Source organism: Amycolatopsis sp. NPDC114503 (assembly GCF_055633655.1).
On the sequence record NZ_JBVKDT010000004.1, the window covers coordinates 661,454 to 889,464 of the forward strand.

General features: G+C 69.5%; 213 protein-coding genes, 1 tRNA gene, 2 pseudogenes and 1 riboswitch (2 of these 217 running past the window's edge). Of the genes and pseudogenes, 88 read left to right on the plus strand and 128 right to left on the minus strand.

Annotation, left to right across the window (positions count from 1 at the left end):
- Positions 1–439, plus strand: the 3' portion of a protein-coding gene (helR, locus tag ACZ7OI_RS20105) for an RNA polymerase recycling motor ATPase HelR (protein ID WP_470265703.1). It extends 1,742 nt beyond the left edge of the window; only the last 439 of its 2,181 coding nucleotides appear in the window; its start codon lies beyond the left edge, outside the window; it ends in the stop codon at positions 437–439.
- A gap of 3 nt (positions 440–442) precedes the next feature.
- Here the strand turns inward: helR and ACZ7OI_RS20110 are convergent, their stop codons facing one another.
- Positions 443–1,408 (minus strand): Lrp/AsnC family transcriptional regulator, encoded by a 966-nt coding sequence (locus ACZ7OI_RS20110; protein WP_470265704.1) that lies wholly within the window; start codon positions 1,406–1,408, stop codon positions 443–445.
- Positions 1,409–1,518: 110 nt separating this feature from the next.
- Here ACZ7OI_RS20110 and ACZ7OI_RS20115 point away from each other — a divergent pair, with 110 nt between their 5' ends.
- Positions 1,519–2,931, plus strand: coding sequence for an amidase (locus ACZ7OI_RS20115; RefSeq protein WP_470265705.1), 1,413 nt, complete (start codon positions 1,519–1,521; stop codon positions 2,929–2,931).
- Here the strand turns inward: ACZ7OI_RS20115 and ACZ7OI_RS20120 are convergent.
- A complete protein-coding gene (locus ACZ7OI_RS20120; protein ID WP_470265706.1) occupies positions 2,860–6,027 on the minus strand; it encodes an AfsR/SARP family transcriptional regulator in 3,168 nt (1,055 codons plus the stop codon). The two genes, ACZ7OI_RS20115 and ACZ7OI_RS20120, sit on opposite strands and share 72 nt — an antisense overlap.
- A 95-nt stretch (positions 6,028–6,122) precedes the next feature.
- Here ACZ7OI_RS20120 and ACZ7OI_RS20125 point away from each other — a divergent pair, with 95 nt between their 5' ends.
- From ACZ7OI_RS20125 to ACZ7OI_RS20135, 3 genes are all read left to right on the plus strand, one after another.
- A complete protein-coding gene (locus ACZ7OI_RS20125) occupies positions 6,123–6,989 on the plus strand; it encodes an NAD(P)-dependent oxidoreductase (RefSeq protein WP_470265707.1) in 867 nt (288 codons plus the stop codon).
- A 10-nt stretch (positions 6,990–6,999) separates the two neighbouring features.
- Positions 7,000–7,860, plus strand: coding sequence for an NAD(P)-dependent oxidoreductase (locus ACZ7OI_RS20130; protein WP_470265708.1), 861 nt, complete (start codon positions 7,000–7,002; stop codon positions 7,858–7,860).
- 170 nt (positions 7,861–8,030) lie between these two features.
- Positions 8,031–8,606: a hypothetical protein gene (locus ACZ7OI_RS20135; protein WP_470265709.1), complete on the plus strand. Its 576-nt coding sequence runs from the start codon at positions 8,031–8,033 to the stop codon at positions 8,604–8,606.
- Positions 8,607–8,609: 3 nt separating this feature from the next.
- On the opposite strand, the gene ACZ7OI_RS20140 is transcribed toward ACZ7OI_RS20135, so the two are convergent.
- From ACZ7OI_RS20140 to ACZ7OI_RS20195, 12 genes are all read right to left on the minus strand, one after another.
- A complete protein-coding gene (locus ACZ7OI_RS20140; RefSeq protein WP_470265710.1) occupies positions 8,610–9,206 on the minus strand; it encodes a gamma carbonic anhydrase family protein in 597 nt (198 codons plus the stop codon).
- A 118-nt stretch (positions 9,207–9,324) separates the two neighbouring features.
- Positions 9,325–9,633, minus strand: a complete 309-nt coding sequence (locus ACZ7OI_RS20145; protein ID WP_470265711.1) for a gas vesicle protein K — start codon at positions 9,631–9,633, stop codon at positions 9,325–9,327.
- A gap of 11 nt (positions 9,634–9,644) precedes the next feature.
- Positions 9,645–9,857 carry a gas vesicle protein gene (locus ACZ7OI_RS20150; protein WP_470265712.1) on the minus strand — a complete coding sequence of 71 codons (213 nt, stop codon included), beginning with the start codon at positions 9,855–9,857 and terminating at the stop codon, positions 9,645–9,647.
- Positions 9,824–10,564 carry a GvpL/GvpF family gas vesicle protein gene (locus ACZ7OI_RS20155; RefSeq protein WP_470265713.1) on the minus strand — a complete coding sequence of 247 codons (741 nt, stop codon included), beginning with the start codon at positions 10,562–10,564 and terminating at the stop codon, positions 9,824–9,826. Before ACZ7OI_RS20155 ends, ACZ7OI_RS20150 begins: the two co-directional genes overlap by 34 nt.
- Positions 10,561–10,896: a gas vesicle protein gene (locus tag ACZ7OI_RS20160; protein ID WP_470265714.1), complete on the minus strand. Its 336-nt coding sequence runs from the start codon at positions 10,894–10,896 to the stop codon at positions 10,561–10,563. Before ACZ7OI_RS20160 ends, ACZ7OI_RS20155 begins: the two co-directional genes overlap by 4 nt.
- 15 nt (positions 10,897–10,911) lie before the next feature.
- Positions 10,912–11,937: an SRPBCC family protein gene (locus ACZ7OI_RS20165; protein ID WP_470265715.1), complete on the minus strand. Its 1,026-nt coding sequence runs from the start codon at positions 11,935–11,937 to the stop codon at positions 10,912–10,914.
- Positions 11,930–12,502, minus strand: coding sequence for a hypothetical protein (locus ACZ7OI_RS20170; protein ID WP_470265716.1), 573 nt, complete (start codon positions 12,500–12,502; stop codon positions 11,930–11,932). Before ACZ7OI_RS20170 ends, ACZ7OI_RS20165 begins: the two co-directional genes overlap by 8 nt.
- Before the next feature lie 13 nt (positions 12,503–12,515).
- Positions 12,516–12,752, minus strand: a complete 237-nt coding sequence (locus ACZ7OI_RS20175) for a gas vesicle protein GvpG (RefSeq protein ID WP_470265717.1) — start codon at positions 12,750–12,752, stop codon at positions 12,516–12,518.
- Positions 12,752–13,480, minus strand: a complete 729-nt coding sequence (locus ACZ7OI_RS20180; RefSeq protein ID WP_470265718.1) for a GvpL/GvpF family gas vesicle protein — start codon at positions 13,478–13,480, stop codon at positions 12,752–12,754. Before ACZ7OI_RS20180 ends, ACZ7OI_RS20175 begins: the two co-directional genes overlap by 1 nt.
- Complete coding sequence (locus ACZ7OI_RS20185) at positions 13,477–13,914, minus strand: gas vesicle structural protein GvpA (RefSeq protein WP_470265719.1); 438 nt, start codon at positions 13,912–13,914, stop codon at positions 13,477–13,479. The genes ACZ7OI_RS20180 and ACZ7OI_RS20185 overlap by 4 nt, the downstream gene beginning before the upstream one ends.
- A gap of 19 nt (positions 13,915–13,933) precedes the next feature.
- Complete coding sequence (locus tag ACZ7OI_RS20190) at positions 13,934–14,200, minus strand: gas vesicle protein GvpO (RefSeq protein WP_470265720.1); 267 nt, start codon at positions 14,198–14,200, stop codon at positions 13,934–13,936.
- Positions 14,201–14,447: 247 nt separating this feature from the next.
- Entirely contained in the window at positions 14,448–15,362 is a 915-nt protein-coding gene (locus tag ACZ7OI_RS20195) for a hypothetical protein (protein WP_470265721.1), read from the minus strand.
- 182 nt (positions 15,363–15,544) lie between these two features.
- Here ACZ7OI_RS20195 and ACZ7OI_RS20200 point away from each other — a divergent pair, with 182 nt between their 5' ends.
- Positions 15,545–16,288 (plus strand): S1 family peptidase, encoded by a 744-nt coding sequence (locus tag ACZ7OI_RS20200; RefSeq protein ID WP_470265722.1) that lies wholly within the window; start codon positions 15,545–15,547, stop codon positions 16,286–16,288.
- Positions 16,289–16,346: 58 nt separating this feature from the next.
- Here ACZ7OI_RS20200 and ACZ7OI_RS20205 read toward each other — a convergent pair whose 3' ends face one another.
- Entirely contained in the window at positions 16,347–16,946 is a 600-nt protein-coding gene (locus ACZ7OI_RS20205) for a bifunctional DNA primase/polymerase (RefSeq protein ID WP_470265723.1), read from the minus strand.
- A 571-nt stretch (positions 16,947–17,517) separates the two neighbouring features.
- Here ACZ7OI_RS20205 and ACZ7OI_RS20210 point away from each other — a divergent pair.
- Both ACZ7OI_RS20210 and ACZ7OI_RS20215 read left to right on the plus strand, forming a co-directional pair.
- Positions 17,518–18,633 (plus strand): serine hydrolase domain-containing protein, encoded by a 1,116-nt coding sequence (locus ACZ7OI_RS20210; protein WP_470265724.1) that lies wholly within the window; start codon positions 17,518–17,520, stop codon positions 18,631–18,633.
- A 44-nt stretch (positions 18,634–18,677) separates the two neighbouring features.
- Positions 18,678–19,463 carry a MerR family transcriptional regulator gene (locus ACZ7OI_RS20215; RefSeq protein WP_470265725.1) on the plus strand — a complete coding sequence of 262 codons (786 nt, stop codon included), beginning with the start codon at positions 18,678–18,680 and terminating at the stop codon, positions 19,461–19,463.
- 253 nt (positions 19,464–19,716) lie between these two features.
- Here the strand turns inward: ACZ7OI_RS20215 and ACZ7OI_RS20220 are convergent, their stop codons facing one another.
- Complete coding sequence (locus ACZ7OI_RS20220; protein WP_470265726.1) at positions 19,717–20,145, minus strand: BP74-related protein; 429 nt, start codon at positions 20,143–20,145, stop codon at positions 19,717–19,719.
- A gap of 332 nt (positions 20,146–20,477) precedes the next feature.
- On the opposite strand from ACZ7OI_RS20220, the gene ACZ7OI_RS20225 reads away from it, so the two are divergent.
- From ACZ7OI_RS20225 to ACZ7OI_RS20235, 3 genes are all read left to right on the plus strand, one after another.
- Positions 20,478–21,464: an aldo/keto reductase gene (locus ACZ7OI_RS20225; RefSeq protein ID WP_470265727.1), complete on the plus strand. Its 987-nt coding sequence runs from the start codon at positions 20,478–20,480 to the stop codon at positions 21,462–21,464.
- A gap of 286 nt (positions 21,465–21,750) precedes the next feature.
- On the plus strand, positions 21,751–22,179 hold the full coding sequence (locus ACZ7OI_RS20230; RefSeq protein WP_470265728.1) for a hypothetical protein: 429 nt from the start codon (positions 21,751–21,753) through the stop codon (positions 22,177–22,179).
- A gap of 303 nt (positions 22,180–22,482) precedes the next feature.
- Positions 22,483–25,023 (plus strand): Pls/PosA family non-ribosomal peptide synthetase, encoded by a 2,541-nt coding sequence (locus tag ACZ7OI_RS20235; protein ID WP_470265729.1) that lies wholly within the window; start codon positions 22,483–22,485, stop codon positions 25,021–25,023.
- 160 nt (positions 25,024–25,183) lie between these two features.
- Here ACZ7OI_RS20235 and ACZ7OI_RS20240 read toward each other — a convergent pair whose 3' ends face one another.
- The 4 genes from ACZ7OI_RS20240 to shbA form a co-directional block, all read right to left on the minus strand.
- Positions 25,184–25,810, minus strand: coding sequence for a hypothetical protein (locus tag ACZ7OI_RS20240; protein WP_470265730.1), 627 nt, complete (start codon positions 25,808–25,810; stop codon positions 25,184–25,186).
- 141 nt (positions 25,811–25,951) lie between these two features.
- A complete protein-coding gene (locus ACZ7OI_RS20245; protein ID WP_470265731.1) occupies positions 25,952–26,551 on the minus strand; it encodes a DUF3558 domain-containing protein in 600 nt (199 codons plus the stop codon).
- Between the two features lie 98 nt (positions 26,552–26,649).
- Positions 26,650–26,817 (minus strand): hypothetical protein, encoded by a 168-nt coding sequence (locus ACZ7OI_RS20250; protein WP_470265732.1) that lies wholly within the window; start codon positions 26,815–26,817, stop codon positions 26,650–26,652.
- Positions 26,818–27,458: 641 nt separating this feature from the next.
- On the minus strand, positions 27,459–28,073 hold the full coding sequence (gene shbA, locus ACZ7OI_RS20255) for an RNA polymerase sigma factor ShbA (RefSeq protein WP_470265993.1): 615 nt from the start codon (positions 28,071–28,073) through the stop codon (positions 27,459–27,461).
- A 400-nt stretch (positions 28,074–28,473) separates the two neighbouring features.
- Here shbA and ACZ7OI_RS20260 point away from each other — a divergent pair, with 400 nt between their 5' ends.
- Entirely contained in the window at positions 28,474–30,087 is a 1,614-nt protein-coding gene (locus tag ACZ7OI_RS20260; RefSeq protein ID WP_470265733.1) for a sensor histidine kinase, read from the plus strand.
- Positions 30,088–30,514: 427 nt separating this feature from the next.
- On the opposite strand, the gene ribA is transcribed toward ACZ7OI_RS20260, so the two are convergent.
- The gene (gene ribA / locus ACZ7OI_RS20265; protein ID WP_470265734.1) at positions 30,515–31,738 is read right to left on the minus strand and encodes a GTP cyclohydrolase II; all 1,224 of its coding nucleotides are present in this window, start codon (positions 31,736–31,738) and stop codon (positions 30,515–30,517) included.
- 41 nt (positions 31,739–31,779) lie between these two features.
- The gene (locus ACZ7OI_RS20270; RefSeq protein WP_470265735.1) at positions 31,780–32,298 is read right to left on the minus strand and encodes a MarR family winged helix-turn-helix transcriptional regulator; all 519 of its coding nucleotides are present in this window, start codon (positions 32,296–32,298) and stop codon (positions 31,780–31,782) included.
- A gap of 78 nt (positions 32,299–32,376) precedes the next feature.
- Between ACZ7OI_RS20270 and ACZ7OI_RS20275 the strand changes: the two genes are divergently transcribed.
- The 8 genes from ACZ7OI_RS20275 to tcuA are packed head-to-tail and all read left to right on the plus strand — an operon-like array spanning position 32,377 to position 40,720.
- The gene (locus tag ACZ7OI_RS20275; RefSeq protein ID WP_470265736.1) at positions 32,377–32,853 is read left to right on the plus strand and encodes a flavin reductase family protein; all 477 of its coding nucleotides are present in this window, start codon (positions 32,377–32,379) and stop codon (positions 32,851–32,853) included.
- 46 nt (positions 32,854–32,899) lie between these two features.
- Positions 32,900–34,201: an MFS transporter gene (locus ACZ7OI_RS20280; protein ID WP_470265737.1), complete on the plus strand. Its 1,302-nt coding sequence runs from the start codon at positions 32,900–32,902 to the stop codon at positions 34,199–34,201.
- A complete protein-coding gene (locus tag ACZ7OI_RS20285; RefSeq protein WP_470265738.1) occupies positions 34,198–35,187 on the plus strand; it encodes an Ldh family oxidoreductase in 990 nt (329 codons plus the stop codon). The genes ACZ7OI_RS20280 and ACZ7OI_RS20285 overlap by 4 nt, the downstream gene beginning before the upstream one ends.
- A complete protein-coding gene (locus ACZ7OI_RS20290; protein WP_470265739.1) occupies positions 35,180–35,653 on the plus strand; it encodes a PaaI family thioesterase in 474 nt (157 codons plus the stop codon). Before ACZ7OI_RS20285 ends, ACZ7OI_RS20290 begins: the two co-directional genes overlap by 8 nt.
- A gap of 10 nt (positions 35,654–35,663) precedes the next feature.
- Positions 35,664–36,686, plus strand: a complete 1,023-nt coding sequence (locus ACZ7OI_RS20295) for an LLM class flavin-dependent oxidoreductase (RefSeq protein ID WP_470265740.1) — start codon at positions 35,664–35,666, stop codon at positions 36,684–36,686.
- Complete coding sequence (locus tag ACZ7OI_RS20300) at positions 36,683–38,299, plus strand: AMP-binding protein (protein WP_470265741.1); 1,617 nt, start codon at positions 36,683–36,685, stop codon at positions 38,297–38,299. The genes ACZ7OI_RS20295 and ACZ7OI_RS20300 overlap by 4 nt, the downstream gene beginning before the upstream one ends.
- Entirely contained in the window at positions 38,292–39,221 is a 930-nt protein-coding gene (locus ACZ7OI_RS20305; protein ID WP_470265742.1) for a beta/alpha barrel domain-containing protein, read from the plus strand. Before ACZ7OI_RS20300 ends, ACZ7OI_RS20305 begins: the two co-directional genes overlap by 8 nt.
- Positions 39,222–39,271: 50 nt before the next feature.
- Positions 39,272–40,720, plus strand: coding sequence for an FAD-dependent tricarballylate dehydrogenase TcuA (gene tcuA / locus ACZ7OI_RS20310; protein WP_470265743.1), 1,449 nt, complete (start codon positions 39,272–39,274; stop codon positions 40,718–40,720).
- Here the strand turns inward: tcuA and ACZ7OI_RS20315 are convergent.
- Complete coding sequence (locus ACZ7OI_RS20315; RefSeq protein WP_470265744.1) at positions 40,708–42,021, minus strand: MmgE/PrpD family protein; 1,314 nt, start codon at positions 42,019–42,021, stop codon at positions 40,708–40,710. The two genes, tcuA and ACZ7OI_RS20315, sit on opposite strands and share 13 nt — an antisense overlap.
- A 16-nt stretch (positions 42,022–42,037) precedes the next feature.
- Here ACZ7OI_RS20315 and ACZ7OI_RS20320 point away from each other — a divergent pair, with 16 nt between their 5' ends.
- Positions 42,038–42,691 (plus strand): NIPSNAP family protein, encoded by a 654-nt coding sequence (locus tag ACZ7OI_RS20320; RefSeq protein ID WP_470265745.1) that lies wholly within the window; start codon positions 42,038–42,040, stop codon positions 42,689–42,691.
- Positions 42,692–43,835: 1,144 nt separating this feature from the next.
- Here ACZ7OI_RS20320 and ACZ7OI_RS20325 read toward each other — a convergent pair.
- The 5 genes from ACZ7OI_RS20325 to ACZ7OI_RS20345 all read right to left on the minus strand — a co-directional run bounded on the left by ACZ7OI_RS20325 (position 43,836) and on the right by ACZ7OI_RS20345 (position 57,995).
- Positions 43,836–44,693, minus strand: a complete 858-nt coding sequence (locus ACZ7OI_RS20325) for a tetratricopeptide repeat protein (protein ID WP_470265746.1) — start codon at positions 44,691–44,693, stop codon at positions 43,836–43,838.
- Between the two features lie 74 nt (positions 44,694–44,767).
- On the minus strand, positions 44,768–51,004 hold the full coding sequence (locus tag ACZ7OI_RS20330) for a PA14 domain-containing protein (protein ID WP_470265747.1): 6,237 nt from the start codon (positions 51,002–51,004) through the stop codon (positions 44,768–44,770).
- A gap of 500 nt (positions 51,005–51,504) precedes the next feature.
- Positions 51,505–52,005, minus strand: coding sequence for a hypothetical protein (locus tag ACZ7OI_RS20335; protein ID WP_470265748.1), 501 nt, complete (start codon positions 52,003–52,005; stop codon positions 51,505–51,507).
- Positions 52,006–53,033: 1,028 nt separating this feature from the next.
- The gene (locus ACZ7OI_RS20340; RefSeq protein ID WP_470265749.1) at positions 53,034–53,633 is read right to left on the minus strand and encodes an SMI1/KNR4 family protein; all 600 of its coding nucleotides are present in this window, start codon (positions 53,631–53,633) and stop codon (positions 53,034–53,036) included.
- Positions 53,634–53,681: 48 nt separating this feature from the next.
- Positions 53,682–57,995 (minus strand): DNA/RNA non-specific endonuclease, encoded by a 4,314-nt coding sequence (locus ACZ7OI_RS20345; protein ID WP_470265750.1) that lies wholly within the window; start codon positions 57,993–57,995, stop codon positions 53,682–53,684.
- Between the two features lie 139 nt (positions 57,996–58,134).
- On the opposite strand from ACZ7OI_RS20345, the gene ACZ7OI_RS20350 reads away from it, so the two are divergent.
- The gene (locus ACZ7OI_RS20350; protein WP_470265751.1) at positions 58,135–59,022 is read left to right on the plus strand and encodes an RICIN domain-containing protein; all 888 of its coding nucleotides are present in this window, start codon (positions 58,135–58,137) and stop codon (positions 59,020–59,022) included.
- Between the two features lie 500 nt (positions 59,023–59,522).
- Positions 59,523–59,876, plus strand: a complete 354-nt coding sequence (locus ACZ7OI_RS20355) for a hypothetical protein (protein WP_470265752.1) — start codon at positions 59,523–59,525, stop codon at positions 59,874–59,876.
- 1,363 nt (positions 59,877–61,239) lie between these two features.
- Here the strand turns inward: ACZ7OI_RS20355 and ACZ7OI_RS20360 are convergent.
- Positions 61,240–61,315, minus strand: a tRNA-Asn gene (locus tag ACZ7OI_RS20360).
- Positions 61,316–61,490: 175 nt separating this feature from the next.
- Here ACZ7OI_RS20360 and ACZ7OI_RS20365 point away from each other — a divergent pair.
- A complete protein-coding gene (locus ACZ7OI_RS20365; protein WP_067586600.1) occupies positions 61,491–61,670 on the plus strand; it encodes a hypothetical protein in 180 nt (59 codons plus the stop codon).
- Positions 61,671–61,937: 267 nt separating this feature from the next.
- On the opposite strand, the gene ACZ7OI_RS20370 is transcribed toward ACZ7OI_RS20365, so the two are convergent.
- From ACZ7OI_RS20370 to dnaG, 4 genes are read right to left on the minus strand one after another with little or no spacing between them, the layout of a single operon-like run.
- A complete protein-coding gene (locus ACZ7OI_RS20370; protein WP_470265994.1) occupies positions 61,938–62,099 on the minus strand; it encodes a class I SAM-dependent methyltransferase in 162 nt (53 codons plus the stop codon).
- A 33-nt stretch (positions 62,100–62,132) separates the two neighbouring features.
- On the minus strand, positions 62,133–62,900 hold the full coding sequence (locus tag ACZ7OI_RS20375) for a trans-aconitate 2-methyltransferase (protein WP_470265753.1): 768 nt from the start codon (positions 62,898–62,900) through the stop codon (positions 62,133–62,135).
- A gap of 52 nt (positions 62,901–62,952) precedes the next feature.
- Positions 62,953–63,477, minus strand: a complete 525-nt coding sequence (locus ACZ7OI_RS20380; RefSeq protein WP_470265754.1) for a hypothetical protein — start codon at positions 63,475–63,477, stop codon at positions 62,953–62,955.
- 1 nt (position 63,478) lies between these two features.
- The gene (gene dnaG / locus ACZ7OI_RS20385) at positions 63,479–65,392 is read right to left on the minus strand and encodes a DNA primase (protein ID WP_470265755.1); all 1,914 of its coding nucleotides are present in this window, start codon (positions 65,390–65,392) and stop codon (positions 63,479–63,481) included.
- A 51-nt stretch (positions 65,393–65,443) separates the two neighbouring features.
- Between dnaG and ACZ7OI_RS20390 the strand changes: the two genes are divergently transcribed.
- Positions 65,444–66,385, plus strand: coding sequence for a sigma-70 family RNA polymerase sigma factor (locus ACZ7OI_RS20390; protein ID WP_470265756.1), 942 nt, complete (start codon positions 65,444–65,446; stop codon positions 66,383–66,385).
- A 151-nt stretch (positions 66,386–66,536) separates the two neighbouring features.
- Here the strand turns inward: ACZ7OI_RS20390 and ACZ7OI_RS20395 are convergent, their stop codons facing one another.
- From ACZ7OI_RS20395 to ACZ7OI_RS20455, 13 genes are all read right to left on the minus strand, one after another.
- The gene (locus ACZ7OI_RS20395) at positions 66,537–67,103 is read right to left on the minus strand and encodes a carboxymuconolactone decarboxylase family protein (protein ID WP_470265757.1); all 567 of its coding nucleotides are present in this window, start codon (positions 67,101–67,103) and stop codon (positions 66,537–66,539) included.
- A gap of 63 nt (positions 67,104–67,166) precedes the next feature.
- Positions 67,167–68,900, minus strand: coding sequence for a glycosyl transferase (locus tag ACZ7OI_RS20400; RefSeq protein WP_470265995.1), 1,734 nt, complete (start codon positions 68,898–68,900; stop codon positions 67,167–67,169).
- A gap of 89 nt (positions 68,901–68,989) precedes the next feature.
- Positions 68,990–70,063, minus strand: a complete 1,074-nt coding sequence (locus ACZ7OI_RS20405; RefSeq protein WP_470265758.1) for a serpin family protein — start codon at positions 70,061–70,063, stop codon at positions 68,990–68,992.
- A 34-nt stretch (positions 70,064–70,097) separates the two neighbouring features.
- The gene (locus ACZ7OI_RS20410; RefSeq protein ID WP_470265759.1) at positions 70,098–71,396 is read right to left on the minus strand and encodes a deoxyguanosinetriphosphate triphosphohydrolase; all 1,299 of its coding nucleotides are present in this window, start codon (positions 71,394–71,396) and stop codon (positions 70,098–70,100) included.
- Positions 71,397–71,426: 30 nt separating this feature from the next.
- Complete coding sequence (locus ACZ7OI_RS20415) at positions 71,427–72,074, minus strand: YdcF family protein (RefSeq protein ID WP_470265760.1); 648 nt, start codon at positions 72,072–72,074, stop codon at positions 71,427–71,429.
- Between the two features lie 208 nt (positions 72,075–72,282).
- Complete coding sequence (locus ACZ7OI_RS20420) at positions 72,283–72,888, minus strand: response regulator transcription factor (protein ID WP_009080931.1); 606 nt, start codon at positions 72,886–72,888, stop codon at positions 72,283–72,285.
- Positions 72,885–74,114: a sensor histidine kinase gene (locus ACZ7OI_RS20425; protein WP_470265761.1), complete on the minus strand. Its 1,230-nt coding sequence runs from the start codon at positions 74,112–74,114 to the stop codon at positions 72,885–72,887. Before ACZ7OI_RS20425 ends, ACZ7OI_RS20420 begins: the two co-directional genes overlap by 4 nt.
- A 23-nt stretch (positions 74,115–74,137) precedes the next feature.
- On the minus strand, positions 74,138–74,878 hold the full coding sequence (locus tag ACZ7OI_RS20430) for an ABC transporter permease (protein ID WP_470265762.1): 741 nt from the start codon (positions 74,876–74,878) through the stop codon (positions 74,138–74,140).
- Positions 74,875–75,804, minus strand: a complete 930-nt coding sequence (locus ACZ7OI_RS20435; RefSeq protein WP_470265763.1) for an ABC transporter ATP-binding protein — start codon at positions 75,802–75,804, stop codon at positions 74,875–74,877. Before ACZ7OI_RS20435 ends, ACZ7OI_RS20430 begins: the two co-directional genes overlap by 4 nt.
- Before the next feature lie 151 nt (positions 75,805–75,955).
- Complete coding sequence (locus tag ACZ7OI_RS20440) at positions 75,956–77,344, minus strand: glycine--tRNA ligase (protein ID WP_470265764.1); 1,389 nt, start codon at positions 77,342–77,344, stop codon at positions 75,956–75,958.
- A gap of 85 nt (positions 77,345–77,429) precedes the next feature.
- A complete protein-coding gene (locus ACZ7OI_RS20445) occupies positions 77,430–78,089 on the minus strand; it encodes a class F sortase (RefSeq protein ID WP_470265765.1) in 660 nt (219 codons plus the stop codon).
- A gap of 107 nt (positions 78,090–78,196) precedes the next feature.
- Positions 78,197–78,835: a class F sortase gene (locus ACZ7OI_RS20450; protein ID WP_470265766.1), complete on the minus strand. Its 639-nt coding sequence runs from the start codon at positions 78,833–78,835 to the stop codon at positions 78,197–78,199.
- Positions 78,836–78,838: 3 nt separating this feature from the next.
- Positions 78,839–79,948, minus strand: coding sequence for a hypothetical protein (locus ACZ7OI_RS20455; RefSeq protein ID WP_470265767.1), 1,110 nt, complete (start codon positions 79,946–79,948; stop codon positions 78,839–78,841).
- Positions 79,949–80,713: 765 nt separating this feature from the next.
- On the opposite strand from ACZ7OI_RS20455, the pseudogene ACZ7OI_RS20460 reads away from it, so the two are divergent.
- Both ACZ7OI_RS20460 and ACZ7OI_RS20465 read left to right on the plus strand, forming a co-directional pair.
- Positions 80,714–81,010, plus strand: a pseudogene (locus ACZ7OI_RS20460) (ArsR/SmtB family transcription factor); the annotation flags it as partial.
- 2 nt (positions 81,011–81,012) lie between these two features.
- A complete protein-coding gene (locus ACZ7OI_RS20465) occupies positions 81,013–81,426 on the plus strand; it encodes a Fur family transcriptional regulator (protein ID WP_470265768.1) in 414 nt (137 codons plus the stop codon).
- A gap of 615 nt (positions 81,427–82,041) precedes the next feature.
- Here the strand turns inward: ACZ7OI_RS20465 and ACZ7OI_RS20470 are convergent.
- From ACZ7OI_RS20470 to hrcA, 18 genes are all read right to left on the minus strand, one after another.
- Positions 82,042–82,794 carry a TIGR03943 family putative permease subunit gene (locus ACZ7OI_RS20470; RefSeq protein ID WP_470265769.1) on the minus strand — a complete coding sequence of 251 codons (753 nt, stop codon included), beginning with the start codon at positions 82,792–82,794 and terminating at the stop codon, positions 82,042–82,044.
- Positions 82,791–83,810: a permease gene (locus ACZ7OI_RS20475; RefSeq protein WP_470265770.1), complete on the minus strand. Its 1,020-nt coding sequence runs from the start codon at positions 83,808–83,810 to the stop codon at positions 82,791–82,793. Before ACZ7OI_RS20475 ends, ACZ7OI_RS20470 begins: the two co-directional genes overlap by 4 nt.
- Before the next feature lie 727 nt (positions 83,811–84,537).
- Positions 84,538–84,957 carry a YbjN domain-containing protein gene (locus tag ACZ7OI_RS20480; RefSeq protein ID WP_037813576.1) on the minus strand — a complete coding sequence of 140 codons (420 nt, stop codon included), beginning with the start codon at positions 84,955–84,957 and terminating at the stop codon, positions 84,538–84,540.
- Entirely contained in the window at positions 84,954–85,772 is an 819-nt protein-coding gene (locus ACZ7OI_RS20485; RefSeq protein WP_470234603.1) for an isoprenyl transferase, read from the minus strand. The genes ACZ7OI_RS20480 and ACZ7OI_RS20485 overlap by 4 nt, the downstream gene beginning before the upstream one ends.
- A 26-nt stretch (positions 85,773–85,798) precedes the next feature.
- A complete protein-coding gene (gene recO, locus ACZ7OI_RS20490; RefSeq protein WP_470265771.1) occupies positions 85,799–86,575 on the minus strand; it encodes a DNA repair protein RecO in 777 nt (258 codons plus the stop codon).
- Between the two features lie 49 nt (positions 86,576–86,624).
- Positions 86,625–87,092 (minus strand): CD225/dispanin family protein, encoded by a 468-nt coding sequence (locus tag ACZ7OI_RS20495; protein ID WP_470265772.1) that lies wholly within the window; start codon positions 87,090–87,092, stop codon positions 86,625–86,627.
- A 54-nt stretch (positions 87,093–87,146) separates the two neighbouring features.
- A complete protein-coding gene (locus ACZ7OI_RS20500; RefSeq protein ID WP_470265773.1) occupies positions 87,147–88,286 on the minus strand; it encodes an RDD family protein in 1,140 nt (379 codons plus the stop codon).
- 182 nt (positions 88,287–88,468) lie between these two features.
- Complete coding sequence (locus ACZ7OI_RS20505; protein ID WP_470265774.1) at positions 88,469–88,918, minus strand: DUF2752 domain-containing protein; 450 nt, start codon at positions 88,916–88,918, stop codon at positions 88,469–88,471.
- On the minus strand, positions 88,915–89,244 hold the full coding sequence (locus ACZ7OI_RS20510) for a CD225/dispanin family protein (protein WP_470265775.1): 330 nt from the start codon (positions 89,242–89,244) through the stop codon (positions 88,915–88,917). Before ACZ7OI_RS20510 ends, ACZ7OI_RS20505 begins: the two co-directional genes overlap by 4 nt.
- Positions 89,245–89,320: 76 nt before the next feature.
- Complete coding sequence (gene era / locus ACZ7OI_RS20515; RefSeq protein ID WP_470265776.1) at positions 89,321–90,220, minus strand: GTPase Era; 900 nt, start codon at positions 90,218–90,220, stop codon at positions 89,321–89,323.
- Complete coding sequence (locus ACZ7OI_RS20520; RefSeq protein ID WP_470234596.1) at positions 90,217–90,555, minus strand: cytidine deaminase; 339 nt, start codon at positions 90,553–90,555, stop codon at positions 90,217–90,219. The genes era and ACZ7OI_RS20520 overlap by 4 nt, the downstream gene beginning before the upstream one ends.
- Positions 90,548–91,873 (minus strand): hemolysin family protein, encoded by a 1,326-nt coding sequence (locus ACZ7OI_RS20525; protein WP_470265777.1) that lies wholly within the window; start codon positions 91,871–91,873, stop codon positions 90,548–90,550. Before ACZ7OI_RS20525 ends, ACZ7OI_RS20520 begins: the two co-directional genes overlap by 8 nt.
- A 9-nt stretch (positions 91,874–91,882) precedes the next feature.
- Positions 91,883–92,434 carry an rRNA maturation RNase YbeY gene (gene ybeY, locus ACZ7OI_RS20530; RefSeq protein WP_470265778.1) on the minus strand — a complete coding sequence of 184 codons (552 nt, stop codon included), beginning with the start codon at positions 92,432–92,434 and terminating at the stop codon, positions 91,883–91,885.
- Entirely contained in the window at positions 92,431–93,477 is a 1,047-nt protein-coding gene (locus tag ACZ7OI_RS20535) for a PhoH family protein (RefSeq protein WP_470265996.1), read from the minus strand. The genes ybeY and ACZ7OI_RS20535 overlap by 4 nt, the downstream gene beginning before the upstream one ends.
- A 94-nt stretch (positions 93,478–93,571) precedes the next feature.
- Complete coding sequence (locus tag ACZ7OI_RS20540) at positions 93,572–93,949, minus strand: histidine triad nucleotide-binding protein (protein ID WP_470265779.1); 378 nt, start codon at positions 93,947–93,949, stop codon at positions 93,572–93,574.
- 456 nt (positions 93,950–94,405) lie between these two features.
- The gene (locus tag ACZ7OI_RS20545; RefSeq protein WP_470265780.1) at positions 94,406–95,158 is read right to left on the minus strand and encodes a 16S rRNA (uracil(1498)-N(3))-methyltransferase; all 753 of its coding nucleotides are present in this window, start codon (positions 95,156–95,158) and stop codon (positions 94,406–94,408) included.
- A gap of 2 nt (positions 95,159–95,160) precedes the next feature.
- The gene (gene dnaJ / locus ACZ7OI_RS20550) at positions 95,161–96,324 is read right to left on the minus strand and encodes a molecular chaperone DnaJ (protein WP_037813614.1); all 1,164 of its coding nucleotides are present in this window, start codon (positions 96,322–96,324) and stop codon (positions 95,161–95,163) included.
- Positions 96,325–96,365: 41 nt separating this feature from the next.
- Positions 96,366–97,391 (minus strand): heat-inducible transcriptional repressor HrcA, encoded by a 1,026-nt coding sequence (gene hrcA, locus ACZ7OI_RS20555; RefSeq protein WP_370935682.1) that lies wholly within the window; start codon positions 97,389–97,391, stop codon positions 96,366–96,368.
- A 221-nt stretch (positions 97,392–97,612) separates the two neighbouring features.
- Here hrcA and ACZ7OI_RS20560 point away from each other — a divergent pair, with 221 nt between their 5' ends.
- Genes ACZ7OI_RS20560 through ACZ7OI_RS20585 form a run of 6 tightly spaced genes read left to right on the plus strand, consistent with a single transcriptional unit; the run spans position 97,613 to position 101,234 of the window.
- Positions 97,613–98,113 carry a YbaB/EbfC family nucleoid-associated protein gene (locus ACZ7OI_RS20560; RefSeq protein WP_470265781.1) on the plus strand — a complete coding sequence of 167 codons (501 nt, stop codon included), beginning with the start codon at positions 97,613–97,615 and terminating at the stop codon, positions 98,111–98,113.
- The gene (locus ACZ7OI_RS20565) at positions 98,113–98,433 is read left to right on the plus strand and encodes a type VII secretion target (protein WP_470265782.1); all 321 of its coding nucleotides are present in this window, start codon (positions 98,113–98,115) and stop codon (positions 98,431–98,433) included. The genes ACZ7OI_RS20560 and ACZ7OI_RS20565 overlap by 1 nt, the downstream gene beginning before the upstream one ends.
- On the plus strand, positions 98,430–99,647 hold the full coding sequence (locus ACZ7OI_RS20570) for a PPE domain-containing protein (RefSeq protein ID WP_470265783.1): 1,218 nt from the start codon (positions 98,430–98,432) through the stop codon (positions 99,645–99,647). The genes ACZ7OI_RS20565 and ACZ7OI_RS20570 overlap by 4 nt, the downstream gene beginning before the upstream one ends.
- Positions 99,644–100,222, plus strand: a complete 579-nt coding sequence (locus tag ACZ7OI_RS20575) for a hypothetical protein (protein ID WP_470265784.1) — start codon at positions 99,644–99,646, stop codon at positions 100,220–100,222. Before ACZ7OI_RS20570 ends, ACZ7OI_RS20575 begins: the two co-directional genes overlap by 4 nt.
- Complete coding sequence (locus ACZ7OI_RS20580; protein WP_470265785.1) at positions 100,219–100,731, plus strand: hypothetical protein; 513 nt, start codon at positions 100,219–100,221, stop codon at positions 100,729–100,731. Before ACZ7OI_RS20575 ends, ACZ7OI_RS20580 begins: the two co-directional genes overlap by 4 nt.
- Positions 100,728–101,234 (plus strand): hypothetical protein, encoded by a 507-nt coding sequence (locus tag ACZ7OI_RS20585; protein ID WP_470265786.1) that lies wholly within the window; start codon positions 100,728–100,730, stop codon positions 101,232–101,234. Before ACZ7OI_RS20580 ends, ACZ7OI_RS20585 begins: the two co-directional genes overlap by 4 nt.
- Before the next feature lie 6 nt (positions 101,235–101,240).
- Here ACZ7OI_RS20585 and ACZ7OI_RS20590 read toward each other — a convergent pair whose 3' ends face one another.
- On the minus strand, positions 101,241–102,734 hold the full coding sequence (locus ACZ7OI_RS20590) for a CoA-acylating methylmalonate-semialdehyde dehydrogenase (RefSeq protein ID WP_470265787.1): 1,494 nt from the start codon (positions 102,732–102,734) through the stop codon (positions 101,241–101,243).
- Positions 102,735–102,864: 130 nt separating this feature from the next.
- Between ACZ7OI_RS20590 and ACZ7OI_RS20595 the strand changes: the two genes are divergently transcribed.
- From ACZ7OI_RS20595 to ACZ7OI_RS20605, 3 genes are all read left to right on the plus strand, one after another.
- The gene (locus tag ACZ7OI_RS20595; protein ID WP_470265788.1) at positions 102,865–104,511 is read left to right on the plus strand and encodes a PucR family transcriptional regulator; all 1,647 of its coding nucleotides are present in this window, start codon (positions 102,865–102,867) and stop codon (positions 104,509–104,511) included.
- A 28-nt stretch (positions 104,512–104,539) separates the two neighbouring features.
- Positions 104,540–104,911, plus strand: coding sequence for an SSI family serine proteinase inhibitor (locus ACZ7OI_RS20600; protein ID WP_470265789.1), 372 nt, complete (start codon positions 104,540–104,542; stop codon positions 104,909–104,911).
- 142 nt (positions 104,912–105,053) lie between these two features.
- The gene (locus ACZ7OI_RS20605) at positions 105,054–105,908 is read left to right on the plus strand and encodes a hypothetical protein (RefSeq protein ID WP_470265790.1); all 855 of its coding nucleotides are present in this window, start codon (positions 105,054–105,056) and stop codon (positions 105,906–105,908) included.
- An 18-nt stretch (positions 105,909–105,926) separates the two neighbouring features.
- Here ACZ7OI_RS20605 and ACZ7OI_RS20610 read toward each other — a convergent pair.
- The 3 genes and pseudogenes from ACZ7OI_RS20610 to ACZ7OI_RS20620 form a co-directional block, all read right to left on the minus strand.
- Positions 105,927–107,425, minus strand: a pseudogene (locus ACZ7OI_RS20610) (DUF4153 domain-containing protein).
- Positions 107,426–107,750: 325 nt separating this feature from the next.
- A complete protein-coding gene (locus ACZ7OI_RS20615; protein WP_470265791.1) occupies positions 107,751–108,803 on the minus strand; it encodes a HAMP domain-containing sensor histidine kinase in 1,053 nt (350 codons plus the stop codon).
- On the minus strand, positions 108,800–109,471 hold the full coding sequence (locus tag ACZ7OI_RS20620; RefSeq protein WP_470265997.1) for a response regulator: 672 nt from the start codon (positions 109,469–109,471) through the stop codon (positions 108,800–108,802). Before ACZ7OI_RS20620 ends, ACZ7OI_RS20615 begins: the two co-directional genes overlap by 4 nt.
- Before the next feature lie 241 nt (positions 109,472–109,712).
- Between ACZ7OI_RS20620 and ACZ7OI_RS20625 the strand changes: the two genes are divergently transcribed.
- Genes ACZ7OI_RS20625 through ACZ7OI_RS20640 form a run of 4 tightly spaced genes read left to right on the plus strand, consistent with a single transcriptional unit; the run spans position 109,713 to position 114,444 of the window.
- A complete protein-coding gene (locus ACZ7OI_RS20625; protein WP_470265792.1) occupies positions 109,713–111,218 on the plus strand; it encodes an NCS1 family nucleobase:cation symporter-1 in 1,506 nt (501 codons plus the stop codon).
- Entirely contained in the window at positions 111,211–112,053 is an 843-nt protein-coding gene (locus tag ACZ7OI_RS20630; protein ID WP_037813646.1) for a nitrilase-related carbon-nitrogen hydrolase, read from the plus strand. Before ACZ7OI_RS20625 ends, ACZ7OI_RS20630 begins: the two co-directional genes overlap by 8 nt.
- On the plus strand, positions 112,053–113,435 hold the full coding sequence (gene hydA / locus ACZ7OI_RS20635; RefSeq protein ID WP_470265793.1) for a dihydropyrimidinase: 1,383 nt from the start codon (positions 112,053–112,055) through the stop codon (positions 113,433–113,435). The genes ACZ7OI_RS20630 and hydA overlap by 1 nt, the downstream gene beginning before the upstream one ends.
- Positions 113,436–113,445: 10 nt before the next feature.
- Positions 113,446–114,444: a TIGR03842 family LLM class F420-dependent oxidoreductase gene (locus ACZ7OI_RS20640; RefSeq protein ID WP_470265794.1), complete on the plus strand. Its 999-nt coding sequence runs from the start codon at positions 113,446–113,448 to the stop codon at positions 114,442–114,444.
- A 155-nt stretch (positions 114,445–114,599) separates the two neighbouring features.
- Here ACZ7OI_RS20640 and ACZ7OI_RS20645 read toward each other — a convergent pair whose 3' ends face one another.
- The 4 genes from ACZ7OI_RS20645 to ACZ7OI_RS20660 are packed head-to-tail and all read right to left on the minus strand — an operon-like array spanning position 114,600 to position 117,473.
- Positions 114,600–115,832 (minus strand): serine hydrolase domain-containing protein, encoded by a 1,233-nt coding sequence (locus tag ACZ7OI_RS20645; RefSeq protein WP_470265795.1) that lies wholly within the window; start codon positions 115,830–115,832, stop codon positions 114,600–114,602.
- 10 nt (positions 115,833–115,842) lie between these two features.
- Positions 115,843–116,661: a siderophore-interacting protein gene (locus tag ACZ7OI_RS20650; RefSeq protein WP_470265796.1), complete on the minus strand. Its 819-nt coding sequence runs from the start codon at positions 116,659–116,661 to the stop codon at positions 115,843–115,845.
- Positions 116,662–116,718: 57 nt separating this feature from the next.
- On the minus strand, positions 116,719–117,069 hold the full coding sequence (locus tag ACZ7OI_RS20655; protein ID WP_470265797.1) for a hypothetical protein: 351 nt from the start codon (positions 117,067–117,069) through the stop codon (positions 116,719–116,721).
- A complete protein-coding gene (locus ACZ7OI_RS20660) occupies positions 117,066–117,473 on the minus strand; it encodes an SgcJ/EcaC family oxidoreductase (protein WP_470265798.1) in 408 nt (135 codons plus the stop codon). The genes ACZ7OI_RS20655 and ACZ7OI_RS20660 overlap by 4 nt, the downstream gene beginning before the upstream one ends.
- A 94-nt stretch (positions 117,474–117,567) precedes the next feature.
- Here ACZ7OI_RS20660 and ACZ7OI_RS20665 point away from each other — a divergent pair, with 94 nt between their 5' ends.
- Positions 117,568–118,275: a TetR/AcrR family transcriptional regulator gene (locus tag ACZ7OI_RS20665; protein ID WP_470265799.1), complete on the plus strand. Its 708-nt coding sequence runs from the start codon at positions 117,568–117,570 to the stop codon at positions 118,273–118,275.
- Here ACZ7OI_RS20665 and ACZ7OI_RS20670 read toward each other — a convergent pair.
- Complete coding sequence (locus ACZ7OI_RS20670) at positions 118,265–119,185, minus strand: NADP-dependent oxidoreductase (protein ID WP_470265800.1); 921 nt, start codon at positions 119,183–119,185, stop codon at positions 118,265–118,267. The two genes, ACZ7OI_RS20665 and ACZ7OI_RS20670, sit on opposite strands and share 11 nt — an antisense overlap.
- Positions 119,186–119,255: 70 nt before the next feature.
- Entirely contained in the window at positions 119,256–120,470 is a 1,215-nt protein-coding gene (gene hemW / locus ACZ7OI_RS20675) for a radical SAM family heme chaperone HemW (RefSeq protein WP_470265801.1), read from the minus strand.
- A 259-nt stretch (positions 120,471–120,729) separates the two neighbouring features.
- Here hemW and ACZ7OI_RS20680 point away from each other — a divergent pair, with 259 nt between their 5' ends.
- From ACZ7OI_RS20680 to ACZ7OI_RS20705, 6 genes are all read left to right on the plus strand, one after another.
- Positions 120,730–120,816 carry a putative leader peptide gene (locus tag ACZ7OI_RS20680; protein WP_369805942.1) on the plus strand — a complete coding sequence of 29 codons (87 nt, stop codon included), beginning with the start codon at positions 120,730–120,732 and terminating at the stop codon, positions 120,814–120,816.
- Between the two features lie 106 nt (positions 120,817–120,922).
- Positions 120,923–122,623, plus strand: a complete 1,701-nt coding sequence (locus tag ACZ7OI_RS20685; RefSeq protein WP_470265802.1) for a nitrite/sulfite reductase — start codon at positions 120,923–120,925, stop codon at positions 122,621–122,623.
- Positions 122,620–123,315 carry a phosphoadenylyl-sulfate reductase gene (locus ACZ7OI_RS20690; RefSeq protein WP_470265803.1) on the plus strand — a complete coding sequence of 232 codons (696 nt, stop codon included), beginning with the start codon at positions 122,620–122,622 and terminating at the stop codon, positions 123,313–123,315. Before ACZ7OI_RS20685 ends, ACZ7OI_RS20690 begins: the two co-directional genes overlap by 4 nt.
- A 10-nt stretch (positions 123,316–123,325) precedes the next feature.
- Positions 123,326–124,246 (plus strand): sulfate adenylyltransferase subunit CysD, encoded by a 921-nt coding sequence (gene cysD, locus ACZ7OI_RS20695; protein ID WP_470265804.1) that lies wholly within the window; start codon positions 123,326–123,328, stop codon positions 124,244–124,246.
- Entirely contained in the window at positions 124,246–125,508 is a 1,263-nt protein-coding gene (locus tag ACZ7OI_RS20700; RefSeq protein ID WP_470265805.1) for a sulfate adenylyltransferase subunit 1, read from the plus strand. Before cysD ends, ACZ7OI_RS20700 begins: the two co-directional genes overlap by 1 nt.
- Complete coding sequence (locus ACZ7OI_RS20705) at positions 125,505–126,242, plus strand: sirohydrochlorin chelatase (protein ID WP_470265806.1); 738 nt, start codon at positions 125,505–125,507, stop codon at positions 126,240–126,242. Before ACZ7OI_RS20700 ends, ACZ7OI_RS20705 begins: the two co-directional genes overlap by 4 nt.
- Positions 126,243–126,245: 3 nt before the next feature.
- Here ACZ7OI_RS20705 and ACZ7OI_RS20710 read toward each other — a convergent pair whose 3' ends face one another.
- Positions 126,246–127,112, minus strand: coding sequence for an oxidoreductase (locus tag ACZ7OI_RS20710; protein ID WP_470265807.1), 867 nt, complete (start codon positions 127,110–127,112; stop codon positions 126,246–126,248).
- 46 nt (positions 127,113–127,158) lie between these two features.
- Between ACZ7OI_RS20710 and ACZ7OI_RS20715 the strand changes: the two genes are divergently transcribed.
- Entirely contained in the window at positions 127,159–127,707 is a 549-nt protein-coding gene (locus ACZ7OI_RS20715) for a TetR/AcrR family transcriptional regulator (protein WP_470265808.1), read from the plus strand.
- A 179-nt stretch (positions 127,708–127,886) separates the two neighbouring features.
- Entirely contained in the window at positions 127,887–128,516 is a 630-nt protein-coding gene (locus ACZ7OI_RS20720) for a cyclase (RefSeq protein WP_470265809.1), read from the plus strand.
- A 44-nt stretch (positions 128,517–128,560) separates the two neighbouring features.
- Here ACZ7OI_RS20720 and ACZ7OI_RS20725 read toward each other — a convergent pair whose 3' ends face one another.
- Together ACZ7OI_RS20725 and ACZ7OI_RS20730 are read right to left on the minus strand one after the other, a co-directional pair.
- A complete protein-coding gene (locus tag ACZ7OI_RS20725) occupies positions 128,561–129,883 on the minus strand; it encodes an alpha/beta hydrolase family protein (RefSeq protein ID WP_470265810.1) in 1,323 nt (440 codons plus the stop codon).
- Positions 129,884–129,974: 91 nt separating this feature from the next.
- The gene (locus tag ACZ7OI_RS20730) at positions 129,975–130,550 is read right to left on the minus strand and encodes an ArsR/SmtB family transcription factor (protein ID WP_470265811.1); all 576 of its coding nucleotides are present in this window, start codon (positions 130,548–130,550) and stop codon (positions 129,975–129,977) included.
- A gap of 96 nt (positions 130,551–130,646) precedes the next feature.
- On the opposite strand from ACZ7OI_RS20730, the gene ACZ7OI_RS20735 reads away from it, so the two are divergent.
- Positions 130,647–131,420: an enoyl-CoA hydratase-related protein gene (locus tag ACZ7OI_RS20735; RefSeq protein ID WP_470265812.1), complete on the plus strand. Its 774-nt coding sequence runs from the start codon at positions 130,647–130,649 to the stop codon at positions 131,418–131,420.
- Between the two features lie 68 nt (positions 131,421–131,488).
- Here ACZ7OI_RS20735 and ACZ7OI_RS20740 read toward each other — a convergent pair whose 3' ends face one another.
- From ACZ7OI_RS20740 to ACZ7OI_RS20750, 3 genes are read right to left on the minus strand one after another with little or no spacing between them, the layout of a single operon-like run.
- Positions 131,489–131,839 carry a barstar family protein gene (locus ACZ7OI_RS20740; RefSeq protein WP_470265813.1) on the minus strand — a complete coding sequence of 117 codons (351 nt, stop codon included), beginning with the start codon at positions 131,837–131,839 and terminating at the stop codon, positions 131,489–131,491.
- The gene (locus tag ACZ7OI_RS20745; RefSeq protein WP_470265814.1) at positions 131,836–132,288 is read right to left on the minus strand and encodes a guanyl-specific ribonuclease; all 453 of its coding nucleotides are present in this window, start codon (positions 132,286–132,288) and stop codon (positions 131,836–131,838) included. Before ACZ7OI_RS20745 ends, ACZ7OI_RS20740 begins: the two co-directional genes overlap by 4 nt.
- Positions 132,289–132,299: 11 nt before the next feature.
- On the minus strand, positions 132,300–132,500 hold the full coding sequence (locus tag ACZ7OI_RS20750) for a hypothetical protein (RefSeq protein ID WP_037813693.1): 201 nt from the start codon (positions 132,498–132,500) through the stop codon (positions 132,300–132,302).
- A 60-nt stretch (positions 132,501–132,560) separates the two neighbouring features.
- On the opposite strand from ACZ7OI_RS20750, the gene ACZ7OI_RS20755 reads away from it, so the two are divergent.
- From ACZ7OI_RS20755 to ACZ7OI_RS20765, 3 genes are all read left to right on the plus strand, one after another.
- A complete protein-coding gene (locus ACZ7OI_RS20755) occupies positions 132,561–133,526 on the plus strand; it encodes a zinc-binding dehydrogenase (protein WP_470265815.1) in 966 nt (321 codons plus the stop codon).
- 162 nt (positions 133,527–133,688) lie between these two features.
- Entirely contained in the window at positions 133,689–134,711 is a 1,023-nt protein-coding gene (locus tag ACZ7OI_RS20760; protein ID WP_470265816.1) for an alpha/beta fold hydrolase, read from the plus strand.
- Between the two features lie 121 nt (positions 134,712–134,832).
- Positions 134,833–136,323: an amino acid permease gene (locus ACZ7OI_RS20765; protein ID WP_470265817.1), complete on the plus strand. Its 1,491-nt coding sequence runs from the start codon at positions 134,833–134,835 to the stop codon at positions 136,321–136,323.
- 381 nt (positions 136,324–136,704) lie between these two features.
- Here the strand turns inward: ACZ7OI_RS20765 and ACZ7OI_RS20770 are convergent, their stop codons facing one another.
- Positions 136,705–137,754, minus strand: coding sequence for an NAD(P)H-dependent flavin oxidoreductase (locus ACZ7OI_RS20770; RefSeq protein ID WP_470265818.1), 1,050 nt, complete (start codon positions 137,752–137,754; stop codon positions 136,705–136,707).
- A gap of 60 nt (positions 137,755–137,814) precedes the next feature.
- Between ACZ7OI_RS20770 and ACZ7OI_RS20775 the strand changes: the two genes are divergently transcribed.
- Entirely contained in the window at positions 137,815–138,261 is a 447-nt protein-coding gene (locus ACZ7OI_RS20775; protein ID WP_470265819.1) for a pyridoxamine 5'-phosphate oxidase family protein, read from the plus strand.
- Between the two features lie 46 nt (positions 138,262–138,307).
- On the opposite strand, the gene ACZ7OI_RS20780 is transcribed toward ACZ7OI_RS20775, so the two are convergent.
- Positions 138,308–138,874: a Uma2 family endonuclease gene (locus tag ACZ7OI_RS20780; RefSeq protein WP_470265820.1), complete on the minus strand. Its 567-nt coding sequence runs from the start codon at positions 138,872–138,874 to the stop codon at positions 138,308–138,310.
- Positions 138,875–138,994: 120 nt separating this feature from the next.
- Complete coding sequence (lepA, locus tag ACZ7OI_RS20785; RefSeq protein WP_470265821.1) at positions 138,995–140,845, minus strand: translation elongation factor 4; 1,851 nt, start codon at positions 140,843–140,845, stop codon at positions 138,995–138,997.
- 116 nt (positions 140,846–140,961) lie between these two features.
- Between lepA and ACZ7OI_RS20790 the strand changes: the two genes are divergently transcribed.
- Positions 140,962–141,582: a class I SAM-dependent methyltransferase gene (locus ACZ7OI_RS20790; protein ID WP_470265822.1), complete on the plus strand. Its 621-nt coding sequence runs from the start codon at positions 140,962–140,964 to the stop codon at positions 141,580–141,582.
- Here the strand turns inward: ACZ7OI_RS20790 and ACZ7OI_RS20795 are convergent.
- Positions 141,579–141,953, minus strand: coding sequence for a VOC family protein (locus ACZ7OI_RS20795; protein ID WP_470265823.1), 375 nt, complete (start codon positions 141,951–141,953; stop codon positions 141,579–141,581). The genes ACZ7OI_RS20790 and ACZ7OI_RS20795 overlap by 4 nt on opposite strands.
- A 22-nt stretch (positions 141,954–141,975) precedes the next feature.
- A complete protein-coding gene (locus ACZ7OI_RS20800; protein WP_470265824.1) occupies positions 141,976–142,839 on the minus strand; it encodes a DMT family transporter in 864 nt (287 codons plus the stop codon).
- A gap of 394 nt (positions 142,840–143,233) precedes the next feature.
- On the opposite strand from ACZ7OI_RS20800, the gene rpsT reads away from it, so the two are divergent.
- The gene (gene rpsT / locus ACZ7OI_RS20805) at positions 143,234–143,494 is read left to right on the plus strand and encodes a 30S ribosomal protein S20 (RefSeq protein WP_116200451.1); all 261 of its coding nucleotides are present in this window, start codon (positions 143,234–143,236) and stop codon (positions 143,492–143,494) included.
- A 389-nt stretch (positions 143,495–143,883) separates the two neighbouring features.
- Here rpsT and holA read toward each other — a convergent pair whose 3' ends face one another.
- A complete protein-coding gene (holA, locus tag ACZ7OI_RS20810; RefSeq protein WP_470265825.1) occupies positions 143,884–144,855 on the minus strand; it encodes a DNA polymerase III subunit delta in 972 nt (323 codons plus the stop codon).
- A 131-nt stretch (positions 144,856–144,986) separates the two neighbouring features.
- A riboswitch (SAM riboswitch) is annotated at positions 144,987–145,120 on the plus strand.
- A gap of 13 nt (positions 145,121–145,133) precedes the next feature.
- Here holA and thrC point away from each other — a divergent pair.
- Positions 145,134–146,399 (plus strand): threonine synthase, encoded by a 1,266-nt coding sequence (gene thrC, locus ACZ7OI_RS20815; protein WP_470265826.1) that lies wholly within the window; start codon positions 145,134–145,136, stop codon positions 146,397–146,399.
- Positions 146,400–146,423: 24 nt separating this feature from the next.
- On the opposite strand, the gene ACZ7OI_RS20820 is transcribed toward thrC, so the two are convergent.
- A complete protein-coding gene (locus tag ACZ7OI_RS20820) occupies positions 146,424–148,802 on the minus strand; it encodes a ComEC/Rec2 family competence protein (RefSeq protein ID WP_470265827.1) in 2,379 nt (792 codons plus the stop codon).
- Positions 148,799–150,121, minus strand: coding sequence for a ComEA family DNA-binding protein (locus tag ACZ7OI_RS20825; protein WP_470265828.1), 1,323 nt, complete (start codon positions 150,119–150,121; stop codon positions 148,799–148,801). The genes ACZ7OI_RS20820 and ACZ7OI_RS20825 overlap by 4 nt, the downstream gene beginning before the upstream one ends.
- Positions 150,122–150,358: 237 nt before the next feature.
- Here ACZ7OI_RS20825 and ACZ7OI_RS20830 point away from each other — a divergent pair, with 237 nt between their 5' ends.
- Together ACZ7OI_RS20830 and ACZ7OI_RS20835 are read left to right on the plus strand one after the other, a co-directional pair.
- The gene (locus ACZ7OI_RS20830) at positions 150,359–151,282 is read left to right on the plus strand and encodes a GNAT family N-acetyltransferase (RefSeq protein ID WP_470265829.1); all 924 of its coding nucleotides are present in this window, start codon (positions 150,359–150,361) and stop codon (positions 151,280–151,282) included.
- 26 nt (positions 151,283–151,308) lie between these two features.
- A complete protein-coding gene (locus tag ACZ7OI_RS20835) occupies positions 151,309–152,106 on the plus strand; it encodes a DUF3626 domain-containing protein (RefSeq protein ID WP_470265830.1) in 798 nt (265 codons plus the stop codon).
- Here the strand turns inward: ACZ7OI_RS20835 and ACZ7OI_RS20840 are convergent.
- Genes ACZ7OI_RS20840 through nadD form a run of 5 tightly spaced genes read right to left on the minus strand, consistent with a single transcriptional unit; the run spans position 152,103 to position 155,357 of the window.
- Entirely contained in the window at positions 152,103–152,948 is an 846-nt protein-coding gene (locus ACZ7OI_RS20840) for a DegV family protein (RefSeq protein WP_470265831.1), read from the minus strand. The genes ACZ7OI_RS20835 and ACZ7OI_RS20840 overlap by 4 nt on opposite strands.
- Before the next feature lie 4 nt (positions 152,949–152,952).
- Positions 152,953–153,681, minus strand: coding sequence for a diglucosylglycerate octanoyltransferase (gene octT / locus ACZ7OI_RS20845; RefSeq protein WP_116200457.1), 729 nt, complete (start codon positions 153,679–153,681; stop codon positions 152,953–152,955).
- A gap of 4 nt (positions 153,682–153,685) precedes the next feature.
- Positions 153,686–154,300, minus strand: a complete 615-nt coding sequence (locus ACZ7OI_RS20850; RefSeq protein WP_470265832.1) for a histidine phosphatase family protein — start codon at positions 154,298–154,300, stop codon at positions 153,686–153,688.
- Positions 154,297–154,713, minus strand: coding sequence for a ribosome silencing factor (rsfS, locus tag ACZ7OI_RS20855; RefSeq protein ID WP_470265833.1), 417 nt, complete (start codon positions 154,711–154,713; stop codon positions 154,297–154,299). The genes ACZ7OI_RS20850 and rsfS overlap by 4 nt, the downstream gene beginning before the upstream one ends.
- Positions 154,714–154,757: 44 nt before the next feature.
- Positions 154,758–155,357 (minus strand): nicotinate-nucleotide adenylyltransferase, encoded by a 600-nt coding sequence (gene nadD, locus ACZ7OI_RS20860; protein WP_470265834.1) that lies wholly within the window; start codon positions 155,355–155,357, stop codon positions 154,758–154,760.
- A 166-nt stretch (positions 155,358–155,523) separates the two neighbouring features.
- Here nadD and ACZ7OI_RS20865 point away from each other — a divergent pair, with 166 nt between their 5' ends.
- The 3 genes from ACZ7OI_RS20865 (at position 155,524) to argS (ending at position 161,470) form a co-directional block, all read left to right on the plus strand.
- Positions 155,524–157,632, plus strand: coding sequence for a RecQ family ATP-dependent DNA helicase (locus ACZ7OI_RS20865; protein ID WP_470265835.1), 2,109 nt, complete (start codon positions 155,524–155,526; stop codon positions 157,630–157,632).
- Between the two features lie 772 nt (positions 157,633–158,404).
- A complete protein-coding gene (locus tag ACZ7OI_RS20870) occupies positions 158,405–159,694 on the plus strand; it encodes an MFS transporter (RefSeq protein ID WP_470265836.1) in 1,290 nt (429 codons plus the stop codon).
- 57 nt (positions 159,695–159,751) lie between these two features.
- On the plus strand, positions 159,752–161,470 hold the full coding sequence (gene argS / locus ACZ7OI_RS20875; protein WP_470265837.1) for an arginine--tRNA ligase: 1,719 nt from the start codon (positions 159,752–159,754) through the stop codon (positions 161,468–161,470).
- 1 nt (position 161,471) lies between these two features.
- On the opposite strand, the gene ACZ7OI_RS20880 is transcribed toward argS, so the two are convergent.
- Complete coding sequence (locus tag ACZ7OI_RS20880) at positions 161,472–162,098, minus strand: TetR/AcrR family transcriptional regulator (protein WP_470265838.1); 627 nt, start codon at positions 162,096–162,098, stop codon at positions 161,472–161,474.
- Between the two features lie 115 nt (positions 162,099–162,213).
- Here ACZ7OI_RS20880 and ACZ7OI_RS20885 point away from each other — a divergent pair, with 115 nt between their 5' ends.
- From ACZ7OI_RS20885 to ACZ7OI_RS20905, 5 genes are read left to right on the plus strand one after another with little or no spacing between them, the layout of a single operon-like run.
- Positions 162,214–163,008 carry an enoyl-CoA hydratase-related protein gene (locus ACZ7OI_RS20885; RefSeq protein ID WP_470265839.1) on the plus strand — a complete coding sequence of 265 codons (795 nt, stop codon included), beginning with the start codon at positions 162,214–162,216 and terminating at the stop codon, positions 163,006–163,008.
- Between the two features lie 2 nt (positions 163,009–163,010).
- Positions 163,011–164,156, plus strand: a complete 1,146-nt coding sequence (locus tag ACZ7OI_RS20890; protein WP_470265840.1) for an acyl-CoA dehydrogenase family protein — start codon at positions 163,011–163,013, stop codon at positions 164,154–164,156.
- Positions 164,157–164,165: 9 nt separating this feature from the next.
- Entirely contained in the window at positions 164,166–164,900 is a 735-nt protein-coding gene (locus tag ACZ7OI_RS20895; protein WP_470265841.1) for an SDR family NAD(P)-dependent oxidoreductase, read from the plus strand.
- Positions 164,901–164,913: 13 nt separating this feature from the next.
- A complete protein-coding gene (locus tag ACZ7OI_RS20900; RefSeq protein ID WP_470265842.1) occupies positions 164,914–166,539 on the plus strand; it encodes an AMP-binding protein in 1,626 nt (541 codons plus the stop codon).
- 28 nt (positions 166,540–166,567) lie between these two features.
- Positions 166,568–167,044 carry a hypothetical protein gene (locus ACZ7OI_RS20905; protein ID WP_470265843.1) on the plus strand — a complete coding sequence of 159 codons (477 nt, stop codon included), beginning with the start codon at positions 166,568–166,570 and terminating at the stop codon, positions 167,042–167,044.
- A 2-nt stretch (positions 167,045–167,046) separates the two neighbouring features.
- Here the strand turns inward: ACZ7OI_RS20905 and ACZ7OI_RS20910 are convergent, their stop codons facing one another.
- Entirely contained in the window at positions 167,047–168,300 is a 1,254-nt protein-coding gene (locus tag ACZ7OI_RS20910; protein ID WP_470265844.1) for an FAD-dependent oxidoreductase, read from the minus strand.
- A gap of 85 nt (positions 168,301–168,385) precedes the next feature.
- Here ACZ7OI_RS20910 and ACZ7OI_RS20915 point away from each other — a divergent pair, with 85 nt between their 5' ends.
- Positions 168,386–169,009, plus strand: coding sequence for a TetR/AcrR family transcriptional regulator (locus ACZ7OI_RS20915; RefSeq protein WP_470265845.1), 624 nt, complete (start codon positions 168,386–168,388; stop codon positions 169,007–169,009).
- 128 nt (positions 169,010–169,137) lie between these two features.
- On the opposite strand, the gene proB is transcribed toward ACZ7OI_RS20915, so the two are convergent.
- The 5 genes from proB to ACZ7OI_RS20940 form a co-directional block, all read right to left on the minus strand.
- On the minus strand, positions 169,138–170,244 hold the full coding sequence (proB, locus tag ACZ7OI_RS20920; protein ID WP_470265846.1) for a glutamate 5-kinase: 1,107 nt from the start codon (positions 170,242–170,244) through the stop codon (positions 169,138–169,140).
- Positions 170,241–171,764 (minus strand): GTPase ObgE, encoded by a 1,524-nt coding sequence (gene obgE, locus ACZ7OI_RS20925; protein WP_470265847.1) that lies wholly within the window; start codon positions 171,762–171,764, stop codon positions 170,241–170,243. Before obgE ends, proB begins: the two co-directional genes overlap by 4 nt.
- Positions 171,765–171,929: 165 nt before the next feature.
- Positions 171,930–172,187 carry a 50S ribosomal protein L27 gene (rpmA, locus tag ACZ7OI_RS20930; protein ID WP_116200471.1) on the minus strand — a complete coding sequence of 86 codons (258 nt, stop codon included), beginning with the start codon at positions 172,185–172,187 and terminating at the stop codon, positions 171,930–171,932.
- A gap of 47 nt (positions 172,188–172,234) precedes the next feature.
- A complete protein-coding gene (gene rplU, locus ACZ7OI_RS20935; protein ID WP_009081084.1) occupies positions 172,235–172,549 on the minus strand; it encodes a 50S ribosomal protein L21 in 315 nt (104 codons plus the stop codon).
- A 161-nt stretch (positions 172,550–172,710) separates the two neighbouring features.
- The gene (locus ACZ7OI_RS20940; RefSeq protein WP_470265848.1) at positions 172,711–176,040 is read right to left on the minus strand and encodes a translation initiation factor IF-2 N-terminal domain-containing protein; all 3,330 of its coding nucleotides are present in this window, start codon (positions 176,038–176,040) and stop codon (positions 172,711–172,713) included.
- 510 nt (positions 176,041–176,550) lie between these two features.
- Here ACZ7OI_RS20940 and ACZ7OI_RS20945 point away from each other — a divergent pair.
- Complete coding sequence (locus ACZ7OI_RS20945) at positions 176,551–177,981, plus strand: S8 family peptidase (protein ID WP_470265849.1); 1,431 nt, start codon at positions 176,551–176,553, stop codon at positions 177,979–177,981.
- A 19-nt stretch (positions 177,982–178,000) separates the two neighbouring features.
- Here the strand turns inward: ACZ7OI_RS20945 and ACZ7OI_RS20950 are convergent, their stop codons facing one another.
- The 6 genes from ACZ7OI_RS20950 to ACZ7OI_RS20975 all read right to left on the minus strand — a co-directional run bounded on the left by ACZ7OI_RS20950 (position 178,001) and on the right by ACZ7OI_RS20975 (position 185,847).
- On the minus strand, positions 178,001–178,840 hold the full coding sequence (locus ACZ7OI_RS20950) for an ABC transporter permease (protein WP_470265850.1): 840 nt from the start codon (positions 178,838–178,840) through the stop codon (positions 178,001–178,003).
- On the minus strand, positions 178,840–179,643 hold the full coding sequence (locus ACZ7OI_RS20955; RefSeq protein ID WP_470265851.1) for an ABC transporter permease: 804 nt from the start codon (positions 179,641–179,643) through the stop codon (positions 178,840–178,842). Before ACZ7OI_RS20955 ends, ACZ7OI_RS20950 begins: the two co-directional genes overlap by 1 nt.
- Entirely contained in the window at positions 179,643–180,584 is a 942-nt protein-coding gene (locus ACZ7OI_RS20960) for an ABC transporter ATP-binding protein (protein WP_470265852.1), read from the minus strand. Before ACZ7OI_RS20960 ends, ACZ7OI_RS20955 begins: the two co-directional genes overlap by 1 nt.
- Positions 180,585–180,818: 234 nt before the next feature.
- Complete coding sequence (locus ACZ7OI_RS20965) at positions 180,819–184,154, minus strand: phosphodiester glycosidase family protein (protein ID WP_470265853.1); 3,336 nt, start codon at positions 184,152–184,154, stop codon at positions 180,819–180,821.
- 124 nt (positions 184,155–184,278) lie between these two features.
- Complete coding sequence (locus ACZ7OI_RS20970) at positions 184,279–185,004, minus strand: maleylpyruvate isomerase family mycothiol-dependent enzyme (protein ID WP_470265854.1); 726 nt, start codon at positions 185,002–185,004, stop codon at positions 184,279–184,281.
- 9 nt (positions 185,005–185,013) lie between these two features.
- Positions 185,014–185,847 (minus strand): helix-turn-helix transcriptional regulator, encoded by an 834-nt coding sequence (locus tag ACZ7OI_RS20975; protein ID WP_470265855.1) that lies wholly within the window; start codon positions 185,845–185,847, stop codon positions 185,014–185,016.
- Positions 185,848–185,933: 86 nt separating this feature from the next.
- Between ACZ7OI_RS20975 and ACZ7OI_RS20980 the strand changes: the two genes are divergently transcribed.
- Positions 185,934–186,701 (plus strand): SDR family NAD(P)-dependent oxidoreductase, encoded by a 768-nt coding sequence (locus ACZ7OI_RS20980; protein WP_470265856.1) that lies wholly within the window; start codon positions 185,934–185,936, stop codon positions 186,699–186,701.
- A gap of 63 nt (positions 186,702–186,764) precedes the next feature.
- Here ACZ7OI_RS20980 and ndk read toward each other — a convergent pair whose 3' ends face one another.
- The 3 genes from ndk to ACZ7OI_RS20995 form a co-directional block, all read right to left on the minus strand.
- Positions 186,765–187,175 carry a nucleoside-diphosphate kinase gene (gene ndk / locus ACZ7OI_RS20985; RefSeq protein WP_020660996.1) on the minus strand — a complete coding sequence of 137 codons (411 nt, stop codon included), beginning with the start codon at positions 187,173–187,175 and terminating at the stop codon, positions 186,765–186,767.
- A 71-nt stretch (positions 187,176–187,246) separates the two neighbouring features.
- On the minus strand, positions 187,247–188,806 hold the full coding sequence (locus ACZ7OI_RS20990; protein ID WP_470265857.1) for an alkaline phosphatase D family protein: 1,560 nt from the start codon (positions 188,804–188,806) through the stop codon (positions 187,247–187,249).
- 97 nt (positions 188,807–188,903) lie between these two features.
- Positions 188,904–189,380, minus strand: coding sequence for a GNAT family N-acetyltransferase (locus tag ACZ7OI_RS20995; RefSeq protein ID WP_470265858.1), 477 nt, complete (start codon positions 189,378–189,380; stop codon positions 188,904–188,906).
- A 53-nt stretch (positions 189,381–189,433) separates the two neighbouring features.
- Here ACZ7OI_RS20995 and ACZ7OI_RS21000 point away from each other — a divergent pair, with 53 nt between their 5' ends.
- Positions 189,434–189,814, plus strand: coding sequence for a VOC family protein (locus ACZ7OI_RS21000; protein WP_470265859.1), 381 nt, complete (start codon positions 189,434–189,436; stop codon positions 189,812–189,814).
- Here ACZ7OI_RS21000 and ACZ7OI_RS21005 read toward each other — a convergent pair.
- Together ACZ7OI_RS21005 and folC are read right to left on the minus strand one after the other, a co-directional pair.
- Entirely contained in the window at positions 189,805–190,167 is a 363-nt protein-coding gene (locus tag ACZ7OI_RS21005) for a DUF4233 domain-containing protein (RefSeq protein WP_470265998.1), read from the minus strand. The two genes, ACZ7OI_RS21000 and ACZ7OI_RS21005, sit on opposite strands and share 10 nt — an antisense overlap.
- A 62-nt stretch (positions 190,168–190,229) precedes the next feature.
- Positions 190,230–191,918: a bifunctional tetrahydrofolate synthase/dihydrofolate synthase gene (gene folC, locus ACZ7OI_RS21010; RefSeq protein ID WP_470265860.1), complete on the minus strand. Its 1,689-nt coding sequence runs from the start codon at positions 191,916–191,918 to the stop codon at positions 190,230–190,232.
- Positions 191,919–192,086: 168 nt separating this feature from the next.
- Between folC and ACZ7OI_RS21015 the strand changes: the two genes are divergently transcribed.
- Together ACZ7OI_RS21015 and ACZ7OI_RS21020 are read left to right on the plus strand one after the other, a co-directional pair.
- The gene (locus ACZ7OI_RS21015) at positions 192,087–192,719 is read left to right on the plus strand and encodes a class I SAM-dependent methyltransferase (protein WP_470265861.1); all 633 of its coding nucleotides are present in this window, start codon (positions 192,087–192,089) and stop codon (positions 192,717–192,719) included.
- A 94-nt stretch (positions 192,720–192,813) separates the two neighbouring features.
- Positions 192,814–193,689, plus strand: coding sequence for an SGNH/GDSL hydrolase family protein (locus ACZ7OI_RS21020; RefSeq protein WP_470265862.1), 876 nt, complete (start codon positions 192,814–192,816; stop codon positions 193,687–193,689).
- Positions 193,690–194,133: 444 nt separating this feature from the next.
- Here ACZ7OI_RS21020 and ACZ7OI_RS21025 read toward each other — a convergent pair whose 3' ends face one another.
- The gene (locus ACZ7OI_RS21025) at positions 194,134–196,761 is read right to left on the minus strand and encodes a valine--tRNA ligase (protein ID WP_470265863.1); all 2,628 of its coding nucleotides are present in this window, start codon (positions 196,759–196,761) and stop codon (positions 194,134–194,136) included.
- A gap of 60 nt (positions 196,762–196,821) precedes the next feature.
- On the opposite strand from ACZ7OI_RS21025, the gene ACZ7OI_RS21030 reads away from it, so the two are divergent.
- From ACZ7OI_RS21030 to ACZ7OI_RS21045, 4 genes are all read left to right on the plus strand, one after another.
- The gene (locus ACZ7OI_RS21030) at positions 196,822–197,163 is read left to right on the plus strand and encodes a hypothetical protein (RefSeq protein ID WP_470265864.1); all 342 of its coding nucleotides are present in this window, start codon (positions 196,822–196,824) and stop codon (positions 197,161–197,163) included.
- A 109-nt stretch (positions 197,164–197,272) separates the two neighbouring features.
- Positions 197,273–197,719, plus strand: a complete 447-nt coding sequence (locus ACZ7OI_RS21035) for a MarR family winged helix-turn-helix transcriptional regulator (RefSeq protein WP_470265865.1) — start codon at positions 197,273–197,275, stop codon at positions 197,717–197,719.
- Positions 197,720–197,789: 70 nt separating this feature from the next.
- Entirely contained in the window at positions 197,790–199,133 is a 1,344-nt protein-coding gene (locus ACZ7OI_RS21040) for an MFS transporter (protein ID WP_470265866.1), read from the plus strand.
- A 46-nt stretch (positions 199,134–199,179) separates the two neighbouring features.
- Entirely contained in the window at positions 199,180–201,492 is a 2,313-nt protein-coding gene (locus ACZ7OI_RS21045) for an FdhF/YdeP family oxidoreductase (protein ID WP_470265867.1), read from the plus strand.
- A gap of 173 nt (positions 201,493–201,665) precedes the next feature.
- Here ACZ7OI_RS21045 and ACZ7OI_RS21050 read toward each other — a convergent pair whose 3' ends face one another.
- Genes ACZ7OI_RS21050 through ACZ7OI_RS21060 form a run of 3 tightly spaced genes read right to left on the minus strand, consistent with a single transcriptional unit; the run spans position 201,666 to position 204,309 of the window.
- Positions 201,666–203,090 carry an LCP family protein gene (locus ACZ7OI_RS21050; protein WP_470265868.1) on the minus strand — a complete coding sequence of 475 codons (1,425 nt, stop codon included), beginning with the start codon at positions 203,088–203,090 and terminating at the stop codon, positions 201,666–201,668.
- Between the two features lie 56 nt (positions 203,091–203,146).
- Positions 203,147–203,890, minus strand: coding sequence for an SDR family NAD(P)-dependent oxidoreductase (locus ACZ7OI_RS21055; protein ID WP_470265869.1), 744 nt, complete (start codon positions 203,888–203,890; stop codon positions 203,147–203,149).
- Positions 203,887–204,309, minus strand: a complete 423-nt coding sequence (locus ACZ7OI_RS21060; RefSeq protein ID WP_470265870.1) for a VOC family protein — start codon at positions 204,307–204,309, stop codon at positions 203,887–203,889. The genes ACZ7OI_RS21055 and ACZ7OI_RS21060 overlap by 4 nt, the downstream gene beginning before the upstream one ends.
- 72 nt (positions 204,310–204,381) lie before the next feature.
- Between ACZ7OI_RS21060 and ACZ7OI_RS21065 the strand changes: the two genes are divergently transcribed.
- Positions 204,382–205,059 (plus strand): GntR family transcriptional regulator, encoded by a 678-nt coding sequence (locus ACZ7OI_RS21065; RefSeq protein ID WP_470265871.1) that lies wholly within the window; start codon positions 204,382–204,384, stop codon positions 205,057–205,059.
- Between the two features lie 43 nt (positions 205,060–205,102).
- Entirely contained in the window at positions 205,103–205,450 is a 348-nt protein-coding gene (locus ACZ7OI_RS21070) for a hypothetical protein (protein ID WP_470265872.1), read from the plus strand.
- On the opposite strand, the gene ACZ7OI_RS21075 is transcribed toward ACZ7OI_RS21070, so the two are convergent.
- The 4 genes from ACZ7OI_RS21075 to ACZ7OI_RS21090 all read right to left on the minus strand — a co-directional run bounded on the left by ACZ7OI_RS21075 (position 205,434) and on the right by ACZ7OI_RS21090 (position 208,770).
- Complete coding sequence (locus ACZ7OI_RS21075; protein WP_470265873.1) at positions 205,434–206,678, minus strand: MFS transporter; 1,245 nt, start codon at positions 206,676–206,678, stop codon at positions 205,434–205,436. The genes ACZ7OI_RS21070 and ACZ7OI_RS21075 overlap by 17 nt on opposite strands.
- A complete protein-coding gene (locus ACZ7OI_RS21080; protein ID WP_470265874.1) occupies positions 206,675–207,217 on the minus strand; it encodes an ArsR/SmtB family transcription factor in 543 nt (180 codons plus the stop codon). Before ACZ7OI_RS21080 ends, ACZ7OI_RS21075 begins: the two co-directional genes overlap by 4 nt.
- 69 nt (positions 207,218–207,286) lie before the next feature.
- The gene (locus tag ACZ7OI_RS21085; protein WP_470265875.1) at positions 207,287–207,418 is read right to left on the minus strand and encodes an MFS transporter small subunit; all 132 of its coding nucleotides are present in this window, start codon (positions 207,416–207,418) and stop codon (positions 207,287–207,289) included.
- Positions 207,418–208,770, minus strand: a complete 1,353-nt coding sequence (locus tag ACZ7OI_RS21090; RefSeq protein ID WP_470265876.1) for an L-lactate MFS transporter — start codon at positions 208,768–208,770, stop codon at positions 207,418–207,420. The genes ACZ7OI_RS21085 and ACZ7OI_RS21090 overlap by 1 nt, the downstream gene beginning before the upstream one ends.
- A 153-nt stretch (positions 208,771–208,923) precedes the next feature.
- On the opposite strand from ACZ7OI_RS21090, the gene fdhD reads away from it, so the two are divergent.
- Entirely contained in the window at positions 208,924–209,748 is an 825-nt protein-coding gene (gene fdhD / locus ACZ7OI_RS21095; RefSeq protein ID WP_470265877.1) for a formate dehydrogenase accessory sulfurtransferase FdhD, read from the plus strand.
- Positions 209,749–209,754: 6 nt separating this feature from the next.
- Here the strand turns inward: fdhD and ACZ7OI_RS21100 are convergent, their stop codons facing one another.
- Positions 209,755–211,062, minus strand: a complete 1,308-nt coding sequence (locus ACZ7OI_RS21100; RefSeq protein WP_470265878.1) for a carotenoid oxygenase family protein — start codon at positions 211,060–211,062, stop codon at positions 209,755–209,757.
- A 65-nt stretch (positions 211,063–211,127) separates the two neighbouring features.
- Here ACZ7OI_RS21100 and ACZ7OI_RS21105 point away from each other — a divergent pair, with 65 nt between their 5' ends.
- Both ACZ7OI_RS21105 and ACZ7OI_RS21110 read left to right on the plus strand, forming a co-directional pair.
- Positions 211,128–211,778, plus strand: a complete 651-nt coding sequence (locus ACZ7OI_RS21105; protein WP_470265879.1) for a TetR/AcrR family transcriptional regulator — start codon at positions 211,128–211,130, stop codon at positions 211,776–211,778.
- A 48-nt stretch (positions 211,779–211,826) separates the two neighbouring features.
- Positions 211,827–212,756: an alpha/beta hydrolase gene (locus tag ACZ7OI_RS21110; RefSeq protein WP_470265880.1), complete on the plus strand. Its 930-nt coding sequence runs from the start codon at positions 211,827–211,829 to the stop codon at positions 212,754–212,756.
- Between the two features lie 6 nt (positions 212,757–212,762).
- Here ACZ7OI_RS21110 and ACZ7OI_RS21115 read toward each other — a convergent pair whose 3' ends face one another.
- From ACZ7OI_RS21115 to tig, 6 genes are all read right to left on the minus strand, one after another.
- A complete protein-coding gene (locus ACZ7OI_RS21115) occupies positions 212,763–213,254 on the minus strand; it encodes a hypothetical protein (protein ID WP_470265881.1) in 492 nt (163 codons plus the stop codon).
- Between the two features lie 41 nt (positions 213,255–213,295).
- On the minus strand, positions 213,296–213,694 hold the full coding sequence (locus ACZ7OI_RS21120; RefSeq protein WP_470265882.1) for a hypothetical protein: 399 nt from the start codon (positions 213,692–213,694) through the stop codon (positions 213,296–213,298).
- 70 nt (positions 213,695–213,764) lie between these two features.
- Positions 213,765–215,060 (minus strand): ATP-dependent Clp protease ATP-binding subunit ClpX, encoded by a 1,296-nt coding sequence (gene clpX, locus ACZ7OI_RS21125; protein ID WP_009081145.1) that lies wholly within the window; start codon positions 215,058–215,060, stop codon positions 213,765–213,767.
- A gap of 222 nt (positions 215,061–215,282) precedes the next feature.
- Entirely contained in the window at positions 215,283–215,936 is a 654-nt protein-coding gene (locus tag ACZ7OI_RS21130) for an ATP-dependent Clp protease proteolytic subunit (protein WP_009081146.1), read from the minus strand.
- 28 nt (positions 215,937–215,964) lie between these two features.
- The gene (locus ACZ7OI_RS21135; RefSeq protein ID WP_470265883.1) at positions 215,965–216,570 is read right to left on the minus strand and encodes a ClpP family protease; all 606 of its coding nucleotides are present in this window, start codon (positions 216,568–216,570) and stop codon (positions 215,965–215,967) included.
- 144 nt (positions 216,571–216,714) lie between these two features.
- Positions 216,715–218,097 carry a trigger factor gene (gene tig / locus ACZ7OI_RS21140; RefSeq protein ID WP_470265884.1) on the minus strand — a complete coding sequence of 461 codons (1,383 nt, stop codon included), beginning with the start codon at positions 218,095–218,097 and terminating at the stop codon, positions 216,715–216,717.
- 175 nt (positions 218,098–218,272) lie between these two features.
- On the opposite strand from tig, the gene ACZ7OI_RS21145 reads away from it, so the two are divergent.
- The 6 genes from ACZ7OI_RS21145 to ACZ7OI_RS21170 all read left to right on the plus strand — a co-directional run bounded on the left by ACZ7OI_RS21145 (position 218,273) and on the right by ACZ7OI_RS21170 (position 226,829).
- A complete protein-coding gene (locus ACZ7OI_RS21145; protein ID WP_470265885.1) occupies positions 218,273–219,121 on the plus strand; it encodes a fructosamine kinase family protein in 849 nt (282 codons plus the stop codon).
- Between the two features lie 345 nt (positions 219,122–219,466).
- The gene (locus ACZ7OI_RS21150; protein ID WP_470265886.1) at positions 219,467–220,990 is read left to right on the plus strand and encodes a sensor histidine kinase; all 1,524 of its coding nucleotides are present in this window, start codon (positions 219,467–219,469) and stop codon (positions 220,988–220,990) included.
- Positions 220,991–221,029: 39 nt separating this feature from the next.
- Entirely contained in the window at positions 221,030–222,841 is a 1,812-nt protein-coding gene (locus ACZ7OI_RS21155) for a glycosyltransferase family 39 protein (RefSeq protein ID WP_470265887.1), read from the plus strand.
- 103 nt (positions 222,842–222,944) lie between these two features.
- Positions 222,945–224,210, plus strand: coding sequence for a bifunctional glycosyltransferase family 2/GtrA family protein (locus ACZ7OI_RS21160; RefSeq protein WP_470265888.1), 1,266 nt, complete (start codon positions 222,945–222,947; stop codon positions 224,208–224,210).
- Positions 224,207–226,039 (plus strand): ArnT family glycosyltransferase, encoded by a 1,833-nt coding sequence (locus ACZ7OI_RS21165; RefSeq protein WP_470265889.1) that lies wholly within the window; start codon positions 224,207–224,209, stop codon positions 226,037–226,039. The genes ACZ7OI_RS21160 and ACZ7OI_RS21165 overlap by 4 nt, the downstream gene beginning before the upstream one ends.
- An 88-nt stretch (positions 226,040–226,127) precedes the next feature.
- A complete protein-coding gene (locus ACZ7OI_RS21170; RefSeq protein ID WP_470265890.1) occupies positions 226,128–226,829 on the plus strand; it encodes a PP2C family protein-serine/threonine phosphatase in 702 nt (233 codons plus the stop codon).
- Between the two features lie 6 nt (positions 226,830–226,835).
- Here ACZ7OI_RS21170 and ACZ7OI_RS21175 read toward each other — a convergent pair whose 3' ends face one another.
- Positions 226,836–227,321, minus strand: coding sequence for a DUF2127 domain-containing protein (locus tag ACZ7OI_RS21175; protein WP_470234485.1), 486 nt, complete (start codon positions 227,319–227,321; stop codon positions 226,836–226,838).
- Between the two features lie 331 nt (positions 227,322–227,652).
- Positions 227,653–228,011 carry the 3' portion of a hypothetical protein gene (locus ACZ7OI_RS21180; RefSeq protein ID WP_470265891.1) on the minus strand. The gene runs 115 nt beyond the window's last position, so only the last 359 of its 474 coding nucleotides appear in the window; its start codon lies beyond the right edge, outside the window; its stop codon occupies positions 227,653–227,655.

The following is a 228,011-nucleotide window of genomic DNA, read 5'->3' on the forward strand; positions in this document are numbered from 1 at the left end:
GGTCTACCGGTCGCTCACCGTCAACTACCGCACCCCGGCGGAAATCATGGCCGTCGCGGGCGCGGTGCTGGCCGAGTTCGCGCCGGGGGTCGAGCCGCCGGAATCGGTTCGCGCGTGCGGGGTCCGGCCGTGGTCGCGGAAGGTCACCGACGACGAATTGCCTGCCGCGGTGGAGGAATTCGTCCGCGATGAAGCGGGCAGGGAAGGGACCAGCGTCGTGATCGGGCCGTCGGACGTGCCGGGTGCGGTGCAGGCGTCGGAGACGAAGGGGCTGGAGTACGACGCCGTGCTTCTCGTGGACCCGGACCGGATTCTCGCGGAAGGCCCGCGCGGCGCGGCAGAGCTGTATGTCGCGCTCACCCGGGCGACGCAACGGCTCGGCGTGCTGCACCGCGGCGCGTTGCCGTCGGTGCTGAACGGGCTGGAAGAGCGGATCTGACCGTCAGGAGCGCAGCTCGGGAGCGAGGACGCTGCTGCGCTTCAACGCTTTCAGCACCACCCCGGTATGCACCGAATCCGCCTGCCGGGACCATCCGGAGCTGCCGACGAACTCGTGCAACGCGGCGATGTCGGGCAAGGTCACGTCAGCCAGGAGCTGATACTCGCCCGTCATCGCCGCCGCGTACCGCACGTACGGCGAGGCCAGCAACGCCCGGCCGATGTCGTCGACGTCGTGCGGCCGGCACCGGATCCACAGCAGCGCCTCGACCGGCAGCCCGAGCACGGCCGGCTCCACCACCGCCCGGATGAACACCTTTTCCTCCCGCCGCAACGCTTCCAGCCGGCGGCGGACGGTCGATTCCGAGATCCCGGCGGCGCGGGCGAGCTCCTCGTGGGTCCGCCGGCCGTCCTCGCGCAGCGCGCGCACGATGGCGCGTTCGTCGCCGCTGAAGGCGACGCCGTCGGGCTGCCGGGGCTGCGGGGTCGGCTGCGGCAGCGAGGAGATCGCCGCTGTCTCGGACGGGCTGAGCAGGCCGGGCTGCCATTCGTGGATGGTGCGGTAGTAGCGGGTGACGGTATCGGCCGTCAGATCGTGCAGGCCGGGGATTGCCGCCATCTCGTCGAACATGAAGGTCGGCAGCCGGTTGCGGTCGCAGAAGACCTCGGCGACCAGTTCGCCCTGACCGGTGATGAGGTAGCAGAAGCTCGTCTCCGGCCGTCCCGCGAGCGCCGTGCCCGCGGGACGGCCGAGCCCGGGCCGGCAGCGACCGCGGACCAGCAGCGGCACGCCGTGCGGTGAAACGGCGACAACCGTCACGACGCCGGTGCGCAACAGGTGTGTCCCACGACGGGCCACTGTGCGCTCGGGCGCGTCCAGCACCTCGGCGATCCGCCGCCAGGACGCGCGGCCGTCGACTTGCAACGCGCCGGCGATCCGGCGGTCGAGAGGGTCCAAGCGTGCGGTCATCAGCCAATACTCTGGCTGATTCCGTCATTTGTCGAGCAGCTCTTGTCCGACCCCAGCACCGCGCGCGAAGCTGACGTCTCGAACGGACACCGGGTCAGGAAGGGAAGCCAGTGAGCGCCGAGGAGATCTGTTACCTGCCCGCCCGCGAGCTGGCCCGTCGGCTGCGCACCCGCGAACTGTCCGCCCGCGAGGCGACCCAAGCCCATCTCGACCGGATCGAGCAGGTCAACCCTCAGATCAACGCGATCGTCACGCTCACCGCCGAGCGCGCGCTGAGCGAGGCCGCGGCCGCCGACGAACGTCTCGCGCACGGCGAGGAGGTCGGCCCGCTGCACGGGATTCCGGTGGCGCACAAGGACACGCACGACGTCGCCGGTGTCCGCACGACCTACGGTTCCCCCATTTTCGCCGACCACGTGCCGGACAGCGACACGCTCGTCGTCGAGCGGATCCGAAACGCGGGCGCGATCACGCTCGGCAAGACGAACGCGCCGGAGTTCGGGGCCGGTTCGCACACGATGAACCCGGTCTTCGGGGCCACGCGCAACCCGTATCGGCGGGATCTGTCGGCTGGCGGCAGCAGCGGCGGCGCGGCGGCGGCGCTGGCGGCGGGCCTGCAACCGCTCGCCGAGGGCAGCGACATGGGCGGTTCGTTGCGGAACCCGGCCTCGTTCTGCAACGTCGTCGGCCTGCGTCCGTCGCCGGGCCGCGTGCCGACCTGGCCGGCGACGCTGCCGTGGGAGGCACTGGGCGTGCAGGGGCCGATGGGCCGGACGGTCGCGGACGTGGCGCTCCTGCTGTCCGTGATCGCCGGGCACGACGAGCGCAACCCGATCTCGCTCGACCAGCCCGCCGCGCCCTTCGCCGGACCGCTCGACGCCGACCTCGCCGGACTGCGCGTGGCGTGGTCGCCGGATCTGGGCGGGCTGCCGGTCGACCCGGCCGTCAGCGCCGTGCTCGAACCGGCGGTGAAGGTGTTCGCCGATCTCGGCTGTCGCGTCGAACCGGCCTGCCCGGACCTCGCCGCGGCCGACGAGGTGTTCCGCACCCTGCGTGGTTGGCTTTTCCACGCCGGGTTCAGCGGCCTGCTCGAAGAACATCCGGACAAGATGAAACAGACCCTCGTGGACAACATCGCTTTCGGCGCCACGCTTTCCGGTGCCGACATCGCGAGCGCGCAGACGCGGCAGCTGCAGCTCATCACCGGGATGCGGGAGTTCTTCGCCCAGTACGACCTGCTGCTCGCGCCGGTGAGCCAGGTTCCGCCGTTCCCGGTGGAGTGGGAGTACCCAGAAACCGTTGCCGGGCAACCGATGCACGACTACCTGGAGTGGATGCGCTCGGCCTATTCGATCTCGGCGACCGGCTGTCCGGCGCTTTCGGTGCCCGCGGGGTTCACTGAAGACGGACGTCCGGTGGGGCTGCAGATCATCGCGCCGATGCGGGGCGAGCTAGGGCTGTTGCGCGCCGCGCACGCTTTCGAGCAGGCCACCGGATACGGGAATCAGCGGCCCGTCTTCTGAGGCTCCTGATTCACCGCCCGCGCGAAACTCGGCCGCGAACTCCTCCGCGCCGAGAACGCCGCTCGCGCGGGCGGTGATCCGGTCCACGTCACCCCGCTCCGCTGCGGGCAGCGGAGTGCCGACCCCGGCGCGGGAAGCCGCGGCCGCGCCCAGCAGCCGAGCGGCGTCGCGAGCCGCACCGGCCAGTGCGTGCGCACCCGCCAACCCTTCCAACGCCAACGCGATCGCCCGCGGATCCCCTGTCCGGCGCGCGATCTCATAACCTTCTCGATGCCGCAGCAACGCAGTCTCCGGATCGTCGCGCAATTCGGCGACGAAACCGAGTTCCGCGAGGATCAACGTGTTCCCCGGCTCGAAATCGACCTGCTTGTTCCACTCGAGCAGCGTCCGCAAATGCTCCTCGGCGAGATCGAGGTCGCCCTCGCGCCGGGCGCCGAGGGCCAGCCCGGTCAGCGCATACATCTCCCCCGGCGTGAAGCCGTGCTCCGCGGCGAGGTCGCGAGCCCGTTCATGCAGTTCGCGGGCGGCGGCGTAATCCTTGCGCAGCAACGCCACCCGGCCTAGCCACGACAGCTGGTACGACGCTTCCGGCCACAGGCCCAGTTCCTCGGCGATCTGCAATCCCTCGACGTGGACCGCCTCGGAACGCGCGTAATTCCCGGCTAGGGAACTGAGCGCGCCCCGCGCGAAAATCGCCTGCAGCTGGCCCCATTTGTCACCGATTTCCGCGAACAGGTCCGCGCAACGATCGGCGTAACGCCACGCTGCCGCGATATCGCCTCTCGACAACACCTGGCTCGCACGGTCGCCACTTGCGGCAGCGACCCCCCACCGGTCGCCGACCGCTTCAAAGGCGGCCAGGGCGTCCGAGGTCAACGGCTCGGCACCGGACAGATCGGCCACTGTGGACAGTGCGTAGCCGATGAACCACTTGGCCCGGGCGCTCATCGGCTGTTCGGCTACGGGACGCCAGTCGGGCCGATCGCCGGCCAGGATGCCGAGTGCGGCGAGCGTCGCCTGTGCTTCCGAACGCAGTTCGGGATCGCCGCCGGGCAAGCCGAGCGCGGCGCGCAGGGAGCGCATCGCCTCGGCCATCCGGCCGCGCAGAAACCGGTACCAGGACAGCCGGTTCGCCAGCCGCAACGCGTCGTCGGCGCTCCCCCAGCCGGCCAGATTCTCCGCCGCGGCACGGAGATTCGGCAAGTCCGCGTCAAGGCGTTGCAGCCAGCCCCGTTGATCCCGGCCGCGGAGACCGGCATCCGCGACACCGGCGAGCCGGACGTAGTACTCCGCGTGCCGACGCCGGGTCTTTTCGGCCTCACCGGCCTCGCGCAGCCGCTCCAGGCCGTAAACCGCCACCGATTCGAGCAGCCGGTACCGCGGCAGGCCGGTGTTCGCGGGCACGACCAGCGAGCGGTCGACGAGCTTCGCCAGCAGACCCAGCACTCCGCCTTCCTCGACGCCGTCGCCCGCGCAGACCGCCTCGGCCGCGTCGAGCGCGCAATCCTCGGTGTGCACCGACAAGCGTTGCAGCACAAGACGTTCCTGCTCGCTCAGGAGTTCCCAGCTCCAGTCGATCATCGCGCGCAGAGTCTGCTGCCGGGCGGGCACTCCGCGGCGAGTGGTGTCGAGCAGGCGGAACCGGTCGTCCAGCCGCCGCAGCAATTCCGGCACGCCCAAGGCGCGGACCCGAGTCGCCGCGAGTTCGAGCGCCAGCGGCAATCCGTCCAGCTTCCGGCAAATCTCCGCGACCGCAGCCGCGTCGGCACTGTCCACAGTGAACCCGGTGTCGGCGACCCGCGCGGTGAAAAGCCGCGCGGCGCTGTCGTGGTCCAGCGGCGGCACGGGGAATTGCGTTTCCCCGGCGATCCCGAGCGGCTCCCGGCTGGTGGCGAGGATCCGCAGCCCGGGCGCGGCGGCCAGCAGTCGCGCGGTGATCGCGGCGACCGGCTCGATCAGCTGCTCGCAGTTGTCCAGGACGACCAGGGTTTCCTTGCCCCGCAACGACTCGGCCAGCCGTTCCGCCGGATCCGCCGGGGCGGGCGCCGCGGCGTCCCGGATCCCCAGCGTCGCCGCGATCGCCTCCACCACCCATTCGATCGGCGGACACTGGCTCAGCGCGCATTCGTGCCGGTCCATGCCGGTCAGCTCGACGAGCCACGCTCCCGCGGCGAAGTCGCCGCCGAGCCGGTGCGCGGTCTCCAGCGCGAGCCGGGTTTTGCCGACGCCGCCGGGCCCGGTCAGCGTCACCAGGCGAGATTCGCCGACGAGCGTGCTGACCGCCCGCACCGCGGCGGTCCGGCCGACCAGTTCGGTGAGCGGCACCGGAAGCTGCGGGACGACGGCGGTCAGCGCCGGGTCCTGCGCCAGAATCGACCGATGCAGCGCGGCGATTCCGGGACCGGGATCGAGGCCTAGCTCGTCGGCGAGACGGCGACGCAGCTCGTCGTAAGAAGCCAGCGCCTCGCTTTGCCTCCCCGCCGCGTACAGCGCGCGCAGCTGGAGGGCGCGCAGCCGTTCCCGCAACGGATGCTGCCGGACGAGGTCCGCGAGTTCCGCTGTGAGCGCGGCATGTTCGCCCAGAGCGAGCCGCGCGTCGGCGAGGTTTTCTTGCGCGACAAGGCGGTCCTCTTCCAGCCGTTGGATCACCGGCTGCGCGAAGGGTTCGTCGGCGAACTCGGCGAGCGCCGAGCCCCGCCACAACGCCAGCGCTTCGGTGAGCAACTCGACCTTCGAACGCGGATCCTCCGCCGTGCCCGCCGCAGCGGTCAACGCACGGAACCGTCCGACGTCGACCGCCTCCGGTTCGATCCGCAGGACGTACCCGGGTGCCTGATGCACCAGCGCGCGGCCCTGCCCCGGCTCGGCGCCTTCGAGCGCGCGGCGCAGCTGCGAGACCTTCGTCTGCAGGGTGTTGACCGGATTGCCGGGCAGCTGGTCGCCCCACAGGTCGTCGGCCAGCCGGTCCGCCGACACCGGACGGCCCTCGTGCACGAGAAGGACCGCGAGCAGGGTCCGGACCTTGGCCTCGGGGACCCGGACCAGGCGGCCGTCGTCACTGCTCACGGCCAAGGGCCCCAGGATGCCGAATCGCACGAATCCACCGTAACCGCACTCGTGCGCGGACCCCCAGCGAACCGTGCGCACGCCTCGGCACCGTGGTCGGCAGATCGACGAACTGGAGGGACGACATGTCCGGGAATGCGACCTCGGCGACCGTGCTGGGGCTCGGTGCGATGGGCAGCGCGCTGGCCGGTGCGCTGCTGGAGACGGGACGGCCGGTGACGGTCTGGAACCGTTCGGCGGACAAGACGAAGCCGCTGGTGGAGCGAGGTGCGGCGGCCGCGGGGTCGGCTGCCGAAGCGGTCGCGGCGAGCGAGCTGGTGATCGTCTGCCTGCTGGACGACGCGTCGGTGCGCGAGGTGCTCGGCACGGCCTCGCTGGCGGGCAAGACGGTGGCGAACCTGACCAACGGCACCCCTCGACAGGCCCGCGAGCTGGCCGAATGGGTCTCGGAGCAGGGCGGGGAGTTCCTCGACGGCGGCATCATGGCGGTTCCGCCGATGATCGGGCAGCCGGGCGCGTTCGTGTTCTACAGCGGACCCAAGGATCTGTTCGACACGCACCGCGCGGCGTTCGACGCGTTCGGCGGCAGCAACTACGTCGGCGAGGACCCGGGGCTTGCCGCGCTGCACGACCTCGCGCTGCTGTCGGGGATGTACGGCCAGTTCATCGGCATCCTGCAGGCCTACGCGCTGATCCGCAGCGAAGGACTCTCAGCGGTCGAGTTCGCGCCGCTGCTGAGCGGATGGCTGACCGCGATGGGCACCTTCGCCGAACGCGCCGCCGAGGAGATCGACAGCGGCGACTACACCCAGGGCGTCGTGTCGAACCTCGGGATGCAGGCCGCCGCGTTCGACAACCTGCCTGCCGCGGCGGCTGACCAGGGCGTCAGCTCCGAGTTGCTCGCGCCGCTGCACCAGCTGCTCCTGCGCCGCGCCGCCGACGGCCACGGCGCGGAAAACCTCACGAGCGTCATCGAACTGCTGAAGAAATAAGGAGAAACCCGTGAATGTGACGTTGCTCGGCCTCGGCCCGATGGGCCAGGCGATGGTGCGGTCCTACCTGGCCGCCGGCCACGAGGTGACGGTGTGGAACCGCACCGCGAGCCGGGCCGACGAACTGGTGGCCGAGGGCGCGAAGCGGGCGGCGACTGTCGCCGAAGCGCTGGCCGCGAACGAACTGGTGCTTCTGAGCCTGACCGATTATCAGGCGATGTACGACATTCTCGCGCCGACCGAGGACGCGCTGCGCGGCAAGATCGTGGTGAACCTCAGCTCGGACACGCCGGAGCGGACGCGGGTGGCCGCGGAATGGCTGGCCGCGCGCGGTGCGGAGATGATCGCCGGCGGGATCATGGTGCCCGCGCAGGTCGTCGGCACCGAGGGTTCTTTCGTGTTCTACAGCGGCGCGCAGCCGACGTTCGACCGGATCGAGCCCGCCCTGCGCGTCATCGGACGGCCGGACTACCGGGGCGCGGACCCGGGCCTGGCGCAGCTGTACTACCAGTCGCTGCTGGACCTGTTCCTCACCACGCTCTCGGCGTTCCTGCACTCCGCCGCGCTCGTCGGCACGGCCGGGGTGTCCGCCGCGACGCTGGTGCCGTACGCGACGGAACTGCTGACGCTCGTGCAGACGTTCCTGGACGAGGCCGCGAAGAACGTCGACAGCGGCACCCACCCCGGCGACGAGGCGAACGCCAAGATGATGGGCGCGACGGCCGACCACATCCTCGCCGCCAGCCGGGACGCGGGCATCGACGTGTCTCTGCCCGCGGCGGTGAAGGAGCACTACGACCGCGCCATCGCCGCCGGGCACGGGCGGGACAGCTGGACCAGTCTGATCGACGTGATCCGCAGCAAGGCGTGATCCGCCCGCGGTCTGGGAAGCCGTCGCGGCCCCGCCCGCCGACGGATCCGCGACGGTCTCCGCTTCCCAGACCGCGGTCCCGGGCCGCATGCTGGACGCAGAGCCGCGCTGGGGAGGCGCGGACCAGGGGTGGTTTCGATGCTGCGGATGATCTTCACCGCCGGAGACCTGTGCCGGGTGCGAGTGGCGCGCACCCGACGTGGGAGCTGGTCCCGGCCGGGAACTTCCCGGACTTCCTGACGCCCGCGCTGCACGAAACGGACGTCGGAGCGCACTTCGAAGCCATCCTCTCCCAGCCGAAAGCCGTCCTGCGCGAGGACATCGCCCGCACCTTCGCCCGGTGCCGCCGCGTACCGCGCTGGGCCCGCACGGTCTACGCGCCGACGGCAGCACGCGTGGTGTCGTGCACGCCCTGCGCGAGTACAGCGACCTGGTCCTCGGGCCTGCGCGGCCAGTCTTGGAGCGGCGGGCGCCCGGCGGTCGGGGTGGTGCCGCGTGAACCGGTGGGCACCCGGGAGGACCAGCTGACCGGGCTGGTGGGCCGTACCCGGGCCCGGTTGCTGTGCCAGTTGGCAGCGGAAGCATCGACGACGGTGTTGGCCGCGCGGTTGGGGGTTTTCACCGGCGGCGGTCAGTCAGCATACGAAAACCTTGCGGACGGCCGGGTTGATCACGACGACGCGGGAGGGGTCGGGGTGCATCACTCGCTTACGCCGTTGGGGAGGGCGTTTCTCGAGGCGCGGTAGCGGTCATTCCTCAAGAACGCGATCGTCCTTATGGGAGCCGTAGAACTCGGCTTGCCGGGCCATGATCTCGCGCATCGAGGTGCCTCTCGCCGCGCCGTACACGGTGCCCGGAAAGTCCAGGGTGCGCTGGAGTTCCCACAGTTCGTCGTGCCGATCCGGGGAGAAAAGCTCGGCCGGGTCCCCCGCGGCGATCCAGCCGATGGGGAGCACCGCACCGGGTTCGAGGCGGGAATTGACGTGCAGCACGCTGTTGATCCGCAGCTCGGCCCCGGCTCCGGCGACCGAGCCGGGGAACAGGGAGGCCCCGGTCGCCACGAACGCCTCGTCCTCGACGACGGCTCCGTTGACGTGGGTGTGCGGCCCGATCAGGACCGCGTCCCCGAGCGTCACGGGATGTCCGGCCCGGCCGCGGACCAGCGCGTGTTCCATGATCACGACGTCCGAGCCGGTGCGGATCTCCCCGTCTTCCGCGGTGAGCACCGCGCCGTGCAGGACCCGGGCCCGCTCGCCGAGGACGACGGCCCCGCACAGCACCGCGGACGGGGCGACGTACGCCGATTCGGGCACCACGGGCTTTTGTCCTCGATGTTCGATCAGCATCGTCCCACGCTAGCGCCGCCGCACAGCGAAGGGCCCGTCTGGTCGCCGCCCTGCCGGGAGATCCGGGTTCGGATGGAGGGAAACCGTCGGCTCCTCCGCTGCCCGGAGCGCCGCGGCGTCACAACAAGGTCCCCAAGGGACCCAGGTCGAGGTTCAGATCCGCCGCCGAAAGACCGTACTGGTCGCGGAGCTCGGTCAGCCGTTGTTCGAGCAGCATCAGGGTCAGGCCGAGCCGCTCCTCCTGGTCCTCGCTCAGCCCGCCTTCCTCGACGCGGCGCAGGGCCTGGCGTTCCATCAGCTGCCGGAGCAGTTCGATGATGGTCAGGACCAGTTTCATCAGGTCGCGTTCCACCGAATCGGCATCTGTCTCCAGGCGAGCGGGCGCGTCGCGAAGCGCTGCTCCGAGGAGTTCCTCGGCCTCGTTCATCGTCGTTCCTTTCACCAAGGCGCCTGGCGGTCTTCGCGGACCGAGGTGATCAGTGCGCGCAGGGAAATGTGCACCAGGTCGACCTCGGCGACCGACAGCACCAGATCGCCGGTGAGCACCACGCCGCCGGCGAGCAGGCGGTCCAGCAGATCGACCAGTGCAAGCCGGTCGGTTTGCTCCACCGCGGCGCTCACAAGATCCCCGCGAAGGAGTACGGGGCCCACGGACCGGTCACCTCGACGACGATTCCGGCTTCCTCCGGTTGCCGCAGTTGCGCGATCCGGGCGAGGAAGCGTTCCCGGGAGGTGTCGGGTACCAGACAAGCCAGGTTCAGGATGTTGCTGTCCGCACGGCCGGTCAGGGCTGGATCTTGGTTGCGGTGCCGATGGATTTCCGCGGACAGCTGCGCAAGTTCTCGCTCGATGCGCTCGGCGACCCCGACTGCTTCGTCAGTACGCGCGTCCCGTGCTTTGCGTTGACGGAGTCGTTGCCGCAAGTAGGAACGGCCGTCGGCGGGTTCCTCCTCTTCAGGAACGCTGCGGATCGAGGCGAAGACTTTGACACCCCATTCGGCATGATCCCGGACCCGCCGCAACGCTGCCGAGAATTGCGCGGAATGCTCGGCGAGCATTTCCCGCACCCGGTTCTCGTCTCGATAGATCGTCGCCATCCGCAGCGGCAGCACTCCGGTACGACGGCTCGCCTCGTCCACTACTGCGTTGTGCGCGCGGGCGATTTCTTCCAGCCACGGAAGGTGTTCCAGGTTGGCCTGCAGGACGGTGTCGTCGAACTCCTCGTCCGGGACCGGGCTGACCAGTGCGGTCAGCCCGGCTTCGGAAATGGCGGAAACCGGGCGGTCGCGGAGCCCGGTCAGGCCCTCGGCGGGGTTTTCCGGCGCGAATTCGGCGACCGCGTAGCAATACCAGCTCACTGTTCGGCTCGCTCTCCCCGCGCGAGTTCGAGTTGCGCGCGCAGTCGTTCGTTCTCCTCGAGCAGATCGGTCCGCCGCGAGCCCGACGACAGGGACGGGTCGTGCTCCCACCAGTCGATGCCCATTTCCTTGGCCCGGTCGACCGACGCGACCAGCAGCCGGATCTTGATCGTCAGCAGCTCGATGTCGAGCAGGTTGACCTGGATGTCCCCGGCGATCACGATTCCCTTGTCCAGCACCCGTTCCAGGATGTCGGCGAGGTTCGCGCCGCCGCCGGAACCCGCGCGGGACACTCCGGCCGGCCTCCCGGCGGGCAGGCTGGACTCGCTCATCTGGCTGCCTCCTCGTCACCTTGCCGAGACTGTCCGGCGGCTGCGGGGCCGGTCTTCCTCGGGTTCGGCGTCGTCTTCGTCCACGTCCTCGACATCCTCGTCTTCCTCGTCGACGTCCTCGGGTTCTTCGGGCTCCTCCTCGGCGAACTCCTCGTCCTCGGGCTCGCCGCCGGTGCCCTCCTCGTGCGGTTCTTCCTCGTCCTCGCGCACCTGCTCCGGAGTACGCACGACCTCGCCGTCGCGGATCTCGCCGCGCCAGCCGTCGCCCGAGGCCTGCCCGGCCATCGTGATGAACCGGCGGAAATGCTTGAGGTCCAGCCGCGCGCGGCGACCCTGCGCGCGCCAGATGTTGCCGGTCTTTTCGAACAGCCCGGAGGGGCAGTACTCGATGACCAGCAGGACCTTCGTCAGGCTTGGGGCGAGTTCGTGAAAGGTCACCACGCCCTTGATCGAGCCCTTCGCCCCCTCGGCGCTCCACACGATCCGTTCGTCGGGAACCTGTTCGGTGACGGTGGCCTTCATCGACCGATTCGACCAGAAAATCTTGAAGCGCCACTGCGAAGTGGTGTCGCCGGTCTGCTCGGCGCTGGTGACGCCCTTGGTGAAGCTGCTGAACTTCTGGTACTCCGTCCACTGATCGTACGCCTCGCGGACCGGCACGCCGACGTCGATGTCCTCGATGATGTTGATGACCTTCTTGCCGCCGGAGCCTCCCCCGCGTTTGCCGAAGAGACCCGACACGGAGTTCTTCAGTGCCTTGCCGCCGACCTCGACCATCGACTTGACCGGCGATTTCCCTTCGGCGATTTTCTCGCCGGCACTGAACAATCCCTTCAGCGAGCCGCTTCCGCCGGCATCGGCCAGCCGACGGGACACCTCGCCCAGTTTGCTGCCCGCCGACGACATCACCTGTTCAGCCTTCGCCTGCGCGTACTCCTCGCCCGCGTGCAGCAGTTGCTCTGTCGCGGGATTGCGCGAGGCCAATTCCCGAAGCTTCGCCAAGGGTCCGATTTCGTCGCTGCCAGAACGGGATTCAGCCACGGTTCACCCCCGCAGTGCCCGAACGCTTCGGCGTCCGGCTGCTCGAGGACGCCCGCTTCCGCGACGCCGAACTGCTGGACGTCTTGCGCGCGGGTTTGCGTTCCCCTTGAGCCGAGCCGCGCGGTTTCGCCGGACGTTTGCGGGTCCGCGTACCGCTTTCTTCAGCGTCGCTGTCCTCGCCGTCGTCGCCGTCGTCCGGCTCGCGATCATGCGAGTCCTCGTCGTCCCGGCTGCCTCCGACCGGAAGACCAGCGGCCTTGTCCCGGAGGTTCTCGGTGTGCCCCTGCAACGAACCGGCCAGCCGCCCGGCCTGATGCGCCAGGATGTCCGCGGCCAGGGTTTTGCCCGCTCCCACTACCTCGTCCCGCACCTGATCCCGCACGCCGGCCAGTTCGGGCGACGAAGCCAGCTCGTGCGTGAGGTCCGAGAGCAGCTTCCTCGGGTCGAGATTCAGTTTCCTCCCGACGAGCCACGCACCCATGGTGATGGCCAATTTGGCCTTCTTCCGTCTCCCCAGCACGTAACCGCCGACCACGGCGGCCGCGACCTTCATTCCCGGTGTCATCTGTTCGCTCCGTTCATCCGGCAACCCCCCGGTCGAATTCTTCGAGCAGATCGAGTATTTCGTCTTCCCTGCGGTCGAACTCCTCCTCGCTGATGCCGCCCGCCACCAGCTCTCTTTCCAGGGAAACCAGTTCTCGCTGCAGCTGTGCGATTTTCTCGCGCTCAGCGGCGTCGACGACCCGCTCCGTCACCCAGGCGACTCCCCGCACCGGCGCCAGCGGAAGCAGGAGGAGCTCGCCGAGCAATCCCACTAGTTGTCCTCGGTAAAACTGTAGGGCGGCAACGGTCCCTGTGCGCGGACCTCCGCGACTTCCTCGACGAGAGTCGTCAACCGCCGCACCGCTTCCTGGAACTCGGACGTTTTCTCCTTGGGCACCAGGAATGAGCAGTTGAAAAAGCATCCGTCGACCGGCGGGCCCGGAGAATGTTCGGACGCCAGCGGAAGCAGGTATCCGAGAACCGCGTCGGCGTCCGCGGCCTCGCGTTCCTCCAGCCGGCCGGCGACCAGCTCGCCGAACCGGACCTGCTCCGCCTCGCCGCGACCGGCGTCCTCCCTCAGACTCGCGGCCAGATTCCGGATTTCCTCGTCGCCGGCCAGAATCTGGCCGAGGACGACCTCTTCCCGGTGCGAGACTTTGACGTTCATCTCCACGTGCCCGCTGACGCGGTGCAGGACAGCTGTATACAGCTCGGCTTTGGCCGCGATCTCGTGTGCCACGGCGGTATCGTCGTCCGCGACGATACCGAAGCGCATCGGCAACGTCGGTCCGCTGTCGCACAATGCCTGCAGAATCTCCTGGTGTGCAATAAGATCACGGCGTTTCGCCCTCAGTTCACCCTCGACGTCGCCTACTACCGCACTGAGTTCGTCCCCGGCGGGCAGCACCCGCGCGGGAGCCGGGGACGGCCCGACGCCGCGCAGATCGCCCACCTTGGCTGGATGATCGGCGAACGTGATGCCATACAGATAAGTGCTCATTCGCTCGACCTCGCAGTGCTGCGCCGGCTGCGGCTGCGGGGCCGCTCCTCAGCCTCTTCGCCGTCTTTGTCGCTGGACTTCTGGAACTGCTCGGCAAAGGTCTCGACAGCACCGGTCAGCGCGCCTTTGGACTTTCCCTTGGCGCCTTTCTCGGTGACCTCGCCCAGCAAGTCGGGCAGCGTCGTGGCACTCGAAGCCCGGGTGAGGTCCAACCGGTTGCACGCCTCGGCGAACCGCAGGTAAGTGTCCACACTGGCCACCACGATCCGCGCGTCCACGGTGAGCAACTCGATGCCCACCAGCGAAACCCTCACGAAAGCGTCGATCACCAGACCCTTGTCCAGGATCAGTTCGAGAATGTCGTAAAGGTTTCCGGTGCCCGGTCCGCGCTGCTGCTGACTGCCGGTGCCCGGCCGTCCGGTCGCCATGGTCATGAAATCCCCTTTCCCTTCCTCACGCGTCGACCTGGCCGCGCGCGTACCTCCGAACCTGCTCGTAGCCGAGGAAGCCGCCCTGTGCGTCCACCCGGACGCAATAGGTGGCCATCAGGCTGGTGGTGTCCGGAACCCGTTCCAGCTCAAGCACTTCCACCAGCAGCTTCCATCCGTCGCCGTCCTTGGTGAACGCCGACACGGACTCGATGTCCTTTTCGGTCAGCTCCTCGAACACCGCACGCGCATCACGCATGAGCCCGGCAGGCGATCGGCGCTCCTCAGCCATCCCGCCTCCGGCCGTCGTCGCTTCCTCTCGCCTCTGGCCGTCTGAACATGTGGAGTCGGCTACCCGGACCGTCCCCGCCAAAACTGGCTACTCGCCGGGAAGAGCAGAAATTCGGCCGAACAGCGCAGCGCTGCCCCGCCAGTCAGCGGAAAAACGAACCCTCAGCCGCTGCCCGCACGGAAGACTCTGTCCGTCCACGAAGGACTCAACGCCGGGCGTCCTCAGTGGAAGCCGGACGCCCGGCGGCTCACCACCGCCACCGCATCCCGTGAATTCCAGGCCCCTGCCCGGTCCTGATGACGTGCACCGGCACGCCGGACCGCACGCGCGCCTCCGCGGACTCCAGCTCCGGCCCGGCAGGCGAATCCTGCCGGTACGAAACGCATTCCACGGGCAACGCGGCCGGATCGAAACGCACTTCCAGCAAGTGTTCCGCGATCGGCAGCCGGAAGCGCCGGTCGTAGCGCGAATCGGGCTCCTCGTCCCGGAACGCGAACCGGTACTCCACGATCGCCGTCTCGCCCGGCGCCAGCGGGTGGTCCAGCACCAGCTCCGTCACCGAGAACGCCTGCTCCGGCGTCGTCCGCACGATCCCCGGGCGGCAGTACCGCGACGACACCAGCTCCGGCGACTGCCCGGGAGTGAATCCCCGCAGCGCGACGATGCGCACGAAAGCCGGTTCGTCCAGCGCGCGCAGCACTTCTCGCACGTGAAGGCTGCGCATCCGGCCCTTGGCGTCGACCTGCAGCGTTTCGTGCACACTGACCGATTCCGGCGAAGAATCCTCGAACGAATTCAGCACCATCGGAAGCAGGCTGCGGTTCTCCCACAACCGATCCCACCGCGCCGCGCGCGGGGCCGGGCCACCGGTGCGCGGCCGGTCCAGCAGCGCGCGCAGCGTGCCCGGCGGCACGTCCAGCACCGGCTCCAGCAAAGCCAACGCCCGCAACGATTCCGGCCGCTCCGGACGGCTGCGGCCGGTGCGCCACGAGCTGAGCGTGGTCGTGCTGACCGGAACGCCGGACGCCGCGAGCCGTTCGCGCAACCGCGCCAGGCCGAGGCCGCTGCGCTCGATCGCCAGCGAGAGGGCGCGTTCGAACGGGCCCTCGGCCAGTGCCTGAGCCAGCCGCTCCCGCACCGGAGCCGAGGCGAACAACCGCATTTCGCCCCTCCTGGAAAAAACGGACTGAGACGGATTGTCGGCACTGGTTCACCGGTTGGCAACCCGTCGAAAGTCGCGTCGCCGCCGCTTGCCCGCCACGGGCGTTTCGGCGGATTCCGCCGCGGCGGCGCGCTGCTTACGTTCGGAAGCGTCCCCATCGGAAACGTCTCCCAAGGAGCGACATGCGCGCACTCACCCGGGCCCTCGCCGTGCTGACCGGTTCCTGCGCGGTGCTCGGCGCGTTCGCCGTGACCCCCGCGTCCGCGAGCCCCGCCACGCCCGAGGCCCAGCCGTCGATCATCGGCGGCAGCACCGCGCAGAACCCCGGCTACATCACGCGGTTCAACGGCCACGCCAACGGGTACACGTTCTTCTGCACCAGCACGTTGATCGGCAGCCGCTGGGTGCTGACGGCGAAGCACTGCATGTACGACAACAACGGCCGGCGCCTCACGGACATCGACCTGTACATCGGTTCCAACAGCGCCAGCGGCGGCGTGCACGCCAAAGCCTCGTCTACGTACGTCTACTCCGGCGGCGACCTGGCGCTGATCAAACTGAACACCGACGGCGGCAGCACGTTCGCCCGCCTGGCCAGCAGCTCCAACGACGCGCAGGAAGGCGACAGCGCCACCGTGTACGGCTGGGGCGCGACGCAGAGCAGCGACGAGGGCCACCACCAGTCGAGCGTGCTGAAGCAGGCCGTGGTGACGATCTCGAACACCCAGGACAGCGACAACGCCGGCGGGCCCGCGATCACGGCGAGCACGCCGAACGGCGCGGTGGCGGGCGGAGATTCGGGCGGCCCGATGGTGGACGACGGCGTTCAGGTCGGCGTGTGCTCGACGAGCGACCGCTCCAGCGTCACGACCTACGGCAGCGTGGCCGCGGGCCGGGACTGGATTCAGCAGGTCTCCGGGGTCTGATCGGCGCGGCCCGGGCCGGAGGGGCCGTGCGTATCCCCTCTGGCCCGGGCCGGTGTGTTCAGCCCCCGGATTCGCGGGAAAGTTCGGCAAGCTTGTCCAGAATTCCGGCGCCGTCGCCTAACGCGTCCCGGTCCCTCGGGGAAATGCGCCACCACACGACCCCTGAGACGACCCTGCTCGGCGGAAGAACGACCAGGTCTCCCGGTGCCAGGACCTCGACCCCGGGCGCCGGTTCGCGGTCCACGCGGAGGCCGGGCTCGACGAAGAAGTACGCCCCGTGCGGCGACAGCGCCACCGGCCCGAGCGGCAAGCCGCCACCGAAGGCGGCCAGCGTCCGCCAGCCGAGGTGGGTCGGAGTGCGCAGGACGTCGAACCGCCGCCCGACCGGCGCGAGAATCGCCTGCCGATGCGTCGACCACCACTCCGAGATAACGCGCCGGTCGACGCTCGCACCGGACGGCGACACTGCCGTCTCCCGGCCGCCGAGCAACTCGAGAGTGACGGGATCCCAACTGGTCAGCCCGTCGCACACCGGCCCCGGCAACACCGCCCAGCCCCGCTCGGCATAGTGCTCGGCCGCCGCGCGCAATGAACGCAAGGCGGCCCCGTGGTCCCCGGCCAAACAGCGCGAACGGCTGCCGCGCGCAACGAGGGTCATCGCGAGAATCCCTTCCGAGAGATCACGCCCCGGCCCGCGGTTCACGGTGGACTGCGCGCGACGAGCGGGAATCGGCTGCCGGAATGCCACCGACAACCATGGAACCGCGACGTGTCCCAGACCAGCCGGAAAACCGCCCGGTAACCGGCAGTAAACCGGGAGCTGCCGGGCGAGCGGGGCCGTCGCCACCAGCCAAACCGGACGCCTTGGCGGCTTCGTCGGCTTGGCGGAAAGCGGAGTGCTGTTTCGGCCGGGACGAAGACATCCCCCGGCGCCGTCTGCCGCAGTGGCCTGAATCCGCGGGCCCAGGTCCGCGACCACACCGGTCCGGCCTGCTGCCTCCGGGCGCGACGATGGCCAGTTCCAGGAATTCGCGCGGGAAATCGGCATGGCTGTTCGCCCCGCCGAACGCCTCGGGTCGACCACGCCTTCAGCCTGATCGACAACCTCGGGCAAACCCGGTGGAGGCGTGAGCCAGGTCATAGTTGAGGTTGACCTCGGGTCAGGGTGGAGGCTCGTCCCAGCGGCACGAAGCCGCCCCGGCAGTACCGACCCGCAGGAGCGAATCACCATGACGATCCCCTTTTCCGGCCAGGACAAGCACGTCGCCCTCGACCGTCCCGAGTTGCGGCGGACGCTCGAGGAGATCGTCGATTCCGGCTTCGTCGGGGTTTCGCTGCAGGTACGGGACGGCCGAGGCGAGTGGGCCGCGAGCGCCGGGGCGGCGGAGCTGGGCGGGAGCGCGAAACCGGCGATCGACGGGCATGTCCGGATCGGCAGCAACACCAAGACCTTCACCGCGACCCTGGTGCTGCAACTGGTCGCCGAGGGCCGGATAGCGCTGGACACCCCGGTGGCCAGCTGCCTTCCCGAGTTCGGCCTGGACGAGCGGATCACGGTGCGGATGCTGTTGCAGCACACCAGCGGGCTGTTCAACTTCACCGGCGAGGTCAACGAGGACGGGACGTTCGCACTGGGGGTTCCCATGCCCTACGGCCCCCAGGGCGAGGAGTGGCTGAACCGCCGGTTCACGACGTACCGGCCGCAGGAACTGGTCGAACTGGCGCTGGCCGGCCCGGCGCGGTTCGAGCCGGGGACGGGCTGGAGCTACTCCAACACCAACTACGTGCTGGCCAGGCTGCTGGTCGAGAGAGTCACCGGCCGTTCGGCGGCCGAGGAGACGAGGCTGCGGATCGCGGAGCCGCTCGGGCTGTCCGGCACCTTGGTGCCCGGCGACGCGGAGATCCCCGCGCCGCACGCGCACGCCTACTACCGGCACGGGAACGCCAGTGAGCAGAAGACGGTCGACATCACCCGTCAGGACCCCTCCTGGGTGTCCGCCGGCGGCGACATGATCTCGACGGTCCAGGACCTGGCCACGTTCATCTCCGCCCTGCTGGGCGGCAAACTCCTTCCGGCCGATCTCCTGGCCGAGATGTGCGCCCCGCATCCGACGGGCATCCCGAACATGGAGTACGGCCTGGGAGTGTTCGTGCTGACCACGGAAACCGGCGGCACCGTCATCTCCCACAACGGAGCCCAAGGCGGCCACGCGGCGCTGATGTACAGCACTCCGGACGGAAGCAAGACCCTGACCGCCGCCCTGAACTGCGTGGACGACGCCAGCATGTCCGTCGCCGCAGCGTTCCAGAGCGCCCAGCAGAAGCTTCTCCGCGAAGTGTTCTGAGGGGACCCGGGCCATGCCGCACGAGCACAAGGCAGGCTGAGCGGATGAAGAACGGGGTCACCATCGGGCAGGCGGCGGCATTCGTCGGCGTCACGGTGAAAACGGTGCGGCACTACCACAAACTCGGCCTGGTCGCGGAGCCCGAACGCGACAGCTCCGGGTACCGGCGGTACGGATCGGGCGAGCTATTGCGTCTGGTCCAGGCCCGGACCCTGGCGTCGGCCGGAGTGCCGCTGGCCGAGATCGGAGCCCTGCTCGACGCCGACGCCGCCACGCTCGCCACCGCGCTCGCCGACGTCGAACGGCAGCTCACCGAACGGATTGAGGAACTGACCGAGCGACGCGACCTCCTGGGCCGCCTCGCCGACGGCGACCGAGCGCTGCTGTCGGACCGCGCCGCGGCGCTGCTGGAGCGGATGCGCGACCTTGGCTTCCCCGCACCCGAGGTGGCGGCGGCCAGGGAAGGATGGGTACTGGCCAAAGCCCTTGCGCCCGAAGGCTTCGACGACTACCTCGCCGATCTCGAACACGCCCTCGACGACCCCCGCTACGTAGCCTTGATCAAGCGTGGCGCCGAAGCCGCGACCTGGGAACCGGACGACCCGCGGGTCGACGAACTCGCCACCGCGATGGCCGAGCACTTTCTCGCCAACCCGGCGCACCTGAAGATCGTGACCGGCCTGCAGGCCCGCACCGAAGCCGCGACCCGGTACCAGTTGATCGCCCACCACGGCGAAGAACAGGGCTCGGCGGCGGCGAAGGGCCTTGCGCTGGTCGAGGCCAAGCTCCGCTCCGCCGGTGTCCGCATTCCCCGGCCGGGTTCCCGCTGACTGCCTCGGGTCTTCCGGCCACGAGCCAAGGTGACGAACGAGGTTGTGCGGGTCGATACGGCCGAGAGACGGTCGATCTCCCGTGCCGGAGCAGAACCATTCCTGTCGGCCGGATGTGGTGGCTCAACCGGGCGGATGGCCTGAAGGCCTTTCTCTGCCCCGACTGACCTCTCCCGAGCTTCTCGATGCCTATTCCCCCACACACGCATTCGAACTGGGAACGGCCTCGTGACCGCTCCCAGTTCGAATGTGGTCAGCTTTCCGGGGTAACCGCTACGATTTTGATGGTCCACGGGCAGTACTGCTTCACTTTCCATTCGCCCGCGTTGCTGACTTCGTGCGGCTGGCCGTCGCACGCTTCGGCGGTGCTGTCCGCCCACTGGAAGGTGGCGGGGTCGATGTGCCAGTCATATCCGGTGTTGACGCCGGAGGAACCCCGGACAATGTCCCCGATGGGAATTCCCGGATGCGTGGCCTGGCCGTTCATGAGTCTGACCGCCTGGTCCGCGTCGGCCTGCTTGAGCAGTTCGACCCGGTAAATGTCGCCGCTGGAGAAAACCTGGATCGTGGCGATGTAGGCGCCGTCCTGCCGGGCGTGCGCGGCCGCGATCGCGGGCCCGGTTCCCAGCAGCAGCGCGCTTGTGGCCGCCGTACCGGCCAAAACCGCAGTGAGCTTGCGCATGTGCAATTCCTCCCTGTCGTCCCTCTCGGGGCGATTGCCGCCCGTGTCCGACGGTAGCGGCGGCCGGCCGGGGAGGAATCAGGTTTCCGTGCACTTTCGCTGCATATTCGTCCCGACAATAAGAGCCGTCAGAGTTGCCCGTTTCGCGATAGCGCGACTAGAACAATTCCACGCGGACAGATTTTCAGCCCGCCGGGCAAGGGGGCACCGGCAGTACCTGTACCGGCTGGCCCTCCCCGCCGCCCGCGCAGCGACCTAACCTGCGGTAACCGGCCCCTGCTGAACAGCGGGAGCACCAGGCCGGACGACCTTTACCGAAGGAGCACTTTCCAGTGCAGAAACGCACACTCGGACAGCACCTCGAAGTTTCCGCCCTGGGACTCGGTTGCATGGGCATGAGCTTCTTCTACGGTTCGACCCCGGACCCCGCCGAGATGACGAAGCTGCTGCGGGCCGCGGCCGACCTCGGGGTCACTTTCTTCGACACCGCCGAAGTCTATGGTCCTTTCACCAATGAAGAGCTGGTCGGCCAGGCGCTGGCGCCGGTCCGCGACCAGGTGGTGATCGCCACCAAATTCGGTCTCAAGCACGGAGAGGACGGGCCGACCCCGGCCTCGGGGCTCGACAGCAGGCCCGAGCAGATCCGCCGCGTGGCCGAGGCCTCGCTCCGGCGCCTGCAAACGGATCGCATCGACCTTTTCTACCAGCACCGCGTCGATCCCGACGTGCCCATCGAAGAAGTAGCTGGCACGGTCAAGGAACTGATCGCCGAAGGCAAGGTCAAGCACTTCGGCTTGTCGGAGGCCGGCGTGACGACGATCAGCCGCGCCCACGCCGTGCAGCCCGTGACGGCGCTGCAAAGCGAATACTCGCTCTGGACGCGAGAGCACGAAGCCGAGATCATTCCGGCTTTGGAGAAGCTGGGCATCGGCTTGGTGCCCTACAGCCCGCTCGGAAAGGGCTTTCTGACCGGCACGATCGACTCTCGCACCTCGCTGGCCGACAACGACCTCCGCCGCATGCTGCCGCGCTTCACTCCCGAAGCCCGGCAGGCCAATCAAACCCTGATCGGCTTGCTGCGGCAGATTGCCGACGACAAGGGAGCCACACCGGCCCAGATCGCTCTCGCCTGGGTGCTGGCGCAGAAGCCGTGGTTCGTGCCGATCCCCGGAACCACCAAACTGCACCGCCTGAAAGAGAACCTGGGAGCGGTCGATGTCGAATTGACCTCCGGCGACCTGCAACGGATCGAGGCGGCCGCGGCCGATATCCACGGCGAGCGCGTCCCCGAGGGATTCAAATCCATGTTCGGCCGCTAAGCCCGGCCAATTCTGCACCGGCCCAGCATCTCCTCGTTCCGCGGGACCGTGATCCGCTTACCGCACAACGAGACCGCCCAGCCGATCATGTTCCTCAGACATCGAGTCCCAGAAGAAACTCTCCGGTGGCGCGAATCCGCTCATGCCTGGCTCGACATCGCCGATTCCCCTTTTGCGGCAAGGGGTCGCGAGAGTCGAGCCGGGCGTGTGCGGGCGCCGGCATGCCAGGCCCCCCACGACCGGACCTGATCATCCCCCGGCCGGCCGTCTCGATACGATCAGGACCGTGCCCGCCGAGCCGACCGCCCGCGAACTGGTCGACCACTTCGGCCAGATGACCGCCGACGACCGTTTCCAGGCGCTGCGGCTGCTGGTCCCCGGCTCCGGGGATTCGCCGGTGCTCGAACCGTTCCTGCTGTCGACCGCGAACGACGTCGCCGAGGACGACCTGGTCCGGATCGAAGCGATCCGGGCGATTCCGCTGCTGGACTTCGCCGAGCCCGCTCTTGCCGACCGGTGCCGGGATGAGCTGCTCCGGCTCGCCCGCGAGGACGACGACTGGGACGTCCGCAACGCCGCGGGCTGCGCGGTGTTCGATTTGCCCGGCGCCGAAAGCAGCGTGGAGCCGATGCGTGCGGTGCTGTCCGCCGAACCGGAAGAGTTCGTGCGCGCCAACGTGTCCGCCGCGATCACCTTGTTCCTCCGGCGGCGCTGAGCCGCCGCGAGAAGCCAGAAAATGAATATTCCCATTCACCCGGCCCCGTCAGCCATCAAAAATACTTATCCGACAACAATACCGGCCGGTACCGACTTGCGATAACCGCATTGATTCCAGCACTGGACAGCGTTTTTAGTGCCGATTACACTCGGCCGCACGAAACATAATCCACAGCGGCCTGAACCTTCCTTAACCACCTTGGGTCTTTTGTCATACACATTGCACATCAAAATGGTTGCGAAAGAGCCAACTCCGCCGTCGGGCGGTTACGCCGAAATCACGTCATGCGATCGTGACGGCATGGATCGCACCGAATCCCCGGTCGTCCGTCCCCGCCCTCCGGACGAAACAGGGCAGGCGTTCGCCGACGTGATGGCGGAGTTGACCGGACGGCAGCACGTTCCGGTCGACAGCAACTTTTTCTCCGATCTCGGAGCCAATTCGCTCATGATGGCGCAGTTCTGCGCCCGGGTGCGCAAGCGGCCGGAACTGCCGTCGGTGTCGATGAAAGACGTGTACCGCACCCCGACCGCCGCCGGGCTCGCGACCGCCGCCGTCGCCGAGTCCGCCGAACCCCCTGGGCGCGCCGCGGAGCAGCCCCCGGCGAGACCGGCCGGAGTGCGGCGAAGAGCAAGCCCGCTGGAATACCTCGGCTGCGGAGTGCTGCAATTGCTGCTCTTCGCAGCTTATTCGTTGCTGGCCGCGGAAATCCTCGGCATCGGCGCGGACTGGCTCATCGCCGGCTCCGGAGTGCTGACCTGCTACCTGCGTTCGGTCGCCTTCGGCGCCGCGGTGCTGCTCGTCGGAGGCACGGTCCCGATCGCGCTCAAATGGGTCCTCGTCGGCCGGTGGACGCCGAGGGAGATCCGCGTGTGGAGCCTGGGCTATGTCCGCTTCTGGCTGGTCAAGACCCTCGTCCAGCGGAACCCGCTGCTCCCGTTCTTCTCCGGCTCTCCGCTCTACTCGCTGTACCTGCGGGCGCTCGGGGCCAGGATCGGCCACGGCGTGACGGCCTTGTCGGCATTCGTGCCGGTGTGCACCGACCTGCTGACGATCGGCGAAGGCACGGTGATCTGCAAGGACACCTACTTCACCACCTACCGCGCCGAAGGCGGAGTGCTCCGGACCGGCCGGGTCGACATCGGCGCGCACGCCTACCTCGGCGAGATGTCCGTGCTCGACATCGACACCCGGATCGGCGACAACGCGGAGCTCGGGCATGCCTCGGCGCTGCACCCCGGGCAGGCGGTCCCGGACGGGGAGAGCTGGCACGGCTCGCCCGCGGTCCCGGCGGCCGTGCAGTACCGGCGGGTCGAGCCGAGGGCCTGCGGCGGCGTCCGCCGGGCCTGGTTCGCCGTGCGCCAGCTGCTGTTCGCGGTCCTCGTGGCGATCCCGCTGGCGCTCGGCATGCTCTACCTGCTGCTGGTCGCCGCTCCGCAGCTCAACCCGGTCCTGGGACTGGGCTCGGCCGAGCTGGACTTCACCGACGCGAAGTTCTACGGCAAGGCCCTGATCGTCTCCGCGATTCTGTTCGCCGGCGTGCGGCTGCTCAGCTTCGCAGTCAGCGTCACCGTGCCCCGGCTGCTCAACCCGCTCCTCAAACCAGGCGAGACCTACCGGTTCTACGGCCCGCGCCACGCCGCGCACCGGGTGATCCGGCGGCTCGCCAACACACGGTTCTTCAAGGACGTCTTCGGCGACAGCGCGGCCATCGTGCACTACCTCCGCAGCGTCGGCTGCAAGATCTCCAAGGCCGAGCAGACCGGTTCCAATTTCGGGCAGCAGGAGAAGTTCGAAAACCCGTTCCTTTTCGCGACCGGGGCGGGCACGATGGTCGCCGACGGGCTGTCGGTCCTCAACGCCGAATACACCAGCACTTCCTTCCGCCTGTCCCGGGTGCGAGTCGGGGCGAAAAACTTCCTCGGCAACCACATCGCCTACCCCGCCGGAGCCAGGACCGGGGACAACTGCCTGCTGGCCACCAAGGTTCTGGTGCCCCTCGACGGCCCGCTCCGCTCGAACGTCGGGCTGCTCGGCTCGCCGAGCTTCGAAATCCCGCGCTCGGTCGACCGCGACAGCCAGCTCGGCCATCCGGGAACCCCGGCCGAATTCCGGCGCGGGCTGGCGGCGAAAACCCGGCACAACACGGTGTCCATGCTGATGTTCGTGCTGTACCACTGGCTGTTCACCTTCGGGCTGATACTGCTGGCCTGGGCATCGAAGATCTACTACGCCAAGCTCGGCGCGCCGCTCTTCGCGCTCGACGCGGTCGGCATGACCCTCTACAGCGTCGCGTATTTCGTTGCGGTGGAACGGATCGCCGTCCTCGTCCGGCCGCTGCGCCCGATGTCGTGCTCGATCTACGACCGGCGGTTCTGGCGGCACGAACGGTTCTGGAAAGCGGCGTCCGCGACCGAGCACATCCAGTTGCTCAACGGCACCCCGTTCAAGGCGCTGGCGTGGCGGCTGCTGGGAGCCAAGGTCGGCCGCAAGCTGTTCGACGACGGCTGTTTCATCGCGGAAAAAACACTGGTGCGAATAGGAAACGACGTCACGCTCAACGCCGGCTCCATCGTCCAGTGCCATTCACAGGAGGACGGCGGTTTCAAGATGGACCGCATCGCCATCGGCAATGATTGCTCCGTCGGCGTCAGCGCCTTGGTGCACTACGGCGTGAGAATGGGCCAGGGCTCGTCGCTTTCCGCGAATTCCTTCCTCATGAAGGGCGAAGAGGTCCCGGAAAACGCCCGCTGGGGCGGGAATCCAGCACACGAGGACCCGGCCGGGCCGCCTCGGCAGCATTCGCTCGCCGGTGACAAACGCGGGCAGGACTGTCGTTGACCTGGCGAGAACCAGGACCGATAACGCGGCCAATCCCGTCCGCGCAGCCAAGTTTTCTCGTCGTGCGAGCGAGAGTGATACCGTGTCCGGCGGCGGTCGAAGGAATTGACGCGGCACAAGCCCGCTCTCGAATCCGTTCCCATCGATTCCGCCGCGGATATCACGCTGGCGTCGCGCCCTTGCCAGATCCAAGCCCTTCGGTTCCGCTGCGCGTAGCGGCCAGCATTTCGGGCAGCGAACGACGGTAGCTGATTGTTATTTCGTCGTCTGGTTGGCTGAGCTGCGTGCTGTCGAGGGCGTCGACGGCTCCCAGCCAGCGCGGGAGCCAGGCTTCGACGGCGTCTGACCGGGCAAGCAGCGGCGAGTACTCAATCCGGCTGCTGAGGCTGTCGTCGGCCACGGTGACCTGGAGCCAATGCCACGCCGCATCAGGCCGGCGGGCCGCGGCGACCGCGACGCCGTCGGCGAATTGGGCCACGGAGCGCTGGATCAGCGAGGCCAGGCTCGGTTGCCGGTCCAGCCGGGCGAACTGGATCGTGGACGCGATCTGTTTGTCGCCGGCCAGGTATGCCGGCCGATCGAGCGCGTCGCCGACTTGCGCGGCGTCGATGTCGCGCACCCACTCCGAGCGTCGCCAGCACAGATCCGGCAGGCCCGGCGTGGCGTCGTCGGCCGGGAACGACGGCCGGTACACGCCGGTGAACAGCGCCCTGTCGCCAGTGTCGACCAGCAGCGTCAGCCACGGCTCGAACACCACCGTCTCGCCTTGGAAGCCGGCGCTGAGCACAATGATGTCGGCGAGTTTGGCCAGCGCTACCGGGACTGGAACGAGGTGACGTGGTCGGCCGCCCGCATCAACCCGACCAGCCCGACCACGTTGGCGAAACTGTCGTAGATCTGCTCCGCGGGCATCGACTGCCCCGCCATCTCACTGCCCGCCTTGCATGGTCGACAGGACCGCCTTGGTCACGTTCGTGGCCGCTGTCGTGGCGTCGCTGCCGGGCGTGCCCTGGATCAGCACCTGCATCTCGGTTTGATCCGACACGCCGACCAGCATGGTCGCCTGGCCTTGGCTGCGGCGATCCGCGGTGTTGGCCAGCACGGCCGGGAAACCGCTCACGACCGTCGGCTCGAAGTAGCCGTCTTTGTAGTATCCGGACGCGTTTTGCCGGTAGGCGTTCGTTAGGCCGTTCTTCACCGTGGTCAGAAACGTCGCGCTGACGGCCGTGTAGCCGTCGCTTAACCGCCACCCGCAACCGACGGAGCTGGACGCTTTATCAGCCTCAGGCTGGCTCAACTGCAACGCGGACAGCTGCGCTGACGTCAGCATGCTGCACGGATCCGCAAGGAACTTGTCCACATTGACCGGAGCGGGAACCTTCGGCGCCTCGGCAGTTTCGCTCCCCGACGAAGAGGGCGAACCGCTTCGACTGGCACCGGAAGGCGTCGGACTTGCCGTCCCCCGCGTCGGTTCGGAACACCCGCTGACCGCAACAGCCACCGCGCCTGCAATGCCGATCAGGGCCACACGAAATCGAGAGAGAGTCACAGATATCCTATTGATAGATTCCGCCAGCAGCGGGATTTCCGGGATTCAGTTTTCCAAGAGCTTCCGCGGCGTCGGTGTCATGCCGCACGTGGGCTCCGTTGGCCTTTTTCACCGCGTTGATGTAAGCATAATCGGTCCGCCGCATCGACACGTTGTGGTCGATCATTTTCCGGCGTGAACTCTTCGCGCCAGTCGAGGAGCCGGGCGATCTCGTCGACCAGGGACAGGGCAGAGGTTTCGGTCATCGGCTCTCCCAGAGACTGGAGGGGACAGGCGAGAGCGCCTGACCTCCTGGTGTCAGCATCGTGTCTTCGCCTTGGTGTCCTGGGGGATATTGCCCGATGCCTTGGGTGATTGTCGCGGCCAGGGTGCCACTGGGCTCCGGCGACGTCGCTGCCGCTTTGGCGGACACCGGGCGTGACCGGCGAACAGCGCCACGCCCGAGCCGAGTTCTCGGTCCGCGTGTCGGCTATTTCAGTCAGCTCGTACGCCGAAGGATGCGGAAATCACCGGTAGATACCTTCACAGTTGCGGATTCGTCATTCATCGTCTTCTGCTCTCCCGGAAAAAGCCCGCCAGTTCCCCGCGCCGCGCCGCGGAAGACGCCGTTCAGACAGGCGCGGGACCGGTCCCACAGGGAAAGCGCGTCGAATCGGGCCCGTTTCCCGGCGAGTTCGGCCGGCCCCCCTCCGCCAGCGCCACCGTGTCGGCTTCGCACCTCGGCGGGCAACCGCACCTGCTTCGACGGGAACCAGGCGAGCAGCGCGCGTACTAATAGGCCAGCACAAGTCTTCCGCCAGGAGCGGACCCCGCTCCGGAGAGAAGCATCAGCAGCAGGCGATTCTCCCGGCACGCCCGGTGTTCCAAAGACCAGCCGCCGCTCGGGTCACCAGTCCTGGTCTTTGAGCATCTCGCGCAGTTTGGCCAGCGCGCGATGCTGGGTGACGCGGACGTTGACCGCCGAAATGCCCAGCGCCCGCGCGGTCTCGTCGGCGGTGTGGCCGACCACGATGCGCAGCGTCAGGATCTCCTGCTGGATCGGGGTGAGCCGGGCGAGCAGCGCCTGCAGGGTGCTGCCCAGGTCGAGGCGCAGCGCTTGCGTTTCGGGCTCGTTTCCCGACACCTCGACCTCGGGCACCTCGGCGAACGGCTGAAGCCGGTCGCGCGCCGCGGCCCGGTAGGCGTCGGCCACCTTGTTCGCCGCGATCGCGAACACCAGGCTCAGGAACGACCCGCCGCGGTCCTGGTAGACGGGCAGCGACCGCAGGACGGCGACACACACCTCCTGGGCGACATCGTCAGCGGACACGTACCGCAGATCCCGCCCGCCCATCCGGGCCCGGCAGTATCGCGTGACCGCCGGACGAAGAATCGCGAGCAGGCGGGCGATCGCGATCTTGTCGTGGTCCCTGGCCGCGAGCAGCAGCGAGTGCAGTTCCTCGTCGGCCAGCCGCCCGGAGGCCCGGGGAACTGCCGCCTCCGCGACGGGATCGTCGAGCACGGAAACTCCGGCGCCGGGCTGGAACTCAGGACGCGACAAGACGCCGACGCCGCGGGAACCGGCCGAACCGCTGAAGCCCTGCTCGTCTGCCGCCACGGTCGTCCCCTCGCCCCGCACACCCGTCCCTGCCGCTACGAGCGTGCCGGACGAGCACCGGCACCGGCAGAGACATGCGGCCCGCGAACGGGGACCAAAGTCACCTCGCGAAAATCGCCGGCTGGTCCTCGGGGAGGAATTCCGTTCCGGGCGTGCCGGCCGCAAGAGGCTGCCGTGCGTGTGCCGCTCGCGTCCGCGCGCTGCTCCTCGTACGTGTCCGGACCGATGCGAATCGGTCCGGACGGTCCTGATTCCGGCGGGTTTACGTCGGCGAGGGTCCCCAGCGGGGGAAGATCGGGGCGTGATGCCGGACTCTGTTGATTTCGAAGCGGTGTTCCTGGCCGCGCCGTCGCCGACCGCGGTGTTGTCGCGGGAATTCGTCATCCTCGCGGTCAATGACGCTTACGAGGCGGTTTCGGGCCGCCGCCGGGACGATCTGCTCGGACGAGACGTGTTCGCGGCGTTCCCGGACGATCCGCAGAACCCGCGCGGGGCCCGGGCGCTGCGCGCGTCGCTCGAGCGGGTGCGGTCCACCCGGCGACGGCACACGATGCCGCTGCAGCGTTACGACGTCGAGGTCCCCGAGCACCCAGGCGTCGTGGAGCAGCGTTATTGGAGCCCGGTCAACGCACCTGTCCTCGGTCCCGACGGTTCGGTGCGGCTCATCCTGCACCGCGTCGAGGAAGTGACGGGTTTCCTGCGTCAACTGCGCGCAGCCGGGCCCGAACCGGAGACCGGGGAGGTGCAGGCGATGCAAGCCGAGGTGTTCGCGCGCAGCCGGGAACTGCACCAGGCGAATCAGCAGCTCGCCGCGGCCGCGGACATCTCCACGGCGCTGCTGGCGGACGTCGCGCCTGCCGAGGTGCTGAACCTGATCGCGGCCCGGGCGCGCGAGATCGCCGAAGTCGACCAGACGCTGCTGCTGGCGCCCGACGACAACGGAGAGCATCTCGTCACCGCGGCCGCGGCCGGCGCGCAGTCGCAGGCGTACCGGACGCTGCGGTTGCCGCTCGCCGGAGGCTCCAGCTCGGAACCGCTGGCCGTGCGGGTCTACCGGACCGGCGAGTCGGCGATCAACGAGAACGCCGCGCAAGCCGGCCGTGACGCCGGCCTGGGCCCGGAGGTCGCCGTGGGCTCGGCGCTCGGGGTGCCGCTGGGGTCGCCAGACGCGGTGCGCGGCGTCCTCGCCGTCGTCAACGAACCGGGACGCACCGTCGCCGCGCGCCAGGCCGTGCGATCGCTGGAGCTGTTCGCCGCGCAGGCGGCGATCGCCTTGGAACTGGCCGAGCGAAGGTCGGACGCGGCGCGTTTGTCGCTGCTCGACGACCGCGAACGGATCGCCCGCGAGCTCAACACGTCCGTGGTCGCGCGGCTCTCCGGCATCGGCATGGAACTGACCGCGGCGCTGAAGCTCATCCAGCGTCCGGCCGCGGCGGAGCGCGTGCACGACGCGGTCGAAGCACTGGACCACGTCATCCGGCAGCTGAACTCCGCCGTCTTCGCGGTGCCGGACGACCCCGCCCCGCAACGCCACCTGCACCGGCGGATCCACGATCTCGTCGACAGCGCCGCGGCGACGCTCGGCGTCGCCACCACGACCCGGGCCGACAGCCGGCTGGACACCGCGCTCGGCGATCAGGCCGCGGCGGCATTGCTCGAAATGCTGAAGACCGCATTGTCCGATGTAGCGGGCCGTCCCGGTGCCCGGCACGTCCTCGTCATCGCCGAACTGCGCCCCGAACCGGCGCCTGGCCGCGTGTACGCGCGAGTCGAGGACGACGGAACTCCAGCGGCACCGGCCGCGCACAGCACACGGTTCGGCGGGGACTTCGCGACCGCCGCCCGCGCGGGCGGCGGCACGGTGGTCACCTGGCAGCTGCCGCTCGCAGAGACGGGCCCTTCGGACCGCTTCGGCTGACCTGCCGGATCGACTCCGCCGAAAGCGGTTCACGCGCGGAATACCGCCCAGGGCCGGATCAGGCCGCTTCGTCCGCCGGGGAACGCCTCGGCGGGATCGGACGGCTCCGCACCGATGCCGTACCTCCTGGCCGGGGCGAGCCGGGTCGATCAACCGGGTCGCTTCCGCGCGGGCGCGGCGGCGGAGATCTCGTGTCCGGCGAGCCCGAGGTCGACGGCCCGATCAGCGTCGCGCCGTCGTCGTGTTCCCGGGTCACGTCCTTGCTGGTGGTCAGGGATTGGCGCCCGCAACATCGCCGTCGCCAGCCTCGGAGTGGGGATCCCCCGCCCGCCGAAGTGCGTCAGGCTGCTCGTGTTCGGGTGTCCGTACGGGCAACCGGGCTCGTCCGGCCAAGCGGACTGGGCAACCCCCGGAATCCGTTGTCGGACTACCGCCGGAGGCTCTCGCGTTCGGTGAAGAGATGCCCCATGCGTTGCTGTTTCGCTGCCAGGTAACGAAGATTCGCCGTCGTGGCGCCCACCGTCAACGGAAGCCTCCGCAGGACGGAAATCCCGCCCGCTTCCATATCCCGGATCTTCCCGGGATTGTTGGTGAGGACCTGCGTCCGCGCAATCCCCAGATCCCGCAGGATGGCCGCCGCAGCCCCGTATTCTCGTGCGTCGGCCGGTTCGCCCAGGCGGAGGTTGGCGTCCACTGTGTCCAGTCCGCGGTCCTGAAGCTCGTACGCGGCCAGCTTTTTCGCCAGCCCGATGCCCCGGCCCTCGTGCCCGCGCAGGTACACCAGCACCCCGCCGTCGCGGCTGATCCGGGCGAGGGCGGCGTCGAGTTGCGGGCCGCAGTCGCAGCGGGTGGAGGCCAGGGATTCGCCGGTCAGGCATTCGGAGTGCACGCGTACGGTCGCCTCGTCGCCCGGTTCGCCGCGGATGAGCGCGACATGGTCGGCACCGGTGCGCAGGTCCAGATAGCCCACCGCGCGGAAGCGGCCGTACCGGGTCGGGAGTTCGGTTTCCGCGGTTCGCACCACGCGCGGCTGTTCGCCGACGGGAAGAGGATTCCGCAGCCGATAGGAGATCAGCTCCTCGATGCTCAGCGCGGGCAGATCGAACCGGCCCGCGAGTTCCTTGACGCCGGGGCCGCGGAGCATCGATCCGTCGTCGGCCACCAGTTCCGCGATGGCCGCGACCGGTGGCACGCCTGCGAGCCGGCACAGATCGACCGCCGCTTCGGTGTGTCCTGGCCGCTCCAGGACGCCGCCGGGTCGTGCGCGCAGCGGGAGGACGTGGCCGGGGCGGGTGAAGTCCGCGGCGCCGGCCGTCGGGTCGGCCAGCAGTCGCAGGGTGCGGGCGCGATCGGCGGCGCTGATTCCGGTGGTCACGCCGGTTTTCGCGTCCACCGTCACGGTGTAGGCGGTGCCGCGCGCGTCCTCGTTGTGCTCCACCATCGGCGGCAGCCGGAGGTCCGCCGCTCGGCCCGGGGTGATCGGGGCGCACAGCAGTCCGGAGGTGTGCCGCACGGTCCACGCGACCCAGTGCGCCGACGCGGCGTGCGCGGCCAGCACTGCGTCGCCCTCGTTCTCGCGGTCGGCGGCGTCGGTGACGAGCACCGGCCTGCCCTCGCGCAGCGCGTCCAGCGCCATGGTCATTCGGTCCATGACGCCAGTATAAGCATGCTTACGTTAAATGAGCATGCTTACTATTCGCCGCGCTCCATCTCGCGCAGCTCGCCCTCGACGACAAGGGCGGCCTGGCGCAGCTGACGATCTGCGGCGACGATCTCGTCCCGGCCGAGAACCGACCCCAGGGTGTCGCTGATCCGCAGCACCTCGGCGTCCATCTCCTCAAGCGCGGCGAGACCGGCCTTGGTGACCTCGAGCGACAGGGCCCGCTCGCTTTCCGGGTGCGCGCCGCGGGCGACGAACCCGCGCTTCTCCATCTGGGTCACGATGCGCGTCATCGTCTGCGGGCGGGCGTAGCACCGCCGGGACAGCTGGGCCAGCGTCAGATGCGGCCGGTTGGCCAGGATTCGCAGCGCTGTGTAGCTCGACAACGTCATGTTCCACCGCCGCAGCCGCGCGTTGCCGATCCGCGAGACCGCGCGCTCGAACCGGAACACGGCGTCGATCAGGGAGGACGCCTCGTCCATGCCGGTCTCCGCGCGCGCGGGCGAGCGGCCGTCGTCGAACGGGTCTACGTAAGGCAAGGGATCGGTCACTCCCGCAGCGTAGAGCGCCGGGCGCGGATGTGCGTCAGCATGCTTGCATTCGTATCCGCACGCTTATATGGTTTAAGCATGCTTACATCATCACGGTTCCGCTCCGCTTTGGGGAATTTCCCCAGCGGCGTCGTGGCGATCACCGGACGGGACGAGGACGGACGCCCGGCGGGCCTGGCGGTTTCGTCGTTCACGTCGGTCTCGCTCGATCCGCCGCTGGTGGCTTTCCTGCCCGGCAAGACGTCCTCGACGTTCCCGGTGCTCGCCCGGCGCGGCACGTTCTGCGCCAACGTCCTCGCCGCCGGACAGGAGGACGTCTGCCGTGCGTTCGCGGTCTCCGGCGGGGACAAATTCGCCGGCGTCGACTGGCATCCCGGGCCGAACGGCGATCCCGTGCTCGACGGGGCCGTCGCCTGGATCGCCTGCACGATCGAGGCCGTGCACGACGCCGGCGACCACCACCTCGTCCTCGGCCGCGTCGACGACCTGGCCGCCGACACCACGGCGGAGCCGCTGCTGTTCTTCCGCAGCCAGTACCACCACCTCGCGGCCTGAGCCGCGCCCGCGTCAGTCAGCCCCGACCTCAACGGAGAGGCACGTCATGACCACACCGGCAGAAGCGAGACGCACGACGCTCGCGGCCTCGATCGGCAACACCGTGGAGACCTACGACTACGCCGTCTACGGGTTCCTCTCCGCCGTGCTGGCGAAGGTGTTCTTCCCGGCCGCGAGCACCGGCGCGGGCCTGCTGTCGTCGTTCGCGGTGTTCGGCTCGGCGTTCTTGGCGCGGCCCGCGGGGGCCTTGGTGTTCGGCCCGATCGCGGACCGGCACGGCCGCCGCCCCGCGCTGGTGGCGTCGCTGCTGCTGATGGCGGGCGGCAGCACGCTGATCGGCCTGCTGCCGTCGACCGGGACGATCGGCGTCGCCGCGCCGATCCTGCTGGTGCTGTTGCGATTCGCCCAAGGGCTGGCCGGCGGCGGCGAGTTCACCACGGCGATCATCTACGTCGCCGAGTTCGCCCCGCCGCACCGGCGCGGGGCGCTGTCGAGCCGGGTGCAGGTCGGCAGCCTGGCCGGATTCCTGCTGGGCGCGGTCGTCGTGCTGTCGCTGAGCGCCGCGCTGACTCCGGCGCAAATGCTCGTGTGGGGCTGGCGGGTGCCGTTCCTGCTGGCCTTTCCCATCGGCGGGATCGGCCTCTACCTGCGCAGCCGGTTCGGCGAGACGCCGGAGTTCCTCGACGCCCGCAACCGGCCGTCCGCCCCGGACCGGTCGGAGGACCGGCAATGGTCCTCGGTGCTCCTGCTCGTCGGCGTGTCGGTGCTGCACATCGTCGGCATCTACATGGTCTACACCTATGTGCAGAGCTATCTCATCCAGCTGCGGCTGTCCCCCGTCGCGGCAACCGCGGTGATCGCGTTCGCGCTGCTGGTCGGGGTCTTCCTCGTCCTCGCGGGCGGCCGCGCCGCAGACTGGCGAGGCCGTCCGAAAGTACTGCTGGCGTCCTCGCTCGCGGTGCTCGTCGTGAGCTACCCGCTGTTCGCCGCGCTGGCCAGCGACCCTCCGCTGTGGCTGATCGTCGTGTGCACGGTGGCGCTGTCGGCCGGTCCGGCGTTCTACTCGGGCGTCGCGCCGATCACCTACGTCCAGCTCGTTCCCGTGCGCCGGCGCGGCAGCCTCGTCGGCATCTCCTACAACGTGACTGTCGGCATCCTCGGCGGTTCGGCGGTGTTCATCTGCCAGGCGCTGGTCGAGCTGACCGGCGACCGCCGCTCCCCCGCGTACCTGCTGCTGGCCGCGGCCGCCGCCAGCGCGCTCGCCGCGTTCGCGCTCACCCGCCGCGCGGCCCGCACCCCCGCAGCTTCCCCGTCCGCCCTTCCCCTGACCGCGGAGTCCGGCTCATGACCACCTTGCCCCTGACCGACGCCCACCATCTCGTCGTGGCCGCCATGACCCAGGCCGGGCACACCCCGGACGAGGCCGCCGTCATCGCCGAACACCTGCTCGACTGCGAACTGCGCGGGCTGACGTTCGGCGGGCTCGCCCGCGCACTGTCCATTGTGGAGCGTATCCGCGCCGCGGACGGGGCTGCGCACCCGATCCGGGTGCTCGCGGAAACTCCGGTTTCGGCCGCTCTCGACGGCGGCGACCAGGTGGGCTACCTCGTCGGCATGCGGGCGCTCGACCTGGCGGCGGAGAAGGCCCGCGCGCACGGAATGGCCGTCGTCGGCGCCCGCAACACCTGGTACACCGGCATGTTTTCCTACTACCTGGAGAAGGCGGCCGCGGCCGGGCTCGCCGGGATGATCGCGGGCAGCGGGCCCGCCGTCGTCGCCCCGCAGGGCGGCACCGAGGGCAGGTTCGGCACCAACCCGATCGCGTTCGGATTCCCCGCGTCGCCGACTCCGGTCATCTGGGACATCGGCACCTCCGCGGTGATGTACGGCGACGTGGTGCTGAAAGCGCGGCTCGGCGAAAAACTCGAAGAGGGCCAGGCGTTCGACGCTTCCGGGGCGCCCACCCTCGACCCGGCGGCGGCGCTGGGCGGCGCGTTCGGCGTGTGGGGCGGGCACAAGGGTTCCGGGCTGGCCATGGTGGTGCAGTTGCTCGGCATGATGAGCGGCGCGGCCGCGGCCCCGCCGGGCATCTCCGACTGCGGGTTCTTCGTGCTGCTGGTCGATCCGGCCACGCTCACCGACCCGGACGACTACCGCCGCCGCGTCAGCGAGTACGCCGCGTCGATCCGGGCGACCCGGCCCGTGGAAGGGGGCCCCGCCGTCCGCGTGCCGTTCGACCGGTCCGCCGCTTGCCGCGAAGAAGCGTTGCGGCGCGGCACGATCGACGTTCCGGACGCGGTGGTCACGGCTTTGCGGAAGATCGCGCATGAGTGACCGAGCAGACGACTTCCGGATCGGCCCGTCGCCGTCGGGACGGCTGTTGTGCGGCGGCTGCGCCCCGGACGACCGGTGCCGCCTCGGCGTCGAGATCGCGCACGCCGGCGAAGTCGCGACGACGTTCGACGTCGTCTGCCCGCGGCACTGGTGCGGTGGTCCCGAGGTCGCTCACGGCGGCTGGACCGCGGCGGTGTTCGACGACGTGCTGAACACCGCCGCCCTGCGCCGCGAAGCCCGGCTGGTCACGAAATCGCTCCACATTTCCTACCACCGCCCAGTTCCGGTCGAACGACCGCTCACGGTGACGGCGCGGATCGACAGCCACGACGGCCGGCGCTGGGACGTCTCCGCGCGGATGACCCTCGCCGGCGGCACCGTCGCACTGGCCGCCGCCAGCGCCGAACTCCGCACCCGGCGGCCCGACCACTTCGCCAGGCATCAGGCCTGGCTGGCACACGAATAAGGAGGACCCGATGGTCGAATTCTTCACCGGGCTGCAGCCCCTCGAAGCGGGCGAAACCAGCCCGGACGCCCTGCTCGCGCGAGTCCGGGAACTGGACCGTTCCGAGGTGGTCGACCGCGTCCTGGTCGGGTATTCCTCGACCTGGCCGCACAATCACGCGACCGCGCCGTTCGCCCTCGCGCTCACCGAGAAGTTCTCGCCGATCGTCGCGCACCGCCCGGGCGTCATGCCGCCGGCGGCCGCCGCGCGCTACTTCGCCACGCTCGACGTGCTCGCCCGCGGGAGGCTCGCGATCAACGTGGTCGTCGGCGGTTCCGACAAGGACCTGCGCCGCGAATCCGACGACCTGCCCAAGGCCGAGCGCTACCGGCGCGCGGTCGAATACCTCGACGTCGTCCGGCGCACCTGGACCTCTCCCGAACAGTTCGATCACCACGGCGAGTACTACACCGCCGAGGCGGTGAAGATCCTGACCAAGCCCGTGCAGGGCCAGGTGCCGATCTTCATGGGCGGCGAAAGCGACGACGCGGTCGACTTCGGCGCCCGCCACGCCGACCTGTACATGCTGTGGGGCGAGCCGTTCGCGGGCACGAAGGAACGCATCGACCGCGTCCGCGACGCCGCCGAGCGGTACGGCCGGAAGATGCGGTTCTCCTTGAGCCTGCGCCTGTTCGTCGGCGACACCGACGACGACGCCTGGGCCCAAGCGCGCGCGGCGGAACGGCAGATCGCCGAAGCCTCCGGGAAGTTCCTGCGCTCGTCGTCCACCGACACCTCGGTCGGCAGGCAGCGGGCTCTCGCGCTGACCGACGAGGAACTGCACGACGACTGCTTCTGGACCGGGCTGACCAAGCTGCTGGGCGGGTTCGCCAACTCGCAAGCGCTGGTCGGCACCGAGGAGCGCATCCTGAACACGTTGGGCACCTATCGTGACCTCGGCGTCGACGCGTTCCTCGTGACCACCGGCGCCGAAGCGGCGTGGGACCCGGCCCTGGAGGGATTCCTCGCCCTGGCGAAGAAGGAGCTGGCATGACGCGTTCGGTCCCGCGATCCGAAGACCTCGCGGCGGAGACCGTCAGCGGGCTGATCGCCGAGCGGGCACGGCAGCACCCGGACAAACCCGCGCTCGTGGTCGACGGAGCCGAGCTGACCTACGGCGAGCTGGACCTGGCGGTCTCCGAGGTCGCGCGCGGCCTGCTCGCCACCGGCGCCGCGCCGGGCGACTCGGTCGGCATTCTCCTGCCCAACCGCGTCGAATACCTGCTCGCCTGGTTCGGCGCCGCCCGCGCCGGGCTCGTCGAGGTCCCGGTCAACACCGCCTACAAAGGACAGTTCCTCGACCACGCGCTGCGCAGTACCGGCGTCCGGATCCTGGTCACCGAGCCCGCGCTGCTCGGCCTCGTCGCCGACCTCCCGGACCTGCCGGACACGCTGACCACCGTCGTCGTGCTCGACGACGCCGCGCCCGGCCGCACGCCGCCGGGGGTGCGGGTGCTGGGCTGGCCCGAATTGTTCGCCTCCGGCGACCCCGCCCGCGAGCTTCCCGCGGTCGGCCCGGCTGATCCGGTCGCGGTCATGCTCACCTCCGGCACCACCGGACGCAGCAAGGGTGTCGTGTACCCGAACCGCATGCAGGTCGTCGCTGCCAAGGAATGCGCGCAGCAGATGGGGACCACCGCCGACGAGCGGTTGTACACCTGCCTGCCGCTGTTCCACGGGGCGGCCCAGGTCAACATCACGCTGCACGGGCTGTTCGCCGGCGCCACCGTGGTGCTCGGCCGCCGGTTCTCCGCGAGCCGGTTCTGGGACGAGATCCGGGACGGCGGGGTCACCCAGTTCAATGCGCTGGGCTCGATCCTGCCGGTGCTGCTGGCCCAGCCTCCGTCCGAAAGCGACCGCGACCACCGGGTCAAGCGAGTGTTCGCCGCGCCCGCTCCGCCGCAGGTGCTGGAGCCGTTCGAGGAACGGTTCGGAATCCAGGTCGTGGAAGGCTACGGGCTCACCGAAATCAAGAACGTCCTCTACAACCCGTTGGCAGCGCGCAAGATCGGCTCGATCGGCTTGCCCACGGAGTCATCGATCCTCGAGGTCCACGACGACTCCGGGAACCGCGCGGCGCCCGGGCAAGCCGGGGAGATCGTGTACCGGCCGCGCGAGGCGAACATCATGTTCTCCGGCTACCGCGGCGAACCCGAGGCCACCCTCGCGACGATGAAAGACCTCTGGTGGCACACCGGCGACCTCGGCTACACCGACGAGGACGGGTACTTCTACTTCATCGACCGCAAGAAGGACGCCCTGCGCCGGCGCGGCGAGAACATCTCCTCGCACGAGGTCGAATCGGTCCTGCTCGCCTACCCCGGCGTGGTCGCGGCGGCGGCAGTCGCCACGCCGTCGGAGCTGGGCGAGGACGAGGTCCTCGCCGTGCTGCAGCTGGAATCCGGGCGGAGGCCGGACTTCGCGGAGCTGTTCGCGCACTGCGACCGGGCCCTGCCGCATTTCATGGTCCCCCGCTACTACCGCGTGCTCGAGCAGCTGCCCGTCACCCCGACCGGCAAGGTCCGCAAGACCGACCTGCGCGGCCAAGGCCGGGGCGAGGCGTGGGACGCACAGGCCGCCGGACTCACCCCGACCCGCCATGTCTGAGCGGAAGGCGGTGCGCATCCGCGAAATCGCGCCACGCCTGACATTCCAGGACCACATTGCGCCGACCGAGGTCAAGGTCGAGCTTGTGCAACGGCTCGTCGACGCCGGGGTCCGCGCGTTCGAGCTGTCTTCGTTCGTGCGTCCCGACCTGATCAAGGGACTCGCCGACGCCGAGGAGGTTTTCGCGGCTGTGCGCGGCACTCCGGGCCTGCACCTCGGCTGTTGTGTAGGCAACGTCCGCGGCCTGGCCCGCGCGATCGACGCGGGTGCGGACAGCGCGTCGTTCCTTCTCTCGGCAGACGAAGATTTCGCCCGCGCCAACATCGGACGCTCCACAATGGACTCACTGGCCGAACTCGAACGCATGGCCGCTTACGCCGCCGGCCACCGCCTCCAGCTCGGCACCTACGTGATCTTCGCCTGGGGCGGCCCGACCGGGCCCGCCCGCGGCGCCGACGAACTGGAACCGCTGGCCCGCCGGCTCCGCGACCTCGGCGTGGACCGGTGGATTCTCGCCGACTCGTCCGGTTACGCGGCCCCGCCGCAGATCCGCGACCTCGTTTCCGCCGCGCTCGCGCACATACCGGCGGAAAACCTCACCGTGCAGATCCACGACGCCCGCGGCATGGGCCTGGCCGCCCTGCTGCCCCTGCTCGACCTCGGCGTGCGGAACATCGACACCGCGCTCGCCGGCAGCGGCGGGCATCCGGCCATGCCGGGAGCACAGGGCGGTGGAATCTGCACCGAGGACGCCGTCCAACTGCTCGAATTGTCCGATGTGGACACCGGAATCGACCTGCCGCGCCTGATCGCCGCCGCGAACTGGCTCGCGGACGAACTCGGCGTGCCCGGCAAGGGTTTCGTCCGGCGCACCGGACCGGTGCCGGACCGCCCCGGGCAGCCGCTCGCCTTCCGCTGGTGAACCGGGATCTTCTCCCGGAACCGATCATCGCAACCGGTCAAGGAGGACCAGTGCCGAACATTGTCGTCGCCGGAGCGGGCCTGACGGGGCTCGCCGCCGCGATCTCCGCCCGCGAAGCCGGAGCGGACGTCGTCCTGCTGGAAAAGGGCAGCCGTGCCGACGTCGGAGGGAACGCCGCGTTTTCCGGCGGGCTGTTCCTCTTCTGCTACGACGGCCCGGACGACCTCACCTCGATCACCCAGGACTTCGAACCCGGCATGCACGCCGAGGAAATCGTCGCCCCGCCCTACACCCGCGAGGCCTACGCAGCCGAACTGACCGCGATGAGCGACGGCCAGGCCGACCCGGAACTGGTGGCAGCGCTAGCGGAACGCTCGCTGGACACCGTGCGGTGGCTGTCCGCGAAAGGAGTGCGCTTCACCTTCAACCGGACAGTCGGAGCGGGCGTGCGGGACGGCGTGCTGCACATCCCGCCCGGGCAGATCCTGACCAGCACGGGCGAGGGGATGTCGCGCGGGTTCGAGGTGATCAAGCCGCTGCTGCGGTACGCCGAGCAGATCGGCGTCGAACTGCGCTGGTCCACCCCGCTCGTCGACGTCGTCCGCGAAGGCGAGCGGGTCACCGGCGCGCGGACCGCCGACGGGGTGCTTCCGGCGGACGCGGTGGTGATCGCCAGCGGCGGATTCCAAGCCAGCCGCGAGTTGCGGCTCCGGCATCTGGGACCGCAATGGGAGAACGTGAAACTACGTGGCACCCGCCAGGCGACCGGCGACGGCATCGCGGCGGCGTTGCGGGCCGGGGCCGGTCCCGCCGGGATCTGGTCGACCTGTCACTCCGCCGCCGTGGACCCCACCATGCCCGCGCCGGAGCGCAGCGAGGCGTCACCGCCGTTCCCGCTGCACGGGTTCTGGCTCGGGGTGCTCGTCAACCGGGACGGCGAGCGGTTCGTCGACGAAGGGCCCGGCCCGTGGGTCAAGAACTATTCGAAGATGGGCAAGGCGATCATGGGCCAGCCCGGTCGCGAAGCGTACGAAATCTTCGACCAGCACGCCGCGGCGCGCGTGGCGGACGAGTTCGCCGGGGCCGCGGTCCCGGTCACCGCGCCGACTCTGCCCGCGCTCGCCGAGCGCCTCGGCGTGCCCGCCGAGGCGCTGGTCCGCACCGTGGAGGAATTCAACCGTGCCTGCCGGGAAGACGGGAGCACGAACGGGATCGAGCCGGCCAAATCGCAGTGGGCCGTCCCTCTGGACCGGCCGCCGTTCGTCGCCTACCACGCGGTGGCCGGGCTGACGTTCACCTTCGGCGGCGTGCGAATCGACCCCGACGGACGCGCTTTGGCTTCCGACGGCGCACCCGTGCCCGGGCTGTACGCGGCGGGCGAGGCCACCGGCGGCCTGTTCTACGGCGACTATCCCGGCGGCGCCGCACTGATGCGGGCAGCGGTGTTCGGCCGTTCGGCAGGCCGCACCGCCGTGACCGAGGCTCTTCAGCGCAGCTGAAGAGCGTGCAGCAGGCCGGACGCGGACGGCCGATCGATGCACGCGAGGATCGCCTCGCTGCCCGCCCGGCCGTAAACCTGGTCAGCGGCCGCATGAAACCGCCGGACAATCTCGGCGGCGGTCATCGAAGGGAAGGTGTCCTGTTCGGCGATGAGCACTCGCCCGTCGTCGAGCAGGACACGCACCCAGGATCCGTTGCGAGCCGGAAATCGCGCCGTCAGCTCGGGATCCGCGACCAGCCGGGAGCGGGCAGCGAGCCGGTTCGCCTCGGGATCGGCCGGGTTTCGCCAGTTCCGGTCGAGAATTCCGCCGGACGCCAGCACCGAAGCCACGCTGAACTGCACGCTCAGCTGCGCGGCCACGACGTCGGCGATCGGGCCGCTGTTGTCGCAGCCGGGATACCGGACCGCCTGCTCGGCAAGCCCGATGCGGACGGATTCGACGCGGGCCGGATCGGGACGGTGCCGCCGCACGATCTCCTCGGCGAGCTGGCAAGGCCCCTGCACGTAGATGCAGGCCGGCGCGGGCTTGTGCACGATGTCGCGGATCGCGAAGCCAGGTCCCCCGGCGAGCCGGTGCGCCCGGCCCCGGGCGCCGAAGGCCGCGAGCAATCCCGCCTCGCCGTCGACCGCCCCGCCGGACGCGGTCAACCCGGCGGCCGCCAGCAAAGCCGACTCGACGCCGGTCCGCGCAGCCATCGCCGAATGCAGCACATGCTCCTGCGTCGCGGCCCGCGCCCAGTGGTTGAGGCCGCACGCCGCGTTGGCCGCCATGCCAAGCGCCGCCCGGGTCGCGACCTCGTCGAGAGAGAGCAGATGGGCGCACGCGGCAGCAGCAGCGACCGGGCCGAGCACGCCCGTGGGCCGGAAAGTCGCGGCGATTTCGGACGTGATGACAGCCGAGCCGAGGCGGCACATCACCTCGTAGCCGACCACCGCCGCGGACAGCAAACGCCCGCCGGACACCTCGTGCTGCCCGGCCAAGGCCAGCAGCGCGGGGAACACCACCATGCCGGGATGCGACGAACTCTCGACGTGCGTGTCCGTCCGGCCGGTCGCCGCCGCGGGCACGCTGTTGAGGTACGCCGCCGTCGGGGCCGCGGCACCGAGGACGAACGCGGCATCAGCGTCGGGATTTCCCAGTGCGCGCAAGGCAATGCGGCTCTCGCCGGAAGGCACCAGAGCCGCGGACAGGAAGTCCACCAGGCATAGCTTGGCTTTGTCGAGAACGTCCTCCGGCAGCAGTTGTGTGGTGGTCCCCACGCAGAAATCCGCCAGTTCTCCCACGAGGTCTTCGCCCATGGTTGATAGTATAAGCATGCTTACGCTCAATACGCATGCTTACGGAGGCGTCGCGATGCTCTACGAACTGACCCATCTCGCACTGAAGCTCTACACAGTCCCCAAAGCACTGCCCGCCCTGGAGGATTACGCCACGAACGCGACGGCGCGCGGCAGGCTGCTCGGCTGCTGGGAGACCGAACACGGAGAGATCGTCGGCCGTGTGCTGCTGCTCCGAGAGTTCGAGGACGCGGCCGCACTCGCCGAAGAACGGCAACGGATCCTCGCCAGCGCCAACCCGTTCGGGGTCGGCGAGCACCTGGACTCGTTCACCGTCAGCAGCTACGCGCCTTTCCCGTTCCTCCCGCCCGTGCAGACCGGGCACTTCGGCGACGTCTACGAATTCCGCACCTACGAACTCAAAGTCGGCGGCCTGCCGCCCACCATGGCCGGCTGGGAGGCCGCGCTTCCGGAACGCACCAAGCTTTTCCCGCTCACCACAGCGATGTACGGCCTGGACGGCATCCCGCGCATCACGCACATTTGGCCGTTCCCCAGCCTCGACGGACGCCTCGCCATCCGCCGCGAGTCCTACGAACGGGGAATCTGGCCGCCGGAGAACGGTCCGGAGAACATCGCCCGGGCGACTTCGAGCATCGCCATCCCGACGGCTTTCTCACCGCTGCACTGAACTGAACGGCCGGCGGGCGCGGTTCGTCTTCTCGAGGTGCTTCGGCCGCGGGTCGGTCCGCTGGGCCTTGACGTTGACAGCACCAGGAACGTTCACGCGGCCACGACCTGCCTGCGCACGGTTCCGGGCTCGATCAGCAACCTGAAGCTGCCTCAGGACGTCGCGTGCACTCGTCGAGGAACGAATCGACATATCGAGCGAGGCCAACCACGCCAGCATCGATAGCGGCCAGCGCGGTATCGCCGCTACCTCAGTAGACCGGCAAAATCGACGCTAAATCGCCCCTGCTTCCGGACAGAAAAAAGCCCAGGTCTAAGACCTGGGCTTTGGCTCCCCCGCTTGGACTCGAACCAAGAACCGTCGCCGCGGACTACTCCTGGCAGCCCGCGCACGCCCGGACGCGATGATCGCAGCTTTTGGAAACGGTGCCGTTCCCTCCGGAGCAGGCGCGTCCAGTCGCGTCTGCGCACATCCGGGAGCGTGGGCACCTTTCCCGTCTTCCCCGATCTGCAATCCGGCCGGCGTGGTCTCAGCCGTCGCGGTTGCGGTGCCGACGATGGGCGTCGAAGGTTCGCCGAGGAAAGGACGAACTCCGCCGAAGCCGATGCCCAGCTGTGCCGTTCGGATGGACGGGCCAGCAGTCGCCATCCGCCGCGCTAGGCCTCAGCAACGACCAGCAGGCGCACGCATCCCGCTTGTGCCGCCGCCAGAATCAGCCCGACCGCGTCAAATCTTGCTTCGGCGAAGATGAAACTCCTACCAGCGAGCGCTGACCGAGGACCGTCATTCAGCGAGGCACACAGATCCGCGTCGCCGAGGCGAGGCCGCCCGAAAACCCGATACCGACGCGCTCGCCAGTATCGGTTGCGTGCACTGCACCATGCCTGTGCTTATGCCGTGCCCACCAGCACTAGCAACGCCGGCACCACCTTTACCTATGTGCGCGCTGATATCCACGAAGTCGCCGCCGCACTCGCAGCGCTGGCCTGAGAACCACAGCCACTCGCAGCCGAGGAGACCAGTGCCCCCGCCGAATCCGCTGACCTCCGCGCAGCCCGGGTCACCTGCCTCTGCTGATTGACCCGATGGTCGTTGCGTTACTGCCGAGACGGCGACCAGCTGCGACGGAGGCCCGCCACGCGAGTCAGTGGTCGAGTTCCTCGAGCAGAGCACGGGCGTCCAGGTCACCCCATTCCGCGCCTCGCTCCAGCACGGCCCGGGCCTCCGCATCGCGGCCGAGTTCGGTCAGCAGTTCTCCCAGCCCCAAGCTCCAGCCGGGTTCGTCGGCTTCGAACGCCAGCCAGAACTGGCGCTCCGCGGCGGCCACGTCTTTCTTGTCGTCCCAAAGGAACCATGCATACGCTTGATGCGCTTTCCTCGCGCCGGCCGCGATCCCGCGCCGGAACAGAGCGTCCGCCTTGTCGAGCTGACCGGCTCGTGCGTAAGCGACAGCCAACGCTGGATATACCGACGGCCGTTCGGGGTCGGCGTATCGCTCCCCCGCCTCAATCGCCGCAGGCAGGTCCGACAAGTTGTCGGCATACGTCGCGACAAGATTCCCCGGGGCCAGCACATCGCCGTGGTCGCACGCCCGCCGCAGAACCTCGACAGACTCGCGGTAACGCTCCTGCTCGCGGAGGAATACGCCGTAATCGTTGAGTGCGGAAATATCTCCCGCTTCGATCGCGGCCCGGTAAGCCCGGTCAGCGGTCCTTGCCTTGCCGACGTCGGAGGCCAGCGAAGCCAACAGGCTCCAGAGGTCGGTCCGGCCTCGCTTGACCGCCTTCTTGATCAACCGGACCGCCGCCGCCGGGTCCGGAGAGCCCACCAGCGCATATGCGAGTTCCCGGAGAGCTTCCGGCTCGTCGAGCTCGACGGCCTGCTTCAACAGGGCGATGGCTTCATCGTTCCGCCCTTCGTACCGAAGGTCGATCGCCCGGTCGGTGAGCGGACTCTCCTGCGAGCTCAACGCCTGCTCCTTCATCGACAGCTGCCCGGTCACGGCCCAGACGCTGCCCACTCTACGGCGCGGTGGCATGGGCGAGAGAACTCAGGTCCTCCCGCCCGTACCGCCGTTTACCAGCTGAACGCCATGCCGTGGTGACCGCGGTTTCGCTTGTTGGGATTCACCGGAATGTGCCGACGACCACCATGTTTGGCGGCGTTCTGGTGCTTGTCCGAGGTCGACTTGCTAGCTCCCTTGTGATGTGGGTTCCGCCCGGACTGGTTCAACGAGAGTTTCTTCTTCTTCGCGAAGGCAGTCCGCATGGCGACCCGTGCCTTGCTCGCCTTGCTGCCGAAGCGGGCAACAGCGCGGGAGCCCGCCTTCGCTACTCTGCTGACGACCTTGACCGCTGTCACCGCGGCGCTTACGTACTTGGCAGCTCCCATGGTGACGGCGCTGGCCGCATACATCGCCGCGCGGCCCCAATTCCCCTGAACCGCGTTGCCGACAGCGGCGACCCCGCTGGCGATGGCTCCGATCGGGCCGGGAACCCAGGAGACCACCTCCGCGACCTTCGTGACGGCGCTGATCAGCGAACTGAACCAGCCGTGCCCGTCCAGGTCGAGGGCGTTGATGGGGTCGCCGGCGACGTAGTCGTAGTCGTTGGCGGAGCCGCCTTCTTCGGGGTCGACGGAGAGGAACCGGCCGAGGAGCGGGCTGTAGGGGCGGGCGCCCATCTGGATGAGCGACAGTGCGCCGGTGTGCTCGTAGGGTCGCTGATACTGGCCGAGCCAGCCGTAGTCCATCGAGCCTGGCGAGTTGTCCGGCACGTTCTGGGTGTCCACCGCGCCCGACGGGGCCAGGGGCTGGCCGTAGGGGTCGTACGAACGCAGTTCGCCGACCTGGTGTCCGGCGGCGTCGGTGGAGAGGACGAGGTCGCCGCGGACGGACGGATGGTCGTAGTTGGGCGTGAACGAGCCGTCATTGCCGAGTTTGCTGGTGTAGAGAACGCCACCGGGCAGCGCGAGCGACAGCGAAGTGAGGCGGTTGTCGGTGTTCAGGGTCAGGTCGGGGGTGTCGCCGTCGCCGGTGAAGCCGTATCGGGCGACGGTGTTGTTGTCGCAATCGCGGGGGTCACGGCGGACGATGCGGTCGGTAGCGTCGCGGGTGTAGGCGATGTCGGCGTTGAGCGCCGGGGCCGAGCCCGTGGTGCGGGCTCCGGTGTTGCGGCCGGAACCGTCCCAAGTGAGGGTCGTGGTGCTGCCGTCGGCGGCTTTCCAGCTGGTGGTGTTGCCGTCGGCGTCGTAGGTGAACCCGGTGAGCGCGGCGGCGCCTTCGGTGGACAGGAGCCGGTCGGCCGCGTCGTAGCAGTAGCGGGTTTCCGCGGTGCCGGAGGCGGTCTGGTCGAGCAGGCGCATCCGGTTGGTGTTGAGGCCCGCGTTGGCCTGGGTGCCGGTGGGGCAGGTCGCGGATGCGGTGGAGGTGTAGTCGTAGGTGTAGTGGTGCCCGGTGACGTAGGCCTCGGTCAGGCGTCCCGCACCGTCGTAAACGTAGTTCGGCGAGTTGGGCCGGGCGTCGTTCCCGGCGAGGGACTCGTCGATGATCGTGCCGGCCGCGGTGCGGCCGACTTGGGACACGATGTGCTTGTTGTCGCTGGTTTTCCAGTCCAGCGACAACGGCCGGGCGGCGCTGTCCTTGCCGACGGCGCTCAGGCTGGTGCCGTTTGCGTACGTGACGGACGCGAGTTCGCCGGCGTTGTCGTAGGCGATGCCAGCAAGCACCGTGCTGTCCAGCTTCTGGCTCTGGACGCGTCCGGCGTCGTCGTAGGCGAAGGTGAGCGTGTGCGGTGCGTCCGCGCTGTTGGGCGGGGTGATGGTGCTGGAGGTCGCCCGTCCCGCCTGGTCGTAACCGGTGACGGTGCGTACGCCGTTGACGTCGGTGTAGGCGACCGCGCGGCCGAGCAGGTCGGCGGTCGTGGTGATGGTGCCCTGCTCGTCGGAGACCGAGGTGGTGAGCGGGTCGCCGCCGACGGCGTAGTCGTGCTTCACAGTGCGTGCCGGCGACGTCGCCGACGCGGGGACCCGCTCCTCGACGGGCCGGTCGCGGTTGTCGTAAACAGTGCAGGTCCAGTCGCCGCCGGTGGCTTCGGCGACTACCCGGCCGCTGGCGTCGTAGACCTGTTCGTCCACCCGTGCCGGGCCGGTCGCCGGCGCGGTCGAGGTGACCAGTTTCGCCAGGCCGCCCTGGTTCACCGGTGCGCTGCCCGCGGCACAAGGGTTGGCGCGGGTTTCGGTGTCGCCGTAGTAGGCGTAGACGGTCTTGGCGCCCGTGGCCATGGTCTTCCCGGTCTTGCGCAGGAAGCCGGTGCCGGGGGTCTCATAGGAGACCGAGCCGTTGATCTTCAGTCCTGCCGGGTTGCCCTGCCCGGACGTGGCCAGGCCGTAGACGGGGTCAAGACCGTTCTCGTCGAACCGGGTAGTGGCGGCCTTGTCCGGCACGCCGTCCGACTCCGACGCTGTCGTGGAGGTCTTCAGGCCGTAGCGCGGGTGCAACGCGCTGCCTGGAATGAGTTCCTCGGCTTTGCCGGGTGCGATCCAGTCGAGGTCGAGTTTGGCGTAGCCGCCGTTGTCGTAGTAGTCGACGCGGATCTTCTTGGCCTGGCCCGCGGCGTCGCTGTGGACGGTCGCTTCGCGCCAAGCCGGGTTGCTGACCTGCCAGTAGTCCATGACCAGCTGGTCGTCGATCCACATGCGGATGCCGTCGTCGACGTTGGCCCGCAGCTTGTAGTCGCCCGCGGCGGGGAAGACGATGTCGCCCGTCATGCGCAGGGAGAACGAGTCCGCGCTCAGCCCGGGGACGACGTCGTTGCTGTACTCCCACGGACTCTTGATGCTGCCGTCCGCCGGGCCGATTCCGGTGCGCCAGACCTTCGGCGCGCCGGAGAGGGTCGGGTTGTCGTAGAAGGCAGCGGCAAGGCCGTTGATGCCTTCGTCATACCTGGTGTGGCCCTGCGACATTCCGCAGGTGCCGTTGGGCTGCTGCCCGGTGAAGCAGGACGCGGGCGCGGGACCGTAGGAGTCGGTGGGCCGGTCGGCGTAGTCGTAGACCGTCGTCGTCTTCCGCCCGGCAGGGTCGGTGGTCGACAGCGGCAGGTCCTTCGGATTCCACTCCTGTGTCGACGTCTTGCCAGCTGCGTCTGTTGTGGACAGTGTGCGGTCGGCGTCGTCGTAGGTGACCTTGCTCGCGAACCCGGTGGCCGGGGTCAGTCCGGCGGTGTCGGTGTAGCTGGTGCGGTTGGCGGGGTCGTAGCGGTAGGTCGTCTTCGGGCGTGGCTGTCCGGGTGCGGGGGCGGGTTCGGTGACGTTGGTGACCTGGGTTTTGCCGTTCTGGCCCGCGTATCCGATGGTGGTGTAGTAGTCGATCAGGTTCCGGCTCGCCGGGTCGGCCGCGACCCAGTCCGCGGCGAGCGGGCTGCGGACAGCGGTGACGCGGCCGCCTTCGTCGTAGAGGTAGTCGTTGCTCTCCGCACCAGGGTCTTCGATCCGGGCGAGGCGGCCCTGGACGTACCAGAGTGCGGTGTCGGTGCCGTCCCAGTAGCTGACGCGGCACAGCATCTGCGACGGCGGCAGCGCGTCCGCTCCGGCTGGGACCTTGATGCTGCCGTAGCAGTCGTCGCCGGCGCGGTTGTAGTGCAGCGTGTGCGCGCGGCCTGAGACCGGGTCCTTGATCTGAGTCAGCCGCGCGGGCGCGCCGGTGTAGATGTTCTGCAGCGCGGCGGGTTTGCGCGAGTCGACGGCCGAGGATTGGGTGTCTAGCTTGCCGTCGGCGCGGAAGGCGAACACGTCGCCGCCGTCGTGCAGGGTGACCCGGCCGCTGGTGTCGAGGGCGAGGACGCCGTCTTCATTGTCGGGCGGGGTGTAGCCGCCGGTGCTCTTCTTGGTCCAGGTGTGCTTGGCGCCGGTGGCGTCGGTGAGCACGATGTTCTGGTCGGTGATCTTGGCTTCGGTGTAGCTGGAACCGTCACCGTCCAAGTCTGCGGAGAGGGTCCATCCCTGCGGGAGCGCGGGCAGGTCGTTGGTGAACAGCCAGTCCGCCGGGACGATCTGCGGCGCGACGGTCGTGTTGTCGGCGGTGCGGACAAACAGCCGCATCTTCGCCGCGCCGGTGGCTTCGGCGTTCTCGACCTTGATCGGCACCCGCTGCCCGGCGGTCAGCGTGACGTTGGTCGACTGGGTCCAGTTGACGTCGCTGGGGACACCGACGTCGTAGACCTTCGCGCCGTTGACCCACACGACCGCGCCGTCGTCGTGCACCCCGGCGAACTGATAGGTCCCGGCGACCGGGGCCTGGAAGAAGCCTTCCCAGCGGGTGACGAACCAGTCCGCGGGAAGCGCGGGCGGGAACGGCGAGTCGGTGCCCCAGTCGACGTTGACCTGCGGCTCGGTCCGCACCAGCACCGGCTGCTGGGCATCGTTGATCAGGCCGTTGTGCGAGAGGTCGACGAAGTAGGAAGCCTTGAGGCCCTTGGTTTCCCGCTGCTGGGAGTTGAACGTGAAGCTCAGCCCGGCGTTGCCGCCGACGGTGGTGAACGACGGGCTCTGCTGCGACAGCGACGCGTTCCCGTTGGCCAGGTTCACCGTGACCGGGCCCGCATCGTCGGTCGGAGACGGGCCGTGGTCGCCGATGCGCTGGTCGGCTTTCAGGTGCCCGACCCAGGTCGGGGTGATCGTGGTGGAGCCGCTGAACGTCATCGCCTGCCAGGTGTAGGCGACGCCGTCCTGCAGGACCCCCGGCGGGATCGTCCAGGTCGGAGTCGGCAGGCAGCCGGACTCGACGACCACGCCGGACTTCGCGTCCGAACCCGTCGCGACGCGGAAGCAGTACTTCACCGCGTCGCCGTCCGGGTCGGTCACCGGCTTGACCGACAGGGTCGGGGTGAGCGTGGTGACCACCGAGTTGTCCGCCGGAGCGACCAACGTCGTTGCGGGAGCGGGGCTTCCGGTGTCGACGGTCAGGGTGGCGTTGAGGTTCTTGTACGTCCAGACGCCCGGGTTCTCCGCGCCGGTCAGCATGAAGGAAACGTTGCTGTCGCGGGCGTTGACCCGCTCACGCAGGAACGTGGTCAGAGCCTGGCTGGAGAACGAGCCGACATCCCCGACCAAGCCGCTGGCCAGGAACGGGCCGACACCGTTGAAATTGTTGTCCGACGCGTGGAACAGGTTCGCGTTCCACGTCTTGACCGAGCCGACCACGCTCGTATTGCGGGTGACGTCCACAGTCGCGCCGACCACTGTCTTGCCCCACAACGGCGCATAGTCGAAATGCGCCACCGTCCGGTTGTAGGTGTCGCCGTTCGCCTGGCTGTTGCCGATCCGCAGACCACAGTTGGTGCAACTGCTGCCGTCAGACCGGAACGAGTAGGAGTACTGCACCCCGAACGTCACCGTCGGGTCGACCGACACCGGGTAGACGCGCTTGGGGTCCTTCAGCCAGTTCGCGTCGACCGAGACGGTCAGCCACCACTCGTCGCCGGTCTGCTCGAGACCGTAGGCGCCGCCGGTCATCGCCGGTGCGGTTTCGCCCTTGCCCGCCGAGTCCCAGGTTTCCACCGGCGGCAGCACGATCTTCGCCTTGCCGTCCTTGTCCAGCAGCGAGACCGATCCGGCCTTGGCGTCGAGCTTCGGCGTCAGACCGCCGGTGTCGAGCTTGAATCGCCAGCTCGACCGGCCGTCCGCGGGCGGGCGCTTGAGCTTGATGGTCTCCTTCACCGCACCCGGCGTGACCTCGTACTCCAGATCCGTGCCCGCCGCGACCTCGGGATAAGTCACCGAGTCGCCCTTCACCGCAGCCTGCGAGGGAGCCGCCTGATCCAGCGCGAGACTCGCGGTATGCCCGGCCGACTCGACCTGCAACACCGCCGGGTCATTCGCCTTGCCCGCCAGCGACGGGCTCAACGGATGCTGCTCGGCATCCGACCGCTTGGTCGCCGGGTCGGCCTTCAACGTCGTGTCGACCGGCTGCCACGCGCCCTTGTCGTCCTGCACGTTCATCGGCTGGTTCGACTGCCGCACCGAACGCGTGCCGTCCGGGTTCTCGTACTCCGTCGCGAACATCGACCGCGACACCGGCTTCGAACGCTGCGGATCGAAATGCGTGCCAGCGCCGCCGTCCAACCGCGACAGCCCGGAGAAGTCCGCGCTCGACGGCTTCGCAAGCTGGGGCGCGCTCGGCGGCGGCGACGGCAGGAACGGGACGTCGTGCGGATCGACTCTCGCCGGGGCCTCCGCTCGCTTCGCGGGTGCGGCGACCGCTTCCGTGGTGCCGGCCAGCAGCACCGCGATCAGCAGCACCAACACAACTCTGAGCACCTGGCTCTTTTCGGCAGCACGCGACAACCTGCGCACGACGAATGTCCCTCCCCGCGACGCGAACTCCAGCTCGCGCCAACCCGAAAGCCCGGCACCGACAGCGCCGCGCAACACCGGCCGGAAGCGTTCATGCCCGTTGGCCGGGACAGCCGAAATATCTCGTTCATCCGGTCTGCGAATCAGTCATCGCTTCATCCGCATCCTGTCGTTACATCCGGAACAGAGAGCAAGGACACTCTTGTCCAGACCACCCCGGACGCGGTAAAAGCAGCAGGTCACCCCTGCAGCGCACGGCAGACGGGTTCGGCAAGCAGCCGACCGGGTGACACCCACTTCGCCAGAAGAGACCTTGACCGTGCTCGGTTCGCCCCCGGCCGCTCTGCCCGCTGTCCGGAGATCCCGCAGCTGGGATGCATCGCCCGCTCCCAGCGCCCCTCCGCCAAAGCATGGTGTTCCCTGCAGTAGCGCCGACCATCGGACGCCTTCGGGATCGTGTCGTCCTAGGTGCAGCGGCAAGCGGCACAAGTCCGACGACACTTCGCGTCAGTCTGCGCTTTCTTGGTCGCCGACATCTCCACAGCGTCGGCAATCGCATATATCTCTTTAAGTCCGGAGCGGGACTTCAGGGTCGCGAGGGCAGGCTGCAAGCGGGCACGCGCCAGCCGACGCGACTTGAGCTCGGCAATGGTGGCCAAGACCGTCCGGGGCACGGTTTCGGGCGTGTAGACCGGCGTAGGCCCCGCGTCGTGCGGCCGACGGGTCACATTCCAGCGGGTGGCGGAGATCGCCGGGACTGTGCCCAGCGGATGCTGCAGTGTCGATGCGGTGAGGGCGAGACGAACCCGGTGAACGCGGCGCGGCCGCGGCGGCTTGAGGGGCGACAGGATCACGCCTTCACGGACCTGCGTGTACCCGCTGCCGGTGCCACGCACAAGGACCCCGTACAAGTTCTCCCACGGTGTGTCATGCGCCAGCACTTCGGGAAAGACCGAATCCGACAACTGGTCTCGCTCGGCCAGCAGCGCCAGCTCCGGTGTCTTCAGGGTGGGGCCGGTTGCAGCACTGCGTTCCGCGACCAGGTCGGCGAACTCAACGCCTCCGCATCGCGAGAGAATGCGGCAGGCATGAACGCGTAGTGCGCATTCATGCGAATTTTCCTGGAGCAGAACTGTAGCAGGTCCATGGCCCCAACGCCGCCGAGCAGTATTGAACTGCGCTCAGGTGCGGTCAACTGCGGCGGCCGTCCTGCGGGTTCTCGATAACCGCAGGTCAGGGACTTGCCCGGCCCACTCTGGCAGTGAGGGGGTCAGGGGTTCGAGCCCCCTTAGCTCCACCGTGACGAAACACCGCCTGCAGGATCAAAAGGTCCTGGCAGGTCGGTTTTTTCGCGGTGACATTTATGCAGCCGAAGTTCAGTTACCGTTCAGTAGCTGGAGCAACACTGGAGCAAGCCCTGACCCCATTTCACATTGGGCGCATGCTCCGCTCCAGGACATGTCGCCAATCGGACGATTGTCCCGAGGTTTCTTCGGCTATTGCAACCGACGCCTGCCGCGTGACCACTCAAGCGGCAAGCAAACCAGTCGCGGACCGGCCAGCGCATTGAGGCCGGTGACAAGTTGCGCACGCACCGCGGCCCGCATTGACATCAGCCCGCGTCGCCAGCCCGGTCCAGGAGCGCCGAAGTGTGCCCCGCGGACGTGGACCTGTCGAGTCCTGCAAGTGCATTCCGGAGGACAGGAGACCGTGGAGCGATCCGCGGAGAAGAAGGACAGGCCTCGCCGTCATGGTCACATGTCACGTGACCATGACGGTTGCCCAACTCACAGCCAGGGGCCAAGCTGCTCATGATTCTCGACGCCCTGGCGCGCAACCTGACCCAGCCAGTCATACCTGAGCGGGTCGCCAGCCAGGCAGCCCGTTCCAGTTTTCGTCGTTCGACCAGACCGTTAGCCGGAAATTTCCTTGCCAACCACGGGACATAAAGGACAATAACCCAGGGTTCGCCGTCCAGCAAGGAAGCCAGGCTTTAACGATAATCCTCATGAGGAAGCCACTTACCGTCCCCCAAATGCGTAGACGGAACCCGAAAAATTGGCTCCTCGTAACCAAAATTCATACGCATGATATTGTCTTCACCTGGATTGACAAGCACTTCCCAGATCACGTTGACGGCCCCACCCAGATGCTCGGTCCACTCAAAAGAACCTCGATCCCAGAATACCACCGGCCATTGATTCGGGTCAGCAGGCTTGGTCAGCCAAAAGAGCTTTCCGCCATCGGAGTCGTTAGCCCAAGGGAGAAGACCGCCAGGTTCGGGAAACAGCCGGTAATCTGTTCCCTCCATGAATTCTCCTCCCCCATAAGAAAATGCCCCGAGCACACCCTGGATGTCGTCGCGAACGAACGCGTCCAGGTCAGTACGTGCGTCAATGGGATTATTGAAGGAGATACTGTTGCGGAAGAAACCTGATGGAAACCGGGACATCAGGTCTTTGTAGTCGTCAGGGAACCCGATGCCTACAGCCCGCTCAACTTCCTCCCAACTCCTGCCTTTACGGATTCCACCAGTCCATCGGGAGACCTCGGCGAGGTCGTCGATCGATCGCCATGCTGATGGTTGGTTCATGTTTCCTCGCTGGTTCAACGAACGCGTGCAGTGTTGGGCGAAATGCTATCAGGAGCAGAAGTCGATCTTGGTGTTAGGCGAATTTCCGCTTTCGACGTTTTCTACGACGGCCTGGCAGCGGTAGCCGTTGTTGCCGATGGCATCGATGAAGATCCACTGCGGCACCGCAGCCGTGCTGCTGGGGTACTGGACCCTTACACGGTAGATGATCTCCGTGTTGCCGTTGGAGCCTAGCGCGTTGGCTACGGCTCTTTCGATGCCGCTGATGAGCGGATGATTGGTCTTGATGTATTGGTTGACGATGTTTTTCAGCGGACCTGAGGCGCTGAATCGCCGTGGGATCAGGTGACCACGCTGAAACTTCGCCCTGTCAAAACCGGCGGGATCTGCCCGATAGCTCGGGCCCTGCTTGGGGTTGACGACGCACTCAATGCCACCGACTGCGCGCAGGTTCGGTTCACCGAGGTAGGTGAACGGCTCCGGATCATCGTTGAGGGGAACGTCTCTGGGCATGGCACCGTTGGCGCACTCGTCGAATTTTTTCTTGTCCTTGATCGGGTCGAGCCAGAGGCCAGGGTCGGCGTTTACGCGGGGTGCGGGTTTCTTGAGCTCGTCTTCTTTGTCGACGACGGTGCAGACCTCTCCCCCGCCGCCGGCTAGTGCAGGTGCGCGGCATTTGATGAGGCTTCGGACGTAGTTGCGGAGGTTGGTGGTGATGCGGCGGGCGGCGACGACGGCGTCCTTGAACGACCGGATGCCTTTGACGATGCGGACGGTGGCGGAGACGGCGTCGGGGATTTTGGAGAGGACGGAGATGAACTTGAACAGGGGCAGGGCGTTGACGACGGTCATGATGCAGGCGATGAAGTCGCCTTCAGTGAAGCATTTCTTGGCGTCGGTGTAGCCGATGAGGTCGAGCAGGACCTGCCCGCCCTGTTCGGTGATGAACCCCATGAGGCCGGCGTTGGCCTTGGCTCGGTTGTTGTTGTAGTCGTCGACGCCTTGCTGGCCCTTTTCCTTGCGGAGGACGGTTTCCTCGTCCGCGGTGAGCGCGGGGACCTCGCTGTCGTCGTTGATCGCCTCCTCCGCGGCCTTGCGCTGCTCTTCCTCGTCGGCCTTGCGCAACTCCTCTTGGAGTTTGGCGAGTTCGGCTTGGATGTCCTTGGCGTCGTTGGCCGCGTTCTTCGCCCGGGTTTCAGCGTCGCGGGCGTAGTTCTCGGCGTTGGTGGCCGCGTCGTTGGCGTCCTTGGCGTGCTGCTCCGCCCGGTCTGCTGCCGCACGCGCGGCCTCGGCATCCCTGGCGGCTTGCGCTGCCGCCTGTTGCGCCGCAGCGGCGTCCGCAGCGGCGCGGGTGGCCGCGGCGGAGGCTTCGTTGGCTGCCCGGGTGGCGTTGTCGGCGGCGGTGCGGGCGGCGCGGGCGTCGGCTTCGGCCTGGTCAGCGGACAGTCCGGCCAGGGCGGCGTCGGCTGCGGCCTGGTTCGCTGCGGCGCGGGCGGCTTGGGCGTCGGCCTGGGCTTGGGTGTCGACGACGTTCGCGTCGGCGGCAGCCTGACGCGCCCCGGCGGCTTCCTTCGCGGCCTCGGCCGCAGAAGCCTGAGCATCTGCCGCGGATCGCGAGGCGGCGGACGCCGAGTTGGCGGCGTCGGCGGCTGCCTGGTAGGCGGGAGCGACTTCGCCCGCCGCGTTCTTTGCGGCTTCGGCGGCAATGCGGGCGCGTTCGGCGGCGTCGTTGGCCGCGGCCTGGGCGGCGTCGACCTGGCTGGCACCGGTGTCGCGAGCCCGGTTGGCGACGTTCTGCGCGAAGTCGGCGTCGACATCGGTACCCGCGAACGGAGCGGCCATACCAATCGCGGAGTCGGCCGGGTTGGCGATGCCGGACGCGGACTGCACCGCCGCACTTGCGGCGCGGGTGGCGATGCCCGCTTGCAGCGCGGCGGTCGAGGCCTCCACCGCGGAGGCGTTGGCCTCGTCCTGGGTGCGCTGCGCGGCCTCCAGCGCCTGTGCGGACTTGACCGCAGTCTGCTGGGCGAGGTCGGCGGCGTTGCGAGCGTTCTGCGCCGCGCGCGCTTCGGCAGCAGTGGCATCGGCTGCAGCGGCGTTGGCGCGCATCGCGGCCTGGTGAACGAGCGCGGCCTCGGATTCGGCGCGGGTGGCGTCCTGGTCCGCGCGGGCAGCGGCGGCCTGGGCTTCGGTAGCGGCGACCCGAGCCCGCTCCGCCGCCGCTTCCGCGTCGTCAGCGGCGGCACGGGCCTGGGAGGCTGCGGCCTGGGCGCGGTCAGCGGCAGCGCGGGAGTTGCTGGCCGCGGAGTTGGCCTGGATCGCTGCGCTGCGAGCGTTGGCCGCGGCGGTGCCGGCGGCGTCGGCGTCCGACCGTGCTTGCCTCGCGGCCGCAGCAGCCTGGTCGGCGTCGGCACGAGCCTGGTGCGCGGCGTTCCAGGCACGGTCCTTATCGGCCTGGGCAACCTCGGCCATGCCCTGTGCTTTTTGCGCAAGGGCCTCGAGGATCTCGGCCTTGCGGTTGAGGGTCTCCGCGGACTTCGCCACCTCGGCGGCGTAGTCCCGGGCCTGGTTCGCGTTGGCTTCCTGGGTTTGCGCGTCGGTGTCGGCGTCGCGGGCAACCACTTCCTGGCGGCGGGCGTCCTTGCTCCGGTCAGCGGCGATCTGTTCCTGCTGCTGGGCGGCACCACGTTTCTGCGCGGCGATGTCGGCCTGGCCTTCGGCTTCGCGGCGTTTCTGGGCGGCGACGTTGGCTTCGCGCACCGCGATGTCGCGCTGCTGGGCGGCTTCGCGCTGCTTGGCCTCGGCCTCAGCGCGCTTCGCGGCGGCCTGCTGCCGGTTGGATTCGGCTTCGGCGCGTTTGGCCGCGGCGATGTCGCGCTCGCGTTCGGCGGCGGCGCGGGAGTCCTTGACGTTCTGCGCGTGCTGCTGCGCCTGATGCAAAGCGGCGAGCGCGTCGGCGTGGGACTGCTTGGCCCGCGCGGCGGCGGTAGCCGCCGCGGCAGCCTGGTCGGCCGCGGCCTGTGCCAGCTGCTTGGCTGCGGCGGCGTTCACCTCGGCGTTGGCGCGCCACTGGCGGGCGTTTTCCTCGTGTGCTTTGGCTTTTTCCGAAGCGTCGGTGGCAGCGGCGTCTGCGGCGATCGCGTCGACGGCGTGCGAGGCGGTGTCGGCGGCTTGTTTCGCGGCGGTCGCGGACGCGCCCATCGCCTGCACGACCTTCGCCCATTCCGAGCCGTGCGGCATCCCGTTCTGCACCACGATGTTCGCCTGCGCCACCGCCGCACCCGCAGCGGCCTGCGCGTTCTGCGCGTCGGTAGCCGCGTTGGCGACGTGCCTGGCGACTTCGTCCTTCGCCCGCTGGTACAGCTCCGCGTGATAGCTGTGCCCGGCCTGGTCGGCGGCGAGGGTGTTCGCGATGTCGCGGGAAGTGTTGGCGGCGGCGGTCATGTCGTTCGCGGCCCGTTCCAGCGCACGGACCCCGTCGGCGTGGGCGGACAGCAGGTATCGGCGCGCGGCCATCGCCCGCACCGTGCGCTGAGCGAGATCGGACGCGGCCTCGGCCTCCTTGCGCTGCTTCTCCAAATCCGCCAGATGCTTCTCGCGCGCGTCGGCGTCGCGTTTCGCGGCCTCGAGATACCCGGTCGCGAAGAACTTCTCGATCGCGGCATCTCCCTGCGCCAGCGCGGCTTTCGCCGCCGCCGACACTTCCGGCCTGCCAAGGTCGGTGACCATCTGCACGTATCCGCGACGCCGGGCCTTGTATGCCTTGTCGAAAGCGTCGTTCTTGCGGTCCTGCTCGGCCGCGATGTCGCGTTCGTAGGCGAGGAAGTTCTCCCGGGCGCGGGCATCGCCCTTCAACGCCCGATCCACAGCCGCGTTGAACTCAGGGCCGCCCTGCCCGGCCAGCGGCTCGATCAGCGCGCGGTTGGCCGCGTCCGCGTCGGCTTTCCGTTTCCTGGCCTTGGCTCTGGCGTCCATGTTGCCGTGCGCGAAGAACTCGTCGATCGCGCCCGCGTCGCCGGCGTCGGTACGGCGCAGCGTCTCCCGCGCGGCGTCGCGGACCTCCTGGTCCTCGTCGTGGTCGGCGATGTCGGTGACCAAGTCCCGCTGCATCTGCTTGATCAGCGCGGCGTCTTCGGGATCCAGTCCCCCCGCCGCGGCCGCATGCGCGGCGACCGCAGGCGGCTTCTTGTCCGGCGGCTGCCACTGCCCGTGAGTCGCCGTTGCCGCCGACGCGGCGGCGGCGTTCGCGCCTTCCCCGGCGGTCACGGCCAGCAGGGCGGCGGTCATCGCGACGACGAGGCCCCGATGCCATCCGGAGGTCGTCGCGGCGTGTCTTCTTGGTCTTCTGGACAGTCTGCGCACAGCAACGCACCCCTCGTCGACAGAACAGAGCGCACGACACCGCCCCGGCGGAGCCGCGGAAGATCAGCGGAGAACGGGTTCAGGCGGGTTTCGACATCCGGTCGACCCCGGCCTGGGCCTGGCCCGAGACGTCGGTCCAGTGCACGGTCTGCCCGGTCGCGAACGAGCCCTCGCCGGTCCAGGCAGTGCGGTTCTTGTTCGCGGACGCGGTGATCGCGGCCCAGACCGGGGCGGTCTCCCCGGGGCCGTCTACGGCACCATCGGAGCCAAATACGCCGAATTCGGCAAGGAAACCGGTCTCCTCGGCTACCCCGTCGCCGACACCGCCAAGACCGCCGACGGCAAGGGCGAATTCATCACCCTCAGCAACGGAGCCTCGATCTACTGGTCCCCCGCCACCGGAGCCCACGCCGTCTACGGCGACATCCGCCTCAAGTGGCTCTCGCTCGGCGCGGAGAAATCCTTCCTGGGCTTCCCGACCAGCGACGAACTCCCCCTGCCCAAGGGCCGCCGCAACACCTTCGCCGGCGGACGGATCGACTACAGCAGCGAAAGCAGCCTCACCATCGCCTACTCCCTCGTCACCGTCACCGCCAAAGCCGTCGAATTCAAGGGAGTCCAATCAGGACGCTGCATCCAGATCGCCGGAGTCGGCAACGACGCCAAAGCCGACTTCGCCGGAGCCGAACTCTGGGACTGCTCCACCGCCGCACCCAAACAGATCTGGGACGTCGTCGACCTCGGCGGCAGCAAATACGCCCTGAAGAACCGCAACTCCGGCAAATGCCTCGACCTCTACGCCGCGGGCGCGGACAACGGCGCGAACATCGCCCAGTACACCTGCCACAACGGCGCGGCCCAGCAATGGGAAATCACCACCGCGCCCGGCAGCGCCGTCGCACTCCGCAACGTCGCCTCCGGCAAAGTCATCGAAGCCGCAGGCAACCAAACCGGAAACGCGACACTCGTCCAGCAATGGATGGACCTCGTCCACCCCAACCAGCAATGGACCATCATCCCCGTCTGACCCCACAACACCTCGATGAGCCGGTCGCCGCCACTGTGCGCGGCGACCGGCTCTCGTCGTTCATGCAGAAGTCCGGCCCGACAGCGCGGTTACCGGTGCGAGCGCAACCAGGTCTCCGCTCCCGCACTGCTCGCCCCGGCGGACGGGCATCCCACGGCGACCGGGCCTAGAACCCAGCACCGCGCCCAGACAGCCATCCCCCGCCACGCGCGGTCGTCGGACAGCGTCATGCTTCCGACAGCCGCGTTCCCGTCGAACCGGAAGGGCTTCGAGCAGCCGGCGTTCACGGTCGCGGCGATGTGGGAATCGGTCTCCTGGACATTGTCCTCAAGCGTGTTGCCGAGACGGAGGACTTGTACCGATTCTGAGGTGCGGTGCTGAGCCAAGCCTTATGGCTGCGGCACACTGCGGTTCAGCGCGGTCTTGACCGTCCCCGTCCCGTGCTGTGGGCTGGCGACGCGCATTGCCGGCGGCGGTGGGCTGGCGGGTAGGTTGGCCGGGTGGAGTTCGTGGTTGCCGAAGACGATGTGTGGCTCTCCGTTTTCGGCGTCCTCCCACAGTTCGAGGAGGTATCGGGTGACGACCTCGTGCGAGAGGTCAAAGCGCTCGTCTCCAGGACCGAGGAACTCCACATCACTTGGGACGCATGTGATCGGAGCGTCCGCATCCGGTACAAGCGGTACGCAGAAGTCATCGTCGACATCTACCGGGAACACGCGACCCTGCTCACGATCGAAGCCCATGAAACCGGACCAGTCGTCGTGGTGGAGTACCGCACGGAAGCCAGTCACGGCCGGACACTCGTGCAGCTCCAACCGGCCTTCACGCTGAAGGACACCTTCCTCCGTGTCTGACAGTCCGCATCACCGCGCTGAACACGCCGACAGCTCGTCACCCAGAGACACCACACCCGCCCTCCTTCAAGACCAACCCAGCCCCCTCCACCACGCCGACTAGCACAGACGACCAACACAGTCGCCAGAAGAAAGTGAACGAGAACGCACCCGGTGCCAGGTGAACTCCTAGGTCACGAAGGGTCTTCCCCTCGCGAGCGGGGGTGGTCCCTCCGCTCCGACAGTGGTCTCTAGCGTCTCCCAGCCGTCCCCGCGCGATCGGGGCTGTCCGGAAGGATGAACGTCGAGCGTGACCTCGGGCGCGTTCTCCTCACGCAAGCAGGGATACGATCAGCCAGCCCGTGTTGCGGAGGACGTCCTCGCCGTGCTCCTCGCTAGAACCCAGTTGACATCGTCGACCTCTCCAACCGACAACCGAGCACAGACCGTCCTCGTCACCACGGGTTTGGGACAACACGTCCGCACCGCGAGGCAATGCGGTGGGCATGAAAGCATAATGCGCATTCATGCGAATTTTCCTGGAGCAAAGCTGGAGCAGGACCGTGGTTCCAACTACGCCGAACAGCCTCGAACCGCGCTCAGGTGCGGTCAACTGCGGCGTCCGTCCAGCAGGTTCTCGATAACCGCAGGTCAGGACATCCAGCTAACGCGACCCCCGCAGTACAGGACAGTGCCGCAGCACGACCAGCTGAATAGCTCGACGGAAGCGCTGCCTCAACTACTTTGACACGCTTTCCAAGAATGCAGTCCAGCAGATCATTATCCGCCCACTTTCACGATGCCTATTGACACAGGAAAAGAAGGCTCCGGCGGCAATCAAGCTAAACTTCGCATCTTTAGCTCGACCACCGCGCCCACACGGCACAAGTCGGCACCCGATCGCGGTTCGCCGCACGACGATTGACGTCCGAACGCCGGATCCCGGACAACGCACCATCCGGGGGTCACCACGCCTTTGCGACCTGTCCTCTTCATCGCTGCGATGTTTCACCCGCAGCCCGCATCGATCACTTCAACCTCACCGAACTCGACCCCTGCAAGGCCCGAACCGCGCAGCGATACCTCGAATACTCGCGGCAGCAACCTGCCCGCCCACACCGAACGCGCGCTCGATCATCAACCTAAAAGTGCCACAGGCGCTGCAAGCACGAGTCATGCGACGAATCGAGATCGAGCGGGATCAACCGACGCCAGGACCAACAGCGACCGACGCAGCCCAGCCCAACGGCTCCGAACGGCCACCGGCAACCGCAGCGGACCGCTGGCACCCCCGACAGCCGACCGCTTGGACGACCGTCAAAATCGACACTAAATCGCCCCTGCTTCCGGGCAGCAAAAAAGCCCAGGCCTAAGACCTGGGCTTTGGCTCCCCCGCTTGGACTCGAACCAAGAACCCTCCGGTTAACAGCCGAATGCTCTGCCAGTTGAGCTACAGGGGATCGTGCTTCGCCGGTCCGGATCTCTCCGGGCTGACAGGAAGAACTTTAGCCCATGCCGTTCCGGCCTCGCACAGGGGGGTGGGTCTTCGGCCCGGCGCCGGGGATCCCGCACGGAAGCCGGTTGTGTTGGACAATGGACAGTCGGAAGTCCTGCTGACGAGAGGTGTGTCCGCCGATGAAGAAGTTCCTGCTGGGCGTGGGCCTGGGGTACGTGCTGGGCACCAAGGCCGGCCGGGGACGGTACGAGCAGATCGTGCGCACCTACCGCAAACTGGCCGACCATCCGATGGTCCAGGGCGCGGCCGGGGTGGCGCGGGCGAAGCTCGGCGAGAAGTTCGGGCGCGGGAACGGCTGAGCGGGTCCCGGACAAATCCCCAGCTCAGGCTGGTTTTTCCAGGTGAGCGAGTACCGGCGCAGCACGTGCCGCCGGTATCGCGCTCCTGGCGGCAACCGCCGTGCGTACCTCGCGGTAGCTCATTCGCGGCTGCACGGCCCGGCATGCCGTCCGGGCCGTGTGCTCACGCGAAGAACCTTCACGATCGGCGCGGCCGCGATCGTCGCTGCCCGGTCCGTCACGCTCGCGTCGCGGGCCAGGCCGACGAACACCAACTCGCGGCAGGTCTCACATCCGGGCGAGAGCTGGCTCGAAATCCAGGTGGTGGACCGTGGCGACGGAGCAGATGAAGTCGTAGGCACCGAGGTCAGCGGAGAGAAAGTCTCCCTCGACGGAGGTGTCGGACGATAGCGAACGGGCCTGAGCGACCGCCTCCGGCGACTTGTCGATCCCGGCGGGCGACGTTCGTGTTCCAGTACGACCTCATTCCGGGATCTTCGCGACGAAGAAGATCCGCCGGAATTCGAACCAGGTCGTGCCGTCCGGGCGGGGCGGGTAGGCCTCGTCCAGGAGCGGAGCCAAGTCGTCTTGGAACTCGGCCCAATCAGAGTCGCCCAGCGCCGCGCGGATGGGGCGGAGCGCGGTGCCGGTGATCCACTTCAGGACTGCTCGCGGGCCGGAAAGTTGTTGTACGTACGTGGTTTCCCAGGCGTCGACCAGGCATCCGGCGTCGGCGAGGAGGTTCGCGTAGTCGCGGGGTTCGCCGACTGCGTCTTCGGCGCGCAGAGTGACCGAGGACAGCCGTGAAGCCCACGCCGGAGAAGCGGCCAGCTGACGGCTGATGGCGTGCGAAGGGGCGGAGAAGTTGCCGGGGACCTGCACTGCCAGGACCGCGCCGGCCGGGAGTTCCGTGGCCCAGCGGCGCAGCAGGTCCTCGTGGCCGGGCACCCACTGCAGGACCGCGTTCGAGACGACCACGTCGGTGTCCGGCTTCGGCGTCCACGACCGGACGTCGCCGACCTCGGCGGCCACCCCGCGCTCACGGGCCGCGGCGACCATCTCCGGCGAGCTGTCCATCGCCTCCAGGACAGCGTCCGGCCAGCGGAGCGCCAGGTCCAGGGTCAGGGTGCCGGGGCCGCAGCCCAGGTCGGCCACTCGACGGGGCGAAGCAGCCGAGATTCGCCCGATCAGGTCGTAGAACGGCCGGCCGCGCAGGTCGGAATAGTCCAGGTATTTTGCCGGATCCCACACGAGCAGCCTCCCGCCGAGTAACAGTACAGCCGTACTGAGTACGAGCGTACTGCTACTCGGCGCGGTTGGCCAGCTTCTCCGCGACCTCCGTCGCGACCGCCTCGACCAGCGCCGGGTCGGTGCCCGGGTCGGGACGGACCTGCAGTTCCACGCCGTCGCGACCGGGGACCTTGCGCTGGACGAACCACGCACCGCCCTCGGGGAACTCGTGCCGGTGCCGTCCGCGCACCGAGCCGTCGACCCGGAGGCGGACCTGCTGCGGCACCTTCCCCGGCTGCGGCAGCCGGAACCGCACCGGCTCGCGGTCGGCCAGCACCGCGACCGCCCCCGCCCGCCCGGTCTCCTCCGATTCGGTCAGCGCGAACACGCCGTCGCCCCAGGTCGCCTTGCCCACCAGGTGCCAGCCGACCCGCCGCGTCGTGCCCTCGCCGGACGGGATCCACAGGCCCAGCGACGTCACGACGAGGTGCCCGCCGCCCTCGACCGACGCCGCGGCGACCGGGTCCTCGCCCTCGTCCAGCTTGCCGGGGAACCCCGCGGGCAGCCCGCCGCCGAAGAACCGGTTCAGCAGTCCCACGTCACTCCCACCCGCTCGCCGCCTGCTCGCGCAGCGACTTCCGGTACTGCTCCAGCGCCACCAGGTCGCCGAACAGCGCGCGGTAGTCGTCCGGGGCCTCGACCGGCGACAGCCGCTGCAGCTTCGACTTGATCTCGCCGATCTGCCTGCCGACGAGGTTCTCCTGCACGCCCGCGAGCACGCCGGAGATGTAGCGCGAGTCCACTTCTCCCAAGGCGCGCAACGGTTCCACCGCCAGTTCGCTGAGCACCCGGCGGACCGTCCCTTCCGGACAGTGCCTCGACGCCGCGTCCAGCAGCGCGGGCCCGGTGAGCCCGGACGCCGCCCCTCCCGCCTTCAGCACGGCCAGGTGCACCGCGATGTACACCGGATGCGTGAACGCCTCTTCCGGCAGCGAGTCGTACTCCGGACCGGCGATCGCGGGCTGCTGCAGCGCGGCCTTGAGCGCCTCGCGCTGCCCGGCGAACCGCGGATCGTTCGGCGCGGGACGCGGCAGATCCTGCTTCTCGGGCTCGGGAGCCGGGGCCTCCTGCCGAGCCGCGCCCCGCCGCTGCTGAGGTTCGGCCGGACCGCGCCGGGCCGCCGCTCCGGCCGCGCCGCGCACCCGGTTGACCACCTGCGCGACGTCCTGCCAGCCGACCCACCAGGCGAGCTTCGAGGCGTAGCCGTCCCGGCTGGCCCGGTCCTTGATCGCGGCGACCATCGGGACGGTCTTCTGCAGCGCGGAAACCTGGCCGTCGACCGAATCCAGGTCGAACTGCTTGAGCATGCTCTTGATCACGAACTCGAACAGCGGCGTGCGCCGGGCCACCAGGTCGCGCACCGCGGTGTCGCCCTTCGCGATGCGCAGCTCGCACGGGTCCATCCCGTCCGGCGCGACCGCGATGTAGGTCTGCCCGGCGAACGTCTGGTCGCCCTCGAACGCCTTGAGCGCGGCTTTCTGGCCCGCCTCGTCGCCGTCGAAGGTGAAGATGACCTCGCCGCGGAAGGCGTCGTCGTCCATCATCAGCCTGCGCAGGACCTTCATGTGGTCCTCGCCGAACGCGGTGCCCGAGGATGCCACCGCCGTCGGCACGCCCGCCGCGTGCATCGCCATCACGTCGGTGTAGCCCTCGACCACCACGACCTGGTGCCGTTTCGCGATCTCGCGTTTGGCCTGGTCGAGGCCGAACATGACCTGCGACTTCTTGTAGATCTGCGTTTCGGAGGTGTTGAGGTACTTCGCCGAGATCCGGTCGTCGTCGAACAGCCGCCGCGCGCCGAAGCCGACCACGTCGTTGCCGACGTCGCGGATCGGCCACACCAGCCGCCGGTGGAACCGGTCCATCGGGCCGCGCTGGCCCTCCTTCGACAGGCCGGACGCGATCAGCTCCTTCACCTCGAACCCGCGGTTGAGCAGGTGCTTGGTGAGCTTGTCCCAGCCGCCGGGCGCGAAACCGCAGCCGAACTGCTTGGCCGCGGCGGCGTCGAAACCGCGCTCGGTCAGGAAGTCCCTCGCCGCCCGCGCCTCGTCGGTGCCCAGCTGCTCGATGTAGAACTCGGCCGCCGCCCGGTGCGCCTCGATCAGCCGGGACCGGGTGCCCCGGTCGCGCTGCACCGACGCGCCGCCGCCCTCGTAGGTCAGCCGGATGCCGACCCGGTCGGCGAGCCGCTCCACCGCCTCCACGAACGACACGAGGTCGATCTTCTGAATGAACTTGATGACGTCGCCGCCCTCGCCACAGCCGAAGCAGTGGAAGGTCCCGTGAGTGGGGCGCACGTTGAACGACGGGGTCTTCTCGTTGTGGAACGGGCACAAGCCCTTCAGGCTGCCCCCGCCGGCACGGCGCAGCGCGACGTACTCCCCCACGACCTCGTCGATCCGGTTGCGCTCACGCACCTCCGCGATATCGCTCTCCCGAATCAGTCCTGCCACGACACCACAATAGTTCTCCCCGCCGCCGCGCCGTGCGGCACACTCGGGGACATGAGCACACCGACCGCGCTGGAGGAGTTCGCCGCGGAGTTCGACGCCCACCGGCCGCACCTGATCGCCGCGGCCTACCGGCTCACCGGCACCCGCGCGGACGCCGAGGACGCGACGCAGGAGGCCTGGCTGCGGCTGTCCGGGCTCGACGACGCGGGCCGCGCCGGGATCCGCGACCTGCGCGGCTGGCTGACCGCCGTGGTCGGCCGGATCTGCCTCGACCGGCTGCGGTCGGCGGCGGTGCAGCGCGAGAAGTACGTCGGCGAGTGGCTGCCCGAGCCGATCGTGACGCCGTTCGGCGTGCCCGCGAGCGAGGATCCGCTGGAAGCCGCGGTGCGCGACGACGGCCTGCGCATGGCCGCGATGGTGGTGCTCGACCGGCTCAACCCGGAGCAGCGCGTGGCGTTCGTGCTGCACGACGCGTTCGCGGTGCCGTTCGCCGAGATCGCCGACGTCCTGGGCTGCAGCCCGGCGGCCGCGCGCCAGCACGCCTCCCGCGGCCGCCGCGCGGTCGAGGACTCCGACCCGCCCGCCCGGCTCGAACTGGCGGAGCAGCAGCCGGTGCTGGAGAAGTTCGTGGTCGCGCTGCTGGCGGGCGACATCCGCGCGGTCACCGAACTGCTGCACCCGGACGTGGTCATGATCGGCGATTCCAACGGCCGCTCGCGCACCAGCCGCCGGATGATCGTCGGGCCGGACAAGGTCGCCCGCTTCGTGCTCGGCGTACTGGCGAAGTACGCGCCGGGCACGATGGAGAACGGGCGGCCGGTGCTCGTCAACGGCGATCTCGGCCTGTGGCTGCCGCAGCTGCCCGCGGTCGACGGCTACCTCGCCCTCGACGAGCGCGTGCAGACATTCAGCGTGCGCGACGGCCGCATCGTCGGCGTCTACGACCAGGTCAACCCGGAGAAACTCACTCGCATCACCCGGCCGGAGCAGTAGTCCGTTCCCGCCGTCCGCGTTGGCCTGGCAAGAGCCGCGCCGACTCCATCGACCCTGGCAAACGCAGCTCAACCGCACCCAGAGCGCCGCCTTAAGTCCCCGGCAGCAGAATCTAAGTCCGTCAGGGTTCCCTTCACGGACCTTTCCGGGGTCAGGGCATCGGCACGCGGCAGGCGTCGCCCGAGGTGAAGCCCTGGTCGACGATGCCGAGCGCGCTGTTCATCCGCGCCCGCGAGTTCTCCAGGCCGATCTGATACGTCAGCTCGACCACGCCCTTCTCGCCGAATTCGGCCACCAGCTCGGCGATCTGCTCGTCGGTGACCGTGACGGCCGGGCCGGACATCGCGTCCGCGAGCGCGAGCGCCAGCCGCTCCTGGCGGGTGAACAGCGGCGACGTCGCGTACTCGTCGATGTGCTTGAGCCGGTCGATGTCGAGGCCGTCGTGCCGCTGCAGCATGGTGCCGAAGTCGACGCACCACGAGCAGCCGATCTGCGTCGCGACGCGGTACACGGCGAGTTCCCGCACGTTGGCGGGCAGGTGCTTCGACGCCTTCTCCGCCATCAGCTCGTGCGCGATGCTGGTCCGCAGCAGCCCGCGGTGGTGCGCCACGACGGCCATCGGCTCCGGCACCGCGCCGTACCGCTTCCCGGCGATCCGGTAGAAGAGCTTCAGCACCGGGCCGCCGTCAGTGGCTCGTTTGACCGGGATACGAGGCATGTCGGGTCCTCCTTCTGAGTGGTTCGAGGGAGGAACGGGACAGCCGCGCGAGATGTGACAGCGTCAGCGGCGCCCCGTGATCGGGCGCACATCCCAGATCCACACGCCGTCCACGAACTGCCCGGGTTTGCGCAGCAGGAGGTCGACGGTGGCGCGGTAGGCGTCGCTGTGCTCGCGCGGGATCAGCACCAATACGCTGGCGTTCCAGTAGCGCAGGTCCTCGATCGCCTGGTTCCGGTCGGCGTCGGTGACCTCCTGCGCCTGCTTCGAGTCGCGGACCCGGTCGAACAGCGTCGAGGTCGGCCGCTGGTAGGAGCCGTAGCGGCCGCGTTTGTCGTTCGGGCCCTGCGGGCCGACGAAGTAGCCCTCGGGCATCGCGTACCGCAGGCCGGCGTCCATCTGCCAGTGCAGCGGCTCCGACTCCCCCGAACTCGGCAGCGGCACCGGCACGACGGTGCCGCCGGGCGCGACGTACGTCTGCCAGGTGCCGTCGGCGAAGAACGCGGGCGTCGGCGGGCGTTTCTGCACGAGAAGCTGGGTCGGCGCGACCGGCAGCAGCACAGCCGCGACCGCGCCCAGCCAGATCAGCCGCACCGGCAGCTTCAGCTCGCCCTTCCCGGCCGCGGCGAACACCCGGTCGGTGGCGATCGCCAGCAGCGCGCCGATCGCGGGCACGCACGCCATCGCCAGCCGCGATTCCAGCAGCGATTCGAACAACGGCAGGTCCGCCAGCAGCTTCCACGGACCGGGCACGCCGGTGTTCTCGTGCAGCACGGTGATCTCGGAGCCGAGCGAAAGCCAGGCCATCAGGAACATCGAGATCGCCAGCGAACGCGCCACGACCTCGCGCCACAGCCACGCCGTGACCACGACCATCAGCACGATCAGCGGCCAGCCGAAGAACGCGTTCTCCTCGGTGCGGTTCAGCGACACCGCGGCCGCCGCCTCCGGCTGCCCGGACACCGACTGGGTCGCGAACCGGGTCATCGCGGCGGTGTCGTTGCCGACCTGGCCGTGCTCCAGCCCGGTGTAGCTGTCCGGGCCGAAGAACTGCCACCACAACGGGAACGCGACGACCACCAGCGTCAGCACCACCGCGATGCCGCCGCCGAGCAGCACCGGCCGCACCATCGCTTTGACCTCGCGGCGCCGCGAAGCGCAGTAGGAGACCGCGAAGATCAGGAAGCCGAGCGCGAAGATCAGCAGCGGCTCTTCGCCGAGGAAAATCTGGTACGCGGTGAGCACGCCGAGCCAGATCCCGTTGCGCACCGGGCGCTTGCCCTGCGCCAGCTGGATCACCTTGAGCGCGATGAACGGCAGCAGGAACCACGCGACGAAGTTCGGATGGGCGTTGGCGTGCGAGATCATCGGCGGCGCGAAGCCGGCGAACGCGCCGCCGATCGCCGCGGACACCCGGTGCCGCACCAAATGCCGGGAGAACACCCAGTACCAGGCCGCCGCGCTGCCGGCGAGGCTGCCGGTGAGGGCGATCGCCCAGGTGGCCGTCGGGCCGAAGGCGAGCGTGATCGGGGTGAGCGGGATGCCCAGGCCCAGCATGGCCGTGTTGGCCATCATGTTCACGCCGAGCGGGTAGTTCTGCAGTCCGCTGGTGAGCGGGTTTTCCAGGTGCTGCACCGATTTCGCGGTGACCGCGAAGAACCATTCCCACAGGTTCTGGTCCGACGCGCTGTTCCACAGGTAGCCCTGGCCGAGGTCGGCCCACAGGCCGCCGAACAGGAGCACGGAGAACGCCAGGTACGCGCCGATGATCCCGGCGTCGGCCCAGGACCGGCGCATCCGCGGTTCGGCGGCGACCGCGGTCGCGCCGGGTTCGCGAGGCGGTGCTTCAGGTTTAGCTTCGGGGTTTGCTTCGGGCCGGAACACGCTCACGCGGGGCGCACCACCCGCGCGAAGAAGTACACCGCGCCGGTTTCGGCGTGGCGGACGAGCAGCAGAAACGGCCGGTCGACCCGGACTTCGAGCGGGTCGCCGGAGATGAGCGACAAGGTGCGCATCTGGACCGCAGTGGCGGCCGCGCCCTCCAGGCCTTGTTCGTCCAGGCGCAGCACGGCCTGGTGCAGGATGCTGTCCACCCACAACGGCCGGTCGCGGGTAAGGCCGGTGAGGTCGGCGTCCTGGGCGAACAGCTCCCGGACGCCGAGGCCCTGCAACGCCCGTTCGAGGTCCGCGCGGACGTCGAGCGAGATCTTGGGCAGCGAGAGCTGGATCTTGTGCTGCTTCGGGCTTTCCAGCAGCCCGCGCAGTGCTTGCGCGTCGAGCGCGGCTTCGGCGCTGTCGAGGTCGCCGTCCGGCAGCAGGATCACCGTCTCGACGCCGCCCTCGGCGGTCAGCCGGACGACCTGCCAGCCGTTTTCGTGCGCGTAGCCGACAGATTCGTCCAGGTGCATCGTCGGCACCTGGCGTACGCCATCGGGAGTGTGGAAGTCGGCGTCCGCGGTGGCGTGCTCTGGGAACGGGTGCCGCCAGGCGGTTTTCAGGTAGAGCGCGTTGACCAGGCTGGCGCGCGTGTGCGGGTGGATCGCGCCTTCGGGCAGCAGCTCCGGGATCAGCCCGTGAGTGGTCTGGTCCACGTCGGCGTTGATCCGCTGGCGCGCGCCCTCGGGGTCGGTTTCGAACGGAGCGGTCTCGGCTTTGCCGCCAGGCCAGCGCACGAGCGCGGCCTGGAAGCTGTCCTCGACGGTGATCCGGTCCGAGGCCCAGAGCGTGTTCGCGACCGCCAGCTGGGCCTTGTCGCCCAGCTCGGCCGCGGCGTGGAGCAGTCCGCTCTGGTCGCGGCCGAGCACGGCGACCAGTTCTTCCGCGGTGCGTCCGCGCGCGGCCTGTTCGGCTAGACCGAGCGCGCTCGCCGCCGAGTAGGGCGAAAGACATGCGTCGGTTCCCGGGGGCGCGGTCGCACCGTGCAACGCCAGGGTGAAAGTGAGGTGGCTGTCCAGGGCCATGCGGCGACCGTACCGGAACGGGTGGTTCCGCGGCTCACGGTTCGGCAGGCGGTGCCGTTCCGTGCCGTCCGGTGTGCCAGCGATGCCATTCGTACGCCTGCGCGTCGGTGAGCGACGCCACCTGGTCCACCACCACCCGCAACCGCGCCGCGTCGTCTGTCGCCGCGTCCCACGCCGGCACCAGCAGCGGGTCCAGCGCCTCGGGCGCGCGCCGGCACAACGCCGCTACCAGCTCGGTAATGACCTCCCGCTGCCCGTCCTGCATCGCCAGCCGGCGGCGATCGCTCATCACGTACCGCAGCGCCAGCGCCTTGAGCAGCGCTACCTCCGCCCCGACCTGCTCCGGCACCGCCAGCCGCGCCGCGTACCGGGTGAGCGGGCCCTCGCCGTAGCCCGCGCGGGTGCCGGTGACCGCGGCCGAGGCGAACCGGCCGACGAGTTCGCTGGTGAGCCGCTTGAGCGCGACCTGGGCGCGCAGCGAACCGTCCGGCTCCGCGCGCACCAGCTCGGCGACCACCGGCAGGTCGAGCAGCTCCTTCGCCGCACCCTCCAAAGTGGACACCGACAGCGTGGAGAAATGCCGGGAAGCGGCCTCGGCGACCGCCGCGCGTTCCTCCGGATCGGCCAGCAGCCGCAACCGGATCCGGCCGGCCAGCACCCCGTCCTCGACGTCGTGCACCGAGTAGGCCACGTCGTCCGCCCAGTCCATGATCTGCGCCTCCAGGCACCGGCGCAGGCCCGGCGCGCCCTCGCGGATCCAGCCGAACACCCCGGTGTCGTCCGGGTACACGCCGTATTTCGGCTCCCCGGAGCGGCGCGGCCACGGGTATTTCGTGGCGGCGTCGAGACACGCCCTGGTGAGGTTGAGCCCGGCCGTCGAGCCGTCGGGGCCGACTGCCTTGGGCTCCAGCCTCGTGAGGATGCGCAGCGTCTGCGCGTTGCCCTCGAACCCGCCGCACGCCTGGGCCGCCTGGTCGAGCGCGCGTTCGCCGTTGTGGCCGAACGGCGGGTGCCCGATGTCGTGCGCCAGCCCCGCGGTGTCGACCAGGTCCGGGTCCGCGCCCAGCTCCTCGGCGATGCCGCGGCCGATCTGCGCGACCTCCAGCGAATGCGTGAGCCGGGTCCGCGGCGCGCCGCTGACCTCCGCGCCCTCGCCGGGGCCGACCACCTGGGTTTTTCCCGCCAGCCTGCGCAGCGCGGCGGAATGCAGCACCCGCGCGCGGTCGCGGGCGAACGCGCTGCGCCCGTCCGGCCGCGCACCGGCCAGCGCCGCGCCCTTGGGTTCCTCGGCCAGCACGCGGGCGCGGTCGTGCTCGCGGTAGCCGTCACTCACCCCGCCAGCTTAGGCGCGGGGACCGACAATTCAGCCCATCGTCGTGCCGAACAGGTCGTCCGCGGGCGACTTGGTGAGCTCGTAGAACAGCAGCGCCCCGGTTTCGCGGAAGATGTAGCGGACCTGCGTCGAGCGCTCCTGCACGATCGGCCCGCTGTGCGTCGGCGCGGTCCACGCTTCCAGCCCGAGGTCCTCGGTCATCGCCCGCGACCGGTAGGAATGCCACGGATCGCTGACCAGCACCACCGAATGCCACCCGCGCGCCTTCACCTGATCGGCGACCGCGCGGAGACTGCGCAGGGTGTCATTGCCCTCGCCGACCGGCAGCGTCGCGGCTTCCGGCACGCCGTGTTTGGTCAGCCACCGAGCGCCCGCCGTCGCCTCGGTGTAGTTGTCGCGGGTCTTCTTGCCGCCAGCGGTGATGACGGTCTTCGAGACGCCGTCGGCGTAGAGCTGGCGCGCCTTCTCCAGCCGGGCGGTGAAGATCTCCGACGGCTTGCCGTTGTACTGCGCGGCGCCCAGCACGACGATCGCGTCCGCCGGGGTGCGGTCGTTCTCGCGCGCGACCTGCCACACGCGGAACGCGGTACCGCCGATGACCGCGACGAGGGCCAGCACCGCACCGAAAACGATGCGGCGCACCCAGTTTCCCGCAGTGGGACCAGTCCACGCATCCATGGCGGCCATCCTCGCAGAACCGCTGCCGAGGGTCGGGAAGGCGCCCCGATGCCACTCTGAGTGGGTCCCTCGAGCCCGCCTGCGTACGTTCCCACTGCGGCCTTCGACGCGCTCGCGTGCCGTGGCATCGGGTGCATCCCCAACGCACCCGACGCGACGGTGGCGTATTCACTGCCGCATCGGAGTTCTTCGCCGTGCGCCCGCGCCCTTAAAGCCAGCCGCGTTCCTCCGACAACCGCACCGCCTCCGCACGGGTGCGCGCGCCCGTCTTCCCGATCGCCGACGACAGATGGTTGCGCACCGTTCCGTCGGACAGGAAAAGGGATTTCGCGATATCCGCGACCGTGCTGCCGTCCTTGGCCGCGCTCAGGACGTCGCGTTCCCGGGCGGTCAGCGGGCTCGTTCCGGTGGCGAGCGATTCCGCGGCCAGCGCCGGGTCGACCACCCGCAGTCCACTGTGGACTCGACGCACCGCCTCGACGAGCTGCTCCGGCGGCGCGTCCTTGACCACGAACCCGGCCGCGCCCGCCGCCATCGCCCTGGCCAGGTAGCCGGGGCGGCCGAAGGTCGTGCAGATGATCACCCGGCACGCCGGCAGCGCGGTTTTCAGCTCGGCCGCCGCGGTGAGGCCGTCCATGCCGGGCATCTGCACGTCGAGCAGGGCGACGTCCGGCGCCGTTTCCTTCGCCGCGGCCACCACCTCGTCGCCGCTGCCGACCTGGGCCACGACTTCGATGTCGGCTTCCAGGCCGAGCACGGTGGCCAGCGCCCCGCGCACCATCGCCTGGTCGTCGGCAAGCAGCACCCGGATCACGCCAGTCCTCCAGCGGGTTCGGCCCGCACCGCGACGGCGGATCCGTCCGGGCTCGGCTCCGGGACCTCGGCCCGGACGACCCATCCTCCCCCGGGCCGCACCCGCGTCGTCACCGTGCCCCCGACCGCGCCCAGCCGTTCGGACAATCCCCGCAACCCGTTGCCCGGCGTGACGTCCCCCGTCGCGCAGCCGTTGTCCTCGATCTCCAGCCAGTCGCGGCCCAGCCGCACCTTCACCGACTTCGCGCCGGAATGTCGCAGCACGTTGGTGATCGCCTCGCGCAGCACGGAGCCGAACGTGCTGTGCAGCTCCGCGCGCACGTTGTCCACCGCGTGCGGCAGTTCGGCCTCGATCTCCGCCGCGCGCAACGCCGCCCGCGCCCCCGCGATCTCGGCGGGCAGCGACACTTCCCGGTACTCCGTCACCGTCGCCCGCACATCCGACAGCGCCGAACGGCTCAGCCCTTCGACCTCGTGGATCTCCTGCACCGCCCGGTCGATGTCGCCGGAGCTTTCCAGCACCCGCCGGGCGAGCCCTGCCTTCACCGTGATCGTGGTGAGGCTGTGCCCGAGCAGATCGTGCAGATCCCGGGCGACCCGCTCGCGTTCGGTGGCGACCGCGAGCGTCGCGATCTCCTTGTTCGCCAGCTCCAGCCGCCGGATCGCCCGGATCAGGTTGGACATGAAGAACATCGCCAGCGTGACCGAGCCGACCGTGGTCACGTCGCTCATCCGGTCGGCCAGATCTCCTCGCGAGTACAGCACCAGCACCAGCAGGCCCAGCGCCGCCCCGTCGAAGATGACCGCCCAGGCGGCCGGGAACAGGAAGGCGAGCGTCGCGGTGGCGTAGAGCAGGACGTACGGGCTGGCGTCGGTGAGCAGTGCGCTCAGCAGACCCAGCACCAGCATGACCCCGCCGAACCAGAGCTTCACCCGCCGCGGCTTGCCGAAGAGCGCGGGGAACGCCGCGTAGCAGACGGCGTAGGCGTAGGTCGCCACGCCGAGCAGAATCCGCGCCCACAGCGGCCCGGGATGCTCGACCAGGCCGCGGGTCGCCGGGATCAAGAAGGGCAGGAGGAACGCCGCGGAGAAGATCGCCCAGCCCGGCCTGCTCGGCGCGCGCCGCGCATCCGGCAGCGGGTCGTCCCACCACGCCTCCCGGTCGCTGAGCGCGTACCGGCGGCGGACCGGTTTCCCGGTCGTCGCCTCTCGGCCGAGTGGCCACACGTCGTTCTTCCCTCCCCGCCCGGTCAAACCCGCGCGCTGTCCTTACGGTATCGCCTGACCACGACAATCCCGAGCGCCAGCGTCCACGCGCCGAGCACGCCGACCGCCGTCGGCAAGCTCACCAGCAGCTGGTTCGTCACCGCCGGCCGGACCAGTCCGAGGACCCAGTAGGTCGGCATGATCTGCGCGACGTCGTGCATCCAGGACGGCATGCCCTCCAGCGGGATCCAGAGCCCGCCGAGGAATCCGACGCCGAGGGTCACGATCATGCTGATCGGCTGCATCGACTCCGGCGTGCCGAACTGGCCCAGCAGCAGTCCGAGCAGCACCAGCGGAAGAGTGCCGAGGAAAATGCCGAGGAAGATCCGCAGCCAGCCCGCCGGGTCGAGGCGCACGCCCTGGGTGAAGGCGGCGATCGCCGGGACGAGAATCAGCGCGGGCAGCCCGGCGAGCATTCCGGACAGCGCCTTGCCGCCGAGGTAGCCCGCACCGGACAACGGGGTCAGACGTAGCTGCCGCTGCCAGCCGCCGGCCCGCTCGATCGCGAGCCGGGCGCCGTTCGTGGTGGCCGCGGCGAAGGTGCCGAACGTCATCATGTTGACCATGAGCACGCCCGCCACCGCGACGTGGTCCGGCGCGGACTTGTCGGTGAACACCGTGGCCTGCAACAGGAACATGATGACCGGGAAGGCCACGACGAAGACCAGGAACCGCGGCGAGCGGAACAGCCTGCGGGTTTCGACGACCAGGTAGGCGGGATTCATCGGACTGCTTCTTCCGTTTCGTCGGAGGTCAGGGAAAGGAACGCGCCTTCGAGACCGACCGCGCCGATTTCGATGTCGTGCACGGCCGGGACGGCGGCGAGCAACGCGCGCAAAGTGGTGTCGGAGTCCGAACTGGACAGTGCGACGCGTTCGCCGCGCAGTTCGAAGGACGTGACCGCGGGGAGCGTCGAGACCAGCTGGTCGCTGACCCCGGCCGGCAGCACCGCGCGGATGGTGCGGCCTCCGGCGAGGGCGCGGACCTCCGCGACAGAACCGTCGGCGACGACCTCCCCGGCCCGCATCAGCACCACGCGGTCGGCGAATTCCTCCGCCTCTTCCAGGTAATGGGTCGCGAACAGCACGGTGCGGCCGGTGTCGGTGAACGAGTACATCGACTTCCAGAACTCGCGCCTGCTGCCGACGTCCATCGCCGCGGTCGGCTCGTCGAGCACGAGCAGATCGGGATCGGACACCAGCGCGACCGCGAACCGCACGCGCTGCTTCTGCCCGCCGGAAAGCTTGTTGGCCCGCCGGTCGGCGATGTCCTCGACACCGGCGCTGCGCAGCGCGTCGCGCACCGGCATCGGACGGCGGTGCAGTTTCGCGACGAGACCGACGGTTTCGCGCACGGTCAGGTCGTCCAGCAGCGTGCCGCCCTGCAGCATCGCGCCGATCATCCCGGCGCGCACCGCGTCGGCGGGCGTCTGGCCGAACACCGAAACGGTGCCCTCGTCGGGTTTCGTGAGCCCCAGAATCATGTCCACGGTGGTCGATTTGCCCGCCCCGTTGGGTCCGAGCAGCGCCACCACTTCCCCCGGCGCGATGGTCAGGTCGACGTGCTTGACCGCGCGCACGTCGCCGTAGCGCTTCGCGATCCCGCCCAGCCGGATCGCCGCCCCCGCCGCGACTGCCTGTGTGTTGTCCATGCGGTGAAGCGTGCCGCGCTGGGGAGGCCGATACGCAGGCCGAGCGTCACGACCCGACCATGACAGGTGTCAGGGGGCGCCGGGGGCGAAATGCCGGACGACCCTCCCCCGCAATGCGGGAAAGGGCCGTCCGGAGGGGTTTTCGCGTCGGTCAGCAGCCGATCAGGCGACCGGCCAGGTACGACTCGACCTGGTCGATCGAGATGCGCTCCTGGCTCATGCTGTCGCGCTCGCGGACCGTCACGGCGTTGTCCTCGAGCGTGTCGAAGTCGACCGTGACGCAGTACGGCGTGCCGATCTCGTCCTGGCGGCGGTACCGGCGGCCGATCGCCTGGGCGTCGTCGAAGTCGACGTTCCAGTGCTTGCGCAGCCGCGCGGCCAGGTCGCGCGCCTTCGGCGACAGGTCGGCGTTGCGCGACAGCGGCAGCACCGCGGCCTTGAACGGCGCGAGCCGCGGGTCGAGGTGCAGCACGGTGCGCTTGTCGGTGCCGCCCTTGGCGTTCGGCACCTCTTCCTCGTCGTACGCGTCGACCAGGAACGCCATCATCGAACGGCCGACGCCCGCGGCGGGCTCGATCACGAACGGCCGGTAACGCTGGCCCGAGGCCTGGTCGAAGAACGACAGGTCCACGCCCGAGTGGTTCGAGTGCGTGGTCAGGTCGAAGTCGGTGCGGTTGGCGATGCCTTCGAGCTCGCCCCACTCCTGGCCGGCGTTGAACGCGAACCGGTACTCGATGTCGACGGTGCGCTTCGCGTAGTGCGAGAGCTTTTCCTTCGGGTGCTCGAAGTGGCGCAGGTTCTCGGCCTTGATGCCGAGGTCCTTGTACCAGTCGGTGCGCGCGTCGATCCAGTACTGGTGCCACTGCTCGTCGTCGCCCGGCTCGACGAAGAACTCCATCTCCATCTGCTCGAACTCGCGCGTGCGGAAGATGAAGTTGCCCGGCGTGATCTCGTTGCGGAAGGACTTGCCGATCTGGCCGATGCCGAACGGCGGCTTCTTGCGCGAGGCCTTCTGCACGTTGAGGAAGTTCACGAAGATGCCCTGCGCGGTCTCCGGACGGAGATAGTGCAGGCCTTCCTCGGACTCGACCGGGCCGAGGTGCGTCTTCAGCATCATGTTGAAGTCGCGCGGCTCGGTGTACTTGCCGCGGGTGCCGCAGTTCGGGCACGGCACCTCGGACAGGTCGTCCTCGGTGGTCGCCTTGCCGGTGCGCGCCTCGAAGTCCTCGGCGAGCTGGTCGGCGCGGAACCGCTTGTGGCACGAAAGGCATTCGATCAGCGGGTCGGTGAACACGTTCACGTGGCCCGAGGCGACCCAGACCTGGCGCGGCAGGATCACCGACGAGTCGATGCCGACGACGTCTTCGCGGCTCTGCACGACGGTCTTCCACCACTGGCGCTTGATGTTGTCCTTCAGCTCAACGCCGAGCGGCCCGTAGTCCCACGCCGACTTGGTGCCGCCGTAGATGTCTCCCGACGGGAAGACGAAGCCACGGTGCTTGCACAGGCTGACGACGGTTTCGATTTTGTTGGCGGGCACTCCACGCTCCGGACGCATGCGGGGACAGTTATCGGAAGGTCCAGCGTATCCGGCCGGTCCCCGGAGCCTCCGCGCAGGTCGGAGGTCACGAACGGGTGACCGGGGAGGCCGTCACGACCCGGTTGTCGTCGTAGCCCTCCTGTCCGCCGACGTAATCGCCGCCGCACGTGACGAGCACCAGCCGGTGCGGGCCCTCGGGGTCGAAGAGTTTCGCGGATTCCGCGGCCAGATCCGATTTGTGGATCGTGCGCGCCTCGTCGATCTTGTACTCCCACTGCTTGCCCGCGGCGTCGGTGACCGTGACCATCTGGCCGGGTTTCATCCGCCAGAGCTCCTGGAACGGACCGGTCTTGCCGGCCCAGTTGACGTGCCCGGACAGCAGCGTGACGCCCTGGGCGGCCCCGACGCCGGATCCCCACCAGGCTGCTTCGCCGAGACTCTTCGGGATCGGCAGCGCACCGTCCGCGCCGACCTCCTCGGGGATCAGCTTCGCCTGTCCGCCGCCGGGCAGCTTGACGGTGCCGGGAGTCTGTCCGGGATCCGGCTGGGTGTTTCCGGCCTGGCTGCTTCCGGGCTGGCCGGCGCCGACCTGAGAGGTGCCGGTCTGCTGCTGCGGCTGCGCCACGTCGTCTTTGCCGGTGAAGAAGATCAGCACCGCGGCGATGACGGCTGCCACGACTACGACGGCCGCTATGACGATCAATGCGCCGCGTTTGCGTGCTGGTTGGGCCTGTGTCCCCTGCATCGTGCTCCCTGGTCCGGAGGTTTCTCCGGGGAGACATGCGATGGGGCGGCGCTGGGGTTGCACGGACTTTCGCCGGGCTGACCGGAGCCTTCGCCTTCTCGGGCTGCTCAGTCCGGCCGGGAGACCAGATCCGCCGTGACGATCCGGTTCTCGTCGTAGCCCTCGGTGCCGCCGACGTAGTCGCCGCCGCAGGTGACCAGGACCAGACGGTGCGGGCCAGTCTGGGCGAACCAGCCGGGGGCCTGCGCGGGCAGCTGCTCTTTCGGGATCGTGGTCGCGCCGGTGACGCGGTAGAGCCAACGGCCGCCGGACGCGTCGACGATGCTGACGTTGTCGCCGGTGCGGACGCGCCACAGGTCGTCGAAGGGGCCCTTCGTGCCGGCCCAGTTGACGTGTCCGGAGAGCACCGCCGCGCCCTGCGCCGCGCCGAGGCGGGCGCCCCACCACGCCGCGTCGGCGAGGCCGCGCGGGATCGGCAGGATGCCTTTCTGGGTGATCTCGGTGCGCTTCAGCCGGGCCTCGGAGCCGTCGGGCAGCCGGATGCTGCCGGGGCGTTGCAGGCCGATCGCCTGGCCGTCCGAGGGCAGTTCCGCGGGCGCGCCGTCCTCGCCCGGCAGCGAACCGGCAGGCGGGTCGGCCACGACGGCCGGGTTCGGGGCGGGCACCCAGGTCAGGACGATCACGCCGGCCGCGATCGCCAGGACGGCGATCACCGCTGACGCGACCGTCAGCACGGTGCGCGGCACGGTCTATTCGCCGCGGGAACGGACGACCCGCGCCGCGCGGCGCCGGCCGAGCACGATCGCGACCGCGCCGAAGAGCAGACCGCCGCCGAGCAGGCCGAAGCCGAGCGGCAGGCGCAGGTCGTCGGACGGCGCGGCGGCTTGGGCGCCGAGGTAGCCGGCCGGGACCTCGGTGGGCACCGACGGCTGCTGCACCGTGCCCCCGCTGCCCGAGCCGTTGCCCGCCGCGGCGACGAAGTTCTTCGGGATCGAGCAGCTGACGCCGCCGAGCACCATGGTGGTCTGCACGTCGCTCAGCTTGGTGTCCTTGGCGTCGCGCGCGTGGGTGGTGATTTCGACGCGCCAGCCGGCCTGCGCGGTGACGTCTCCGGAGCGCCAGCCGTCCTGCTTGATCAGCTGGTCGAACGCGGAAACGCGAGACACGACGACGTCCGAGGTGGTCTTGCCGGGGTCGCTGTTCTGCACGCTCGTGGGCGAGCCCATCTTGAGGCCGGTGACGCTGAGCGTCCCGTTGGCCGGCATCGCGACCTGCTTCAGCGCGTCGTCCTCGCCGCGCACCCAGACGCGGGCGGCGGTGGTGGAGCCGGTGACCTTGCCGGGGCCGGAGCAGTCGACCGAGCTGCGCGCGCCCTCGAGGACCAGCATCGTGTTGTCGAGCTGCTTGAGCTTCTTGCGGCCGTTGTCGCGCAGCGCGTAGTTCGTCTCCGCGACCGCGGTCGGCACGTGGGTGGTCTGCAGCGCGGCGACGACCTGGTGGTCGCGGCTCGCGATCCCGGCCGGGTACGGGCTGCCCGAGCTGTCCCCGTACTTGCCGAGGTCGATCTCGTAGTTCGGGCCGAAGGTATTGCGCTCGCCGTCGTTCTTCGGCACCGCCACCCGATCCGTGCCGAGCTGCGACTGTCCGGGCGTGAGCGGGGACCGCTGGGTCTCGGTGATCAGCGCGCCGCCGTGCTGCGGGTCGCCGCCGAGCCGCACGGACGCCACGTTGGCGAACGACACCGGCCCGGTCTTCTCGTCGACGGCCTGCCCGGCCGGAGTCTGCGCCGCGGCGGCCGGAGCCAGTGCGGGAAGTGCCACCAGGGCCGCCACCGCGGCCTTCGTCACGAAACGAGTCATGTCTCCCCACTGCCCTCCGGCAACCCCGAGCGATCCGCCACTGTACGAGACGCGACGAAACGCCCCCGCGACAACCTTGCACCGTCCGCCACGACTTGCGAAGCCGACAAGCCAAATCTTCCCGAACTCACCCGATCGGGTCACGCGGAAGGCTAGTCCCCTCGCGACCCGGCGATCACCGAGCCCGGAGAAGGAAACACTACGATGGCGGCGACGGTTATCGGCAATGACATCCGGCTTCGGAAACGCCGCCTCCGGGCAGGCCACGGTTCGCGCCGTTGCCAGGCCCGGGGGAGGCGGGACGAGGCGGGCGGCGGGACGCGAGTGGAGGCAGCGATGAAGTCGGCACCTTCGAGCGCCCTGTCCGACGGCCTGGGGGCTGGGTCTCCGGGCGTGGGGGCGGCTGGTTCGGCTGGGGCGGGAGCGGCGGAGGCAGGCTCGACGGGTCCGGCCGGGGCGGACTCGGCAACGGCCGGGCAGCACGCGGGCCTGGCAGAGACAACTGTCGCAAGTTCAGCCGCGGCGACGACCGGCAGTGGCACGACCGGCACAGACCGCGCAGCTGCGGGCGAGACAGCCGCAGCACATCCAGCCACGGACGAGGCACCAGCGGAGCACGCGAGCTCGGCCCCCGCCGGGCATGCCGCTTCTGAACACGCGGACGAGCCGGTCGGCGGCGGGCAGGCGGAGCCGCCCGCGGACCCGCCGCATCCCGTCGACGCGGGCGGTGCGGACGCCGCGGCTGACCGGTCCCCCGGCTCCGGACCGGCGGGTCTTCCCCCGGGAGTGCTCGCCGACGCGGGCGAACTGCTCCGGGCGCTCGCCGCTCCGGTGCGGATCGCTATCGTGCTGCAGTTGCGGGAGGCGGACCGATGCGTGCACGAGCTCGTGGACGAACTCGACGTCGCCCAGCCGTTGATCAGCCAGCACCTGCGCGTCCTCAAGACGGCGGGCGTGGTGCAGGGCGAGCGGCGCGGTCGCGAGGTCGTCTACCGGCTGGTGGACGATCACCTGGCGCACATCGTCGTCGACGCGGTCGCCCACGTGCAGGAAGGGAAGTGACGATGTCCTCGGCCCCCAAGCCGGTCCCGGTGCCCGGCCGGCGTTCCACGAAGCAGCGTGCGGCGGTGGTCGACCTGCTCAGCACGGTCGACGACTTCCGTTCCGCCCAGGAACTGCACGACGAACTCCGCAAGCGCGGCGACGGCATCGGCCTGACCACCGTCTACCGGACGCTGCAGTCGCTCTCCGAGGCGGGCGAGATCGACGTGCTGCGCACCGACTCCGGCGAGGCGATCTACCGCCGGTGCTCGTCGCACCACCACCATCACCTCGTGTGCCGCGTGTGCGGGCGCACGGTGGAGGTCGAGGGTCCCGCGGTGGAACGCTGGGCGGAGAAAATCGCGGCGGACCACGGGTTCACCGAGATCAGCCACACCGTGGAGATCACCGGCACCTGCGCCGAGCACGCGAGCTGACCCTCGTCCGGCGCTCTGGGCCCGCCGGGCACGCGAGCCGACTCAGTCCGGCACGCAGGACCGCCGGGCACGCGAGGCGACCCGGTCCGGTCCTGCTCGCAGGACCGCTGGGCGCGCGAGGCACCCGGCCCGGTGCCTCAGGACAGCCGGGCACTCAAGCCGTCCTGGTCCGGCCCTCGTGGCCGCCGGGGGCACGCAAGCCGACCCGGTCCAGCAGTTCAGGACCGCGGGGCACTCAGGCCGCCCAGTCCGGCACGCAGGAACGCCTGGCACGCGAGGCGACCCGGCCCGGCGGCGGAACGGTTCCGGGGCTGGCCGGAGCGGCGTGCCCGTCACAGGAAGTTCGAGGCACGGGTTCCGGGGCGAGCGGAGTCGCTGCGAGGCTGTCTGGCCGCAAGGTTCCGCAACGCAGGGTTTCGCAACTCTGAGCCACTCGGGCCGATCGCGGTCGGGTTCCGTTCGGGAGCGGTCTCAAGCTGGGGAGGGCTTGAGCGAGCGCACGAACCCAGAACCGCTCCGGGATCGGTCGGCGAGACTCAGGTGCACCGGGCGAGTGGGCGCGGCGGGCCGCGTTGCGAGGAGGTCGCGACGGAGGGGGCGGCGGCATCGCTCCTTTCAGTATTCATACGGATCCTTGGGCGCGGTGATCCGCTCGACCGTCACCGGGACCAGGTCCGGTGTGTAGCTGTTGGCTTCGGTCGCGGTGCCCGGGACGATCTGGCCTGTGACGCGCAGCCAAGTATCGCTCGGGAAGCGGTCGGCGTCGCCGCCCTTGAGGTGCACGGTGACAGGGGCCGCGTCGGCTGCGCAGCAGCTGATCACCAGGCGGGCCAACAGGGTTTGGCCTCCGGTGTGGACGACGAATCCGGAGACTTCGACGGTGCGTCCGTTCATGGTGCCGTTGGCGTCCCAGCCCGCGCGCGTGACTACCTCGTTCATCGCCATCGGCACCACGGCTCCGGCGGGGAGCGGCGGGAACGCGGCTGCGGACGCGGTCGCGGCGCTGGCCGGCAGGCGCGCTTCGGTGCGGGTGACCGAATCCGCGCCTAGAGCGGGCGGGGCGACCAGGAACACCGCTAGTACCGGGACGACCAGCAGCCAGGCTGAGCGCGCCGGGTGATGGTGGTGGCCGTGTGCGTCCGGATGGTCGGCGGCGGCTGGTTGCCGGGTTGCTTTTGCTGCGGCGCGGGCGGTCGCGATGTCGCGGATGACGGCTGTCGCGCCTAGCACCAGCATCACTGCGCCGCCGGCGATGATCCATGGCTGCTGGGCTGGTTTTACGTAGCGCAGGTAGTCGCCGTTGAGCGCGATCTTCACCAGGGCACCGCCCAGAAGAATCAGTAGCACGTTTTGGGTTTCGCGCCTCATCGGACGCCTCCGAGGAAGATCACGCCCGCGACCGTGCCGCACGCGATCGCCACCACGAAGGTGACCGGGGCGAACCGGGCGGCGAAGGATCGGCCGAAAGTGCCTGTCTGCAGGGCGAAAAGCTTGACGTCGACGGCGGGGCCGACCACCAGGAACACCAGCTTCGGCAGCAAGGGCACGGCGGTGAGCGAGGCGGCGACGAAGGCATCGGCCTCGCTGCACAGTGCGAGGACCACGGCCAGGACTGCCATCACTACGACGCCGACGATGATCTGTCCGGACAACACTTCGAACCACTTCGCGGGCACGAGAACGTTGAGGGAAGCGGAAATCAACGCGCCGAGGACGAGGAAACCACCGGCTTCCACGAGATCGGTGCGGGCGGTTTCGGCGAAGACGCGCCATCGCTGTCCGGATTGGACGTCGGGCAACCGGCGCAGCGCTCGTTCGGTGATCCAGGACAGTTTGCCCCAGCGGGCCCAGATCCAGCCCATCGCCATCGCGGTGGCGAGCGAGCCGGCGAACCGCGCGAACACCATTTCCGGGCGGCCGGGGAACGCGACCGCGGTGGCCACCAGCACCACCGGGTTCACCGCGGGGGCGGCGAGCAGGAAAGTGAGCGCGGCGGCGGGCGCGACGCCTTGGCCGATCAACCGGCGCGCCACAGGAACCGACGCGCATTCGCAGCCGGGCAAGGCGACTCCGGCCAACCCTGCGACGCCGACCGCGGCCGACGCCTTCTTCGGCAACACCCGTTCCAGCGCGCGGGCGGGCACGAAGGCTGCGATGGCACCGCTGATCAGCACGCCGAGCACGAGAAATGGCAGCGCCTGCACGCACACCGCGACGAAGACGGTGGACCCGGTTCGCAGCGCGGGCACGTCGAAGAGGTCCTGGAGCTTGCTTTGCGCGAGGACGGCGACGAGCAACACGGCACACAGGATCTCGATGGAGCTGATCCGGAACCGTCGCGTGCGGGGGCGCTCCTCGGCGGCGTTGTTGGAAAGGGTTTCCACGAAGGCGATGATGCCAGCCGGGTCCGACGGAACCCCAGCCGCCGGTGTCGCGAGGGGTCCGCTCGCGCCGGTTTTGCGTGAATGTCACCCGATTGGGAGGGAGGAAGGGGTGGAATCGGGCGGGCGGCTCGGGGATGGAGAGAGGTGCGGCAGGGACTCGGGACAGGTGGGAAGGCTTGGACGAGAGGTGCGGCTGGGACTCGAGGCGGACGGGAGGCTTGGACCAGAGAGGTTGGCGGCGAAGCGGCAAATCGAGCAGGTGCGGGACAAGAGGGGCGTGTGCGGGGCAGAACTCCGATGCCACAACAGCAGAACGGCCGACCCGGCAAACCCGCAGCGGACCAGCGCATTGAGGATGCGGGCAGCGAAGGCGAATACGGAACGGAACACGAAGCGAAACAGCTCGCACGGAGAAAACCGCGGCGAACTAACACTTCGAGCGGTACGGCTGCAGACACAGTGCGAGACCGGAGCTGAGGCGAGCGGCGGAGCAGCCGCGAACGCGGAAGCCAGCAGCGAAACCAAGCAGACAAGGGGCCAGCAGCGAACTGGGCCGAGTCGCGAAATTCGGTCCGGCTAAGGAGATCTCCGTTGCAGGAGAAACAAATGCAGGTGAGGCATCAGCTACCTCCGCGTGCGGCCAAGGCGAGCCAGACGACAAAACCCGACAGGAAACAAAAACCGGCTCATGCCCGGCGAGCAACCCGCCGCCCGACAGAAACCCGGCTCAGGCCTCCACCCCAGGCAACTCCGTCCGCAGCTGCGAAGCAGTCGAAACCACCAGCATCAGCAACGTCCCCAACGGCGACGGGTCCATCCCCTCCGCCGGGAACGCGTACCGCAGCGTCACGTCCACCCCTCGCTCCGTGTGGCCGACGCCCAGCGTCCCGAACAGCCCCTGCCCGGCCCGCTCCGCGACCGCTACCGCCAGGGCCGGGTCGTCGGGCAGGTCCCAGGCCACCACGCAGGTCAGGCTGAGGACCGTCAAACCGTCGGCGAGGCGGGTGGCCTGGATGACGCACGGGACGTCCGCGTGGGAGAACGTGATCGCGCCGTCGTCGTCGACGTGGACTTCCAGGTAGCGTTCCAGCGCTTCGCGCGCACGGGTGAGCAACGCTCCGGTCTCGGCGGCTTCCGCGGTGCTCATTTCGTGCTCCCTGCCTGGTCCACCGCGCCGCCGAACCGGCGGTCGCGTTTGGCGAAGTCGAGGCACGCCTGCCACAGGTGTGTCCGGTCGAAGTCCGGGAACAGCGTGTCCTGGTAGACCATCTCCGCGTACGCCGATTGCCACACCAGGAAGTTCGACGTCCGCTGTTCCCCGGACGGGCGGAGGAACAGGTCGACGTCCGGCATTTCCGGCTGGTACAGGTACTTCCCGATGGTGCGCTCGTCGATCTTGTCCGGGTTGATCTTCCCCGCCGCGACGTCCTGGCCGATCCGGCGCATCGCGTCGCCCAGTTCGGCACGGCCGCCGTAGTTGACGCACATGGTCATGTTGAGCTTGGTGTTGTTCTTGGTCTTCTCTTCGGCGACCTGCAGTTCCTTGATCACGCTGGCCCACAGCTTCGGCCGCCGCCCGGCCCAGCGGATGCGCACGCCGATCGAACCCAGATAGTCGACCTGGCGGCGGATGGTGTCGCGGTTGAAGCCCATCAGGAACCGGACTTCCTCGGGGCTGCGCTTCCAGTTCTCCGTGGAGAACGCGTACACCGACAGCCACTTCACGCCGATCTCGACCGCGCCGCTCGCGACGTCGATCATCACGGCCTCGCCGCGTTTGTGGCCCTCGATCCGCGGCAGGCCGCGCTGGTTGGCCCAGCGGCCGTTGCCGTCCATGACGAGCGCGACGTGCTTGGGCACCAGGTCCGCCGGGATCTCCGGCGGTTTCGCGCCCGAGGCATGCGGCTCCGGAGCCCGCAGCTCGTACCCCGCCGAGCGGGTCTCCCGTCCCCTGCGCAGCACTCGCGGCCTCCTGAAGAATGGATTTCCTACCCGGCCGACCCTACTGGGCCCGGCCCGGCGGCCTCCCGGGCACGCCGCTCCACGAGCGGGAGCGACCGCAGCTGCCGTTCCAGATGCCACTGCAGATGCGCCGCGACCAGGCCGGAAGCGTCCCGGCGGGTGATCCCGGGCGAGGATTCGGCGACCGCCCACTCCCCCTGCAGCAGCGCGTCCATCAGGGTCAGCACCTCGGGCGAGGGATGCACCGAGCCCGCGATGCGGCAGTCCGGGCACATCGAGCCGCCCGCGGCGACGTTGAACGCGGCGTGCGGGCCGGGCAGGCCGCAGCGGGCGCATTCGGTGATCGCCGGGGCCCAGCCCGCGTAGGCCATGGCGCGGAGGAAGAACGCGTCGAGCACCAGCGACGCGTCCCGCTGCCCGCCGGCCAGAGCCCGCAACGCGCCCACGACCAGCAGGTACAGCTTCAGAACCGGTTCGCCCTCTTCAGCCGAGAGCCGGTCCGCGGTTTCCGCGATCGCGGACGCCGCGGTGTAGCGCTGGTAGTCGGCCACCAGCGGCAGGGCGAACGCGTCGACGGTCTCGACCTGGGTGATGACGTCGAGCGACCGTCCGGGATAGAACTGCACGTCCACGTGCCCGAACGGCTCCAGCCGCGCCCCGAACCGCGACGACGTGCGCCGCACGCCCTTCGCGACGGCCCGGACCTTGCCGTGCCGCCTCGTGAGCAGGGTGACGATCCGGTCGGCCTCGCCCAGCTTGTGCGTGCGCAGCACCACCCCGGTGTCGCGGTAGAGGTTCACCACCCCGACATCGTCCCACTTCGGAGGCGATGCCGGGGCGTGGCGCCCTGGTTCAGCAGTAGCTGCCGGTGCAGTAGTAGCTGTGCACCTCGGACGCGGCCACGAGGCTGATGATGATCATGATGATCGCGAACACCCAGCCGAGCGCGCCGATGATGGTGGCGACGAGGCACAGCGTGCGCGTCGTCTGCGACGCCTGCTGGGCCATCGCGTAGTTGCCCTGCATCTTGTACGACTGGACTTCGTTCGACTTCATGATCGCGAAGATCGCGACGATCCACATCAGGAAGATGCAGCCGATCGCCCAGCCCTTGTAGTCCTTGATGGCGCTCATGTCGCCGCCGGGCTGGCCGCCGTAGGCGGGCTGGCCGTACGGCGCGGGCTGGCCGTAGGGCTGCTGCGGGTACGGCTGCGCCGGCGTCGCGCCGGACTGCGGGTACGGCTGCTGTCCGTAGGGCTGCTGCGGCTGGCCGCCGTAGGGCTGCTGGGGCTGCTGCGGCTGGCCGTAGGGATTGGTCATCTGGGTTCCCCCGAGTTTCTCGTGCTTACCGTGCTTTCCGTGATCCGCTGCGGATCAGGACTGTGCCGGACCGGGCTCCGGTGTCTCCGGCTTGATCATCTGCGTCGCTTCCGGCTCGGCTGCCGGCTTCACGACCTGGGTGGGTTCGGCGGCGCCGAACGCTTCGGAAGGTGTTTGCCGGGGTGCGGCGGGGCGCACGACCTGGGTCGGCTCGGGCTGCTCGAACGCCGTCGGACCCGGCTGCTGCGGCGTTCCTCCGGCGCCCGGCGCGGCGGGCGGCTGCCCGAATCCCGGCTGCGGCTGGCCCGGCTGACCGAACGCGGGCTGCGGCTGACCTGGCTGCCCGAACGCGGGCTGGACCTGACCAGGCTGCCCGAATCCTTGCTGCGGCGGGGTTCCCGGGGCCGGCGGCTGGCCGTATCCCGGTTGCGGAACCCCGAATCCGCTTGGCGCGGCGGGAAATCCGGCGTTCGGCTGCGCGGGGAACCCGCCCGAGGAGGGCTGCCCGAATCCCGGCTGCCCGGGGAAACCGCCCGGCTGGCCGAATCCCGGCGCGGCGCCCGGCTGCCCCGGGAAACCGCCCGGCTGAGGCTGCCCGAACCCGCCGGGCTGGCCGGGAAATCCGCTCTGCTGACCGAATCCCGCGACCGGCGTGCCCGAGGGCGCGGGATCGGCGGGCACCACGATCGTGCTCAAGATCTTGTCCGAGAACGTCTGCGCCTTGTCGTCCCACAGCGGCCACAGGAAACCGAGGGCGAACGCCATGCTGTCCAGCGCGTGCGCGAGGTCGCGGACGAACGCCGTCCCGGCGCCGATCGGCTCGCCGGTGGCCTCGCTGATGAGTTTGATGCCGACGATCCGTTTGCCGAGCGACTGTCCCGTGTTGCCGCCGTTGATCCAGCGGTTGAAGACCGTCCAGGCGAGATTGCCGAGAACCGCCAGGAGATAGACGATCGTGCCCGCGACGCCCGATGCCAGCGACACGAGCACGGCGATCAGCATCCCGGCCAGGAGCGGGGCGAAGTCGATGAGATAGGCACCGGCGCGCTGGCCCCAGTCCGCGTAGACGCGACCGTAGGGCTGCCCGAATCCTGCGGGCTGCGGGTAGCCGCCCGGCGCCTGCTGTCCCGGCGGCGCGCCGAACGACGGTCCGCCTTGAGGCGGGCCGCCGGGCTGGCCGTAGGGATAGGTCATCGAGTGTCCCCCTCGTTCGTGGTCTCGGCAGGCGAGTGCTGATCGCGGCCGCTGTGGACACGCCAGTGCGCGGGAGCGTACCTCGTCCATCCGGGCTGAGCCGAGCAGGTGTCCGCATCGGGTGACCCGTGGGACTCGACGGCCGCCGGACCGGTTCCGGGCACGGCGAAAACGGGGCTAACTCAGACAGACAGGCTGGTGAACGGGGCCAACGGAATGTTGCGCGCGACGAACCACAGCACGAACACGACCGCGACGACGTGCGGCGTCCAGCGCCAGTGCAGCCAGGAGCGCACAGTCCGTCCGCGCAGCCGTCCGATCGTCCAAGCGAGACCGCTCCACGCGAAGAGCGCGACGAACACCAGAGCCACCGCGTTGTAGTGCAGTGCGGCGGAAAAATCGCCGTGCAGCACGCTGTAGGCCATGCGCATCCCGCCGCAGCCGGGGCAGTCGATCCCGAAAAGCAGCTTCGTCGGGCACACCGGGAGCGGGCCACCGGGGGTCGTAGGATCGCCGAGCCACACCGCGACGCACGCGAGACCGATCCCGCCCGCCGCGGCCGCCGGACCGGCGAGAGCCCTTGCCACCGCACGGGTTCCGCGCGCCGGCAGTCCGGTGTAGACGGTGCTCAACGGAACCAGAGCACGTTTCCGGCGATCAGCAGGACGACGAGCGCGACGATCACGTACAGCCCGATCAGGATGGCGATGCTGAGCGCCGACCACATCGCCCACTTGCGCGCCTCGTCCGCCGCGCGGTGCGCTTCGGCCGCGTATCCCTGGTACCACAGGGTGTTCACCTGGCTGGCCTTGACGATCGCGACGATCCCCAGCGGCAGGCAGCAGAACACGGTCGCCAGGATCGCCCACACCAGGTTGCTGTCCGGCGGCGGCGGATACTGCGGCGGATAGCCGTACGACGGAGGGTACGGGCCCTGCGGCGGATACGGGCCGGTCATGCGGTCCCCCTGGACAAATCGGATACGGTTGCGCCCGACGCTACCCTCCCGCGTCGCCGGGCACGATCAGAACCGGTCAGAATCCCAGCCGGCGCAGCTGCTTCGGGTCTCGCTGCCAGTCCTTGGCCACCTTGATGTGCAGGTCGAGATACACCTTCGTGCCCAGCAGCCGTTCGATGTGCTCGCGCGCGGTGGCGCCGACCTCGCGCAGCCGTTCGCCCTTGTGCCCGAGGATGATCCCCTTCTGGCTGGGGCGTTCCACGTACAGCAGCGCGTGGATGTCGATGAGGTCGTCGCGGTCCTCGCGCGGGAGCATTTCCTCGACTGTCACCGCGATCGAGTGCGGCAGTTCGTCGCGGACGCCTTCGAGCGCGGCCTCGCGGATCAGCTCGGCGACGAGGGTCTGCTCGGGCTCGTCGGTGAGTTCGCCGCCCGGGTACAGCTGCGGTCCTTCGGGCAGCCGCTGCACCAGCAAATCGGCAACGGTCTGCACCTGGAAACCGTCCACAGCGGACACCGGCACGAGGTCGGCGAATTCCATCACCTCTTGGAGCGCGACCAGCTGCTCGGCGATCTGCTCCGGCTTCACCAGGTCGGTCTTGGTGACGACGCCGATCACCGGGGTGCGCCGGGCGATCTTCTTCAGCTCGGCGGCGATGAACCGGTCGCCGGGGCCGATTTTCTCGTTGGCGGGCACGCAGAACCCGACGACGTCCACTTCGGACCAGGTCTCGTGCACGACGTCGTTGAGCCGCTGGCCGAGCAGCGTGCGCGGGCGGTGCAGGCCGGGCGTGTCGATGATCACCAGCTGCGCGTCGTCGCGGTGCACGATGCCGCGGATGGCGTGCCGGGTGGTCTGCGGTTTGCTGGAGGTGATCGCGACCTTCGTGCCGACGAGCGCGTTGGTGAGCGTGGATTTGCCCGCGTTGGGGCGGCCGACGAAGCAGGCGAATCCGGAACGGTGCGGCTCGGTCACGGGCGTTGCACCTCGACCACGGCGCCGGACGGGTCGGCGCGGACGATCGGCGCCATCTTCGCGACGTCGCGGACCGCGTTCACGGACGCCTCGGCGACCAGCGCGTCGGCGGTGACCACAGCGGCGGCTTCGAGTCCTTCGGCGCCGCTGGACAACGCGGCGGCGACGGCCGCTTGCAGCGCGGTGAGCTGGAACGACGGCTGGTCGACGGTGGTCGCGGCGTAGGTGCGGCCGTCGGTGTCGCGGACCGCGGCGCCTTCGTCCGCGCCGGTCCGCGCGCGGGCCGAACGGGCCAGCGTGACCAGCTTCTGGTCCTCGGCGTCGAGGTCAGGCATGTTCGACTCTCCTGTCGTGCTCTTCGGGCTGGGGCGGGCGGGTGCGCGGGCGCGCCGACGACGGCCGGACGACCACGGACGTGATCCGCATCCGGCCGCGGCGGTCCTTGCCCCCTTCGGCGAACAGCCGAAGACCGGCGACCTCGGCTTCTGCCCCCGGCAGCGGGACCCTACCCAGTCGCTCGGCGAGCAGCCCGCCCACGGTCTCCACGTCGTGGTCTTCGAGGTCGATGCCGAACAGGTCGCCGAGGTCGTCGACGCCGAGCCGGGACGACACCCGGACCGAGCCGTCCTCGAGTTCCTCGACGTCAGGGCGTTCGTCGGCGTCGGATTCGTCGGTGATCTCGCCGACGATCTCCTCGAGGATGTCCTCGATGGTGAGCAGGCCCGCGGTGCCGCCGTACTCGTCCACCGCGATCGCCATGTGGTTGTGCGTGCGCTGCATTTCCTTGAGCAGCTCGTCGAGCCGTTTCGAGTCGGGCACGAAGCTGGCCGGGTTCATCACCGCGCCGACGACCGTGCTCGGCCCGTCCGGGCCCATGTACTCGGGCATGAGGTCTTTGATGTTGACCACGCCGACGATGTCGTCGACGGAATCGTCGATCACCGGGACGCGGGTGAAGCCGGTGCGCAGCGCGAGCGCGAGGGCCTGGCGGACGGTTTTGGTGCGCTCGATCCACACGATTTCGGTGCGCGGCACCATGACCTCGCGGGCGACCGTGTCGCCGAGTTCGAACACCGAGTGGATCATCTCGCGTTCGGAGTCCTCGACGACGCCGCGTTCCTGGGCGAGGTCGACCAGTTCGCGCAGTTCGACCTCGGACGTGAACGGGCCTTCGCGGAAGCCGCGGCCGGGGGTGATCGCGTTGCCGAGCACGATCAGCAGCCGCGACAGCGGGCCGAGAACCGTGCCGAGGACGCGGACCGGACCGGCGACGATCGTGCCGACGCGGTACGGGTGCTGGCGGCCGATGGTGCGCGGGCCGACGCCGATGATGACGTAGCTGACCACGACCATGACGACCGCGGACACCAGGATCGCGAGCCACAGCCGGTCGAACCAGGCGACGAAGGACACGGTGACCAGCACCGTGGCGGTGAGTTCGCAGGCCAGCCGCAGCAGGAGCAGCAGGTTGATGTGCCTGCGGCGTTCGGCGACGACCGCGGCGAGCTGGCGGGCTCCGACGCGGCCGGCGCGGACGAGGCCGTCGACCCTGGCTTGCGACACCGTGCCGACCGCGGCGTCCGCGGCCGCGAACACGCCCGCGAGCAGCACCAGCGTCACCGCGATGACGACCTGTGCCGGGGGGTTTCCCATGGTCGGAGCCTAGGGCGTTTCCCCGGGCTGCGGCGCGTCGAGCCCGGCGATGCCGAGCACGCGGTCGTCGACGTCGCGTTGCGCGTCGCGGGCCTGGTGCGCCGCGACCGCGGCCTGGTATTCGCCGAGGATCCGCTTCTGCAGCCCGAACATCTCGCGTTCCTCGGCGGGTTCGGCGTGGTCGTAGCCGAGGAGGTGGAGGCAGCCGTGGACGGTGAGCAGGTGCAGTTCGTCGATCAGCCGGTGGCCCGCGGTTTTCGCCTGGTCTTTCGCGAAGGCCGGGCAGAGCACGATGTCGCCGAGCAGCGCCGGGGACGCGTCGGGCGCGTCGGGGCGGCGCGAGGAGTCGAGTTCGTCCATCGGGAAGGCCATCACGTCGGTGGGCCCGGGCAGGTCCATCCAGCGTTCGTGGAGGTCTTCCATCACCTCGAGGGTGACGCACAGGATGGACAGCTCGGCGAGCGGGCTGACCTCCATTTTCTCCAGCGTGTAGCGCGCGGCGGAGACGATGGACGCCTCGTCGACGTCGACGCCGGATTCGTTGGCGATCTCGATGCTCATCGGCGGGTGCCCTTCCAGCCGCCGTTCTGCTGCTCTTGCGCGTCCTGCACGGCCTGCCACTTCTCGTACGCGTCGACGATGTCGCCGACCAGTTTGTGCCGGACGACGTCCTGGCTGGTGAGTTCGGCGAAGTGCAGGTCCTCGACGCCGCCGAGGATGTCGCGCACGACGCGGAGTCCGCTGCGCTGCCCGCCGGGCAGGTCGATCTGCGTGATGTCGCCGGTGACGACGATCTTCGCGCCGAACCCGAGGCGGGTGAGGAACATCTTCATCTGCTCGGGCGTGGTGTTCTGCGCCTCGTCGAGGATGATGAAGGCGTCGTTCAGCGTCCGGCCGCGCATGTACGCCAGCGGTGCGATTTCGATCGTCCCCGCCTGCATCAACCGCGGAATCGACTCCGGCTCGACCATGTCGTGCAGCGCGTCGTAAAGCGGCCGCAGATACGGGTCGATCTTCTCGTTCAGCGTGCCCGGCAGATACCCGAGCCGCTCGCCCGCCTCGACCGCCGGCCGGGTCAGCACGATCCGCGTGACCTGCTTGGCCTGCAACGCCTGCACGGCCTTCGCCATCGCGAGATACGTCTTGCCAGTACCCGCGGGCCCGATGCCGAAAACGATCGTGTGCTTGTCGATCGCGTCCACGTACCGCTTCTGGTTCAGCGTCTTGGGCCGAATGGTCTTGCCCCGCCGCGAAACGATGTTGAGACTCAACACCTCCGCGGGCGACGCGTCCCCGCTGGAGAGCATCCCCACAGTCCGCCGCACGGTGTCGGGCCCGACCTGCTGCCCGCCGCCGGCAAGCTGCACCAGCTCGGTGAACACCCGCTCCGCGAACGCCACATCGGCAGCGGAACCGGTCAACGTGACCTCGTTGCCGCGCACGTGCACGTCAGCGGCCAGCAGCTCCTCCGCCACCCGCAAATTCTCGTCCCGCGACCCCAGCAGGCTCAGCTGAGCCCCCTCCGGGATCGGAAATCGAACCTGTGCCTCGGCCGATACCCGATTGTCAGGTCGGGCGGCTCCACCCGTCTCAGTTCCGGCCACGTGGCCTCGGTCCTGCTTTCTGCGCACTTCGCAAGTCAACGTACAGGGACCCCATAGATGCTACTTGTCCCCGACACCCACCCGCAGCCCGGTTTCAGTGCGCTCCCGCCTGCGGCTTCCCGAACAACCCCAGCTGCTCCCCGCCCAACACATGCGCATGCACATGAAACACAGTCTGCCCAGCATCAGCATCAGTGTTGAACACCACCCGATACCCGCTGCCGGAGATCCCCTCGATCTCCGCCACCTTCCGCGCCGTCAACAAGACAGCACTCAGCAACTCCGGATCCGCCTCCGCCAGCTCCCCCACGTTCCGATACCTCTTCCGAGGCACCACGAGCACATGCACCCGCGCCTGCGGATTGATGTCCCGAAACGCAAACGTGGCGTCGTCCTCGTACACCACATCCGCCGGAATCTCCCCAGCAATAATCCGCTCGAACAACGTCTCCGCAGCACCCGCATCACTCATAAGCCCACCCTACAAAGCGCAGACGCACCAAGGCGACCAACGCACGACACGCAACCACCGCACGCACCCAACGCGACCGACGCACGACACGCAACCACCGCACGCACCCAACGCGACCGACGCACGACACGCAACCACCGCACCGTGGGGGTCCGGGGGGCTCGGCCCCCCGGGAGTAATGAGCGGAACCGCGGCAGCGAAGGATCGCGCCAGCGATACGAAGACGCCGCGGCGCGGTGGAGCCTGGGGGTCGCTCCACCGCCGCCGCGGCTCCGCCGGACCGAGGGGGGAGGTGCCCGGCGGGGTTCTGGTTCGTACTCAAGAGTAATGCCCGCCCGCGGGCGGGCTGAAACCCTTGTGTTCGCACGTTGCGAAGCAGAGTAGCCGCCGGGGGTGCGGCGCGCCATCACCTGGTGCGGATGTTTAGGGGTTCTGCCGGGTTCTCCGGGTTATGCGTCAGTGCCAGCGGCCGGTGAGGACGCCGAGTGCGCCTAATGCCACCGCGGCCGCGGTGGAGGTGCGCAGGACGGTCGGGCCGAGCCGGACCGTCGTGGCTCCGGCCTCTTCGAGGGCGGCGAGTTCGTCGTCGGTGATACCGCCTTCAGGACCCACGACGAGGAGGATGTCGCCTCCGCCGGGCAGGTCGAGGTCGGTGAGTCTGCTGGTGACGCCGGATTCGAGGACCAGCGTCGCGGACATCGTCGCGGCCAGCTGCGCGAGTTCGCGCGTGCCGACCGGTTCGGCGACGGCGGGCACGTGGGCGCGGCGGGCTTGTTTCGCGGCCGAGCGGGCAGTTGCGCGCCAGCGGGCGAGTGCTTTTTCGCCGCGGGGTCCGTCGTCCCAGCGGGCGACGCTGCGGGCGGCGCGCCAGGGCACGATCGCGTCCGCGCCGGCTTCGGTGGCCAGTTCGACTGCGAGTTCTCCGCGGTCGCCCTTGGCGAGCGCCTGGGCGACGTGGACGCGCAGCGCGGGCGGTTCCTCTTGCCACCGCTCGAGAACGGTGAGGGTGACCGTTGCCGCGCGGCCTGCTTCGACGGCGTCCACGGCGCAGCGGGCCATCGCGCCGGCGCCGTCGGAGAGCACGAGCTGCTCCCCCACGCGCAGCCGGCGCACGGTGGCCGCGTGCCGGGCTTCCTCGCCGTCGAGCAGCGCCCGGCCTTCGGCGGGCACTGCCGGGGCGAGGAAGACCGGCAGGGTGGTGTCCGGCACCGTCAGCGGTTCTTCGCGCGCAGCTTGGAGAACAGGCCGCCGTGCTTGCTGCCGTTGGCGGCGAGCGTCGGGACTTCTTCGCCGCGCTGCTGGGCGAGGTCGACGAGCAGGTCGCGCTGGGCCTCGTCGAGCTTCGTGGGCACCACGACGTCGATGTGCACGTGCAGGTCGCCGCGGCCGTCGACGCGGCCGGACGAGCGCAGCCGCGGCATGCCCTTGCCGGTGAGCACCAGTTCGGTGTTGGGCTGGGTGCCGGGCTCGATGTCGAGTTCGTAGTCGCCGTCGACCAGGGTGGCGATCGGGACCGTCGCGCCGAGCGCCGCGGTGGTCATCGGGATCCGGAAGTTGCAGTGCAGGTCGTTGCCCTCGCGGACGAACACCTCGTGCGGGGCCTCGTCGATCTCGACGTAGAGGTCGCCCGCCGGGCCGCCGCCGGGGCCGACCTCGCCCTGTCCGGACAGCCGGATCCGCATGCCGTCGCCGACGCCGGGCGGGATCTTCGCGGTGACGCCGCGCCGCGACCGGATCCGGCCGTCGCCGCCGCACTGGCGGCACGGGTCGGGGATGACCTCGCCGAAGCCGCGGCACACCGGGCACGGGCGCGCCGTGACGACCTGGCCGAGGAACGACCGCTGCACGGACTGGACCTCGCCCGCCCCGCCGCAGGTGTCGCACGTCTTGGTGCTCGTGCCCTCGGCGGTTCCCGCGCCGCGGCACAGGTCGCAGACGATCGCGGTGTCCACGGTGATCTCGCGGTCGACGCCGGTCGCGCATTCCTCGAGGGTGAGGCCGAGCCGGATCAGCGCGTCGGAGCCGGGCTGCACGCGGCTGCGCGGCCCTCGGCCGCGCCCGCCGCCTCCGCCCGCGGCGCCGAAGAACGCGTCCATGATGTCGCCGAGCCCGCCGAAGCCCGCGAACGGGTCGCCGCCGCCTCCGCCGCGGCCGCCCCCGTCCATCGGGTCGCCGCCGAGGTCGACGATCTTGCGCTTCTGCGGGTCGGAGAGCACCTCGTACGCGGTGGTCACCTCGCCGAAGCGGTGCTGGGCGTCCTCCGACGGGTTCACGTCGGGGTGCAGCTCACGGGCCAGCTTGCGGTACGCGCGCTTGATCTCCTGATCGCTCGCGTTCTTGGCCACCCCGAGGATCCCGTAGTAGTCCCTCGCCACGTTGCTCTGCCTTCTCCTTCGTGTTCCGCCCTCGCCGCCGGTCAGCGGCCGGACAGGATCTGCCCCACGTAGTTGGCGACCGCGCGGACCGCCGCGATCGTGCCGGGGTAGTCCATCCTGGTCGGCCCGACGACGCCCATTCCCCCGAGCAGCATGTCGTCCCGGCCGTAGCCGATGGACACGACCGAGGTGCTGCGCATCTGCTCGTCCTCATTTTCCTCACCGATGAGCACGGTGACCGCACCGGGGTTGCGGGCCGCGGCGAGCAGCTTCAGCACCACCACCTGTTCCTCGAGCGCTTCAAGCACCTGGCGCAGCGAACCGGGGAAGTCCGCGACGTTGCGGGTGAGGTTGCCGGTGCCGCCGAGCACGATCCGCTCCTCGGGGTGCTCGACCAGCGATTCGACCAGCATGGTGCAGATCCGGGTGAGGTGGTCGCGCAGGTCCGCGGGAGCGGCTTCGGGCAGTTCGGCCACGTTCGCCGCCGCGTCGGCGAGGCGCCGCCCGGCGAGCGCGCCGTTGAGCACGGTGCGCAGCCGCAGCACGGTCTCCTCGGTGACCACGTCGCCGAGGTCGACGGTGCGCTGGTCGACCCGGCCGGAGTCGGTGATCAGCACGAGCATGAGCCGCGCGGGCGTGAGCGGGACCACTTCGAGGTGGCGCGCCACGGTGTTGGTGAGCATCGGGTACTGCACCACCGCGACCTGGCGGGTGAGCTGCGCGAGCAGCCGGACCGACCGGCGCAGCACGTCGTCGAGATCGGTGCCGGAGTCGAGGAAGCTGGTGATCGCGCGCCGCTCGGCGCTCGAGAGCGGCTTGATCTCCGAAAGCCGGTCGACGAACAGGCGGTAGCCCTTGTCGGTGGGGATCCGCCCGGCGCTGGTGTGCGGCTGGGCGATGTACCCCTCTTCCTCGAGGGCCGCCATGTCGTTGCGCACGGTGGCACTGGAAACGCCGAGGTTGTGCCGCTCGACGATCGTCTTCGACCCGACTGGCTCCTGGTTGGAGACGTAGTCGGCGACGATCGCCCGCAGCACCTCGAAGCGACGCTCGTCCGTGTTCGCCACCGGCACCTCCTTCGCGGTCGTCCTGGTACTCACAACGAGTTTACGGACCCGGGAGTGCCCGGTGCGCCCTCCGGTCCGGGCAGCGCCGGGTAAATGGCGGGCAAACAATTTTTAATAGCGACGAACCGGGCAACTCGGATCTTAGCTTGCACCGGGAACCGGAACCCGGTTTTCTGCCTCGGAAAGACTATGAACCACGCGATCCGAAAGCAGTGGCCGACATGAACGCACTTTCTCCCGAAATCGCCGAAATCCGGCAGCGGGCCGCCGAGGCGCAGGAACGGCTGAAGCACGTGTCGGCGACCGCGACGAGCCAGGACGGCGCGGTCACCGCGACCGTCAACACTGCCGGTGCGCTGCAGGAACTCCAGTTCGGCTCCCGCGCGGACGAGATGCCGCGCGCCGCTCTGGCCGCCGCCGTGCTGGCCACCGCGCGACGCGCCCAGGCCCAGGCGGCGCAGCAGCTGACCGCGATCATGGCTCCGGTGATCGGCGAGAACAGCGACGCGATGAAATTCCTCGAAGAACAGATCCCGGAACCGGAAGTTCCGGAGGAACCGGCGGCGCCTTCGACGCCTCAGCCGCAATTCTTCGACGCCCAGGACGATTCCGCCGCACCGCCCGCCCGGCCCGCGCCGCCGTCCCGGCCCGCGCGCCCGGCGGCCGACCCGGCCGAGGACGACGACTACTACAGCGGCGGCTCTTTCCTGGGGAGGAACTGATGACCGGACCTCACGTCGACCTTCCGTCGCTGCGCGAGCACAAGAGCGAGGTAGAGAACATCGCGGCGGGCGTGCACACCGCGGCGCAGGCCACCGAGTCCGGCCAGCCGTTCGGGGACGACGCGTTCGGCATCGTCGGCCAGGTGTTCGCGATGCCGCTGCAGATCTGGATGTCGATCGCGACCTCGTTCGTCGAGGACGTGGCGGGACAGGCCGACGACATCGCGGACCGGCTCCAGCAGGCGCACGATCATTACGACAACCACGAGAAGCAGACCGTCGGCCACATCAACGGCCTCGGCAAGGAGCTGCCGGAATGACCGAGACGCAGGAAAACCCGCTGGTCGCGAAGTCCGAGTCGCCGAGCGGCCTGACCACGAACATGGGGTCGTCCTCGAACGAACTGGACAATCTCAACGCCCAGACCTCCGGCTCCGGCATGCTCAACGACGTCGCGGCGACCCTCACCGACGCCCGCAAGGGCGACTGGGGCAACTTCGGCGTGGACGTCGCCACCGACGGCCTCGACCTGCTCGGCGCCGCGATGGACCCGCTCGGCACGCTGGCCAGCGCCGGGGTGGGCTGGCTGATCGAGCACATCAGCTTCCTCAAGGAGGGACTGGACCAGCTCGCGGGCAATCCTGAGGCGGTCACCGCCAAGGCGGTGACCTGGTCGAACATCTCGAAGCAGCTGAACGAGAGCGCGGACCGGTACGAGCAGGCGGCCGGCAAGATCGCGCCGGACTTCCAGGGCCAGGGCGGCGAGGCGTACCAGAAGACCGCGAAGGGCTACGCGGACACGCTCCGGGGCGCGGCCGGGCACGCGAGCAGCGCGTCCACCGGGATGAACGTCGCCGCCGCCCTGGTCGGCACGGAGCGCGGGCTGATCCGCGACATGATCTCGTCGTTCGTCGGCGAGCTGATCGTCAAGGGCATCGCCGCGCTCGCGTCGTCGTGGTGCACCTTCGGCGGCACGGTCGCCGCGTTCATCGCCGACACCGTGGTCGAAGGCGGGATCCTGGCGGAGAAGATCGGCACCCGGATCGCGAAGGTCGTGGAGAAGCTGGACAAGCTCGCGGAGAGCGCGGGCAAGTCGAAGGCCGCCATCGAGCAGGCGGCGAACGCGTTGCGCAAGGTCGGCAAGGCTGCGGGCAAGGTCACCGACAAAAGCGTCGACATCGCCGCCGGGCTGGAGAAGAAGGCCGGCGACCTCAAGCAGGCGGGCAAGGCCGAGAGCGCCGCGGACAAGGCCGAGCGCTGGACCAGCTCGGCCAAGGAGAAGGTGCCGGGGCGCGAGCACTTCGAACACGCCGGCGAGACGTATTCGGAGGACGGGCGCAAGTTCTTCAAGCTCCAGGAATGGGAGAAGGGGGAAGGCAGGCCGCCGTTCACCATGGCCGACTACGCAGGAGCGGGCACCGAAGCCCGGCGGCAGGAGAACGAGCAGTACGACCGGTACTCCGAAGGCTCCGAGGCCTACGGGAAGGAGCACGAGAAAACAGAGGGCGGCGGCGAAGGCGGCACCGGGGAGTGAACAGCGAAACCGTGCAGGCGGCCGCCGACCAGGCCAACCGGGAGGGCCGCCTGCATCCGTCCCAGCGGACCATGGTCTTGAACGCCGGTTTCTCGATGGCGGTCACGTGGATCGTGCTGTTCGTCGCCGCCGCGGTCCTGGCGCCGATCGGCATCGGCGTCAGCGGCGACGAACTGCGGACCTTGAACGCGGTGCACGCCGACCTCGGCACCCCGCCGGTCTCGTACTGGTCGATGAACTGGCAGGTGTACCTCCTGACGGTGTTCTTCCTCGCGCTCGCGGTGTTCCCCGGGCGAATTGTCCGGCAGCGGCTGGCGGAGGTGCGCAGCGGCAAGCTCGACGTAGTCCCCGGCTGGACGCACGACTACGGACACGTCACCAAGATCCCGCCGCGGGGGCAGCACGCGATGTACCTGTACGAGATGACCGACCGGATCAAGTTCACCTATCTCGTCGTGCACGGCAAGACCTACCGGCTCGACTACGACCTGCGCCACCGGGTGCTCGGCGGACGCACCAACGCCGCGATCATCACCCCGCGCAGCAAGATCCTGGTCAACGTGGTCGCGGCGTGACCGCGAAGGCCGATCCCGGCGAGGTGGCCGCGGCCAATCTCGCCGGGCGGCTCCACCGGAGCCAGCGCGGGGTCGTCGTCGACGCCCTCTTCTGGGCGATCTGGGCGTTCACCGCCGCCATCTGCGCGGTCGGGGTCGTGGGCGTGGTCAAGTCCGGGTTCACTGCCTCCGCGTCGGCGGCGGCGGTGTTCGCCGTGGTGACGGTCGCGGCCGCGATCCGGTTCAGCGTGCGGCGCTGCGCCGAGTTTCGCGAACCGCTGACTGTCATCCGAGGGCCGGCGCACGACTTCGGCTCCGGTCCGATCACCGACGACTACCCGATCGGCCTCAAGCACACCCCGCGCGGCCCCGGCGAGATCGAGCGATGGCAGCTGCGCGCGGGCGGGCGCACTTACCCCGTCCAGCGCGCGCAGTGGGATCGCATGGCCGCGGAGCGGATCACCGCCGTCTGCGTCCTGGGGAACGGGCGGTGGCTGGTGAACATCGTGCTCGACGGCGGCGCCCGATGAAACCGGACGCGAACCCGGCCGAGGTCGCGACCGCGAACCTGGCCGGGCGGCTGCACCCGTCCCAGCGATCCCTGCTGGTCGGCGGATGGTTCCGCCTCCAGCTCGGACTGGCCGGCGTGCTGATCGCGCTCGCGATCGTCCTGCCGCTGACCACGAGCGTCCTCGACGGGCCGCACCGCGCCCAGACTCTCGGCGCGGCGCCGTTCGTGCTCATCCTGATCGTGGCCTTGCTGGTCAGCTGCCTGCGCAGCTACCAGAACCTCAGCCGTCCGCTCACCGTCATCACCGGCTGGACCCACAACTTCGAACAGGACGGCCACTCCCACGCCTACCCGATCTGCGTCCGGCACTACTTCGCCCGCACCTCGCAGTGGGAGATGAACGCGGGCGGCATCACCTACCGGCTCACCGAGCGGCAGTTCGAATCGCTCCGGCCCGACCGGAACAACACCGTCTGCCTGATCCCGCGCAGCAAGCTCGTGGTCAACATCCTTCCGGCCTGACCCGCGTCAGGAGTTCTTCGGGAACCCCAGGTTCACCCCCGCGTGCGAAGTGTCCGGCCAACGGGACGTCACCACCTTCGTCCGCGTGAAGAAGTGGAATCCCTCCGGCCCATACGCGTGCGTGTCGCCGAACAGGGAGTCTTTCCAGCCGCCGAAGGAGTAATAGCCGACCGGCACCGGGATGGGGACGTTGACGCCCACCATGCCTACCTCGACCTCGTTCTGGAAGCGGCGCGCGGCGCGTCCGTCGCCGGTGAAGATGGCGGTTCCGTTGCCGTACGGGTTGGCGTTGATGAGCGCCAGCGCGTCGTCGAAGCTCGTCGTTCGCGCGACGGACAGCACCGGGCCGAAGATTTCGTCGGTGTACACCGCCATACTGGGCGTGACGCGGTCGAAAAGCGTGGGGCCGAGCCAGAATCCGTCGTTCGCGCCGTCTGCTTCCACGCCCCGGCCGTCCATCACCAGCTCCGCGCCTTCGGCCACTCCGGTGTCCACATAGGACGAAACGCGCTCGTGGTGCGCCCTGGTGACCAGCGGGCCCATCTCCGACGACGGTTTGCGTCCGTCTCCGACGCGCAGTTTTCGCATCCGGTCAACGATTTTGGCCACCAGTTCGTCCGCGATCGGCTCGACGGCGACCACCACCGACACCGCCATGCACCGCTCCCCCGCCGACCCGAAACCGGCCGACACGGCGGCGTCCGCGGCCAGGTCGAGGTCTGCGTCCGGCAGCACGATCATGTGGTTCTTCGCCCCGCCGAGCGCCTGGACGCGCTTGCCGTGGCTGGTGCCGGTTTCGTAGACGTAGCGCGCGATCGGGGTCGAACCGACGAAGGAGATCGCCTTGACGTCCGGGTGCGCGAGCAGTCCGTCGACCGCGACCTTGTCGCCCTGCAGCACGTTGAACGCGCCGGACGGCAGGCCGGCTTCGGCGAGCAGTTCGGCGATGAACAGCGCGGCGGACGGGTCTTTCTCGCTCGGCTTGAGCACGACGGTGTTGCCGCACGCCAGCGCGTTCGGCACGAACCAGAGCGGCACCATCGCGGGAAAGTTGAACGGCGAGATCACGCCGACCACCCCGAGCGGCTGCGCGATCGAGTACACGTCGACGCCGGTGGAAGCGTTCTCGCTGAACCCGCCCTTGAGCATTTGCGCCGCGCCGCACGCGTATTCGACGTTCTCGATCGCGCGCGCGACTTCGCCCGCGGCGTCCGATTCGACCTTGCCGTGTTCGCTCGTCACGATCTTCGCCAGCTCGTGTTTGCGCGCCTGAAGCAGCTCGCGGAAGGCGAACAACACGCGCGTACGCCCGGCGAGCGACGTGCCCCGCCAGCCCGGCAACGCAGCGGTCGCCGCGGCCACTGCTTGGTCCACCTCGGCCGGCCCCGCGAAGTCCACCTGGGCGCTGACCTGGCCGGTCGCCGGGTCGTATACGTCGCCGGTGCGTCCGGTGCCGACGACCGGCTTGCCGTCGATCCAATGGCTGATGCGGTCGGTCACGACGTCCGCTCCTTCCGGTCGGGTGCCCCCGAGTCTCCGGGCGAGGCGCCCGGGTCCGCCATCGACAACGTGTACGGACTACCCCTCTCCGCCGTACAGTCTGTGCCCTGCCGGCCAGCAAGGGAGACCGATGTACCCGACCGTCGCCGAGGCGCTCGCGTTGCCGGTGCTGCGCCAGGGCTGTCCGCGCGTCGTCGCGGGCAGCGCCGGGCTCGAACGGCGGGTGCGCTGGGCGCACGCGGCCGAGGTCGCCGACATCGCGCACCTGCTGCGCGGCGGAGAACTCGTGCTCACCACGGGCGTCGCGCTCCCGGACGACGACGCGACGCTGACCCGGTACGTCGATGACCTCGCCGAAGTGGGCGTCGCGGGCCTGGTGGTCGAGCTGGTGCGGCACTGGAACGACCGGCTGCCACGCGCCCTCGTCACGGCCGCCGAGCAGCGCGGATTGCCGCTGGTGACGCTGTCTCGCGAGACGCGCTATGTCGCGGTGACCGAGGCGGTGAACGGAATGATCGTGGACGCGCAGCTCGCCGAGCTCCGGGCGGCGGAACGGGTGCACGAAACGTTCACGTCGCTGACCGTCGCCGGAGCCGCGCCCGCCGCGGTGCTGGCCGAGGTGGCCCGGCTGACCGAACAGCCGGTCGTGCTGGAAACGCTGGAACACGAGGTGCTCGCCTACGACACCGCGGGCACGGATCCGGGCGAATTGCTGATCGGCTGGCCGGCGCGGTCGCGGGTGGTGCAGGTCGGCGAGCGCACCGGCTACCACCCGGCGGCGGGCTGGCTGGTCACCGTGGTCGGCGCGCGCGGGCACGACTGGGGACGGCTGGTGCTGGTGTGCGCCGAGCCGCCGCCGCACCGGTACCAGGTGGTCGCCGAGCGAGCGGCCTCCGCGCTCGCGGTGCACCGTCTCGTCGCGCGCGACTCCGACACTCTCGAACGGCAAGCGCACCGCGCAGTGTTGACCGAACTGCTGAATTCGCCCGCGCCGACCGCGGACATCCTCGCGCGCTCTTCTGCGCTCGCGGTGCCGCTGACGGGACGACAGCTGGTCGGCCTCGCGGTACGGCCACGCATCACCGCAACTACGCGACCGACGCTGTCGACGCCGCCGCTGTTGCGCGAACTGGCTGAAGCCACCGCGCTCGCGACGCGCCGGGCGAAGGTGTCCGCGCTGGTTTCGACGGACGAGACCGCCGTACGCGCGCTTCTCGCTCTCTCGCCGGAAGCCAATGCCGACGCCGTGCTTCAGCGGCTAGCTACCGACATTCACGACGCGCGCGCTTCCGCTCCTGCCGCGCTCGGCGTAGGCACAACGGTTACGGGACCCGCTGAGGCACAACGCACCTTGGTCGAAGCCGCGCATGTCGCTGCCGCTGCCCTTGATGAGGACGACGGCCAACCGTTCCACCGGCTCAAGGACGTTCGACTACGCGGCCTACTACACCTTCTCGCCGACGACGAACGCGTACACGCCTTCGCCGCACGAGAGCTCGGCCCGCTCCTGGAGCGCGACGCTGCTTCCGGCAGCCGCCTCGTCCCGGCACTGCGGCACTACTGCGCGCACGGCGGCAACAAGTCCGCCGCAGCCGTCGCCGCCCACACTTCGCGGACGGCTTACTACCAGCAGCTCGCCCGCATCGAACAGGTGCTGGGAGTGCGACTGGAAGATCCGGAGTCGATGCTGTCGCTCTACGTGGCGTTACTCGCGCACGACCTCGGTGCCACCACCCGTCCGAGCGAGGAAAACCCACCCGGACGAGGACCACAGTGATCGGGTTCGGCGAGCCGATATCCCTCGTATGGTGTTCTCTTCCTTCGCTCCGGTCGCCGCCGCCCTGATCGGCTTCGGCGGCCTGGCCGCCCCGCACGTCCCGGAGTCCGTAATGCAGCTGACCGTGCACGAGACTTCGGGGCGCGTCACGAGCGCGTCCCTGACCTGCGACCCCACCGGCGGCACGCACCGCCACCGCGACACCGCCTGCGCGACGCTCACCGCGGCCGACGGCGATTTCGCGCGCATCGCCCCGCATCGGCAGAAGTGCACGATGATCTACTCGCCGGTGGACGTCACGGCGCTGGGCAGCTGGCGGGGCACGCGGGTGACGTATCGCGCGACGTACCCGAACAAGTGCGCAGCGGACAGCCAGTCGAACGGGGTGTTCGCGCTTTAGGTCTGGCTGCGCTGTCTGGTGGGCCCGGCGGTCGCGAACGGCAAAAGCCGCCGGGCCGCTTCCCCCGGACAGAGGCGGAATCGGTTGCCTCGCTGAACAATTCGGTAGGGTGCCGCCGCGACCCTGCGTAGGCTGCGGCGTCGTGACGGCCCCGACGACCTTCCGCGAGCTGTACAACGTGGTGCACGGCCACACCGGCCCGGCGTTGTTCTCCGACGTGCTTTCCCCGTGGCTCGACGAGCACGCGGCCGCCGCGCGCGAGCTGCTCGCCCCGCTGGCGGTCTGGGGAGAATGGCAGCGGACGGAGTACGTCTGGGGCGACCTGCTCGAGCAAGCGTATGCGCTCAGCCGGATCAGCGATCTCCTGCTGCTGCGCTTCCAGCCCGGTCTTCCGGACGGAGCCGACCAGCCGTTCGCCCACTGCCTGCACCTGCCCGAGCACCTCGCGCGGATCACGGCGGAGGACTACGTCGGCTTTTTCTCCGCTCTGGGCCTGCGACGGGTGGAGGTCGCGCGGTTCGATCCGTTCTTTCACGAGATCGCGGCCGTCGAGCAGACCGGCGATCCGGACGCGCCGATTGAGATCGTCGCCGAACAGTGGCCATGCCTCATGCTCGGCGAGATGCTGTTCGGCCGGGCCGGCGTCGCAGTGCGGGCCGGGGAACGCCACGCGACAGCCGGGATCGCGGACCGGTCGACGCTGGAGGACACGTTCCTTCGCCGCCATCGGCCGACCAGCGACGGATCGCTCGGGTGGGGGCACAATTCGCAATGGAAGACCGCATTCCGCCGCGACTACCTGACCGCGGACGCCTACCGGTTCAACGTCGACGCGAAGGTGGACATCGACGAGGAAAGCCCTTTCGGCAGTGCGAAACTGACCCCGGCGGAGCGCCGTGACCTGGTGCGCCATCGCTGCGCGGTGCGCCGCTCCGAGCACCTTCCGGAAGACGAAGACCCCGTGGTCGACTGGCGGCTGACCGTGTCCCGGAACTGAAACCCGGCGCGAGCCCCGTCATTCGCACGGCGCCTGCGACCGGACGATCTCCCGGGCCCGGGAACGGCCCAGGTTCCAGGCAGGCCAAGCGTCGTCGGCGAGAGACCCCACGATCGGGCGCAACAGGCAGGCCGCGTCGGTGCGGCGCTGCGCCACCGCCGGAGCCACGTCCGCGGAGAACCGGCTCAGGTAGCGGACGTCCAGCGGTTTGCCGTGCGCCGCCCGGTCCAGGTTGGCGTCGGCGATCAGGCCTTCCGGGTTCGCCGCGGCCAAACCAGCAGCGCCAGCGCCCCGGTCGCGATCGCCGCGCGGGGCAGCCAGGTCGCGCGGAACGTGCCCAGCGTCGCCGCCGTCAGGAGGAACACCACGCCCAGCCAGATCTCGCAGACCTCCACCACCAGGCGAAGCACGGTGAACCCGTAAGCCTCCTGGTAGGTCCACATGCGACTCAACGCCGACAGCACCAGCACCAGGCTCAGCACCGCCAAGGCGCCGAGCAGCGCGCGCAGCAGAATTCGGTCGGAGCGGCTGGTTTTCGGGGCCCAGCGCAGTGCCGCGGTGACGATGCCGAGCGTCAGGACGGTGCAGGCGCAGAGCTGCCAGAAGCCGTTGCGGGCGTAGCCGGCCGAGGTGAGGCCGTCGGTGCGGAGGACGTAGTCCGTACCGCCGAAGAGGGCTACCGCCTGCACCAGAACGTAGGCGATGAACAGGACCGCCAGCGTGGAGAGCGCCGCCGTCCACAGTAGACGGTCGCCGACGGTGGACGTCCGGTTTTCCCGTTCCGGCAACGGATCCGCGGAGATCAGGAAGGCGCCGGCGGTACCGCCGAAGGCCACGGCGAACACCACCGCCCACTGGAAAACCGAATCAGGTCGCGCGGTCGGGACGAGATCGCCGACGAAGTGCGCGAAATTGTCGTCCGCGCTGATCAACAGCGGAAGAAACACCACCAGCACCAACGCGGACACCAGCACCGCCGCGAAAACCCGCGGCTGGCCTCGCCCCGGACGCCGAGCGCGGCGAAGCACCCACGGCACCGCGCGGAAAGCTTCGAGGGGAATCGCGAGGGCGTCGTAGGTGGTGCCGTGCACGGTTCGCCTGCCGACCACCGCGAGCGACGCCGCGACTCCCGCCGCCAGCACGCACAGCACGAACAGCCAGTCCGCCGCCCGCACCGCGCCCACGCCCAGCAACGCGATCGCCAGCACGCCCCACCCCGCGCGACGCCACCGCAGACCCGGCCCCGCCCCTACGGCCAGCATCGCGATGCCCGCCAGCGCCGCCGACACCACCCACCCGACCCCCGGCCGATCGACCGGCACGAGCACCGCGGCGACCACTGCGACAGCCACCGCCGCCAGCTTCGCGCCGACCGGCACCGCCGCCTCGGCGCGGGCGAACAACGGCCGCGGCCCTGGACGCCGCTGGTCGATCAGCACAATCCCGGGCGGAACGGCGTGCGCGGGCCGGACTTCGACGTCCTCGGACATGAAACCTCTCTTCGCATTAGCAAACATCGGACGGGATTTCACTCCCGGGAAGGAGAAACGAGCAGGTTCAGGAGAGCGGGTACGGGGCTGGCCGGCCGAAGTGCTTCAGCGGAGGCGCTGAGGGAACGGAAGCACCCGGCCAGCGAAGATCCACGCGAACACATGGCCAGGCGATCCCCGCGATCACCCACCGACCTCGGCGAGCAGATGGCCAGCCGATGCTTCCCCGATCACTGTGGACCCCGCAGCTCCACCGCGACCAGAGGCTCGCCCCGCAACGAGTCCGCGGCACCGATGCGCGCCCGCTGGCCTCCAGGGCAGCCGCCACCCGGCCGCCGACCCGAGCTTCAGCTCAAGCTGGCAACGTCACCCGGATCCGGCACCCCGGCCCGCCTCCCCCGGCAGCCGCCCGGCCGGGTTCCGCGTCGACCACCGCGACCGTCCCGCCGTGCAGTTCCACCACCCACCGCACGATCGCCAGCCCCAGCCCGGTCCCGCCGCCCCCGGCGCGTTCTCCCCGGGTGAACCGCTCGAACACCCGGTCGCGGTCGGGCTCGGCGATCCCCGGGCCCTGGTCGTGCACCTCGATCCGCGCCTCCCCGGCCTCGACCCGCGCCAGCACCGCCACTTCTCCCCCGGCCGGGCCGTGCCGCGCGGCGTTCTCCAGCAGGTTCACCACCACCTGGTACAGCCGCTCCCGGTCGGCGGGCACCGTCGCGCCCGGCGGGGTCACCGAGACCGTGAACCGGACTCCCCGGCCCGCCGCCGCGGCCATCGCCTCCGCCTCGGCGGCCACCTCGGCCAGCAGGTCCGCCAGGTCGACCGTCGATCGGTCCAGCGGCAGGGTTCCGGCGTCGATCTGCGACAGATCCAGCAGTTCGGCGACCAGCCTGCCCAGGCGTTCGGTCTGGTGCAGCGCGGTGCGCAGCGTCGCGGGATCCGGCGAGGCGACGCCGTCCACCAGGTTCTCCAGCACGGCGTTCAGCGCGGTGATCGGCGTCCGCAGTTCGTGCGAGACGTTCGCGATCAGTTCCCGGCGCTGCTGGTCCGCGGTGGACAGATCGGCGGCCATCCGGTTGAACGCCTCCGCCAGCGAGCCGACCTCGTCGCGCGCGGTGGCGCGGATGCGGCGGGTGTAGTCGCCCTTCGCCATTTCGCCCGCGGCGGCGGTCATTTCGCGCAGCGGGCGGGTCATGCCGTGCGCCAGGATCTGCGAGGTCACCAGCGCGATGACCATCGCCATCACCGTCGTCTGCGGCGGCAGCCAGCCGATCTGGTACCGGAAAAACCCGAACGCGATCCCGCCGGACGCCACCATCAGGATCGCCAGCTTCAGCTTCACCGACCGGATCGGGTCGAGCGGCCGCGGCAGCAGATCGACGGCCTTCGCCACCAGCACTCTCACGCGGGAACCTCCAACGCGTAGCCGACTCCGTGCACCGTCCGGATCAAGTCGGCCCCCAGTTTCCGCCGCAGCGCCTTGATGTGGCTGTCCACCGCCCGGGTGCCGGCTCCGATCGCCTGCACGTCCCAGTCCCACACCTCGCTGAGCAGCCGTTCCCGCGGCTGCACCGCGCGCGGACGGCGCGCGAAATGCACCAGGAGGTCGAATTCGATCGGCGTCAGCTGGGCGGGTTCGCCCCCTCGGCGAACCCGGCGTTCCGCGATGTCGATCTCCAGATCCCCCAGCACGATCCGTTCCTCCGCCGCGGCCGACGAGCGCTCCACCCGCCGCAGCAACGCCTGGATCCGCGCGGACAGCACGCGCATCGAGAACGGCTTGGTGAGGTAGTCGTCCGCGCCGACCCCGAGGCCCACCAGCAGGTCGGTTTCGTCGGCGCGGGCGGTGAGCATCAGCACCGGCACCGGCCGTCGCGCCTGGATCCGGCGGCACACCTCGAGACCGTCGAAACCGGGCAGCATCACGTCGAGAACCACCAGGTCCGGGCTGGTCGCCGCCTCCGCCTCGACCGCCGCGGGACCGTCGTGCGCGACCGTCACGGAGAACCCTTCCGCGCTCAGCCGGGCGTCGATCGACGCGGCGATGGTGAGGTCGTCCTCGACGACCAGCACCCGTCTTCCCCCGTTGTCCATGCCGCCGACTTTAGGCAACCGCCGTGGAGGCCATCCGGGTGAGATGTGGAGATCCGGTGGAGATGTTTCCGCCGTTTTGCCCCGGGATGACGACCAGGTTGTGACGTACGTCATGCATCCCGGCGCGGTTCGGCGCAATCGACAGACTGCGCCAAGGGCGTCCGAACAGTGAACAGTCTGTCTCTGCCCCCGGCCCCCGCCCGGCGCGCAGGATTCCGCAATGGAGCCGACGACACGTGAGCACAGCCGGGTGGACCTCGGCGACGTGCGGGCGCTGCGAGGCAGCCGGTTCTTCAACGACGAACTGGCCCCGGTCCCGGTCGAGAAGCGGACCTGGACGACCTACAACTATTTCGCGCTGTGGATGGGGATGGCGCACAACATCCCCTCGTACGCACTGGCCGCGTCGCTCATCGCACTCGGCATGAACTGGCTGCAGGCACTGATCACGATCACCATCGGCAACCTGATCGTGCTCGCGCCGATGCTGCTCAACAGCCACGCCGGCACCAAATACGGCATTCCGTTCCCGGTGTTCGCCCGCGCGTTCTACGGCCTGCGCGGGGCGAACCTCGCCGCGTTGCTGCGCGCGTTCATCGCGTGCGGCTGGTTCGGCATCCAGACCTGGGTTGGCGGCGAGGCGATCTACGTGATCGTCGGACGCCTGGCGGGATCCGGCTGGCGCGATTCGGCGGTGATCGCCGGGCAGCACTGGACGATGTGGCTGTCGTTCGCGGTGTTCTGGCTGGTGCAGATGCTGATCATCTGGCGCGGCATGGAGGCGGTCCGCAAGTTCGAGAACTGGACCGCGCCGCTGGTGTCGGTCGGGTTCCTGATCCTGCTCGGCTACGTGCTGGTGAAGGCGGGCGGGTTCGGCCCGATCCTGCACGACAGCGGGAAGCTCGGCTGGGGGCCGGGGTTCTGGAAGGTGTTCGCGCCGTCGCTGATGGCGATGATCGCGTTCTGGTCGACGCTGTCGCTGAACATGCCGGACTTCACCCGCTTCGGCGGCAGCCAGCGCAAGCAGATGCGCGGCCAGATCCTCGGGCTGCCGACGACGATGACGTTCATCGCGGTCGTCGCCATCCTCACCACGTCCGGCGGGCACGTGCTCTACGGGCAGGACATCTGGGACCCGGCGCAGCTGGCGGACAAGTTCTCCAGCCCGGTCGTGGTGGTCGTCGCGCTGGTCGCGCTGGTGCTGGCGACGATCTCGGCCAACCTGGCGGCGAACGTCGTCAGCCCGTCCTACGATTTCTCCAACGCCTTCCCGAAACGGATCACCTTCGCCCTCGGCGGGCTGATCACCGGCGTGATCGGCATCCTGATCCAGCCGTGGCGGCTCTATTCCGACCCGGACATCTACATTTTCGCCTGGCTCGGCTTCTACGGCGGGCTGCTCGGCGCGGTCGCCGGGGTGCTCGTCGCCGGGTACTGGGTCGTGAAGCGCACGCGGCTGAAGCTGGCCGACCTGTACCTGCCGAGCGGGCAGTACTGGTTCACCGCGGGCTGGCACTGGCGCGCGCTCGTCGCGACCCTGATCGGCGCGGTGCTCGCGGTCGGCGGCGCCTACGGCGGTCCGTTCCCGGCCGACGGCCTGATTCCTTTCCTGAAGCCTTTGTACGACTACAACTGGGCGGTGGGATTCGTCGGCGCTTTCGTCGCCTACGTCCTGTTCAGCCTTCCTTTGAACGCGCACCGGAACGAGGAGGAAACCAGTGTCTGACACGGTCCGAGCCGGCTTGATCCAGCAGCGGTGGACAGGCGACAAGGAGTCGATGATCGCGAACGCGGTCGACGCCATCGGCAAGGCGGCCTCGCAAGGCGCACAGGTGGTGTGCCTGCAGGAACTGTTCTACGGCCCGTATTTCTGCCAGGTGCAGGACGCGGATTTCTACTCCTACACCGAAGCGATCCCGGACGGTCCCACCACCAAGCTCATGCAGGAGGTCGCGGAGCGGCACGGCGTGGTGCTCGTGGTGCCGATGTACGAACAGGAACAGCCGGGCGTCTACTACAACACCGCGGCGGTGATCGACGCCGACGGGAAATACCTCGGAATGCACCGCAAAAACCACATTCCGCAGGTGAAGGGATTCTGGGAGAAGTTCTACTTCAAGCCCGGCAACCTCGGGTATCCGGTCTTCGACACCGCAGTCGGCCGGATCGGCGTGTACATCTGCTACGAACGGCATTTCCCCGAAGGCTGGCGCGCACTCGGGCTGGCCGGGGCGCAGATCGTGTTCAACCCGTCGGCGACGAGCCGCGGGCTGTCGGAGTACCTGTGGCGACTGGAGCAGCCTGCCGCTGCTGTCGCGAACGAGTACTACGTGGGCACGATCAACCGGGTCGGCGTGGAACCGCTGGGCGACAACGACTTCTACGGCCAATCGTACTTTGTGGACCCGCGCGGTCAGCTCGTCGGCGAAGCGGCGTCGGACACCGAAGAGGAGATCGTGGTCCGCGATCTCGACATGGGGCGGCTTGCCGAAGTCCGCGATCTTTGGCAGTTCTACCGCGACCGCCGCCCGGACAGCTACGGACCCCTTGCGGAGGCCTGATGAGTGTCCTGATCTCTGGCGGGCAAGTAGTTTCGCCGTCCGGCGCGGTCACCGCCGACGTGCTGGTGGACGGCGAAACCATCGCGGCGGTAGGCGCTCCCGGCACGCTGACCGGCGATGAAACCCTTGACGTGACCGGCAAGTACGTCCTTCCCGGCGGAATCGACGCGCACACGCACATGGAGATGCCGTTCGGCGGCACGCATTCCGTCGATTCGTTCGAGACCGGCACCGTCGCCGCCGCATGGGGCGGGACGACGACGATCATCGACTTCGCCGTGCAGGCCAAGGGAACGTCATTGTTGTCCACACTGGACAAGTGGCATGCCAAAGCGGACGGCAACTGCGCGATCGACTACGGGTTCCACATGATCGTGTCGGACGTCAACGACGCCACGCTGAAGGAGATGCGGGCGTGCGTCGACGGCGGCGTCGGCAGCTTCAAGATGTTCATGGCCTACCCCGGCGTTTTCTACTCCACCGACGGGGAAATCCTGCGCGCGATGCAGCAGGCGCGCGAGATCGGCGCGACGATCATGATGCACGCGGAAAACGGCATCGCGATCGACGAACTGGCCGCGCAGGCCGTCGCCGCCGGACACACCGACCCGGTGCAGCACGGCCTGACCCGGCCGCCCGAACTGGAAGGCGAGGCGACCTCGCGGGCGATCCGGCTCGCGCAGGTGACCGGAGCACCGCTGTACATCGTGCATTTGTCGGCTGCACAAGCGCTCGCCGCGGTCGCCGAAGCGCGGGACAACGGACAGAACGTCTTCGCCGAGACCTGCCCGCAGTATCTGTACTTGTCCATTGAGGACCTGGCGAAACCCGGTTTCGAGGGCGCCAAGTTCGTGGCTTCCCCGCCGCTGCGGGAGAAATCGCACCAGGCCGACCTGTGGCGCGGGCTGCGCGCGAACGACCTGTCCGTGGTCTCGACCGACCATTGCCCGTTCTGTTTCAAGGACCAGAAAGAGCTGGGGCGCAACGACTTCCGGGCGATCCCGAACGGGATACCGGGCGTCGAGCACCGGATGGACCTGCTGCACCAGGGCGTCGTGGCGGGCGAGATCTCGCTGGGCCGCTGGGTCGAGACGTGCTCGGCGACGCCCGCGCGGATGTTCGGGCTGTACCCGCGCAAGGGCGTGATCGCGGCGGGCTCGGACGCGGACATCGTGGTGTACGACCCTTCGGCGTCGCAAACCCTCTCCGCCGCGACGCACCACATGAACGTGGATTACTCGGCGTACGAAGGGTTTTCGCTCACCGGCAAGGTCCACACTGTACTGTCGCGCGGCCGGGTCGTGGTGTCGCCGGACGGATTCCACGGCAGCGCCGGGCACGGCAAGTTCTTGTCTCGCGAACTCAATCAATACTTGAATTGAGGGAAGCCTGATGGATTTCGGGATCGTGCTGCAGACCGACCCGCCCGCGGCGGAGGTCGTGCGGATGATGAAGGCCGCCGAGGACGCCGGGTTCCGGTACGGCTGGACGTTCGACTCGTGCGTGCTGTGGCAGGAACCGTTCGTGATCTACGCGCGGATCCTGGAAGCGACGTCCGCGCTGGTCGTGGGGCCGATGGTGACCAGCCCGGGCACGCGGGACTGGTCGGTGATGGCGTCGACCTTCGCGACGCTCAACGACATGTTCGGCAACCGCACGGTGTGCGGCATCGGCCGCGGCGACTCCGCGCACCGGGTCGTCGGCCGCCCGCCGTCCACTTTGGCCACCGTGCGCGAATGCATGCGCGTGGTCAAGGACCTCGCCGAGGGCCGCGAGGTCACGATGAACGACACCGCGGTCCGCATCCCGTGGATCCGCGGCGGGCGGCTGGAAATGTGGATGGCCGGATACGGCCCGAAGGCACTGCAAACAGTCGGCGAACACGCGGACGGCTTCATCCTGCAATGCGCCGACCCGGCCATCGCCCGCTGGACGATCGGCGCGGTCCGGGACGCCGCCCGCGCCGCCGGCCGCGATCCCGGCGGAATCACGATCTGCGTCGCGGCTCCGGCCTATGTCGGCGAAGACCTGGCGCACCAACGGGAACAACTGCGCTGGTTCGGCGGAATGGTGGGCAACCACGTCGCGGACCTGGTCGCCCGCTACGGCTCGTCCGGCCCGGTGCCGCACGAGCTGACCGACTACATCCGCGAGCGCGAAGGCTACGACTACTCCCACCACGGCCGCGCGGGCAACCCGTCGACCGCATTCGTCCCGGACGAGATCGTGGACCGGTTCTGCTTGCTCGGCCCGGCGTCGGCGCACATCGCACGGCTGGAGGAGTTGGCGGAGCTGGGGGTGGACCAGTTCGCGCTGTATCTGATGCATGACGAGAGGGAGGAGACGATGGCCGCGTATGGGGCGCAGGTGATTCCGAAGCTGACCGCGTGATTTCCTCCTGTCCGCCTCCGGCTCAAGCGCATCCTGGCGGCTCAGTTCAACCAGCCCGAAGACGGAGACACGGGTTCCCATCGACCGCATCGAAGACATCTACCGGCAACGGACAATCGCCGGTCGAGAACGGTGCCGTGACAGCTCCGTAAGGATCAGTCCAGCATCGCCTGATACACCAGCTGCCGCAGCTGCTGCCGGATCGGATGGGTCGACGACGGCAGCAGCTGCGTGTAGAACGCCACCGTCAAATCCTCGTCCGGATCCACCCAAAACGCCGTCGAAGCCGCCCCGCCCCACGCGTACTCCCCCGGCGTAGCAAGGGTTTTCGCCTTGACCGAGTCGATCAGGACCGAGAATCCCAGCCCGAACCCGTACCCGTCGAAAGGCATCTCCGCGAACAGCGGCCGCCCGTAGGCCTCCAGATCCACATGTCCCGGCAGATGATTGGCCGTCATCAGATCCACCGTCCGCGGGCTCAGCACCCGCACCCCGTCGAGTTCCCCGCGGCGCAACAACATCTGGGTAAACCGGTGGTAGTCGGCCGCCGTCGAGACCAGGCCTCCGCCGCCGGAAAGGCAAGCCGGGCGCGACGTTCCCACCGCGCCGAAGGCGTCGTTGCGCACCAGCTGTTTCGTCCGGGGCGCAGGCAGGTACAAGGCCGCCAAGCGGTCCGTGTCCGAAGTCCAGAAGCCGGTGTCCGTCATGCCCAACGGGCCGAAGATCCGCTCCGCGAACACCTCGTCCAGCGGCTTCCCGGCCAGCACCTCGACCAACCGGCCCAGGACGTCGCTGGCCACCGAGTAGTTCCACTCCGCACCCGGCTGGAACACGAGCGGGAACCGCGCCCACGCCTTGGTGCACTCCGCCAGATCCAGCCCCGGCGGCGTCCCCCACTCGTACCCGCCTGCCCGGTAAACCGCGTCGACCGGGTGCGTGTGGTGGAAGCCGTAGGTCAGGCCCGCGGTGTGCGAAAGCAGGTGCCACAACCGGATCGGCTCGGTCGCCGGCTCGGTGACCGGAGCCAGCGCCGAGCCTTTCACGTACACCTGCGGCTCGGCGAATTCCGGCAGCCACCGCGAGATCGGGTCGGTGAGGTCGATCAGGCCTTCCTCGACGAACGTCATCGCCGCCACCGAGGTGACCGGCTTCGTCATCGAGAAGATCCGCCAGATCGTGTCGGTCTCGACCGGCGCACCGGCCTCGACGTCGCGCGAGCCGTGCGACGCGACGTGCACGATCCGGCCGTGCCTGCTCACTACCGCGAGGAAGCCGGGCAGCAAGCCGTCCTCGACGTACCGGGCGAAATGCCGGTCGATCCGCCGCAGTCGTGCCCCGTCGAAACCCGCGTCGGCCGGATCGGCCTCCACCTTCACCTCGGTCGCCATGGCGGCGACCTTACGCCGAACTCGCCGCTTTCCGCTCCGCCGCCTTTTCCTCGCGCCAGGCCTCGTCGTTCTTGCCCTCGCGCCAGTATCCGGACAACGACACCGCGTCTCGCGCGACGCCGCGCTCGTCGAAAAGGTACCGCCGCAGCTCCCGCACGAACCCGGCCTCGCCGTGGACGAACGCGTGCACGTCCTCGCCCGGCCACGGCAGCGCCTTCACGGCAGCGACCAGATCGTCGGACGCCGAGCGGTGCAGCCACGTGACCTGCGCGTCGGCCTTCGTCGCGAGCGGCTGGTGTTCCGACTTGTCCTCCACCAGCAAGAACACGTGCGCCAACGCCCCCGGCGGCAGCGCTTCGAGCGCGGCGGCGATGGCGGGCAACGCCGATTCGTCGCCCACCAGCAGGTGCCAGTCGGCGTCGGCGCGCGGCGCGTACGCCCCGCCCGGACCGACCAGCAACAGCTCGTCCCCAGGCTGTGCGCGCTGCGCCCACGGCCCGGCCAGACCCTCGTCGCCGTGCACCACGAAGTCGAGCACCAGTTCGCCCGCGGCCTCGTCGTACGAGCGGACCGTATAGGTACGCAGCCGCGGCGCGTGCTCGCGCGGCAGCTCCTCGCGGATCCGGTTCAGGTCGAACGGCTCCGGATACTCCACCCCGTCCACCTTGAAGATCACCTTCACGTACGCGTCGGTGAACTCGTTCGGGCGGAAATCTCGAAGCCCCTCGCCGCCGGCCACGATCCGGATCATGTGCGGGGTGAGGTGCTCCTTGCGCAGCACCTCCAGCCGCACCGCGGTCCTCCCCTTGCGCGCCGGACCTTCGGCCATCGAACACCCCTGTTTCAGTAAGGTTTACCTAAGTAGCGTGTCCCACGGTACGCGCCTTCACCCGTTCCGCCCAGTACCGCCGTCCCCGAGTTCGGCGAGCATTGCCCGGAAACCCGCCCCGACCCGCTCCCGGAACCCCACGAAAAACCGGTTCGCCACCAGTACTGCCCACCACTGCCCGGCGGCGGCGTTCCGCACGCGGTGCGTGACGCGGGATCCGACCGGATCGTCGGCGACCTCGTACTCCCCGCGGTACCACCAACCGCCCTGCGCGGCGAGAAACCGGCGCTCGCGGTCGACCTCCAGCTTCATCGGGTAATCCGAAGCCGTCAACTGCCTTTCCAGCCGCGAGAACACCTCCCTCGGCGCGGCCGGAACGACGCCGGAGACCTCGACGATCGTTCTCATGCTTCCCACGGCTTCGAGACCCGCGTGTTCTGGAAAGCGGTGATCCGCCAGCCCTCGTCACCCCGCACCAGCACGTAGGTCAGCGAACTCTCGCGCCCCTCGGCGGCCGGGTCGTCGCCTCCGGTCAGCGACGAGCCGCCACCGGTCACGATGACCGCGACGTCGTCCCGCAGGAACCGCACCCGCGGCTCGCCGAAGCCGGTGAGCTTCGAGCCCTGGAGCGCTCCCTGGAACAGCTCCCGGTGCGAGTCCACGATCGCCTGGCGGCCGACGGACCGGAGCCCGAAGAACGTCACGTAGTCGGCGTCTTCGGTGAACAGATTCCCGTAGGCATCCGCGTCGCCGCTGTTCCAGGCGTCGGCGAGACGCGCGAGGACAGCCAGGACTTCTTCGTGCTGCGACATGCTTTTCTCCTTAACGAACGACGTTCGCGTACGAGACAAGTTGTACTCACGAACACCGTTCGCGTCAAGCGCGGGGCTCGTCTAGGCTTCGGGGATGACCGCACCGCCCCCGCCCTGGCGCCGGACGCCGAGCCCGCGCCGGCGCGCCGCGAAGCAGATGCTGTCGCAGGAACTGATCGTGAAAACCGCGCTCGAAATCCTGGCCGCCGAGGGCATCGACGCCGTCTCGATGCGCCGGGTCGCGCAGCAACTGGAGACCGGGCCTGCGTCGCTGTACGCGTACGTGGCCAACAAAGAGGAGCTGGACGAGTTGTTGCTCGACGCGGCGCTGAGCGAAGTGCCGTGCCCCGAGCCGGATCCGCGGCGGTGGACCGAACAGGTCAAAGAGCAAGTGCGGCAACAGATCCGGGCAATGGTGGCGTATCCGGGCATCGCGAAAGTCGCGTGGCAGACGCCGATCCCGGTCACGCCGAACTCGTTGCGGCAGGGCGAAGTCATGCTGCAGCTGCTGCGTGCGGGAGGGCTGGATCTACAGCAGGCAGTGTTCGCCGGGGACGCGTTGAGCACGTACACCAAGGCTTTCGCCTACGAAGCCAGCGGCTGGACGTTCGGCGATTACGACCCGGAGAAAATGAGCGAGCGCGAGCGGCAGATGGCGGACTACATGCAGTCGCTGCCCGCCAGCGCGTTCCCGAACCTGTTGCAGGCCGGGGAGTTCTTCACCGCGGACACCAGCCAGGCCCGGCTCGAGTTCGCCTTGGAGGCGTTCGTGGCCGGGCTGGCGGCGATGGTCAGAAAGTGAGCACGATCTTGCCGCGCGTGTGACCCTGTTCCAGCTCGCGATAGGCGGCCTGGACCTCGGCCAGCGGGTACGTCGCGGCGATCTCGACCTCGAGCAATCCCTTGTCCGCCAACGCGACGAGGTCGCGCATCACCTCGGCGCTCGCCCCGGCCATGTTGCCCTCGATCTTCACCCCGTACTTCTCGGCGGCGTCGAAGTCGACCACTGTGTCGATCCGGCCGGGATAAACGCCCAGCCGCAAGGCAAGTTCGACGTAGTCGTCGCCGTAAGTGTCGATGAACGCGTCCACCCGGTCGCCAGTCAGCTCGCGGAGCCGCTCTTCGAGCCCTTCCCCGTACGCGATCGGGACGACGTCGTGCTCGCGCAACCACTCGTGGTTCGCTTCGCTGGCAATGCCGATCACGGTCGCGCCGGTGAGCTTCGCCAGCTGCACGGCCAGCGAACCGACCCCGCCCGCGGCTCCGGACACGACGACCGTCTCGCCCTCGCGCGGGCTGACCGCCCGCACCGCGGCGTACGCAGTGGTTCCAGCGACGAACAGACCGCCCGCGACCTCCCACGACAGCCCGCTCGGCTTCGGAACGAGATGCTCCGCCGGGACGAGCACGTACTCGGCGTGGCTGGAGCGGGTGTGCACGAAGCCGACGACCTCGTCCCCCACCTGGATTTCTTCGACGTCCGCGCCCAGCTCGACCACTACTCCGGCCAGGTCGCTGCCCTGTCCGGACGGGAAGGTGGACGGCCAGCGCTCGGCCAGAGCGCCGGTGCGGATCTTCGCTTCCCCCGGATTGATGCCCGCGGCCCGGACCCGCACGAGCACCTGCCCGGATTCCGGCGCCGGCCGAGGCACTTCGGCCAGCTGCAGCACTTCGATCCCGCCGTGTTCGCCGTATCTGACCGCCTGCGGCATACGCGTCTCCCTCGCTCGTATGCTTAGCCCAACAAACGATCGAACGGATTTATGCCCGGCGGGCGAAAATTCAGCCGGCCAGCCTCCGGACCACCGCGTCCGCGAGCAGCCGCCCGCGATCGGTGAGCACCGCGCGCCCACTGTCCAAATCGGACACTTCGAGCAACCCCTCCGCGGCGGCCGCCCGGGCTTGCCTGACCCCCGGCTCGTCGAGCGCCGACAACGCCAGGCCGTCGGAGATCCGCAGCTCCAGCATGATCCGCTCCAGGTGCCGGTCTTCGTCGGTGAGCACCTCGCGATCGGCCTCCGGGCTCGCGCCTTCCGCGAGCAAGCCGGAGTACTTGGCCGGATGCTTGACGTTCCACCACCGCACGCCGCCGACGTGGCTGTGCGCGCCCGGTCCGGCGCCCCACCAGTCGCCGCCCTGCCAGTAGCCGAGGTTGTGGCGGCACCGCGCGGCCTCGCCGGTCGCCCAGTTCGACACCTCGTACCAGGTCAACCCCGCGCCGGCGAGGACGGAGTCGATCATTTCGTAGTAGCTGGCCAGCGTGTCGTCGTCCGGCGCGGGCAGTTCGCCGCGCCGCACCCGGCGGGCGAGGGCGGTGCCGTCCTCCACGATCAGCGCGTACGCCGACACGTGGTCGACACCCGCGGAGAGAACTGCGTCGAGCGACGCGCGCAGATCTTCGACCCGCTCCCCCGGCGTGCCGTAAATAAGGTCGAGGTTGACGTGCTCGAACCCGGCGGCCCGGGCTTCGCGCGCGGCGTCGACCGGACGGCCGGGGGTGTGCACGCGGTCGAGCACCTTGAGCACGTGCCGGGCCGCGGACTGCATGCCCAGCGACACTCGGGTGTAACCCGCCTCACGGATGCCCGCGAAGAACTCGGGCGAAGTGGACTCGGGGTTCGATTCGGTCGTCACCTCCGCGCCCGGCGCGAGCCCGAACGCCGACCGGACGCCGTCGAGCACCTCGGCCAGCCCGTCCGCGCCCAGCATGGACGGCGTCCCGCCGCCGACGAACACCGTCTCCGCCTTGGGCGCGTTGCCGAGGATTTCGGCGCCCAGCTCCAGCTCGCGGCGCAGCGCCTCCAGCCACGACCGCGGCGAGGCGGCGGTGCCGAGTTCGCCCGCGGTGTAGGTGTTGAAGTCGCAGTAACCGCAGCGGGTCGCGCAAAACGGCACGTGGACGTACACGCCGAACGGACGGGTGCCGAGCCCCGCGAGAGCGGTCTCGGGCAGTCCGGCGGGCGGGCGGTGAGTGTCGGGAACAGGCACGACGTCCATTCTCCCCCGCGGCGCGCGGGCTCCCGCGCGCCCCTGCGCCACCCGGCGGAAAGTTCGGCCGCCGAACGATGCACCACCCGTCGCGCACCCGGTCGACAAGCGCCCGAAACCGTCCCACGATGCGTCCGAAAGCCGGGAAAGACCTGGCAGATCGCCCGGCCGATGCACATCCGGGGCCGTTTCGCACCCCCGCAGTGAGCCTTCTCCCACCATCCGGACGCCCTTGGACGACGTTCGGCCCGCGTGGCAATCTGAGCCGGTGAGTCCTGCCGGTGTCCTTCTCGTGGCGCGCCGCCACGTCGACCTTGTCCGGGTCGCGAGCGCGCTCTGCCGGCCTGTTCGCTGACTCCCGCCGAAGCCTGCCCAGCCCACCACCTGGACCACCGGCCCGCTCTCGCCCCGCACCGACGCCGCGGCGGAGCCGCCTCGATCACCCCGCCCGGAGGATCTCCATGTCCGCACCCCCGCGTGAAACGCCCGCGAAGGGCCGCACGCCTCGGACTCGCCAGAAGCGCGGCGAGGGCCAGTGGGCGCTCGGCTACCGGGAGCCGCTGAACCCGAACGAGCGTTCGAAGAAGGACGACAGCCCGCTCAACGTCCGGGCGCGGATCGAGAACATCTACGCCCACCGCGGTTTCGACTCGATCGACCCCGGCGACCTGCGCGGCCGGTTCCGCTGGTTCGGCCTCTACACCCAGCGCAAGCCGGGCATCGACGGCGGCCGCACCGCGCTGCTGGAGCCCGAGGAGCTGGACGACCGCTACTTCATGATGCGCGTCCGCATCGACGGCGGCGCGCTCACCACCGAGCAGTTGCGAGTGGTCGGCGAGATCTCGCGGGAGCACGCGCGCGACACCGCCGACATCAGCGACCGGCAGAACATCCAGTACCACTGGATCGAGATCGAGGACGTGCCCTCGATCTGGTCCCGGCTGGAGAACGTCGGCCTGACCACCACCGAGGCGTGCGGCGACTGCCCGCGCGTCGTGCTCGGCTCCCCGGTCGCCGGCATCGCGAAGAACGAGGTGCTCGACGCCACCCCGGCGATCGACGAAATCCTCGAGCGCTACATCGGCGACCCGCGGTTCGCGAACCTGCCGCGCAAGTTCAAGACCGCGATCTCCGGGCTGCCGGACATCGTGCACGAGATCAACGACATCGCCTTCGTCGGCGTCGACCACCCGGAGCACGGCCCCGGCTTCGACCTGTGGGTCGGCGGCGGGCTCTCCACGAACCCGATGCTCGCGCAGCGGCTCGGCGCGTGGGTCCCGCTGGACGAGGTGCCGCAGGTGTGGGAGGGCGTCGTCTCGATCTTCCGCGACTACGGCTACCGGCGGCTGCGTTCGCGGGCCCGGCTGAAGTTCCTGGTCAAGGACTGGGGCGCCGAAAAGTTCCGTGAAGTTCTCGAAACCGAATACCTGAAGCGGAAGCTGATCGACGGCCCGCCGCCGGAGAACCCCGCGACCCCGATCGACCACGTCGGCGTGCACCCGCAGAAGGACGGCAACTACTACGTCGGCGCCGCGCCGGTCGCCGGCCGGGTGTCGGGCAGCACGCTGATCGCCGTCGCCGAGGCCGCCGAGCGGGCCGGATCGCAGCGGGTGCGGCTGACCCCGCACCAGAAGCTGGTCGTGCTCGACGTCCCCAAGGCGAAAGTCCCGGCGCTGCAAGCGGAACTGGCCGAGCTGGGCCTGCAGACCAATCCGTCGCCGTGGCGGCGCAGCGTGATGGCGTGCACCGGGCTGGAGTTCTGCAAGCTCGCGATCGTCGAGACGAAGGTGCGCGCGCAGCAGCTGGTCGCGGACCTGGAGAAGTCGCTCGCCGACATCAACGCGCAGCTCGAAACGCCGGTCACGGTGCACCTCAACGGCTGCCCCAACTCCTGCGCACGCGTGCAGACCGCGGACATCGGGCTGAAGGGCCAGATCGTCACCGACGCCGACGGCAACCAGGTCGAGGGCTTCCAGGTGCACCTCGGCGGCGGGCTCGGGCTCGACGCCGGATTCGGCCGGAAGCTGCGCGGCCACAAAGTCACCGCGGGCGAACTGGTCGAGTACGTGGAACGCGTGGTGCGCGCGTACGTCGCGGGCCGCGAGCCGGGCGAACGGTTCCCGCAGTGGGCGTTGCGGGCGGACGAAGGGGTGCTGCAGTGACCGCGGTGGCGGACTACCGGGCGCTGGCCGAACGCGCCGAGAAAGAGCTGGCCGAGGCGACCGCCGAGGAGGCGCTTCGCTGGACGGTCGAGACCTTCGGCGACGACTTCATCGTGGCGTCGAACATGCAGGACGCCGTGCTGATCGACCTCGCAACGAAGGTCAAGCCCGCGGTGGACGTGCTGTTCCTGGAGACCGGCTACCACTTCGCCGAAACCCTCGGGGTGCGCGACGCGGTGCAGACGGTGTACCCGGACGTGCGGATCGTCAACGCGCAGGCCGAGCAGAGCGTCGCCGAACAGGACGCGGAGTACGGGCCGAAGCTGCACGAACGCGACCCCGGCCAGTGCTGCTTCCTGCGCAAGGTCGTACCGCTGCGCCAGACGCTCGGCAAGTACTCGGCGTGGGTCACCGGCGTGCGCCGGGTGGATGCGCCGACCCGCGCGAACACGCCGATCGTCACCTGGGACGAGCGCAACGGCCTGGTGAAGATCAACCCGATCGCGGCGTGGACCGACGACGAGTTCAACGGCTACCTGCACGAGAACGGGGTCCTGGAGAACCCGCTGGTGTCGATCGGCTACCTCTCGATCGGCTGCGCGCCCTGCACCGCGAAGGTCGAGGCGGGGCAGGATCCGCGCAGCGGCCGGTGGGCCGGGCAGTCGAAGACCGAGTGCGGTTTGCATGGCTGAGGAAGGAAGCATGACGACTTTGGAACCGGCGGCCGATGCCGCGGTAGACAATCTCGCCGCCCTCGAATCCGAGGCCATCCACATCTTCCGCGAGGTCGCGGGCGAGTTCGACCGTCCGGTGATCCTGTTCTCCGGCGGCAAGGACTCGACGCTGATGCTGCACCTGGCGATCAAGGCCTTCTGGCCCGCGCCGGTGCCGTTCCCGCTGCTGCACGTGGACACCGGGCACAACTTCGACGAGGTCCTCGAATTCCGCGACCGCGTGGTCGAAAAGCACGGACTGCGGCTGGTCGTCGCGAAGGTCCAGGACTGGATCGACGACGGCAGGCTCGAAGAGCGCGCCGACGGCCTGCGCAATCCGCTGCAGACCACCCCGCTGCTGGAGACGATCGCGGAGAACAAGTTCGACGCGGTCTTCGGCGGCGGTCGCCGCGACGAGGAGCGAGCACGCGCGAAGGAGCGGATCTTCAGCCTGCGCAACGCTTTCGGCCAGTGGGAGCCGCGCCGGCAGCGGCCGGAACTGTGGAACCTCTACAACGGACGGCACCGTCCTGGCGAGCAGGTCCGCGTGTTCCCGCTGTCCAACTGGACCGAAGCGGACGTGTGGAACTATATCGCCCGCGAGAAGGTCGAGCTGCCTTCGATTTATTACGCCCACCAGCGCGCGGTCTACCAGCGCGACGGCATGTGGCTCAGCGAGGGGCCTTGGGGCGGGCCGCGTCCCGGCGAGGACGTCCGCGCGCTGAGCGTGCGCTACCGGACCGTCGGCGACGGTTCGTGCACTGGCGCGATCGAATCCACGGCGTCCACTGTGGACGAAGTGATCGCCGAGGTCCAGGCTTCGCGGCTCACCGAACGCGGTGCCACCCGCGCCGACGACCGGATGTCCGAGGCGGCCATGGAAGACCGCAAACGGGAGGGCTACTTCTGATGTCGAGCCTGCTGAGGCTGGCCACCGCGGGCAGCGTGGACGACGGGAAGTCCACGCTGGTCGGACGGCTGCTGTACGACACCAAGTCCGTCCTCGCCGACCAGCTCGACGCGGTCACCCGCGCGTCTGTCGACAAAGGACTGTCCACTCCGGACCTTTCGCTGCTTGTCGACGGCCTGCGCTCGGAGCGCGAGCAGGGCATCACGATCGACGTCGCGTACCGGTATTTCGCGACGCCGAAGCGGTCGTTCGTGCTCGCCGACACCCCGGGGCACGTGCAGTACACCCGCAATACGGTCACCGGCGCGTCCACCGCGCAGCTCGGGGTGCTGCTGGTCGACGCGCGCAACGGCGTGGTCGAGCAGACCCGGCGGCACGCGGCCGTGCTCGCGCTGCTCGGTGTGCCGCAGCTGGTGCTGGCGGTGAACAAGATCGACCTCGTCGACTACGACGAGAACACCTTCGGCGTCATCGCCAAGGAGTTCACCGCGCACGCGGAATCCCTCGGCTACGACTCGGCGTCCGTCGTCTCCATCCCGGTTTCCGCGCTGGTCGGCGACAACGTGGCGACCCGGTCGGAGAAAACCCCGTGGTACGACGGCCCGTCGCTGCTGGAGCACCTCGAAAACGTGCCGGTAGCGCCGGATCCGCACGATTCCGCGCTGCGGTTCCCGGTGCAGTACGTGATCCGCCCGCGCACCGCCGAGTACCCGGACTACCGCGGTTACGCCGGCCAGATCGCCGCGGGCACGGTGCGTCCGGGCGACGAGATTGTCGTGCAGCCGCAAGGGATCCGCAGCCGGATCGAAAGGATCGACACCGCGGACGGGCCGTTGGAGGAAGCGGGCACCGGAACCTCGGTGACCCTGCTGCTCGCCGACGACATCGACATCAGCCGCGGCGACCTCATCGCCGCCGCCGACGCGCCGCCGCAGGTCACTGACGAGATCACCGGCACGCTGTGCTGGCTGTCCTCGAAGCCGCTCAAGACCGGCGCGCGGGTGCTGATCAAGCACGGCGCCCGGACCGTGCAGGGCCTCACCACCGAGTTGCACGCCCGGTTCGACGAGCAGACACTGTCCAGTGTGGACTCGCCGGACAGCTTGGAGCTCAACGACATCGGCAGCGTCAGCCTGCAGCTGGCCGAGCCGCTGCCGGTCGACGACTACGGCGTGAGCCCGCGCACCGGCGCGTTCCTGGTGATCGATCCGAAGGACGGCGACACCCTCGCCGCCGGTCTCGTCGGCGAGCGGTTCTCGTGACGCCGCCCCTGGTCGCCGTCGCGCACGGCAGTCGTGACCCGCGCTCCGCCGCGACGGTGCGGGCGCTGGTCGACGTCGTCCGTGCGCAGGCGCCGGGGCTGGACGTGCACGAGTCGTTCCTCGACCTGTCGGAGCCGCGGGTCACCGACGTGCTGCGCGGGCTTTACGCGCAAGGGCATCGCTCCGCGGTCGTCGTGCCGTTGTTGCTGGGCAGCGCTTTTCACGCCCGGGTCGACCTGCCCGCGCTGGTCGACGAGGTGACCGCGGAATGCCCCGGGTTCCGGATCCAGGTGTCGGACGTGCTGGGCGCGGACCCGGCGCTCGAAGCCGTCGCCCTCGACCGGATCGCCGGAGCCCGCCGCCGCAGCGGGACCGGCGTGCTGCTGAGCGCGGTCGGCTCGTCCAATCCCGAGGCCAACGCGGTCGTCGCAGGAGTGGCCGCACGCTGGGAAAAGCAGCTCGGCCTCCCGGTGAGCGAGGCGTTCGCCAGCGCCACCCAGCCGGACATCCCGGCCGCGGCCGCCCGCCTGCGGGCTCGCGGCGTACGGCATCTCGTGGTGGCGTCGTGGTTCCTGGCCCCCGGCCTGCTGCCGGACCGGATCGCGTCGCTGGCCCGCGAGGCCGATCCGGGCGTGTTCATCGCCGAGCCGCTCGCCGACGACCCGCGCGTGGCGGACGTCGTGATCGGCCGGTACGCCGCCGCCATCTCCGGACTGCTGCGGTCCGCCGCCTGACCGTCACACCGGACAGCCCACCCCGGTCGACTGCAAAGACGCCTCCCACAACCGGTTTTGCAGGCTGCCGTCGTGCGAACGGGCGCTGGACTTGACCGGCTCCGGATAGCCGCGGATCTCGAAAAGCCCGCCCGGGCCGTAATACTCGCCGTTGCTCGCGCTGGGATCGGTCGCCGCGCGGAGGGTGGGCAGCGCGCCCATCGCAGGCGTCCGCCCGAAGAGCCGGGCCACCGCGAGGTTCGCGCTCCGGAACGCCGACGACGAGTGCCGGAAGATCTCCGTGGTCGCTCCTCCGGGATGTGCGGCCAGCGAGACGGTTTCGGTGCCGCGCAAGCGTTTCGCGAGTTCGTAGGCGAACAGCAGATTGGCCAGCTTCGACGCCGGATACCCGCCGGCCGCGCGCAGATCCTCGGGATCGATCCGACCGAACCGGTGCGCGATGCTGCTGACCGTCACCACCCGCGATCCCGGCACGTCCAGCAGCCGGTCGATCAGCAACGCCGTCCAGGCGAAATGCCCGAGATGGTTCACCCCGAACTGCATTTCGAACCCGTCCGCGGTCCGGCCGGGCGCATTGGTCACGCCCGCGTTGTTGATCAGCAGGTCGATCCGGGCGTGCCGGGCGCGCAGTTCGCCGGCCGCCTCCCGCACGGAATCCAGGGACGCCAAGTCCAGCCGGACCACTTCCGCGCGCGGACCGATCCCGCTCGCCGCGTCGTGCGCTTTCCGCAGGTCCCGGCAGGCGAGCACGACCTGAGCCCCGCGCTCGGCCAGCGCGCGGGCCGTCTCGAAGCCGATCCCGGTGTTCGCGCCGGTGACCACCGCGACGCGGCCGTGCTGATCACTCTCTAACCTGAACCACTCGTTCATGTTATATAGTGAACCACCAGTTCACCTTTATCGGCAAGGAGCGGCAGTGCGGGCAGACGCGGCACGAAACCGGGCGGCAATCCTGACGTCCGCGCGAACCCTGCTGATCGCTCAGGGCCCCGAAGCCGGAATGGACGAGATCGCCGCCGAAGCCGGAGTCGCCGTCGGCACCCTCTATCGGCATTTCCCGACCAAACAGGACCTGGTGCGCGAGATCGCCGAAGACCTCGGCACCGCGATCGCCGAAGTGCTCGACGCTGCCACAGCGCGTGTCGCCGCCGGCCAGACCACTGCAGCCGACGAACTTCTCGACCTGATCCGTCGAGTAGTGGTCGACCTCGGCGAGGAACGCCTTCTCCGCGCCGCACTCTCGAACCTCTCGCCCGAGCCGCTCCAAGCGATGCGCGAGCACGCCACGAAGGCGCTCGAATCCCTCATCGCCACCGCACACCGAGACCTCACCTTGCGTCCGGGAATCTCCGCCGAGGACGTCGGACTGCTCCTCGCCACCTCGCCCGGCGCGGACGTTCCGGAACCCGCCCGGCAACGCTGGGCCGAACTGGCCTGGCTCGCCCTGTCAGACCACCGTCGGTAGACCCGAACGGCCGATCAGACCACTCCTACCGCCACAAGGTGAGCTGTATTCACATTTTCCGTCACGGTGCGCGCCTGTGAACGGTCAATCCTTGACGCGCTACTTAACTTGCCGGTAACTCTCTAATCGCTGCGCAGCTTTCTCTCTCCCCCGTGAAACCCGCAGGTAGGAGCACACAGATGAAAGCACCTCACCTTTACCGGCTGGCCGCGCTGACGGCGGTCGCCGCCCTTCCGCTCGCGCTGGCGGCCCCGGCGTCCGCCGCGACCGCGATCAACTTCGACTGCCAGGCCGACGCACCGGTGGTCGGCCCGCAGCAGGTGTCGCTGACCCAGAACGCCGACGTCACCGCGCCCGCGACGGTCGCGCCCGGCGGCGCGTTCGACGTCGTCATCGACCCCGCGCCCAACACCGTCCCGAGCGACGTGGGCGGCAACAAGGTCAAGAACATCAACACCTTCGCGCTGAAGTTCCCGATCCCGGCGAACTCGACCTACGTCAGCGCCGACCTCGCCGGAGGCTCCGGCCTCGGCGACACGCCGCCGACGATCACCGTCGCCGACGGCGTCGCGACCCTGAGCTTCCCCGGCCCGATCGCCGGCGGTTCGACCTTCGAACTGCCGACCGTCACCGCGCACCTCAAGGCAGGCGACTCCGGCACGATCGAGACGAAACTGTCCGGCACCAGCTACAGCGACCCCGGCCTGACCTTCAAGGCCGTGGCCAGCAGCATCATCGGCGACGTGACCGCGCCGACGGCGTGCTTCCCGAACCCGAGCCCGGTCTTCACCACCACGACCATCGGCTGACCCGGACCGCGGCCACCCGCTGCGCCCGGGTGGCCGCGCCCGGTTCACGGCAGCAAGAGTCCCCAGTAAACCGCCCACGGAACGAACACCAGCCCGGCCACGAGCGGCGCGATCGCCCCGCGCCGCCGGTCCGGTTTCCGCAGCCCCGCAACGGTTACCGCCAACGCCGCCACCGTCGCGACCGCCAGCGCTTGCACCGCGAGCCACGGCAACGGCCGCCCGACGAGCACCGGTCCGAGATCCTTCATCCCGGACAATTGCGCCCAGCCGAGCAATCCCGCGAAGGCGGCGACAGACGCCGTCCCCAGCCCGGCCAGCCACCGCGACGACCTGGTCCCCCGGCGGCGCACCAGCGAAACCACGCCGCCGACCGCGAACCCGCCGAGCAACAACGCAAGCGCAATCCCTTGCGCCCAAACAGATTCCCACCAGGCGAGCGGCCGGAGCGCTTCCGTCGGCCGTTGCGTGAACGCCGCGGTCTCGACATGCACGCCCTGCCGATCCGCCAGCCATTCCCCGACCGCCGCCGGATAACCGGGCATAACACGAGGCAGCCAGTCGAACCCGGCATCGCTGGTCGCGTACAGATCCGGCCCGCCGCCCGCAACGAACCGAATCGTGTGGTTCGGGTGCGCAGCGAGCGCTTCCGCGAAGATCCGGGAACTCTCGACCGGCGCGTGGTTGATGTCGAGGTCTCCCCACAACGCCAGAATCGGCTGTTTCAGCCGCCGCAACACCGGCACCGGGTCGTAATCGGCCTCGGGAAACAGTCCGGCTCCGACCACGAAGCGCGTGGCCCGCACCGGCAACGTCGTCAGCAGTGAGCCGGAAATCCCTTGGTGGCGAAGGACATTCCCCCAGTACCACGAGGTCTGCCGCGCCCCGCCCAACCCGGATCCGCCGACCGTGATGACATACGAGATGTCAGCCGTCCGCGTGGCCGCGAGCGGTGCGACCCACGCGCCCTCGCTGACACCCCAGACGCCGACGTCGTTGATTCCCGACTGGGCCCGCAACGCGTGCACCGCCGAGACCAGATCGTCCGCCAGCACGCCGTAATCGCGCTGGGTTTTGGAATAGCCGCTGGTACGCCGGTCGTACACGAGCGTCGTGACACCGAGCCGCGTGAACATCTCGGCCTGCAGCCGCAGGTTGTCCCGCGTCCGCCAGTCCGACCCTCCTTGCAGGACGATCGCGGACTTCGCTGGTCCTTCCGGCCGGAATACCGTGCCGTGCAACGTGATTCCGCCGGCGCCAGCGAAACTGACGTCGCCGGACGGCTGTGCTTGTACTGGCTGGGCGGCCGGCAGGACCGAGCCCAGCACGAGGATCGCGGCGGCGAGCCGCGATTTGCCCCAGGGCAGCATGAAGTGTTCTCCTTGCTTCGGGAGATCGTGCGCGTTTTCCCTTATTCCTGGGTGCCGAGTGGCCGCTCGGCACCCAGGGCCTTCCTTGAGGTCAGTCCTGGCCGGCCTCCTCTCCGGCCGACGCCGGGAACGCGATCATCCGCGTCTCGACCCGGCGCGCCCCCTCCGGCGTCTCGTCGTCCGGCCGCTGATACCGGCGCAGCAAGGCGAGATACGCCTCGAAGAAGTCCCCCAGCTCGTCCAGCGTCACGGTGATCGCGCCCCGCGAGTACGGAACCGCGTCCGCCCACTCCCCGAGCTGCGGCCGGTCGCGCTCGAACCGTTCGTACAGCTCGGTGTCGCCCGCGAGCCACAGCCGATGCAGCTCGCCGATCGCCGCCTTGGCCGGATCGTCGCGTTCGTCCGCGGGAGGCAACCGCAGGTCGTAATCCGCCACGCGCCACCAGCGTTCGCGCCCGCGCGCGCGTTCGGGAAGCTCCTCGACGAACCCGTTCTCCGCCAGGATCCGCAGGTTGTAGCTGGTCCCGCCGCTGGTCACGCCCAACCGCTCGGCGAGCGTCGTCGACGTCGCCGGTCCGGACGCGGCGAGCGCCTCGAGAATCCGCTGCCGCAACGGGCTCGCGAGCGCTTTGAGGGCTTTCAGATCAGCGGGGCGACGTTCTGCCATGCTCCCAAGGTAGCGGTGCACGAGTTTTGATGCACGGGTTTTCGTGCATGAACTTCACACCCGCTCCCGGGCAGGCGGTGTGCGAAAGTGTCAGGCATGGCTGACGAACTGGTGCACTACGAGGTGGCGGCCGGCATCGCCACGATCACCCTGGACTCCCCGCACAACCGCAACGCGCTGTCGGCGCAGCTGCGGCGGGAACTGAGCGAGTCGCTGACCAAGGCTCGCGAGGACGACTCGGTGCGAGTGGTGCAACTGACCCACACCGGCCCCGTCTTCTGCGCGGGCATGGACTTGAAGGAAGCCCGCGGCGCCGGCTCGTCCGACCAGGGCGTGAACGAGTTCCCGCAGATCCTGGACCAGCTGTGGACGAGCCCGAAGCCGGTCGTCGCCCGGCTGGCCGGCCCGGCTCGCGCGGGCGGCATCGGCATGGTCGCCGCGTGCGACATCGCGGTCGCGGTGCCCGAAGCGACCTTCGCCTTCTCGGAAGTCCGCATCGGCGTCATCCCGGCGGTCATCAGCCTGACGGTGCTCCCGAGGCTGAACGCCCGGGCCGCGCACGAACTCTTCCTGACCGGCGACGTCTTCGACGCGAAGCGCGCGGTGGAGATCGGCCTTCTGAACGCCTGCGTCCCCGCCGAGGAGCTGGACAAGACCGTCGAGGGCTACCTCAAGTCGCTGACCCTGGGCGGCCCGAAAGCCTTGGCCGCGACCAAGGAACTGCTGGCCCGCCCGCGTCCGGCCACCCCGGCCGAAGGCTTCGCGGACATGAACGCCCTCTCGGCGGGCTTCTTCGCCAGCGAAGAGGGCCAGGAAGGCATCCAGGCCTTCGCCCAGAAGCGCAAGCCGAACTGGGTTCCGCAGGACTGACGCTGTCCGTGAGGGGAACCCTGAGGGACTCTGATTCCCTCCGGGTTCCCTTCACAGCCCTTCAACGATCAGGAATCCACCAGCACCAAGGTCAGCCGCCGCTCGCCGGAGCCCATCGCCCGCTGCGCGTCCGACAACACGCTCCGCACCGCCAGATACGCCTTGGGCTCGGCGGCCTTCAGCCCGTCCGACCCGGTCCAGATCAGCACGTGCTCGCCGGTCGGCAGCCACGACAAATCCGTGAGCATGTCGTACAGCGCGTCCAGATTCCGCCCGAAATAAGACGGAAAAGAAAGCGCCTCGCCGATCGCGTCCAACGCGGACAGCTTGTCCAGCGTCCGCGCCCCGTCGACCTGATGCGGATAAGCCCCGCGCGCGAATGCCGCGTCCGCCGCGGCCCGCGCCGTCTCGCCGCTCACCGCGCGGGATCCACGACGACGAACGACGCGTAATGATCGCCTGTGTAATACAACTCTTTCCCCGCCCCTGTGATCAACCGGCGGGCCCCTCGGTCCGGGCTCCCCGGCGTCTTCACGGTGTATTCGTGGTAATAGCCGTTCTTCTCCGCGGGCAGCACTTTTTCCCGGTTCTGGAAGACGACGTCGTCATTGCGCGGATACGGATAGGGCCCGCCCTTTTGGATCAGGCTCCACGTGTCCTTCGCCTGCGAAGGCAGCGAAGACAACGGCTTGACCGGCAGCTTGGAATCGGCGCCCGGCACCTTCCCGGAAGCGGCGGCGGGAGCGCCCGACGAGGACGAGGGCGCCGGCGAATCCGAGGAGCCGGCGGTTTCCTTGACGAGCCACCCGCCGAGCACCAGCACGAGGAGACCGACGAGCGCAGCGGTGATCCGCCTACGGTTGACCATGGTGTGCCAGCTTAGGAGCGGCCGGGACCGTCGTCGTCACGGGCCGTGCCGAACCAGCGGCCGAAGCGTTCGACCAGCTTGTCGATGGCCCACGCGGCGAGCAGGCACAGCGGCACGAGCACCGCCATCACCAGCACGAACTGCACGGGGAACCAGGCTTGGGCAAGCCACAGCTCGACCCCGTCCCACCAGTTGGCCAGCCCCTCGAACACGAATGTGAGCCTACGCGCGCTCGCCTGCGCCGGGTCGCGCAGGGGAGGTAGGTTGCTGCCATGTTCGCCGTATACGCGCAGGAACCCAACGCCGAGTCCCCGCTCGATTCGCTGGTCGTCGGCGAGCGGCCGGAACCCGAAGTGCCCGAAGGCTGGGTCCGGGTGCACGTCAAAGCCGCCAGCCTGAACATGCACGACCTGTGGACCTTGCGCGGCGTCGGCATCAAGCCCGACCAGTTCCCGATGATCCTCGGCTGCGACGGAGCGGGCACGCTCGACGACGGCACCGAGGTCGTGCTGCATTCGGTGATCAACGCGCCGGGCTGGCAGGGCGACGACACGCTCGACCCGAAGCGCACCCTGCTCACCGAAAAGCACCAGGGCACGTTCGCGGACCAGGTCGTGGTCCCGGCCCGCAACGCGGTGCCGAAGCCGGCCGGCCTGAGCTTCGCCGAGGGCGCGACGATGGGCACCGCGTGGCTCACCGCGTACCGGATGCTCTTCGTGAAATCGGACCTGCGGCCGGGCCAGACGATGCTGGTGCAGGGCGCGTCCGGCGGGGTGTCGACCGCGCTGATCGCGCTCGGCCGCGCGGCCGGGTTCCGCGTGTGGGTCACCGGGCGCACCGAGGAGAAGCGCGCGCTGGCCGAGAGCGTCGGCGCGCACCAGACGTTCGAGTCCGGCGCGCGGCTGCCCGAGCGGGTGGACGCGGTGTTCGAGACCGTCGGCAAGGCCACCTGGGGGCACACGCTCAAGTCGCTGAAGCCGGGCGGCGTGGTCGTGGTGTCCGGTTCGACCAGCGGCCCCGACCCGTCGGCCGACCTGCAGCGGGTTTTCTTCCTGCAGCTGCGGGTCCTCGGGTCGACCATGGGCACCCGCGACGAGCTGGCCGACCTGCTCGCCTACCTCGACCTGAAGGGCATCAAGCCGCAGATCGGCACCGAGCTCCCCCTTGCGGAGGCCCCCGCGGGATTCGCCGCGATGGCCGCAGGCGAGACCGCGGGCAAGATCGTCTTCACTCGCTGAGCGCGACCCTGCGGCGCTGACCTGGGCTTTTCCTCTCCGGACAAGTCCAGGCCAGCGCTTTTACCTGGTTTCCGGTGAATCGTCAACACCCCAGCTTCGCAATCAGATAGTGACCCCCAAAGTTCCACCAGAACTCGACCTTGGGCGGTTAACCTGGAGAACATGACCGCGACGCAGCGGCCAGACCCCGCCGGCCGGGGCGGCCGGCACCCCAGTGAACCGGAGCCGATCCGGGAATCCTTCCGGCGCTTCGCCGGCATGCGCACGCGCGTGCTGGAGGTCGGGCCGCCCGTCGCCGAGGCGCCCGCACCCAAGCGCACGCGCCGCAAGGGCGACGGGAAACCCCGCGCGCCCCGGCTCGTGTTGCTCCACGGGTACTGCGACAGTGCGGACACGTGGCGTCCGGTACTCGGAGAACTAGCCGAGGCGGGCATCGCCGCGGTCGCGGTCGACCTCCCCGGCTTCGGCGACGCGCAGCCGCTGCGCCCCGGTCAGATGCTTCCGCAACTCGACGCGTTCACCGCCGCGGTGGTGCGCGAGCAGGCCGTGCTCGGCCCGGTGGTGCTCGCGGGCAACTCGCTCGGCGGCACGATGAGCCTGCGCGCGGCGCAGAACCACCGGCTGCCGACCGCGGGCGCGGTGTCGATCGCCGCGCCCGGTTTCGTCGACTCGTGGCTGGTGCGCACGGTCGGGCGCAACCCGCTGCCGCTGCGGCTGTACTCCTCGCTTCCGTTGCCGGTGCCGGGTTTCCTGGTCCGCGCGGTCGCCGAACAGCTCGTGCCGCGGATCCTCTACGCCGACTCGCGCCACGCCGACGCGGGCCAGGTCCGCCGGTTCACCACGCTCTTTCCCGACTACCGGGCCACCACGTCCCGGCTCGAAGAGGCCCGCCAGCTCGTCGCGGAGCTGGCCGACGCCTACCGGCTCGACCAGATCAAGATCCCGCTGCTCGCGGTCGCGTGCGGCAAGGACAAGCTGGTGACCGCCGCGTCCGGGCGGAAGCTGCACACCCTGGTGCCGCACAGCAGGCTCGTCGTCCGCGAGGACTGGGGCCACTGCCCGCAACTCGACGACCCGGCCGAGGTCGCCGAGCTCCTCACCTTCTTCGCCGCCGGCGCGGTCCGTTCGACCGCGCGCCCGGCGCCCACCGTCAACGACGTCGAGGACGACTCCGCGACCGGGTGACTCAGACTGGCGAGATCGTCACACTGTGGAGTCGGTGACAGGCGGGGCGCCGCCAGGTACGGTGCCCTGCCAGGACCCGGAACCCTGGTCCTGGCAGAACCACCAGTCTGAGGAGACATCGATGTCAGCTCCGCGCGGCCCTAACCTGGGCTCCGGGTCCGGGATCTTCCGGCGGAAGCCGATCGAAACCATCGAGCACGCGGGGGAAAGCGGCCTGCAGCGCACGCTCGGCTTGCGGCAGCTGACCGCGATCGGCGTCGGCGGCATCATCGGCGCCGGCATCTTCTCGCTCGCCGGAGCGGTCGCGAACAAGACCGCGGGCCCGGCCGTGCTGATCTCGTTCCTGATCGCGGGCATCGCGAGCGCCGCGGCCGCGTTCTCCTACGCCGAGTTCGCCGGCCTCATCCCGCGCGCGGGCTCCGCCTACACCTACGGGTACGCGGTGCTCGGCGAGATCGTCGGCTGGTTCATCGGCTGGGACCTGCTGCTGGAGTACACCGCGATCGTGTCCGTGGTGGCGATCGGGATCTCGGGCTACTTCAACGATCTGCTGGGTTTCCTGCACGTCTCGCTGCCGCACTGGATGTCCGGCGCTCCAGGGACCGAACCGGCGGGCGTCGAACCAGGGTCGTACAAGATCAACCTGTTCGCGGTGCTGTTGTGCTTGCTGATCGCCTTCATCCTGAACCAGGGCATGAAAAACGCGGCGCGGTTCGAAACGCTGCTGGTGTACCTGAAGGTCGGCCTGGTGCTGCTGGTGATCGTGGTCGGCGCCTTCCACATCCAGAGCGGCAACTACAGCAACTTCTTCCCGTTCGGCCTCAGCGGCGCTTTCACCGGCGCGGCAACGGTGTTCTTCGCGGTGTTCGGCTACGACGCCATGTCGACCGCGGCCGAGGAGTCGCAGGACTCGCAGAAGCACATGCCGAAGGCGATCATCTACTCGCTGGCGATCTCGATGGTGCTGTACGTGCTGGCCTGCCTGGTCCTGACCGGCATGGTGAAGTACACCGACATCAACCCGGAAGCGGCCTTCTCGAGCGCGTTCGCGAAGGTCGGCCTCGGCTGGCTGGGCGCGATCATCGCGGTAGGCGCGATCATCGGCATCCTGACGGTGCTGTTCACCTTCCTGATGGGCGCGACGCGCGTGGGCTACTCGATGAGCCGCGACGGCTTGCTGCCGAAGTGGTTCGCGAAGACCCACCCGGTGCGCAAGGTCCCTTCGCGCATCACGTGGATCCTGGGCGCGGCGTCCGCGTTGATCGCGGGCGTGCTGCCGATCGGCGAGGCCGCGGAGCTGACGAACATCGGCATCCTGCTGGCATTCGTGGTCGTGTGCATCGCGGTGATCGTGCTGCGCTACAAGCGTCCTGAGCTGCCGCGCACGTTCAAGACGCCGGGCATGCCGGTGGTGCCGGTCATCGGGGTGGTCTTCTCGATCTGGCTGATCACGTTCCTGAAGCCGGAAACGTGGCTGCGCTTCGCGATCTGGTTCGCGATCGGGATGGTGATCTACTTCTCCTACAGCAAACGGCATTCGGCGATGGAGCGGGGCGGGTCCGCCGGCTCCGGCGACGGGGACGCCGGCGGAGTGAAGTCCACTTCGGACTGATGCTGCGGTTGTGATGCGGGGGACGCCTGAGCGGTGTCCCCCGCATTTTCTTTGGCCCTGTGGGAGATCCACTGGCTCGTTAGGTTCTGCGAGGCTCGCTTGAGCCCGCCTCGCCATTGCTCGTATGCACAATCGGGCACCGTTCCCAGGCCACGAGCGCACACCGTGCCACCGCGCGAACCGCCCTCGTGAACACAGCCCGCGACCAGACCACGCGCGGATGCCCGACGCGCTCCGCCAGGCATACGAACGCATCCCGCGCGCACTGGAAACTCTCAGCACGGCCGATTGAGCCGTCGTGGTCCTGTTCCTCGCATCGCAGGAGGCGTCACCGCAGCGGTCCAGCCGCCGTGGTCCCCGTTCCTCGCCGCGCCAGAGTTCTCAGCGCAACCGGTCGAGCCGTTCCGCCGCAGCCTTCGCCTCCGTGCGCAGCCGGGCCACGATCGAGGCCGCTGAACCGTCGCTGGCGAGCGGATACGTTTGCCCAGCCCACAACGACATCGCTTCCGGGTCGCCAGCTTTGCCGGCCGCCGCGCGGACCGGTTTGCTCAGGTGGTGCAGCTGCGGGTACGCGGCGGGCGCGTCCGCGGAGAGGTCGCTCAGGACGCGGTTCACCATGCCCCGCGCCGGGCGTCCGCTGAACGCGCGCGTGAACGCCGTCGCCCGGCCAGCCTCGGCGAGCGCACGCCGCTGGGTGTCGCCGGTGCCGGCTTCCGTCGCGAGCAGGAAGGCCGTGCCCAATTGTGCCGCCGACGCCCCGGCGACGAGCACCGCCGCGATGTCGGCGCCGTTGACCAGTCCCCCGGCCGCGATCAGCGGCAGGCTCGTGCGCGCGCCGAGCAAACGCAGCAGCGCGAGCAGGCCGTACTCCTCGCCGCCGGCCGGGTTGCCCGGGTCGTCGGTGAACAGTCCACGGTGCCCGCCGGCCTCGAAGCCCTGCACGACCAGCGCGTCGGCTCCGCGCGCGGCAGCGAGGTCGGCCTCCTCCGGATTCGTCACGGTGACCGCGACCTTGCCGCCGGCTTCGTGGATCCGCAGCACCTCGGCGGACGTCGGCGCGCCGAACGTGAACGACACCACCGGAACCCGGTGCCGCACGACGAGGTCGAGTTTCGCCGGGTACTCGTCGTCGTCCCAGACCGGGTCGCCGAGTTCGACGCCGTAACGCACGGCTTCGGCGAGCAACCGTTCGCGGTGCGCGGCGAGGTCGGCCACCGACCGGCCGCCGGGGACGAACAGGTTGACGCCGAACCGGCCGCCGGTGAGGTCGGCGGTGTGCGCGATCCGGGCGTCCAGCGTCTCCGGGCTGAGGTAGCCGGCGGCGAGGAAACCGAACCCGCCCGCCTCCGTGACGGCGCCGACCAGCTGCGGAGTCGTCGGCCCGCCCGCCATCGGCGCCGCGATCACCGGGAACTCGAGATCATCGAACATGTCCCCGAGCCTAGTGCCGGACCGGAAATGCGCCGGGCGGCCGCCGCGTTGCAGAAAAGCATGACGGCAACCCTGGAACAGCTCCGCGCGCTGACCGTGGAGGAGAACGGCCTCGCCACCGTCGCCACGACCCGCGCCGACGGCACCGTGCACGCGTCCGTGGTGAACGCGGGCATCCTGAACGACCCGGTGACCGGCAAGCCGAGCGTGGGCTTCGTCGCCGTCGGAGGCGCGCGCAAGCTCGCGCTGCTGCGCCGCAACGGCCACGCGACCGTGACGTTCCGCCGCGGCTGGCGCTGGCTCTCGGTGTCCGGCCCGGTCCGCCTGATCGGCCCGGACGACCCCGACCCGTCCTTCCCCGCCGACGACCTCCCGCCCCTGCTGCGCGAGGTGTTCCGCGCCGCCACCGGCACCCACGACGACTGGGCGGAGTACGACCGGGTGATGGCCGCCGAACGCCGGGCCGCGGTGTTCGTGGAGGTGGGCAGGATCATCGGGAACGGCTGAGCGGGTCCGCCGCCGCGCGAGGCACGGGCGGCTCGACCGGAACCGATCAGCTCCTTCCGATCAGCTCCTCGGGCACCACCCGGACCGAGAACGGCCGCTGTGCTTCGAAAACCTCGGCGCCCGCGGCCTTGGCGGGCTGGCGATAGCGACCGTCCTCGTCCAGTTCGAACACGGCCAGTTCGGCAGTCGCCGGGTCGATCACCCAGTAGCTCGGGACGCCCAGCCGTTCGTAGAGCGCCTTCTTGGTGTTCAGGTCGTGAATCGACGTGCTCGGCGACAACACCTCGACCGCAAGGACCGGCGGCACGGGCAGATCCTTGGCAGTGAAATCCTCGGTCCGTCCGACCAGCACGTCCGGCTGCAGCTCAATCCGATCGCCCACGTGCACTGCGAACGGCGCGCCGACGACGAACATTTCTTCCGGACAGGCCGCGTCGAGCACGCCGTACAGCCGGTAGCCGATGGTCTGGTGTCTCAGACCTGGCGCGGGGCTCACGAGGAGCGTCCCGTCGATGAGTTCGTAACGGCGGCCATCATCCGGCATCCCCTCGAGGTCCTGCACCGTCAGGGGACCGGACCCGGGTGGATTCTGGATTTCCGCCATGACCGTCATGGTGCTCTCCTTTCCCTGTTCGCGCCAGAGAGTCCCTGTCTGCAGCCGATAACACCAGCCCCCACCGACAAAAAACGGCGGCCCCGGGAATCCCGGAGCCGCCGTTCACCCGAAGGTGGACTACTTTTTGTTCTTCCCGTTGTCCTCAGTGGACAGTGCCGCGACAAACGCTTCCTGCGGCACCTCCACCCGGCCGACGGTCTTCATCCGCTTCTTGCCTTCCTTCTGCTTCTCCAGCAGTTTCCGCTTCCGCGAGATGTCGCCGCCGTAGCATTTGGCCAGCACGTCCTTGCGGATGGCGCGGATCGTTTCGCGCGCGATGATCCGCGAACCGATCGCCGCCTGGATCGGCACCTCGAACTGCTGCCGCGGAATCAGCTCGCGCAGGCGCGTCGCCATGCGGTTTCCGTACGTGTAGGCGGCGTCCTTGTGCACGATCGCGGAGAACGCGTCCACCGTCTCGCCCTGCAGCAGGATGTCGACCTTCACCAGATCGGCCACCTGCTCGCCGGACTCCTCGTAGTCCAGCGACGCGTAGCCGCGCGTGCGCGACTTCAGCGTGTCGAAGAAGTCGAAGATGATCTCCGCCAGCGGGATCGTGTAGCGCAGCTCGACGCGGTCCTCGGACAGGTAGTCCATGCCCAGCAGGTTGCCGCGCTTCGCCTGGCACAGCTCCATGATCGTGCCCACGAACTCCGACGGCGCCAGGATGCTCACCTTCGACACCGGCTCGTGCACCTCGGAGATCTTGAGCCCGCCCGGCCAGTCCGAGGGGTTCGTGACGATCACCTCGCTGCGGTCCTCCAGCACCACGCGGTACACCACGTTCGGCGCGGTCGAGATCAGGTCCAGGCCGAACTCGCGCTCCAGCCGGTCCCGGGTGATCTCCAGGTGGAGCAGGCCGAGGAAGCCGCAGCGGAAGCCGAAGCCCAGCGCCACCGACGTCTCCGGCTCGTACGTCAGCGCGGCGTCGTTGAGCTGCAGCTTCTCCAGCGCCTCGCGCAGTTCCGGGTAGTCCGAGCCGTCCACCGGGTACAGCCCGGAGAACACCATCGGCTTCGGTTCGCGGTAGCCGGCCAGCGGTTCCGTCGCGCCGTGGCGCTCGGACGTCACGGTGTCGCCGACCTTCGACTGGCGCACGTCCTTCACGCCGGTGATCAGGTAGCCGACCTCGCCGACGCCGAGTCCCTTGCTGGCCTTCGGCTCCGGCGAGATGATCCCGACCTCGAGCAGTTCGTGCGTCGCGCCGGTCGACATCATCTTGATCTTCTCGCGCGGCGTGATCTTGCCGTCCACCACGCGGATGTAGGTCACGACGCCGCGGTAGGTGTCGTAGACCGAGTCGAAGATCATCGCGCGGGCGGGCGCGTCCGCGTCGCCGACCGGAGGCGGGACCTGGCGCACGCATTCGTCCAGCAGCTCGGTGACGCCCATGCCGGTCTTCGCCGACACGCGCAGCACATCCGAGGGCTCGCAGCCGATGATGTGCGCGATCTCCGCCGCGTACTTGTCCGGGTCGGCCGAGGGCAGGTCGATCTTGTTCAGCACCGGGATGATGTGCAGGTCTTTTTCGAGCGCGAGGTACAGGTTCGCGAGCGTCTGCGCCTCGATCCCCTGCGCGGCGTCGACCAGCAGGATCGCGCCCTCGCACGCCTCGAGCGCCCGCGAGACCTCGTAGGTGAAGTCGACGTGGCCGGGCGTGTCGATCAGGTGCAGGACGTGGTCCTGCCCGTCGACCTGCCACGGCAGCCGCACGTTCTGGGCTTTGATCGTGATGCCGCGTTCCCGCTCGATGTCCATGCGGTCGAGGTACTGCGCGCGCATGGCTCGCTCCTCGACGACGCCGGTGAGCTGCAGCATCCGGTCCGCCAGCGTCGACTTGCCGTGGTCGATGTGGGCGATGATGCAGAAGTTGCGGATCAACTCCGGCGGCGTGAAGGTGGTGTCGGCGAACGTCTTGGGCGCTGTCACTCGGGCTGTCCTCGGGATGGTGGGGGATGTCCGTACCCCATCGTCCCATGGACCTCCGGGTGCGGGTGGGGGTCATCCCCGATGCGGCCCCGCGCGTCTCGTGATGACCTCGAAGCATGACCACTTCACCCTCCCCCTCGCCGCCCGGCCCCGGCGCCCTCAGTGCCTTCGATGCCGCGCTCGACCGGGCTTTCGGCCACCCCAGCGGCCTGCTGGGCAGGCTCGGCGGCAAGCTGATGGCGGTCAGCAACGCCGCGACCGAGCACCGCGTCGTCGGCCTCGCCCGCCTCGAACCCGACGAGACCGTTCTCGTCATCGGCCCTGGTCCGGGGGTCGGCCTCGACGCGGCGAGCGAACTCGCCGGCGAGGTGATCGGCGTCGAACCCTCGCCTCAGATGCGAGACCTCTGCACGGACCGCTGCGGCGACCGCGCCGAAGTGCGCGCGGGCAGCGCGGCTCGGACTGGCTGCGCGGACGCGTCGGCGGACGTCGTGCTGACCGTGAACAACGTCCAGCTTTGGGAAGACCGCGCGGCGGGCTTCGCCGAGCTGTTCCGGGTGCTGCGGCCAGGCGGACGTCTGCTGCTCTCGGCGCACGAGAAATGGCTCCCGGTGACGCGGCACGAACTGGCCGACGAGGCCGCCGCAGCGGGATTCACCGACCTGCAGACCTGGACCTGGGACCCTCCGGGGTTCGCCGCGCTCGCGGCCCAGCTTCGAGCCGTGAAACCGGGCTAGCGCTTGTCGCGCCGCAACGGGTGGTCCTCCGGGACCTCGACGAGGACGATCCGCAATCCGTCCGGGTCGGCGATCCACGCCTCGTCGGTGCCCCACGGTTCGCGACGAGCCTCGCGCACCGGTTCGACCCCGCGCCCGGCCAATTCGGCCAGGGTCGCCGGGAGATCGCGGACCTGCAGGAACAGATTGACGTCCGGCCCCGGCCCTTCTTCGCCGGTTCCGACCACTTCGATCGAGCCGCCGCCGGCGAAAAACCGGGTGCCGCCAGGGAACTCGCGCTCGATCGCGAGGCCGAGCGCGTCGCGATAGAACGCGGTCGACACCTCGTGGTCGCGAGGGTGGATCAGCATCCGGCTGCTCAGTACGTCCATGGCTCCTGCCTACCCGAGCCGCTCAGGCGACCGCAATCGCAGCGATCCCGGCCAGCACCACCAGCGATCCGGCAAGCCGCCGCACCGCGTTGCGCTCGCGGAGCACGAGCCAGGCGGCGACCCCGCCGAAGACGATCGACAGTTCGCGCGCCGGAGCGACGAGGCTGACCGGCGCGATCCGCAAGGCGTACAGGACCAGCAGGTAGCTGGCGGGCGAGGCCAGCCCGACGATCAGCACCTCGCGCCGATGATCGCGCCACAGCCGCTTGATCTCGGAGCGACCGCGGGCGGCAGCCGGCGCGAGCAGGATGCTCTGGCCGATCGCGCCGCCGCCGAAATAGACGAGCGGGGGCACGCCGAGCGACGTGACCGAATGCGCGTCCCAAATCGTGTAAGCCGCGATGACCGTTCCGGTGGCGACGCCGTAGAACACCCCGGCGCGACGAGCCTTGGCGTCGCCGGTGCTGCCGCCGAGACTGATCACCAGGACGCCCGCGACGACGAGGAAGGCACCGACCAGCCCGAGCACGCCCGGCCGTTCGCCCAGGACCGTGACGGCCACGAGCACCGACACCAGCGGACCGGTGCCGCGGGCCAGCGGGTAGACGATCGACAGGTCGCCGACCTCGTAGCCGCGCTGCAGCACGGTCCCGTACACCACGTGCAGGACCGCGGTGACCAGCGCGGCGAGCAGCCAAGTCCATTGTGGACGTTCCGGTTCGACGGCCAGCGCGACCGCGATCACCGGGAGCATCGCCGCCGCGGAAACCGTGTAGTACAGCCAGACGAACCGCGGCCCGCCGCCGGAAACCCGTTTGGCGGCGAGGTTCCACACGGCGTGCACGACCGCGGCGACGAGGACCATGGCGAGAGCAGTGGTGTTCATCCGGGACCCTTTCAGGTTTTCAGCGCACGCCGAAGACCGGGTCCTCCAGGCTTTTGTCCCGTCAGATGAACGGCAGGGCTCGGTGTCCCGCCGAAGGTGCCGCTCGGACCAGGCCCGCCCGCCCTCGTTGTCTTCGCGACCCGCTCTGCGGGACCACGGGCAGGCGACGGAACCCTAGGCACTACCGAGATCCACCGTAACCGAGCCGTCGGCGGGATGCCGAGCGGTTTCCCGGCTCCGGGGTCCGCGCCGGGGCCGCGAGCAGGGCTGTTAAGATTTTCGACTGTTGCCGTGCGGCATTCCGTCAGGGAGGAAACCCGGCCGCCCCTCGGGGCAGGCCTGGAGCCACACAGACGCGGCAGCGACCTTCACCGAGTGAAAGAGGAACGCCTCCATGGCCAACATCAAGTCGCAGGTCAAGCGCATCGACACCAACGAGAAGGCGCGGCAGCGCAACCTGGCGATCCGGTCCTCGGTGAAGACCGCGATCCGCAAGTTCCGCGAGGCCGCCGAAGCCGGTGACAAGGACAAGGCCCTCGAACTGCAGCGCGACGCCGCTCGCAAGCTCGACAAGGCCGTCACCAAGGGCGTCATCCACGCCAACCAGGCCGCGAACAAGAAGTCGGCTCTCGCGAAGCGCGCGAACCAGCTCTGAGCGCAGTCTTTCCGGAAGGCCCGGCGGCTTCGGCTGCCGGGCCTTTTCCGTGCGCTGGGGTCTTCGGTGTGCTGGGGTCTTCGGTGTCCCGGGGCTTCCGTGTCCCGGGGCCTTCCGCGTCCCGGAGTCTTCCGCGTCCCGGAGTCTTCCGCGTCCCGGAGTCTTCCGCGTCCCGGAGTCTTCCGCGTCCCGGAGTCTTCCGCGTCCCGGGGGTCGCGGATCGGCTCGGCCCGGGGGTCGCGGATCGGCTCGGCCCGGGCGACAGGGCGACGGCTGCCCGCGACCCTCAGCCGGTGGTCGTCACGGCGTCCAGCGGAACTCCCGTCTCGTCACGGCGTCCAGCGGAACCCCCGTCAGCAGCCGGTCAGGGGCCGCCTGTCACCTGAGCGTCAGCGGTTCTCCTTGGCCGCGACCACCTCGAGGACCGCGCGCTGCAGAGCGTAGTTCGCATCGGCCGCCGCGCCCTTGACCTCGGCGTTCAGCCGCGCCACGACGCGCATCGCGGTCGCCAGGCCGTCCGGGCCCCAGCCGCGCGACTGGCCCTGCGCCTTGCGGATCTTCCACGGCGGCATGCCGAGTTCGCCCGCCATCTGGTTCGGGTTGCCCCGGCCGGCCGCGGACACGCGCGCGATCGTGCGGACCGCGTCGGCCAGCGCGTCGGCAATCAGGACGTGCGGGACGCCCAGCTGCATCGCCCACTGCAGCGACTCCATCGCGGCCGCCCGGTCGCCCGCGACGGCCTTCTCCGCGACCGCGAAGCCGGTCACGTCGGCGCGTCCGGTGTGGTAGCGGCGGACCGCCTGCTCGTCGATGGCTCCCCCGGTGTCGGCGACCAGCTGCGTCGCCGCCGAGGACAGTTCGCGCAGGTCCGAGCCGACCGAGTCGAGCAGCGCCAGCAGGCCCGCGCCGTCGATCTTGCCGCCCGCGCGGCGCACCTCGTTGCGGACGAACGCCTCGCGCTCGGCCGGTTTGGTGAGCTTCGGGCATTCGGTGATTTCCGCGCCCGCTTTTTTCAACGCGCCCGGCAGCGCTTTCGCGGCCTTGCTCCGCCCGCCGCCGCTGTGCACGACCACGAGGACGATGCCGTCGGCCGGAGCCTTCACGTACGCCAGGACAGCGTCGGACAGCTCCTGCGAGATGTCCTGCGCCGACTCGAGAACGATCACGCGCCCCTCGGCGAACAACGACGGGCTGACCAGCTCGGCCAGGACAGGCGGTGTGAGATCGGACACCCGCGTCCGCGTGAGGTCCGCCGTCGGGTCCGCGGCCTTGGCCGCGTCGAGGGACGCTCGCACAGCCCGTTCGATGAGCAGTTCTTCCTCGCCCGTGACGAGGTGCAGCGGCGCGGGTGCGGTGGTCACCTCGCCATCTTCTCACCCGGCCGCCGGGCCGTCCGCCCCGGTGATGTGGGCCGCCTCCGTGGCACGAGCTGATCGGGATGTCGTACGGTGTAGGCGAGGACGCGCCCACCCGCGCTCCGACAATCGAATACCGCTCATCCAGAGGGGCAGAGGGAACGGCCCGACGAAGCCCCGGCAACCGGCGTACAGCCTGTCATCCCGCGATCGCGGGGTAGCTGACGACCACGGTGCCAATTCCGGCCCGCTTCGGCGGGACAGATGAGGAAAGGAACCTCGCGATGACTGCAGCCCTCACCGCCACCTCCGCCAACAAGACGATCGACCTCGGTCCGGCCGTCGAACTGGTGTCGAAGGAAGAAGGGCACCGGCAGCCGCTCGCTCCGGAATTCGTCTCCGCCGAAGACTTCTCGCCGCTCGAGGTCGCCTACGACTTCGGCCGCGTCCGCCGCGAGGACATCGAAGCGGGCCCGCGCAACATCTGGCGTTACAAGAAACTCCTTCCCGTCCCCTCGACCGTCGAGGAGACCCCGAACACCGAACCCGGCTGTACCCGGCTCGTGCGCGCCGACCGGCTCGCGAAGGAGCTCGGCCTCAAGAGCCTGTGGGTCAAGGACGACACCGGCAACCCGACGCACTCGTTCAAGGACCGCGTGGTCGCCGTCGCGCTCGCCGCGGCCCGCGAGTTCGGCTTCGAGGTCCTCGCGTGTCCCTCGACCGGCAACCTGGCCAACGCGACCGCCGCCGCCGCGGCGCGCGCCGGCTGGCGGTCGGTCGTGCTGATCCCGAAGAACCTCGAGCGCGCGAAGATCCTCACCACCGCGGTCTACGACGGCGACCTGATCGCCGTCGACGGCAACTACGACGACGTGAACCGGCTCGCCACCGAACTGGCCGGCGAGCACCCGAAGTGGGCGTTCGTGAACGTGAACGTCCGCCCGTACTACTCCGAGGGCTCGAAGACGCTCGCCTACGAGGTCGCCGAGCAGCTCGGCTGGCGCATTCCCGAGCAGATCGTCGTGCCGATCGCCTCCGGTTCCCAGCTCACCAAGGTGGACAAGGGTTTCCGCGAGCTGGGCCAGCTCGGCCTCGTGGACGCCAGCCCGTACAAGGTGTTCGGCGCACAGGCCACCGGCTGCTCGCCGGTCTCCACCGCGTACCGCAACGGCCACGACGTGGTCCAGCCGGTGAAGCCGGACACCATCGCCCGCTCGCTCGCGATCGGCAACCCGGCCGACGGCCCGTACGTGCTCGACGTGGTCAACCGCACCGGCGGCGCGATCGAGGACGTCACCGACGAAGAGGTCGTCGAAGGCATCCGGCTGCTCGCGCGCACCGAAGGCATCTTCACCGAGACCGCGGGCGGCGTCACCGTGGCGACCGCGAAGAAGCTCGTCGAAAGCGGCAAGCTCGACCCGGACGCCGAAACCGTCCTCCTCATCACCGGCGACGGCCTGAAGACCCTCGACGCGGTCGAGAACCACATCGGCCCGAAGGCCACCGTGCCGCCGTCGGCCGCGGCCGTCGCCAAGGCGCTCGGCTATTGACCCGCCGGCCCGGGGTCCGCCGCCCTACCGCGGCGGACCCCGCGGCTCGCCCCGGCGCGCGACCGCCGGTCCGCTTCCGGCGGGCAGAACGGCGGTGTCGCCGTCGATATCGGTCCGGGTGACCAGTACTCCCATCGTGCCGAGAACGTCCACTGTGGACTTGCTCGGATGTCCGTATCCGTTGCCCGCGCCGACACTGATCAGCGCCGTGCGCGGCCGCACCGCCGCGAGAAACTGCGGCAGCGAATACCTCGAGCCGTGATGCGGCACCTTCAGCACATCGGCCCGCAGGTCGACGCCCTCCGCGAGCAGATCAGCTTGCGCGGCCAGTTCCACGTCTCCGGTCAGCAAGACCCGGCCGGCCGAGGTGCCGGCGCGCATGACCACCGAACTGTTGTTGATCATCGTGCCGTCCTGCAAGGCAGGTGACCGAGTGGTGGCGTAGCGCGGACCCAGTACGTCCAGCGACAATCCCGGCCATTCCAGCCGTTGCCCCTCGCTCAACTGCACGAGCGGCACGCCACGACGCCGCGCCTCGCCGGAAACCGACTGCCACGCCCACGCCGGAGCACGTCCGGGCCCTACCGCGATCGCACCTACCGCCCGTCCGTCGAATACCGAGGCGAGGCCTCCGATGTGGTCCGCGTGCAGGTGGCTCAGCACGAGCAGCGGCACCCGTTCGACGCCCAGCCTCCGCAAGCATTCGTCGACCGGCCCCGGCTCCGGTCCGGTATCGACGACCACGGCACGGCCGGGCTCGGCAGTTGCGAGAACTACCGCATCTCCTTGTCCGACATCGCATTCCACCATCGCCCAGCCGTCCGGCGGCCAGCCGGGTGTCAGCACTTTGGCCGGCACGACCGTCAGCAGCACCACAACCAGTCCGATCGCTACCAGCAGCCGAAGCCGGCGAAACCTCGCCGCCACCACGACTACGACCAGCAGGCCCGCCGCGCACAATCCGCCCCACCAGCCACCGGGCCAGGACAGCGCTGCCCCGGGCGCCCTTGCGCCGTGCCGGGCGACGGTGATCAGCCACCGCGCTTCCGGGTCCGCCAGATGGATCAGCACCTGCCCGGCTCCTGGCCACCATGGCCCGACGACTGTCGCGAGCACGCCTAGAACGGTGACCGGCGCGACCACTGGTGCCGCAAGGACATTCGTGACCACCGAGACCAGGCTGACCGTGCCCGCCATCCCGGCGATGACTGGTGCGGTGACCACGAACGCGGCAAGAGGAACGGCGAGGCCTTCGGCGTAGCCGGGCGGAACTCCCCGTCGTACCAACGAATCCGCCCAGCGCGGAGCGAGCAGCACCAGCCCGGCCGTCGCGAGAACCGAGAGTGCGAAACCGAAATTGGCCGCCATCGTCGGATCCCACGCCACGAGTACGCACACCGCGAACGCCAGTGCGGGCAGCGCTGAACCGCGTCGTCCGAGAGCCAGCGCGAGCAAACCGATGCCGCCCATGACGCCTGCCCGCACCACACTCGGTTCAGGGCCCACCAGGACGAGGAATCCCGCCAGGCAGGTGCCAGCCGCCGCTGCGGAAAACCTCGGGCCCGCACGGACCAATCGGCACAGCAGCAGGACGGCCCCGCCGATGATGACGAGATTTCCGCCGCTCACCGCCATCAAGTGGGTGAGCCCGGAGGCGGTGAACTCGCTTTCGACCCGCTGCGGCAACGCGCTCGTGTCGCCGAGCACCAGTCCGGGCAGCAGCCCCGCCGGTTCCTCCGGCAGGATCGCGCACAGCGAATGCAAGCTGTTCCGCAGGGCCGCGGCGGCGCGCTGCCACCACGGTGCCGGCCCGGCGTCTGCGGGTGCGGCACGGACGGAAAGCACCGCGGCGGTCAGTTCACCGCCGCGCGCGGGGAGGAGCCGTCCGGACGTCGTCACTTCCTGGCCCGGCAGCAGACCGCTCCAGCCGGTTACCGGTGCCAGCAACAGAACCCGGCCCGTCGATTCGACTGGCTGACCGTCCACTGTGGCCGCGGTGACGCGGGCGGGAATCGCCACCGACCGGGTGCCCGCCTGCTGGTCGGCGTAGCCGGCTTGATGGATCGGCCGTGGGCGCTCGCTGACCTCGACCCGCAGCGTCGCTGTGACGCCATGGGCAGCGGCTGCTCCCAGCGGGTCGGATGCCGCGTCGTGAATGCGAAGAGCTGTTGGCACTGCGGCAACGAGCCCTGCTAGCAGCAACGCTCCCCCGACGCCCGCGTATCGCGAACGGCCGCGCACTAGAAGCACCGCGGCTCCGATGACCGCGACGGTTCCGGCCACGGTCGCGGCCCACCAGCCGAGTTGCAGTCCGGCGAGGGTGGCCGCCCATCCGGCGACGGCGGCGGGGACGAGGCGGAAATCGTGGTCACGCCGCGACTTTTCCTCGGTTTCCAGCTTCATCCGACGGTCACCTGCTCGCGGAGTTTCTGGAACTTGCTTTCGCCGATGCCGTCGACGTCGCGGAGTTGTTCGACGCTCGAGAAGCCGCCGTGCTGGGTGCGCCAGTCGGTGATGCGCCGGGCGGTGACCTCGCCGACGCCGGGGAGGCTGTCGAGTTGTTCGGCGGTCGCGGAGTTCAGGTCGATCTTGCTGGCCGCGGCGGCTGAACCGGCCGGTGCGGCCTGGGCAGCGGGGACGCCGACCGCCAACTGTTCGCCGTCGGTGAGTTTGCGGGCGAGGTTCAGTGCGGTCAGGTCGACGCCCGGGTCGGCGCCTCCGGCCGCACGAAGGGCGTCTGCGACACGGGAACCCGAGGGCACGGTGACGAGTCCTGGGGAGCGCACATGGCCGACGACGCTGATGACCAGGTTCTCGTTGCCTTTCGAGGCGTGCGGTGCCTGCGCTCGGGCGGTCGGGAGCGGCGGGGCGATCTCGGCTGCGGGTGAGCGGCCGAAGATGGCCAGGCCGCCGGCGACGACCGCGGCGGCTGCCAGCAAGGCCAGGGCGAAGAACATTCCCCGGCGGCCGAGGAAGCCCGGCAGGCCGGTTGCGCCGGGGAGCCAGCGGCGTGTCCACCGTTGTTCGGTGTGTTCCGGCAGCCAACTGCGGACCAGTTTGCCGCCAGGCAGCTGGCTTTCCGGTGCGGGCGGGTTGTCGGCAAGTGCAGACAAACGGGCGGTGAGAACCGTGGGCTGTGAGAGGCGTGCGGAGTTGGATGGGGAGCCGTCCGCCGCGGCCGTCGACTGGCCGTCTGGAAGTGGTGAACTGTTGGCAGCTGCAGACAGGCGGCCTTTTCGACCCGCTGGCCGCGAGAGTGGCATGGACTTGGACAGCAAACCGTCCGCGTCGGGTGCGGACTGGCCGCCCAGAAGGGGTGTGCTGTCAGCGAATGCAGACAGGCGGGCCTTCAAACCTAGTGGTCGCGAGCGCGGCATTGAGTCGGCTGCCGGGCCGTCGACGATCGCCGAGGGTCGGCTCGCCAGATCCAGCGACTGATCGTCGAGAGAAGGCGAACTGTCAGCACCTGCAGACGCTCGGCGCTTCGCCCCCACGTCCCGAACACGCACGCCAGGCAACTCGGCGCCCACGGACAGCTGGCTGTCCGCACTTGCCGACAACCGTCCGCGCGCTGCCCGGCCCGCGCGGCCGATGGGCAGCCAGCGACGCGCTGACCGGCCGCCGGGTCCGGCGGCATGCGGGACCACGGCCAGCTGGTCGGCCAGCCAGGTGAGCCTGACGTTGACGGGAGTGCCCGGATCCCGGGCGGAATTCTCGAACACACGATCGACGCTAGGCGTCGGCCGGCTCGGCGGCGAGAGGGTTCTGCGCGATCTGTGGACAACCCGCCCCTTGGGGACAACTCAGCCGTCGCGGCCGGAGACGCGCCGGAATTTGTCGGGGTGCGCGGTCATACTGGCTGGTTTGCCTGCGGCAAGAGTGATCGAAAAGCGTTCGCGCCGGCCGGTGTCATCCGCTAGACCTGGTAGCCAGCCGTCGAACGGGAGCCTGCCGCAACTGTGAATCACCCCGACCTGACCCTGCGCCCGATCACCGGGCCGGAAGAACTCGATCTCTTCTGCCGACTCACTTACGCCCTTGACCACGAACTGGCCGACGACCTCGCCGCCGGACGCCGAAGGCCGGGCTGGATGTGGGTTGCGCTTCGCGGTGACGAACTCGTCGCCAGGGCAGCGTGGTGGGGTCGTGCAGAGGAGCCGGTCCCGTTTGTGCTGGACGTTTTCGATCTTGCGGACGCGGCCGTCGGAGCGCGGCTGTTGAGGACCGCGATGGCGGAGATCCTGCCGACAGGCACCAGGCCTCCGACTTACCACCGCCTGATCCCCACGGATTGGCGCGAAAAAGCCGCGACCCGAAGCGTTGTCGAAGACCGGATGACCGCGCTCGGGCAGACCGGTGCCAAGCTGCTAGCCGAGCGGCTGCGTTTCGAGTGGCAGCCCGGGACTCCGATCGCTCCGCCGCAGAACCGACTGGTCTTCCGTCCGATCCGCGACGAAGACGAGATCCTCGACCTGATGACCCGCGTCCTGGACGGGACGCTCGACGCGCACAGCCGCGACGACCTGACCCGGATGTCCGCTCGCGAAGCGGCAATCCGGCATTACGAGGACGAACTGGCGCACTACCGCAGCCCGCGGGACTGGTGGCGAGTCGCCACGCTGCCCGACGGCACGCCGGTCGGGTTCGTCACGCCGGCGCGCAACAACTACAACCCCGTCATCGGGTATCTCGCCGTCCTGCCCGAACATCGCGGCAACGGCTACATCGACGACATCCTCGCCGAGGGCACCCGAATCCTTGCCGCCCAAGACGTTCCTCGCATCCGGGCGGCGACGGATCTCGGCAACGTCCCGATGGCGAACGCGTTCCGGCGCGCGGGATACGCCGACTTCGAGCGCACGATCACGATGGCCTGGCCGTGACTCGCGCGGAACCGTGGGAACGCGCGGTGGCTCACGTAGCCGAGTCGGCGACGGGCGGACCGGCGGATGCGTCGTGGCGGGTCACGCTGCATTTCCATCCAGACCGGCTCGTCAACGGGGTGCCGATCCTCGAGAGCATGGCGCGCGACGGCCGGTATCGCTCGCAGTTCGAGACCGGCGTCAGCAACGGCGGGTTGACCGCGCGTCCGGGAGGGGATCGCTGGCGCTGGGAAAGCCGGTTGTTCGCTGGTGTTTACGACGACGTCGCTGCCGCGCACAGGCCGAAATACGGGTCGCTGAATTTTCGCGGCCGGAAGACGGGCGGCTCGCCGCGGTTCGGTTCGGCGTATCTGCGGCTCGCGCGACACACGATGTCCCGCACGACTTTCGCTTACCCCGACAGCGTTTTCGAGCCGACCGCTTTCGGCGTCGAGGCACAGCTTTCCGAACTAGTCGCGATTGCCGAGGCGGACGACAAAGACTTGCTGGACGACTACATCGAGGCGCAGGTGCACGGAGAGGTGGACCTGGCTCGAGACGTCGAAGCGCTGGTGCTCGATCCGTCTTACCGAGGAACCGAAATCGAGGCGGCGGCCCGAAAATTAGGCGCAGTCGAATGGCACGACGGATTCCGGATCTACACCGAAGAACTGCTCCGGCACCCCGACTACCGAGGTCCGGAATTCACCGCGCTGGGCGCGGAACTCGCCGAGGACGGAAACCTCGACCCACGCATCCTCGGGAAAGCCGCCGGCCAGGACGAGCAAGATCTCAAACGCGTCTGGCATCTGCTCGCGCGATTCGGCAACCAGGAACTCACCTAGGCGCGCTGCACGACCACGCCGAGCACGCCAGGGCCGGTGTGCGCGCCGATGACCGCGCCGATCTCCGACACCACGCATCCTCCGGCGCAGCCCGGGATCGCTTCCTCCAGCCGGTTCGCCAATTCGACAGCGCGTTCCGGCGAAGCAAGATGATGCACCGCCAACTCGACCGGCCCCGTCCCCGCCGCCTGCACGGACAATTCGACCAAGCGCCCGATCGCGCGGTTCATCGTGCGCACCTTCTCCAGCGGCAAGATCCGGCCGTCGGACATGTGCAGCACCGGTTTCACCGCCAGCGCGGTGCCGAGCAACGCCGCGGCCGAGCCGATCCGACCACCGCGGCGCAAGTGTTCCAGCGTCTCGACCACGAACAACGTTGACGACCGGTCGGCCGCTTTCGTCGCGACCGCTTCGACTTCGGCCGGGCTGGCTCCGGAAGAGGCGGCGTCCGCGGCGTGCAAGGCGGCGAAGCCCAAACCCATCGCTGTGGTGCGGGAATCGACGACGCGGACCCGATCGGAGCCGACCTCTTCTGCCGCCAGCACCGCAGCTTCCCAGGTGCCGGAAAGCTCTCTCGACAGGTGCACGGACACGACGGCGTCCGCGCCGGCGTCGAGCGCGGCCCGGAATTCGGTGGCGAATTCGGCCGGAGTGGGCCGCGAAGTCGTGACGATCTTGCGCTCCCCCAGCGCTTCCGCGAGCGCGGCGGGACCCATTTCGACGCCGTCGAGGGAACACACGCCTTCCACCAGGACGTGCAGGGGCACCACCCGCACCGAGTGCCGCTCGGCGAAGCCTTCGGGCAGGTGCGCGGTGGAGTCCGTGACCACGGCGACCGACACGTCGTCAGCCTACGTTGCCAGAGCCGAGGTGCGGGGCAACGAGCTTCGCCATCGCAGTACCAACGGCTTCGTGCCCCGCCCATCCCCAGTGCATGCCGTCGGGATTTCCCGCGCCGCTCAAGACATGTTCGCCAACCACGCCGGGCGTGTCGAGCAACGGCACTTCGCGTCGCGCGGCCCACGAAGCAAGCGCAGCGGCTGCTTCGGCGCGCCCAGTGTGTACGCGCCCATACGCATCAGCGCGGTGCACCGAAGGCAGCATGCCGAACACAGGCAACTCAGGGCGTAGCGCGCGCAACGCTTCGACGGACTGGTCCAGATAGCTCACGCTCAGCCGCGCAGGCAGTACGCGAGGACGTCCGCGCATCACGACAGACAACCGTGGCTGTGCAGCGAGATAGGCACCGCGTACAACGCGACGTACGCCGTCGGGGCGAAGGTAGCGAAGCCCCTGACGCAAGTACGTCGGCAGCGGCGACGGCAGCGTGTCCATGTGACCAACGGCGAGCACGACAGCGTCGACGCGACGCAGATCCGCCCACACGCGCGGGTCGCCGGTGAGGGACCACCACAGGTCGCGCGCGGTCCAGCCGATGCCGGCGACGAGATCGGCTTGTCCGGACAGCGCGTTCGCGGCGACGTTGGGCCACAGGCGCGGATCGTCGGCCGCGCAAGGGCCCTCGGGGCCGTGAAAACAGAGTGAATCGCCGAAAACGAGCAGCTGCGGGCTCATCGGGTCAGCCGGTGATGCCCGCGTTGTACGCGTGCAACCGCCACTTCCCCTCGCGGTGGCCGAGATCGACCCAGTGGCAGTTCATGATCCCGCCGAGCGACGGCCAGACCTCGACCGGAAGGCCGAGCAGCTTCGCGGTCAGCGCCAGGATGAGCCCGCCGTGGGAGGCGAGCAGGACCGATTCCCCGACGTCGGAGTTCGGCTGCATCAGGTCGTTGACCACTTCGGCGGCGCGTTCGGCGACCTCGACCCGGGATTCGCCGCCCGGCGGGGCCCACGCGGCGTTGGTGCGCCACGTCTGGCGATCGCCCGGATAGCTCTCGTCGACCTCGGCGCCGGTCAGGCCCTGCCACTCGCCGAGATGCGTCTCGCGCAGCCGCTTGTCGATCTGCAGCGGCACGCCGATCGCCTCGGTGAGCACCGTCGCGGTGTCGGTGGCGCGGCGCAGATCGGACGCGATCACCAGCTCCGGCGCGAACCGCGCGAGCGCGGGCACGGCGAAACGCGCCTGGTTCCAGCCGACCGGGGTCAGCGCCGAATCGAGGTGTCCCTGCATGCGGCCGGCGGCGTTGTAGTCCGTCTCGCCGTGCCGCCAGAGCAGCAGCCGCCGCGGGCTCACGCCTCCGGACCGTCCGCGTCGCCGGTGTCGCCGGTGTCGTTCGCGGGGACCGTCGCCAGCCCTTCGACCTCGATCCGCGGGCAGTCCTTCCACAGCCGCTCGAGGCCGTAGAACGAGCGCTCGTCCGCGTGCTGGACGTGGACCACGACGTCGACGTAGTCGAGCAGCACCCAGCGGCCCTCGCGGGCGCCTTCGCGCCGGACCGGCTTGTGCCCCTCGATCCGGAGCTTCTCTTCCACGTTGTCGACGATCGCGCCGACCTGGCGTTCGTTGGCCGCGGAGGCGATCACGAACGCGTCGGTGATCACGAGCTGCTCGGACACGTCCAGGACGACCACGTCGCTGGCCAGCTTGTCGGCCGCCGCGTGCGCGGCCGCCACCGCCAGGTCCCGTGCCTCGGACGTCGCTGCCACAGTGCTCCTTCAGATTCGGGGTATGCCCGGACGAGGGTACCCGGTCAGGCCTCGGCGTCCTTGCGGTAGAGGTCCTTCTTGGCGATGTAGCGCACAACGCCGTCGGGCACGAGGTACCAGACCGGCTCGCCGCGCTCGACGCGTTCGCGGCATCCGGTGGACGAGATGGACATCGCGGTGACCTCGACGAGGCTCACCTTTCCGCTCGGCAGATGGTGCGAGTTGAGCCGGTAGCCGGGGCGGGTGACGCCGATGAAATGCGCGAAGTCGAACAGCTCGTCCGCCTTGTGCCAGGTGAGGATCTGCTCGAGGGCGTCGGCGCCGGTGATGAAGAACAGCTCGTCGTCCGGGTACTCCTCCTGCAGGTCGCGCAGCGTGTCGACGGTGTAGGTCTGGCCGCCGCGGTCGATGTCGACCCGGCTCACCGAGAAGACCGGGTTGGACGCGGTGGCGATGACCGTCATCAGGTAGCGGTCCTCGGCGCGCGTGACGCGGCGGCCGGACTTCTGCCACGGCTGCCCGGTCGGCACGAAGATGACCTCGTCGAGCGCGAACCGCGACTGGACCTCGCTGGCCGCGACGAGGTGGCCGTGGTGCACGGGGTCGAAGGTGCCGCCCATGACCCCGATCCGGCGTGGTGACATAGCCGGTGAGCCTATACGCGCGGGCACGCGAGGGCTTCCCGTCGCGGCTGCGACCTAGGTTACTGTTGTGACATGAGTCACATAACTCTGCGTTCACGGCCGGAAACTGTCCGTTCCGGGTCGGTCGGCTCCGGGATTGTCGGGGGCATGGGGTAGACCGGGGGACGTGGACACCACCGAAGCTCTCCGGACCCGCGCCGAGACCCTGCTCCGCGCGCTCGCCGGAGACAACGCCGCCCTCCGAGAGGACCAGTGGACCGCCATCGAGGCACTGGTCGCGCACCATCGGCGCGCGCTCGTCGTGCAGCGCACCGGCTGGGGGAAGTCGGCCGTGTACTTCCTGGCCACCGCGCTGCTGCGGGAACAGGGAGCGGGGCCGACGGTCATCGTGTCGCCGCTGCTCGCCCTGATGCGCAACCAGATCTCCGCCGCCGCGCGGGCGGGGATCCACGCGGCCACCATCAACTCGGCGAACGCGCAGGAGTGGGACCAGGTCCAGGCGTCGGTGGCCGCGGGCGAGGTGGACGTGCTGCTGGTCAGCCCGGAACGGCTCAACAACCCGGACTTCCGCGACAGCGTGCTGCCGAAGCTCACGGCCAGCGCCGGCCTGCTGGTGGTGGACGAGGCGCACTGCATTTCCGACTGGGGCCACGATTTCCGGCCGGACTACCGGCGGCTGCGCACGCTGCTGGGCGACCTGCCCGAAGGCGTGCCGGTGCTGGCCACCACGGCGACCGCGAACGACCGGGTGGCCACGGACGTCGCCGAGCAGCTCGGCATCGGCGGCGAAACGGACACGCTCGTCCTGCGCGGTCCGCTCGACCGGGAAAGCCTGCGGCTGGCCGTGGCCGAGCTGCCCACCGACGAGGCCCGGCTGGCCTGGCTCGCCGAGCACCTGGCGGAACTGCCGGGGTCGGGCATCATCTACACGCTCACCGTCGCCGCCGCGCACGACGTCGCCGCGCTGCTGTCCGACCGCGGCTATCCGGTGGCCGCCTACACCGGGAAGACCGATCCGGCCGACCGCCAGGCCGCGGAGGACGACCTGCTGGAGAACCGGGTCAAGGCGCTGGTGGCGACGTCGGCGCTCGGGATGGGGTTCGACAAGCCGGACCTCGGGTTCGTGGTGCACCTGGGCGCGCCGTCGTCGCCGATCGCCTACTACCAGCAGGTCGGCCGTGCCGGTCGTGGCGTCGAGCGGGCCGAGGTGGTGCTGCTGCCGGGGCGGGAGGACAAGGCGATCTGGGCGTACTTCGGATCGCTGGCGTTCCCGGACGAGCTGCGCGTCACGCAGGTGCTCAACGCGCTCGCCTACTCCGACCGTCCACTTTCGACAGCCGCGCTGGAGCCGTCGGTCGAGCTTTCCCGGTCGCGGCTGGAAATGGTGCTGAAGGTGCTCGATGTGGACGGTGCGGTGCGCCGGGTGCGCGGCGGCTGGGAAAGCACCGGACAGCCGTGGGAGTACGACCGGGAACGGTACGAACGCGTCGGCGTCGCGCGGGCGGCCGAGCAGGAGGCGATGCTCGGGTACATCCGCACGACCGGGTGCCGGATGGAGTACCTGCGACGACAGCTCGACGATCCGGAGGCGGTGCCGTGCGGCCGGTGCGACAACTGCACCGGGGAGCATTGGAATACCGCGGTTTCCGAGGAAGTCGCGGGCGAGACGCGGGAACGGCTGGACCGGCCCGGGGTCGCGGTGGCGCCGCGGAAACAGTGGCCGAGCGGGATGAAAGGGCTCGACGTGCCGCTGTCGGGCCGGATCGCGGCCGGCGAACAGGCCGAGCAGGGCCAGGTGCTGGGCCGGCTCACGGACGTGGGCTGGGGCGGCCGGCTGCGCGAACTGCTCGGCCCGGGCGCGCCGGACGCCGAGGTCCCCGACTCGGTCTTCGACGCGTGCGTGAAGGTGCTCGCGGGCTGGCAGTGGGCGCAACGTCCGGTGGCGGTGGTGGCGATCCCGTCGTCGACGCGGCCGCAACTGGTGGACAGCCTCGCGCTGCGGTTGTCGGCGATCGGGCGGCTGGATTATCTGGGAGAGCTGACGTCGGCCGGGCCGCCGCCTCGGCGGGCGAACAGCGCGCAACGGCTGGCCGATCTGTGGCGGAGGTTGAGCCTGCCGGAGGACGTGGCGGCGAGCGTCGCGCAGGCACAGGGGCCGGTGCTGCTGGTGGACGACCTGATCGACACTGGCTGGACGATGACACTGGCGGCACGGCTGCTGCGCCGGGCCGGGGCGGAGGGGGTGTTGCCGTTCGCGTTGGCGACCACTGCTTGAGGTGCGGGCTGGGCGGAAGGGCGGAAGCGGCTTGAGGTGCGGCGCGGCCTGGGCGGCCGGGCGGAACCGGCGTGAGATGCGGCGCGGCCCGGGCGGCCTGGCACAAGCGGCCTGAGATGCGGCGCAGCCTGGGCGGCCAGGGGGAACCGGCCCGAGGGCCCGGCGCGGCACGGGCGGAACCGGTCTGAGGTCCGGCGCGGCACGGGCGGACCCGGTCCTAGGTCCGGCGCGGCCCGGGCGGCCAGGCGGAACCGGCCTGAGGCGCGGGCGCGGCCCAGGCGACGGACGGAATCTGCCTGAGACGCGGCGCAGCCCGGGCAGCCAGACCGAACCGGACTGAGATCCGGCGCGGCCCAGGCGGTCGGGCGGAACCGGCTCGCGTAGCTGAGGCTGGCAAGCGCAGCGGCTGGTTCGGGTCGGCTCGGTCAAGATCGATGCGCGACGAGCCGTCCGACGAGCAGGAGGCCTGGCGGCAGCGACGAGTCGAGGCTCGACCGACGCTGCCGAGTCGCTCCGGCCAGCGGCGTGATCACGGGATCGACCGTGCGGCCGCAGCACCGGCCCGATGGCTCGCACCGCCCTGGACCGCCAGTGTCCACCGGGCAGCTGCACCGTCCGCAGCTCCTCATGATCCCCTTGCGGCAAAAGCATTCCCGCATCACAGACCGCAGTGGGACAAGCACCAACCGCCATCATGGGCCGGGATCTACCGATCTCCGGGCATTTCTGGCAAAGTCCCGTTCCACTCGTGCGGACGTGTGGAGGTTGCCCGATGGCCGGTCCTGCGACCGAAGGCATCGCCCGGCATCGGTTGCCGGTGCGGAAGTTGTTCGCTGCCAGTGCGGGCAATGCGCTCGAGTGGTTCGACTGGACCATCTACGCGACCTTCAGCATTTACTTCGCTGGCGCGTTCTTCCCTCCTGGCAACGAAACGCTCGCGCTGATCAACACCTTCGCCACTTACGCGCTCGCGTTCTTCTTCCGACCCCTCGGCGGCGTCCTGCTGGGACGCTTCGCCGACGTGCACGGGCGCAAGCCCGCCATGCTGCTCACCATTTCGTTGATGGCGGGCGGGTCGGTCGCGATCGGCGTTCTTCCCACCTTCGCGCAGGTCGGGTGGCTGGCTCCGATTCTCCTGCTGCTCGCGCGGATCGCGCAGGGGCTTTCGCTCGGCGGGGAGGTGTCGAACGCTTCGGCGTACCTCGGCGAGGTCGCGCCCAAGGAGCGGCGCGGTCGATACTCCTCCTTCTTCTACATCTCCACCGGCTCCGCGGTGCTCATCGCGACGGTGCTCGGGTTCGTGCTCGCCCGCACGATGGACAAGGCGCACCTCACCTCGTTCGGCTGGCGGATTCCGTTCCTGCTCGGCGGAGCGCTCGGGCTGGTCGGGCTGTGGTTGCGGCGCAGTCTCGAGGAAACCGAGCTGTACCACGAGAAAAAAGAAACCGCGCGGCAAGTGCAGCGGCCGTTGCTCACCACGCTCACCCAGCATCCGCGGGCGGTCGGGCAGCTCATCGGGCTCTCGATGCTCAACACGCTCTGCTACTACACCTTCTTCAGCGCCCTCCCGTCGTTCGCGGTCAAGGGGCGCGGCGCGAACGACGTCGACACCTTCCTCGCGCTGTCCATCGCGACTGCCCTCTTCGTCCTCCTCCAGTACCCGATGGGCGCGCTCACCGACCGGTACGGGCGGCGGCCTCAGCTGCTCGTCTGGTCCGGGGCGACTGCACTGGTGATCGTGCCGCTCTCCTATCTCGTGCGGCCCGGGCTAGGGAATCTGCTCATCGTGTTCTGCGTCGGCCTCGCGCTCTACACCGCGATGACCTCGCTGGCGCCGGCGATCATGAGCGAACTCTTCCCCACCGAACTGCGCGGGCTCGGGATCGGCGCTTGGTACAACCTGACCGTCGCGGTGTTCGGCGGGACCGCGCCGCTCGTGCTCAGCGCGCTGTCTGCGGCGGGCGCTGCCACGGCCTTCTTCTGGTACGTCGCCGGAGGGGCGGTGATCGCGTTCTTCGTGATCCTCCGGATGCCCGAAACGAAGGGCAGCGAACTGCGGTAAACCCGTTCGCGCGCGGTCGGTAGGCTTCACCGATCGACTACGCGAAGGAGGGACACCGTGCGCAAGCCCGAGGTTAGTGAGGAATTGGCCCGACGCGTGGTGGCTTCGCTCCGCCGCGCGTTCGACGTCGACCTCGACCCGTCCGCGGCGCTCATCGCGGTGTCCACTCGCGACGGTGTCGACTACCAGTGCAACCTGGCGATGAGCCTCGGCAAACGGCTCGGCAAACCGCCGCGCGAGGTCGCGGCCGGGATTGTCGAGAACCTGGAGCTGGACGGCGTCGCCGATCGGCCCGAGATCGCCGGGCCCGGGTTCCTGAACTTCGTGCTGCGCCGCGAATGGCTTGAGCAGCGCGTCACCGAACAAGCCGGAGACGACCGGCTCGGGGTCGCCGAGGCCGAAAAGCCGCGCCGGGTCGCGCTCGACTACAGCAGTCCCAATGTCGCCAAGGAAATGCACGTCGGGCACCTGCGTTCCACGGTGATCGGCGACGCGATCAGCAGGCTGCTGCGCTTCGTCGGGCACGAAGTACTGCCGCACAACCATCTCGGCGACTGGGGCACGCCGTTCGGCATGCTCATCGAGCACCACCTGGACGAACCGTCCGGAGATCGCAGCGACCTCAACGCCTTCTACCAAGCCGCGCGACGGAAGTTCGACGCCGACGAGGCCTTCGCGACCCGCTCCCGCGAGCGCGTCGTGAAACTCCAGGGCGGCGACGCGGACACGCTCGCCTTCTGGCAAGAACTCGTCGACGAGTCGACAAGGCACTTCAACGCGGCCTACCGTCAGCTCGGCATCACGCTCACCGACGACGACATCTACGGCGAAAGCTTCTACAACCCGTACCTGGGCGAGGTCGTCGACGAACTGGAGGCCGACGGGCTCACCGAGATCAGCGACGGCGCGGTCTGCGTGTTCCCCGAAGGCTTCGCCAACCGCGAAGGCGACCGGCTCCCGCTGATCGTCCGCAAGCGCGACGGCGGCTACGGCTACGCGGCCACCGACCTCGCCACCATCCGGTACTGGACCGCCGAACGCGGCGCGACCGACCTGCTGTACGTCGTCGGCACCCCGCAGGCACAGCACTTCGCGATGATCTTCGCGGTGGCCCGCGCGGCCGGCTGGCTCGACGGCGTGCACGCCGAGCACATCGGGTTCGGCTCGATCCTCGGCGCGGACGGCAAGGTGATGCGCACTCGCGCCGGCGAGACGATCAAGCTCGCCAACCTGCTCGACGAAGCGGTGGCGCAGGCTGCGGAAGTCGTGGCCGAGCGCAGTGAACTCAGCGAGGAAGAGCAGCGGGAAGTCGCGCGCGCAGTCGGAATCGGCGCGGTGAAGTACGCCGACCTTTCCAGCGACCGCGAACGCGACTACGTGTTCGACTGGGACCGCATGCTCGCGAAGGACGGCAACACGTCCGTCTACCTGCAGTATGCGCACGCGAGGATCGAGTCAATCCTCGCCAAGGCAGGCGAAACCGACGGAAACGCACCGGTCCTGCTTCAAGAACCGGCGGAACGCGCGCTCGCGCTGACGCTGCTGCGGTTCAGCGAAGCGATCGGCGCGGCGACGTCCGCGTACGCGCCGCACAAGCTGTGTACGTACCTGTACGACACCGCAGTCACGTTCTCGCGCTTCTACGAGCAGTGCTCGGTGCTGAGCGCGGAAACGCCGGAGCTTCGCGCTTCGCGGGTACAGCTGGCCACGCTCACCTCGCGCACGCTCGTTCAGGGCTTGGCGCTCCTCGGCATCGAGGCCCCGCGCCGCCTCTAGCTCACCGCCGGAACTGTCCGATGTGGACGAGCGCCATCAACGTATCGGCGACCTCGTCCACCGCTTTCCCCTGCGCGGCGGGCGGCAGTTCACCGCACCACGTGGGCGCCTGGCTCATCGCGGCATGCATGCACTGCAGCACGGTGTCGACGCTGGTGACGGTGAACTCGCCGCTCGCCAGGCCCTCTTCGATCAGCGCGCGGAAGAGCGCGTCGTGGCGGAGGCGCAGTTCCTTGATGCGTTCGCGTTGCGCGCTCGGCCATTCGCGCGGCATCAGGAACAGCCGCAGCGCCGCCGGATAGTCGTTGACCGCGATCGTGACGTGCTCGTGGATCAACGCGCGCAGCCGGGCTTCCGGCGTGCCTTCCGTGCCGTCGAGCAACTGCTCCAGCCGCGCCGTCCACTCGTCGCCGAGCGTCTCGATCGCCGCCGTGCCTAGCTCGTCCTTGCTGGAGAAGTAGTAGTACAGCGAGCCCTTCGTGACGTCGAGGCGTTCGGCGACGTGCTCCAGGCTCACCGCGTCGTAGCCGCGTTCGCCGAACAACTCGGCCGCCGCCGTCAGGATTTCCTGGATCCGCTTGCCCCGTTTGCGCTGCACGCGCTCGGACGGCGGTTTCACCGCGCCCATCCTGCTCCTCCTGGTTCTCCGCTGCCCCGAAAGCCTACCGGTTGACCATGAGTTCAACTCTTGACTTAAGAGTCAAATTTTGTCACCTTGGTCAGACGACAGACGGGAGCGGACGATGGAGTTCGAGGACATCCGGTACGAAATCGACGGCCCGGCCGCGGTCGTCACGATCAATCGGCCGGAGCGCTACAACGCCTTTCGCGGGAAGACGGTCGACGAGCTGATCAAGGCGTTCCGCCTGGCGTGGGCGGACAAACAGGTGCAGGCGGTGATCCTCACCGGCTCCGGCGAGAAGGCGTTCTGCACCGGCGGCGACGTCAAACAGCGCGCGGAGACCGGCGACTACGGCCCCACCGAGAGCGGCATGTTCGAGATCGGCAACCTGCACAAGCTCATCCGCGACCTCCCGAAGCCGGTGATCGCCGCGGTCAACGGCGTCGCGGTCGGCGGCGGGCACGTGCTGCACGTCCTGTGCGACGTCACGATCGCCAGCGAGACCGCGCGCTTCGGCCAGGCCGGTCCGCGGGTCGGATCGTTCGACGCCGGGTTCGGTTCGGCGTATCTCGCGCGGGTCGTCGGAGAGAAGAAGGCGCGCGAGATCTGGTTCTTCTGCCGTCAGTACGACGCGGCGGAGGCGGAGCGGATGGGTCTGGTCAACGCCGTCGTCCCGCCGGGCGAACTGCTCAAGACCGCCAAAGCGTGGGCCGGCGAAGCTGCCGAGAAAAGCCCCACCGCACTGCGTTTCCTCAAGCAGTCCTTCAACGCGGACACCGACCACCAGGCCGGACTGTCCAATTTGGCCATGTCTGCGCTCGACCTGTTCACCGCTTCGCCGGAGGGCCTGGAAGGCGCGCAGGCGTTTGCGGAGAAGCGCAAGCCGGACTTCGTCTCGCACGTGAACTGGCACTGACCATGGACTTCACGTTCACCGACGACGAGGACGCCTACCGCCACGAGCTGCGCCGGTTCGCGACGAAAGTCCTTGCGCCGCACTACCAATCCGACGACAAGGCGGCGAAGCTGCGCCCTCAGCTCGTCGCGGACCTTGCCTCGATGGGCCTGACCGGCCTGCGCATCCCGGAACGCCACGGCGGACAGGAGGCCAGCGCGGTCGTCGCCGGAATGGCGGCCGAGGAGGTCGCGCGCGGCGATTTCAACGCGGCCTATCTCATCATCGTCAGCGCGCTCGTCAGCGACATCCTCACCCGCAACGCGACCGAGCAGCAGCAGGCGGAGTGGCTGCCGCCGATCGCGTCCGGCGAGGTCGTGCCCGCGTTCTGCATCACCGAACCCGGGCACGGCACCGACGCGGCGAAGCTGGAGATGAAGGCCGAACCGGACGGCGACGGCTGGCGGCTCACCGGCGAGAAAACCTCGATCACGCTGGGGATGTCCGCCGATGTCGCGCTCGTGCTCGCCCGCACCGGCGGTCCCGGGGCACGCGGCGTCAGCGCGTTTTGGGTCGAACTGGACGACGCGTATGTCTCGCGGGCGGCGTTCGACGATCTCGGCAGCCGGGCGATCGGCCGGGCGTCACTGCACTTCGACGGACTGCCCGTCCCCAAGAACGCGTTGGTCGGCGGCGAGGGCCAGGGCTTCGTCTCTGTGATGCAGGGTTTCGACTACTCGCGCGCGATCATCGGGCTCGCTTGCCTTGGCGCGGCCCAGGTTTCGCTCGACGAGGCGCTGCAGTGGTCCCGCGACCGCGAGGCGTTCGGCAGTCCGATCGGCACCTTCCAGGGCGTCGCGTTCCCGCTCGCCGAGCAGGCCACCTACCTGCGCGGGGCCCGGCACGTTTGTTACGAAGCGTTGTGGCGCAAGGACAACGACGCCGAGCACAGCACCGAAGCGGCGATGGCGAAGTTCTGGGCGCCGAAGCTCGCCGCGGAGACCATCCACCAGTGCCTGCTGACGTTCGGGCACCTCGGGTATTCCAGCGAAAGCCCGGTCGGGCAACGGCTTCGCGACGTGATCGGCCTGGAGATCGGCGACGGCACCGCGCAGGTGTCGAAGCTCGTCATCGCGCGCAATCTGCTCGGCCGCGCCTACGCCCCCTAGGGAGACAGCATGCTAAAAGACAAAGTCATCATCGTCACCGGCGCGGGCCAGGGCATCGGCCGTGGCATCGCCGAGAAGCTGGCCGCCGAGGGCGCGACCGTCGTGGTCAGCGACATCAACGAAATCACCGCGAAGGACACCGCGGCCGCGATCGGCGGAGTCGGCGTGAAGACCGACGTCACCTCCCCCGACTCCGTCGCCGCCGCGGTCGAGCAGGTCCGCGCGCAGTTCGGCCGGATCGACGTGCTGGTCAACAACGCTGGCTGGGACAAGGCGGGCCCGTTCGCCGAGTCCGATCGCGCCGATTGGGACCGCGTCGTGCAGATCAATCTCTACGGCGTGCTCAACACCTGCCGCGAGGTGCTGCCGGTGATGGCCGAACAGGGCTTCGGCTCCGTGGTCAACATCGCGTCCGATGCCGGTCGCGTCGGTTCGTCGGGCGAGGCGGTGTACTCGGCGGCGAAGGGCGGGATCATCGCGTTCACGAAGTCGATCGCCCGGGAATTGGCGCGCAGCAAGGTCAACGCCAACGTCGTCTGCCCCGGTCCCGCCGACACCGAACTGTTCGCCTCGCTCGGCGGCGACAACCCGAAACTGCGCGAAGCACTGACGAAAGCCATCCCGTTCCGACGGCTCGCGCAGCCGTCGGACATCGCGAACGTGGTCGCCTTCCTGGCCTCCGACGAGGCTGCCTATGTCACCGGACAGACCGTCAGCGTCAGCGGCGGCCTCACCATGAGCTGACCCGGAGCCCGCCATGCCGTTCGCGACGATCCTCGACGACGAGACGATCGAGGCCCACACCCGCGCCGGGTACTGGGTGAACCGCACCATCACCGACTTCCTCGACGACGCCGCGGCGGCCGCGCCGGACAAGACCGCGTTCGTCGATTCACGGCGCAGCATCACCTTCGGCCAGCTCAAACAGGAGGTCGACCGGTGTGCGCTCGGGCTGCTGGAACTGGGCGTCCGGTCGGGCGACGTCGTGTCGTTCCAGCTGCCGAACCGGATCGAGTGGATCGTCGTGCACTACGCGGCGAGCCGGATCGGCGCGGTCAGCAACCCGCTCATCCCGATCTACCGGGACCGCGAGGTCGGCTTCATGGTCGGGCTCGCGAAGTCGAAAGTCCTTGTAGTTCCACATGAATTCCGCGGTTTCGACTATCCGGCGATGGTCCAACGCCTCCGTCCACAGTGGCCGGATTTGGAACACGTGCTGGTAGTCGGATCGTCCTGGGACGAGTTCGCCGCGACACCCTGGGAAGAGCGGCGCGAACTGCCGTCGTGGCGACCCGACCCCAATGACGTCACACTGCTGATCTTCACTTCCGGCACCACCGGCGAGCCCAAGGGCGTGATGCACACGCACAACACCGCGATCGCCGCGAACAATCCGCTCCCGGACCGGCTCGGCATCACCTCCGACAGCGTCCTGCACATGGCGTCGACGCTCGCACACCTCACCGGTTTCCTTTACGGTGCAAGGCTCGGCGTGCAGAACGGCGCGACCTGCGTGCTGCAGGACGTATGGGATGCCGCGCGATTCGTCGAACTGGTCGCCGAACACGGCATCACCTACACCTCGGCCGCCACGCCGTTCCTGCACGACCTGCTCACCGCACCGAACCTCGCCGAGCACGATCTCCAGTCCCTGCAACGGTTCTGCTGCATGGGCGCACCGATCCCCCGGGCGCTCGTGCGGGAGGCGCGGCGGAAACTGCCCGGTCTCGTCGTGCTCGGCGGCTGGGGGCAGAGCGAGGACGCCCTGGTCACGCTCGGCATCCCGGGCGATCCGGACGACAAGCTGATCGACACCGACGGCTACCCGTGGCCCGGGATGCGGATCCGGGTTGTCGACGCGGACGGAACCGAATTGCCGCCGGGCGCCGAAGGCCGTCTGCAGGTCGCCGGGCCGTTCCTGTTCGTCGGCTACGCGGAACGGCTTGAGCTGGCGCGCGAGAGCTTCACCGGCGATTGGTTCGATACCGGCGATCTCGCGACCGTCGACGCCGACGGCTACCTCCGCATCGCGGGCCGGACCAAGGACGTGATCATCCGCGGCGGCGAGAACATCCCGGTCGCGTACGTGGAGAACGTCCTTTACGAACACCCGGACGTCGAAGCGGTCGCCGTGGTCGCGGTCCCCGATCCGCGGCTGCAGGAACGCGCCTGTGCCTGCCTCGTGCTCAAGTCTGGCGCAGACCTGGATCTCGAAAAGCTGCGCGGTTTTCTCGCGGAGAAGGGCATCGCCAAGCAGTACTGGCCGGAGCGCGTGGAACTGTTTCCGGAACTCCCCCGGACCGCCAGCGGCAAAATCCAGAAGTTCCAGCTCCGCTCGCTGGTGGAAAAGGAGCACGGGACCGGTCCCCGGCCGGTTCAGTAGCTTCGGGCGCGAGAGAGGGGAGAATCTCGTGTCCCGCAACGATCCCGACTTCGCTCGCGCCCTCGCGCTGGTCGACGAAGCGCTGTCCAGGCTGCGCCGCCCGATCCGCCGCGAACGAAGGCGGCTGCGCTGGGAACAGTGGCACAAACGCCCGTACTACCGTTTCGAACCGGACGGCAAGAAACCGCAGCTCGTGCACCTGGCCGGACTCCGCGTCACTCCACTGTGGACGACCGTCGGCACCGGGGTCTCCGACGTCGACATGCGCTACCCGGTGACCGCTCGCCGCCGGTTCACGATCGGGTGGCGCTGGCTCGTGCGGCACGACTACGACGAGTTCCGGGTGCCGATCTCGCTGGTCGCCGACGCCAGCGGCCAGGCGGTGCTGATCGCGCCGGGCGGCCGGACGTTCACCGCGGACGAGACCGGCTGGCATGCCCTGGCCGCTCTCCTGTACACGGAGTACGCGATGCCGCCCGGCGGACGCTGGTACGGCGCGGGCTGACCTCAGCCGCGCAGCTTCCGCCGCAGCGAGAGGCCCGCCCCCAGCGCGGTCATCGACGCGCGCGTCGCCCCGCGGCTGAACCGGCTCTCGGTCACGAACTGCTCGGCACTGCGCAGCGAACCCCGGACTTGCGGGTACGCGTACTTCCGCATCTGCCGTTCGTAGTCGGCAACCGCAGCCGTCACGTCACCGCCGCCGCGGGAAAGGTTGCGGCACAACACTTGTGCGTCGCGGAGGGCGATGTTCGCGCCGATGCCGCGGAACGGGGTCATGCTGTGCGCGGCGTCGCCGAGCAGGGTGACCGGACCGGTCTCCCACTCGCGGACCGGCACCGACGTGCGGATCGGCAGCATGCTCACCGTGCCGTCCGGCGAGTCCTGCACCAGGCGGCTGAACGACGGATGCCAGCCGCGGATCCGGTCCAGCACCAGCGAACGGAGCGCGGGAGCGTCCAGTTCGGCGAGGTCGGCCGGGAAGTGCCCGGCCTTCGCGCCGTAGGACCACATGACGTAGCTGCTGGTGTTGTCGAACAGCACTGGGTCGACGGTCGCGGTCTCGTCGTTCTCCGACGCCGCCGGGAACTCGTGCGGCGCGGTGAACATCCCGCATCCCGGCGGGGGCAGCACGAGCGTCGGGGCCGTCGCCAGCCTTCTCGGAAGCAGCGCGCGGGACTCTTCGGTCAACGGGAACTTGCCGATGACGGTGCGGATTCCGGTGTCCACCCGCTTCGCGTGCGGCAGCAGCTGTGCACGGACCCGGGAGCTCGCGCCGTCCGCGCCGATCACCAGGTCTGCCTCGGCGGTGGTGCCGTCGGCGAAATGCAGGCCGACGCCCTTGGCACCAGTCTCGTAGCGCACGAATTCCTTGTCGTACCAGAGGATTCCGTCCAGCCCGGACGACAGCACCTGATGCATCGAAATCCGGCTGACCGAATGGTGCGCGGCGGTCGGGTCTCCGCTGGGCGGAGCGTCGAAGGTCGCCAGCTCGCGCATCTTCTCCGTGACGAAGCCGAACGTCCCCTCGCTTACCCCCGTGGTGGCCAGGAACTGCTCCCACGCCGCCGACGGAAGGCACTCGTGCAGCGCGGCGGAGCCCATCGGCGCGATGTGCACGCGGTAGCCCTGCAGGCGTTCGGTCCGCGTGCGGCTGCGCTCGTACACCGCCACCTCGACGCCGGCCCGCGACAGGGCGTGCGCCAGGCACAACCCGCCGGTGCCGCCGCCTACTACCGCCACCTTGATCTTGTTCACAGTCATCCCCTCTCGGTCGCCCTCCATAATTATCCAGACGGATGATTGTGTCAACCTTCAGGATGATTAATGCGTCGGTTAGGCTTCCCGGGTGTCCGAGACCACCCCGCGCCGCGCGCCGCGCCCTGGTGAGCGCCAGCGCGATCCCGAACGCACGAAGGCCCGCATCTTCGAGGCAGCGAAGGCCGAATTCGGCAGCAAGGGGTACGCGGCCGCGCGGGTCAGCGACATCGCGCAGCGCGCGGGAGTGAACAAGCAGCTGATCTCGTATTACTTCGGCGGCAAGGAAGGCCTGTACGCCGAGGTCGCGAGCGAACCGTTCGCCGGGTTCGCCGCGATGACCACGCCGGACCGGCCGCTCGCGGACGTGCTCGCGGACTTCGCCAAGGGCGGGCTCGCCGACCAGGACCAGGCCCGGTTGTTCCTGCGGGAGAACATGGCCGAGGGCGCCCCGAACGAGGCGGGGGCGGAGTCGCAGCGCGAGTTTCTGCGGGGGCAGCTCGACTACATGCGGGCCCGTCAGGACGCAGGGGACTTTCCGGACGAGGTGGACCCGAAGACGTTGCTGCTGATGCTGATGGCGGCGGCGAGCGCGCCGATGTCGCTTCCCCGGATCGCCGAAGCGCTCACCGGGGAGGATCCGGCGTCAGAATCCTTTGTGGAGTACTACGCGGAGCAGCTCGCTCGCGTGGCCCGGCATCTCGCGGGTTCCTAGCAGCAAAGCCAGAAACCCCGGTTGATCCCCATCTGACCGCATCTTCACATCCGTGAAGGGAACCCTGAGGGAATCAGAGTCCCTCAGGGTTCCCCTCACGGAGCTACTTAAGTTCCTGCCGTTGGTTCTTAACGGCGCAGCGGAACGAGGTCGTCCGCGTGCACGACCTCCCGGCGGTGCTCCACCGGGACCTCGTGACTCGACCGCCCGATCAGCGCGGGCAACTCCCCCGCGTCGAACCCGACCACCCCGCGTGCCACCGGAACGTCTGCCGAATCCACCAGATCGACGACATCCCCGGCCTCGAAATCCCCGTCCAGACCGGTGATTCCCGCCGCCAGCAGCGACCGGCGGCGCAGGATCGCCCGCACCGCGCCGTCGTCGAGACGGAGGCGGCCGGAGGTGTCGGCGGCGTACCCGAGCCAGAAGCGACGGGCGGAAAGCCGGGTGTCGGCCGGTGCGAACGCGGTGCCGACGTTCGCGGCGCGCAATGCGTCCCCGGCGTCGGCGGCCGCGGCCAGCAGCACCGGGATTCCGGCGCCGGCCGCGGTGCGCGCGGCGGAGAGTTTCGAGACCATGCCACCGGTGCCGAGGCCCGAGGACGACATCCCGACCGCGATGCCCTCCACATCGGACTCGCCGCGCACCTCGGTGATCTTGCGGGTCGCGCCGTCGCGCGGGTCGCCGTCGTACAGACCGTCCACATCGGACAGCAGGACCAGCGCGTCGGCGCCGACGAGGTGCGCCACCAAAGCAGCGAGCCGGTCGTTGTCGCCGAAGCGGATCTCTTGTGTGGCAACGGTGTCGTTCTCGTTCACGACCGGCACCGCGCCGAGCGCGAGGAGCCGGGAGAACGTGCGTTGCGCGTTGCGGTAGTGCGCGCGGCGGACGACGTCGTCCGAGGTGAGCAGCACCTGGCCGACGGTCAGCGAGTAGCGACCGAACGATTCCGCGTACGCGTGCGCCAGCGCGAGCTGTCCGACACTCGCCGCCGCCTGCTGCGTGGCCAGGTCACCCGGACGCTTGCCGAGCTTCAACGGCGCGAGCCCGGCGCCGATCGCGCCCGAGGACACGAGGACGATCTGCGCGTCGCGGGCGACGCGGTCCGCGATGGCGTCGACCAGGGCGTCGAGGCGAGCCACGTCGAGCCCGCTGCCCGCGGTGGTCAGTGCCGAGGAACCGACCTTCACGACCAGCCGGCGAGCGTCCGCGATCTCCTGGCGCGTGCCGCTCACCGGTCGCGCTCCGCCTGCTCCTCGTCGTCCCACACGTCGTCCAGTTCGGCGTCGACGGACGGAGCGGTCTCATCCTCGACCGGCTCTTCGTCCTCGCCGGTGCCGTCGCGGCGGATCCGGCGGGCTTCCTTGCGCTCGGACGCGCCGACGCGGTCGGTGCGCTCCAGCCGGACGTCCGTGCCGCGGCCGGACAGGTGCACCGCGACACCCGGGGTGGAGGGCTGCCATTCGAACTGGATGTCGCCGATGGTGACCGGGCTGCCCGGACGGGCGCCGTTCTTCGCCAGGGCTTCCTCGACGCCGAGCCGGTTGAGCCGGTCCGCGAGGTAGCCGACGGCCTCGTCGTTGGCGAAGTTCGTCTGCCGGATCCAGCGTTCCGGGCGCGAACCGCGGACGATGAACCCGCCTTCTTCCTCCGGATCGCGTTCGACGGTGAACCCGCTGTCGTCGATCGCGAGCGGGTGCAGCACGATCTTCTCCGGCTCCAGCACCGGCTGCGCCTCGCGGTAGGCCTCGACGACCTCCGCCAGCGCGAAGCTCAGCTCCTTCAAGCCCTTGCGCGACGCGGTGGACACCTCGAACACGCGCAGCCCGCGAGCCTCCAGCTCCGGACGCACGAACTCGGCCAGCTCCGCCGCTTCCGGGATGTCGATCTTGTTCAGCACCACCACGCGCGGGCGGTCCTCGAGCTTGCCGCCCAGCCCCGGCGTGTAGCGGGCCAGCTCCTCCTCGAGAGCGTCCACATCGGACAGCGGATCGCGGCCCGGCTCCAGCGTCGCGCAGTCGACCACGTGCACCAGCACGGCGCAGCGTTCGATGTGGCGCAGGAAGTCCAGGCCGAGGCCGCGGCCCTCGGACGCGCCCGGGATCAGGCCCGGCACGTCGGCCATCGTGAACACCGACGATCCGGCGGTGATGACGCCGAGGTTCGGCACCAGCGTGGTGAACGGGTAGTCGGCGATCTTCGGCTTCGCCGCGGACAGCACGGAGATCAGCGACGACTTGCCCGCGGACGGGAAGCCGAGCAGGCCGACGTCGGCGACCGAACGCAGCTCCAGCACGAGGTTGCGGCTCTCGCCCGGCTCGCCGAGCAGCGCGAACCCGGGCGCCTTGCGGGCCTTCGACGACAGCGCGGCGTTGCCGAGCCCGCCGCGGCCGCCCTGCGCGGCGATGAACCGGGTGCCGGGGTTGGTGAGGTCGGCGACGAGTTCGCCGTCCTCGGTGAACACGACAGTGCCCGGCGGGACCTTCATCTCCAGGCCCTCGCCCGCGGCGCCGTTGCGATTGCTGCCCATGCCCATTTTGCCGTTGCCGGCGCGGGCGTGCGGGCGGAAGTGGAAGTCGAGGAGGGTGTGCACGTTGGCGTCGACGACGAGCGTGACGTCACCGCCGTTGCCGCCGTTGCCGCCGTCCGGGCCGCCGAGCGGCTTGAACTTCTCGCGGTGCACCGAGGCACAGCCGTTTCCCCCGTCCCCGGCGGTCAGATGGATGACCGCGCGGTCCACGAACCGGGACGCCATGGTTGCCTCACTTCACTCGCGAAAAGACAAACGGCGCGGACCACGCTGGGTCTGCCAGCGGCCGCACCGTGGGGGTCCGGGGGCTCGGGCCCCCAGGTGACATAAGCGAGCGACGTGGTCCGCGTATTCCGCGGACACACGTCGCCCAAAAGCTCGCGCCGAAGATCAGGCTTCGGCTGGCACGATGTTGACCGTCTTGCGGCCGCGCTTCGAGCCGAACTCGACCGCACCGGCGGCGAGCGCGAACAGCGTGTCGTCGCCGCCACGGCCGACGTTCACGCCGGGGTGGAACTTGGTGCCCCGCTGGCGGATCAGGATCTCGCCCGCGTTCACCTCCTGGCCGCCGAAGCGCTTCACACCCAGTCGCTGGGCGTTGGAATCACGACCGTTGCGGGAGCTGGACGCACCCTTCTTGTGAGCCATCGCTCAAGCCCCTTCCAGAAAAGTTTCAGTCTCGAAAGTTCGAAGAACTACTTGGAGATGCCGGTGACCTCGACGCGGGTCAGCTTCTGCCGGTGACCCTGGCGCTTGTGGTAGCCGGTCTTGTTCTTGAACTTGTGGATCCGGATCTTCGGACCCTTGGTCTGCTCGACGACCTTGCCGGTGACCGAGACCTTCGCCAACGCGTCGGCGTCCGTGGTGACCTCGCCACCGTCCACGAACAGCACGGCGGGGAAGGTGTGCTCGGTGCCCGGCTCGCCCTCGAGCTTCTCGACCTCGACGACGTCGCCGACGGCCACCTTGTACTGCTTGCCGCCGGTCTTGACGATCGCGTACGCCGACACGGATGTCTCCTGCATTACTCGACAATGGGTTAGGGGGCTGGCGCGGCCGGCCCGCCCGAAGACGGTCCAGGTGCTCGCGCAGCAACTCATGCTTGCGATGAGCCGTACTACAGGTTACGGGAGGCCCCGGGCGCTGCTGCACCCGGGGTACCCGTGGTGGATCAACTCTGGTCCGAAGCCTTCACCGGCGGCCCTGCCGGACGCGAAGCGGCGCGGCGCGGACGGCGCCGAGTGCTCCGCACGGCCGGGGCCGGAACGTCGACCTCGGGGTCTTCTCCCGCGTCCGCCTCGGCGGCCTCGGGCTGCTTGGTTTCCGCCTCCGGCGCGGCCTGGCCGACTGCGGGCTCAGGCTGTTTCGGCTGCTCGACGGCGGCCGGGGCCTCCGTCTTGTTCTCGGCCTTCTCCGGCTTCTCGGCCGCAGCGTCCTGCTCGGACGGCTTGACCGGCTCCGGAGCCTTCTCCTCGGCGGTGTCCGCCGAGCCTTCCGGACCGTGGTGCTCGTGCTTCGCCTTCGACGCGTTGGCCATGGCCTGCACCGCCGTCACCACGGACTCGCGCTGCACCGGGGTCGGCGCCGGGGCGGCCTGCTCCGGCTTGGGCTCGTGGTGCTGCTCCTCGCCCTTGCCGCGGCCGCGGGACCGCCGCGAGCTCTTGGTGTCGCCGCCGCCGTGGCTGTGGCCGTTGTTGCCGTTGCCGCCGTTGTGCCCGTTGCCGCCGTTGCCTCCGCCGCCGGTGCGCTGCGGTTCGGTGGACACGACGACGCCGCGGCCCTTGCAGTGCTCGCACGGCGTGGAGAACGCCTCGAGCAGCCCGGTGCCGATCTTCTTGCGCGTCATCTGCACCAGGCCCAGCGACGTGACCTCCGCCACCTGGTGGCGGGTGCGGTCGCGGCCGAGGCATTCGGTGAGCCGCCGCAGCACCAGCTCGCGGTTGGACTCGAGCACCATGTCGATGAAGTCGATGACGATGATGCCGCCGATGTCCCGCAGCCGCAGCTGGCGGACGATCTCTTCCGCCGACTCCAGGTTGTTGCGGGTCACCGTCTCCTCGAGGTTGCCGCCCGAGCCGGTGAACTTGCCGGTGTTGACGTCGATGACGGTCATCGCTTCGGTGCGGTCGATGACCAGGTAGCCGCCCGAGGGCAGCCAGACCTTGCGGTCGAGCGCCTTGGTGATCTGCTCGTCGATCCGGTGGTCGGCGAACGCGTCGGCGGTGCCGGTGTAGCGCTTGAGCCGGTCGGTCAGCTCCGGCGCGACGTGCTGGACGTAGTCGTTGATGGTGTCCCAGGACCGGTTGCCCTGGACCTCCAGCTTCGCGAAGTCCTCGGTGAAGAGATCGCGCACGACCTTGACCAGCAGGTCCGGCTCTTCGTAGAGCATGGTCGGCGCGCCGCCCTTCTTGGCGGACCCGGCCGAGGCCTTCTCCTTGATGACGTCCCACTGCGCCTTCAGGCGGTCGACGTCGCGGCCGAGCTCCTCCTCGCCGATGCCCTCCGACGCGGTGCGGATGATGACGCCCGCGTCCTCCGGGACGATCCGCTTGAGGATGTCCTTGAGCCTGCGCCGCTCGTTCTCCGGCAGCTTGCGGGAGATGCCGGTGGCCCCGCCGGCGGGGACGTAGACGAGGAAGCGGCCGGGCAGCGAGATCTGCGTGGTCAGCCGGGCGCCCTTGTGCCCGACCGGGTCCTTGGTGACCTGCACCAGCACGCTGTCGCCGGTGGACAGCGCCTGCTCGATCTTGCGCGCCTTGCCTTCCAGGCCGGCGGCGTCCCAGTCGACCTCGCCCGCGTAGAGCACCGCGTTGCGGCCGCGGCCGATGTCGATGAACGCGGCCTCCATGCTCGGCAGCACGTTCTGGACGCGGCCGAGGTAGACGTTGCCGACGATCGAGCCGGTGCCCGAGGACGTCACGAAGTGCTCGACCAGGACCCCGTCCTCGAGCACGGCGATCTGCGTGGAATCGCCCTTCTCGGAGACGACCATGGTGCGCTCGACCGATTCGCGGCGGGCGAGGAACTCGGCCTCGGACAGGATCGGGGCGCGGCGGCGGCCCGCCTCGCGGCCGTCGCGGCGGCGCTGGCGCTTGGCCTCGAGCCGCGTGGAGCCGCGGACGCTGCGCACCTCGTCGCGCGCCGGGCGCTCGGCCTCGGCTGCGGCCTTGGCCTGGCGGACGTGCGTGACAGTGTTCGGCGGGTCGTCTCCGCCGGTGGCCTCGGCCCCGTCGTCGTCCCCGCCCTTGCGACGGCGGCGACGGCGACGGCGCTTGCTGCCCCCGTCGGAATCGGAGTCGTCGTCGGACTCCGCCTCGGCTTCGCCCGCCTCGTCCGGCTTCTCGGTCTTGTCCTTGGAGTCTTTGCCGTCCTTGGAGTCTTTCGCGTCCTTGACCGGCTGGTCTTCGGAGGTTTCGTCCTCGTTCTCGGACTGGGCCTCGTCGCCGCCCTTGCCCCGGCCGCGGCCGCGGCGGCCGCGACGGCGACGGCGACGGCTGTTCGCGTCGTCGCCGTCCTCGTCGGAACGCTCGTCGCGGGCCTCGTCGGAGGTTTCGTCCTCGGCGGTGTCGGCGGCGCGCTCGGTCCGTCCGGGACGCTCGGGACGCTCGGTCTGCGCGGGAGCCTCGCCGACGCCGAACACCGGCTCGGGCTTGGTGCGCGGCTGCGCGGGCTCGGGCGGCAGGAAGACCGGCGACGGCGCGGCGAAGACCGGCACGTGCACGGGGCCGCGGGCCGGGGTGGCCTGCTCGGTTTCCTGCTGGTCGGCCGGGATCGCGGGCGCGACGGCCCGGCGGGCGCGACGGGTGCGGCTGCGGGCGGGCTTCTCGCTCGCCTGAGCGGACTCCTGCTCGGCGGCTTCCTGGCCGGTTTCCGCCGTGGTCTCGGCGGCGGAGAAGGTCTGGGCCGATCGGTTCGCCGGCGCGGCGGTTTCCGGGGAAGCGCCCTGCTCGGCGGCGGAGCCCTGGGCCGGGGCGGGCTCCGAAGCGGCAGTTCCGGCGGAGGCGGCGTCCTGGGCGGCTCCGGCAGAGGCAGCGTTCTGAGCAGCTCCGGTCGAAGCTGCACCCTGGGCGGCTCCGGCGGAGGCAGCGTTCCGAGAGGCGGCAGCCGGAGCGGCCTCGGGCTGGGCGCCCGCGCCGGTCTGCTCCGCGGTGTCGCTGCCGGCGACGGCCGCGGCGGTGGCTTCCTGGGCGGCTTCGGCGGTCGCGCTCTGCTCGGCCCCGCTGGCAGCGGCGGCCTCGGCGTCCGGGGCGGTGTCGCCGGCGGTCTCCGCGTCGAGGATCACCGCCACGCGGTGCGCGACCTCCTTGGTCACGCTCGACTGGGCGCTGCGGGGGCTCTCCCCCAGCTCGGCGAGCTTGCCGAGCAGGTCGCGGCTGCTCAGGCCGAGCAGCTTGGCCAGCGCGTGCACGCGGATGCGCGGCGGCAGCTCGCCCAGCCTGCTGGTCGTGGGTGCGACGGTATTCCCGCCGGTCTGATCGGCGGGTGTGTCCGCGTTCGACATATGTCTCCTCCGCCCCCGGGCGCGTCAGCCGGTTCGCACCGGTGCTGACGCGGCCGCGCAGGGGCCCTTTCTGTTCCGTGCCCGCCGTGGTGGTGACCAGCGGCGGGAATCCTGCTGGCAGCCGTGCGGTCCGCCGGGTCGGCGGCCGCTCGGTTCCTGGTCTGCTCGGCGGGGTGCCGGCCTGCTCGCGACCCCCGGGCCACCCGCCACGACATCGACCTTGGCCCGGCCTCCCGGGGGCGACGCGCGTGGTGCCGGTCCGGCACTCCTCCGGGCCGCTCACGACGCGGGCGGGATGCCCGTCGGCGCAGCGGCCAACGCGAGTATCCCACACCCGGGGGGACACCCGGTGTAGTCGGTGTCCCGCGGCAGGCGCCCGGGCGTGCCGCGATCATGCACTCGGGCGAACTTCCGCGCTTCGCTTGTCGCGCCGGGCCGGGGGTGGTTAGCGTGCGGGCTCGGGCGCTCGCGCGGGCGCCCGGCATAGCCCCGCGCGCGGTGGGAGGTCCGGTGTCTGTGCTGGCGCGGCCGCTGCGGGCGGCCGTGTGCTCCCTCCTGGTCCTCGCCGGATGCGCCGCGGTCTCTCCCCCGGCCGTCGCGGGTCCCGGCTGCGCCTCCGGCGGGCGGGCGGTGCGCTACGTCGTCGCGTTCGACCGCGGAACCCCGGAATCTTCCGCCCGCCAGCAGGCGAGCGCGGGCTGCGGGCAGGTCGTCGGCTACTACCCGCAGATTTCCGTGGCGGTCGTCACGTCATCCGATCGGGCGTTCGCGGACCGGCTCGGCCCGGAGCGGGCCTTCAGCGCGCAAGCCACCCGGACCGCCGCCGAACAGCCGGGCACCGCCGCGCAGCCCGCACGGGCCGCGCTCCCGCTCAGCGACCCGGCGCGAGTCCCCGCCGCGGACCTGTCCTCGCAGCAGTGGGACATGAACCTGATCGGGGCTCCGGCCGCGCACCAGCTGACCGGCGGCAGCCGTTCGGTCGTCGTCGGCGTCCTGGACTCCGGCGTCGACCCCAAGCACCCCGACCTCGCCGCCGCGATGGACCCGGAGGATTCGGCGGGCTGTCTCACCGGCGTCCCGGATCCGAGCCCGGCCGCGTGGCAGCCGACGACCTCGGCGCACGGCACGCACGTCGCGGGCATCATCGCCGCGGCCGACGACGGCAAGGGCATCACCGGCGTCGCGCCGGGCGTGCGGATCGCGTCGGTGAAGGTCATCGACGACCGCGGCTACGCCGATCCCGAGGCGGCGGTCTGCGGGATCATGTGGTCGGCGGCGCGACATCTGCCGATCGCCAACAGCAGCTGGTTCGTGAACCCGTGGTCGCTGTCCTGCGTGCGCGGCAACGACCGCGGCGTGGTGCACGAAGTGCTGGCGCGGGCGGTGGAATACGCGACCTCGCAGGGCACGGTGAACGTCGCAGCCGCGACCAACGAGGCGGTCGGCCTGACGCCGTCAGCCCGCTCGGGTTCGCCGTCCGCCGCCGGGAAGTGCGAGGCGCTGCCTGCCGGGCTGCGGGACGTGGTGACGGCGTCGGCGGTCAGCCCGGATCGGGTGAAGTCGGGCTACAGCTCTTACGGGCTCGGTGTGGTTGATGTCACTGCCCCGGGAGGCGACGACGACCGGTGCGTGGTTTCGACCGTTCCGGGCGGGTACGCGCCGATGTGCGGGACCTCGATGGCCGCGCCGCACGTCGCCGGGGTGCTGGCGTTGCTCAAGTCGGTGCATCCGACGTGGTCGGCCGCCGAACTGCGCCGCGCGCTCGACTCCCGCGCGACGCCGATGCCGTGCCCGGACAATTACGACCTGACCGGCGACGGCGTCCAGGACGCCTACTGCTCCGGTTACGACGGATACAACGGCTTCTACGGCCACGGCCTCGTCGACGCCCGGTCCGCGGTGGCTCCCGCGCAGACCGGAGGCCCGAGCCCGGCCCGCTGACCGCGCCGGTCGGCTCGTTTCAGGTCAGCAGCAGTTTCGCGATCCTCCTTGTCGCGCCCCAGATCCCGATCGCGGCGAGCACCAGCAGGTACGCCAGATTGCCCAGCATGCTCCAGGAGAAGATGCCGGTGGACAGCCCGCGCATCAGCTCGATCCCGTGGTACAGCGGGAAGCAGCGGACCAGCCACTGCAGCGCCTCCGGGTAGACCGTGATCGGGAAGAACGTGGTGGAGAACAGGAACATCGGCATCAGGACGAGCTGGATGTAGTCGAACTGGGACGTCGACTTCAGGAAGCTGACCAGCGTGATGCTGATGGCCGCGAACGCGAACGACACGAGCAGCGCGGCGGGCAGGAGCAGCAGCGCCCACCACGACGTGAGCAGCCCCATGACGCCGGTGACCGCCAGGAACGCGACCGAGTAGAGGCCGCCGCGCATCATCGCCCAGGCGATTTCGCCGAGCGCGACGTCGAGCGGGCCGATCGGGGTGGCCAGCATCGCGTCGTACGTCTTGGCGTAGCGCAGTTTGAAGAACAGGTTGTACGTGCACTCGAAAACCGCGCCGTTCATCGCCGACGACGCCAGCAGCGCGGGAGCGACGAACGCGACGTAGCTCATCGGCTGCCCGTCCGGGCCGGCCACGGTGGTGACCAGCTTGCCGAAACCGACCTGGAACGCGAGCAGGTAGAACAACGGCTCGAGCGCGCCGGACACGAGGATCGTCCACGATCGTCCGTAGACGGTGAGCGCGCGTTCGATCAGCGCGGTCGCGCGCCCGCTGTACATGCCCGCGGGCAGGACGCGGAGCAGAATTCCGCGCCGCTGCGGGAGAACCTGGGCGTTGTGCACGTCGGTCATCACGCCACCAGCCGTCGGTAGAAGCCGCGGTGCGCGATCGCCCAGCCGATCGCGACCAGCACGGCCAGGTACGCGAGGTGCCCGAGCGCCGGGAGCAGATCGCGCCCGCCGAGCGTGACGGCGCGGGACAGCTCGGTTCCGTGCCACAGCGGGGAAATCCAGGCGAGCCAGCGCAGGTACAGCGGCAGCTGGGCGATCGGGAAGAACGTGCCGGAGAACAGGGTCATCGGGATGACGACGAACCGGAAGATCAGCCCGAACCGCTGTCCCTCGTCGAAGGTCCACGCCGCCAGCGCGGCGATCAGCGATCCGCAGGCGAGCCCGGTGAGGACGCCGACGAGGATCACCAGCAGCGCCCCCGCGTTGTCCCACGCGCCGAACGCCCACGCGACGAGCGCGTAGACCGCGCCGGAGAGGGCGAGCCGCAGAATCGTCCAGATCTGGTGCCCGCCGAGGACCTGGCCGGGCGACACCGGTGTCGCGGTGACCGCCAGATAGTCCTTCTGCCATTTGAATCCGCTGAGCACCGGATAGCTCGACTCGCTGACGCCCTGCTGCGCCGCGCCGGCCACGAGCAGCGCCGGGGCGACGTACACGAGATACGACACGCCGCCGGTCGCCGGACCGGCTTTGACCTGCGAGCCGAAGCCGAGCCCCATCGCGGCGAGGAACAGCACCGGTTGCAGGCCGGTGGAGTAGAGCGTGCTGAGCCAGTGTCTGCGGTACCAGGTCCAGTAGCCCTCGACACGCAGCCAGGCGCCGTGGAACCGGCCGACGACGCGGCCGGTGGCGGGAGCGGTCATCAGTCCACCAACGTCCGGCCGGTGAGGCGGAGGAACACGTCCTCCAGGGAACTGCGCCGCACCAGGCTCGACAGCGGGCGCAGGCCGCGTTCGTGGGCGCGCTCGAGAGTGGCCTCGCCGGTCATCGTGTAGAGCAGCACCCGGTCCGGGAGGACCTCGACGCGTTCGGCCAGCCCGTCGAGCCGGTCCGCCGCGTCCTGCTGCTCCCCCGGCGCGAACCGCAGCTCGACGACCTCGCGGGTGGAATGCCGCGCGATCAGGTCGGCGGGCGAGCCTTCCGCGGCGATCCGCCCGCCGTCCATGACGACCAGCCTGTCGCACAACTGCTCTGCTTCGTCCATGTAATGCGTGGTGACGATCAGCGTCGTGCCGCGCGCTTTGAGGCGGAAAAGCCGGTCCCACAACAGATGCCGCGCCTGCGGATCGAGGCCGGTGGTCGGTTCGTCGAGCAGCAGCAGTTCCGGGTCGTTGACCAGGGACCGGGCGATGGTGAGCCGCCGCTTCATGCCGCCGGACAGGGAATCGACCGGTTTCTCGGCGCGGTCGGAAAGCTGCGCGAACTCCATCAGCTCGACAGCTTTCCGCCGCACGTGCGCGCGGGACAGGCCGAAGTAGCGGCCGTAGACGTGGAGGTTCTGCCGGACGGTGAGCTCCACGTCGAGATTGTCCTCCTGCGGCACCACGCCCAGCCGCGCGCGGATCCGCGGCCCGTCGACGTCCGGGTCCATGCCGAGGACGCGCAGATCTCCGTCCGTGCGCGGGGACACGCACGCGATCATCCGCATCGTCGACGACTTCCCGGCGCCGTTGGGCCCGAGGAAGCCGAACGCCTCCCCCGGCCGCACCTCGACGTCGATGCCGCGGACTGCCTCGAATTCTCCGAACCGTTTGACCAGCGCCTTCGCTTGCACGAGCGCTGGTTCCGATGCCGACTCTCCCACGAGAAACGACAGTAGAGGGAGGGACCGACAATTCTCGACCGGTTTCCCGGGGGCGGGGTACGGCATCCGGGTGGATCCGCGGGCCAGAACTGTCTGTGAGGGGAACCCTGGGGGAATCAGATTCCCCCAGGGTTCCCCTCACAGACCTCCGCAACGCCGCGCCCGTTCCGGCTGGCAGGGCCGAAAACCGGGCGGGGCAGCCCTAAGACCGCCCCGCCCCTCGCCCCAGGAAACTCAGCGCACCGAAACCGGCGCCGAACGGGTAACCCCGTTCACCGTCACCGAGATCTCCGCCGTCCCCGGGCGCAATCCCCGCACCGTCCCGGTGGCCGGGTCGAGCGACACCACGTCCCACGGAGCAGGCGGCCAGCTGCCGACGTGCACCCCGCGACCGCCCCACACGGCGCTCACCGGGTACGCCACCGGAATCGAGCGGCCCTCCTGCGTGACCGCGGCAGTCACCTTCCCGGTCCCGCCCCACGGCAGGGTGCCCGGACCGGTCACCGTCAGCGCGTCGACGTTCGGACGCGTCTCGAAGCGCACCGGCTGGCTGCGGTCGCCGGGGTCGACCTGCACCAGGGTCCAGCCGACGAAACCGCCGTCGCCGGGGGCCGCGGCCGGGGTCTTGCCCGAGTTGCCGTTCACCAGGTACGGAACGCCGTCCGTGCGCGACAGGCCGAACACGCCCGCGTGCGAAGCCAGCGAAGCCGCCGGTTTGCCGGACTTTTCCTCGAAACCGGTCAGCCACGTCTGCAGCAGCGCGGCCTCCTTCCGGTCGCCCAGCTGCGAATTGCCGGTCGGGCTCGGGTCCTTCACCGGGTGGTGCATCGCGACGACGACACCCCGCACCGAACGATCCTGCGCGGCGTTGTCGAGCGCCTCGCGCATCATGCGGACCTGGTCGAACCCGCCAGCACGCAGCGAGCCGCGCGAGGAGTCCATCAGGATCAGCCGGACGCCGTGCACGTCGACCACGCGGTGCGTTTCCCCGAACGCGGCCTGGAAGTTCTTCAGGCCGTCGCCGCCCTCGGCTTCGTGGTTGCCGGGGACGTAGTACCAGGGGACGCGGCCGTCCAGCTCCTCGGTGATGATCTTGCGGGCCAGAACGAAGTCCGGCGCGGTGCCGCGGTCCACGAAGTCGCCGTTGATCAGGACCAGGTCCGGTTTCGCGGCGACAGCTTCGCGCAACGCCCGGCGGGCCTGGGCGACGAGCGGGCCGTCGGGTGCGTCGGCGGTGAACTGGGCGTCGCTGACGACGGCGATCTTCAGGCCGCCCTTGCCGAGCGTGCCGTTGGTGACGAGCGCCGGATCCGGGACGGCCGGATCGTGCGGCACAGTCGTGGTCGGCGCGACCTCGAAGGTGAGATCGTTGAAGACCAGTTTGCCCTCGTATTGCTTGCCTGCCGCGGTTTCCACCGCATAGAACTTGGTGAAGCGCTGTCCGTCCGGCAGTCCGGCGGGCACCGCGGCGGTCACGTACCGCCAGCCGGTCCAGTTGACGCTCAGCGAAAGGTCCACAATGGACGCGGTGTTGGCGCCGTCGCGGAGTTCCGCGCGGATCCAGGCGCCCTTGCCGTCGCCGTTGATCCACATGCCGATCTTCTGTGTGCCAGCCGGAACCGGGATCGGGTTGGCGGCGTTGACATACGCGGCGCGCGTGGCGGTGGTGCCGGTGAGCCGGTAGTCGAGCGCCAGGCCCTTGCCGCCGTTGCGTCCGTCCGCCGACGACAGCGCGGCGCCGACGACGGCCGGGTACACCGTGGCGGACCAGCCTTCCGGACCGGCCAGCGGAGCTGCGACCTTAGCTTCAGTGCCCACCGAAGCCGCCAGGTGCATGGTCTTCCCGCCTGCGTGCACGGTGATCGCGGTGGCCCCGGACGCGGTCTTCGCGGACACCGCGAACCCCTTGCCCGACGGTTCGATCTTCACCACGGCGGGGTCGTATTCCAGCTTCACGTCCGACGGTTCGATCCAAGTGCCGTAGCCGTCCGCGTCGTAGCCGTAGACCTGGAACTCGCCGCGCGCATCGGCACCGGAAAGCGCGACCTGCTTCGTGCTCGCACCGAGCCGGACCGGCTTGCCCAGCACGGTCAGCTTCGTACGGCCGTTGACGAAGTTCTGGTGCGCGGTGACAGTGACGTCGGCTCGCGCATCGGGGTGCAGGAAGTCGGGCTGCGCGGTGAAAACGTTCTTCGTGACGGTCCCGCGGAACGGGTTCGACGTGGTCCAGAACGGCCTGGACGCCACCGCGGCACCGGTCTCGTCGTGTCCGTTCGGCACGAGGGCGCGGCTCAGGCCGGACAGCACGCGGGTCGAGTTGTCGCCTTCCTGGGCCGGAGCGGGCACGAAGCCGGTCAGCCGTCCGCTGCCGGGCACAGTCGCGACGCCGATGCCGTTGGGCACCAAGCGTTCTCCGCCGTCCGAAGGCGAGTTCCGCACTGCTGGCGCGGCCTCTCCTTCACTACGCGCGAGCAGCGTCGAGGAGCCGCCGCCGTCGAGGTTGATGGCGTCGTCGGCACCGAGCCGCTTCAGCTGGCGGGCCATTTCCAGTTCGGTCATCCCGCGGCTGTCGGCCTGGCGACCGTCGACCGTGACGAGCCACATCCGCTTGCCGTCAGCGGAAAAACCGACGCCGGTACGCGGGGCGAGGGTGACGTCGTCGAGTTGCTGCAGCTGTCCGTCCTTCAGCAACGTCTTGTTCCCGCCGACCGCGACCGCGATCTTGCCCGCGTCGGTCCGCGGTGCGTACGAAACGCCGACGCGGTCGCCGATCTTCAGCGCCGACAACGCATCCGCGCCAGCTTCACGGCCGAGCAGCAGCGTGCTGCCAGCCGGAATCGGGCCGTCCGCGGGCTTCGGACGCACCTGCGTCACGACACCGTCGCGGACCTCGACCTCGGCGACGCGCTGCGCACCGGCAACCGACGTCGCGCGCGCCGAAGCGCCCCAGAGCGGCGTGTAGACGCCGAGAGCGTCCTGCGCGAGGACCGGGCTGTTGAAGTTCGTGGCCGGGACAGCTTGCCCGTTCGGCAGCGTGACCGACGCTTCGAGGAAGATGTCGGCGAGCTTCGCACGACCCTGGTCGGTGATCGCGGCAGTGGTGTTGTGGCCGGACGCGGGCGCGTTGTGCAGCTCGCCCTTGTCGATGCCGACACCGAGCGGCGCGCCGGAGGCGTTGATGTCGAAGAAATCGCCGTTGACGCCCGCGACCGCTCCGGCGCGAGCGACCTGCTGCGACAGCGGGGTGCGCGCGGAAACGGTGCCCGGGCTGAGGTAAGTCGGCTTCAGGACCTTGCTGGTGAGGTCGACGCTCAGCGCGTCGCCGCGGATCCAGCCCTTGGGGTCGAAGCGGTCGAACTGGGTGAGGTTCAGACCAGGCGCTACCGCGTTGGTGGCGCTGCTGGTCTCGAGGCCGTCGTCGGCTCCGGGCGCCGCGGCGACGGCCGGGGCCTCCCGGGCCGAAGAGAAGGCGGCTGCGCTCTCGACCGGCGGCGCGCCGAGCGGAGCGGAGAGCGGGTCGGCATTGGCAGGAGTGGCCAGCGTCAGCGCCAGGAGGGCGCTGAGCAGCACGGATCTTGATCTTTTCACCAGGTACCCCACGATCGCGAAAATGGCTCAGGTCAGCCAAATCCATCGGCGCGACCGCCGGAAGTCCCTGCGGTGAACGGGACCTGAATGGCGCAGGATTATCCGCTCAGGGTGTCATGTGCGCGGCCAGAAACTCCTTCGCGACGCCTTCGTCGCCAGCGATCTCCGGCTGGGCGTCAGTGCGATTCCACAGCAGCAACAGCAAATCCTGTGCGGGCGCTGCGACCGTGGCGACCGCTTCGCCCTCGCCCAGCTCGGGCGGCTCGCCGGGCACGACGGTCCACGCGTGCCCGGTGTCGGTGGCGCGCAAGGCGATCGGTGCGGCCAGCGGAACCTCGTGCTTCCAGCGCGCGACGCGAGGCAGCATCGTGTCGAAAACCTCGTAGACACCGTCCGTGGCGATCAGCGGATCAAGCTGCGCCGTCCCGCCGCGTGCGCCGAACAAATCGACCAGATGCACGGCCGTCTCGTGCACCTGACGGCGGAACCAGAATCCCTTCACCTTCGCCGCGGCGCCAAAGACCCAGCACGGGTCGGCGGGATCGGCCGTTTCGAGCGCGTCGAGCAGTTCGGCGGCGCTTTCGGCGTACCAAGGCGCGAGGTCGCCGCTCGGCGAGACGTCGAATTCCTGCTTGCTCAACTCGCCGGTGCGGATGATGTCGGCGGCCCACCGGTGCACATTGCCCAGATGCGTGACGAGGTCGCGCTTGGTCCAGTCGCCGCAGTACGGGACCGGATTCTCCAGGTCGCCCGCCGCTTCCGCGGCGAACGCCTCGGTGAGCGAACGGAGGTGCGGCAGGTAGTCACGGGGCGGCAGCGGCAGAGCAGTCACCGGTGGAGGTTAACCGATCCGCTGGGTTCCGAGCACCGACAATAACCGCAGCGCTTCCTCCCCCGGCGAGCCCGGCGCGGCGGTGTACAGCACGACTTCCTGGTCACGGTCGGCAACGGCGAGCACATCGCAGTCCACGGCCACGCTCCCGACGACCGGATGCTCGAACGTCTTGCTGAACGTCGATTCGACCACGACGTCGTGCGACGCCCACAGTGCAGCGAACCTTTCGCTACCCGCGAGCAAGTCCGCCACCAGGGCGCGAACCTCCGGGTCTTCCGGGTACTTCGCCGCGGTCAGCCTCAGCCGGTTGGCCATCGCGCGGGCGAACGCGTCGGCTTCCACCAGGCCGTACAAGCGCCCTCGGCCGCGCGGGAGGAAGACCCGGCGCGGCAAACTGCGTTCTTCGCGGGACAACGCGGAGAAATCCTCCAGCAATGCGGCGGCGAGCGGATTCCAGGCGAGCACCTCGTACGTCGCGGAGAACACGACCCCGGCTGTCTGCGGCAACCGGTCCAGCAGGCCGAGGATGGTTTGCCGGACCTCCCGCGACGGCCCGCGCGGAGGCCGCGGCGCGCCGGCCAGTTCGTGGAGGTGGTCGCGTTCGACTTCCGAGAGCCGCAGCGCCCGGGTCAGCCCGGCCAGCACCTCGTTCGACGGATTCGGGCCGCGTGCCTGTTCGAGCCGCGTGTAGTACTCGACCGAGATGAACGCCAGCCGCGCGACCTCCTCGCGCCGCAGCCCCGGCGTGCGGCGCCGCCTGCCCGCGGGGAGGCCCACGTCGGCCGGGGAGATGCGCTCGCGCCTGCTGCGCAGGAAACCCGCCAGTTCCGTTCGGTCCACCTGTCCAGTCTGCGGAGTCCGGACGGGCTCAGCCAGGTACATCTGGTGCCTGGTTGTCCGGGTCCGCCGGAGAAACCCTCGAAGCCATGACCGAAACACGAACGAACAGCCTGCTCGGCGGCAAGATCGCTTTCATCAGCGGCGCCGGGCGCGGGATCGGCGCGGCGGCGGCCCGGTTGTTCGCCGCGGAGGGCGCGAAGGTCGTCCTGGCCGCGCGGACCGAAACGCAGTTGAAAGCGGTCGCCGAACAAGTGCGCGCGGACGGCGGCGTCGCGGATTACGTACGGTGCGATCTCGCTGACCCGGCCAGCGTGCAGGCCGCGATCGACCGGGTGCTGGAGCTGCACGGACGGCTGGACCTTGCGTTCAACAACGCCGCGGCCGTCACCTCGCCAGGTCCGCTGGACGAGGTGCCGCTTGCCGACTTCGACCGGCTGTACCAGGTGAATCTCCGCGGGCCGTGGCTGGCGATGGCGGCCGAGGTGAAGGCGATGCGCTCCGGCGGGGCCATCGTGAACACCTCCAGCGTCGGCAGCTTCCGCGCGAATCCCGCGCTGCCCGTTTACGGTGCCGCCAAGCGGGCGCTGAACAGCCTCACCGAATCGGCGGCGGTCACCTACGGACCAGCGGGGATCCGGGTCAACGCGATCGCGCCCGGAACGACGATGACCGAGATGATCCGGCAGTGGGAGGCGGACTCTCCGGGGACCGTCGCCCGTCTCGTCGGCGCCAATCCCCTTGGCCGCGCGGCTGATCCCGCCGAAATCGCCGAAGCCGCCGCGTGGCTGCTGAGCGACCGCGCTTCCTACGTGACCGGCGCCGTCCTGCGCGTCGACGGCGGCACCGGGGTCTAGAAAGCACGAACGCCGGGCGGGAACCGAAGTCCCTGCCCGGCGTTCGCGAGGTCTAGCTCCGGATCACAGGTCCGGGAACCACAGCTTCAGCTCGCGCTCGGCCGATTCCGGCGAGTCCGAGCCGTGCACCAGGTTGTACTGGGTCTCCAGCGCGAAGTCGCCGCGCAGGGTGCCCGGGGTGGCCTTCTCGACCGGGTCGGTGCCGCCGGCCAGCTGGCGGAACGCGGCGATCGCGCGCGGGCCCTCGACGGCCAGCGCGACGAGCGGGCCGGACGTGATGAACTCCAGCAGGTCGCCGAAGAACGGGCGCTCCTTGTGCTCCGCGTAGTGCTCCTCGGCGACGGAGCGCTCGACGGTGCGCAGTTCCAGCGCGGCCAGCTTCAGGCCCTTGCGCTCGATGCGCGAAACGACCTCGCCGACGAGGCCGCGCGCGACGCCATCGGGCTTGACGAGGACCAGCGTGCGTTCAGTCACGACGGTATTTCTCCTTGTGCGGATTCGTGTTATTCGGGGGCCGAGCCTATCCGACGCCCTGGCCGGGCCGGTCAGCGACGCTGCGGCTGCAGCGTCTTCGACCACAGCGAGGCACCAGTGGCGTCGCGCAGGTCGACCGTCAGCGCGCCGCTGGCACCGTCCACATTCAACTCCCCGAAGTGCTGGAAGCCTTGCACCGGCGAGGAATTCTGCGTCTGCGGGGCGTGTACGAAGACCGCTTCGGGGCCGAACGTCGGGTCGAGTTTGTTCGGGCCGAAGGCGCCGGCGTTGAGCGGGCCGGACACGAATTCCCAGAACGGGTCGAAGTCCTGGAACGCGGCGCGCTCGGGCGAATAATGGTGCGCGGCGGTGTAGTGCACGTCGGCGGTCAGCCAGACGACATTGCGCACGCGACAGCGCGAGATCTGCTGCAACACCCAGGCCAGCTCGGTCTCGCGTCCGCCGGGAGCGCCGGGCAGGCCGTTCGCGACCGCCTCGATGTCCTTGCCGTCCGGCACGACCAGGCCGATCGGCATGTCCGCCTGGACGATCTTCCAGGTCGCGGTACTGCGCCGGAGCGCGTCAGCCAGCCACCGGGCCTGCGCCTCGCCGAGGATGTGGCCGGGCTTGGTCTGGTCCGAGGTGTTGGCGTCGCGGTAGGTGCGCATGTCGAGGACGAACACCTCGACCCGGCTGCCGTAGCGGAAATTCCGGTACACCCGGCCGTCCACGGCCTGGCGGCTGTCGATCGGATGCCATTCGTGGAACGCCTGGAACGCGCGCTGCGCCAGGACGTCGGCCCGCTTTTCGGTGTATTCGGGGCGGTCGTTGAGGATTTCGCCGGGATACCAGTTATTGACTACTTCATGATCATCCCACTGGACATAGGCCGGCACCTCCGCGGCGAACCGGCGGAAGTTGGCGTCCAGCCGGTTGTACGCGTGCTGTCCGCGGTATTCGTCGAGGGTTTCGGCGACCTTCGACTTCTCCGGCGTCACGATGTTGTGCCAGGTACCGCCGCCTCCGGGGAGCGTGACGGTTTCGGTCAGCGGGCCGTCGGCGTACACCGTGTCGCCGCTGTGCAGGAAAAGGTCCGGACTGCGGTCGGCCATCGCGGAGAAGATCGTCATGCCGCCGAGCGCCGGGTTGATGCCGTAGTTCTGGCCGACGACGTCGCCGCTCCACAGGATCCGCGTGTTCGCGCGGCCGATCGGCGCAGTGGCGAAACGGCCGGCGACCGGCTCGCTCGCGCTGCGGCCGTCGAGGTCCACAGCGGTGACGCGGTAGTGGTATTCGGTGCCCGGGGCCAGCCCGGCGACGCGCACCTTGCCGGTGCCGCCGGTGGCGGGCGTGACGAACGGACCGGGCACCCGGCGGGCGTGCCGGAACGACGGGTCGCGCGCGACCTCGACCATCAGCCGCGCCGGGCGGTCGGCGCGCGACCACACGATGCCGGACCCGGTGGTCACGTCCCCGGACGCGACGCCGTGGGCGAGCACCGGGCGGTCGCGGCGGACGAGCGGGGCGGCCGAGGCGGAGCCGGGCAGCAGCAGCCCGCCTGCCGCGGCGAGCGCGGGCACGGCGATTCCGGCTTTGAGCACGGAGCGCCGCGAGGGGGTCGTTTCGGTCATGGCGGTCGTTCTATCCGGCGACCACAGCCAAGCGGCCAACTCGGGCTGACCGGCGGGTGAACGGCTCACTCGTCAGGAGGAAGCTCACAGCCAGTCGTCACGCTCGGTGCGCTTCCCGAACCATCTCGTGCTCGCAAGGGCCTTCCTTGGCCGGACGCGCCACGAACCCGTGCCGTTCGTACAAGGCCAGCGCGTACTCGTTTCCGCCCGCAACGCGCAGTGCCAGCTCGCCTGCCCCACGCCCTTCGCTCCAGCGCACGACGGCCCGGACGAGCGCGTCCCCGACTCCCCTGCCGCGCGCCGAAGGAGCGACCCACATCGACATCAGTTCCGCTTTGTCGCCGCGCTCGGAAAGATGTCCGCTGACCATTCCCGCCGGAACGCCGTCGAGGTCGGCGAGGACGTTGAGCGACACGTCGCGCAACCGGGCCCGCCAGCGAGTTTCAGCGTCGCCTTCGCCTTGCCAGTCCGCGAGTTTCGAGCTGAACGCCTCCGGGTCCTCGCGCAGCGCCGCCAGCCGGAGGTCGCGCCACTCCGCCCAGTTGTCCACGCTCAGCTCGCGCACCACGATCACACTTGCACCGTCGCCATGGCGGCCCGGCCGTTACATCGGAATAGGGTGAAACCATGCGCATCGACCGGCTCGACCACCTCGTCCTCACCGTCGCCGACCTCGAAGCGACGGTGGATTTCTACACGCGCGTCCTCGGCATGACCGAGGTGACCTTCGGGGCCGGCCGCAAGGCGCTGACGTTCGGCAGCAGCAAGATCAACCTGCACGAGGCGGGGCACGAGTTCGAACCCAAGGCGGACCGGCCGACGCCGGGCAGCGCGGATCTCTGCCTGATCACCGCCGATTCGCTGGAGCAGGTCGTCGAAGAGCTGGCCGCGCACGGCGTGCCGATCGAGGAAGGCCCGGTCGACCGCACCGGTGCGACCGGGCCGATCCGCAGCGTCTACTTCCGCGACCCGGACCGAAACCTGATCGAGGTCAGCGTCTACCGCTGAGCCTGCGGCTGCTGGCTCGGCAGCGTGCCCGCGGCCATCCGGCGCGCGACGTCCCGGCGCAGCCAGAGGAACCACAGGAACGCGGCCAGGAAGATGATGCCGATGATCGCGATCGCGGGCTGGGTGATCCCGATCCCGATGATCGCCAGCTGCAGCAGCAGGATCACCGGCACCGCCCAGACGTGCTTGAGCATCCCGCACAGCACGATCAGCACCACGGCCAGCGCGATGACCGTCCAGCCGGTGAAGCTGGTGATGCCGCCGCCGAGTTTGGCGACCACCGGCAGCGCCAGCGCGACGGTGATCGCTTCCATGATCAGAGTGCCCGCCATAACGCCGCGGAAGCCCTTCATCGGGTCTTTCGCGGGCGGCTTGACCGGCGTGTCAGGCGTATCGGGTGTTTCCGGGGTCTCGCTCACGCTGGCTCCTTCCCGAACAGCGTGCGCGCGTCGCCCGCGGTGACCACGGATCCGGTCACCAGCACGCCGCCGCCCGCGAGCGGTTCCTCCGGGTCGTCGTTCTGCTCCACGAGGCCGATCGCGGTCTCGATCGCGGTCTCCAGGTCGGGTTCCGCGAGCACGCGGTCCTCGCCGAAGATCGACACGGCCAGCTCGGCCAGGTCCTCGACCGGCAGCGACCGCGGCGACGAGCTGCGCGTGACCACGACGTCGGACACCACCGGCTCCAGCGCGTCCAGGATGCCGCGCGCGTCCTTGTCGGCCAGCACGCCGACGACCGCGACGAGCCGGCGGAAGTTGAACTCGTCGGTGATCGTCGCGGCGAGCGCCCGCGCGCCCATCGGGTTGTGCGCGGCGTCGACCATGACCGCCGGAGCGGCCCGCACGCGTTCGAGCCGGCCGGGGTTCTCGACCTCGGCGAACGCCTCGCGCACTGCCTCCACCACGAGCTGTTTGTCTTTGCCCGCCCCGAAAAACGCCTCGACCGCGGCCAGCGCGAGCGCCGCGTTCGCCGCCTGGTGCGCGCCGTGCAGCGGCAGGAAGATCTCGTCGTACACGCCGCCGAGGCCCTGCAGCTTCAGCATCTGCCCGCCGACCGCGACCTCGCGTTCGAGCACGCCGAACTCGCTGCCCGCGCGCGCCACCGCGGCGTCGACCTCGACCGTGCGCTTCAGCAGGACGTTCAGCACCTCGGGGTCCTGCTCGCCGATCACCGCGACCGACCCCGGCTTGATGATCCCGGCCTTCTCCGCGGCCGCGTCGACCGCCGTCGGGCCGAGGTATTCGGTGTGGTCCAGCCCGATCGGCGTGATGACCGCGACCTGGGCGTCGGCCACGTTCGTCGCGTCCCACGCGCCGCCCATGCCGGCCTCGATCACCGCGGCCTCGACCGGGGCGTCGGCGAATGCCGCGAACGCCATCCCGGTGAGCACCTCGAACTTGCTCATCGGCACGCCGTCCTCGCTCGCGCCGTCCACCATCGCCACGTACGGCGCGATGTCCTGGTACAGCTGCGCGTAGCGGGCGGCGGAGACCGGGCGGCCGTCGAGCGCGATCCGCTCGGTGACGAGCTGCAGGTGCGGGCTCGTGTAGCGGCCCGAACGCAGGCCCATGCGGGTCAGCAGCGAATCGACCATCCGGGCGACCGAGCCCTTGCCGTTCGTGCCCGCGACGTGCACCACCGGGTAGCCCTGGTTCGGCTCGCCGAGCAGCGTCATCAGCGCCTGGATCCGGGTGAGCGACGGTTCGAGCTTCGTCTCCGGCCAGCGCTGGTTCAGCTCGGCCTCGGCGGCCATCAGGTCGCGGCGGGCCTCCGGGCCGTTCTCGTCGCCGAACTCGGCCGGCGCGCCCTCGTCGTCGAGTTCGTGCAGCTCGGTGCCCTCTTCGGCGTGCAGGTCCGGGACCGGGCCGAGCGCCAGGTTGTCGCCGAGCTGGCCGATGCCGCCGATCCCGCCGCGCGACCCGCCGCCGACGGTGTAGGCCGCGTCCGGCGCGTCGAGGTCCGGTTCCAGCTCGTTGCCGGGGTCGTCCTCGGTGTCGTGGGAATCGCTGTGCGCGAGCGCGCCCAGTTCGTCGACCCCCGCGAAACTGTCCGGATCGGCGAGATCCGGCCGCCGGGTCTCCTCGGGCTCGTCACCGCGCGGCACTCGTGCACTCCTTGAAGTCGCTGTCCCGGCGCGGTCGCGCGACCGGGAAGACCAGGCGAAAGGTTCGGCCCGGCACACCCTCGAGCGTACCCGGGGCCGCCTTGCGCCCAGCGGCCCCGGGGCTTCGGCGCGATCACGCCCGCAGCGATCCGTGGCAAGGTCGGGCCCATGCCCTTCGACCACAACCACCACTATCACCCGACGCTGCTCCGGCTCCTGCCGCCAGGCCCCGGCCGAGCCCTGGACGTCGGCTGCGGCGACGGCCGCTTCGCGCGCAAGCTGGCGGCCGCCGGAATGACCGTCGAAGGCATCGACACTTCGGACGAAATGGTCACGCGAGCAGCCGCCGCCGGTTCGCCAGGACCAGGCACTGTGGAATACCGCCGCGCGGACGTGACGACCGAACTGCTGGAACCCGAGTCCTACGCCTTCATCTCCTGCCTCGCGTCTCTGCACCACGTCCCGTTCGACACCGTCACGAGACTGCGCAACGCCCTCGCCCCCGGCGGCGTACTCGCGGTTCTCGGCTGCGCCCGCCCCAGCCGTCCGAGCGACTACTCACGCGAACTCGTCGCCGTCCCGACGAACGCCCTGGCCAGGCTGATCGTCTTCGCCGGAGACCAGCTCAACGGCGGCGCGGACCCCGTCGCCAAGGCCCCGGTGCACATGAAATTCCCGCCGCTGAACGACGTCCGCCGGGACGCCGCGCGCCTGCTCCCCGGCAGCACCGTCCGCCCGCTCGTGTTCTGGCGGCACCTGCTGACCTGGCGGAAACCCGCAGATCACCCCGCAGCCGGGTGAAACTCCGCCCCGACCACCCGATCGGCGGAGGGCGCTCCGGACCCCGTTGCCGAAAGGTAAAGCGAGTCGTACCGCTCGGGAGGACGGGGTTCGCATGCGCATCATCCGGATAGTGCTGGCCGCAATCGCCGCGGTCGCACTGCTTCTGTCGACGGCGGCGGCCGCGAGCGCCGCGCCCCGGCACTACCGCCACTACGTCGCCTTAGGCGACTCCTACACGTCGGGGCCGCTCATCCCGCTGCCCCGGCTGGATCCGCTCGGCTGCTTCCGCTCGACGTCCAACTATCCGTCGTTGCTGGCGGACTCCCTGGACGTAGACCGCTTCACCGACGTCAGCTGCGGCGGTGCGGACACCTCGAACATGGCCAACCCGCAAAACGTGCCGCTAGGCCAGAACGCCCCGCAGCTCTCCGCCCTGCGCCCCGACACCGACCTGGTGACCGTCGGCATCGGCGGCAACGACTCCGGCCTGTTCGGCAAACTGGTGGACACCTGCCCGCCCCTCCGCGACTCGGACCCGACCGGAAATCCGTGCCAGCAGCACTTCACCGTTGACGGCGTAGACACCATCAAGGCGCTGCTCCCCAAGACGCAGGCAGCCATCCAGCAGGTACTGGCCGGAATCCACGCCCGCTCGCCGCACGCGAAGGTGCTCGCCATCGGCTACCCGCGCATCGCCCCCGCGACGGGCTACTGCCCCGACGTCCTGCCCTTCGCGAACGGCGACTACGCCTGGCTCTCCAGCGTCGAACAGGCCCTGAACTCCGCCGTAAGCAACGCAGTCGCAGCCGACGGCCAATCGTCCTATGTGGACACCTACACCCCGTCCTTCGGCCACGACGCCTGCCAGCCCCCAGGCGTCGCCTGGATCAACGGCAAAGACCTGAACCTACTGGCCGCAGCCGCCTACCACCCGCTCTACGCAGGCATGGCAGGCGAAGCAAAAGTAATCCGCCAACAACTCCGCTGAAACGCCGTGAGGGGACCCCTGAGGGAATCTGATTCCCTCAGGGGTCCCCTCACGACCACCCGGCACCCGCGACCCCAACGCGCGCCACGCACCCAAGCCGCGCGCACCCACCACCCAACCGCAGCCCGCGCACACAAACCCACCAACGCACCCAAACCGCGCGCCCACCCGCCAAACCGCACCCGCGAACCCAACTCACCACACCCCCAAGCCCCGCGCCCACCTCCTCAACGCGACACGCGCACCCAATCCACCAGGCACCCACACCACCCCCGCACCCCGATACGAAGCCAAAAATGCGGACGGCGGGTGCTTGTCAAGGCATCTTTCCCGCCTTGACAAGCACCCGCCGTCCGTCATCACCATCAGCTTCGGGGTGCCCCCACCAAACGAGGCGCAATGTCGCCGCCAGGCGACGAGCCGCCGACGCCCCCGCCCCCGACCTCAGGAAGCAGGCAACGCAGCCAACCGAGCCTCAATCCGCCCAATATCAGCCACCGCAGTCTCCCGCCGCACCTTGATCTTCTCGATCACCTGCTCCGGCGCCTTCGCGATAAACGCCTCATTCCCCAGCTTCCCCTCAGTCTGCGCCAATTCCTTCCGCGCAGCCCCGAGGTCCTTCTCCAACCGCTTCCGCTCAGCAGCGACGTCAATGGTCCCGGAAGTATCCAACTCCACCGTCACCACGCCACCAGCCAGCGCAACCTCCAACGAAGCACTGACCGAGAACCCGTCCTCCGGCTCGGTCAGCCGCACCAACGACCGAATCGCACCAGAATGCCCCTCCGGGAACGCCTCCCCCGCCAACCGAGCAGCAACCTTCTGCCCAGGCTTCAACCCCTGATCGGCCCGGAACCGCCGAATCTCGGTAATCAGCTTCTGCACATCAGCGATCCGAGCATCCGCAACCGGATCCGCGTACCCCTCGACCGCCGACGGCCAAGCCGCGATCACCAACGACTCGCCACCGGTCAACGCCGTCCACAGCTTCTCCGTCACAAACGGAACAAACGGATGCAGCAGCCGCAGCACAGTGTCCAGCACATGCCCGAGCACCTTCTGCGTAGCCTCGACCCGCGCGGAATCCCCTTGGTACAGCTGAACCTTGGCCAGCTCCAAATACCAGTCGCACAACTCGTTCCACGTGAACTGGTACAGCGCATTGGCGACCTTGGCGAACTGGAAGTCCTCGAACAGTCCGTCCACTTCGGACACCAGCCCGGCGAGCCGCCCGAGAATCCACCGATCCGACTCGGTCAACTCGGCAGCAGGAGGCAGCGCCCCCTCAACAGTCGCCCCGTTCATCATCGCGAACTTGCTGGCATTCCACAGCTTCGTGCAGAAATTCCGCGACCCGGCGGCCCACTCGTCCGCCAGCGCCATGTCCGTCCCCGGATTGGCCCCCCGCGCAAGCGTGAACCGAGTGGCGTCCGCGCCGTAAGCGTCCATCCACTCCAGCGGATCGATGACATTCCCCCGCGACTTCGACATCTTCTTGCCATTAGCGTCGCGAATCAGCCCGTGCAGATAAACATGGTCGAACGGCTGCCGCCCGTCCATCTCCTGCACGCCGAACATCATCATCCGCACGACCCAGAAGAACAGGATGTCGTACCCGGTGGACAGCACGCTGGTCGGATAGAACTTCGCCAGATCCGCGGTCTCGCCCGGCCAGCCCATCGTCGACATCGGCCAGAGCCCCGACGAGAACCACGTGTCGAGCACGTCCGGATCCTGCGTCCAGCCCTCGCCCGACGGCGGCTGCTCGTCCGGCCCCACGCACACGACCTCGCCGTCCGGCCCGTACCAGACCGGAATGCGGTGCCCCCACCACAGCTGGCGCGAAATCGTCCAGTCGTGCATGTTGTCGACCCAGTCGAAGTACCGCTTCTCCAGCTCCGCCGGGTGAATCTTCGTGCGCCCGTCGCGGACCGCGTCGCCGGCGGCCTGGGCCAGCTCCGCGACCTTGACCCACCACTGCAGCGACAGCCGCGGCTCGACGACCGTGTCGCAGCGGGAGCAGTGCCCGACCGCGTGCACGTACGGCCGCTTCTCCGCGACGATCCGGCCCTGTTCGCGCAGCGCGGCGACCACCGCGGGCCGCGCCTCGAACCGGTCCAGGCCCTCGAACGGACCGGGCACGGTGACCTCGGCGCGCTCGTTCATCACGGTCAGCATCGGCAGGTCGTGGCGGCGGCCGATCTCGAAGTCGTTCGGGTCGTGCGCCGGGGTCACCTTGACCGCGCCGGTGCCGAACTCCGGGTCGACGTGCCGGTCCGCGACCACCGGGATCTTCCGGCCGGTCAGCGGCAGCTCGATCTCGGTGCCGACCAAGTGCGCGTAGCGCTCGTCGTCCGGGTGCACGGCCACCGCGGTGTCGCCCAGCATCGTCTCGGCGCGCGTGGTGGCCACGACGATCGAGGCGTCGCCGTCGCCATAGCGGATCGACACGAGTTCGCCGTCGTCGTCGCTGTGGTCGACCTCGATGTCCGACAGCGCCGTCTGGCAGCGCGGGCACCAGTTGATGATCCGCTCGGCGCGGTAGATCAGGCCGGCGTCGTAGAAGTTCTTGAACACCGTCTGGACGGCCTTGGACAGGTTCTCGTCCATGGTGAAGCGCTCGCGCGACCAGTCGACGCCGTCGCCGAGGCGCTTCATCTGGCCGAGGATCTTGCCGCCGTACTCGGCCTTCCACTCCCAGACGCGCTCGACGAACTTCTCGCGGCCCAGGTCGTGGCGCGACAGGCCCTCGCCGGCCAGCTGGCGCTCGACGACGTTCTGCGTCGCGATGCCCGCGTGGTCCATGCCCGGCAGCCACAGCACCTCGTAGCCCTGCATCCGGCGGCGGCGGCTCATCGCGTCCATCAGGGTGTGGTTGAGCGCGTGGCCCATGTGCAGGCTGCCGGTCACGTTCGGCGGCGGCAGTACGATCGAGAACGGCGGCTTCTCCGACGAGGCGTCGGCCGTGAAATACCCGGCCGCTACCCAGCGGTCGTACATCGGGGCTTCCTCGGCGGCCGGGTCCCAGGCACCCGGAAGGTCGGTTTTCTGCTGCGGAGCGTTCTCGGTCACAATGGACAAGTCTACGAACCCGCCGCGGCGGGGTTACGCAGGGGGAAAGGCGGTGCGCCGATGACTCGGCCGGAGGATCCGGACGACCGGATGGAAACCCATCCGGACCTCATGGACCCGGAGTGGCGCAAGCACGCCCAGCGGGACGCGTGGCTCGGCGCCAAGAAGGACATGAAGAAGCGGCGCAAGCGCGAACGCCGAACCGCCCCGGCCCCGGTGTACGGCCGCGGCGGCGCGGTCCCGAGCCGCTGGCCCGGGATCGCCGCGATCGCCGGCCTGGTGCTGCTGCTCGCGGCGGCGGTCGTGGTGCACCAGGTTCAGCCGATCGGGGTGAACGAGGTGAAGATCGGGTACGTCGTCGGGCTCGGTTCTCCCGGCTCGGCCAGCAACCAGCCGCTCTAGCTCGAAGTCCGTGAAGGGCTCCTTGAAGGAATCAGATTCCTTCAAGGAGCCCTTCACAGCTTTCGGGCCGAGGATGCACAGTCCGGACTCAACAGGCTAGACTGTGCTTATGTCCGAAGACCCGTCCGTCCCGCCGCACGTCGCCGAGTCCGCAGGCTGGATCCGCGGCGTCGTCGGCCAGCTGCATCGCCGGTTGCGGCAGGTCGACAACGCCGAGATCCTCACGCCGACCCAGACCGCCGTGCTCAACCGGCTGCATCGCGAGGGTCCCGGGACCCAGGCCGAACTCGCCGCGGCGGAGCACGTCCGGCAGCAGTCCATGGCCGCCACGCTCGGCGTGCTCGACACGCTCGGTTATCTGAACCGCACGCGCGACCCCGCCGACGGCAGGCGCGTCGTGATTTCCCTCTCCGATCTCGGCGCCAAGACCGTCATCGGGATCCGGCAGCACCGCGACGAATGGCTCGCCGCCGCGCTGGCCGACGAACTCTCCGAGGACGAACTCGAAACGGTCCGGCGCGCGCTGCCCTTGCTGCAGCGGATAGCCCAGCGCTGACCCCTTGACCTGAGGAGCACTGACGAACACCGCGACCGCCCCCGCGAAATCCCGCTTCGGCGCGCGCCTGGTGACCCCGCTGGTCGCGAGCGCCGTGCTGAATCCGATCAACTCCACGCTCATCGCCGTCGCGCTCGTCCCGATCGGGCAGGCCTTCGGCGCCGGACCGGGCCGCACGGCCTGGCTGATTTCCTCGTTGTACCTGGCCACGGCGGTCGGGCAGCCGGTCGTCGGGCTGCTCGTGGACCGTTACGGCGCGCGGCGCGTGCTGCTCGGCGGCGCAGCCGTGGTGATGGTGGCCGGGATCGCCGGGATGATCCCGATCTCGGTCGAATGGCTTACCGGCGTCCGGGCGGTGCTCGGCATCGGCACCTGCGCCGGGTTCCCGGCCGCGATGGCGGTGCTGCGGCGGCGCGCCGACGAGATCGGCGAAGGCGTGCCCGCGCGGGTGTTGTCCGTGCTGGCGATGTCCGCGCAGACGGTCATGGTGATCGGCCCGACGCTCGGCGGCGTGCTGATCGTGCTCTTCGGCTGGCCGGCGATCTTCGCGGTGAACCTGCCGCTGGCTGGGATTTCCCTCGTGCTGACTCTGCTTTGGGTGCCGAAGGACACTCCGGCAGAAAAGCCATCCGAGCGGATCGACGTCGCCGGGATCGCGCTGTTTTCCGCCGCGCTGCTGGTGTTGCTGTGCTACCTGATGGCACCCGGCATCGGCGATCTGTGGCTGCTGGCCGCGGCGATCGTGCTCGGCGCACTGTTCGTGCGAGTGGAACTGCGCGCCCGGAAGCCGTTCATCGACCTGCGGATGCTCGCCGCGAACGGTCCGGTCCTGCGCACGTATTTGCGGCAGGCACTGAGTTTCCTGGCGATCTACACGATCATGTTCGGCTACGTGCAGTGGCTCGAAGAGGCCCGCGGGTTCGCCGAATCCGCTGCAGGGCTGCTGCTTCTGCCGATGTCCGGGGTCGCGGTGGGCGCGGCCGCGCTGTCGGGCCGACCGACCGGCGTCCGGCTTCGCCTGCTGCTGGTCGGCGCCGCACTCCTCGCGGGCTCCGTCGCACTGCTGTTCGTGAACGACGGCACCGCGTTGATCTGGCTCCTCGTGCTCGCCGCGCTGTTCGGTCTGGCGCAAGGGCTCACCAGCGTCGCCAACCAGACGACGCTGTACCGCGAGACTCCGGCCGAGACGATGGGCACCGCGAGCGGTCTCTTCCGGACCGCGCAATACCTCGGCGCGATAGTCGCGGCGACGGTTATCGCCCAGTGCTATGGCGGGCACGCCGACTCCGGCGGGCTGCACCGGCTGGCCGTCGTGCTGATCGTGACCAGCGGGTTGCTGCTGATCGTGACCGCCGCAGACCGCGCGCTGCTGCGGGCCGAACGCCGCGAACGGGACCGCGAGCAGACAGTGTGACCACCCCCGTCTTGGGTTCTCGGGCGCCAAGGCGGACGATGTGCCCATGACTCGCGAAGCTCCGACTGGTGACGTGGACGAAGCCCGCCTCGAGGTGGGAAAGCCGAAAGGCTGGGCGGCCGGAATCCCGGGAGTCGCGGTTTCGCTCGCACGCGGGGTGGAGCAGATGGGCCCGGTCCGCACCGCGCGCACGCTGCGGCTGCTGAACCAGCGGGACGGCTTCGACTGCCCGGGGTGCGCGTGGCCCGAGCCGCGGCAGGTCGACGGCGAGAAGCGCAAGATGGCGGAGTTCTGCGAAAACGGCGCGAAGGCCGTCGCCGAGGAGGCGACGAAACGGCGCGTCGGGCGTGAGTTCTTCGCCGCGCATCCGGTGTCCGAGCTGAACGAGCGCACCGACTACTGGCTCGGCCAGCAGGGCCGGCTCACCGAGCCGATGGTGTTGCGCGAAGGCGCTTCGCACTACGAGCCGATCTCCTGGGACGAGGCGTTCGGCGTGATCGCCGACGAACTGCGCGGCCTGGCGAGCCCGGACGAAGCGATCTTCTACACCTCCGGCCGCACCAGCAACGAGGCCGCGTTCGTGTACCAGCTGCTGGTGCGCGCGTACGGCACGAACAACCTGCCGGACTGTTCGAACATGTGCCACGAATCGTCCGGCGCGGCGCTGTCGGCGACCACCGGCATCGGCAAGGGATCGGTGTCGCTGGCCGACATCCACCAGGCCGACCTGATCGTGGTCGTCGGGCAGAACCCCGGCACGAACCACCCGCGGATGCTGTCCGCGTTGGAACAGGCGAAGGGCAACGGCGCGAAGGTCGTCGCGGTCAACCCGCTGCCCGAGGCCGGGCTGATGCGGTTCAAGAACCCGCAGAACGTGCGCGGAGTGGTCGGCAAGGGCACGCCGCTGGCCGACGAGTTCGCGCAGATCCGGCTCGGCGGCGACCTCGCGCTGTTCCAGGCGGTCGGGCATCTGCTGCTGCAGTGGGAGGACGCCGCGCCGGGGTCCATTGTGGACCGCGAGTTCGTGGAGAAGTCCACGCACGGCTTCGAGGACTGGGCCAAGCAGCTGCGCGAGATCGACTGGCCGGAGACCGAGAAGGCGACCGGCCTTGAGCGCGAGCAGATCGAGCGCATCGCGCGGATGATCGCGACGTCCGAGCGCACGATCTACTGCTGGGCGATGGGGCTGACCCAGCACAAGCACGCGGTGCCGACGATCGCCGAGGTCGTGAACCTGGCGCTGGTGCGCGGGATGATCGGCAAGCCGGGCGCGGGCCTGTGCCCGGTGCGCGGCCACTCGAACGTGCAAGGCGACCGCACCATGGGCGTGTGGGAGAAGATGCCCGAGCCGTTCATGGACGCGCTCGACCGGGAGTTCGGCATCGCCGTGCCGCGCAAGCACGGCTGGGACACCGTCGATTCGATCCGCGCGATGCTCGACGGCCGCGGCAAGGTGTTCTTCGCGATGGGCGGCAATTTCGCCTCCGCCACCCCGGATTCGGACCGGACCGCGGACGCGCTGCGGGCGTGCTCGCTGACCGTGCACGTGTCGACGAAGCTCAACCGCTCGCACGTCGTCCCCGGCCGCACCGCGCTGATCCTGCCGACGCTCGGCCGCACCGAGCGCGACGAACAGGAATCCGGACGGCAGTTCGTGACGGTCGAGGACTCGATGTCGCAGGTGCACGCCTCGCGCGGCCGGCTGGCTCCGGCGAGCGACGAGCTGCTGTCCGAGGTCGCGATCGTGTGCCGGCTGGCGGAGAAGGTGCTCGGCGCGGACCACTCGGTGCCGTGGCGGTCGTTCGAGAAGAACTACGACCTGATCCGCGACCGCATCGCCGCCGTGGTGCCGGGCTGCCACGACTACAACCAGCGCGTCCGCGAACCGGACGGTTTCGTGCTGCCGCACGCGCCGCGCGACTCGCGGGAGTTCACCGGCACGGCTACCGGCAAGGGCACGTTCACGGTGTCGGAGCTGGAGTATCCCGAGGTGCCCGAGGGCCGGTTGCTGCTGCAGACGCTGCGCAGCCACGACCAGTACAACACGACGATCTATGGGCTCTCGGACCGCTATCGCGGCATTGAGGACGGACGTCGGGTCGTGTTCGTGCACCCGGACGACCTGGCCGCGCTGGGGGTCGCGGACGGGGAGATCGTGGACTTGGTCTCGGAATGGCGGGACGGGGACCGGCGCGCGCCCAGCTTCCGGGCGGTGGCTTACCCGACGGCTCGCGGCTGTGCGGCGGCGTACTTCCCGGAGGCGAATGCGTTGGTGCCGTTGGATTCTGTTGCGGAGAAGTCGAATACGCCGGTTTCGAAGGCCGTCGTGATTCGGCTGGAGCCGCACAACCACGCGTGATCAGCTCGTGAGTGGCTATGCCGGTTAGAACCGGGATAGCCGCTCACGAGATGCCCGCACCACCTGGAAGCACCGGCCTCTCCGGCGCGAACGCGTTGGCACCGCTGGGTTCGGCCGCCAAGGCGTCGTGAGTGTTGGCGCCGGTGAAACCCGCCCCCAACACTCACGAGCCGTCAGTCGATGCAGTTGTCCCCGTCCGAAGTGACCGGCTGCGGCTGATCGGACTTCACCGGCACACCTACCGAAGACCCGCCGTCCGACACCCCCGGTCCCGAGTAGACCTTCCCGAGCACCACCTGGATGTGCCCCGCCGGAACGTCCGCCGATTCCTTGACGGACAGTCCGCCCAGTTCCTTCGCCACCTCCGCGCCTTCGGCGGCGAGCGCGGCCGGGTACCGCACGACCGACGTCCGCTGCGACGGCGCGTTTCCCTCCGCGGTGGCGGCGAATCCCTTGCCCTTCAGCACATCCGCCACCCGCGCCGCGAGGCCGGAGGCGCCGCCCGCGTTGGAAATCTCCACCGCGGCTTTCGGCGCGGCAGGCGGCGCGGCGGGCGAGGCCGTGCCGACCAGCCCGGACGCAAACGCTTTCACCTGCGCCGGATCCACTTGCACCGCGGTCGCCGTGGGATGGGATTTGTCGTAGCGGTAGTCCGGGTTCACCACCGGGATCGTCGTGAACTGGATGCCGCCGCCGGACACTCCCCGCATCTTGCCGACGAAGTCCAGGATGTCCCACGACTGGTCCAGCACCACCGACCGCTTCACCGCGTCGATGAGATCGCTCAGCTTGCCCGGATCCGCGAGCGTGCCGGCCGAGAGCACCTGGTGCGCCATCGAGGCGAGGAACACCTGCTGCCGCCGCATCCGGCCGAAGTCGGTGCCGGGCAGGTTGTCGCGCTGCCGCACGAAAGCGAGCGCGGCGCCGCCGGAGAGCCGCTGTTTGCCCGCCGGGAAGTCCGCGCCCGAGTTCTCGTCCTTGGTGGCCTTCTTCAGGCACACCTCGACCCCGCCGACCGCCTTGCTGATCTCGGAGAAACTCAGCAGGTTGACCTCGGCGTAGTGGTCGATGGTGATGCCGGTGAGGTCCTCGACCGCCTGCCGCGTCGCCTTGCGCGCCGCGGTCATCGAGTCCTTCTCGATCTTGTCCTTGTCGGTTTCCCCGGCCGCGCGCAGCCTCGAGGCCTCGGCCGCCTTGCCGCGGCCGAACGCGGCGTTGATCTTGCCCTTTCCGCCGGGCATGGCGACGTACGAGTCGCGCGGGATGGAGAACGCCTTGACCTCCTGCTGCCCGTCCGGGATCCGCAGCACGATCAACGTGTCGGTGAGGTCGTCGCCGTTCGCGCCGGCGCGCAGTTCGTCCAGCACGCTCTGCGGGAGCGGGCTCCCGTCCGGGCCTTTGCGCGCGTCCCGGCCGACCATCAGGATGTCCATCGCCCCGTCGGCGTGCTTCTGGCCTTCGTCCACCGATCCGCCGGCGCCGATGACGTCGCTGCGCGTGATGTCGTCCAGCGCTGACAGCGTCGAGAACCCGTAGGCCGTGCCGGCGAAGACCACCGTCGACAGCGTGGCAGCGATAACTTTTCCTGCGATCCGCACGCCCCTCTGGACGTCCGGCGGCCCCGATTTGCTGCATTCGTGACACAGCTCACAGCTCAGCGCAGGTGCGAGGCTCCGTTCATGTCCAGGATCGCGCCGGACGCCCATGGCGTGTCCGACGAGGCCAGGAACACCACCGCTTCGGCGATCTCCTCCGGTTGGGCCACCCGGCCGAACGGGCTCTGCTCCCGCACCTCGTCGGTGACCCGGTCGGCGACGCGCTCGGTCGCGGTGAAGCCCGGAGCCACCGAGGTGACCGAAATGCCGTGCGGAGCCAGCTGGACCGCCATCGACTGGCCGAACGAATGCAGCGCGGCCTTGCTCGCGCCGTACGGCAGGTATTCGGGCTCGCCGCGGAACGCCCCGCGCGACCCGATGTTCACGATCCGGCCGGGCACGCCGCGGGCGATGAGGTGGCGGGCGACGTGGAAGCAGACATTGGCCGCGCCGAGAAGGTTGACGTCCAGCGTGCGCCGCCATGCCTCCTGCCAGTCCGCATAGGACATTTCGCTGATGGGGGTGCGGGTGGCCGGAGTGGTCCCGACCGCGGCGTTGTTGACCAGCACGTCGACCCCGCCGAGCTGTTCCTCGGCGACGTCGGCGATCCACCGCGCGGCGTCGGGATTGCCGAGGTCGCCGGACACGAGCACGTGCCCGGAACCCGGCAGTGCCTCGAGCGTCTCGCGCGCGGCCTCCCGGTTGGATCCACAGTGGACAGCGATCCGGTCGCCCCTGGTGGCGAAGGCGACGGCGATGGCGCGGCCGATCCCGCGCGAGGCTCCGGTGACGAGGACGTTCATTTCGCGAACAACTGCGTCTCGTCGCGGAAAGCCTTGAACTCCAGCGCGTTCCCGGCCGGGTCGTGCAGGAACATCGTCCACTGCTCCCCCGGCTCCCCGGCGAACCGCTGGTACGGCTCGATCACGAACTGGGTGCCCGCCGCGCGCAGCCGCCCGGCCAGCTCGTGGAAGCTGTCGACGTCCAGCACCAGCCCGAAATGCGGCACCGGCACGTCGTGCCCGTCGACCGGATTGCGGCCGGCTTCCGCGCGGGCGCCCGGGACCACGTGCGTGACGACCTGGTGGCCGTGGAAGTTCCAGTCGACCCACTTCTCCGCCGAGCGTCCTTCCGCCAGCCCGAGCACGGCGCCGTAGAACTCGCGGGCTTTCGGCAGGTCGTCGACCGGTATGGCCAGGTGGAAGGCGGGGCGGACGGCCATGAGGCACTCCTTCGGCGCGGGGATCGGTCTCTTCACGTTGACTGGCGGATGTTCGAATGTCAACATTAGGACGTGGAAGTCACCCCCCTGAGGAAGGCGGCGCGCCGCGGGCTCGCCGACGAGGCCGCCGACCGGGTGCGCGAAGCGATCTTCGCCGGGCATTTCCGGCCCGGCGCGCCGTTGCGCGAGGTCGAACTCGCCGCGTCGCTGGAAATCAGCCGCGGTTCGGTGCGAGAGGGCATCGCCCAGCTGGCCCGGGAAGGCCTGGTCCGCTGCGGCTGGCATCGCCCGACCACGGTGGTCGACGTGACCGCCGAGGACGTCAATGAGGTCTATTCGGTCCGCGCTGCCCTCGACCGGCTCGCTGCGGTCACGGCGCGCACCACCGCGACCGACGAGGATTTGGACGCCTTAGACGCACTGGTCGCCGATCTCGCGACGGCAGTCCGGTCAAAAGCCGACGGGCCGGAGTTGCTGGCGCTGGACATCGCGTTCCACGACCGCGTGTACTCCGCCGCGGGCAACGGCCGCCTGACCGAGGCGTGGCATTCGGTGCGGTCGCAGGTGTTTCTCTTTCAGCTGCAACGGGTTTCGCTCGGTCATGAGCACTACCGGGCTCGCGTGGTCGCTGAGCATCGGGAACTGGCGGAGCTGATCCGCAGCGGCGACCGGGAGCGCCTGGCTCGGGTCGCCGAACATCACGTCGAGTCCGCGAGGGAAAGCTTGCTCGGCCGCATCCGAACCGAGTAATTCCACGCATCCGCCGCGCGTCGCGACCTGTCAGGATCGTTGCGTGGACCCCGACCCGAGCGAACCGACCCGAGCGCGCGTCGCGCTCACCGGCGCATTGCACGGCGCCGGCGCGTTCCTGGTCTGCGCCCTGGTGCTCTGCGGGATCGCCGTCGGAGTGGCGGCTGGCTCGAAGGGACTGAGCTTGCCGGTCGTGTTCGGGATCATCGTGCTCGCTTCCTTCGCGCAGTTCGGGCTTTTCGCGCTGCCGGTCGCGGCCGGAATCGGCGCACTGGTCGCTTCGCTGGGCCAGCCGAAACGACCAGCGCGCCGCGTGTGGCTCACGGTTTCCCCGCTCACCTTGGTGCTCCCGATAGTCTTCATCGCCGCAGCGTCTATGCGATCGGCATAGCCTCTTTCGCCCGTGCGAGCGCCTCTTCGATCCGCTTGTTGTTCGTCATGCTCATCGTAACCAGAGTCATCGACACGAGCACCCCCGCCGCCGCCACGTACGGCACTCGGACTCCGGCCGTCGCGGCGAGCCAGCCGCCCAGTGCGGCGCCCGCCGGTGCGGCCGAGGCCGAGACCAGGCGCGACGCTGCGGCGACCCGGCCCATCAGCCGTGCCGGGACCACGACCTGTCGCAGCGATCCGCCGAGCACCATCGTGGCAGCCATGGCGCAGCCGCACAGTGCGAACATCGCCCCGGCGAGCCAGGGATCGCGGGCGAGGCCGAACACCAGCACCGCGCCGCCCTCGAATACCGCCGTCACGGTGAGCGCCGTGCCAGTGCCGAGCCATTTCTCCAGCGGTCCGGCGAGCACCATCGCACCCACCAAGCCCCCGGCGGCTTCCGCCGCGAGCAGGAAGCCGTAACCGGCGGAGTGCAGCCCCAGCGCGTCCTTCGCGAAAACCACCAGCACCGCCCCGAAAGCACCGAACGCCAGGTTCCCGACCGCGGGCCGCAGAGCGAGACCGAGCAGCAGCCGATCCTTGACTACGTAAGCGAAACCCTCCTTCGAGTCCGCCCACACCGAGCGTCCCGGTTCGCGTTTCGGCACCGGGGCCGGCGGCAGCGTCCGGATCAGCGCCGCACTGGCCACGTAGGTCAGCGCGTTCACCGCGAACGGCAGCGTTCTTCCCACGGTGAAAAGGAAACTCCCGATCGGCGGTCCGGCGAACTGCCCGGCGGCAGTGGACGCCCCGCGCAGGTAGCCGTTCGCCCGGCGCAGCAAAGTCTGGTCCCGGGCAAGCAGATCCGGCAGGTATGCCTGTGCGGCGGTGTCGAAGAACAGCGTGCCAGTGCCGAGCAGGAACGCCACCACCAGCAGGACCGGAATGCTGAGCCAGCCGAACGCGCCCGCGGCGACCGTCAGCACCAGCAGCACCGCCCGCGCCAGGTCCGCGATCCACATCGTGCGCCGCCGGTCCCAGCGGTCGACCAGCGCGCCGGCGAACAGCCCGGCCACCGGATACGGCGCGAGCACCGCCACCGTCACCAGGCTGACCACCAGCGGATCGCTGTCCAGCAGCAGGGCCAGCAGCGGCAAAGCCGCGACATACGCGCCGTCGCCCAGAGAACTGACCGTCGCGGCTGTCCACAAGCGATTGAACGCGGGAGGCATCTTCGGTTCGGTCATCTGGCCGCACCCGGCCCCGGACGGAAGAACGCGACCGCGACAGTGGCGGCCGCCTCGTCGGCGGCACGCGCGTCCCGCAGATCGTCGAGCAGTTCGGCCAGCCGGCGCTCGAACTCCTCGAACTGCGTCTCGCTGATCCGCGTGTGCTGCATCCGGACGTACCGGTGCGAGCCCTCGGGCGCGGTCGCGAGGTCGTTGATCGCGTGCTGCATCAGCACGTCCCGCTGCCCCGCGGCGGGTTCGGGCAGCTCGATGCTCTTGCCGACGTGCGCGTAGTAGCGCTCCAGCACGCCGCGCACCTTCCGCGTGCGCACGACGTGCACGAGCCCGGCCCGCTCCAGCACCCGCATGTGGTAGCTGGAACTGCCTTTCGCGATGTCCAGCTGCTCGGCGACCTGCGTGATCGTCGCCGGCCCGTCGCGCAGCACCGCGAGCACGCGGTGCCGCACGACGTTGCTCACCGCGCGCAGCTGATCGGTCGTCTCCACCTGGACAGATTCTTGGGGCGGGACATAGCCCGCCTGGTCGTCCCCAGTCACGGGGACAATGGTCAACGACTCTTGACCATTTGTCCAGCCCTGATTTCGAGCAGTGCCGTCCGGCGGCGCTCAGCCGCCGAACAGCCCGACCACCTTCCGGATCAGCTCGACCACGCCGTAGGCGAACGGGGCGAGCACCCACAGCCAGGCGATCACCAGCAGGACGGTCCGGCCGCCGGAACGGCCCTCGGCACTCGTCATCAGGCCTCACTCCCCACCGCGGTCTGCCCGGTCGGCTCGTGGAACTTCTCCTTCACCGGGCGCACGCATTCGTTCGCGACGAACCCGACCACCAGCAGGCCGATCATGATCCAGAACGACAGCTGGTACAGGTCCGGCCCGGTCTTGCCCGCGGCCTTCTGGCTGTCCGCGATCCCGTCCACGATCAGCGGCCCGAGCACGCCCGCCGCCGACCACGCGGTCAGCAGCCTGCCGTGGATCGCGCCGACCTGATAGGTGCCGAACAGGTCCTTGAGGTACGCCGGGAGCGTGGCGAACCCGCCGCCGTAGAAGGACAGGATCAGCATCGCGCACAGCACGAACACGAGCTTCGACCCGTTGGTGGTCAACGCGATCACGAGGTACAGCAGCGCGCCGACACCGAGGTAGAACCGGTAGATGTTCTTGCGCCCCACCAGATCCGACGTGGAGGACCAGACGAACCGGCCCAGCATGTTGGTCAGCGAGAGCAGCGCGACGAACCCGGCGGCGGACGCGGTGCTCACCGGGGCCGAGGTGTGCTTGAAGAAGTCGCTGATCATCGGCGCGGCCTTCTCCAGGATGCCGATGCCCGCGGTCACGTTGAGGCACAAGACAATCCAGAGACACCAGAACTGCGGCGTCTTCAGCGCGTTCGCCGCCGAGACGTTCGCCGTGGAGATCATCGGCTTGGCCGCGGCCTGCTTCACCGCCCCCGCCGGACGCCAGTCGTCGGCCGGGACGCGGACGATCAGCACGCCCATCGTCATGAACACCGCGTACACGATCCCGTGGATGAGGAACGCGGTCGCGATGTCGCCCGTCGTGGGCGAGGTGCCGAGCATCGCCGACGACCACGGCGACGCGATGAGCGCGCCGCCGCCGAAGCCCATGATCGCGATCCCGGTGGCCATGCCCGGCCGGTCCGGGAACCACTTGATCAGGGTCGACACCGGCGAGATGTAGCCGATGCCGAGACCGATCCCGCCGACCCCGCCGTAGCCGGCCACCACGAGCCAGAACTGTCCGGTCGCGACGCCGAGCGCGGCGAGCAGGAACCCGGCGGAGAAACAGATCGTGGCGACGGTCATGGCCCAGCGCGGGCCGTTGCGCTCCACCAAGGTGCCGCCGAACGCGGCGGACAGGCCCAGCATCACGATGCCGAGCTGGAACGGCAGCCCGGATTGCGTGCCGGACAGTCCCAGGGTCTTCTCCAGCGGCGTCTTGAAGACGCTCCACGCGTAGGCTTGGCCGATCGACAGGTGGATGGACAGCGCGGCGGGCGGCACGAGCCAGCGGGTCCAGCCAGGCGGTGCGACGATGCGGGAACGGGCAAGGAAGCCGGGGACAGCCATCGGCGGTCTCCTCCCAACAGTGACGAGGTGCTGGGAATGGTTTACCAGATCCTCGGCGTTGCGCCGGATGACTGTCGAATGACTTGAGAATGTCTTGTCGATGACAACAGAAATCGACGCCGAAGACGACAACAGGGACGAGTGGAGCAGGCGATGGGCAGAGTGACGGTACGGCGGCCGGTACGGCGGATCTCCGCGGCCGGCGAACGGCGCCGGCCGGACTCGCTGGCCGCCGAGGAGCCCTTGGAGCTGCGAGTCGGGGGCAAGGCGCTGGCAGTGACAATGCGCACGCCCGGCCACGACGTCGAATTGGCGCACGGCTTCCTGCTGTCCGAGGGCGTGCTGGGGTCCCGGGAGGACGTTGCTGTCGCGCGTTACTGCGACGGTGTCGACGACCAGGGCCGCAACACCTACAACGTGCTCGACATCGCACTCGCCGAGGGAGTCGCCCCGCCGGACACCGGCGTCGAGCGGAACTTCTACACCACCTCGTCGTGCGGTGTCTGCGGCAAGGCCGCGCTCGACGCGGTGAAGCTGCGCAGCCGGTTCTCCCCCGGCGCGTCCGGGTTCACCGTGAAGTCCGACGTCCTCACCCAAATGCCGGACCGGTTGCGGGAACAGCAAAAGGTGTTCTCGTCCACCGGCGGCCTGCACGCCGCCGGACTGTTCACTTCGGACGGTCAGCTCGTCGTGGTGCGCGAGGACGTCGGACGGCACAACGCGGTGGACAAGGTGCTCGGCTGGGCCCTGCAGGCGGGCCGGATCCCCGCCCCGGACCTGGGGCTGCTGGTCTCCGGCCGCGCCTCGTTCGAGCTGGTGCAGAAGGCCGCGATGGCCGGCATCGGGCTGCTCGCCGCGGTGTCCGCGCCGTCGTCGCTCGCGGTCGAACTGGCCGAGGAGAACGGCATGACGCTCATCGGATTCCTCCGCGGCGACAGCATGAACCTCTACACCGGAGACCAGCGGCTCCTGACGTAATCACGCTTAGGCGGGCACCCAGTTGCCGTGGAAGCCGTGCGGGACCCGGTCCGGAAGGTGCACGGCGGCAACGGTTTCGAGGGTGCCCGCGTCGAGCAGGACGAGATCGCTGCGGGCCTCGGCCGCGTCGTAGACGTAGCCCATCAGCACGCCCTCGTCCTCGCCCGCGTCCGCACGGGACGGGACGAACACGAACTCGCCCGGCTCGCGGCCGGGACCGAAGCGATGCGCGTCCACGGAACCCTTGCGCAGGTCGTGTTTGTACACCGCGCCGAGGCTGCGGGACCGGTCGTCGAGCGCCGTCGTGTAGCCGTACCGGTGCGGCAAGCCGACGAGACGTTCGTCCACTCGCGGGAACTCCTGGCCGTGCTCGTCGACCCGTTCCTCGACCACCTTCCCGAGCGTGAGGTCGACGGTCCACCGGTCCAGCGTCGGCTCGCCTTCGGCCGGGCCGTGCAGCGCGAGGTCGAACATCTTCGGGTGCCGGATCACGTCGAGCACGATCCGGTCGTCCTCGTCGTAGGCGTTGAGCGGGTGGAAGACGTAGCACTGGCCGACGTCGAACCAGCGGACGTCGCTGTTGTCCCCCTCGCGCGGCATCACGCCGATGCGCGCCGGGTAGTCCGGATTCCACCGGTACGGCAAGGAACTCACGCCGCGGCCGGTGCGCGCGGTCAGCGGGTCGGGCACGTCGACCGGCACCGGTGCCTGGTCCGGATCGAAGGTGACCGGCAGGTCGTAGAACACGACATACCGTTCGGTGAGCGAGAAGTCGTGCATCATCGGCGCACCGGTGACCTCGACGTCGACCGTGCGCCGCGCCCGGCCGTCGGTGCCGACCACCGAATACTGGACCTTGTTCCCGAGTCCGAATTGGTATGAAACGGCGTGCAGCTCGCCGGTCCTCGGGTCGCGCTTCGGGTGTGCGGTGTACCCGGAGAGGGTGCCGCCGAAATCGCAGACGCCGAGGGTGTCCAGCTCCTCGCTGAGTTCCCATTGCGGCGGCCCGCCCTCGACCAGCGCGATCGTGCGCCCGGCGTGCCCGATGACGTTGGTGTTGGCCCCGGTTTCGTCGATGCCGACCCGTCGGCTGCGGTACCACTCGGCCCGGCCGTCGCGCAGCCGCACGCCGTGCACCATGCCCCGGCCGAGGAACCAGTGGTGAGTTTCCGGATCCGGGTCCGTCGGATTCGGCCCGTTGCGCAGGTACCGGCCGTCGAGGTAGTCGGGCAGCTGCCCGGTCACCGTCAGCCGGGTGCTCGTGTACTCGCGCGCGACCGGCGCGAAGTTGCCTTCGAGGAAATGGTTTCCCATGACGCGCTCCGTCCATAACGTGGTTATGGCCACCGGTATAACAGGGTTATGGGATACTGGCAAGCATGAGCGAGCGGACTCGGGGCGAACACGCGCGGACGCAACTGGTCGAGGCGGCGATCCGGCTGCTGGCCGACGGCGGCGCCGAAGCACTGCAGGCCCGCAAGCTGGCGACCGAGATCGGCGCGTCCACGATGGCCGTCTACACCCACTTCGGCGGGATGGCCGCGCTCACCGATGCCGTTGCGCGAGAAGGATTTCGGCGGCTGATCGCGAACATGGCGACGGTCGGGCAGAGCGACGACCCGGTGGCCGATCTGTACGGCCTCGCGCTGGCCTACCGCCGCACCGCGGTGGAGCATCCGGAGCTGTTCACGCTGATGTTCCGCGAGGCGGGCGCGCAAGGGCAAGCAGTGGGCGACCTGATGAAGGAGAGCCCGAACTCGGAGGCCGCGGCGTCGTTCCGGGGCATGGTCGCTGCTGTCGCGCGCACGATCGAGGCCGGACGGCTCGAGGGCGATCCGCTGTCGGTCGCCTCACAGATCTGGAGCGCGATCCACGGCTACGTCACCCTCGAACTGCTGGGCCACTTCGGCCGGGGCGACCGAGGCGTGACCGAGGTGCTCTCGCCACTCTGCGTGACGCTGGTCGTCGGGCTCGGAGACAGCCCTGCCGCCGCTCGGGCGTCCGTGGGTCTGGTCACAACAACCGTATGAAGATCTTCTGAAGGCAACGTTTTGTCCCTTCGCCACGTCTTACGCTATATGGGTGAGGGGGATTGGGTGAACGAGGAGACTGAGGGCCGAAGGCGGGTGAGCCGCCGGTCCATGCTGATCGCGGGCGCCTCGGGCCTCGGCATCGCCGGGCTCGCGGTGGGGAGCGCGACCGGCGTGGTGCCGTTCAACCAAGCGATGCAGCGGGCACTGGGCGTGACGTCGTCGACGCCGGTCACCCAGCTCGGCAGCATGCGGGTGGAACGCGTCTACTCGCACGCCCGCGGCCGGGAAGTGGACCTCGTTTTCCAGCTGCCGAGCAAGAAGCCGCCGGCCGGTCTGCCGATGTCCCTGATGCTGCACGGCTTGCACGGAACCGCGCGCTCCGCCGCGCCGAGCGGCCTGCTGAAGCAATTGGGCAGCGACGTCGCACGCAAGGCAGTGCCGGCGTACGGCTTCGTCGCGGTCGACGGCGGCGACAACTACTGGCACCAGGTCCGCCCCGGCGACGACCCGATGGCGATGCTGCTGGAAGAAGTTCCGCAGTGGCTGCGCGCCCGCGGTTTCGGCGGCACGGACGGCCTTCCGTTCGCATGCGCTGGAGTCTCGATGGGCGGCTTCGGAGCACTCCTGTACGCCCGCCGCCGCGCCGAACGCCGCCAGCCGCCTGCCGCGGTCGCCGCGATCGCGCCCGCGCTGCTCACGTCGTGGCCGGAAATGGCGAAGCGCCGCATCTTCACCGGCATGACCGACTGGACTTCGCTCGACCCGCTGCGCAACCAGGCGTCCCTGCAGGGCATTCCGACGGCCGTTTACTGCGGGACGGAAGATCCATTCATCACGGGCGTTCGGCGGTATATCGCGGAAACGCATCCGACGATTGGGTATACGGCGCACGGGAAGCACAGCGACACGTTCTTCCGGACGACGGTGCCGAGCATGGTGGGGTTCTTGGGGAAGCATCTGCGGCAGAAGGCGTGATCCTTCTCAGCGGAGAATCCCCAGTTCGTCGACCAGATGGGTCGGCGTGCTGAGGAACAGTTCCGGCGACACTGGGCCGTACGCGACGTTCAGCGTGTCCAGCCGGTAGTGCCACTCCCCGCTGCAGACACCGACCAGGCGGTAATTCACCTGCCACCGCAGCCATTCCCCGCGGGCCAGGCGGTGCGCCGGAGGGCGACGCCAGCGGCGAGGATTCCCGTGCGGGGTTGTTTCCAGTTTCACCCGCAGCTGATCATCGGCCTCTTCGAGGCGGATCGTCGAATCCAGCGACGAAGGCGCTTTTCGCTGCACGCCTTCCCCTGCCTCGAACCGCGGCTCGAAATCCGTCTCTTCGCCCATCCGCACCACGTGGGTGAAGGGCGCGGCCGACGCCGGAAGCGGGAACGCGATCGGAGCCGCATTGCGGCGGCCCGCCCCCACAGCACCGCGGGATTTCTTCGTCCACGAGGTGCACACCCACTGCACGACTGCGTCCACGACGTCATCCTCTACTGCAGAGGACTACTGCCGCGAGGGAATTACGAGACCCAGCGGGCCACGACGGACATCACCCAAAACCCGACCAACGCCGCGAGCGCCGTCAGCAGCGACCACCTCAGCTGAAGCGCGCGAGTCTCCGAAGCACGCCACCGGCGAAGGAACAGCCACGCCACCACGAACAGCGGGATCGGCAGCAGCGGCAGCGCCGACAGCCGCGTGCCGACCGCGACCAGGCAGACCAGCGTGCACAGCGCCAGCATGATCTCGGACGCGCGGGGCAGCCACGGGAAGCGCGTGAACACCGACGCGGCCACCCGCTCGCTCAGCTCCAGGATGCCGACGACCGGCGCTGCGGAAGGCTCGGTCTCGGCGGGCACCGCTTCGCCGGGGTCGGCAGTCTCGTCCCCCCGGGGTGCGGTCAGCGGCACGGTTGTCATCCTGTCCATTATCGCGCCTGCCGCCGACACCCGGACAGCCGACTCCTGCTAACGCCCGGCGAACGCCGGGTCAGGCCGACTTTTCGCCGCGCTCGCTGCGCGTGCGGCGCGACGGCTGGCGGGCCACGATCGTGGGGTTGACGTTCTCCCGCACGGTCTGCTCGGTGATCACGACCTTCGCCACGTCCTCACGGCTCGGGATGTCGTACATCACCGGCTGGAGGACTTCCTCCATGATCGCGCGCAGGCCGCGGGCGCCGGTGCCGCGCAGGACGGCCTGGTCCGCGATGGCCTCGAGCGCGGTCTTGGTGAACTCCAGCTCGACGTTGTCCATCTCGAAAAGCTTCTTGTACTGCTTCACCAGCGCGTTGCGCGGCTGCGTCAAGATCGAGACGAGCGATTCCTTGTCCAGGTGATTCACCGTGGCGACCACCGGGAGGCGGCCGATGAACTCCGGGATGAGGCCGAACTTGATCAGGTCCTCGGGCATCGTCTCGGAGAACACGTCGCTGCCCTCGATCTCGGCCTTCGTGCGGATCTCCGCGCCGAAGCCGAGGCCGCGCTTGCCGACCCGCTCGTTGATGATCTTTTCCAGCCCGGCGAACGCGCCCGCGACGATGAACAGCACGTTCGTGGTGTCGATCTGGATGAATTCCTGGTGCGGGTGCTTGCGCCCGCCCTGGGGCGGCACCGACGCGGTGGTGCCCTCGAGGATCTTCAGCAGCGCCTGCTGCACGCCCTCGCCGGACACGTCGCGGGTGATCGACGGGTTCTCGCTCTTGCGGGCGATCTTGTCGACCTCGTCGATGTAGATGATGCCGGTCTCGGCGCGCTTGACGTCGTAGTCCGCCGCCTGGATCAGCTTCAGCAGGATGTTCTCGACGTCCTCGCCGACGTAGCCCGCCTCGGTGAGCGCGGTGGCGTCGGCGATCGCGAACGGGACGTTCAGCAGCTTCGCCAGCGTCTGCGCGAGGTAGGTCTTGCCGCAGCCGGTGGGGCCGAGCATCAGGATGTTGGACTTGGCCAGCTCGACCGGTTCGTCCTTGGAGTCCTTCGGGCCGGACTTGTCGTCGGCCTGGATCCGCTTGTAGTGGTTGTACACCGCGACCGCGAGCGTCTTCTTCGCGTCGTCCTGGCCGATGATGTACTGCTCGAGGAACTCGTGGATGTCGGCGGGCTTCGGGAGCTCGTCGAGCTTCACGTCGCCGGCTTCGGCCAGTTCCTCTTCGATGATCTCGTTGCAGAGGTCGATGCACTCATCGCAGATGTAGACCCCTGGCCCGGCAATGAGCTTCTTCACCTGCTTCTGGCTCTTGCCGCAGAAAGAACACTTCAGCAGGTCGCCGCCGTCACCGATCCGTGCCATGGCCGTTGACCTCGTCCCCTCCGGTGCGCGAGCGCACCTGCACTACTGGATGGCGGCCCCGGGACTGCCGGACGTTCCCGGAACCAACACGCATTGCCACCGACGGTACCCGCCCGAAGGCGCGGGCGGGAACACCCGACCCCCATAGGGCACGTCGACGACCGACAGTAGACCAGCGGGCCGGTGCGCGTCGTGGATTCGCCGCGCACCGGCCCGTCGCGGTCAGTTCGCCGAGGCCTTCCGGTACGGAAGCACCTCGTCGATCAGGCCGTAGGCCTTGGCCTCTTCGGCGGTGAGGATCTTGTCCCGCTCGATGTCGGCCTTGATCTCGTCCGGTTCCTTGTTCGTGTGCTTCGCCAGGATGACCTCCATCTGGCGGCGCACGCGCTGGATCTCGTTGGCCTGGATCTCCAGGTCCGAGACCTGCCCGTAGGTGCCCTCGGTGGCGGGCTGGTGGATCAGCACGCGCGCGTTCGGCAGCGCCATGCGCTTGCCCGGCGTGCCCGCCGCCAGCAGCACCGCGGCGGCCGAGGCGGCCTGGCCGAGGCACACGGTCGAGATGTCCGGGCGGATGTACTGCATGGTGTCGTAGATCGCCATCAGCGACGTGAACGACCCGCCCGGGGAGTTGATGTAGATGCTGATGTCGCGGTCCGGGTCCTCGTGCTCGAGGTGCAGCAACTGGGCCATCACGTCGTTCGCCGACGCGTCGTCCACCTGCACGCCGAGGAAGATCGTCCGCTCCTCGTACAGCTTGTTGTACGGGTTGGACTCCTTCACGCCGTAGCTGGTGCGCTCGACGTAGGACGGGAGGATGTACCGAGACTGAGGCGTCTGCGGTGCCCGGAAGTCACCCGGGAGCCGGAAATTGCTCATGATGCTCTCCTGTGTGGTGCTTCGGGGCTCAGTTGCTCGAGGTCAGGCCGCTGTCGCGGGTCAGCACGTGGTCGACGAAGCCGTATTCCTTCGCCTCCTGCGCGGTGAACCAGCGGTCGCGGTCGCCGTCCTTGATGATCTGCTCGGTGGTCTGGCCGGTCTGCTCGGCGGTGATCTTCGCCAGCTCCTGCTTCCACTTGTTGAACAGGTCCGCCTGGATCGCGATGTCGGAGGCGGTGCCGCCGACGCCCGCGGACGGCTGGTGCATCAGGATGCGGGCGTGCGGGAGCGCGTAGCGCTTGCCGGGAGTGCCCGAGGAGAGCAGGAACTGCCCCATCGAGGCCGCCATGCCCATCGCGTAGGTCGCCACGTCCGGCTTGATCAGCTGCATGGTGTCGTAGATCGCGAACCCCGCGGTCACCGAGCCGCCCGGCGAGTTGATGTAGAACCGGATGTCCGATTCGGAGTCGTCCGCGTCGAGCAGCAGGAGCTGCGCGGTGAGCCGGTTGGCGACCTCGTCGTTGACCTCGGAGCCGAGAACGACGATGCGCTCCTGGAGCAACCGCTCGAACACCGAGTCGGTGAGGTTGAGCCCCGCGGTGCCGGTCCGCCCCTCGGGCATGTGCTGCTTCACGTCTGCCTGCCTTTTCACCGGCGACGGGCCGCCTGTGAGAGCCGCGCCGCCGCTGTCGTGTTCAGATGCTTGAGATCTTGCAACCGACCCTAACGAACTTGGGCGGTGCAGAATGCCTGACACCGCCCAAGTTCGCTTACAGCTTTACTCGGCTGGGGTCGCCGCCGCTTCTTCGGTGACCTGCGTCTCCTCAGCCGGAGCTTCTTCGTCCGCGCCGAACAGCTCGGTCAGGTCCACCTCGGCCCCGGACTCGTTCTTCACCGTGGTGCCGCGCACGACCGAGGCGAGCGCCTTGCCGCGGCGGACGTCGGCGTAGATCGCGGTCAGCTGGCCCGACTGCTGGGCCCGCTGCACGTACTCGTCCGGGCTGACGCCGAAGCGCTGCGCCTGGTAGATGATCCGCTCGGTGAGCTCGCCGTCGTTGACCGACGTCTTCTCCTTGTCGGCGATGGTGTCCAGCAGCAGCTGCGTGCGGACGGCCTTCTCCGACTCTTCCTTGACCTCGGCGTTGAACTCGTCGAGGGACTTGCCCTCGGCCTCGAGCGCCTTGGCGAACTGCGCCTCGTCGTGGTCGAACGGGTGGATCGCGTCGTGCTTGCGGTTCTCGATCTCGGCCTCGAGGACCTTCTCCGGCAGCGGCACCTCGGTGCGCTCCAGGAGGATCTCGAGAACCTTGTCGCGCGCCTGGACGCCCTGCTGCATCGTCTTGACGCGGCCGAGCCGGGTGCGCAGGTCCTCGCGCAGCTCGTCGATCGTGTCGAACTCGCTCGCCAGCTGGGCGAACTCGTCGTCGGCCTCGGGCAGCTCGCGCTCCTTGACCGACTGCACGGTGACGGTGACCTCGGCGTCCTGGCCGGCGAACTCGCCCGCGACCAGCTTGGTGGTGAACACCTTGGTCTCGCCCGCGCTCGCGCCGACGATGGCCTCGTCGATGCCGTCCACGAGCTGGCCGGAGCCGATCTCGTAGGACAGGCCGGTGGTGGAGGCCTCTTCGACGGCCTTGCCGTCGACGCTGGCCGAAAGGTCGATCGACACGAAGTCGCCGGTCTGGGCCGGGCGCTCGACGCCGGTCAGGGTGCCGAAGCGGGCGCGCAGCTCGTCGAGCTGCTCGGCGACCTCTTCGTCGGTGGTCTCGACGTCGTCGACGCTGATCTCGAGGCCGGCGAGGTCGGGCAGCTCGATCTCCGGCCGCACGTCGACCTCGGCGCTGAACTCCAGCACCTCGCGGTCCTCGAGCTTCGTCACCTCGAACTCGGGCTGGCCGAGCGTCCGGACCTCGCCCGCGCGGACGGCCTCGATGTACTTGGCCGGAATGGCCTCGTTGACGACCTCGTCGAGCACCGGCGCGCGGCCGATCCGGCTTTCCAGGACGCGAGCGGGGACCTTGCCGGGACGGAAACCGGGGACCCGCACCTGCTGGGCGATCTTCCGGTACGCGGCGTCGAAGTTCGGCTTGAGCTCGTCGAACGGCACCTCGACATTGATCTTCACTCGCGTCGGGCTGAGCTGCTCGACGGTGCTCTTCAAGGTCTTCTCCTCGAGCGGTAAACGATGGGGGCGGACAGTCCCTCAGGACCGCCCCGGTCACCTGCTGACCGGGATATCCGAGTCTAGGCCAGAGGGTTGACAAGACCGGCTGCGGGGCACCTGCCGCAACCGAGCCGATCAGCACGCGCCGACGTGCGCCCGTAGCGTCGGGGCCGTGGTTTCCGGGCAACAGAGCGAAGGTCCGGCCGCGGCGGCGGCGCGGCTAACCGGGTTCGAGGCAGTCACGCGGAGCGCTTCAGACACTCTCAGTGAGGTCACACTAACCGATGGCAACCGCCGTTTCGACACGATGGTGAAACGCGGCCACGCTCCAGGCGCGACCCAGGCCGAGGCGGCCGGCCTGCGCTGGCTGGCCGAGGCGGATGCAGTGCGCATCCCCCAGGTACACGGCGCAGACGACACGTGGCTGGTGCTGGACCGGGTGACCGAGAGCACGCCTTCGCACGCCGAGGAGTTCGGCCGAAACCTCGCGCGGCTGCACTCAACCGGAGCCGCAGCCTTCGGCACCCCTCCCCCCGACGGCTTAACAGACGCTTGGATCGGGACCGCCCCGATGCGAAACTCGCCGGGCCAGTCGTGGCCGGAGTGGTACGTCGAATACCGAATCCTCCCCTACGTCCGGATGGCGTCCGAGATTCTCGACCCGGCGGTGTTCGACCGAGCCTGCACGCGAATCCCGTCGATAGCCGGCCCAGCGGAGCCGCCAGCCCGACTGCACGGAGACCTGTGGAGCGGCAATGTCCTGTGGGACTCCGACGGCGCAGTGCTGATCGACCCAGCCGCACACGGCGGCCATCGAGAGACGGATCTCGCGATGCTGCACCTGTTCGGCTGCCCACACCTGGAGCGAATCGTGGCCGCCTACGACGAACTCACGCCACTGGCAGACGGCTACCGAGAGCGCATCGCCCTACATCAGCTTTTCCCGCTTCTGGTGCACACGGTCCTATTCGGACGGTCCTACGCCGGGCAAGCGACCGAGGCCGCGCGCTCACTGGGCTGACCCCGGCTCTCGCTGTCTATGAGGGGACCCCTCACAGACGCTGATTCCCCCAGGGTTCCCCTCACAGCCCTAAAACCGGCACCCGCGCACCCCAACCATCGAGGCACCCAGCCCCTCCCCCGCACCCCGATACGAAGCCTCCCTGCGGTTCGGGGGTGCTTGTCAAGGCATCTTTCCCGCCTTGACAAGCACCCCCGAACCGTCAGCACACTTGGCTTCGGGGCGCCCCACGCAACGCTCCGGGCGCAACGTCGCCGCCAGGCGACGAGCCGAACCCCGCCCCCGCACAGCACACTCACAGCGAGCACACATCGCCCCCACACCCGCAAACCGCACCCTCGACCCATGCCCCTCCGCGCAAGACTCGCCGCCGCCCACCCGCGACGGCATTCCCTGCGCACAAAACTCACCATCTCCGTAGTCGTCCTCCTCTCCCTCGTCTGCCTGACCATCGGCGTCATCAGCGAATTCGCCCTCCGCGCCTTCCTCCTGACCCAAACCGACACCCAACTCTCCGCCGCCACCGCCCGAGCCCTCGATTTCGCCACCCACCCCGGCCCTCCCGGCAACGACCCCCGCAACCCCCTCGACGCCCCCGGCCAAGGCGCAGGCACCGTCACCGCCCACTTCTCCTCCGACGGCTCGGACGGCACCGGCGGCTGGCTCTCCCCTCACGGCCAGCGCATCACCCTCACCTCGGACGAACTGGCGGCGCTGCAAGACCTCCCCGCCAGCGGCCGCCCCTACACCCGCACCATCGGCAGCCTCGGCGACTACCGCCTCACCGCCATCCCGATCCCCGACGGCATCGTCGTCACCGGCGTCCCCCTGGCCCCGATGCAGCAGACCTTGCTGACCGTCGGCCTGATCCTCTTCGGCGTCGCCGCCGCCGGCGTGACCGGCGCGGCGTTCCTCGGCGCGTTCGCCGTCCGCCGAACCCTGCGCCCGCTGGAACGCGTCGCGGAAACCGCCTCCCGAGTCTCCGAACTCCCACTGGACCGAGGCGACGTCGATCTGTCCGTCCGAGTCCCCGCCCAAGACACCGACCCTCGCACCGAAGTCGGCCAAGTCGGCGCGGCGCTGAACCACATGCTCGGCCACATCTCCTCCGCCCTCGAAGCCCGGCACGCCAGCGAACTGCGCGTCCGCCGGTTCGTCGCCGACGCCAGCCACGAACTGCGCACCCCGCTCGCCGCCATCCGCGGGTACGCCGAACTCGCTGGCCGCTCCGACAGCCATGCCCCGCCGGACGTCGCGCATTCGATGACCCGGATCGAGTCCGAGGCCGACCGGATGACCGCGCTCGTCGAGGACCTCCTCCTGCTCGCTCGCCTCGACGCGGGCCGCCCGCTCGACGTCGCCGAAGTCGACCTGACCCGACTGGTCGCGGACGCCGTCAGCGACGCGCACGTAGCCGGTCCGCACCACGTCTGGCAGCTCGCCATGCCGGACGAACCGATCCTCGTGCTGGGTGATGTCCAACGGCTGCACCAGGTTTTGGCGAACCTGCTCGCGAACGCCCGCGTCCATACGCCGCCCGGCAGCACAGTCGTCACCGCCCTCACGCGATCCGCGGACGGCAGCGCCGTGGTGACCGTGACCGACGACGGCCCGGGCATCCCGCCTGAACTTCAGCCCGCGGTGTTCGAACGCTTCGCGCGCGGCGATTCTTCGCGGTCGCGGGCGGCCGGGTCGACCGGACTTGGCCTGGCGATCGTTTCGGCAGTGCTGACCGCACACCACGGCACCATCACGATGCACAGCCGCCCCGGCCAGACGTCCTTCGCCGTGCGGTTGCCGATCGCCGTCCCGGCGCAGCGCACGCTGGTCGTCCATGACCCCAAGTCCCACAGCGGGCACACAGGGTAGGCACATCCCGGCCCCAGGTCGCGCCGCGAGGCTGACCGCATGACCGCAGTCGCGACTCACCCAGCCGCTCCCGCCGCGCCGGTACAGCGCTCCGAACCGAGGTGGGTGCGCCCGAGCCTCGCGTTGCTGCTCGTCGCGACTGCCGCGCTGTACCTGTGGGATCTGGGCGCATCCGGCTGGGCCAACGCGTTCTACTCCGCCGCCGCACAAGCCGGATCACAGAGCTGGAAGGCGTTGTTCTTCGGCTCCACCGACGCGGCCAACGGCATCACCGTGGACAAGACGCCCGCCGCGCTCTGGGTGATGAGCCTGTCCGCGCGGCTGTTCGGGGTGAACGCGTGGAGCGTCCTAGTGCCGCAAGCGCTGATGGGTGTCGGATCCACGTGGCTGCTCTACGCGACTGTGCGGCGTACTTCCGGTGCTGCGGCGGGGTTGCTCGCTGGCGCGGTGCTCACGCTTACTCCGACCGCGGCATTGATCTTCCGCTTCAACAACCCGGACGCGTTGCTTGTCCTGCTGTTGATCGCCGCTGCTTACGGCACGGTGCGGGCGATCGAGAAGGCCAGCCATCGATGGCTCGTTTTCGCTGGCGTGGCAATCGGATTCGGCTTTCTCGCCAAGATGCTGCAAGCGTTCCTCGTTCTGCCCGCCTTCGCGCTCGCGTACCTCGTGGCCGCGCCGATCACGCTCGGCAAACGTCTGCTGCATCTGCTCGCCGGACTCGCCGCGGTCGTGGTTTCGGCAGGCTGGTACCTCGCCGTCGTGGCGTTGTGGCCAGCCGCCGACCGGCCGTACATCGGCGGGTCGCAAAACAACAGTCTGCTCGAACTCACCTTGGGGTACAACGGTTTCGGCCGCATCACCGGAGACGAGACCGGCAGTGTCGGCGGAAGCCCGGGCGGCGGTTGGGGCAGTACCGGGCTGTTCCGGTTGTTCGGCAGCGAAATGGCGGGCGGCATCGCCTGGCTGTTGCCCGCGGCGGTGCTCGGGCTCGGCGCCGGCCTGTGGTTCACCCGTTACGCGCCCCGTACGGACCGCAGCCGCGCTTCGCTGCTGCTCTGGGGCGGTTGGCTGATCGTGACCGCCGCAGTGTTCAGCTTCATGGGCGGGATCATCCATCCCTACTACACCGTCGCGCTCGCCCCGGCGATCGCCGCGCTCGTCGGAATCGCCGCCGTCCAGTTGTGGCGGATCCGCGGCAATCCGGCTGCCGTCGGGCTTTTGAGCGGCGGTGTCGCGCTGACGACGGTGACGTCCTATTTGCTCCTGGACGGTTCCTGGCAACCGTGGCTTGCCCCGACGGTGCTCGTCCTCGGAATTTTGGCGGCTATCGCCCTGTTTTTCGCCCAGCACTTCGGCCGCGTCGCCGCTGTGCTGGGACTGGTCGTACTGCTCACCGGAACCGGCGCGTACAGCCTAGCCACCGCAGCGGCTCCGCACACCGGCGCGATTCCGTCCGCTGGACCGAACACGCGGCAGATGTTCGGCGGCGGCGGATTGCTCGGCACCACCTTGCCTGGCGCGAACCTGACAGCGTTGCTGCGGAAATCCGGCGATCACCGATGGGCCGCGGCGACTGTCGGGTCGAACAACGCCGCCGGATACCAGCTCGGCAGCGGCGAACCGGTGCTCGCGGTGGGCGGATTCAACGGCACCGACCCGTATCCGACGCTCGCGCAGTTCGAGCAGTACGTCCGCGAAGGACAGATCCGCTACTTCCTCGGCGACGGCATGCCGATGCGCGGCTCCAGCAGCGGAAGCGACGCGGCCGCCCGGATCGTCCAATGGGTGGCCGAGAACTACCGAATGACCACAGTGGACGGTGTCACCGTCTATGACCTGACTGCCTGATTCCGTGCCGTGCGGCCAAGATCACCGGATCGGGCGGAGGTCACACAGCGCAGGCACAGGAACACCACAAGGTGGCCAAAGCCCGGCGGACGACGGTGAACCCATGAACGCCACCGCCCCCTCCCGCAGCGGCGCCCCGCGGCCCGGGACGACTCCGGTCGGCCTCGGCGGCCCGCATCCCGTGCTCGACGTCGTCATCCCGGTCTACAACGAGGAAACCGACCTCGAACCGTGCATCCGCAGACTGCGGGCGCATCTCGCCGAACGCGCCGGCTACCCGTACCGGATCACCGTCGCGGACAACGCGAGCACCGACAAAACCCTTGCTGTCGCCGAAGAACTGGCCCGCGAGTTCTCCGAGGTCGAGGTGCACCACCTGGACGAGAAGGGCCGCGGCCGCGCGCTGCAGGCGGTCTGGTCCGCCTCGGACGCCGCCGTGCTGGCCTACATGGACGTGGACCTCTCCACCGACCTGGCCGCGCTGGACCCGCTCGTCGCGCCGCTGTTGTCCGGACATTCGGACGTCGCGATCGGCAGCCGCCTCGCCCGCGGCGCACGCGTGGTGCGGGGGCCGAAGCGCGAGTTCATCTCCCGCTGCTACAACCTGATTCTTCGCGGCACGCTCGCCGCGAGGTTCTCCGACGCGCAGTGCGGATTCAAGGCGATCCGCGCCGACGTCGCCCGCGCGCTGCTGCCCCACGTGCGCGACACCGGCTGGTTTTTCGACACCGAACTGCTCGTGCTCGCCCAGCGCGCCGGGCTGCGGATCCACGAGGTGCCGGTGGACTGGGTCGACGACCCGGACTCGTCGGTCGACCTCGTCGCGACCGCCACCGCCGACCTCAAGGGCATCGCCAGGGTCACCCGCGCGACGTTCACCGGCGAGATTCCCGTGCACCGGCTGCGCGAACAGCTCGGCCGCGAACCGATCGGCGTGGAGGCCCCCGGAGTGTCCCCGAGCCTGGTGAAACAACTCGTGCGCTTCGCCGCGGTCGGCGTCGCCAGCACCGTCGCGTATCTGCTGCTTTTCCTGCTGCTGCGGACGATCGTCGGCGCGCAGGCGGCCAACTTCACCGCGCTGCTCGTCACCGCTGTCGCGAACACCGCGGTGAACCGGCGGGTGACCTTCGGCGTCCGCGGACGGACCGGCGCCGGACGGCATCAGTTCGAGGGGCTGCTCGTCTTCGGCCTCGGACTGGCGCTGACCAGCGGTTCGCTCGCCTTGCTCAACCACGCCACCCATCCCGGCCTCGTCCTGGAGACGACCGTGCTCGTGCTGGCGAACCTCGCCGCCACGGTGCTCCGTTTCCTGCTGCTGCGGGGCTGGGTCTTCAATCCGCGCCGTACCGCTACCGAGGAGTCGTCTTGAGCACTGTCCTGTCCGCGCGGGCTGCCGCCCCGAACGCGCCGGATCGCGCGGCGCCTCGCTGGATTCGTCCGTCGGTGTTCGGTCTCCTGGGGCTCACCGCTGTCCTGTACTTCTGGAACCTCACCGCGTCCGGGTTCGGCAACTCGTTCTACGCCGCGGCCGTGCAATCAGGGACGCAGAGCCTGAAAGCGTGGCTGTTCGGTTCGCTGGACGCCGGGAACGTGATCACTGTCGACAAACCGCCTGCCGCGGTGTGGGTGGGGACTGCTTTCGCGCGGGTCTTCGGGTTCTCCAGCTTCACCGTGCTCGCTCCGCAGGCTCTCATGGGAGTCGGCTCGGTCGGGTTGCTGTACCTGACGGTGCGTCGCGTTTCCGGGCCGCTACCGGGATTGCTGGCCGGTGCGATGCTCGCGCTGACGCCCGTCGCCGCGCTGATGTTCCGCTTCAACAACCCGGACGCGTTGCTCACGCTGCTGCTCATCGCCGGGGCGTACTGCACGATGCGGGCGATCGAGAAGGCCAGTCCTCGATGGCTCGTTTTCGCTGGTGTGGCAATCGGATTCGGCTTCCTGACGAAGATGATGCAGGCGTTCCTGGTGCTGCCGGCGTTCGCGCTGGCGTACTTGATCGCCGCGCCCACCGGGCTCGGGAAACGGTTGCTGCACTTGGTTTACGCCGGGGTCGCGGTGATCGTGTCGGCCGGGTGGTTCGTGGCGCTGGTGGAGATCTGGCCGTCCGGGTCGCGGCCGTACATCGGCGGGTCGACCGGGGACAGCCTGCTGGAGCTGGCATTGGGGTACAACGGGCTCGGGCGGATCTTCGGCGGGCAGGGCAACGGCGGCGGGATGGACGGCGGTCCCGGCGGCGGCGGCGGGAACAGCGCCTTCGGCGGGAGTTCCGGTCTCGGGCGGATGTTCGGCGCGAGCTTCGGCACCGAGGTCTCGTGGCTGCTGCCCGCCGCGCTGATCGGCTTGGCGGCCGGGTTGTGGTTCACCCGGCGGGCCGCGCGCACCGACCGGACCCGGGCGTCGCTGGTGGTCTGGGGCGGGTGGCTGCTCGTGACCGGACTGGTGTTCAGCTTCATGAGCGGGACCGTGCACCCGTACTACGCGGTGCAGCTCGCGCCCGCGATCGCCGCGCTGGTCGCGATTTCCGGGCACGCGCTGTGGCGCGGCCGGGCGCACCCCGCGCCGAGGACGGTGCTGGGCGGGATGATCGCGGCGACGGCGGTGTGGGACTTCATCCTGCTCGACCGGACGCCGGACTGGTTGCCCTGGCTGCGCTGGGCGATCGTGGTGCTGGGGTTGTTAGTGAGCACCATCGTGGTGGTCGGGGTGCCTCGGGCGCGGACCGTGTTGATCGGGCTGGCTGTGGCGATCGTCGTGACGCTCGGGGTCGGCACCGCCGGGTACGCGGTGGAGACGGTTTCCTTGCCGCACAGCGGTTCTATCCCGACTTCAGGTCCGCGGACTGGGGTCATGGGCGGCTTCGGGGGCGGTATGGAGGAAGCCAGCGGCTCCGTCGGCCAGTTGTTGGGCGGCACGACGACGAAGTGGGCCGCCGCGACGACCGGGTCGCAGTCGGCGGCGAGTTTGGAGCTGGCGAGCGGCAAGTCGGTGATCGGCATCGGCGGATGGGACGGCAGCGACCCGGCCCCGACGCTGGAGGAGTTCAAGCAGTACGTCGCGGCGGGCGAAGTGGCGTACTACGTGGACGGCGGGCGCGGCGGCGGTCCCGGCGGCGGGTCGAACGACATCTCCGAGTGGGTGGCCGCGAACTTCACCGCGACCACGGTCGGTGGCGAAACTGTCTACCAGCTCACCCGGTGAGACGGCGGATCCTCAGCCTCCTCCCAGGAAAGAGGCGCATTCTGGAAAGCACGGAGAGTCATCCGCAGCGAATGCCCGGGAGGTCACGATGGCCGGATATCCACGCTGGCACACCGCGAGCGAGCAGGGACCGCGCGAGCGCAACGCCGACGCGGTGAGCGCCTTCGCGGCCGCCGGGGCACGCGGAATCACCTTCGCGCTCGCCGACGGCGTCGGGGACGACCCCGGTGCCGGTCGCGCCGCTCAGGTCGCCGCCGCGGCCGCCGCGCGCACTCCTGTCGAATCCGGCCCGGTGAAGGCGATTTTGGCCGCACAGCAAGCAGTTCACCGACTGGGCGGGACCGGAGACGCAGTACTGGTGGTGGCGATGCCTTTCGCCGGCGGGTACCGGATCGCGTGGGTGGGCGACGCGCGGGCGTACGCCTGGGACGGGTCGATGATCCACAAACTCACGCAGGACCACACGATGGCGGAGTACTTCCGCTCGCGGCACCAGCCGTACTCGCCGCGGATGGAGCACCTGGTGACCACGAGCGTCCGCACGACGAAACCGGAGGAGATCGGCACGACGGAAACGCCGAGCGGCGGCCTCCTGCTCACGAGCGACGGCGTCCACAAGGTCCTGACGCCCGCCACTATCGACGAAATCCTGGCCGACCCCGCCCGCGGCGCGTCGGCTCTGGTCGCGACCGCCATCGCGTTAGGCGGCCGCGACAACGCGACGGCCCTGTTCGTGGAACCTGCGGACGTGACGACGGTGGTGACGGAGAGGTTTCCCGCTGCCGCCTGAGCGAGGTCAGGCGTGATCGCGTTTGAGGTTCCGGTACTCGCGATAGACGAGCACGATGATCACCGCGTCGAGCGCGGCGAAGAACGGCAGCGCGATGGAGTGCGTCTCGAAGGCCCGGTAAATCTCGTACACGACGAACGCCGCGAGCACGACCATCGCGACCGGATAGGCACGCACCCACTTGCGCGCGAGTGCCCACACGAGACCGAGCTTGAGCAACCCGTGCGCCAGTAGGTATGCGACGGCGAACGTCTTGGTGCCCCCTCCGGCAAAGTGCTCGGCGGCGGTTTCGAGATGCCGCGCGAGCGTGCCGGAGGGATCGCCGAGCAGGTCGCGGGTGATGACCGCGTTCACGAACCCGGTGACGACCGTCGCGGGGATGAACGCCAGGATCAGCGCCCCGATCAGCTGAAGGGCCCCGTCGAGGCCCTTCAGCGTGATCGCGATCCGGAACAGCCGCTCGGTGGAACGGGTGGAGGTCTCCTCGCTCATCGGTACAGGAAACCGGAAAATCCCGGGGGTGCTGGGTTGACAGCCGGGTTTCGGACGGGTGATCCGGTTTGCGTGGCTGTCTGTTGCCCTGGGTTCGGAGTTTCGGCCCAGTGCTCTGGTTCCTGATGGCTCGGCTCGCGACCTAGCGATCGGGTTCGCGCACCCGGCAGCTCGGATTTAGGCGCACAAGCTCAGCTCCGGCCCGCTCAGCCTTCCCCGCAGCTCGCGATCCCGACTTCGCGCACCGGTCATGCCACCGTCAGCCGAGCCCGTTCCGGCCCGCGGCTCAAGCTCCACCGCTCGGTCCGTTCCCCTCGCCTGGCTTCCCCCTTCACTCGCGGCGCATCGCGGCCCCGCCCTTGCTCTGGCATTCCGGGCACCGCTCGTACCTTTTCGTGTGATCGTGCGGATCCCGCCCGAACACCGGAAAACACGCCGCTCCGCACAGCCCGAGGTACACCGGCCCGCAGCGAAGCGGGTGGCGTCCGACTTGATGCGCCAGACGCGTCGCGTTCTTCGGCGCGCCCGCCTGGGGCAGCCAGCCGTGCGCGGGCAGGCTCGCCAGAACGGCCTCGTTCAGGTGATCCGCCCGCCGGATCAACGCCCGGCCGAGGTCGAGCAGGCGCTCGCCGAGATCCCGCACCGCGTCCGGGCGCGGGGATCGTTCGTCGAGCGCCCGGGTCAGGAACG

Bases quoted from the DNA above. Each gene is read 5' to 3' on its own strand.
- ACZ7OI_RS20625 (WP_470265792.1), top strand. From the start codon at position 109,713: ATGGAGCCGACGACACGTGAGCACAGCCGGGTGGACCTCGGCGACGTG.
- ACZ7OI_RS20520 (WP_470234596.1), bottom strand. From the start codon at position 90,555: ATGCCTGACCTCGACGCCGAGGACCAGAAGCTGGTCACGCTGGCCCGT.
- ACZ7OI_RS20215 (WP_470265725.1), top strand. From the start codon at position 18,678: ATGAAGAACGGGGTCACCATCGGGCAGGCGGCGGCATTCGTCGGCGTC.
- ACZ7OI_RS21055 (WP_470265869.1), bottom strand. From the start codon at position 203,890: ATGAACGTCCTCGTCACCGGAGCCTCGCGCGGGATCGGCCGCGCCATC.
- ACZ7OI_RS20145 (WP_470265711.1), bottom strand. From the start codon at position 9,633: ATGAACGAGGCCGAGGAACTCCTCGGAGCAGCGCTTCGCGACGCGCCC.
- ACZ7OI_RS20760 (WP_470265816.1), top strand. From the start codon at position 133,689: ATGACCGCGACGCAGCGGCCAGACCCCGCCGGCCGGGGCGGCCGGCAC.
- ACZ7OI_RS20430 (WP_470265762.1), bottom strand. From the start codon at position 74,878: ATGAATCCCGCCTACCTGGTCGTCGAAACCCGCAGGCTGTTCCGCTCG.
- ACZ7OI_RS20745 (WP_470265814.1), bottom strand. From the start codon at position 132,288: ATGGTCAACCGTAGGCGGATCACCGCTGCGCTCGTCGGTCTCCTCGTG.
- ACZ7OI_RS20200 (WP_470265722.1), top strand. From the start codon at position 15,545: ATGCGCGCACTCACCCGGGCCCTCGCCGTGCTGACCGGTTCCTGCGCG.
- ACZ7OI_RS20650 (WP_470265796.1), bottom strand. From the start codon at position 116,661: ATGGCCGAAGGTCCGGCGCGCAAGGGGAGGACCGCGGTGCGGCTGGAG.
- ACZ7OI_RS20955 (WP_470265851.1), bottom strand. From the start codon at position 179,643: ATGACCGCTCCCGCCACCGGCCGCGTCGTCGGCCGGTTCCACGGCGCC.
- ACZ7OI_RS20735 (WP_470265812.1), top strand. From the start codon at position 130,647: ATGGCTGACGAACTGGTGCACTACGAGGTGGCGGCCGGCATCGCCACG.
- ACZ7OI_RS20235 (WP_470265729.1), top strand. From the start codon at position 22,483: ATGGATCGCACCGAATCCCCGGTCGTCCGTCCCCGCCCTCCGGACGAA.
- ribA (WP_470265734.1), bottom strand. From the start codon at position 31,738: ATGGACCGAATGACCATGGCGCTGGACGCGCTGCGCGAGGGCAGGCCG.
- ACZ7OI_RS20525 (WP_470265777.1), bottom strand. From the start codon at position 91,873: ATGGGAAACCCCCCGGCACAGGTCGTCATCGCGGTGACGCTGGTGCTG.
- ACZ7OI_RS20210 (WP_470265724.1), top strand. From the start codon at position 17,518: ATGACGATCCCCTTTTCCGGCCAGGACAAGCACGTCGCCCTCGACCGT.
- ACZ7OI_RS20585 (WP_470265786.1), top strand. From the start codon at position 100,728: ATGAAACCGGACGCGAACCCGGCCGAGGTCGCGACCGCGAACCTGGCC.
- ACZ7OI_RS21105 (WP_470265879.1), top strand. From the start codon at position 211,128: ATGAGCGAGCGGACTCGGGGCGAACACGCGCGGACGCAACTGGTCGAG.
- ACZ7OI_RS20710 (WP_470265807.1), bottom strand. From the start codon at position 127,112: ATGAACGAGTGGTTCAGGTTAGAGAGTGATCAGCACGGCCGCGTCGCG.
- ACZ7OI_RS20595 (WP_470265788.1), top strand. From the start codon at position 102,865: ATGTACCCGACCGTCGCCGAGGCGCTCGCGTTGCCGGTGCTGCGCCAG.
- ACZ7OI_RS20435 (WP_470265763.1), bottom strand. From the start codon at position 75,804: ATGGACAACACACAGGCAGTCGCGGCGGGGGCGGCGATCCGGCTGGGC.
- ACZ7OI_RS21100 (WP_470265878.1), bottom strand. From the start codon at position 211,062: ATGGGAAACCATTTCCTCGAAGGCAACTTCGCGCCGGTCGCGCGCGAG.
- ACZ7OI_RS21075 (WP_470265873.1), bottom strand. From the start codon at position 206,678: ATGACCGAACCGAAGATGCCTCCCGCGTTCAATCGCTTGTGGACAGCC.
- ACZ7OI_RS20195 (WP_470265721.1), bottom strand. From the start codon at position 15,362: ATGCGGTTGTTCGCCTCGGCTCCGGTGCGGGAGCGGCTGGCTCAGGCA.
- ACZ7OI_RS21110 (WP_470265880.1), top strand. From the start codon at position 211,827: ATGGGTGAGGGGGATTGGGTGAACGAGGAGACTGAGGGCCGAAGGCGG.
- ACZ7OI_RS20500 (WP_470265773.1), bottom strand. From the start codon at position 88,286: ATGACCTATCCCTACGGCCAGCCCGGCGGCCCGCCTCAAGGCGGACCG.
- ACZ7OI_RS20510 (WP_470265775.1), bottom strand. From the start codon at position 89,244: ATGACCGGCCCGTATCCGCCGCAGGGCCCGTACCCTCCGTCGTACGGC.
- ACZ7OI_RS20365 (WP_067586600.1), top strand. From the start codon at position 61,491: ATGAAGAAGTTCCTGCTGGGCGTGGGCCTGGGGTACGTGCTGGGCACC.
- ACZ7OI_RS20300 (WP_470265741.1), top strand. From the start codon at position 36,683: ATGACGCGTTCGGTCCCGCGATCCGAAGACCTCGCGGCGGAGACCGTC.
- ACZ7OI_RS20685 (WP_470265802.1), top strand. From the start codon at position 120,923: ATGTCCGCACCCCCGCGTGAAACGCCCGCGAAGGGCCGCACGCCTCGG.
- ACZ7OI_RS21150 (WP_470265886.1), top strand. From the start codon at position 219,467: ATGCCCCTCCGCGCAAGACTCGCCGCCGCCCACCCGCGACGGCATTCC.
- ybeY (WP_470265778.1), bottom strand. From the start codon at position 92,434: ATGAGCATCGAGATCGCCAACGAATCCGGCGTCGACGTCGACGAGGCG.
- ACZ7OI_RS20400 (WP_470265995.1), bottom strand. From the start codon at position 68,900: ATGCGCCGGTCCTGGGCCGACGCCGGGATCATCGGCGCGTACCTGGCG.
- ACZ7OI_RS20470 (WP_470265769.1), bottom strand. From the start codon at position 82,794: ATGAGGCGCGAAACCCAAAACGTGCTACTGATTCTTCTGGGCGGTGCC.
- ACZ7OI_RS20670 (WP_470265800.1), bottom strand. From the start codon at position 119,185: ATGCCGCAGGCGGTCAGATACGGCGAACACGGCGGGATCGAAGTGCTG.
- ACZ7OI_RS21170 (WP_470265890.1), top strand. From the start codon at position 226,128: ATGGCCGGATATCCACGCTGGCACACCGCGAGCGAGCAGGGACCGCGC.
- ACZ7OI_RS20260 (WP_470265733.1), top strand. From the start codon at position 28,474: ATGCCGGACTCTGTTGATTTCGAAGCGGTGTTCCTGGCCGCGCCGTCG.
- ACZ7OI_RS20600 (WP_470265789.1), top strand. From the start codon at position 104,540: ATGGTGTTCTCTTCCTTCGCTCCGGTCGCCGCCGCCCTGATCGGCTTC.
- ACZ7OI_RS20220 (WP_470265726.1), bottom strand. From the start codon at position 20,145: ATGCGCAAGCTCACTGCGGTTTTGGCCGGTACGGCGGCCACAAGCGCG.
- ACZ7OI_RS20765 (WP_470265817.1), top strand. From the start codon at position 134,833: ATGTCAGCTCCGCGCGGCCCTAACCTGGGCTCCGGGTCCGGGATCTTC.
- ACZ7OI_RS21060 (WP_470265870.1), bottom strand. From the start codon at position 204,309: ATGGCCGTCCGCCCCGCCTTCCACCTGGCCATACCGGTCGACGACCTG.
- ACZ7OI_RS20645 (WP_470265795.1), bottom strand. From the start codon at position 115,832: ATGGCGACCGAGGTGAAGGTGGAGGCCGATCCGGCCGACGCGGGTTTC.
- ACZ7OI_RS20415 (WP_470265760.1), bottom strand. From the start codon at position 72,074: ATGGATGCGTGGACTGGTCCCACTGCGGGAAACTGGGTGCGCCGCATC.
- ACZ7OI_RS20305 (WP_470265742.1), top strand. From the start codon at position 38,292: ATGTCTGAGCGGAAGGCGGTGCGCATCCGCGAAATCGCGCCACGCCTG.
- ACZ7OI_RS20910 (WP_470265844.1), bottom strand. From the start codon at position 168,300: ATGACTGTGAACAAGATCAAGGTGGCGGTAGTAGGCGGCGGCACCGGC.
- cysD (WP_470265804.1), top strand. From the start codon at position 123,326: ATGACGACTTTGGAACCGGCGGCCGATGCCGCGGTAGACAATCTCGCC.
- ACZ7OI_RS20730 (WP_470265811.1), bottom strand. From the start codon at position 130,550: ATGGCAGAACGTCGCCCCGCTGATCTGAAAGCCCTCAAAGCGCTCGCG.
- rpmA (WP_116200471.1), bottom strand. From the start codon at position 172,187: ATGGCTCACAAGAAGGGTGCGTCCAGCTCCCGCAACGGTCGTGATTCC.
- ACZ7OI_RS20395 (WP_470265757.1), bottom strand. From the start codon at position 67,103: ATGCCTCGTATCCCGGTCAAACGAGCCACTGACGGCGGCCCGGTGCTG.
- ACZ7OI_RS20790 (WP_470265822.1), top strand. From the start codon at position 140,962: ATGACCACTTCACCCTCCCCCTCGCCGCCCGGCCCCGGCGCCCTCAGT.
- ACZ7OI_RS20315 (WP_470265744.1), bottom strand. From the start codon at position 42,021: ATGGGCGAAGACCTCGTGGGAGAACTGGCGGATTTCTGCGTGGGGACC.
- ACZ7OI_RS20720 (WP_470265809.1), top strand. From the start codon at position 127,887: ATGAAAGCACCTCACCTTTACCGGCTGGCCGCGCTGACGGCGGTCGCC.
- ACZ7OI_RS20820 (WP_470265827.1), bottom strand. From the start codon at position 148,802: ATGAAGCTGGAAACCGAGGAAAAGTCGCGGCGTGACCACGATTTCCGC.
- ACZ7OI_RS20890 (WP_470265840.1), top strand. From the start codon at position 163,011: ATGGACTTCACGTTCACCGACGACGAGGACGCCTACCGCCACGAGCTG.
- ACZ7OI_RS21030 (WP_470265864.1), top strand. From the start codon at position 196,822: ATGACTCGGCCGGAGGATCCGGACGACCGGATGGAAACCCATCCGGAC.
- ACZ7OI_RS20870 (WP_470265836.1), top strand. From the start codon at position 158,405: ATGGCCGGTCCTGCGACCGAAGGCATCGCCCGGCATCGGTTGCCGGTG.
- ACZ7OI_RS20445 (WP_470265765.1), bottom strand. From the start codon at position 78,089: ATGCAGGGGACACAGGCCCAACCAGCACGCAAACGCGGCGCATTGATC.
- ACZ7OI_RS20180 (WP_470265718.1), bottom strand. From the start codon at position 13,480: ATGAGCACTTATCTGTATGGCATCACGTTCGCCGATCATCCAGCCAAG.
- ACZ7OI_RS20795 (WP_470265823.1), bottom strand. From the start codon at position 141,953: ATGGACGTACTGAGCAGCCGGATGCTGATCCACCCTCGCGACCACGAG.
- ACZ7OI_RS20780 (WP_470265820.1), bottom strand. From the start codon at position 138,874: ATGACGGTCATGGCGGAAATCCAGAATCCACCCGGGTCCGGTCCCCTG.
- ACZ7OI_RS20495 (WP_470265772.1), bottom strand. From the start codon at position 87,092: ATGACCAATCCCTACGGCCAGCCGCAGCAGCCCCAGCAGCCCTACGGC.
- hemW (WP_470265801.1), bottom strand. From the start codon at position 120,470: ATGGACGTCGTGCCTGTTCCCGACACTCACCGCCCGCCCGCCGGACTG.
- ACZ7OI_RS20655 (WP_470265797.1), bottom strand. From the start codon at position 117,069: ATGAGAACGATCGTCGAGGTCTCCGGCGTCGTTCCGGCCGCGCCGAGG.
- ACZ7OI_RS20885 (WP_470265839.1), top strand. From the start codon at position 162,214: ATGGAGTTCGAGGACATCCGGTACGAAATCGACGGCCCGGCCGCGGTC.
- ACZ7OI_RS20290 (WP_470265739.1), top strand. From the start codon at position 35,180: ATGAGTGACCGAGCAGACGACTTCCGGATCGGCCCGTCGCCGTCGGGA.
- hydA (WP_470265793.1), top strand. From the start codon at position 112,053: ATGAGTGTCCTGATCTCTGGCGGGCAAGTAGTTTCGCCGTCCGGCGCG.
- ACZ7OI_RS20725 (WP_470265810.1), bottom strand. From the start codon at position 129,883: ATGCTGCCCTGGGGCAAATCGCGGCTCGCCGCCGCGATCCTCGTGCTG.
- ACZ7OI_RS20770 (WP_470265818.1), bottom strand. From the start codon at position 137,754: ATGTTCGATGATCTCGAGTTCCCGGTGATCGCGGCGCCGATGGCGGGC.
- ACZ7OI_RS20390 (WP_470265756.1), top strand. From the start codon at position 65,444: ATGAGCACACCGACCGCGCTGGAGGAGTTCGCCGCGGAGTTCGACGCC.
- ACZ7OI_RS21000 (WP_470265859.1), top strand. From the start codon at position 189,434: ATGCGCATCGACCGGCTCGACCACCTCGTCCTCACCGTCGCCGACCTC.
- ACZ7OI_RS20320 (WP_470265745.1), top strand. From the start codon at position 42,038: ATGCTTACGCTCAATACGCATGCTTACGGAGGCGTCGCGATGCTCTAC.
- ACZ7OI_RS21085 (WP_470265875.1), bottom strand. From the start codon at position 207,418: ATGACGAGTGCCGAGGGCCGTTCCGGCGGCCGGACCGTCCTGCTGGTG.
- nadD (WP_470265834.1), bottom strand. From the start codon at position 155,357: ATGTCACCACGCCGGATCGGGGTCATGGGCGGCACCTTCGACCCCGTG.
- ACZ7OI_RS20660 (WP_470265798.1), bottom strand. From the start codon at position 117,473: ATGTCGCAGCACGAAGAAGTCCTGGCTGTCCTCGCGCGTCTCGCCGAC.
- ACZ7OI_RS20895 (WP_470265841.1), top strand. From the start codon at position 164,166: ATGCTAAAAGACAAAGTCATCATCGTCACCGGCGCGGGCCAGGGCATC.
- rpsT (WP_116200451.1), top strand. From the start codon at position 143,234: ATGGCCAACATCAAGTCGCAGGTCAAGCGCATCGACACCAACGAGAAG.
- ACZ7OI_RS20140 (WP_470265710.1), bottom strand. From the start codon at position 9,206: ATGCTGATCGAACATCGAGGACAAAAGCCCGTGGTGCCCGAATCGGCG.
- ACZ7OI_RS20775 (WP_470265819.1), top strand. From the start codon at position 137,815: ATGACGGCAACCCTGGAACAGCTCCGCGCGCTGACCGTGGAGGAGAAC.
- ACZ7OI_RS20275 (WP_470265736.1), top strand. From the start codon at position 32,377: ATGCTTACATCATCACGGTTCCGCTCCGCTTTGGGGAATTTCCCCAGC.
- ACZ7OI_RS21015 (WP_470265861.1), top strand. From the start codon at position 192,087: ATGCCCTTCGACCACAACCACCACTATCACCCGACGCTGCTCCGGCTC.
- ACZ7OI_RS20640 (WP_470265794.1), top strand. From the start codon at position 113,446: ATGGATTTCGGGATCGTGCTGCAGACCGACCCGCCCGCGGCGGAGGTC.
- ACZ7OI_RS21090 (WP_470265876.1), bottom strand. From the start codon at position 208,770: ATGGCTGTCCCCGGCTTCCTTGCCCGTTCCCGCATCGTCGCACCGCCT.
- ACZ7OI_RS20665 (WP_470265799.1), top strand. From the start codon at position 117,568: ATGACCGCACCGCCCCCGCCCTGGCGCCGGACGCCGAGCCCGCGCCGG.
- ACZ7OI_RS20110 (WP_470265704.1), bottom strand. From the start codon at position 1,408: ATGACCGCACGCTTGGACCCTCTCGACCGCCGGATCGCCGGCGCGTTG.
- ACZ7OI_RS20990 (WP_470265857.1), bottom strand. From the start codon at position 188,806: ATGACCGAAACGACCCCCTCGCGGCGCTCCGTGCTCAAAGCCGGAATC.
- ACZ7OI_RS20980 (WP_470265856.1), top strand. From the start codon at position 185,934: ATGACCGAAACACGAACGAACAGCCTGCTCGGCGGCAAGATCGCTTTC.
- ACZ7OI_RS20755 (WP_470265815.1), top strand. From the start codon at position 132,561: ATGTTCGCCGTATACGCGCAGGAACCCAACGCCGAGTCCCCGCTCGAT.
- obgE (WP_470265847.1), bottom strand. From the start codon at position 171,764: ATGGCGTCCCGGTTCGTGGACCGCGCGGTCATCCATCTGACCGCCGGG.
- ACZ7OI_RS20205 (WP_470265723.1), bottom strand. From the start codon at position 16,946: ATGACCCTCGTTGCGCGCGGCAGCCGTTCGCGCTGTTTGGCCGGGGAC.
- ACZ7OI_RS20280 (WP_470265737.1), top strand. From the start codon at position 32,900: ATGACCACACCGGCAGAAGCGAGACGCACGACGCTCGCGGCCTCGATC.
- ACZ7OI_RS20295 (WP_470265740.1), top strand. From the start codon at position 35,664: ATGGTCGAATTCTTCACCGGGCTGCAGCCCCTCGAAGCGGGCGAAACC.
- fdhD (WP_470265877.1), top strand. From the start codon at position 208,924: ATGGGCAGAGTGACGGTACGGCGGCCGGTACGGCGGATCTCCGCGGCC.
- ACZ7OI_RS21130 (WP_009081146.1), bottom strand. From the start codon at position 215,936: ATGAGCAATTTCCGGCTCCCGGGTGACTTCCGGGCACCGCAGACGCCT.
- octT (WP_116200457.1), bottom strand. From the start codon at position 153,681: ATGAGCCCGCAGCTGCTCGTTTTCGGCGATTCACTCTGTTTTCACGGC.
- ACZ7OI_RS21020 (WP_470265862.1), top strand. From the start codon at position 192,814: ATGCGCATCATCCGGATAGTGCTGGCCGCAATCGCCGCGGTCGCACTG.
- ACZ7OI_RS21155 (WP_470265887.1), top strand. From the start codon at position 221,030: ATGACCGCAGTCGCGACTCACCCAGCCGCTCCCGCCGCGCCGGTACAG.
- ACZ7OI_RS20250 (WP_470265732.1), bottom strand. From the start codon at position 26,817: ATGACCGAAACCTCTGCCCTGTCCCTGGTCGACGAGATCGCCCGGCTC.
- ACZ7OI_RS20700 (WP_470265805.1), top strand. From the start codon at position 124,246: ATGTCGAGCCTGCTGAGGCTGGCCACCGCGGGCAGCGTGGACGACGGG.
- ACZ7OI_RS20940 (WP_470265848.1), bottom strand. From the start codon at position 176,040: ATGTCGAACGCGGACACACCCGCCGATCAGACCGGCGGGAATACCGTC.
- ACZ7OI_RS20570 (WP_470265783.1), top strand. From the start codon at position 98,430: ATGACCGAGACGCAGGAAAACCCGCTGGTCGCGAAGTCCGAGTCGCCG.
- ACZ7OI_RS20405 (WP_470265758.1), bottom strand. From the start codon at position 70,063: ATGGCCCTGGACAGCCACCTCACTTTCACCCTGGCGTTGCACGGTGCG.
- ACZ7OI_RS20170 (WP_470265716.1), bottom strand. From the start codon at position 12,502: ATGACACCGGGAATGAAGGTCGCGGCCGCCGTGGTCGGCGGTTACGTG.
- ACZ7OI_RS21120 (WP_470265882.1), bottom strand. From the start codon at position 213,694: ATGACAACCGTGCCGCTGACCGCACCCCGGGGGGACGAGACTGCCGAC.
- ACZ7OI_RS20185 (WP_470265719.1), bottom strand. From the start codon at position 13,914: ATGACCATGGCGACCGGACGGCCGGGCACCGGCAGTCAGCAGCAGCGC.
- ACZ7OI_RS20455 (WP_470265767.1), bottom strand. From the start codon at position 79,948: ATGACTCGTTTCGTGACGAAGGCCGCGGTGGCGGCCCTGGTGGCACTT.
- ACZ7OI_RS20480 (WP_037813576.1), bottom strand. From the start codon at position 84,957: ATGAGCACCGCGGAAGCCGCCGAGACCGGAGCGTTGCTCACCCGTGCG.
- ACZ7OI_RS21045 (WP_470265867.1), top strand. From the start codon at position 199,180: ATGACTCGCGAAGCTCCGACTGGTGACGTGGACGAAGCCCGCCTCGAG.
- ACZ7OI_RS21005 (WP_470265998.1), bottom strand. From the start codon at position 190,167: ATGAAGGGCTTCCGCGGCGTTATGGCGGGCACTCTGATCATGGAAGCG.
- ACZ7OI_RS20340 (WP_470265749.1), bottom strand. From the start codon at position 53,633: ATGAACCAACCATCAGCATGGCGATCGATCGACGACCTCGCCGAGGTC.
- ACZ7OI_RS20950 (WP_470265850.1), bottom strand. From the start codon at position 178,840: ATGACCGACGTGCACAACGCCCAGGTTCTCCCGCAGCGGCGCGGAATT.
- ACZ7OI_RS20160 (WP_470265714.1), bottom strand. From the start codon at position 10,896: ATGAGCGAGTCCAGCCTGCCCGCCGGGAGGCCGGCCGGAGTGTCCCGC.
- ACZ7OI_RS20465 (WP_470265768.1), top strand. From the start codon at position 81,013: ATGTCCTCGGCCCCCAAGCCGGTCCCGGTGCCCGGCCGGCGTTCCACG.
- ACZ7OI_RS20565 (WP_470265782.1), top strand. From the start codon at position 98,113: ATGACCGGACCTCACGTCGACCTTCCGTCGCTGCGCGAGCACAAGAGC.
- clpX (WP_009081145.1), bottom strand. From the start codon at position 215,060: ATGGCACGGATCGGTGACGGCGGCGACCTGCTGAAGTGTTCTTTCTGC.
- ACZ7OI_RS20900 (WP_470265842.1), top strand. From the start codon at position 164,914: ATGCCGTTCGCGACGATCCTCGACGACGAGACGATCGAGGCCCACACC.
- ACZ7OI_RS20880 (WP_470265838.1), bottom strand. From the start codon at position 162,098: ATGGGCGCGGTGAAACCGCCGTCCGAGCGCGTGCAGCGCAAACGGGGC.
- ACZ7OI_RS20125 (WP_470265707.1), top strand. From the start codon at position 6,123: ATGTCCGGGAATGCGACCTCGGCGACCGTGCTGGGGCTCGGTGCGATG.
- ACZ7OI_RS20285 (WP_470265738.1), top strand. From the start codon at position 34,198: ATGACCACCTTGCCCCTGACCGACGCCCACCATCTCGTCGTGGCCGCC.
- ACZ7OI_RS20540 (WP_470265779.1), bottom strand. From the start codon at position 93,949: ATGAGTGATGCGGGTGCTGCGGAGACGTTGTTCGAGCGGATTATTGCT.
- thrC (WP_470265826.1), top strand. From the start codon at position 145,134: ATGACTGCAGCCCTCACCGCCACCTCCGCCAACAAGACGATCGACCTC.
- ACZ7OI_RS20800 (WP_470265824.1), bottom strand. From the start codon at position 142,839: ATGAACACCACTGCTCTCGCCATGGTCCTCGTCGCCGCGGTCGTGCAC.
- ACZ7OI_RS21035 (WP_470265865.1), top strand. From the start codon at position 197,273: ATGTCCGAAGACCCGTCCGTCCCGCCGCACGTCGCCGAGTCCGCAGGC.
- ACZ7OI_RS20190 (WP_470265720.1), bottom strand. From the start codon at position 14,200: ATGGCTGAGGAGCGCCGATCGCCTGCCGGGCTCATGCGTGATGCGCGT.
- ACZ7OI_RS20560 (WP_470265781.1), top strand. From the start codon at position 97,613: ATGAACGCACTTTCTCCCGAAATCGCCGAAATCCGGCAGCGGGCCGCC.
- ACZ7OI_RS21160 (WP_470265888.1), top strand. From the start codon at position 222,945: ATGAACGCCACCGCCCCCTCCCGCAGCGGCGCCCCGCGGCCCGGGACG.
- ACZ7OI_RS21175 (WP_470234485.1), bottom strand. From the start codon at position 227,321: ATGAGCGAGGAGACCTCCACCCGTTCCACCGAGCGGCTGTTCCGGATC.